The 162,741-nt window shown below is 70.0% G+C and carries 131 protein-coding genes, 1 tRNA gene and 4 pseudogenes; 75 read left to right on the top strand and 61 right to left on the bottom strand.

What is annotated here, in order from left to right:
• Positions 1-154: 154 nt before the first annotated feature.
• From ACFY3V_RS29900 to ACFY3V_RS29845, 12 genes are all read left to right on the top strand, one after another.
• Positions 155-1,057 carry a carbohydrate ABC transporter permease gene (locus tag ACFY3V_RS29900; RefSeq protein WP_389778150.1) on the top strand — a complete coding sequence of 301 codons (903 nt, stop codon included), beginning with the start codon at positions 155-157 and terminating at the stop codon, positions 1,055-1,057.
• On the top strand, positions 1,054-1,932 hold the full coding sequence (locus tag ACFY3V_RS29895) for a carbohydrate ABC transporter permease (protein WP_362896962.1): 879 nt from the start codon (positions 1,054-1,056) through the stop codon (positions 1,930-1,932). Before ACFY3V_RS29900 ends, ACFY3V_RS29895 begins: the two co-directional genes overlap by 4 nt.
• Positions 1,933-1,982: 50 nt before the next feature.
• Complete coding sequence (locus ACFY3V_RS29890; protein WP_389778147.1) at positions 1,983-3,599, top strand: glycoside hydrolase family 13 protein; 1,617 nt, start codon at positions 1,983-1,985, stop codon at positions 3,597-3,599.
• On the top strand, positions 3,589-4,644 hold the full coding sequence (locus tag ACFY3V_RS29885) for a LacI family DNA-binding transcriptional regulator (protein WP_362896960.1): 1,056 nt from the start codon (positions 3,589-3,591) through the stop codon (positions 4,642-4,644). The genes ACFY3V_RS29890 and ACFY3V_RS29885 overlap by 11 nt, the downstream gene beginning before the upstream one ends.
• Before the next feature lie 191 nt (positions 4,645-4,835).
• A complete protein-coding gene (locus ACFY3V_RS29880; RefSeq protein WP_362896959.1) occupies positions 4,836-7,406 on the top strand; it encodes an AMP-binding protein in 2,571 nt (856 codons plus the stop codon).
• A 61-nt stretch (positions 7,407-7,467) separates the two neighbouring features.
• A complete protein-coding gene (locus ACFY3V_RS29875) occupies positions 7,468-10,563 on the top strand; it encodes an amino acid adenylation domain-containing protein (RefSeq protein ID WP_389778144.1) in 3,096 nt (1,031 codons plus the stop codon).
• 4 nt (positions 10,564-10,567) lie between these two features.
• Positions 10,568-16,066 carry an amino acid adenylation domain-containing protein gene (locus ACFY3V_RS29870; RefSeq protein WP_389778142.1) on the top strand — a complete coding sequence of 1,833 codons (5,499 nt, stop codon included), beginning with the start codon at positions 10,568-10,570 and terminating at the stop codon, positions 16,064-16,066.
• On the top strand, positions 16,057-17,037 hold the full coding sequence (locus ACFY3V_RS29865) for a DUF6734 family protein (protein ID WP_362896956.1): 981 nt from the start codon (positions 16,057-16,059) through the stop codon (positions 17,035-17,037). The genes ACFY3V_RS29870 and ACFY3V_RS29865 overlap by 10 nt, the downstream gene beginning before the upstream one ends.
• A gap of 28 nt (positions 17,038-17,065) precedes the next feature.
• Positions 17,066-18,625 (top strand): condensation domain-containing protein, encoded by a 1,560-nt coding sequence (locus tag ACFY3V_RS29860; protein WP_362896955.1) that lies wholly within the window; start codon positions 17,066-17,068, stop codon positions 18,623-18,625.
• Between the two features lie 296 nt (positions 18,626-18,921).
• The gene (locus ACFY3V_RS29855) at positions 18,922-20,142 is read left to right on the top strand and encodes a hypothetical protein (RefSeq protein ID WP_389778139.1); all 1,221 of its coding nucleotides are present in this window, start codon (positions 18,922-18,924) and stop codon (positions 20,140-20,142) included.
• A 94-nt stretch (positions 20,143-20,236) separates the two neighbouring features.
• A complete protein-coding gene (locus ACFY3V_RS29850; RefSeq protein ID WP_389778137.1) occupies positions 20,237-20,875 on the top strand; it encodes an amino acid-binding protein in 639 nt (212 codons plus the stop codon).
• A gap of 228 nt (positions 20,876-21,103) precedes the next feature.
• The gene (locus tag ACFY3V_RS29845) at positions 21,104-21,829 is read left to right on the top strand and encodes a hypothetical protein (RefSeq protein ID WP_362896952.1); all 726 of its coding nucleotides are present in this window, start codon (positions 21,104-21,106) and stop codon (positions 21,827-21,829) included.
• Between the two features lie 66 nt (positions 21,830-21,895).
• On the opposite strand, the gene ACFY3V_RS29840 is transcribed toward ACFY3V_RS29845, so the two are convergent.
• Positions 21,896-23,185 carry an ATP-binding cassette domain-containing protein gene (locus ACFY3V_RS29840; RefSeq protein WP_350949274.1) on the bottom strand — a complete coding sequence of 430 codons (1,290 nt, stop codon included), beginning with the start codon at positions 23,183-23,185 and terminating at the stop codon, positions 21,896-21,898.
• A gap of 294 nt (positions 23,186-23,479) precedes the next feature.
• On the opposite strand from ACFY3V_RS29840, the gene ACFY3V_RS29835 reads away from it, so the two are divergent.
• Both ACFY3V_RS29835 and ACFY3V_RS29830 read left to right on the top strand, forming a co-directional pair.
• Positions 23,480-24,550, top strand: a complete 1,071-nt coding sequence (locus ACFY3V_RS29835; RefSeq protein ID WP_362896951.1) for a LacI family DNA-binding transcriptional regulator — start codon at positions 23,480-23,482, stop codon at positions 24,548-24,550.
• 14 nt (positions 24,551-24,564) lie between these two features.
• The gene (locus ACFY3V_RS29830; RefSeq protein ID WP_389778133.1) at positions 24,565-25,575 is read left to right on the top strand and encodes a carbohydrate kinase family protein; all 1,011 of its coding nucleotides are present in this window, start codon (positions 24,565-24,567) and stop codon (positions 25,573-25,575) included.
• 106 nt (positions 25,576-25,681) lie between these two features.
• Here the strand turns inward: ACFY3V_RS29830 and ACFY3V_RS29825 are convergent, their stop codons facing one another.
• Positions 25,682-29,170: an indolepyruvate ferredoxin oxidoreductase family protein gene (locus tag ACFY3V_RS29825; protein ID WP_362896949.1), complete on the bottom strand. Its 3,489-nt coding sequence runs from the start codon at positions 29,168-29,170 to the stop codon at positions 25,682-25,684.
• Positions 29,171-29,282: 112 nt separating this feature from the next.
• Here ACFY3V_RS29825 and ACFY3V_RS29820 point away from each other — a divergent pair, with 112 nt between their 5' ends.
• The 3 genes from ACFY3V_RS29820 (at position 29,283) to ACFY3V_RS29810 (ending at position 31,062) form a co-directional block, all read left to right on the top strand.
• Positions 29,283-29,735, top strand: coding sequence for an Lrp/AsnC family transcriptional regulator (locus ACFY3V_RS29820; protein WP_362896948.1), 453 nt, complete (start codon positions 29,283-29,285; stop codon positions 29,733-29,735).
• Between the two features lie 83 nt (positions 29,736-29,818).
• Positions 29,819-30,349: a hemerythrin domain-containing protein gene (locus ACFY3V_RS29815; RefSeq protein ID WP_389778130.1), complete on the top strand. Its 531-nt coding sequence runs from the start codon at positions 29,819-29,821 to the stop codon at positions 30,347-30,349.
• Positions 30,350-30,360: 11 nt separating this feature from the next.
• Positions 30,361-31,062 (top strand): NAD-dependent deacetylase, encoded by a 702-nt coding sequence (locus tag ACFY3V_RS29810; RefSeq protein WP_389778128.1) that lies wholly within the window; start codon positions 30,361-30,363, stop codon positions 31,060-31,062.
• A gap of 40 nt (positions 31,063-31,102) precedes the next feature.
• Here the strand turns inward: ACFY3V_RS29810 and ACFY3V_RS29805 are convergent, their stop codons facing one another.
• The 7 genes from ACFY3V_RS29805 to zwf all read right to left on the bottom strand — a co-directional run bounded on the left by ACFY3V_RS29805 (position 31,103) and on the right by zwf (position 38,964).
• Complete coding sequence (locus tag ACFY3V_RS29805) at positions 31,103-31,429, bottom strand: cupin (protein WP_362896945.1); 327 nt, start codon at positions 31,427-31,429, stop codon at positions 31,103-31,105.
• Positions 31,430-31,496: 67 nt separating this feature from the next.
• Positions 31,497-32,153 (bottom strand): AAA family ATPase, encoded by a 657-nt coding sequence (locus ACFY3V_RS29800; RefSeq protein WP_362896944.1) that lies wholly within the window; start codon positions 32,151-32,153, stop codon positions 31,497-31,499.
• A 385-nt stretch (positions 32,154-32,538) separates the two neighbouring features.
• A complete protein-coding gene (locus tag ACFY3V_RS29795; RefSeq protein ID WP_350949266.1) occupies positions 32,539-33,795 on the bottom strand; it encodes a TIGR03118 family protein in 1,257 nt (418 codons plus the stop codon).
• A 115-nt stretch (positions 33,796-33,910) separates the two neighbouring features.
• A complete protein-coding gene (eda, locus tag ACFY3V_RS29790) occupies positions 33,911-34,522 on the bottom strand; it encodes a bifunctional 4-hydroxy-2-oxoglutarate aldolase/2-dehydro-3-deoxy-phosphogluconate aldolase (RefSeq protein ID WP_362896942.1) in 612 nt (203 codons plus the stop codon).
• Positions 34,519-35,475 (bottom strand): glucokinase, encoded by a 957-nt coding sequence (locus ACFY3V_RS29785; protein ID WP_362896941.1) that lies wholly within the window; start codon positions 35,473-35,475, stop codon positions 34,519-34,521. The genes eda and ACFY3V_RS29785 overlap by 4 nt, the downstream gene beginning before the upstream one ends.
• Before the next feature lie 43 nt (positions 35,476-35,518).
• Positions 35,519-37,414, bottom strand: a complete 1,896-nt coding sequence (gene edd / locus ACFY3V_RS29780) for a phosphogluconate dehydratase (protein ID WP_362896940.1) — start codon at positions 37,412-37,414, stop codon at positions 35,519-35,521.
• A 74-nt stretch (positions 37,415-37,488) separates the two neighbouring features.
• The gene (gene zwf / locus ACFY3V_RS29775) at positions 37,489-38,964 is read right to left on the bottom strand and encodes a glucose-6-phosphate dehydrogenase (RefSeq protein WP_362896939.1); all 1,476 of its coding nucleotides are present in this window, start codon (positions 38,962-38,964) and stop codon (positions 37,489-37,491) included.
• A gap of 147 nt (positions 38,965-39,111) precedes the next feature.
• Between zwf and ACFY3V_RS29770 the strand changes: the two genes are divergently transcribed.
• Positions 39,112-40,323 carry an ROK family transcriptional regulator gene (locus ACFY3V_RS29770; protein ID WP_362896938.1) on the top strand — a complete coding sequence of 404 codons (1,212 nt, stop codon included), beginning with the start codon at positions 39,112-39,114 and terminating at the stop codon, positions 40,321-40,323.
• A 32-nt stretch (positions 40,324-40,355) separates the two neighbouring features.
• Here the strand turns inward: ACFY3V_RS29770 and ACFY3V_RS29765 are convergent, their stop codons facing one another.
• The 6 genes from ACFY3V_RS29765 to ACFY3V_RS29740 are packed head-to-tail and all read right to left on the bottom strand — an operon-like array spanning position 40,356 to position 48,129.
• Positions 40,356-41,663 (bottom strand): MFS transporter, encoded by a 1,308-nt coding sequence (locus ACFY3V_RS29765; RefSeq protein ID WP_362896937.1) that lies wholly within the window; start codon positions 41,661-41,663, stop codon positions 40,356-40,358.
• Positions 41,650-42,519, bottom strand: a complete 870-nt coding sequence (locus ACFY3V_RS29760; RefSeq protein WP_362896936.1) for a phytanoyl-CoA dioxygenase family protein — start codon at positions 42,517-42,519, stop codon at positions 41,650-41,652. Before ACFY3V_RS29760 ends, ACFY3V_RS29765 begins: the two co-directional genes overlap by 14 nt.
• A complete protein-coding gene (locus tag ACFY3V_RS29755) occupies positions 42,519-43,595 on the bottom strand; it encodes a hypothetical protein (protein WP_389778122.1) in 1,077 nt (358 codons plus the stop codon). The genes ACFY3V_RS29760 and ACFY3V_RS29755 overlap by 1 nt, the downstream gene beginning before the upstream one ends.
• Positions 43,596-43,639: 44 nt before the next feature.
• Positions 43,640-44,833 (bottom strand): hypothetical protein, encoded by a 1,194-nt coding sequence (locus ACFY3V_RS29750; protein ID WP_389778120.1) that lies wholly within the window; start codon positions 44,831-44,833, stop codon positions 43,640-43,642.
• Positions 44,830-46,920, bottom strand: coding sequence for a DegT/DnrJ/EryC1/StrS family aminotransferase (locus tag ACFY3V_RS29745; RefSeq protein ID WP_362896933.1), 2,091 nt, complete (start codon positions 46,918-46,920; stop codon positions 44,830-44,832). The genes ACFY3V_RS29750 and ACFY3V_RS29745 overlap by 4 nt, the downstream gene beginning before the upstream one ends.
• A 15-nt stretch (positions 46,921-46,935) precedes the next feature.
• Complete coding sequence (locus ACFY3V_RS29740) at positions 46,936-48,129, bottom strand: radical SAM protein (RefSeq protein ID WP_362896932.1); 1,194 nt, start codon at positions 48,127-48,129, stop codon at positions 46,936-46,938.
• Between the two features lie 302 nt (positions 48,130-48,431).
• Here ACFY3V_RS29740 and ACFY3V_RS29735 point away from each other — a divergent pair, with 302 nt between their 5' ends.
• Genes ACFY3V_RS29735 through ACFY3V_RS29715 form a run of 5 tightly spaced genes read left to right on the top strand, consistent with a single transcriptional unit; the run spans position 48,432 to position 54,426 of the window.
• Positions 48,432-49,625 carry a galactosyltransferase-related protein gene (locus ACFY3V_RS29735; RefSeq protein WP_389778117.1) on the top strand — a complete coding sequence of 398 codons (1,194 nt, stop codon included), beginning with the start codon at positions 48,432-48,434 and terminating at the stop codon, positions 49,623-49,625.
• Positions 49,622-51,721 carry a N,N-dimethylformamidase beta subunit family domain-containing protein gene (locus ACFY3V_RS29730; protein ID WP_389778115.1) on the top strand — a complete coding sequence of 700 codons (2,100 nt, stop codon included), beginning with the start codon at positions 49,622-49,624 and terminating at the stop codon, positions 51,719-51,721. Before ACFY3V_RS29735 ends, ACFY3V_RS29730 begins: the two co-directional genes overlap by 4 nt.
• Before the next feature lies 1 nt (position 51,722).
• Positions 51,723-52,733 carry a zinc-binding dehydrogenase gene (locus tag ACFY3V_RS29725; protein ID WP_362896929.1) on the top strand — a complete coding sequence of 337 codons (1,011 nt, stop codon included), beginning with the start codon at positions 51,723-51,725 and terminating at the stop codon, positions 52,731-52,733.
• A complete protein-coding gene (locus tag ACFY3V_RS29720; RefSeq protein ID WP_362896928.1) occupies positions 52,715-53,833 on the top strand; it encodes a Gfo/Idh/MocA family oxidoreductase in 1,119 nt (372 codons plus the stop codon). The genes ACFY3V_RS29725 and ACFY3V_RS29720 overlap by 19 nt, the downstream gene beginning before the upstream one ends.
• Positions 53,830-54,426, top strand: a complete 597-nt coding sequence (locus tag ACFY3V_RS29715) for a DUF1349 domain-containing protein (protein WP_350949250.1) — start codon at positions 53,830-53,832, stop codon at positions 54,424-54,426. The genes ACFY3V_RS29720 and ACFY3V_RS29715 overlap by 4 nt, the downstream gene beginning before the upstream one ends.
• Positions 54,427-54,552: 126 nt before the next feature.
• On the opposite strand, the gene ACFY3V_RS29710 is transcribed toward ACFY3V_RS29715, so the two are convergent.
• Together ACFY3V_RS29710 and ACFY3V_RS29705 are read right to left on the bottom strand one after the other, a co-directional pair.
• Positions 54,553-54,813: a Txe/YoeB family addiction module toxin gene (locus tag ACFY3V_RS29710; RefSeq protein ID WP_389778112.1), complete on the bottom strand. Its 261-nt coding sequence runs from the start codon at positions 54,811-54,813 to the stop codon at positions 54,553-54,555.
• Positions 54,810-55,076: a type II toxin-antitoxin system prevent-host-death family antitoxin gene (locus ACFY3V_RS29705; protein ID WP_350949247.1), complete on the bottom strand. Its 267-nt coding sequence runs from the start codon at positions 55,074-55,076 to the stop codon at positions 54,810-54,812. Before ACFY3V_RS29705 ends, ACFY3V_RS29710 begins: the two co-directional genes overlap by 4 nt.
• An 89-nt stretch (positions 55,077-55,165) precedes the next feature.
• Here ACFY3V_RS29705 and ACFY3V_RS29700 point away from each other — a divergent pair, with 89 nt between their 5' ends.
• The 5 genes and pseudogenes from ACFY3V_RS29700 to ACFY3V_RS29680 all read left to right on the top strand — a co-directional run bounded on the left by ACFY3V_RS29700 (position 55,166) and on the right by ACFY3V_RS29680 (position 61,324).
• On the top strand, positions 55,166-56,761 hold the full coding sequence (locus ACFY3V_RS29700; protein WP_389778109.1) for a CocE/NonD family hydrolase: 1,596 nt from the start codon (positions 55,166-55,168) through the stop codon (positions 56,759-56,761).
• Positions 56,762-57,254: 493 nt separating this feature from the next.
• Positions 57,255-58,511 carry a pectate lyase gene (locus ACFY3V_RS29695; protein WP_389778107.1) on the top strand — a complete coding sequence of 419 codons (1,257 nt, stop codon included), beginning with the start codon at positions 57,255-57,257 and terminating at the stop codon, positions 58,509-58,511.
• 219 nt (positions 58,512-58,730) lie between these two features.
• Positions 58,731-60,314 (top strand): right-handed parallel beta-helix repeat-containing protein, encoded by a 1,584-nt coding sequence (locus tag ACFY3V_RS29690; RefSeq protein ID WP_362896924.1) that lies wholly within the window; start codon positions 58,731-58,733, stop codon positions 60,312-60,314.
• Between the two features lie 81 nt (positions 60,315-60,395).
• Positions 60,396-60,644: pseudogene (locus ACFY3V_RS29685) on the top strand (aminotransferase class I/II-fold pyridoxal phosphate-dependent enzyme); the annotation flags it as partial.
• Between the two features lie 188 nt (positions 60,645-60,832).
• Positions 60,833-61,324: a hypothetical protein gene (locus ACFY3V_RS29680; RefSeq protein ID WP_362896923.1), complete on the top strand. Its 492-nt coding sequence runs from the start codon at positions 60,833-60,835 to the stop codon at positions 61,322-61,324.
• Between the two features lie 177 nt (positions 61,325-61,501).
• On the opposite strand, the gene ACFY3V_RS29675 is transcribed toward ACFY3V_RS29680, so the two are convergent.
• Positions 61,502-61,810, bottom strand: a complete 309-nt coding sequence (locus tag ACFY3V_RS29675) for a MiAMP1 family antimicrobial peptide (RefSeq protein WP_389778104.1) — start codon at positions 61,808-61,810, stop codon at positions 61,502-61,504.
• Positions 61,811-62,193: 383 nt separating this feature from the next.
• On the opposite strand from ACFY3V_RS29675, the gene ACFY3V_RS29670 reads away from it, so the two are divergent.
• Complete coding sequence (locus tag ACFY3V_RS29670) at positions 62,194-63,747, top strand: methionine--tRNA ligase (protein ID WP_389778102.1); 1,554 nt, start codon at positions 62,194-62,196, stop codon at positions 63,745-63,747.
• Positions 63,748-63,914: 167 nt separating this feature from the next.
• Here ACFY3V_RS29670 and ACFY3V_RS29665 read toward each other — a convergent pair whose 3' ends face one another.
• Complete coding sequence (locus tag ACFY3V_RS29665) at positions 63,915-64,490, bottom strand: DUF5919 domain-containing protein (RefSeq protein ID WP_362896920.1); 576 nt, start codon at positions 64,488-64,490, stop codon at positions 63,915-63,917.
• Between the two features lie 321 nt (positions 64,491-64,811).
• Here ACFY3V_RS29665 and ACFY3V_RS29660 point away from each other — a divergent pair, with 321 nt between their 5' ends.
• The 3 genes from ACFY3V_RS29660 to ACFY3V_RS29650 all read left to right on the top strand — a co-directional run bounded on the left by ACFY3V_RS29660 (position 64,812) and on the right by ACFY3V_RS29650 (position 66,378).
• Positions 64,812-65,021 carry a hypothetical protein gene (locus tag ACFY3V_RS29660; protein WP_389778099.1) on the top strand — a complete coding sequence of 70 codons (210 nt, stop codon included), beginning with the start codon at positions 64,812-64,814 and terminating at the stop codon, positions 65,019-65,021.
• A complete protein-coding gene (locus ACFY3V_RS29655) occupies positions 65,018-65,356 on the top strand; it encodes a hypothetical protein (RefSeq protein ID WP_389778097.1) in 339 nt (112 codons plus the stop codon). The genes ACFY3V_RS29660 and ACFY3V_RS29655 overlap by 4 nt, the downstream gene beginning before the upstream one ends.
• 524 nt (positions 65,357-65,880) lie before the next feature.
• Positions 65,881-66,378, top strand: coding sequence for a hypothetical protein (locus tag ACFY3V_RS29650; protein ID WP_389778095.1), 498 nt, complete (start codon positions 65,881-65,883; stop codon positions 66,376-66,378).
• Between the two features lie 153 nt (positions 66,379-66,531).
• Here the strand turns inward: ACFY3V_RS29650 and ACFY3V_RS29645 are convergent, their stop codons facing one another.
• The 8 genes from ACFY3V_RS29645 to ACFY3V_RS29610 form a co-directional block, all read right to left on the bottom strand.
• Positions 66,532-66,834: a hypothetical protein gene (locus ACFY3V_RS29645; RefSeq protein ID WP_389778093.1), complete on the bottom strand. Its 303-nt coding sequence runs from the start codon at positions 66,832-66,834 to the stop codon at positions 66,532-66,534.
• Between the two features lie 1,879 nt (positions 66,835-68,713).
• Positions 68,714-69,043, bottom strand: a complete 330-nt coding sequence (locus ACFY3V_RS29640; protein WP_389778091.1) for a DUF3140 domain-containing protein — start codon at positions 69,041-69,043, stop codon at positions 68,714-68,716.
• The gene (locus tag ACFY3V_RS29635; RefSeq protein WP_389778089.1) at positions 69,036-69,272 is read right to left on the bottom strand and encodes a DUF2945 domain-containing protein; all 237 of its coding nucleotides are present in this window, start codon (positions 69,270-69,272) and stop codon (positions 69,036-69,038) included. The genes ACFY3V_RS29640 and ACFY3V_RS29635 overlap by 8 nt, the downstream gene beginning before the upstream one ends.
• A 268-nt stretch (positions 69,273-69,540) precedes the next feature.
• Positions 69,541-70,521 carry an L-histidine N(alpha)-methyltransferase gene (gene egtD, locus ACFY3V_RS29630; RefSeq protein ID WP_389778087.1) on the bottom strand — a complete coding sequence of 327 codons (981 nt, stop codon included), beginning with the start codon at positions 70,519-70,521 and terminating at the stop codon, positions 69,541-69,543.
• An 87-nt stretch (positions 70,522-70,608) separates the two neighbouring features.
• Positions 70,609-71,322 (bottom strand): ergothioneine biosynthesis protein EgtC, encoded by a 714-nt coding sequence (gene egtC / locus ACFY3V_RS29625; protein WP_362896910.1) that lies wholly within the window; start codon positions 71,320-71,322, stop codon positions 70,609-70,611.
• Positions 71,323-72,780, bottom strand: coding sequence for an ergothioneine biosynthesis protein EgtB (egtB, locus tag ACFY3V_RS29620; RefSeq protein WP_362896909.1), 1,458 nt, complete (start codon positions 72,778-72,780; stop codon positions 71,323-71,325).
• A complete protein-coding gene (locus ACFY3V_RS29615) occupies positions 72,777-74,036 on the bottom strand; it encodes a glutamate-cysteine ligase family protein (RefSeq protein ID WP_389778084.1) in 1,260 nt (419 codons plus the stop codon). The genes egtB and ACFY3V_RS29615 overlap by 4 nt, the downstream gene beginning before the upstream one ends.
• A gap of 239 nt (positions 74,037-74,275) precedes the next feature.
• The gene (locus ACFY3V_RS29610) at positions 74,276-75,454 is read right to left on the bottom strand and encodes an AI-2E family transporter (RefSeq protein WP_362897157.1); all 1,179 of its coding nucleotides are present in this window, start codon (positions 75,452-75,454) and stop codon (positions 74,276-74,278) included.
• Between the two features lie 235 nt (positions 75,455-75,689).
• Here ACFY3V_RS29610 and ACFY3V_RS29605 point away from each other — a divergent pair, with 235 nt between their 5' ends.
• The 11 genes from ACFY3V_RS29605 (at position 75,690) to ACFY3V_RS29555 (ending at position 87,395) form a co-directional block, all read left to right on the top strand.
• The gene (locus ACFY3V_RS29605; protein ID WP_350949227.1) at positions 75,690-76,682 is read left to right on the top strand and encodes a substrate-binding domain-containing protein; all 993 of its coding nucleotides are present in this window, start codon (positions 75,690-75,692) and stop codon (positions 76,680-76,682) included.
• A gap of 159 nt (positions 76,683-76,841) precedes the next feature.
• Positions 76,842-77,894, top strand: coding sequence for a galactitol-1-phosphate 5-dehydrogenase (locus tag ACFY3V_RS29600; protein WP_362896907.1), 1,053 nt, complete (start codon positions 76,842-76,844; stop codon positions 77,892-77,894).
• A 2-nt stretch (positions 77,895-77,896) separates the two neighbouring features.
• Positions 77,897-79,414, top strand: coding sequence for an FGGY-family carbohydrate kinase (locus tag ACFY3V_RS29595; protein ID WP_362896906.1), 1,518 nt, complete (start codon positions 77,897-77,899; stop codon positions 79,412-79,414).
• A complete protein-coding gene (locus ACFY3V_RS29590; protein WP_350949224.1) occupies positions 79,411-80,379 on the top strand; it encodes a sugar-binding domain-containing protein in 969 nt (322 codons plus the stop codon). Before ACFY3V_RS29595 ends, ACFY3V_RS29590 begins: the two co-directional genes overlap by 4 nt.
• Entirely contained in the window at positions 80,376-81,878 is a 1,503-nt protein-coding gene (locus tag ACFY3V_RS29585; protein WP_350949223.1) for a sugar ABC transporter ATP-binding protein, read from the top strand. Before ACFY3V_RS29590 ends, ACFY3V_RS29585 begins: the two co-directional genes overlap by 4 nt.
• Complete coding sequence (locus ACFY3V_RS29580; RefSeq protein WP_389778080.1) at positions 81,875-82,879, top strand: ABC transporter permease; 1,005 nt, start codon at positions 81,875-81,877, stop codon at positions 82,877-82,879. Before ACFY3V_RS29585 ends, ACFY3V_RS29580 begins: the two co-directional genes overlap by 4 nt.
• Positions 82,872-83,792, top strand: a complete 921-nt coding sequence (deoC, locus tag ACFY3V_RS29575) for a deoxyribose-phosphate aldolase (RefSeq protein WP_350949221.1) — start codon at positions 82,872-82,874, stop codon at positions 83,790-83,792. Before ACFY3V_RS29580 ends, deoC begins: the two co-directional genes overlap by 8 nt.
• A 15-nt stretch (positions 83,793-83,807) precedes the next feature.
• On the top strand, positions 83,808-85,247 hold the full coding sequence (locus ACFY3V_RS29570; protein WP_389778077.1) for an aldehyde dehydrogenase family protein: 1,440 nt from the start codon (positions 83,808-83,810) through the stop codon (positions 85,245-85,247).
• A complete protein-coding gene (locus ACFY3V_RS29565) occupies positions 85,240-86,133 on the top strand; it encodes an aldehyde dehydrogenase family protein (protein ID WP_389778075.1) in 894 nt (297 codons plus the stop codon). Before ACFY3V_RS29570 ends, ACFY3V_RS29565 begins: the two co-directional genes overlap by 8 nt.
• 223 nt (positions 86,134-86,356) lie before the next feature.
• Entirely contained in the window at positions 86,357-86,815 is a 459-nt protein-coding gene (locus tag ACFY3V_RS29560; RefSeq protein ID WP_350949218.1) for a winged helix-turn-helix domain-containing protein, read from the top strand.
• Between the two features lie 331 nt (positions 86,816-87,146).
• Positions 87,147-87,395, top strand: a complete 249-nt coding sequence (locus ACFY3V_RS29555; protein WP_389778073.1) for a hypothetical protein — start codon at positions 87,147-87,149, stop codon at positions 87,393-87,395.
• 178 nt (positions 87,396-87,573) lie between these two features.
• On the opposite strand, the gene ACFY3V_RS29550 is transcribed toward ACFY3V_RS29555, so the two are convergent.
• From ACFY3V_RS29550 to ACFY3V_RS29540, 3 genes are read right to left on the bottom strand one after another with little or no spacing between them, the layout of a single operon-like run.
• Positions 87,574-87,840, bottom strand: coding sequence for a hypothetical protein (locus ACFY3V_RS29550; RefSeq protein ID WP_350949216.1), 267 nt, complete (start codon positions 87,838-87,840; stop codon positions 87,574-87,576).
• Between the two features lie 59 nt (positions 87,841-87,899).
• On the bottom strand, positions 87,900-88,289 hold the full coding sequence (locus ACFY3V_RS29545; RefSeq protein ID WP_362896902.1) for a hypothetical protein: 390 nt from the start codon (positions 88,287-88,289) through the stop codon (positions 87,900-87,902).
• Positions 88,290-88,293: 4 nt separating this feature from the next.
• Entirely contained in the window at positions 88,294-88,659 is a 366-nt protein-coding gene (locus ACFY3V_RS29540) for a hypothetical protein (RefSeq protein WP_389778070.1), read from the bottom strand.
• A gap of 96 nt (positions 88,660-88,755) precedes the next feature.
• Between ACFY3V_RS29540 and ACFY3V_RS29535 the strand changes: the two genes are divergently transcribed.
• The gene (locus tag ACFY3V_RS29535) at positions 88,756-89,145 is read left to right on the top strand and encodes a hypothetical protein (RefSeq protein ID WP_389778068.1); all 390 of its coding nucleotides are present in this window, start codon (positions 88,756-88,758) and stop codon (positions 89,143-89,145) included.
• A 156-nt stretch (positions 89,146-89,301) separates the two neighbouring features.
• On the opposite strand, the gene ACFY3V_RS29530 is transcribed toward ACFY3V_RS29535, so the two are convergent.
• A complete protein-coding gene (locus ACFY3V_RS29530; protein WP_362505991.1) occupies positions 89,302-89,496 on the bottom strand; it encodes a CsbD family protein in 195 nt (64 codons plus the stop codon).
• Positions 89,497-89,926: 430 nt separating this feature from the next.
• On the opposite strand from ACFY3V_RS29530, the gene ACFY3V_RS29525 reads away from it, so the two are divergent.
• Positions 89,927-90,505: an ATP-dependent Clp protease proteolytic subunit gene (locus ACFY3V_RS29525; RefSeq protein ID WP_350949211.1), complete on the top strand. Its 579-nt coding sequence runs from the start codon at positions 89,927-89,929 to the stop codon at positions 90,503-90,505.
• Between the two features lie 220 nt (positions 90,506-90,725).
• Here ACFY3V_RS29525 and ACFY3V_RS29520 read toward each other — a convergent pair whose 3' ends face one another.
• Positions 90,726-91,454, bottom strand: coding sequence for a DUF2470 domain-containing protein (locus ACFY3V_RS29520; protein ID WP_389778065.1), 729 nt, complete (start codon positions 91,452-91,454; stop codon positions 90,726-90,728).
• Positions 91,455-91,542: 88 nt separating this feature from the next.
• On the opposite strand from ACFY3V_RS29520, the gene rpsD reads away from it, so the two are divergent.
• Positions 91,543-92,157, top strand: coding sequence for a 30S ribosomal protein S4 (gene rpsD, locus ACFY3V_RS29515; RefSeq protein ID WP_389778063.1), 615 nt, complete (start codon positions 91,543-91,545; stop codon positions 92,155-92,157).
• Between the two features lie 8 nt (positions 92,158-92,165).
• Here rpsD and ACFY3V_RS29510 read toward each other — a convergent pair whose 3' ends face one another.
• The 3 genes from ACFY3V_RS29510 to ACFY3V_RS29500 all read right to left on the bottom strand — a co-directional run bounded on the left by ACFY3V_RS29510 (position 92,166) and on the right by ACFY3V_RS29500 (position 94,997).
• Positions 92,166-93,164, bottom strand: a complete 999-nt coding sequence (locus tag ACFY3V_RS29510; protein ID WP_389778061.1) for an ion transporter — start codon at positions 93,162-93,164, stop codon at positions 92,166-92,168.
• A gap of 236 nt (positions 93,165-93,400) precedes the next feature.
• On the bottom strand, positions 93,401-93,634 hold the full coding sequence (locus tag ACFY3V_RS29505) for a hypothetical protein (protein WP_389778059.1): 234 nt from the start codon (positions 93,632-93,634) through the stop codon (positions 93,401-93,403).
• Positions 93,635-93,638: 4 nt separating this feature from the next.
• Positions 93,639-94,997, bottom strand: a complete 1,359-nt coding sequence (locus tag ACFY3V_RS29500) for a S8 family serine peptidase (RefSeq protein WP_389778154.1) — start codon at positions 94,995-94,997, stop codon at positions 93,639-93,641.
• A 171-nt stretch (positions 94,998-95,168) separates the two neighbouring features.
• Between ACFY3V_RS29500 and ACFY3V_RS29495 the strand changes: the two genes are divergently transcribed.
• On the top strand, positions 95,169-97,232 hold the full coding sequence (locus tag ACFY3V_RS29495; protein WP_362903042.1) for a spermidine synthase: 2,064 nt from the start codon (positions 95,169-95,171) through the stop codon (positions 97,230-97,232).
• 104 nt (positions 97,233-97,336) lie between these two features.
• On the opposite strand, the gene ACFY3V_RS29490 is transcribed toward ACFY3V_RS29495, so the two are convergent.
• Positions 97,337-99,259, bottom strand: coding sequence for an LCP family protein (locus ACFY3V_RS29490; RefSeq protein ID WP_389778056.1), 1,923 nt, complete (start codon positions 99,257-99,259; stop codon positions 97,337-97,339).
• 387 nt (positions 99,260-99,646) lie between these two features.
• Positions 99,647-100,900 (bottom strand): neutral zinc metallopeptidase, encoded by a 1,254-nt coding sequence (locus ACFY3V_RS29485; RefSeq protein ID WP_389778054.1) that lies wholly within the window; start codon positions 100,898-100,900, stop codon positions 99,647-99,649.
• Between the two features lie 705 nt (positions 100,901-101,605).
• On the opposite strand from ACFY3V_RS29485, the gene ACFY3V_RS29480 reads away from it, so the two are divergent.
• Both ACFY3V_RS29480 and folP read left to right on the top strand, forming a co-directional pair.
• Positions 101,606-102,475, top strand: a complete 870-nt coding sequence (locus tag ACFY3V_RS29480; RefSeq protein ID WP_362903048.1) for a LysR family transcriptional regulator — start codon at positions 101,606-101,608, stop codon at positions 102,473-102,475.
• Positions 102,476-102,572: 97 nt separating this feature from the next.
• Positions 102,573-103,406, top strand: coding sequence for a dihydropteroate synthase (gene folP / locus ACFY3V_RS29475; protein WP_350949203.1), 834 nt, complete (start codon positions 102,573-102,575; stop codon positions 103,404-103,406).
• Between the two features lie 10 nt (positions 103,407-103,416).
• Here the strand turns inward: folP and ACFY3V_RS29470 are convergent, their stop codons facing one another.
• The 3 genes from ACFY3V_RS29470 to ACFY3V_RS29460 form a co-directional block, all read right to left on the bottom strand.
• The gene (locus ACFY3V_RS29470) at positions 103,417-104,877 is read right to left on the bottom strand and encodes an aspartate aminotransferase family protein (RefSeq protein WP_362903050.1); all 1,461 of its coding nucleotides are present in this window, start codon (positions 104,875-104,877) and stop codon (positions 103,417-103,419) included.
• Positions 104,878-105,026: 149 nt separating this feature from the next.
• Entirely contained in the window at positions 105,027-106,628 is a 1,602-nt protein-coding gene (locus ACFY3V_RS29465) for a sensor histidine kinase (protein ID WP_389778051.1), read from the bottom strand.
• A complete protein-coding gene (locus tag ACFY3V_RS29460) occupies positions 106,618-107,292 on the bottom strand; it encodes a response regulator transcription factor (protein WP_350949200.1) in 675 nt (224 codons plus the stop codon). Before ACFY3V_RS29460 ends, ACFY3V_RS29465 begins: the two co-directional genes overlap by 11 nt.
• 161 nt (positions 107,293-107,453) lie before the next feature.
• Between ACFY3V_RS29460 and ACFY3V_RS29455 the strand changes: the two genes are divergently transcribed.
• The 3 genes from ACFY3V_RS29455 to ACFY3V_RS29445 all read left to right on the top strand — a co-directional run bounded on the left by ACFY3V_RS29455 (position 107,454) and on the right by ACFY3V_RS29445 (position 110,818).
• Positions 107,454-108,650 (top strand): DUF2092 domain-containing protein, encoded by a 1,197-nt coding sequence (locus ACFY3V_RS29455; RefSeq protein ID WP_362903055.1) that lies wholly within the window; start codon positions 107,454-107,456, stop codon positions 108,648-108,650.
• 214 nt (positions 108,651-108,864) lie between these two features.
• Positions 108,865-109,950 carry an ATP-binding cassette domain-containing protein gene (locus ACFY3V_RS29450; RefSeq protein WP_389778048.1) on the top strand — a complete coding sequence of 362 codons (1,086 nt, stop codon included), beginning with the start codon at positions 108,865-108,867 and terminating at the stop codon, positions 109,948-109,950.
• The gene (locus tag ACFY3V_RS29445; protein ID WP_350949197.1) at positions 109,937-110,818 is read left to right on the top strand and encodes an ABC transporter permease; all 882 of its coding nucleotides are present in this window, start codon (positions 109,937-109,939) and stop codon (positions 110,816-110,818) included. The genes ACFY3V_RS29450 and ACFY3V_RS29445 overlap by 14 nt, the downstream gene beginning before the upstream one ends.
• 226 nt (positions 110,819-111,044) lie before the next feature.
• Here ACFY3V_RS29445 and ACFY3V_RS29440 read toward each other — a convergent pair whose 3' ends face one another.
• Both ACFY3V_RS29440 and ACFY3V_RS29435 read right to left on the bottom strand, forming a co-directional pair.
• The gene (locus tag ACFY3V_RS29440; RefSeq protein ID WP_389778046.1) at positions 111,045-111,785 is read right to left on the bottom strand and encodes a YcnI family protein; all 741 of its coding nucleotides are present in this window, start codon (positions 111,783-111,785) and stop codon (positions 111,045-111,047) included.
• A gap of 50 nt (positions 111,786-111,835) precedes the next feature.
• Positions 111,836-112,387: an MFS transporter gene (locus ACFY3V_RS29435; RefSeq protein WP_389778044.1), complete on the bottom strand. Its 552-nt coding sequence runs from the start codon at positions 112,385-112,387 to the stop codon at positions 111,836-111,838.
• 103 nt (positions 112,388-112,490) lie between these two features.
• On the opposite strand from ACFY3V_RS29435, the gene ACFY3V_RS29430 reads away from it, so the two are divergent.
• On the top strand, positions 112,491-112,964 hold the full coding sequence (locus ACFY3V_RS29430; RefSeq protein ID WP_350949110.1) for a hypothetical protein: 474 nt from the start codon (positions 112,491-112,493) through the stop codon (positions 112,962-112,964).
• Positions 112,965-112,977: 13 nt separating this feature from the next.
• Here ACFY3V_RS29430 and ACFY3V_RS29425 read toward each other — a convergent pair whose 3' ends face one another.
• Complete coding sequence (locus tag ACFY3V_RS29425; protein WP_362903064.1) at positions 112,978-114,426, bottom strand: HAMP domain-containing sensor histidine kinase; 1,449 nt, start codon at positions 114,424-114,426, stop codon at positions 112,978-112,980.
• Positions 114,427-114,485: 59 nt separating this feature from the next.
• A complete protein-coding gene (locus tag ACFY3V_RS29420; RefSeq protein WP_389778041.1) occupies positions 114,486-115,316 on the bottom strand; it encodes a helix-turn-helix transcriptional regulator in 831 nt (276 codons plus the stop codon).
• A gap of 726 nt (positions 115,317-116,042) precedes the next feature.
• Between ACFY3V_RS29420 and ACFY3V_RS29415 the strand changes: the two genes are divergently transcribed.
• The 5 genes from ACFY3V_RS29415 (at position 116,043) to ACFY3V_RS29395 (ending at position 121,090) form a co-directional block, all read left to right on the top strand.
• A complete protein-coding gene (locus ACFY3V_RS29415) occupies positions 116,043-117,215 on the top strand; it encodes an alpha/beta hydrolase (protein ID WP_389778039.1) in 1,173 nt (390 codons plus the stop codon).
• A gap of 243 nt (positions 117,216-117,458) precedes the next feature.
• Complete coding sequence (locus tag ACFY3V_RS29410) at positions 117,459-119,132, top strand: protein kinase (protein ID WP_389778037.1); 1,674 nt, start codon at positions 117,459-117,461, stop codon at positions 119,130-119,132.
• Between the two features lie 84 nt (positions 119,133-119,216).
• Positions 119,217-120,047 carry an ATP-binding cassette domain-containing protein gene (locus ACFY3V_RS29405; RefSeq protein ID WP_350949103.1) on the top strand — a complete coding sequence of 277 codons (831 nt, stop codon included), beginning with the start codon at positions 119,217-119,219 and terminating at the stop codon, positions 120,045-120,047.
• A 51-nt stretch (positions 120,048-120,098) separates the two neighbouring features.
• Positions 120,099-120,833, top strand: coding sequence for a hypothetical protein (locus ACFY3V_RS29400; protein ID WP_350949102.1), 735 nt, complete (start codon positions 120,099-120,101; stop codon positions 120,831-120,833).
• A 124-nt stretch (positions 120,834-120,957) separates the two neighbouring features.
• Positions 120,958-121,090 (top strand) — tRNA-OTHER (locus tag ACFY3V_RS29395).
• A gap of 228 nt (positions 121,091-121,318) precedes the next feature.
• On the opposite strand, the gene ACFY3V_RS29390 is transcribed toward ACFY3V_RS29395, so the two are convergent.
• On the bottom strand, positions 121,319-121,606 hold the full coding sequence (locus ACFY3V_RS29390) for an HU family DNA-binding protein (RefSeq protein ID WP_030909250.1): 288 nt from the start codon (positions 121,604-121,606) through the stop codon (positions 121,319-121,321).
• 395 nt (positions 121,607-122,001) lie between these two features.
• Positions 122,002-122,175, bottom strand: a complete 174-nt coding sequence (locus ACFY3V_RS29385) for a hypothetical protein (protein ID WP_350949100.1) — start codon at positions 122,173-122,175, stop codon at positions 122,002-122,004.
• Positions 122,176-122,338: 163 nt separating this feature from the next.
• On the opposite strand from ACFY3V_RS29385, the gene mihF reads away from it, so the two are divergent.
• Positions 122,339-122,647: an integration host factor, actinobacterial type gene (mihF, locus tag ACFY3V_RS29380; RefSeq protein WP_329083125.1), complete on the top strand. Its 309-nt coding sequence runs from the start codon at positions 122,339-122,341 to the stop codon at positions 122,645-122,647.
• A gap of 244 nt (positions 122,648-122,891) precedes the next feature.
• Here the strand turns inward: mihF and aceA are convergent, their stop codons facing one another.
• A complete protein-coding gene (gene aceA / locus ACFY3V_RS29375) occupies positions 122,892-124,184 on the bottom strand; it encodes an isocitrate lyase (protein WP_362903076.1) in 1,293 nt (430 codons plus the stop codon).
• 408 nt (positions 124,185-124,592) lie between these two features.
• Between aceA and ACFY3V_RS29370 the strand changes: the two genes are divergently transcribed.
• Complete coding sequence (locus ACFY3V_RS29370) at positions 124,593-126,062, top strand: helix-turn-helix domain-containing protein (RefSeq protein WP_389778032.1); 1,470 nt, start codon at positions 124,593-124,595, stop codon at positions 126,060-126,062.
• 71 nt (positions 126,063-126,133) lie between these two features.
• On the opposite strand, the gene ACFY3V_RS29365 is transcribed toward ACFY3V_RS29370, so the two are convergent.
• On the bottom strand, positions 126,134-128,137 hold the full coding sequence (locus tag ACFY3V_RS29365; protein ID WP_389778030.1) for a hypothetical protein: 2,004 nt from the start codon (positions 128,135-128,137) through the stop codon (positions 126,134-126,136).
• 131 nt (positions 128,138-128,268) lie between these two features.
• On the opposite strand from ACFY3V_RS29365, the gene ACFY3V_RS29360 reads away from it, so the two are divergent.
• Positions 128,269-129,219: a glucosyl-3-phosphoglycerate synthase gene (locus ACFY3V_RS29360; protein WP_362925410.1), complete on the top strand. Its 951-nt coding sequence runs from the start codon at positions 128,269-128,271 to the stop codon at positions 129,217-129,219.
• Between the two features lie 169 nt (positions 129,220-129,388).
• On the opposite strand, the gene ACFY3V_RS29355 is transcribed toward ACFY3V_RS29360, so the two are convergent.
• Positions 129,389-130,345 carry a threo-3-hydroxy-L-aspartate ammonia-lyase gene (locus ACFY3V_RS29355; protein ID WP_389778028.1) on the bottom strand — a complete coding sequence of 319 codons (957 nt, stop codon included), beginning with the start codon at positions 130,343-130,345 and terminating at the stop codon, positions 129,389-129,391.
• A 356-nt stretch (positions 130,346-130,701) separates the two neighbouring features.
• Here ACFY3V_RS29355 and ACFY3V_RS29350 point away from each other — a divergent pair, with 356 nt between their 5' ends.
• The 4 genes from ACFY3V_RS29350 to ACFY3V_RS29335 all read left to right on the top strand — a co-directional run bounded on the left by ACFY3V_RS29350 (position 130,702) and on the right by ACFY3V_RS29335 (position 134,221).
• Positions 130,702-131,133, top strand: a complete 432-nt coding sequence (locus ACFY3V_RS29350; protein WP_350949095.1) for a cold shock domain-containing protein — start codon at positions 130,702-130,704, stop codon at positions 131,131-131,133.
• Positions 131,134-131,552: 419 nt separating this feature from the next.
• Positions 131,553-132,392 (top strand): copper resistance protein CopC, encoded by an 840-nt coding sequence (locus ACFY3V_RS29345; RefSeq protein ID WP_389778025.1) that lies wholly within the window; start codon positions 131,553-131,555, stop codon positions 132,390-132,392.
• A gap of 134 nt (positions 132,393-132,526) precedes the next feature.
• The gene (locus tag ACFY3V_RS29340; RefSeq protein WP_350949093.1) at positions 132,527-132,895 is read left to right on the top strand and encodes a cupredoxin domain-containing protein; all 369 of its coding nucleotides are present in this window, start codon (positions 132,527-132,529) and stop codon (positions 132,893-132,895) included.
• 9 nt (positions 132,896-132,904) lie between these two features.
• On the top strand, positions 132,905-134,221 hold the full coding sequence (locus tag ACFY3V_RS29335; protein ID WP_350949092.1) for a hypothetical protein: 1,317 nt from the start codon (positions 132,905-132,907) through the stop codon (positions 134,219-134,221).
• Between the two features lie 47 nt (positions 134,222-134,268).
• On the opposite strand, the gene ACFY3V_RS29330 is transcribed toward ACFY3V_RS29335, so the two are convergent.
• From ACFY3V_RS29330 to ACFY3V_RS29315, 4 genes are all read right to left on the bottom strand, one after another.
• Positions 134,269-135,102 (bottom strand): S1 family peptidase, encoded by an 834-nt coding sequence (locus tag ACFY3V_RS29330; RefSeq protein ID WP_389778022.1) that lies wholly within the window; start codon positions 135,100-135,102, stop codon positions 134,269-134,271.
• 173 nt (positions 135,103-135,275) lie between these two features.
• The gene (locus ACFY3V_RS29325) at positions 135,276-136,550 is read right to left on the bottom strand and encodes a cytochrome P450 (protein WP_389778020.1); all 1,275 of its coding nucleotides are present in this window, start codon (positions 136,548-136,550) and stop codon (positions 135,276-135,278) included.
• A 1-nt stretch (position 136,551) separates the two neighbouring features.
• Positions 136,552-136,752 (bottom strand): ferredoxin, encoded by a 201-nt coding sequence (locus ACFY3V_RS29320; RefSeq protein WP_362903094.1) that lies wholly within the window; start codon positions 136,750-136,752, stop codon positions 136,552-136,554.
• Positions 136,749-137,399, bottom strand: coding sequence for a TetR/AcrR family transcriptional regulator (locus tag ACFY3V_RS29315; protein ID WP_362903096.1), 651 nt, complete (start codon positions 137,397-137,399; stop codon positions 136,749-136,751). The genes ACFY3V_RS29320 and ACFY3V_RS29315 overlap by 4 nt, the downstream gene beginning before the upstream one ends.
• A gap of 334 nt (positions 137,400-137,733) precedes the next feature.
• Here ACFY3V_RS29315 and ACFY3V_RS29310 point away from each other — a divergent pair.
• The 6 genes and pseudogenes from ACFY3V_RS29310 to ACFY3V_RS29285 all read left to right on the top strand — a co-directional run.
• Positions 137,734-137,985, top strand: a pseudogene (locus ACFY3V_RS29310) (TniQ family protein); the annotation flags it as partial.
• An 80-nt stretch (positions 137,986-138,065) separates the two neighbouring features.
• The gene (locus ACFY3V_RS29305; protein ID WP_362903148.1) at positions 138,066-138,569 is read left to right on the top strand and encodes a hypothetical protein; all 504 of its coding nucleotides are present in this window, start codon (positions 138,066-138,068) and stop codon (positions 138,567-138,569) included.
• Positions 138,570-138,596: 27 nt separating this feature from the next.
• On the top strand, positions 138,597-139,169 hold the full coding sequence (locus ACFY3V_RS29300; RefSeq protein WP_389778017.1) for a histone-like nucleoid-structuring protein Lsr2: 573 nt from the start codon (positions 138,597-138,599) through the stop codon (positions 139,167-139,169).
• Between the two features lie 218 nt (positions 139,170-139,387).
• Complete coding sequence (locus tag ACFY3V_RS29295) at positions 139,388-139,774, top strand: cellulose binding domain-containing protein (protein ID WP_362903152.1); 387 nt, start codon at positions 139,388-139,390, stop codon at positions 139,772-139,774.
• Positions 139,775-140,148: 374 nt separating this feature from the next.
• Positions 140,149-143,715, top strand: coding sequence for a CHAT domain-containing protein (locus ACFY3V_RS29290; RefSeq protein WP_389778014.1), 3,567 nt, complete (start codon positions 140,149-140,151; stop codon positions 143,713-143,715).
• Between the two features lie 12 nt (positions 143,716-143,727).
• Positions 143,728-144,195, top strand: coding sequence for a hypothetical protein (locus ACFY3V_RS29285; protein WP_362903156.1), 468 nt, complete (start codon positions 143,728-143,730; stop codon positions 144,193-144,195).
• A 365-nt stretch (positions 144,196-144,560) separates the two neighbouring features.
• Here the strand turns inward: ACFY3V_RS29285 and ACFY3V_RS29280 are convergent.
• The 5 genes and pseudogenes from ACFY3V_RS29280 to ACFY3V_RS29260 form a co-directional block, all read right to left on the bottom strand.
• Positions 144,561-144,755 (bottom strand): annotated as a pseudogene (locus ACFY3V_RS29280) (transposase); the annotation flags it as partial.
• Positions 144,756-144,923: 168 nt separating this feature from the next.
• Positions 144,924-145,880 carry an acyltransferase domain-containing protein gene (locus ACFY3V_RS29275; RefSeq protein ID WP_389778012.1) on the bottom strand — a complete coding sequence of 319 codons (957 nt, stop codon included), beginning with the start codon at positions 145,878-145,880 and terminating at the stop codon, positions 144,924-144,926.
• Positions 145,881-146,282: 402 nt separating this feature from the next.
• Complete coding sequence (locus ACFY3V_RS29270) at positions 146,283-146,636, bottom strand: hypothetical protein (RefSeq protein WP_389778010.1); 354 nt, start codon at positions 146,634-146,636, stop codon at positions 146,283-146,285.
• Between the two features lie 319 nt (positions 146,637-146,955).
• Positions 146,956-150,180: a hypothetical protein gene (locus ACFY3V_RS29265; RefSeq protein ID WP_389778008.1), complete on the bottom strand. Its 3,225-nt coding sequence runs from the start codon at positions 150,178-150,180 to the stop codon at positions 146,956-146,958.
• Positions 150,122-150,739, bottom strand: a complete 618-nt coding sequence (locus ACFY3V_RS29260) for a hypothetical protein (RefSeq protein WP_389778006.1) — start codon at positions 150,737-150,739, stop codon at positions 150,122-150,124. Before ACFY3V_RS29260 ends, ACFY3V_RS29265 begins: the two co-directional genes overlap by 59 nt.
• Positions 150,740-151,461: 722 nt before the next feature.
• On the opposite strand from ACFY3V_RS29260, the gene ACFY3V_RS29255 reads away from it, so the two are divergent.
• Together ACFY3V_RS29255 and ACFY3V_RS29250 are read left to right on the top strand one after the other, a co-directional pair.
• On the top strand, positions 151,462-152,481 hold the full coding sequence (locus ACFY3V_RS29255) for a bacteriocin fulvocin C-related protein (RefSeq protein WP_389778004.1): 1,020 nt from the start codon (positions 151,462-151,464) through the stop codon (positions 152,479-152,481).
• Positions 152,482-152,897: 416 nt separating this feature from the next.
• A complete protein-coding gene (locus tag ACFY3V_RS29250; RefSeq protein ID WP_389778002.1) occupies positions 152,898-153,407 on the top strand; it encodes a hypothetical protein in 510 nt (169 codons plus the stop codon).
• Here ACFY3V_RS29250 and ACFY3V_RS29245 read toward each other — a convergent pair.
• The 3 genes and pseudogenes from ACFY3V_RS29245 to ACFY3V_RS29235 form a co-directional block, all read right to left on the bottom strand.
• Positions 153,347-154,299 (bottom strand): annotated as a pseudogene (locus ACFY3V_RS29245) (replication initiator). The gene ACFY3V_RS29250 and the pseudogene ACFY3V_RS29245 overlap by 61 nt on opposite strands.
• A gap of 147 nt (positions 154,300-154,446) precedes the next feature.
• Positions 154,447-156,522: a cellulose binding domain-containing protein gene (locus tag ACFY3V_RS29240; RefSeq protein WP_389778000.1), complete on the bottom strand. Its 2,076-nt coding sequence runs from the start codon at positions 156,520-156,522 to the stop codon at positions 154,447-154,449.
• 198 nt (positions 156,523-156,720) lie between these two features.
• On the bottom strand, positions 156,721-157,974 hold the full coding sequence (locus tag ACFY3V_RS29235; RefSeq protein ID WP_389777998.1) for a hypothetical protein: 1,254 nt from the start codon (positions 157,972-157,974) through the stop codon (positions 156,721-156,723).
• A gap of 305 nt (positions 157,975-158,279) precedes the next feature.
• Here ACFY3V_RS29235 and ACFY3V_RS29230 point away from each other — a divergent pair, with 305 nt between their 5' ends.
• Together ACFY3V_RS29230 and ACFY3V_RS29225 are read left to right on the top strand one after the other, a co-directional pair.
• Positions 158,280-159,611, top strand: a complete 1,332-nt coding sequence (locus ACFY3V_RS29230; protein ID WP_389777996.1) for an aminotransferase class V-fold PLP-dependent enzyme — start codon at positions 158,280-158,282, stop codon at positions 159,609-159,611.
• A gap of 543 nt (positions 159,612-160,154) precedes the next feature.
• Positions 160,155-162,741 (top strand): NB-ARC domain-containing protein (locus tag ACFY3V_RS29225; protein WP_389777994.1); only part of this gene is annotated, 2,587 nt, incomplete at its 3' end.

Genomic DNA, 162,741 nt, shown 5'->3' with positions numbered 1-162,741 from the left:
CGGTGGTCCGGCTCGCTTGGGGGGCGGGGGGGGGGGGGGGGGGGCCCCCCCCCGGGGCCCCCCGGGGGGGGGGGGCGCCCCGGGCGGGCGGCCGCCCCCCCCCCCCCCCCGCGCCCGGGGCCGCCCCAAGAAGGTCGGCCCGATCCGGCGGTCGATGTCGCAGTACTGGTACGCCTGGGCCATGGTGGCCCCGGTTGTCGTGGTCACCGCCATCCTGATCGGCTGGCCGCTGGTCCGGGGTGTGTATCTGTCCCTGACCGACGCCACCGAGGCCACCATGGGGCGGACGATCGGCGTCAACGTCATCCCCTCGACCTACGAGTTCATCGGGATCGGCAACTACCTCGACATCCTCACCGGTGGCTTGTTCTGGGACAAGCTGACCTGGACGGTCATCTGGACCGTCGCCTGTGTCGGGCTGCACTACGGCCTCGGCCTCGGTCTGGCCCTGCTGCTCAACCGGAAGTTGCGCTTCCGCTCGGCCTACCGGTTGATGCTGATCCTGCCGTGGGCGATCCCTCCCTTCGTCGCCGCCTTCATCTGGCGCTACCTCTACAACAGCGACTTCGGCGTCATCAACGCGATGCTGAAGGCCACGGGCCTGGGCGCGGTCGGCTGGCTCGACGACCCGACCACGGCGAAGATCGCGGTCATCGCGGTCAACGTCTGGGTAGGCGTGCCGTTCATGATGGTGGCCCTGCTGGGCGGGCTCCAGTCGATCCCCGGTGAGCTTTATGAGGCGGCAGAGGTGGACGGTGCCACGCCGTGGCAGCGCTTCCGCCACATCACGGTCCCCGGCCTGCGAACCGTCTCCAGCACCATCGTCCTGCTGGGCACGATCTGGACGTTCAACATGTTCCCGTTGATCTTCCTGATCACAGGCGGAGGTCCGGGCAGTTCCACGGAGATCCTGGTGACCTACGCTTACCGTGAGGCATTCACCGGCATCCGCAACTACTCGGGTTCGGCGGCATGGGGAGTGATCATCCTTCTGCTTCTCGTCGTGATGGCCCTGGTCTACCGCCGCGCGCTGCGCAAGCAAGGGGAGGTCTGGTGAGCACCGTCACGGCAGGTTCCGCGAGGCGCGGGCGCGCCCGCGGCCGCGAGGATCGCGGCATCGGCAGCTCGATCCTTTTGCACGGGACGCTGATCATCGCGTCCGTCATCTCGCTGTTCCCCATCGTGTGGCTGATCTTGACCTCGCTCAAGCCACGCGACGGCTGGCTCTCCAGCGAACTGAAGTTCTTCGACGACTCCTCGCTGGACAACTACGTCCGCGTGCTGACCGAGACACAGTTCCCGACCTGGTTGCTCAACTCCGTGATCATCGCGGGACTGACCACGATCATCGGTGTTTTCCTGGCTTCCACGACCGGGTATGCCATCAGCCGCTTCCGTTTTCCCGGCTACCGCGGTGTCATGTGGATGCTGCTGATCACCCAGATGTTCCCGGTGGCGATCCTGATCGTGCCGCTCTACAACCTGATGGCGGGCCTCGGACTGCTCAACCAGATTCCGGGACTGGTCATCGCCTATATGACCGTGGCGGTGCCGTTCTGCGCGTGGATGATGAAGGGCTACTTCGACTCCATCCCGCGCGAGATCGACCAGGCCGGCATGATCGACGGACTGACCCCGTTCGGCGTGTTCTGGCGGGTCATCCTGCCGCTGGCCCGGCCCAGCATCGCGGTCACCGCGTTCTACTCCTTCATGACGGCCTGGGGTGAGGTCGCCTACGCCTCGGTCTTCATGACGGGGGACGACAAGCGCACCCTCGCCGCCGGTCTGCAGCAGTTCGTCGGGCAGTTCTGGGCCGATTGGGGCCTGCTCACCGCCTCGGCGGTGCTGATCGCGTTGCCCGCGGCGGTGGTCTTCCTGCTCGTCCAGCGGCACCTGGTCGCCGGACTTACCGCTGGCGCCACGAAGTCGTAACACCACCGTGCTACTACATCCTGGTATGTCATCTGATCGGGGGATTTAATATGACCGAGCTTGTCCGGGCGGGCCTCGCTGCCGGGGCCGTCACCCGATGGTGGCGCGACGCGGTGATCTACCAGGTCTACGTGCGCAGCTTCGCCGACGGCAACGGCGACGGCGTGGGAGACCTGATCGGCGTGCGCGGCAGGCTCCCCTACCTGGCGGATCTCGGGGTCGACGCGATCTGGCTCACCCCGTTCTTCACCTCGCCGATGGCCGACTTCGGCTACGACGTGGCCGACTACCGGGACGTCGACCCGATCTTCGGGTCGCTCGCCGACGCCGGGGCACTGATCGACGACGCGCACCGGCACGGCCTGCGGGTCATCGTGGACGTGGTGCCCAACCACACCTCCGACCGGCACGCGTGGTTCCTGGAGGCCCTGGCGGCGCCTCCGGGAGACCCCGCGCGTGAGCGCTACATCTTCCGCGAGGGCCGGGGGGTCGGCGGGGAACTGCCGCCCAACGACTGGGAGTCGGTCTTCGGCGGCCCCGCGTGGACCCGGCTGCCCGACGGCGAGTGGTACCTTCACCTGTTCGCCCCGCAGCAGCCCGACCTGAACTGGGAGAACCCCGAAGTTCACGCGGAGTTCGAGTCGATCCTGCGGTTCTGGCTCGACATGGGCGTGGACGGCTTCCGTATCGACGTCGCCCACGGCATGGTCAAGGCCGAGGGCCTGCCCGACGTCGGCCACGCCGACCAGGTCGGGATGATCGGCACCGAGGTGGTGCCGTTCTTCGACCAGGACGGCGTGCACGAGATCCATCGCGCCTGGCGCAAACTGCTCGACTCCTACCCGGGAGAGCGGATCGGCGTCGCCGAGGCGTGGGCGCCGTCCTCGCAGCGGCTGGCCAACTACGTCCGCCCCGACGAGATGCACCAGGCGTTCAACTTCCACTTCCTCGTCACTCCCTGGGAGGCCGCTCCGTTCCGCGCGGTCATCCAGGAGTCGCTCACGACGGCGGGAATGGTCGGCGCGCCGTCCACCTGGGTGCTTTCCAACCACGACGTCAAACGTCATCTCACCAGGTACGGCGGCGGCGAGATCGGCCTGCGCCGCTCCCGCGCCGCCGCCCTGCTGACGCTCTCCCTGCCCGGCTCGGCCTACGTCTACCAGGGCGAGGAGCTCGGGCTGCCCGAGGTCCTCGACCTGCCGGAGGAGTTCCAGCGTGACCCGCAGCGCCTGCGCAACCCCGACCACGGCCGCGACGGCTGCCGGGTGCCGCTCCCGTGGGCCGACGACGAGCCGCACTTCGGCTTCAGCCTGCCCGGCGCCGAGGCGACCTGGCTGCCCATGCCGCCCTCCTGGGGGCCGCTCAGCGTCGCCTCCCAGCTCGACGACCCGCTCTCCACGCTGAACCTCTACCGGGAGGCGCTGAGGATCAGACGCGAGCGCCGCTCCTTCGACGACGCCCCGCTCACCTGGCTCGACTCCCCGGGGGGCACCCTCGCCTTCTCCAGGGGCGAAGGCTTCGCCTGCACGCTCAACCTCACCGGCGAGCCCGTGGAACTGCCCGCCCCCGGGCGGATCCTGCTGGCCAGCACGGAGACGGCCGTCGAGGACGGCGTGGTACGGCTCGCCCCCGACTCCGCCGTCTGGTGGGAACCCGATGTCGCATAGCACCGGGCAACTCGGCGCCGGCAACGGAACCGCCAGGCTGACCGACATCGCCGCGCAGGCCGGGGTGAGCGAGGCCACGGTCAGCCGGGTGCTCAACGGCAAGCCGGGCGTGTCCGCCCTCACCAGGCAGGCGGTGCTGACGGCTCTGGACCTGATGGGGTACGAGCGCCCCCAGCGGCTGCGCCAGCGCAGCAACGGGCTGATCGGCCTGGTCACCCCCGAGCTGGACAACCCGATCTTCCCCGCCTTCGCCCAGGCCTTCGAGAAGACGCTCACCCAGCACGGCTACACCCCGGTGCTCTGCACCCAACTGCCCGGCGGGGCGGTCGAGGACGAGTTCACCGAGGTTCTCGTGGAGCGCGGGGTGAGCGGGATCATCTTCGTCTCCGGACTGCACGCCGACATCACCGCGCGCTCGGACCGCTACACCCAGCTGATCGGGCAGGGCGTGCCGATCGTCCTGCTCAACGGACACGCCGCCGACGTGCCCGCCCCGTTCATCTCCCCGGACGACCGGGCCGCGGCCCGGCTGGCCGTGCAGCATCTGGCCGACCTCGGGCATGAGCGCATCGGCCTGGCCGTCGGCCCCGGCAGGTTCGTGCCGGTGATCAGGAAGATCGAGGGGTATCGGCAGGCGATGTCGCAGTTGTTGGGGGTGACGGAGGTCGACGAGTGGATCTCGCATTCGTTGTTCTCGGTGGAGGGTGGTCAGGCGGCCGCGGCGCAGTTGCTGGCGCGGGGGTGTACGGGGATCGTGTGCGCGTCGGATCTGATGGCGTTGGGGGCGATCCGGGCGTGCCGGGATCGGGGGTTGTCGGTGCCGGGGGAGGTGTCGGTGGTGGGGTTCGACGACTCGCCGTTGATCGCGTTCACCGATCCGCCGCTCACCACCGTGCGCCAGCCCGTGCAGCCGATGGTCACCGCCGCCGTGCACACCCTCCTGGAGGCCGTCGCGGGCACGCCAGGACAGCACTCCGAACTGATCTTCCAGCCCGAGTTCATCGTCAGGGGATCGACGGGATCCGGCCCCAAGGTGATCCGGTGACGGCCTGATCCCTCGATCCTCCCCGCTCCCCTTCCCTTCGCTCGAATCCATCCCCTCCCTTCCCCGCGTGGGGACCGGCATCGACCGCCGGTCCCTCTTCCCGGCATGTGCACCACCCGGACCGCCCACAGTCCGGGATCTCCCTCGTTTTCTTTCGATCCATCGATCTCGCGCCCGCCCAGGAGGTCGGCATGAGTGTGCACGACCCGGCTCCTCCCACCGTTCCCCGGCTGCTCGCGGCACGGGCGGAGACCGATCCCGACCGCCCCGCCCTCGTCGCCGGTGAGCCCGCCGACGGATCGGGCGACCTGACCTTCGGTCAGTGGGAACGGCGTTCCAACGCCGCCGCCCGTGGTCTGCTCGCGCGCGGCCTCCGTCCCGGAGACCGCGTCGGCCTGCTGTTCGGCGGGGACGAGTGGCCCGCCTTCGCCGTCGCCTTCTGCGCCGTACTCAAGGTCGGTGGCGTGGCGGTGCCGCTCTCCGCACGCCTCGGCGGCCATGAGATACGCGACAGCCTGCGACGTTGCGCCGCCGTGGGCGTGCTGCACGGGCGGCAGCCCCCCGTGCTCGCCGAGAAGGATCCCGGCCGGTGGTGGTCACCGGTGCCGGACAACGGCGACGGCTCACCGATCGACGGCGTCGAGGTACGGCCGGGCGACCTCGCTCAGATCATCTACACCTCCGGCACGACCGACACCCCCAAGGGCGTCGGTGCCACCCACGCCAACCTGACCCACGGCCGCCCGCTACGTCCTCGCCGCCGGGCCTACGCGCACTCCGAGCGTTTCCTGCACGCCTTTCCCATCGGGACGAACGCCGCGCAGATGATGCTGATGGACGCCCTCACCGCCCACCCGGCCGCGCTCACCCTCCCCGGATTCGAGCCCGAGGAGTTCTGCCGCCTCATCGAGACCCACCGTGCGGGCACCGTCTTCCTCGTCCCGTCCATGGCGATCGAACTGCTCGGTTCCGGCGCTCATCGCAGGTACGACCTGTCCGGGGTGCTGCTGCTCAGTTCCTCGGCCGCCGCGCTGCCCCCCTCCGTCGCCCAGGACCTGGCCGTCGCCTTCCCCGGGGCGACGCTGGTCAACTACTACACCTCGACCGAGGCGGTCCCCGCCCAGACCACCATGATCGTCGATCCCGCCAGGCCCACCTCCCTGGGGCGCGCCACCGACTCCGATGACCTGCGCGTCCTCGGTGAGAACGGGGAGAGGCTGCCTCTGGGGGAGACGGGTGAGGTCTGGCTCCGCTCCCCGGCGCCGCCGCGCTCCTACGTGGGCGACCCCGAGGGCAGCGCGCTGGTCTTCCGCGACGGCTGGGTTCGGATGGGTGATGTCGGCCACCTCGACGCCGACGGCTACCTCTACCTGTCGGACAGGGAGACGGACGTCATCAAGTCGGGTGCCCTGAAGGTCTCGACCGTGCGGATCGAGGCGGTACTGCATGAGCACCCCGCAGTGGCGGAGGCCGCCGTCGTCGGCGTTCCCCACCCCGTGATGGGCGCGCTGCCCGCCGCCGCCGTACGGCTGGCGCACTCGGTGCCGATGGACGAGATCCGCGACTTCCTGTCCGGGCGGCTGGCCCGTCAAGAGTTGCCGACCAGGATCGTGCCGGTCGAGGAGTTCCCCCGCAACGACCTCGGGAAGATCCTGAAGTCCGAGGTCCGCGAGCTGTTCGCCGCGCGGGGCCGCCGGGTCCCGCTGACCGCGGGGCAGGCCGGAGCACCGGCCCACGGGGAGACGGTCCGGGTGGCGATGCGGGTGCGCGACACCGTCGACCCGGGGCTCCTGCGCAGGGCACTCCGCGAGGTCGCCGCCGCCCACGAGGCACTGAGGCTCACCTTCCCCGTGCTGGACGGCACCCGCGTCGCCGAGATCGCGCCGGAGGCGGAGCCCGAACTCGTCCGCGTCCCGGCGGAGGCCGCCGTCGAGTACGAGCTGTCCCGGGGGTTCGACCTCGAAAGGGGACCGCTGCTCAGGACGATCCTCACCGATCTCACCCCCGATGGGTCCCTGCTGGTGCTCTGCGCCTCCGCGCTGGCCTGTGACGACTGGTCACTCGAGACGGTCCTGTACGAGCTCGGCACCGCCTACGCCGCGGCTCTCGCCGGGCGTACGGCGCCGGCCCCGCAGGCCACCGTGAGCTACGCCGACTGGGCCGCCACCCGTCCTCCGGTCCCCGGTGGCCCGTCGGCTCGGTTCCCGTCGCCGCTCCCGCACCCTCCTGCCGATGTCTCCGGGGCATACGGCTTCAGCCTGCCGCCCGAGACGGCCGGGCGGCTGCGGCAGGTGGCGCGGGCCCGCCGGGTGGCGCCCGCCGAGGTGGCCCTGGCCTGCTGGGCGGCCGTGCTGTCGCGGAGGGGCGGCCTGCCCGAGCCGACGGTGCTCGTGCGCGAGCCGGGGCGTTCGGAACCCGCCCACGCCACGCTGGTCGGCCCACTCGCGCTGGACGTGCCCGTCCGGATCACGATCCCCGGCGACCCCGTCGATCCCGCTGCGCTGATCGGCCTCGCAGAAGCGGTGCCGGAGGCGGTGGAGCATGCCGGCCGGTTCCGTTTCGAAGGCTTCCGCCCTGAGCCGTACCTGCCCGGCCTGAAGGCCGAACCGTACCCGCTGCCCGTGGCTCCGCCCGTCGACGGCGGCCCGTTCCTCACCCTCGTCGAACAGCCGGACGGATCCATGTCCGGCGTCTGCGCGGGGCCCGCCGCCGATGACCTCGGCCGGGGGTTCCAGCGCCTGTGCGATCTCCTCGCTCCCTGATCGACCCCTTGACTCCCCTGATGAGCCCTCTTCGCCGAGCCCTCATCTGAGATCGGAAGTGATGCCGGTGACGTCCGAGATAGACTCCACACCCGTTCGGGCCTCGCTCGCCCAACAGGGAATATGGTTCAACGAACGACTGGGCGGCATCGGAACCGTCTATACGATGCCGTTCTCCGTCACCTTCGACGGTCCCCTCGACGAGGCTGCCCTGGTCGCCGCCTGGAAAGGGCTCGTCGCCCGCCATCCCATTCTGGCCCGCGCGGTCGAGGAGCGGCAGGGCGTGCCCTATCTGGTACCCGCGGTCCAGCCCGTACTGCAGGTGGTGGACACCTCGCGGGAACGGCTCGCGGAATCGGTACGGGCCGAGATCCTGCGCACCTTCGACCTGTCCACCGGACCCCTGGCGCGGGCGGTCCTGTACCGGGAGGGCGAGGGGAGGGCGACGCTGCTGGTCGTGGCACACCACATCGTCTTCGACGGCGAGTCCACCTCGGTGTTCCTGCGCGACCTCGCCGAGCTCTACCGGGCCGAGGTCACCGGAACCGCCGCGGACCTGCCCGAGCTGAACCATGAGGAGCCGGACGCCGGGCGTGTCGAAGCCGGGCTCTCCTTCGCCAGGGAGTTCTGGCACTCGCGGTGGCGCCAGCCGGCAGAGGTGACCCTGCCGGGACTGTCGGGAGAGACGGCCATCTCGGCAGGGGGCGCGTCCGAGGGCTCGGCCGTGGAGTTCGCGCTGGCGGAGGAAGCACGGCAGGCACTGGCCCGGTTGTCGCAGGAGATCGGTGCCAGCAGGTTTGAGATCGTGCTCGCCTCGCTGCACGCGCTCCTGTACCGGTACGGCGACGCCGAGCCGACCGTCGCGGTCGATCTGGGGACCCGATCGCCGGAGACCCGCCACCACCTCGGCGCCTTCGTCAACGAATTGCCCGTCACGGCCAGGATCCAGCCGGACTGGAGTTTCCGCCGGTTCGTCGCCGACCAGCGGTTCGTCCACGGGCTCCGCTCCGACCTGCGTGGCCTCTACCGGGTCAGGGAGGTGCCGCTGTCACGGGCGGTCAGCGGCGTACGGCCCGGCGTCTCGCTCGCGCCGGTCTCGCTCGGCTACCGCAGGCGCGAGGCCGCTCCCACCTTCTTCGGCGTGGACGCCCATGTGGAGTGGGCACTCTTCAACCACACGGTCCGCGGCGCCATGCGCATGCACATCGTGGACGGGCCGGACCGCTTCGGTGTCGCCCTCCAGTACAACCCGGAGGCGATGGGCCGCGACGACGCCGAGCGGGTCGCCGCCCACTGGCGGACGCTGCTCGCCGCGGTGGCGGCCGAACCGGACGCGCCCCTGACCGGGCTGCCGCTGCTCGGCGCCGAGGAGACCGAGCTGCTGCTGTCGGACTGGAACGACACATCGGTCGACTACCCCGAGCTCACCCTGCCCGAGCTGGTGGCCGCGCAGGCGGCCCGTACCCCGGACGCCACGGCCGTCGAGTGTGGCACGGACTCGATGACCTACGCGGAGCTCAGCGCGGCCACCGACCGCCTGGCCCTGCGGCTGCGCGCCGAGGGAGTGGGCCGGGGGAGGCTGGTGGCGATCTGCGCGGAGCGCTCGCAGGCGACCCTGGTCGGGCTGCTGGCCGTGGCGCGAGCCGGGGGAGCCTACCTGCCGCTCGATCCAGGACACCCCGAGGAGCGGCTCCGTTTCGTGCTGGAGGACTCCGGCGCCGGACTGCTCCTGACCGATCCGGCGACACGAGACCGGCTGGCCGGATTCGAGCTCCCCATCATTGTCCTCGAAGACCTGGTCACCCCGGTTGAGGTGGCCGAGCCGGCCGGTTTCGGCCGGCCATCGCCGGAGGATCTCGCCTACGTCATCTACACCTCCGGCTCCACGGGACGCCCGAAGGGCGTGGAGATCCCGCACCGGGCACTGACCAACCTGCTGCTCGCCATGCGCGACCGGCTCGGTTCCCGCAGGGGGGACGGCTGGCTCGCCCTGACCTCGCTGTCGTTCGACATCTCCGCGCTGGAGCTCTACCTGCCGCTGATCACCGGCGGCCGGGTCATCATCGCCCCCGGCGACGCCGTCAGGGACGGGCGCGAACTCGTCAGGATCGCCGGGTGCGGGGTGACCCACGTGCAGGCCACCCCGTCCGGCTGGCGGATGCTGCTCGACTCCGGGCTCGACCTGCCGCACGTGACGGCGCTGGCGGGTGGGGAGGCACTGCCCGCCCCGCTGGCTCGCGAGATCCTGCGCAGGACCGGCCGTCTGATCAACGTCTACGGTCCCACCGAGACGACGATCTGGTCGATGAGCGCGGAGATCACCGAACCTGTCACGACGGTGCCGATCGGCGAGCCGCTCGCCAACACTCGGGTCCACGTGCTCGACGAACGGCTCGGTCTGCTCCCCGTCGGGGTGCCGGGTGAGCTGTGCGTCGCGGGCGACGGCATCGCCGACGGCTACCGGAACCGGCCCGAGCTGACCGCGGAGCGGTTCGCGGACGATCCGTTCGGCCCCGGACGGCTTTACCGCACCGGCGACCGGGTGCTCAGGAGAGCCGACGGCCTGATCGAGTTCATCGGCAGACTGGACGACCAGATCAAGCTCCGCGGCCATCGCATCGAGCCGGGCGAGATCGAGGCCCGGCTGCTCGAACATTCTCAGATCCGCCGCGCGGCCGTGCTCGCCAGGGAGGACGACAAGGGCGAGCGGCGGCTGGTCGCCTATCTGGAGGCCGAGGCCGTCCCCGCTGACCTGCGGGAGCATTGTGCGAGGACGCTCCCGCCGTACATGGTCCCGAGCGACTTCGTACACCTGTCCCCGCTGCCGCTCACCGCGAACGGCAAGCTCGACCGGAGCGCGCTACCCGCCCTCGACACGGGAGGGGAGCGGGAGGCGAAAGCGGCCTCGGCGGTACCGGTCACCTACAGCGGCGTGGCCGCCGAGCTCCACGAGATCTGGTGCGAGGTGCTGGGGGTGGCGGAGGTCGGTCCTGAGGAGGACCTGTTCGAGCTGGGCGGGCACTCGCTCACCATCACCCAGATCGCCTCACGGGTCCGTCTGCGCCTGGGCGCCGACCTGCCGCTCCACGTCTACTACGACGACTCCACGATCCAGGCGGTCGCCGCCGCGGTCGAGCGCCTGCGCGGGGAGGGCTGAGCACGTGCTGACCCACTTGCGGGACGCCGCCCGCTCCGACGGCGTCCCGCTCTCGCCAGGCCAGGAACGGCTCTGGTTCCTGGATCAGCTCAACCCCGGTGACGCCGCCTACAACGTCTACGTCTCGGAACGGCTGCGCGGACCGCTGGACGCCGCGGCGCTGGCCGGCGCGTTCGACGAGGTCGTGGCCAGGCACGAGGTGCTGCGCACCCGCTACCCGAGCGTGGAAGGCCGGCCGGTCCAGGTCGCCGAGGAGTCCGGCCCCGGCCTGGAGCGGGTCGACCTGTCCGGTGAGTCCGTGCCGGACCCGGTCGTTCGAGCGCGGGAGCTGGTGGCCGAGCTGACCAACCGGGGGTTCGACCTGGCGGCAGGGCCGGTGCTGCGCGCCGTCCTTCTCCGGCTGGCCGCCGGCGACCACGTGTTCTGCCTCGTCGTCCACCACATCGCGGTGGACGGCTGGTCACTGGGCGTACTCCGCGGCGAGCTGACCGCCCTGTACGAGGCGTTCGCTGCGGGGCTGCCCTCCCCGCTTCCGCCGCCCGCACTACAGTACGCCGAGTACGCCGTGGCCCGCCGCGAGGCCCTCGCCGAGGAGGACCTGGGCTACTGGCGGGCCAAGCTCGCCGATCCGCCGGTTCTCGCGCTGCCCACCGACCGCCCGCGTCCCCGGATCAGGACCGCGCGCGGCGCCTACGTCTCGCGGATCATTTCGGGGCCGCTGGCGGCCGAGGTGGCCGGGCTGGCCAGGCACGAGCGCTGCACGCTGTTCATGACGCTCACCGCGGCCTTCCAGGCACTGCTGGCCCGCCATACCGGGCAGGAGGACATCTGCCTGGGCACCCCGGTCGCGGCCAGGGACCGGCCCGAGCTGGAGGGAATGATCGGTTTCGTCGTCAACACGCTCGTGCTGCGGGGCGACCTGTCGGGCGATCCGACCTTCCGCGACCTGCTGCGCCGTACCCGCGCGATGGCGCTGGAGGCGTACCAGCGCCAGGACACGCCCTTCGACGTCCTGGTCAACGAGCTCGGGGTGGACCGGGACCTGTCGCGAACCCCGGTCTTCCAGGCCCAGCTGGTCCTGCACGGCCGGCACCAGGAGGGGCTACCGCTGCCCGGGATCACCACCGAGCTGTTCGAGGGCGGCTTCGCCCTGTCCAAGTTCGACCTCTCCCTGGAGATCGGACACGAGGGCGACGGGCTGCGGGCGCACCTCTCCTACAACGCGGACCTGTTCGAACCCGGCACCGCCGAACGGCTCGCCGCCCACTTCGAGAACCTCCTGCGCTGCGCGACCGGTGCCCCGGACACCCGGCTGTCGGAGCTGGAACTGCTCGATGAGGACGAGCGTGAGCTCATCCTGGAACGATGGAACGGCGGGGCCTCAGGCCGGGGCGCCGCCGAGGGGGTCACCACCCTGCACGGGCTCGTGGAGCGTGCCGCGGCCCGCTCACCGGAGGCCGTCGCGGTCGTCTTCGGCGCCACCGAGCTGACCTACGGTGAACTCGACTCTCGAGCCGACCGGCTCGCCCGGGTGCTGCGCGGTCACGGGGTCGGCAGGGACACCCGCGTCGCCGTCTGCCTGGAGCATTCCCCTGACCTGGCGGTGGCCGTGCTGGCCGTGCTCAAGGCGGGGGGCGCCTACCTGCCGCTCGACCCGGAGCAGCCCGCGGACCGGCTCGCCCACCTGGTTGCCGATTCGGGGGCGACGGTGCTGGTGACCGCTCCGGCGCTGACGGATCCGCTCCGCGCCCAGGTCACGGTTCTGCTCGATGGGGGCGAGGTCGTGGACCCCAAAGATCCCGCGGCTCTCGCGGATCCTCGGGAGCCCGGGGGAACGGGGCCGGACGACCTGGCCTACGTGATCTACACCTCGGGCTCGACCGGCCTGCCCAAGGGCGTCGCCGTGCAGCACAGGCAGGTCCTCAACTACCTCGCCGACGTGCGCGAGCGATTCGAGATCGTGGACGGCGCCCAGTACGCCCTGCTGCAGTCGCTCTCCTTCGACTTCGGAGTCACGATCTTCTACCTGGCCCTGGCTACGGGAGGATGCCTGCACCTCGTCCCGTCACGGATCTCCGGCCCTGACCTCGCCGACTACGCGGACCGGGTGGGGATCGACTACCTGAAAATCACCCCCTCACACCTGGGGGCGCTCACCGCCGAGGTCGACCCGCGCCGGATCCTGCCCCGCCGCATGCTCATCCTCGGTGGCGAGGGTTCGGCCTGGGAGTGGACCCGCGAGCTGGCTGCCCTCGGCGTCTGCCGGGTGGTCAACCACTACGGCCCCACCGAGGCGACCGTCGGCGTGACCACGTACGAGGTAGGGGCCGAGGACGACGTCCGGGGGCCGATCACCCCGATCGGGCGACCGCTCGGCCATGTCCGGGCCTACGTCCTGGACGCCGGCCTCAGGCCGGTGCCGATCGGCGTGGTCGGTGAGCTCTGCCTCGGCGGCGACCGGCTGGCACGCGGGTATCTCGGCCGCCCGGACCTGACCGCCGCCGCCTTCGTCCCCGATCCCTACGGCGAGCCGGGGGGCAGGCTCTACCGCACCGGTGACCTGGTACGCAGGCTACCCAGCGGCGACCTGGAGTTCCTGGGCCGCCGCGACCTCCAGGTCAAGATCCGCGGGTACCGGGTCGAGCTGGCCGAGGTCGACGAGGCACTCCGCGCCCTCCCCGGCGTCGCTCACGCGGTGGTGGACGCCCGCGGCCGGCCCGGGGCACTGGAACTGGTCGCCTACCTGGTCGCGGCGGGGACATCCGGGACATCCGGGACACCCGAGGCCGAGGGGGCCGGCCAGGCACCCGCCGGATCGGGCGTGGCCGAGCTGCGCGGGCGGCTGCGGACCGTGCTGCCCGACTACATGGTGCCGACCCGCTACGTCTGGCTGGAGCGGCTGCCGCTGAAGTCGCACGGAAAGGTCGACAGGGCCGCGCTCCCCGACCCCGGGGCGACCGGACCGGATCGGACCGGGGAGTTCGAGCCGCCCTCCGGGATGGTCGAGGAGGCCGTCGCGGCGGCGTTCGCGCAGGTGCTCGAGGTGGAACGGGTCGGTGCCGTGGACGACTTCTTCGACCTGGGCGGGCACTCGCTGCTCGCCGTGCGGGTGGTCGCCAGGCTCCGCCGGAGCCTGGACGGCATGCGGCCGATCAGTGTGATGGACCTGTTCGGCCATCCGAGCCCGCGAGCCCTGGCCGCCCTCGTCGAGTCGGACGACAGCGGGCCGCGCGGCCTGCTGTACGAGCTGACACCTTCGATCGCCACCCCCGAGCTGTCCCTGGTGTGCGTGCCGTACGGCGGCGGCAGTGCGGTGGTCTACCAGCCGCTCGCCGACGCCCTGCCCGCAGGGTGCGCGCTGCACGCGGTGGCGGTGCCCGGACACGACCTGGGGCTGGCCGAGGAGCCACGCCCGCTGGCCGAGGTTGCCGCCGAGTGCGTGACCGAGATCCTGGCCAAGGTGTCCGGGCCACTGGTGCTCTACGGTCACTGCGGGGTGGGCGGCGCGCTGACCGTCGAGATCGCCCGCCAGGTGGAGGCCGCGGGGCGTCCGCTTGAGGCGGTCTACCTCGGAGGGCTGTTCCCGTTCGCCCGGCCCACCCGCGGCGTGCTCGGTCGCTGGGCACGTCTCACCAGGCTGGAACGGCTGCGCGCCGATCGGGGCCAGGTGAACTGGCTGACCGGCATGGGGGCCGACCTGACCGGGCTGACCGAGGAGCAGCTGGCGTTCGTCGTGCGCAACATGCGGCACGACTCCCGCGAGGCGGAGGACTACTTCACCCGGCTGGTCGAGGAGGGGGCGGAACCGCTGAGGGCCCCGATCGTCTCGGTGGTCGGCGAGCGCGACCCCAGCACCGAGTTCCACCGCGAGCGCTACACCGAGTGGGGTTTCCTGTCGCCCCGTACCGCCCTCGCCGTGCTCGACGAGGGGGGCCACTACTTCCTCAAGTACCGGGCCGAGGAACTGGCCGAGATCGTCACCACGGTCCACCCGGCCCTCGTGGAACCTCCGGCGCCAGGGGCGGGGCCGCCGGAATCCACCAGCGGTACCTGGCGCCTCGCCGCCACCTCCGGCGCCCCGGACGCCCCGGTTGGCCTGGATCGCTCCAGCGGGGCGGGAGATGGGGAAGCGCCCGAACCGAGCCTGGCGCGATTCCTGACGATCGCGGTCGGGCAGTTGGTCACCATCGTGGGCGCCACGCTCACCGAGTTCGCGATTCCCATCTCCACCTACCTGGACGGCGGATCGCTCACCCGGTTCGCCGTGCTTCAGATGCTCGCGCTGATTCCCGGAATCCTGGTCGCCCCGCTGGCCGGAGCGATCGTGGACCGATCGAGCAGGCGGGCCGTCATGCTCGGCGGCAACGTCGCGGCGCTCGTCGTACAGCTGATCACCGGCATCCTGGTGTGGAGCGGCGGCCTGGAGGTCTGGCACCTGTACCCGTTGCTCACCGCCCTGTCCGTCGCGCTGACCTTCCAGCGACTGGCCTACATCTCGGCCATCCCGCAACTGGTCCCCAAACGCTATCTCGGGCATGCCAACGGGGTGGTCCAAGCGACCACAGGCGTGGCGCAGTTCATCGCGCCGCTTGGCGCGGTGGGACTGCTCGCGCTCACCGGGCTGGGAGGCATCCTGGTGCTCGACGTCGCCGGGTACGTCGCGGGGGTGATCGTGTTGCTCTGCGTCGCCTTTCCCGCGAGGCTGGCCGGTGAGCGCCACGAGTCCGTCGCGGCGGAGATCGCCGGGGGATTCCGGCTGCAGATGGGCCGGCCCGGCTTCCGGGCCATGCTGGTCTTCTTCGCGCTCTTCAACCTGGTGCTCTCCCCGGTGTTCCTGCTCTTCTCACCGCTGGTGCTCTCCTTCGGGACGCTCGGCGACGCCGGGTTCGTAGCACTGCTCGGCGGCGCGGGCGCGGTGACCGGCGGCCTGGTCATGAGCGTGTGGGGTGGACCGGCGCGCCGCCGGATGTTCGGCGTGCTGATGGGGACGCTGGCGCTGGCGGCCTGCTGCCTGGTGACCGGTGCGCACGAGTCGCTGCTGTTCGTCGGAGCCGGTGCGTTCGGGGTGTCCTGCTCGCTCGCGCTCGTCAACGGCGTCTACGCCACCATCGTCCAGGTCAAGGTGCCCCAGCGGTTCCACGGCCGGGTCTTCGCGCTCAACCAGATGGTCGCGCTGTCGACGATTCCGCTCGGCGTGGTCCTGATCGCGCCGTTCGGCGAGCGCCTGCTGGAGCCGATGTTCCTGCCGGGCGGCCTGCTGGCCGATACGGCGGGTGCGGTCATCGGGGTGGGGCCGGGCCGCGGCATCGCGTTCATGTACATCGTATGCGGCCTGCTGGTCGCACTGATCGTGGCCGGCGCGCTGCGCAGCCGGGCGCTTTCCCGTTTCGACGACGAGGTGCCGGACGCCGTGGCAGACGACCTCGTCGGTATCGAGGCCCTGAGCCGAAGGGCCGGACCGGACGCAAGAACGACGAGAAAGGAGCCGGTCCAGTGTCCCTGACCGTCCCCGCAGTCCACGTCAACTGGACCGGCCCGTACCGGGCCGGCCTCCGCCGCCATCGGGACCGGGCGCTGGAGAACGGCCCCTATGGGGTGCCGGTCGAGGAGATCCTCACCTGCGTGCACAGCGTCCATGCCTGGCGTACCTTCCACGGAGGCGTCGAACTGGTGACCGACGAGCTGGGAGCCTCCTACACCGCCGCGCAGGGGCTCGACGTGCTCTACGACCGGGTCGACACCCACCTGGACGAGTTGGACGCCCTTGACGTCGACCCGCTCCTGTACTTCGCGGCGGGCAAGAGCCATGCGGCCCTGTCGCGAGCCGCGCCGTTCGCCGTGGTCGACACCGACTTCTACCTGCGCCGACCCATCGACCACCTGGAGCGCGGGGGGTTCGTCTTCGCGCACTGGGAGTCGGTCGGCAACTCCGTCTACCCGCCGATCGAGGAGATCCCCAATCCCGCGGGCCTGGACCTGTCCCGCTGGACGTTCGACACCCCGGCCGCGAACATGGCCGTCTCGGTCTTTCTCGACGACCGGCACCGCGCCGAGTACGCCGAGGCGGCGATGGCGTTCATGACCGGCAACGCGGGCCCTTCGAGCACCGACCCGATCGTCCGCCAGACCTTCGCCGAGCAGCGCATCGCCCCCGCGGTCGCCCGCTCCCTCGGCGTGGACCCGCGCCCGGTCACCGAGCGCTTCTGGATCGTGGAGACCGAGGAGTGGGACGGGCCCTCCTACGCCGACCGGTTCCACCACACCTGGAATCAGAAGCGCCTGCTGCGCCAGTTCCCCGAGCTGCGTCCGGCCTACTGGCGCTACCTGCTGGAGGATCTGCTCTGGAACCACCCCTCCGCCGCCGAACTGCTCTTGTCTGTGCCCGCGCTCGAAGAGTGCGCCGACCTCATCCGGGCCGTCCGGCGCGACCTGGCCGCGCACGGCCCCACCGTCCTCGATTGGAAGAGGCCATGACCCCGTGCCGAGACCTGCTGGAGGAAGAATGACCGCGCAGAGCACAGAGACGGAGCTGGGCGCCCTGTGGCGTCAGGTGCTCCGTGTTTCCGAGGTGGCCCCGGGCGACAACTTCTTCGAGCTGGGCGGCGACTCCTTCAGGGCCGCCCAGCTGGCCTCCTTGATCGGTGACCGTTTGGGGGTGCTTGTCACCCCGGCCCTCGCCTTCGACCGGCCTGAACTGGGAGGACAGGCCCGCTGGATCGACGACGCCCGCGCCTCGGCCACCCCGGCCGCGGCCGCTCCGAAGACGGGCGAAGGAACGGTGCTCAGCACCCAGCAGGAGGAGTTCCTGCACTGGATGTTCGAGGGCGATCCGGTCCGCGACATAGGATCCTGCGCCACCGCGATCCGTATCCGTGACGCCCTCGACGTGCCGCTCCTCACCCGGGCACTGGAGGCGGTGATCGCCCGGCACGAGCCGCTGCGCACCGTCGTCACCGCGTCGGGGCAGGTCCTGGTCGCGGACGAGCTGCCTCCCGAGGTAGCCGAGGTCGCGGCCTCCGGTGACACGCCGTCGGAGCGCGAGCGCGACGCAGAGCGGATCGTCTGGCAGGAGCGCATGCGTCTGGACAGCGTGCTGCGCGGCCCGCTCGTCCGGGCGCTGGTGGTGCGGGTCAGCGAGGACGACCACGTGCTGGTTCTCGCCGTGCACCACTTCGCCTTCGACGGGTTCTCGCTGGGCGTCATGCTCAGGGAACTGGGTGTCGTCTACTCGGCGTTGCGAACCGGCCATCCCAGCCCGCTGCGCCCGCTGCCCATGACCTACGCCGACCACTGCGTCTTCGCCCGGGAGCAATGGCCGCGCAACCGGGCCTACTGGGACCGGGTCCTGGACGGCGCCCCCCGCGACCTCACGCCGTTCCCCGGTCGCCGGGACACCGCCCTGTTCTCCCGGCGCAGGCACGCCTTCGAGATCGACGCGGGGCTGGCCCGCGGTCTGCGGGAGACCGCCCAGGCGCGGGGCGCGACCACGTTCATGGCGGTGGCGGCATGCTGGACCTGGCTGCTTCGTCAGTGGACGGGGATGACGGATCTGGTGGTGATGTCACCCGTGCCGGGCCGTACCGCGCCCGAACATGAGGCGCTGATCGGCTGCCTGGTGCAGTCGCTCGTCCTGCGCTTCGACGCCTCGGGAGAGCCCGCCTACTCCGAGCTGCTCGACCGGGTCAGGGAGGTGTCGGTGGGGGCGGTGACGCACCAGTTCCACTCCTACCTGGAGACCAGGCTGAGGGTGCCGTTCCCCTCGAGGATCCACTACGAGAGCTTCGGCGCCCCGCACTTCCCCGGCCTGATGTCGGAGGCGTTCCCCTTCCCCCGCGAACAGGAGGGGCTCGACTGGGCGGCGAACCCGGGCGAACTCGACCTCAGCGCTCCCGAGCTGATCGTCGAGGAGCAGCGGGATGGCTCCTTGTTCGCCGCCGTGGTCTACAACCACTACGGGTACGATCCCGGGACAGCCGCCGAACTCGCCGGGGCCTTCCAGCGCTATGTCCGCATCGCGGTCGAGCACCCCGACGAGCCCCTCCCCGCGCTGGGGGCGGCCTAGCGGCGCTCGCGTGCTGCGCGGGCAGCAGCCGCCGGTAGGCGGGCCGGTGGCTCCGCCCCGACCGTGACGGACGCTCCTCCCGGCGGCTGGGCCGCCGGGAGCCACACCGTCGCCGACCTGTCAGGAGCCCGCAGTTGAAGCGAAAGTAACGGCTGGCTGTGGGTCCGTCCTTGGGATCGCTGACCAAACCCCGGGTGTGCGAAGATCTGCGCCTGACACACCCCGTGGTGACGGTGATGGAGCGTACCAGGATGAGATCGACGAGACGATGGGCCACTCCGGTGGCAGGGGCTTTCTTGGCGGGAGGCATACTCGTCGCACTACCCGAGGCCACCGTGGCGGCGGCGGGTACCGTTTACTACGTCGATTCCAGGGCGGGAGACGACGCCGCGGCAGGCACCTCGGCCGCGACGGCCTGGCGCAGCCTGGACAACGTGAACGCCGCCACCCTGGGCGCCGGTGACACCGTGCGTCTCAAGCGCGGCGGCAGCTGGCCGGGAGTGCTCACGCTGTCCGGCAGGGGTACCGCCGCCGCCCCCATCGTGGTCGAGCCCTACGGCAGGGGCACGGCTCCGAGGATCAGTGGCAGGGACGAGGACTGCGTGGTGATCACGGGTTCCTACGTGCGGGTCGTCGGGGTGAGGGCCGTCAACTGCCGGTGGGCCGGTTTCGAGGTCAGCGGCAACCGCAACGAGCTCGACCGCGTGATCGCCGAACGCAACATCACCGGCGTCCACCTCATGGGCAGGTACAACGTCGTCAAGAACAGCCTGCTGAGCGAGAACAACCGCATGAGCGTCAACACCGAGGGCGGCGACGACGACTCCGGCGCGTTCGGCGTGCTGCTCAACGGCGACGACAACCTCGTCACGGAAAACGTGATCACCGGTAGCTACGCCGCCAGCAAGGACTACGGCACCGACGGAGCTGCCGTCGAGGTGTTCAACGGCGACCGCAACCGGGTCACCCACAACATCGCCAGGAACAACGAGACCTTCGTCGAGCTCGGCGCGCAGAAGGGCAAAACCGCCGCGGACAACGTCTTCGCCCACAATGTGGTCACCTCCTCGCGCAGGGCAGCCTTCCTCGTCACCCGAGGCGCCCGCCACGCGGTCGGGCCGGTGAAGGGCACCGTCGCGGTGCACAACTCGGTCTACCTGCCCGCACGTAAAACCCTCGGCTGGATCTGTCACGACGGCTGCTCCCCGGGAATCCTGAAGCTGCGCAACAACATCATCGTGGTCGGCGGCGAGGTGGGCTTCGAGGACGGCAAGGGGGCCGACGAGGACGCGGGCGTCTACAAGGGCCGCTCCCGCAAGTTCAAGCTCGGCCCCCGATCGATCATGGCCGATCCGCGTTTCAGGAGCCGGACGGACCTGCGCCTGCGCCCCGGTTCCCCGGCGCTCGGCCGCGGTGTCAAGCTCGGCCCCGACTGGTACGGGGGCACGGGGCTCGCCCGTGACCTCTCCGGCGCCGCGCTGTCCGCGTCTCCCGCCGCCGGGGCCTATCAGTCCTGACTTATACCCATTTCAGGTCTTATTTTGGACATCTCCCTGGAACCTCCGTGAAACCTGGCTAGGACAGTCTGGTGCGCAGAGTGAGGTGATCGGCATGATGTTGCGGCTACGCGTTTCCTTCCCCGACAGGCCAGGCGCCCTGGGGCAGGCGGCCCGGGTGCTCGGCACGCTGGGCGCGGACATTCTCCAGGTGACGGTGCTGGAACGTGAACTCGGCCGGGCGATGGACGACTTCACCGTCTCCTGGCCCGGCACCGTGGACGCGGAGACGGTGCGGGACCGCCTCTCCGGCGTCCCCGGGATGCGCGTCGAGGGCGTCTGGCCCACCCGGGAGATTCCCGGCGCCGCCCCCGACTACGACCTGCTGAAGCATGTCGCCGCCGATCCGGGCAGAGCCTTCGCCGCCCTCGTGGACGCCGTGCCCGACCTGGTGAGCGCCGATTGGGCGGTGATCGTGTCGCCGGAGAGCGGAGAGCTCCTGCACCGCAGCTGGCAGGCACCCGAGGCATTCGACGAGGGGAGCGGTCTCGTCGGTGTCAAGGTGACCGATCTCGCCACGCTGAGGCCCGCCGTCCTCGGCTCGGGGCGGCACCAGCTGATGAGCCTGCCGGTGCCTGGGACGAGCCGGCACCTGATCCTGGCCAGGGCCGACGGCCCGCCCTTCCACCGCGCGGAGCTGGACCGTGCCATGCGTGTCCTGGAGATCGTCTCCATCATGGGACGTACTCCTTGAGTGCCAGCGTTTCCGATATGTCGGTTATGGGGTAGGAAGACGAGGAGTGGCCTGATGCCACTCCCGTGACCGGGCATTCCCGCCCATCGTGCCCCGTCCCGCCCGTCGCGGGCCGGCTCCCCGGCGAGGCGATGGTCGCCGCCCACACCCGCATCAGCTCTCCCCCCGACAGACGCCGCAGGTCGTATCGGTACCGGGCCCTCGCGGGTCCGGGAGGAGGGCAGCCTGATGCCTAAGCGCCATCACGTCGTGACGACGAGCCTGCTCGGGCTCTGTCTGGGGGTGAGTACGGCCTGCGGGAGCGGGGGACCGGTCGCCGTGGACGCCGCCCCCGCGCGGGGCCTGGAGACGGTGCGAAGCCCCGGTCCCGGGCAGGGCGCGACCCCCGGTGCCACCGCCACGCGAAGCCCCGCATCCGTGCCCGAAGGATTCAAGCTGATCGGAGGGCCCGCCAACGGCGTCGTCGTCGCGGTCCCCAAGGACTGGGTCGCGCTCGACCTGGCCAAGGACGACCTCGACAAAGGACTGAGGAACAGCGGCCTGTCGGGGCCCATGCTGGAGCAGGCCAAGGAGAGCCTGCAGACCCTGGTCGACAACAAGGGCCTCTGGGCCTCGGGCGGCGCCTCGGCCGGGCCCTCCGCGAACGGATTTCCCACCAACCTCAACGCCTTCTGCCAGGCCGGCCGGCAGATCTCGACGGAGCAGCTGATCAAGGAGACCAGAACCCAGCTCGAACAGCTCGGCGCCAAGGTCGTCGAGGCGAGGAGGGTGCCGATCGGCTCCAAGGAGGCGGCACGGCTCGTCTACTCGTTCGAGACCAACGGCGTCCACATCCGGGGCACCCAGTACTACGTGCCCGCCGAGGACAAGACCTGCATCGTCACGCTCAGCACCGACACCGAGGGCGAGCAGGCGCTGTTCGACCGGATCGGCGAGACGATCAGGACGGTCTGACCGGCGCCCCCGCCCGTACGACCGCCGCCACGACGGTGCCGGGGTGGTGCCGGGGTGGGTGTCGTCTCAGCGCTGCGGCGGGTCGATGCGGGCGCCGTCCATGGTGAAGAGCATCAGGCGGGTGACGTCGACCCCCACCCTGGCGGGCTCTCCCGCCCGCCAGACCGGCCGGGAGCCCAGACGGACGATGAGGTCGGCCCGGCGGTGGCCGCCGGAGCGCTCCTGCTCCTGCTCCGGCTGGGGCTCGTCCTCGTCGAACATGGCACTGGGCATCAGCCTCCGCAACACCGAACGGACCCGCCCGCCGACGAGGGGGACGCCCATGCCGTTCATCTTCTGCCGGGGGTCGGGAGGCTCGGGGACGGTCACGGAGGTGAGCCCGCTCTCGACGTAGGCGAGCCACTCGTGGCCGTGGTACTCCAGGGCGCGGACGCGGCCGAGGAAGGTCGGTCCCTCGAAGCTGTCGGGGACCGGGGCCAGGCAGTCGGGACGCAGGCCGACGATGATCTGGCGGCCCACGTGCTGTGAGATGACGTACGCCCTGGGATCGGTCCAGGGGATCATGATCTGGTGCGGGCCGAAGTCCAGCAGGATGAACTGGTTCTGCGGGGTGCGGACGGTGGCCGCGAGCAGGTTGATCTGCTGGGAGCTGAGGAAGGCCGCGGTGAAGGCGGTCGCCGGGTCGTTGTAGACCTGTGCGGGGGTGCCGACGTCCTGCAGGACGCCGCGGTTCATGATGGCGATCCGGTCGGCCAGGGTGAGGGCCTCGACCTGGTCGTGCGTCACGTAGATCGTGGTCACTCCGAGGGAGCGGACCAGCGACGAGATCTCCATCCGGAGCTCGGTGCGCATGCCCGTGTCCAGGTTGGAGAGCGGCTCGTCCATCAGGAAGAGGGAGGGCTGACGGACGATCGCGCGGCCCATCGCCACCCGCTGGCGCTGGCCGCCGGAGAGCGTTCCAGGACGCCGCTCCAGGGTCTCGTCGATGTGCAACGCCTTGGACAGCTCCGTCACCCGCTCCTTCACCAGCGAGGGGTCGGCCTTGGCTATCTCCAGGGGGAAGGAGAGGTTGCCGCGTACCGTCCGGTGCGGGTAGAGCGCACCGTTCTGGAACACCATCGCCACGTCGCGGTCGCGGGGAGCCAGATCGTTGGCGAGCGTGCCGCCCAGCCACAGGTCTCCCTCGGTGACCTCCTCCAGGCCCGCGATCATCCGGAGCAGGGTGGATTTACCGCAGCCCGAAGGGCCAAGCAGCACGAGAAACTCCCCGTTCTCGGCCCGCAGGCTCATGCGGTCGATCGCGAGGTATCCGCCCGGGTATACCTTGCTCACGTTGTCGAGAACGACGGTACTCATGCGCGCTCGTTCCTCCCGGGCGCCCCCGCCCGGATCCCAGCTGTGTGATTGATGAGGTAGTACATCGCGACACTTACCCGCGTGTCCATAGATGTCGTTAGAAATCGCTCATCTGTTAGTTACTTCTCCGCTCCCCGACGTGACGACCAGCAGTGACAGGGAGCCCTGACCAGACCGCCAGACGAGGGTTGAAATGTTACAGTTTGCGAAAAGTTGCAGAAACGAATTTCATGGAGGGTGCCGGACGCCGATCGGTTCGCGCCCGGTTCAGCCGCATGGTGGGGTGACTTCCTGATGGACGATGAGCTCCCTCAGAACTCGCGATCCCGCTCCGACGGGACGACGATACGGCTGGCCGACATCGCCGCGCAGGCCGGGGTGAGCGAGGCCACGGTCAGCCGGGTGCTCAACGGCAAACCCAGTGTCTCGCAGTCGACCAGGCAGGCGGTGCTGACGGCTCTGGACCTGATGGGGTACGAGCGCCCCCAGCGGCTGCGCCAGCGCAGCAACGGGCTGATCGGCCTGGTCACCCCCGAGCTGGACAACCCGATCTTCCCCGCCTTCGCCCAGGCCATCGAGAAGGCGCTCACCCAGCACGGCTACACCCCGGTGCTGTGCACCCAGCTGCCCGGAGGAGCCCCCGAGGACGAGTTCACCGAACTCCTGATGGACCGCGGGGTGAGCGGCATCGTCTTCGTCTCCGGGCTGCACGCCGACACCACGGCGAAGATGGACCGTTACAGCCGCCTGATCGAACGCGGACTGCCGATCGTCCTGCTCGACGGCTACAGCGAGCGCGTCGAGGCCCCGTTCATCTCCCCGGACGACCGGGCCGCGGCCCGGCTGGCCGTGCAGCATCTGGCCGACCTCGGGCATGAGCGCATCGGTCTCGCCGTGGGTCCGCGCAGGTTCGTGCCGGTGATCAGGAAGATCGAGGGGTATCGGCAGGCGATGTCGCAGTTGTTGGGGGTGACGGAGGTCGACGAGTGGATCTCGCATTCGTTGTTCTCGGTGGAGGGTGGTCAGGCGGCGGCGGCGCAGTTGCTGGCGCGGGGGTGTACGGGGATCGTGTGCGCGTCGGATCTGATGGCGTTGGGGGCGATCCGGGCGTGCCGGGATCGGGGGTTGTCGGTGCCGGGGGAGGTGTCGGTGGTGGGGTTCGACGACTCGCCGTTGATCGCGTTCACCGATCCGCCGCTCACCACCGTGCGCAAGCCCATCGGCGCGATGGCCTCGGCGGCGGTGGCGACCCTCCTGGAGGAGATCAACGGCGTCCGCGCCAAACACGTCGAGCTGATGTTCCAGCCCGAACTCGTCGTCCGCCGCTCCACCGGCTCGGGCCCCCTGGTCAAGGGAACACGTTGAACACGGTGAACACGGTGAACGCTGTCCACGACGTCGTCGTCATCGGCGGTACCGGCGTCGACACCACCGCCTACGTGCCCTCGCTCCCCCTGCCGTACGCCGACACCTACCCGGTCCCCCCGGTGATCGACCGGATCGGCAACACCGGCAGCGGTGTCGCCCTCGGCTGTCACGCGCTCGGGCTGAGGGTGAAGCTGGTCGACCTGATCGGCGACGACCCGCAGGGCAGGTTCATCCGGGCCCACTTCGAGGAGAAGGGGGTGGACACCGGCTGGGCGCTCGCCCCGCAGGGGACCCGGCGCAGCGTCCTGCTCGTCTGCCCGGACGGGCGGCGCACCTCGCTGTTCGACCCGCGCGCCGCGGCGGGCGAGCGACTGCCCAGGGAGCTCTACCTGGACGCGGTCCGCGCGGCCCGGCACGTCCACGTGTCGATCACCGACTTCTCCCGGCACGTCTACCCCGACCTGTGCGACGGGTCCGGCCCGCGTACCGCTCCCAAGCCGGTCCGCGGCACCGGGACGGGAGCCGGACCGGCGGCGGGGATCACCCTGGGCACCGGGTCGGTCTCCACCGACCTGCACGACTGGGACGGCGAGAACGACCACCACAGGGACTTCGCCTACTCCTCCGACCTGGTCTTCCTGTCGGCCACCGCACTCGGCCCGCGCCGCGACGAGGTCATGCGCGACATCCTGGCGCGCGGCAGGGCGAGGGCCGTGGTCTGCACGGAGGGCGCCGAGGGCTGCCACGTCCTGGACGCGGACGGACCGCGCGCCTTCCCCGCCGCACCCCTGCCGGGCCCGGTGGCCGACAGCAACGGCGCCGGGGACGCGTTCGTCTCGGGGGTCCTGTACGGGCTGCTCTCCGGCCGCTCCCTCGACGACTCCATCCCGCTCGGCGCCGTCGCCGGAGCCCACGCCTGCACGTCGGAGGGCACCCACGAGAACCCCATCACCGAGCCGGACCTCCTCGGCCGCGCGGGAGCGCTCGGTGACGGAGCTCAGGTGTCGCGACAAGTTCGCTGACCTCCTCGGCCGGACAGGGAAGCCGGTCCCCGTGAGGCCGCGCGAGCGGCCCGGCGGGGAGTCGCCCCCCGCCGGCGGCACGGGAGTCGTCCCCACGCCCTGACGTTCAGCCCTCGCGCAGGTCGTCGAGGAGCGCGGTCACGCGCTCACGGTAGGCGGCCACGTTGCGCAGCTTCACGTGCTCGTACCCCCTCACCATGGCGGGCAGCTCCGCGAGCTCGCGGACCCGCTCCTCGGTCGCCGGGCGCAGGTGGTCCAGCGCCCGGTGCACGTCGCGGGTGTACTCGGCGACGAGCTCCCGCTCCGTCGCGCGCACCCCGCCCAGGCCGAACGGGTCCAGCCGGGTGCCGCGCAGCACGCGCATGCCGTACAGCAGGCGGAAGGCCGGGTCGAACCAGGGGCCGAGGCGGAGCTTGCGCCGCATGCCCAGGGCGCGCAGGAACGGCGGGTGCAGGTTGTAGGAGACCTTCGCGCCCTCTCCGAACTCGGCGGCGATCCGTGCCCGCTCGGCCGGGTCGAGGTGCAGGCGCGCCACCTCGTACTCGTCCTTGTACGCCATCAGCCGGTGCAGCTGCCTGGCGTAGGCCTCGGTGACGGCGGTGCCGTCCGGAAAGACCTCGCGCTCCCTGGCGAGGACCGCGCGGACGGCGTCGACGTATCCGGCGGCGTAGCGCGCGTTCTGGTACGCGACGAGGTCGGGGACCCGGACGGTGAGGATCCGGTGCAGCTCGCCGCCGGGTTCGGCGACCGCGTCGACCAGCTGTGCCGCCGACCTGTCGGGGAGCGGCGCGGCGGGGACGGCGGGGCGGGTCACCGCCGCCACGGCCTCGGGGGCGGCGACCACCGCGCGGCCCCAGTGGAAGGCGGCGACGGTCCGCTCGGCGGCCCTGCCTCCGCCCGCGCGGATGGCCCGCTCGACCGACTCCAGGCCGAGCGGGATGAGCCCGCGCTGCCAGGCGGCCCCGACGATGATCGTGTTGGCCGGCATGTGGTCGCCGAACAGTGCCTGGGCCAGCTCCTCGGCGTCGAGGTAGACGTTCAGCTCGCGCCGGGTCCGCGACTCCAGCGCGGCGATCGGCGAGCCGGGGTCGGTCAGGTGGGTGGACGGGTCGAGCACCATCGAACCGGTCGGCACCAGGCTGGTGGAGACCACCGCCACGGTACGGTCACGATCGGCGGCGGCCAGGTGGGCGGGGTCGGTGGCGCCGATCAGGTCCAGCGCCAGGTAGGCGTCCACGCTGGCCGCCCCGCCCCGCGCCGAGCGCTCACCGTCACCGTCGAAGATGAGGATGTCGGAGACGACCGTGCCGCCCTTCTGGGCGAGGCCGGTCTGGTCGAGTCCTCGCGAGCGCCTGCCGTCGAGCATCGCGGCGGTGCCGAGGATCTGCGCGACCGACACCACGCCGGTGCCGCCGATGCCGACCAGCCTGATCGAGGCGTCCCCGGTGCGCGCCTCGGGGAGGGGCATGTCCGGCGGCGCGGGCACTGATGCGCGCCCGCGGGAGGCGGCCTTCCTCGTGGCGGGCAGCACGGTCAGGAAGGACGGGCAGTCGCCCTCCACGCACGAGTAGTCCTTGTTGCAGGACGACTGGTGGATCTCGGTCTTGCGGCCGAACTCGGTCTCCACCGGCAGCACGGACAGGCACTCGGACTTCTGTCCGCAGTCGCCGCAGCCCTCGCAGACGCGCTGGTTGATCGCGACCCGCCTGACGGGGTCGGGCAGGTCGCCCTTCTTGCGCAGCCGCCGTTTCTCGGCCGCGCACTGCTGGTCGTGGACGAGGACGGTCACCCCGGGGATCGCGGCCAGCTCGCGCTGGGCGTCCTCCAGTGCCGTCCTGTCGCGGACCTCGGCGATGCCCGCGAGCCTGACCCCCCGGTAGCGTTCCGGCTCGTCGGTGGTGACGACGATCCTGCGCACCCCCTCGGCCTCCAGCCAGCGGGTCAGGTCGGGCACCGACAGGGCCGGGGTGATCGTCTGGCCGCCGGTCATCGCGACCGCGCTGTTGTAGAGCAGCTTGTAGGTGATGTTCACGCCCGCTCCGACCGCGGCCCGCACCGCGAGCGAGCCGCTGTGGTGGAAGGTGCCGTCGCCGAGGTTCTGGAAGATGTGCGGGGTGTCGGTGAACGGTGCCTGGCCGATCCACTGCGCCCCCTCGCCGCCCATCTGGGTCAGGCCGGTGAGCGTGCCCTTGCCCTCGCGGTTGAGCACCACCATCGTGTGGCAGCCGATCCCGGCGCCGACGGGCGCGTCGTCGGGGACGGCGGTGGAGCGGTTGTGCGGGCAGCCCGAGCAGAAGAAGGGGGTGCGCTTGGGCGCGAGCAGTGTGAGCGGTGCCGGGCGCGAGATGACGGAGAGCCCCTTCGCCACCCGTTCGCCGAGGTCGGTCAGCCCCCTGCGGCGCAGCCGGAAGGCGACGGCCTTGGCGGCCAGGTCGGCGTCGACCGCGCCGTGCGGGGGAATGAGCCGCGCGCCGTTCTCGTCGAGCTTGCCCAGCACGCGCGGGGCGTCGGCGGTCCCGTACAGGATGTCCTTGATCGAGGTCTCCAGCAGCGGGGCCTTCTCCTCCACGACGAGGATCTCCGACAGTCCTCGGGCGAAGGTCCGGACGATCTCGGGGTCCAGCGGCCAGAGCATGCCGATCTTCAGGAGGCGGACACCGGCCTCCTCCGGTGTGACGCCGAGCTTGCGGAAGCCCTCGCGGACGTCGTGGTAGGCGGTTCCGGAGGCGACGATGCCCAGCCAGGCGTCGCGGGGATCGGCGGTGACGCGGTTGAGCCCGTTCTCGCGGGCGTAGGCGCGGGCCAGGTCGAGGCGGGGGCCGACGAGCGTGCGCTCCATCTCCAGCGACCACGGGGTGAGCAGGGTGGCGTCGGGCACGTGCCGGTACGGCCTGCCCTCGTACTCGACGACGGGCGTGACCGGGACGACCCGGTCACGCCCGACGTCCACGGTGCCGGTGGCGTCCACGACGTTGGAGACGGCCTTCACCGCGACCCACAGGCCGCTGGCCCGGGACGCCGCGATCGCGTGGCGTCCCAGGTCGAGCAGCTCCTGGACGCTGCCGGGATGGACGATCGGCATGCCCAGCGTGGCGAGTGTGCCCTCGGTCGCCGAGGGGAGGGTGGAGGACTTGCAGGTGGGGTCGTCGCCGCAGAGCGCGATCAGGCCGCCCTCGGGGTGGGCGCCGACGAAGTTGCCGTGCCGGAACGCGTCGGCCGCGCGGTCGACACCGGGCGCCTTGCCGTACCAGACGCCCAGCACGCCGGAGGTGCGCGGACGGGGAAGCGCGGGCACGAGCTGGCTGCCCCAGACGGCGGTGGCGCCGAGTTCCTCGTTCTGCCCCGGGCGGTGCACGACGCCGAGCGGCTCGGCGTGCCGGTGGGAGCGGGCCAGCTCCTGGTCGAAGCCACCGAGCGGGGAGCCGGGGTAGCCGGACACCATCGCGCCGGTACGCAGGCCCGCGGCCCTGTCGGCGCGCATCTGGTCGAGGATGACCCGCACCAGGGCCTGGGTGCCGGTCATGAAGACCTGGCTCTCGTCGAGCAGGTAGCGGTCGTCGGGGGAGATCTCACGGGCGTCTGCGAAGATCGTCATGGTTTGTCGTCCCGTCGTCGGCGCTCCTGCAGTGCCGCAAGGTTATGCCAGGTAGAACAAAATTCGATGTCAAACTTTCCGGGGGGAGGACCTCCCGTTAGCATCCGATGTCATGGATGTGACGGATCGCGCAATTCTCGGTCTCCTGCAGGTGGAGGGGCGGCTGAGCAACCTGGAGCTGGCCGAACGGGTGCGGCTCACCCCCTCGCCGTGCCTGCGCCGGGTCCGCAACCTGGAGGAGACCGGAGTGATCACCGGCTACCGTGCCGTGATCGACCCGGTGGCCGTGGGGCGGGGCTTCCAGGTCGTCGCCTACGTCGAGCTGGAGGGCCAGGACGCCGAGACGGTCACCGCCTTCGAGGCCGCCGTGATGGAGATCGACGACGTGGTGGAGTGCCTGCGCATGTTCGGCCGCCCCGACTACGTGCTGCGGGTGGCGGTGCCCGACATGGACGCCTACAGCCAGCTGTGCCTGGAGAAGCTCGGCCGCCTGCCCGGTCTCGACAAGCTCACTTCCCAGATCGCCATGAAAGCCCTCAAGCCCGGCGGCATCCTGCCCCTTTGAGCTTCCGGCCGCCGTCAGGACCACCCGGAATGCGCCATCCTCCCCAGGGCTTCCCGGGGAAGTACCCGTAGAAAAGGAGGAGTGTGAACGCACGTTCAGGGGCGGGCGACCGTCTCACCGCCATGGGCACCCAGTTGCTCGAAGTGCACATCTGGCTTCGCGAGATGCTGGAGGACCTCCAGGACAGCGTCGACGACTACTTCGACGGCAAAGGGCTCCCGCCACGGGACCTGCGTGCCCACTGTCTTTCCTTCTGCACCGCGTTGACGCGCCACCACACCGGTGAGGACAGGGGCGCGTTCCCGATGATCGCCGAGGAGTTCCCCGAGCTGCGCAAGGTGCTCTCCGAGCTGCGCGCGGACCACAACCAGCTGGACTGGCTGCTGGGGAATCTGCGGAAACTCCTCGAGGCCCTCCCGGAGAGACCCGACCCGGTCACGGCCGCCAAGGTGCGCGAGGAGGTGGGGGCGCTGTCGGCGATCATGCAGACGCACTTCATCTATGAGGAGAAGAAGCTCATCTCGGTGTTCAACTCGATGGACGTGCCCGAGTGGCGCGAGAACCGGCCCGACTTCCTGCTGATCGACGACGAGGACGAGCCTGCGGCTGGCTAGGATCACTCGTCATGAGGGTGACGGTGCTGACGGGTGCGGGGATCTCGACCGAGTCGGGGATCCCCGACTACCGCGGGCCGAACGGCATGTGGCGCAGGGACCCTGACCACGAGAAACTCGTCACCTACGACTACTACATGGCCGATCCCGAGATCCGGCGGCGCTCGTGGCTGATGCGCCGCGACAACCCCGCGTGGGAGGCCGAGCCGAACGCGGCTCATCGTGCCCTGGCCGCCCTGCCGGACGCGTGGATCGTCACGCAGAACGTCGACGGCCTGCACCAGCGGGCCGGGTCGCCGCCCGAACGGGTGCTGGAACTGCACGGCAACATGTTCGGCGCACTGTGCACCGCCTGCGGCGCTCGCTCCACCACACGCGAGGCGATCGACCGGATCGACGCGGGCGAGAGCGACCCCGCCTGTCACGAGTGCGGGGGCATCGTCAAGACGGCCACCGTGATGTTCGGCCAGTCCCTCGACCCGGTCGTCCTCACCCGCGCGGTCGAGGCGGCCGAGGAGTGCGAGGTGTTCCTCGCCGTCGGCTCCTCGCTGCGGGTGCAGCCCGCGGCCTCCCTGGTGGAGGTGGCGGTGCGCGCGAGTGCCCGGCTGGTCGTCGTCAACGCCGAGCCGACCCCGTACGACCACCTGGCCGACGAGGTGATCCACGACCCCATCGGCGTCGCCGTCCCGCGCCTGTGCTCGTCCCTCACCTGAGAGAGCTGTGCCCACCCGAGGAGGGCGGGCGTGAACCTCCTCAGTCGCCGATGTTGACGACGCTGGTGAGGATGACCACCGACTCCTCGTCGGCCTCCAGCGAGTGCCGCCGCTGTGGGATCGGGGCCGTGTGGCCCTCGCCGAGTTCGACGGTCCGCTCGTCGTCGACGAGCCGTACCCGCCCCATCAGGACGTGCAGGCTACCGGCCGGCGCGGCCTCGTGGTCACCGAGGGCCGTCCCGGCGGTCAGCGCGATGACCGCCTGGCGCAGGGTGCCCTCGTTGAGGTAGGTGTGGGCGCTGCGGCCGTGCGCGCTCGCCCTGGCGAGGCTGAGATGCTCCTGGGCGAGAGCCAGTACGTCGGTCATCGGTTTCCTTCCGGTCGCTGTGTACCTGCCCTGGCCGGACGAGGCGCAGAGCCAGGCGAAGGTAAAGTCATCCGTCCCGCCGGGCGGAGGGCCGCCCGTCGAAGCGGATGGTCCGAAGCAGGTCCGCGGCGGGACGGTCGAGGATCGTGACGCTCGCCGCGGGGGGGAGCGAGCCGCCGCGAGCACGCTCGACGAGCACCCGCCAGCGGCGGCAGTGCCGGGCGAAGGTCGCGCTCGTGACGACCCGGCCGCGCGAGAGCTGCCCCTCGCGGGCGAGCCTCGGCTCCACGTCGAGCAGGATCAGGTGGACCTCGTTACCGGCCCTGCGGGCCAGCCAGGCGAACCCGTACAGGATGTGCGGCCATGTGCCGCGGGTGTGCGCGACGACGGCGTGCCCCTTCCACATGGCGCGGGCGATCCGCACCGCGTGGGTGGTGTGCACGAGCGGGACGCGGGCTCTTTGCGGGATCGGTCCCAGGTAGGGGGCCCACCAGTTGCGGGACTGGCGTGAGTCGATGACGAAGGCGTCACCGGCGCGCACCGGCTCCCTCTCGTCGCCGCGCAGCCCGTACAGACGGTCGAGCAGGGTGCTCTTGCCCGCGCCGGGGATCCCCGCGAGGAGCACCAGCGATCCGGCCGGATAGCGCAGATCCCCGGCGGAGGGCCCGCTGGCCGGTGTGGTGGCCATCACGTGCACCTCGCTGGTGTGGGGGGCTTCACTCATGCCGTGTCCCGCGTTCCGGGGGAGACACCGGTGGGACGGCGCCCGGAGGGGGAGGGGGTGTCAGGGGGCATGCTCGCTCCTCGAATGCGCTCGGCCATTCGAGGTCTCCTTCACCCGCGGCTCGCGGGCGACCGTCCGGGGACGCCACAGGGCGTCCGTACTGACCGGGTCGGTCTTTGGGAAGTACTCCCCTCGTTCGTTCAAGGTTAAAGGAAAGCGGGCGATCTCGCGTTCATGGAGGGTGACTCTTCCGGACGCGCCGCGGCGCCGGCACCCCTCCCGCGATCCGTACGGGCCGATCTGCCGGCTCGGCCTCGTGGTCCGCTGGTGCAGGGGTGCCGGCGCCGCCGGGAAAGCCCTGGGCCTGACGCCCGTCGGTGGTCCGTCAGTAGTTGTAACCGGAGTTGTTGGAGCCGGAGTTGTTCGAGTTGCCGGAGTTGTTGGAACCGGAGTTGTGGGAACTCGGGTGCGAGGAGGGCGTGGGGGAGGAACCGCCCGTGGGAGAGGTCGTCGAGGTGGCCGCTCCGCCAGGCCTGATCAGGCCGAGCAGGCCGTGCGTACCGCCGTCGCTGCCCGCGCTGAACCACAGGGAGTTCGTGCCGCCGACGGTCTCGGTACCTGGCTCCAGGTCCCACAGGCCGCCGAGGGTGATGGGCCTGCCGTCGGAGGAGCGCAGCGGGCCGAGCGAGCGGCCGTTGCGCGGGTTGTAGGCGTTGATGCGGCCGTCGCCGAAGTTGCCGACCAGCAGGGCGCCGGAGAGGTTGCCGAAGTTCTTCGGGGCCAGCGTCATCGCCCAGGGGGCGTTGAGGGCTCCGCGCGCGACGAAGCGGCCGAGGAACCGGCCGGAGCCGTTGAACTGGCTGACGAACCCCTTGCCCTGCCCGGCCACGGACTTGCCGGTCTCGGGGTCGCGCTTGGCATACGCGACGAGCACGGAGTTGCCCACGACCTCCACGTTGAACGGCGCGTAGTTCTCCGGCAGGCCGGGGTCCTGGAACGCGCGGCGGCCCATCGAGATCCGGTCGAAGTCGCCGTTGAAGACGTGGATCCGGTTGCGGGCGAAGTCGGCGGCGAGCAGCATCGGCCCCCGGTTCGTCTGGGCGAGGGCGAGGCCCTTGAAGTCGGCGCCCTTGACGAACGCGCTGATGATCGCGTCGTCGGGGTCGGCCTCGGCGTTCCAGCCGGTGATCGCCCCGCTGGGGCTGGCGAAGATGAACGTGGCCGGCCCGGAACCACCGGGCCCCTTCACGACGAACTCCTCGCCCATGTTGACGACCTGCCCGGTGGGCCTGCCGCCGGGGACGCGGACCTGGGTCTTCTCCTGCTTCACGGTGCCCGCGCCGCCGGAGTAGACGGTGGCCAGGCCGGTGCCCGTGGCCGAGACCCAGAGGGTCTTGCCCATCGCCAGTCCCCACGGGTTGACCAGCGCGGGGTCGGTGACCGCGGCCCGTCCGCTGACGTCCGAGACCAGGTTGGTGACCGCGAAATGCTTTCGCAGGCTCTGTTGACCGGCCTTCTCGGGGCCGCTCGCGGTCCCGGCCTGTTTCGCTCCGGCCCGCGCCTGATGGGTCCCGGCGGACGCCGTACCGGCGACGCCCATGACCAGGACCGTGGCGCAGATCGTGACGGTGCGTACTCGCATTCATGGCTCCTCTGTGAGGGAGTGCCTTTCGCCGCGAGATACGCGTGGGGTCCGTGCGCGGTTCAGTCCGCTTCTCCAGGGCCGGCACCCGGGAGGATTCGCGGGGACGGGGGAGTCAGCGGAGGGCGGCCGCCTCGGCGGCCAGTTTCTCGATGCGCGAGTAGTCGCCGTCGGCGAGCGCGTCGGCCGGGGTGAGCCAGGTGCCGCCCACGCACCCGACGTTCGGCAACGCGAGATAGTCGGGGGCCGTCGCGAGCTTGATGCCACCCGTCGGGCAGAACGTGACCTGCGGCAACGGGCCGCCGAGTGCCTTCAGGTACGGCAGACCGCCGGCGGCCTCGGCGGGGAAGAACTTCATCTCGGTCACCCCGCGGTCGGCGAGCGCCATGACCTCGGAGGCGGTCGCCACACCGGGCAGGAACGGCACCCCGCTCACCTCCATGGCGTCGACCAGCCCCGGGGTGGTTCCCGGGCTGACCAGGAACTTGGCACCGGCCGCGACGGAGGCCGCCACGTCGGCCGGGGTGCGGATGGTGCCGGCGCCGATCACCGCCTCCGGGACCTCGGCGGCGATGCGCGTGATGGAGTCCAGGGCGGCGGTGGTGCGGAGGGTCACCTCGATGACCGGCAGGCCGCCCGCGACCAGGGCTCGGGCCAGGGGGACCGCGGTCTCCGGATCGTCGATCACGACGACCGGGACGACCGGGGCGATGTCGAGCAGACTCATGCGAACTCCATGGTGGACAGGCGCCGGCTCAGCCAGGCCGCCGCGCCGGTGAGGGCGGGTTGAGGGGCCACGATCAGCACCGTGGCGATGTCGGAAAGGTAGTCGTTCAGGGTCGGGGTGGCCTCGAAGCGACGGCGGAAGTCGCTGGAGCGGACCCGGTCCACGATACGCGGCAGCACGCCGCCGCCCAGGTAGACGCCACCCCGCGCGCCGAGGGTGAGGGCGACGTTCCCGGCGAAGGTGCCGAGCATGGCGCAGAAGACCTCGACGGTCTCCGCGCACAGCGAGTCGTCCATCCGGGCCACGATGTCGGAGGCGGACAGTGCCGGCGCGTCCGTTCCGTGGACGAGCGCGAGGGCCCGGTGCAGACGTGACAACCCCGGCCCGGACAGCAGGTGCTCGGCCACCACGTGCTCCAGGCCGTCTCCGCGCAGTGCCCGGACGATCTCGTGGTCCCGCCTGTCGAGGACGGGCGCCGTGACGTGCCCGCCCTCCCCGGGGATCGGCACCCATCCCTCGGCCGAGGGCACCAGACCGCCCACGCCGAGACCCGTCCCCGGCCCGAGCACGGCCTTGACGCCGTGCGAGGGCTCGGGACCGCCCAGCGAGACCAGGTCGTCGCCCCGCAGGTACGGCAGGGACGCGGCCAGGGCCTCGAAGTCGTTGAGCAGCCAGGCGTTCGGGATGCCCAGGTCGCGTACCGACCCGGTCCACCCGGAGTTGGTGAGCCGATAGCAGTCGCCCTCCACGGGCCCCGCGATCGCGACGCACGCGGCTCCCGGCTGAACTCCGCCCGCATGATCTGCGATATAGGCGGCTACGGCTTCGGGAAGGCCATCGTGTTCCGCGCCCGCGAGCACGGCCACCGCCTCGGGCTGTCCACCGGGCTCGGTGACCAGCCCGAACCGGGCGTTGGTGCCGCCGATGTCGGCGACGAGCCAGGGAAGGCTCACGAGATCTCCTTCGCGGACCGTGTGAAGGAGACGATGTGCGCGCTCACGCCCGGATCCCGCTCTGGGCGGTCGCCGGGCGGGTGCCGTTCGCGACGGCCTCGGCGTGGCCGTTCAGCGCGAAGACGCCCGCGCCGCGCTCGGCGGGGCCCGCCGCGCGGCGGAAGGCGCCGAACAGCTCGCGGCCGGTGCCGACCCACTGGGCGTCGGTGAGCGGCGCGCCCTGAAGGGGTCTGGCGGCCAGTTCCTCGGCGTCGACCAGCAGCTCCAGGGTGCCCGCGGCGGCGTCGAGGCGGATGGGGTCGCCGTCGCGTACCAGCGCGATGGGGCCTCCGTCGGCGGCCTCGGGCGACAGGTGGATGGCCGCGGGGACCTTGCCGGACGCGCCGGACATGCGGCCGTCGGTGACGATCGCCACCCGCTGCCCCCTGTCCAGCAGCACCGCCATCGGCGGGGTGAGCTTGTGCAGCTCCGGCATGCCGTTCGCGCTCGGCCCCTGGTAGCGGATGACCGCCACGAAGTCCTGCCCGTCCAGCTCGCCCGCGTCGAAGGCGCGCAGCAGCTGAAGCTGGTCGTCGAAGACCTTGGCCGGGGCCTCGATGACGAGGTGCTCGTCCTTGACGGCGGAGACCTTGCTGACCGCGCGGCCCAGGTTGCCGTCGAGCATGTGGATGCCGCCGTCGGCGGAGAACGCCTCGGAGACCGGGCGCAGCACGTCGGGGTCGGTGCTGCCCTCGGTGCGCTCCTGCCAGACCAGCTCGCCCTCCTTGAGTTCGGCGGCCGAGCGGTAGTGGTCCAGCCCGCGCCCGGCGATCGTGAGCACGTCGCGGTGGAGCAGTCCGGCGTCCAGCAGGTCGCCGATGAGCACCTGCATGCCGCCCGCGGCCTGGAAGTGGTTCACGTCCGCGTGGCCGTTGGGGTACATGCGGGTCAGCAGCGGCACCGCCTTCGACAGCGCGGCCAGGTCGTCCCACAGGAGCTCGATGCCGGCCGCCGCGGCGATGGCGACGATGTGCATGGTGTGGTTGGTCGAGCCGCCGGTCGCGAGCAGTGCCACGCAGGCGTTGACGATCGCCTTCTCGTCGACGACCTCGCCGACGGGGGTGTACTCGGAGCCGTGCGCGGTCAGCTCGACCGCCCGCCTGCCCGCGGCCTTCGTCAGGGCCTCGCGCAGCTCGGTGCGCGGGTTGACGAACGTCGAGCCCGGCAGGTGCAGGCCCATGACCTCGATCATGACCTGGTTGGAGTTGGCGGTGCCGTAGAAGGTGCAGGTGCCGGGGGAGTGGTACGACTTCGCCTCGGCGTCCAGCAGCTCGCCCTTGCCGACCTTGCCCTCGGCGAACAGTTGCCGGGTGCGGGCCTTGACCTTGTTGGGCAGGCCGGAGGTCATCGGTCCGGCGGGGACGAACACCGCGGGCAGGTGGCCGAAGTGCAGCGCCCCGATCAGCAGGCCGGGAACGATCTTGTCGCAGACGCCGAGCATGAGGGAGGCGTCGAACATGTCGTGCGAGAGCGCGATCGCGGTGGCCATCGCGATGACCTCGCGGCTGTAGAGCGAGAGCTCCATACCCGCCCGGCCCTGCGTGACGCCGTCGCACATCGCGGGCACGCCCCCGGCGAACTGCGCGACGCCGCCGGCCTTCCTGACGGCGGCCTTGAGGATCGCCGGGTAGGTCTCGTACGGCTGGTGCGCCGACAGCATGTCGTTGTAGCTCGACACGATCGCCACGCCGGGCTTGACGTTGGCGCGCAGGTCCCGCTTGTCGCTCTCGCCCACGGCGGCGAAGCCGTGCGCGAGGTTCGCGCAGCCCAGGCTCGCCCTGGCGGGGCCGCGCAGGCGGGCCGCCTCGGCCTCGGCGTGAAGCCGGTTCAGGTAGGCGGTGCGGCTGGGGCGGCTGCGCTCGACCAGACGGTCGGTCACCTCCTGGATCACGGGGTGCATCCGGACTCCTCGATCGTGGTCGGCGTCATCGTTGCCGGGATGGTCGCTTCGGGCAGGGCGGTCGGCTCGCGTGCTCACTCCGCCCCCTCCTCGTGCCAGACGCGGCCGCTGCGGCCGACGAGCTCGTGGGCCGTGGCGGGTCCCGCGCTGCCCGCCGGATACGGCTCGGGCGGGGTTCCCCTGGACTCCCACTCGTCGAGGATCGGGTCGATCCACCGCCAGGCGGCCTCGACCTCGTCGCGCCGCATGAACAGGGTCGGGTTGCCGGCGAGGACGTCCATGAGCAGCCGCTCGTAGGCCTCGGGCACCCGGCCGGTGAAGGTCTCGGCGAAACTGAGGCTCAGCGGGACGGGCTTGAGCGCCACCTCGCCCGCGCCGGGCTCCTTGGCCATGATGTTCAGCTGGATGCCCTCGCTCGGCTGCAGCCGCAGCACGAGCCGGTTCGGCGTGCTGCCGGGGAAGATCGAGTGGGGCACGTCCTTGAACTGCACCACGATCTCCGAGCAGCGCTGCGGCATGCGCTTGCCCGTACGCAGGTAGAACGGAACCCCGGCCCAGCGCCAGTTCCTCACCTCGGCGCGGATCGCGGCGAAGGTCTCCACCCGGCGGGAGTCGTCGGTGGGCGCGGTGTTGTCGGGCTCGTCGAGGTAGCCGGGTACCGGGACGCCGCCGGACTCGCCCGCCGTGTACTGGCCGCGCACGGTGAAACGGTCCACCTCGCCGCCGGTGATGGCCCGCAGCGCCTGGAGGACCTTGACCTTCTCGTCGCGGATCGACTCGCGGTCGTTGCGCGACGGCGGCTCCATCGCCACCAGGCACAGCAGTTGGAGCAGGTGGTTCTGCACCATGTCGCGCAGCGCGCCGGCGTGGTCGTAGTAGCCGCGACGGCCGGGGGTGCCGACGGTCTCGGCGACGGTGATCTGGACGTGGTCGATCCACAGGGAGTTCCAGATCGGCTCCAGGAACGCGTTGGCGAACCGGAGCACGAGGAGGTTCTGGACCGTCTCCTTGCCCAGGTAGTGGTCGATGCGGTAGATCTGCCGCTCGTCGAAGATGGCGCCGACCTCGTCGTTGATCCGCATCGCGCTGCGCAGGTCGCGTCCGAGCGGCTTCTCCAGCACCACCCGCGAGGCGGGGGTGACCAGGCCGGCGCGGTGCGCCTCGCGGCAGAACGGGCCGAATGTCATGGGCGGGCTGGCCAGGTAGAACACCCGGTCGCGGCGCTCGTGCCCGTCGAGCGTCCTGGCGAGTCTCGTCCACCCCGTGGGGTCCTGGCCGCTGATGTCGATGGTGACGTGGTGCAGGCGGCCGAGGAAGCGCCGCCAGGTGTCGAGGTCGTCCTGCGGCACCGAGCCGCGCATCGCGGCGTCCACCTTGCCGCGGAAGTCGGCGTCGTCGAGCCCGCCGCGGGACATCGCGATCACGCGGGTCTCGGGGGCGAGACGTCCGTCCCGGTCGGAGTGGTAGAGCGCCGGGAGGAGTTTCCGCATGGAGAGGTCGCCGGTGCCGCCGAAGACGATGAGGTCGGCGGGTTGCGGGGTCTCGGACATCGGGGGAACTCTCCGTGATGATCTATCGAATTTGGGGATAGATCGGACACTAGCTAGATCTTGCGCTCTACACAAGCGGAGTTTTGTAATTTGAGATGAGAAAGTAGGAAGTTTTCATTTCCTAAGTGGGTGTGATTCACTTGGCGGATGCCTCGACGTCCCGCTGCCGCGCTGGCCACCAGCGGTGAGGTGTTGCGCCTCATCCGCTCGGGCGAGGCCGCCACCCGAGCGGACATAGGGCGTGTCACCGGCCTGTCCAGACCCGCCGTGTCCCTGCGCGTCACCGAGCTGCTGGAGCGGCGCCTCGTCGTGGAGGACAGTGAGGGCCCCTCCACCGGAGGCCGCCCGCCCACCCGCCTGGTCTTCAACGCCTCAGGCGGGGTCGTCCTGGTCGGCTCTCTCGGCGCGAGCCGCGCACAGGTCGCCGTCTGCGACCTCGCGGGCAAGGTGCTGGCCGACACCGCCCTCTCGGTGGACGTGGAGGAGGGGCCGGACGTCGTCCTGCCGCTGGTCATGCGGAGCTGGAGCGAGCTGCTCGGCGACCGCCCCGTCTCCCTGGTCCGCGGCGTCGGCCTGGGGGTCCCCGCCACGGTGGAGTTCGCGGCCGGTCGCACCGAGAGCGCCCGGATCATGGCCAGCTGGACCGGTGTGGCCATCCCGCCGATCATCGCCGAGAGCTTCCCCGCCCCCGTCTTCCTCGACAACGACGTGAACGTCATCGCGATCGGTGAGCACCGCGAGGTCTACGCGGGCGAGGCCGACGACCTGCTGTTCATCAAGGTGTCCACCAGGATCGGCTCCGGAGTGATCGCCGGGGGCGAGATCCTGCGGGGGGCGCTGGGCGCCGCGGGGGAGATCGGGCACATCCCGGTCCGCGACGGCGGGGGCGTCCTGTGCCGCTGCGGCAACATCGACTGCGTCGACTCCGTCGCCAGCGGCACCGCGATCCTGCGTCAGCTCCGGGCCAGGGGGCACGAGGTCACGAGTCTCGCCGACGTGGTGAGCCTGGTCAGGGCAGGGGACGCGGAGACCATGACCGTGGTCCGCGACGCCGCCCGGATGCTCGGCGAGGTCGTCGCCAGCGCGGTCAACCTGCTCAACCCCTCGGTGGTCGTTCTCGGCGGAGACGTCGCGGAGACCTTCCAGCCGATGGTCTCGGGGGTCCGCGAGGTCATCTACCGCCGCTCGACGGCGCTGGCCACCCGCAACCTGCGGATAGAGCGCAGCCGGCTCGGCCCGAGCGCCGGGATCATCGGCTGCGCCCACATGGTCCTGGACCACATCCTGTCGCCCGAGGCCGTCGACTCCGCCGGCTGGCAACCGCCGCGCTCGGTCCGCTCCGTCCGCTCCCTCGTCTGAGCCCTCTCGTCTGGAGCCCGTCTCGTCGCCTGCTACGCCTCCTGCGGGCTCTCCCTGCGATCCGCCGTGCCCGTGGACCTGGCGTTGAGCACCACCAGCGCCAGTAGGACGAGCAACCCGGCGAAGGTCGCGGCCAGGCCCACGAACTCGGCGAACCAGCCGACCAGGACGGGGCCCAGCAGCAGTCCCGAGTAGGTCAGCGTGGTGAACCTGGCCAGTGCCGCGGCCGCCCCGAGGCCCTCCGCGCCGCCGTGCCCCACCGCGCTGAAGATGAGGGGGAGCAGGACCGAGAGACCGATCCCCACCACCGCGAAACCCGCGATCGCGACGACGATCCCCGGGCTGAGCACGACCATCAGCAGGCCGCAGAGGGCGATGCCACCGCTCACCCTGACCAGGGCGGGCGCGCCGTACCGCTCGTGGAGGCGGTCACCGACGAGGCGGCCCGCGGTCTGGCACAGGTTGAAGAACGTGTATCCCAGCGAGGCGACGGCGAGGGTGGCGCCGCGATCCTCCAGGAGGAAGACACCGCTCCAGTTACCGACCGCGCCCTCCAGGATCAGGATGACGGCGCCCATCGCGCCGAACATCAGCACCCGCGGGGTCCACCCGTCCCGCCACTTCACCCGGACCTTCTTCTCGCCCTCCCGGCTCGTGTGCCGGTCGGCCGAGGCCGGCAGCATCCACAGCCCGGTGACCAGCGAGAAGAGGGCCACGGCCACGCCCAGCCACAGGAAGTGCGACATGGGGGTGAGGCCGGCCTGGATGGCGAGGCCGCCCAGCACGGAGGCGATCATCGCGCCGATGCTCCAGGCGGCGTGGCAGCGGTTCATGACGGACCGTTTGTGAGCGCGCTCGACCGCGATGGCGTGGGCGTTCATGGAGACGTCGAGAAGCCCGTCGATCAGACCGAAGATCACCAGTGCGACGGCGAGCTGGATCGGATCGGAGGCCAGCGCGAGGCCGACCAGGGAGAGCGGCAGCGCCACCCCGGTCACCCGGGCGATCGGCGCGCTGCCGTACCGGGCCACCAGGCCACCGGCGAGCTGCATGGCGATCAGGGCCGAGACGGAGGGGACGACGAGCAGGAGACCGAGCTGCCCGGCGGAGAGGCCGTGCTCCACCTTCAGCGAGGGGACCCTGATCAGGAAGCTGGCGTAGGAGATCCCCACGATCAGGAACGCCGACATCGCGGCGAGGCGGGTCAGGCCCGCGGCCCGCGACATCACCGCTTCGGGAGGCGTCCCCGGCGGCTCACCGGCGGGAGAGTCCACCCCGGGCGGCTCGTTGGGAGGCCGTCCTCCGGAGGCGGGTTCGGTCATGTTCTCAGGCGCCGTCATCGCCGGCCCACTCCTTCATCCACCTGGGGTCCACTTCGTCCTCCTCGCGGATGAACCGCACGTCGGCCGAGACACGCATGACGTCGGTCACGGTGTCGAGGGAGGCGTGCACCACGTACGGGTTGTGCACGGTCAGGTCGCCCGCCTCGTAGTCGCTCCACAGCCATCGCCGGTCGACGACGCGGGCCGTCGTCTGGAGGTCGTGGCTGATCGGCCGGGAGTCGTGGGCCCGATCGGTTCGAAGCCGCGCCGGGTCGAACCGCTCCGCGGACTCCCGGTGCGAGCCCTCCAGGTAGACCAGGCCCCCGGTCTCCATCGGGCAGTCGCCGACGGGTATCCACATCGTCAGGACGCGGTCGCTGCCCTGGGACATGTACGCGTGATCGGTGTGGGCGCGGGAGGCCCGCAGCGAGCCCGCGTAGAAGTGGCGCAGGATGCCCCGGGGCAGCAGCCGGACGGGGCCACCGAGCAGGGTCGAGGCGAGCTCCGTCAGGGCCGGTTGCCGGGCGAACGAGGCGAACCGCTCGGTACGCACGAAGTCGTAGGCGGGGTGGTCCCTCACCCCGTGGGAGGGCAGCCCCTCCGGCGGGCGGCCCGAGAAGACGCCCTCCTCGGGGGTGGTCCCCGGCTTGAGCAGACCTTCGGGAAACGCCGACAGGTACGCCGCCCGCAGGGAGAGGACCGCCTCGCGGTCGAGGAACCCCCGCAGCAGCAACAGACCGTCGTCGTGGAACCGCCGCCTGAGCGCCTCGGGATCGCCGAGCAGCGCGCTGCTGTCGGCGAGCGGGGCGAACAACTCGTCGGTGAACGGGATGGGCACGCCGTTGGAGGAGACGGCCCGCCTGTCTCCTGGCATCAGTAGACCCCCTCGGTGATCTGGTCGGCGTCCTCCGCCTCGTAGGGCCCCACTCGCGCGACCCCCGGCCACGGAAACCAGGGATGCGGCGGAGCGGAGACGGCGCTGTCCCGCTCCAGCAGGTTGGGCAGGAAGAGATCCTCCAGGAGGGTCACCGCCCTGATCCGGCCCCGCTCACCGGTGGCGGCCTCCTGCCAGACGTCGTCGGGCCGGACGACGTGCATGACCGCGAAGGGCGGCGGCAGATGGTAGCTGTGCGGCTCCTCGGGGGAGGGGGCGTCACCCTGGAGGGCGTGCCCGACGAGGGTGTTTCCGTAGGTGTCGATCCACTGGACCCCGTCCAGATACTCCTCGCGCAGATAGCGCGCCTCCTCGGGGGAGCAGGAGGTGCCGCCGGTGCACACCGCGCGGACGCCGTACTCGGCGAAGGGCTTGTCCAGTGCGGGGGCGAGCGACAGGAGCAGTTTGGCGGTGGTGAAGAGCAGGCTGACCCGCTCGTCCCGCAGGAGGTCCGCCGTCTGCGCGACGAGGTGCTCGACGTAGGCGTCGGCGCCGTCGCCGGTGCCGTCGTTGGAGGCGCGAAGCAGGTGTTTCACCCAGCGTGGGTCGAAGTCCACGGAGAAGACCGCCGCCCCCCAGCTGTCGCCGAGCAGCTTGACGAAATGCCCGTAGGCGTGCGGGCCGCTGGGCGTCATGGCCAGGATGTCGCCGCCGAGCAGGCCGCGGGCCTCCAGCATGACGCGGTACATCTTCACGTCGTAGACGGCGCGGGTCACATCGACGACCCGGTACGGCGGCCCGGACGTCCCGCCGGTCTCCACGACGCGGAACGGCCGCCCCGCGAAGCCCCTGGGCACGAGGTCGCGCGCGCTCACCCCCCGCAGGTCGGTCTTGTCGAACAGGCCGAACAGGCGCAGGGAGGCGTAGTCGGTGACGTCGCGGATCGGGTCGAAGGGCAGGCGGCTCCTGCGCGCCAGCCAGAACGGTGAGCCGGTCTCCTCGCTGAAGTGCCAGCTCATCATGCGCGCCGTCCACTCGTCGAGGGACTCGCGCATGGCGGGGATCTGTTCTCGCATGGCGTCCAGCAGGGAGCCGACCGGGAGGTGATGACTGCTCGGGTTCAGGACGACACTCCTTGGGGAACGGCCGCGAAGCAGACCGGGTGTACGAAGCGGGACCCGGCGGCGACGTCACGCGCTCCCGCCTCGTCCGCGGAGACGACGACGGCGAAGGGGAAGGGCAGCTCGCAGCCGACGAGTGGATGGCCGACGTCGTCGACGTGGACGAGGGTGGGCGCGAGGAACGTCGTCCCGCCCGACCTGACCAGGAGCGGCCGCCGGGTGAGGACGCGCCCGCCGGGGGCGAGCCGGTCGGAGACGAACGCGGCCATGCGCGCGGCGTCGGCCTCGGGCCACGACGCCTGCGGCAGGCGCGGGTCGGGCGGGTCGAGGGAGATGCCGTCGAGCACCGCCGCGACCGCGCTGCCGCGCTCGACGGCATCTTCCCCGGCCGTCCGCAGGCAGACCACCGTGGACACGCAGGTGCAGAACCGGCCCGCGTCCCGCGCGATCCGGAAGGCGAGCTCGGTGGGATCCACCGGCTCCCGCGCGCCCACGATCACGCAGGCCCGCCCGGGGCCGCGCAGATCGAGGGACGGCGTGTCCATCGCCGGTTCCGCGGCCAGGCCGTCGCCGCCGTAGACGACCTGCCTGTCGGTCGCCCGGATCAGCGCGGGCAGGACCCGGGGCGCGCTCGGGTAGTAGCCCAGCGTCTCCGGCGGCCAGCCCACGCTCAGCAGGGCACCGATCAGGCGGGCCGACGACAGCGGCTCGCGCCTGCTGGGGCGGACCCAGACCGCCGCGCCCGACAGCGCCGCCTCGAGCACTCCCTCCAGGCAGGTGAAGGTGTTGGCGGGCAGGGAGACCAGGGTGAGCCCGCCGGTCTCGCGCACGTCCGCCACGAGCTCCTCCAGCCGCTCGCCGAGCATCGCCGACCAGCGGCGCACGAGAACGGAGGGGAGCCCCGCCGTGGCGCGCATCGCCTCGTCGAACCCCCCGGCGTCCTGGACGCCGAGGGACTCGACGGGTACGCGGCCGTGCCCGAACAGCGCGACGGCCTCGCGGAGCATCTCCAGGCGCCGGGCGAAGGGGGGAACGGTCGTCGCGGCACGACGCGCCCGCAGGCGCGCGCCGTCGTCGCGGACGAGGATCTCCGGGGCGAGGGAGAGCGACGGCCCTCCGGGGACGGGCACGGTGTCCATCGACCGGTACCACCGTCCCGCGCGCAGCAACGGCAGGACCGCCTCGCCGGTCACGACAGCGCGTCCCGTAGCGCGTGGACGACCCGCTCCTGCTGGGCTCGCGTCATGCCGGGAAAGAGCGGCAGGCAGATGTGGCGGGAGGTGAACGCCTCGGCGTTCGGGAAGGACCGGTTCGCGAAGCGCCGGGCGAAGTAGGGCTGGCGATGGAGCGGGACGTCGTACACCTCGCCCGCGAGCCGTACCCCCTCGGCGCGGAGGTGCCGCTTGAGCGCCGCGCGGTCGACGCCTTCGGGCAGCAGGGCGAGATACTTGTAGTGGTTCGTCGCGCACCCCGCGGGTACGGCGGGGCGCTTCAGTGCGGGCACGCCGGCCAGGCCGTCGTCGTACCGGGCGGCCAGTTCCGTACGCTCGGCCAGCACCTCGGCCAGCCGGGCCAGATGGGTGAGGCCCACCGCCGCGTGCAGTTCGCTCATCCGCCAGTTGCTGCCGAGATCGTCGTGGAGGTTCTCCTCGAAGGAGCGCTTGCCGTGGTCGCGCAGGTGCATGACGCGCCTCAGGTCGTTCTCGTCCGCGCTGAGCAGGCCGCCCTCGCCACTGGTGATGATCTTGGTGGGGTACAGGGAGAAGGCGGCCAACCGGCCGAAGGTGCCCGCCCGGCGTCCGTGCAGCGAGGAGCCGAGGGCGTGGGCGGCGTCCTCGACGACGGCGATCCCCTGCCTGTCGCACTCGGCCAGCACCTCGGCCAGCGAGTCGGGGACGACCCCGGCGATGTGCACGGGAACGACCGCGGCCACGTCCTCGTGGGCGGCGAGGGCGGCGCGCAGCCCGTCGGGGTCCATGCCGAGACCGTCCGGCTCCATGTCGACGAAGTCGACCCGGGCGCCGGCGCGGACGGCACTCGCCGCGGTCGCGAAGAAGGTGTTGGCCGGGACCAGGACGGTGCGTCCCTCGACCCCGACGATCCGTAGCGCGATCTCCAGGGCGGAGGAGCCCGAGCTCACCGCCGCCGTGCCACGCCCGATCTCCCCGGTCGCGAGCGCCTCCAGCCGGGTGCCGCGCGTTCCGAGCGTGAGGGACCCGGAGGCGAGGGCGTCGTCGACGAGGTCCAGGATGTCCAGGCGGGCCCGGACGTCGAACCCGATCCTGGCCGCGGGCACGTCCGGCGTGTCGGTGACGGGCTCGGCCAGGGACCGGGTGAAGAAGTCCGCCGCCTCGGCCAGGCCGGTGCCGTGGCCCATGGGCAGCGGCAGGATCTCGGCCGAGGGGTGGGCGCTCACGATCCGTTCGCCGGCGGTCTTGGCGTCGCCGGGATCGAGGCGTCCGTCGGCCGTGCCGTACTGGACCTGCAGGGGAGCGGGGGCGAGCGCCGCGTACAGGTCGGGGAGGTCGGCGTGACGCAGGATCGACGGCAGGGCGACGTACTGGTTCCAGGCCAGCGACCGGCCGATCATCGTCTCGTACGTGCCCAGGTGGCTGGCGGCGCACAGCGGGAGCGGCTCCTGGCGCAGCAGCGCGGCGTGCAGCGCCACGGCCGCGCCCATGCTGTGCCCGAACAGGCCGATCCGCCCGGGTGCCACGTCCGGATGCGCGCCGAGCCAGTCGAGCGCGGCTCCCGCGTCCTCCGCCATCGCCCCGAGGAGGCTCCCGCCGCGCAGCCGCAGCGTGCCGTCCAGCACGTCGCCGGGATCGCGCCCGCCCAGTGTGGCGGGCTCGGCCCAGCGGTCGAGACCGTGGTCGAGGGTGAGGGTGAGGAAACCGGCCCGGGTCAGGTGCGCGGCGACGTCGCGCCCGGGATGGTCGGGAGGCAGGAGCCCGGTGACCCGTTCCAGGGTCGCGTTGCGCCCCGGGCAGACCAGCACGGCCGGCCACGGCCCCGGGCCCGGCGGGGCCAGCATGACCGCGCGCAGCTCCCGGCGGTCCTCGTGCTCGAAGAGGTAGTGGTCCACCCGCGGCTCCCCGCCCTCCTGCCTGCGGGTGGAGCGCACCCGAAGGCGCACCTGCCGGGTGGCGGCCAGCCGGGCCACCACCCTGCGCACCTGGCCGTTGCGGGCGGCGGCGAGGGCGGGGTCGGACGTGGGGGAGCCGGGGGCGGAATCGACCGGAGAATGGCCGAGATGGTGGAACCGGTCGATCGACGTCAACGCGAACCCCGGATCTCAGACGAAGTCGGCGTGGAGCGTGTGCGGAACCTCGACGCGGTAGGTGTTCAGTGCGTCGTCCAGCTTGATCCGCCCCTTGCGCAGCCATTCGAGCAGCTCGTTCTGCGGCCGGTAGAAACAGGATTTGCACAGGTCGGTCCTGAGCGGGTTGCTCGACTCCCACTCGGCTCTGGGGCCGCCCTCAAGGACGTTCAGGTAACCGTCCTGGAGCACGTTGCCGATGCGGTAGCGGCTGTTCAGGTGGACCTGGGGGCAGGGGTAGAGATGGCCGTCCGCTCCGACGGCCGTGACGAAGCGGCTGTAGTGGCAGTGGTCGAAGTCGCCCTCGACGGACTCCACCTGGTCCATCGGTCCCCGGTCGAGCTTGGGCACGGAGACCTCGAACTCCTCCGACGACAGCGCGGAGACCTCGTCGAGCGAGGCGGAGACCTCCGCCATGACCTGCTCGATCGTCTCGTGGCCCATCGAACTGTAGAACTCCGGCTCGAACCGTACGTAGTGGGCTCCGGAGTCGCGCGCTATCAGGGCGGCCTGCGTGATCTCCCGGTAGTTCTGCATAGTGATTACGAAGTTGAACCCGATGCGGAACTCGGGGTCGACGGCGTTGTCGCGCAACCTGCGGACGGAGCCGAGGAAGGACTTGAACGTCTGCTCGCGGTCCCGGGTGATCTCGTTGAAGGTGGCCTCGGTGCCGGCGTTGAGGCCGATGCGCACCCAGGTGTGGGTGTTCACCACGCAGTCGGCGATGTCGTCCCTGTGCAGGCGGGAGCCATTGGTGATGAGGCCGATGCGCAGCCCGGCCGCATGCCCGGAATCACAGATCTCCGTATAGCCCTTGTGAATGGTGCATTCGCCGCTGCCACAGAATGTGACGGCCCGGCCGCCGGACTCGGCGAATTCCCGCATGAGCCTGACGCTCTTGTCGGTGGGAATCGCGTCCTTGAAGGAGAACAGATCGTAGAAATTCTCCTCGTTCGGCGAGTGGAAGTTGCAGAAATTGCAGCGCATATTACAGGCACCCATGATGCCGATGCGCATATGGACGGGCCGGAAGCTCTCCCCATTGACGAACTTCCTCAGCAGGTCCTCGTGAGCCATGACCTTGTCGGGAGCGTGTGCCTGGTCGAGTTCGACCTCCGCCAGGCCCTCCCCGTTGGTGGGTCTCGCCGACCGGTAACTCTCGTTCGACATTTCATCCCCAATCGACCAGGAGGATTTGATCAACCCGGTCCTTGTGCCAAATTCGGCGTGCTGGCAACGTCGTTCGGATACGTGTTGAAGTAGGTCGATTTAGGGTTGGGATCGTGACATTCGGACTATGGGAGCGCTCCCAAATCGGGATCCTAAATGACGCTCCTAAATGGGTCAAGTCCTCTTGTGGGGCATTTTCGGACACGATACGGTACGTCGGGGTCCGACATTCGCGCGGCCGGAGGGAGTTCGTGCAGGTGGAGGGAAACGGCATGACAGAAACCCCAATAGCGTCACCCCAAATGCCAGGTTCCTTCCCGGACACACGGACACTCGGGTCCAGGCTGGCCGCCTATGCCTTCCTCGCCAACGACCCGTCGGTTCCCATGGTCGCCGCCGACTGGTGGGAGATCAGCGGCCCGCACTACAAGGCGGTGGCCGCCGCTCTCGCCCACTTCGTGGCCGGAGAGCCCGCGGCGGAGGACCTGCGCCGCTTCGCCGCCTGCCCCGGGGACGGCGAGCTGGAGACCGCGCTGGTGAACGCGCTCCTTCCCCTGCTGGACCGCTCACCCGCCGACCGTGCGAGCCTCGGGGAGCTGGTCGTCGCGGCCGACGCGCGCGTGCTGGTGGACTACCACAACGGCGCGTCGGCCGACCGCTCCGCCGCCGAGGTGTCGGTGGCCGACGCCTCGGCCTGGTCACGGCCGAGAACGCTGGGGACACCGGGGGCATCGGGGGTGCGGACGGTGGTCGTCATCCCCTTCAGGGACCGCGTCGGCGGTGCCCGCACCCGCAACCTGCTGGCCTGCCTGGCCGCCCTGCGCGACCAGGACGGTCACGACGGCCGGGTGAGCGTCACCGTGGTCGAGTCCGACTCGGCGCCCATCTGGCGTGACACCGTCGAACCACTGGTGGACCACTACGTGTTCGCGCGACACGACGGGCACTTCAACAAGTCCTGGGCGGTCAACGTCGGGGTTCGCGACACCCCCGGCGAGCCCGAGCTGATCTGCGTGCTGGACACCGACATCCTGGCCGACCGCCGGTTCCTGAGCCGGAACCTGGACCGCATGGCGAGCGAGCCCGAACTCTCGGCCTTCCTGCCCTACCGCCGCATGTTCTGCCTCGATCCCGAATCCTCCGCCGCCGCCGTCCGCCGGCGCTGCGAGCGCGGCGAGGCCGACGTGCCGCTCGACGCCGTACGCGCGCTGGTGCTGAAGGAACCACCGGGCGCCTGCCTCTGGGCGAGAAGGACGACCTTCGACGCGATCGGCGGGTTCGACGAGCGATACCAGGGCTGGGGCGGCGAGGACGACGACGTCGTGGCGCGGCTGAGCCTGGCGGGAGGGTTCACCCGGTTCGACGACCCGTTGCTGCACCTGGCCCACCCGCGTCCGGAGATGACCCTGGACGGGGTGCCGTTCAACGCCCACATCACCCCGCTGAGCTGGAGCGTCGCCGGCGGATACGGCGACCTGCGAGGTCCCAGGGCATGACCGTGGCCGTTCGCGCCTACGCGGCGCGCACCTCGGTGCCGCAGGGCGGAGCGCTGCGCTTTCGTCTCCTGCCCGACGATCCGACGACCGAGGACCCGATGCCCGGCGCTGTCGCCGCCGGCGAGACGGCGGCAGGCGGCGGGCACGGCGCGGCCGGCTGCCGTGCCCGGGTTCGTGACGCCGTGACCGGCGAGGTCAGGGCCGAGCTGGACGCCTCCGGGCCCTGGTGGACCCTGCGGGTCCCCGAGAGCTGGCCCAGCTCCCTCTACGCCGTGCGGTTCACCCTCGGCGAGGAGGACGACGGGACCCGGGAGGGCGAGGCCCGGGCCGGCGGGAGCGACGAGAGCGGGGACGACGAGACCTACTTCGTCGTCCTGGCCCGCGAACCGGAATCCGCCGGGGCGGTCCTGGTGTCGGTGCCCTTCCTCACCTGGCAGGCGTACAACAGGGCCGGAGTCCCGGGAGAGGGCCTGTATCCCACGGAGAGCCCGGAGCGAGCCGGCCGGGTCACCTTCGACCGGCCGGGCGGCGGACCCGCGGGCAACTGGGAGGACAACTTCTACCGGTGGCTGAGCCGTAACGGCGTCCGGGCCGACTACTGCTCCAACCTGGACCTGCACGAGGATCCGGACACGCTGCTGCGCGGCCGCCGCCTGCTCCTGATCCCCGGGCACGACGAGTACTGGACCCGGGAGATGCGCGACGCCGCGGAGTCCTTCGTGGCCTCCGGAGGCAACATCGCCTTCTTCGCCGGCAACACGTGCTGGTGGCAGATCCGGCTGGAGGACGAAGGCCGCACCATGGTGTGCCACCGCGACGCCCTGCTCGACCCGATGGCCGCGACCGATCCGAGCCTGGTCACCGTGGAGTGGTCGGGTTCGCCCGTGGGCCGGCCGGAGAACAGCCTGACCGGCGTGAGCTTCCGGCGCGGCGCGGGCTGCTGGGAGGACATGGACGCGATGAAGTCCGAGTCGTACACGGTGCGCTTCGCCGAGCACTGGGTGTTCGAGGGCACGGGACTGCGCGACGGCGACACCTTCGGCAGGGGCGCGGTCGGGTACGAGACCGACGCCGCCGAGTACGTCGAGGTCGACGGCGTCCCGCTGGCGACCGGCGCCGACGGCACTCCCGCCGACTTCGCCATCCTGGCCACCGCCGACCTGCGCCACTGGCGGCACCTGGGCCAGGGCGGCCACGCCACCATGGGCATCATGCGCCGTGGGGCGGGCACCGTCTTCAACGCGGCCACGATCGGCTGGGGCGACGCCCTCGACGACCCGGTGCTCGACCGCGTCACCCGCAACGTGCTCGCCAGGCTCGCCGGTGATCCCGGCTGGTGGGAGCCGATGGGGCACGGGGCCGCCGCGCTCGCGCTCGCCGCCTGCGAGCACCGTCTCTTCGCCGTCCGCACCGACGGTGATCTCTGGGTGAGGCCGTACCGCACCCAGAACCTGAGATGGCGGCGGATCGAGCCCGCGCCCGGTCTGGTGGCCCTGACCGCGCCGAGAGAGGCGACACCGGGCTCACCCGTCCTGTTGTACGGCCTGCACTCCGAAGGGCGCGTCGTCGTCCGCGAGCCGGTGACCGAGCGGGCTCCATGGCAGGACCTGTACGACGCCCCGCCGGAGGCGGTCGGGATCGCCCCCGTCGACCAGACCATGTTCGCCGCCGGTGCCGGAGGCGAACTGTGGCAGCGCCCGCTCGCCGCGGGGCGGTCGCGGCCGTGGACCCGTGCGGGCGACGGGCCGAGGCTCGCCGCGCTCGCCCACGTGGGGGGACGGCTGATCGGGCTGACCCACGACGGGGAACTGCGGGTCAGGACACGGGATGACGAGTGGGCGTTTTTGGGCACTACGCCCGGGCTGGTCACGCTCACCGGCACGACCGGCAGGCTCGTCGGCGCCACGCCGGGCGGCGACCTGTTCTGGCGCGAACTCGTCGGTGGCGCGTTCACGGGACCTCCACCTCCCGTGGCGGGCGATACGGGTCCGGGACGTCCACGGCCCCTGGCGGGCGATGCAGCCCTGGGACGTCCACGGCCCTTGGCAGGCGAAGCGATCACGGGACATCCGCAAACCGGAAACAACGAGGAGTGACGTGCGCCGGATCGAACTCGTCGGCCGACATCGCATCCGCCTGGACGGCGACGCGCCGGTCCCGCCCATCGGGCCGGGCGACGTGCTCGTCCGGGTGGGAGCCTGCACCGTCTGCAACCGCAGCGACCTGGCCTACTATCACTACTTCGGCCTGCGCGATCACTGCGCGACCGGCTGCTTCGGCCACGAGGTCGCCGGCACCGTCGAGGCCGTGGGGGAGCGGGTGACCCGCGTCGAGCCGGGGCGGCGGGTGTTCGTCCGCACCCCGCTCACCTCGGGTTTCGCCGAGTACGCGGCGGCGAGGGAGGTGAGCGTGGGCGTCCTTCCCGACGACGTGCCCTTCGAGCAGGGGGCGATCCTGCAACTGCTGCCCCTGGCCGTGCACGCGACCCGAGGGGTACGACTGGGCGATCGGGTGGCCATCGTGGGGCAGGGGCCGGTCGGGCTGATGGCCCTGCGGGTCGCACGGTTGCGCGGCGCGGCCGAGATCGCCGTCGCCGACCTGGACCCCTGGCGTCTGGAGCGCTCGGTGCTCCTCGGCGCGGACCGGACCTCGCTGGTGAAGTCACCGCAGGCCGTACCGGAGGAGCTGGGAGGGGAGTTCGACGTCGCCATCGAGGCGGTCGGCACCCCGCACACCGCCAACGCCTGCGTCGACCTGGTCCGGCAGAACGGTCTCGTCGTCTTCCTCGGCACCCACCACATCGACACCCACGTCACCTTCGACATGGTCAAGTGGGAGAAGAAGGGATTGCGGGTACACAGCTCCGCCGAGCCGACCGACACCGCGAGGGCCGAGGCGATGCGCGTGGCCGAGCGGCTCGCCGCCACGTTCACCAAGGAACTGCGTCTCGACGCGATCCTCAGCGCCGCCTACCCACTGGAACGGCTTCAGGACGCCCTCGACCGCCTCTCCGAGAGTCCCACCCTTCATCCGGCGGGAAGCGCGGCGCCGTTCCAGACCCCGCCCCCGCAAACCCTGAAGATCGCCATATGTCCCGGCCAGGGCTGAGATGGGGGATCGCCGGATACGGCGACATCGTCCGCAGGAAGGCCCTTCCCGCCCTGCTCTCCCTGGGGGAGACCGTCACCTGCGTGTGGGGCAGGGACGCCACGCGGGCCCAGGCGATCTGTGAGGAGTTCGGAACCTCTCCCGGCGGGTCCGGCGCCTTCGGCACGTCCGACTACACCGAACTGCTCGACGTGGCGGAGGTCGTCTACGTCGCCACACCGGTCGCGGCCCATCTGCCGCTCGCGATCGCGGCGGCGCGTGCGGGACTGCCGGTCCTGGTGGAGAAACCGCTCGGCGGGGCGGCGCCCGAGCCGGCCGCGGCCCACGTGGGAATCGACCGCCGACACGGAGCGGCGTCCGAGCCGGCCCCGGCTCGCGCGAGGGACACCCGCCGGCGCGGATCGCCATATGTCCCGGCCTGGACCCACCCGGGGATCGCCCACCACCGTGAGATGGTGTCCGAACTGGCCGGCGCCCACGCGGGCGTCGCCTACTACCGCCGGCTCGCGCCCGCGCTCGGGTGGGTGCGCGAGATCCTGCGCGGGCGTGCCGTACACCGCGCGATCGTGGAGTTCTCCAGCCCTTTCGACCCGGGCCCCGACGATCCCAGGCTCTGGCGCACCGACCCCGCGCTCTCCGGCGGGGGAGTACTCGCCGATGTGGGCAGTCACCGTCTGGACCTGCTCTGCTGGCTGCTGGGAGAGCCGGTCGTGACCGCCGCGTGGACCGGGCGGCCCTTCGACCTGGGCGCCGAGCGCCTCGCCCGGATGGAACTGGCCTGGCCGTCGGGGACCACGGCCGGCCTGGAGGCGGCGTGGAGGCCCGGTGCCCGCCACGACCGGCTGCGCCTGTTCTTCGACGGTGGTCACCTGGAACTCGACCCCCTCGACTCGGGGACCGTGCGCGGGATCGTCGACGGGGTCGCCGTCGACGAGTTCCTTCCCCCGCCGCAGAACCCGCATCTCCCCCTCATGGCCGACTTCGCCCGTAGCGTCAGGAACGGGACCGATCCGGTCTGCACCGTCCGCGACGCCGACACCGTCGACCGTCTCATCGCGACCGTCTACGCGATCGCAACCCCTCTGGAGGAACACCCGTGAGCGAAACCGTCTCCCTGCCCGCCTTCCCCACGCCGCTGCGCTGGCTGAACCGGCCCGAGGACTGGAGCGCGGACGGCGACGCGCTCTCCATCGTCGCGGGGGCGGGCACCGACCTCTTCTCCGACCCCGGAGAGCCGAACCGCTACGCCAACGCCCCCGCCCTCGTCGGCCGCCTGGACGGCGACTTCACCCTCAGTGCGCGGGTCAGGCTCGACCTGCTGTCCACCTACGACGCGGCCGTCCTGCTGCTGTACGCCGACGACGACCGGTGGGCCAAGTTCTGCCTCGAACTCTCCCCGCAGGGCAAGCCCACGATCGTCTCGGTGGTTACCCGCGGAGTGTCCGACGACTGCAACTCCGTGACCATGGACGGCCGGGACATCCGGCTGCGGATCTCCCGCATCGGCTCCGCCTTCGCCTTCCACGTCGCCGACGAGTCCGGTTTCTGGAACCTCATCAGATACTTCGCGCTCGACGGTGACCCGGAGGTCGGTTTCCTCGCGCAGAGCCCCACCGGCGACGGCTGCACCGTACGCTTCGAGGACATCGAGTACTCGCCCAAGCGTCTGGCCGACCTGCGCGGCGGTGAGTGATCCGCCTTTCCCGGATGAGGGTTCAAGGGTTGCCCTGATGTGGGCAACCCTTGAAAAATCGCGCCGACCTGCCCGGATGACGAGCCGTCGGGGCTGAGGCAGGATGCGGGGTTGGCCGGGCGGACACTACTTCTCGTAGTGATATCGACAGGCGGCGATCATGATGGTGTCGTCGTCGACACGGCAGACGAGCCGGTGTTCCGAGGTGATGCGCCGTGACCAGTAGCCGGACCATTCATACTTCAGCGGCTCTGGTTTGCCGATGCCCTCGTTCTCGTTTCGGGCTATGTCGGCGATCAACTGGTTGATCCTTTTGAGGATGCGTCGATCTTCTCGTTGCCAGTAGCAGTAGTCCTGCCAGGCGAGTTCGTCGAAAAGGATCTTCACGAGGTGGCGTCCTCATCCGCCAGCTCGCGGATGGTGCCGCCTCCGGCCTCCAACCGGGCGACCGCTTCCGACAGCCTTCTGCGGTTGACGGGAGAGGCCATCAGATAGAGCGTCTCGCGCATCGACTCGTATTCGCGCTGCGACACCATGACGACGCCTTCTCCGCCGGGGCGGGTGATGAGGACTTCTTCCTGGTCGTCGATGACGGCGTCGAGGGTGGCGGCGTAGTTGGCCCGCGATTCGGACATAGTCATCACCTTCATGTCGTCAGTGTACATGATGATGTACATCAAGGGGGATCAGCTCCCCGGTACGATCCCCGAAGCTCGACGGACGTCCCAAGGAACTCGTGATGCCGAAGCCGAACCGCCCTCCGCTCTCCATCGTCGGCGAGCACGACACCCCGATGCCGGTGCGCGACGGCACGATCCTGCGCGGCGACGTCTATCGCCCCGCCTCCGGCGGGCCCTTCCCCGCCCTGCTCGTCCGCACGCCGTACGGCTCGGGCTCGTTCTCGACGGCACCGCAGATCCCCGCGCTGGAGGCCGGCTTCGCGGTGGTGCTCCAGCACTGCCGGGGACGCGGAAGCAGCGACGGGGAGTTCCGGCCGTGGCTGGACGAGGGCGACGACGGCTACGACACCGTCGGGTGGATCACCTCCCAGCCGTGGTCGAACGGCGAGGTCGTGGCCTTCGGGATGTCCTACCTCGCCGGATGCGCGCTCCAGGCCGCCGCGACCCGCCCGCCGGGGCTCAGGGCGGTGGTCGCCTCGATGACCCCGCACGACTTCTACGACGGGCTGAAGTATCAAGGTGGGGCCTTCGCGCTCGGCTCGGCGCTGAACTGGGGGCTGCTGCAGGAGATGCTCGGTCTGACGCATGCGATGGAGGCCGGCCAGGACGTGGGGGCGGGCTTCGGCACGCTCCTGCCCGTACTGGGCGACCAGGCCGCCGCCGCGCGAACGCTGCCGCTGCGCGACGTCCCCGCCGGGCCGTGGTGGAGTGACTGGATCTCGCACCCGACCCGTGACGCCTACTGGGAAGGGCTGGCCGAGACCCTGCGGCACGACCGGATCGAGGTGCCCGTGATGCACGTCGCGGGCTGGTTCGACCTGTTCCTCGCCGGGACCCTGGAGAACCACCGGCGGCTGGGCGGCCCGCTGGTCATCGGCCCCTGGTCGCACGGTTCGGAGGCGACGGGTACCGGCCGCCTGGACTTCGGGCTCTCCGCCTCGGCGCAGGCGGTCATGCTGCCGCAGCGGCAGCTGGACTTCCTCCGCGGCGAGGACGCCGGCCCGCCCGTGAAGATCTTCGTCATGGGCGACAACGTCTGGCGGGACGAGGAGGAGTGGCCGCTGTCTCGCGCGGTCGACACCCGCTACTACCTGCACACCGGCGGCCTGCTGTCCGCCGAGGCCCCCTCGGACACCGCGCCGTCCACCTTCACCTTCGACCCCCGCGATCCGGTGCCCACGACCGGTGGCCCTCTCCTGCTCCCCGACGTGACGAACATCGGCCCTCAGGACCAGCGCGACGTCGAGCTGCGCCCCGACGTGCTCTGTTTCACCACCGAGGCGCTCGCCTCCGATGTCGAGGTGACCGGCCACCTCCGTGTCACCCTGCACGCCGAGACCTCGGCGGTCTCCACCGACTGGACGGCCAAGCTCGTCGACGTCCACCCCGACGGCCGTGCCATGAGCGTGACCGACGGCATCGTCCGGACCTCCGTCGCCTCCGGGGTGCACGAGATCGACCTCGTCGCGACCAGTCAGGTCTTCAAGACCGGCCACCGTATCCGCGTCGAGATCTCCAGCTCCAACTTCCCCCGCTTCGACCGCAACCCCGGCACCGGCCGGACCTCCGCCGACTCCACCGAGGCCGACCTGGTCGTCCAGCACCAGACCGTCTTCCCCGACTCCTCCATCACCCTCCCGATCGTTCCCCGGTAACGGACCCGCACCGATACCTGTCGTACCTGCCGCCATCGGATCCGAGCGGGCCCGGAGGAAACCCGGTCACCGTCGACGCCCGCCGGTGACGATGTCTCCGGACTCCTTCGAGGGCGAGAACCCAAGCGCGGTGAGCGACCCACCCCTCCCGAAATGAAAGTTTCAGGGTCGTCCCGAGGTGGGCGGCCCTCGGAAAATCGCGGTGACCTGCCCCGATGACGAGCCGTCGGGGCCTTTCGCCCATCAGGGCTTCTCATCCTCGTCCACCGTGTGCTTCACTCCAAACGCATGCGGGAAAGCGCTTACCAACAGAAGGCGGGCGACCTTCTCCGTGCTGTCCGGCAGGCGTGCCCGCCGGCGAAGGGAGCTTGACGAGGACGGTGACGATCAGGGCGTCCGGGCCGCCACAGGTGTGGCCGTCGAGAGGATCACCCCCTGACGCGCTTCGACCCCGCCAAGCGCTCACACCCCCCCGACCGAACTGGAGATGACGATGCGCAAGGACCGAAAACTCGCGGTCATGCTGGCCGCCGCCCTCGTGACGGGCAGCGGGCTGGTGACCGTGCTCTCCACCCCGGCCTCGGCGGCCCCCTCCAACGGCAACTACACGCTCGTCAACGCGGGCAGCGGCCTGTGCGCCGCCGTACCGGGGCAGAGCACCGGCGACGGCGTGCAACTGGCCCAGAACACGTGCACCAACGCCGCCGGACAGGTCTTCACGCTCACCTCCTCGGGCGGCGGATACCAGATCAAGGCGACGCACAGCGGCAAGTGCCTCGGCGTGCGGGACGCCTCCACCAGCGCCGGCAAGGCGGTCCAGCAGGAGTCCTGCACCGGGGCCGCGTCACAGACCTGGCAGCTCACCGCCTCCGGGTCCAACTACCGGGTGGTCAACGCCAACGGCGGCAAGTGCCTCAACGTCCAGGACAACTCCACCTCCTCCGGCGCCCTGCTGCAGCAGAACTCCTGCGACTCGGTGGCCACCAAACAGTGGACGTTCCGGACCGCCGGCGGCACGCCGCCTCCGAACCCCACCCCGTCTCCCACCCCGACCTCGCCGCCCCCGGGCAACGGTGACGGCAGCGGTTCGTGGCCCTCGGACACCGGCAGCGTGCACCAGACCACCACCCGCAACGCCGGCACGTTCTTCGACGGCGGCATGAAGCGCTACTACGGCATCGGCGACGGAGGGCAGGGCGAGAGCCAGGACCCGATGTTCGTCGTGGCCAACGGCGGCACGATCCAGAACGTCATCCTCGACGCCCCGGCTGGTGACGGCATCCACTGCGAGGGCTCCTGCACCATTCGCAACGTGTGGTGGAACGACGTCGGCGAGGACGCCGCGACGTTCAAGTCCTCCAGCTCCTCGGCCACCTACCTGGTGGACGGCGGCGGCGCCAAGTCCGGCGCCGACAAGGTCTTCCAGCACAACGGCGCCGGCACGCTCACGATCAGGAACTTCCAGGTGCACAGCTCCGGCAAGCTGTACCGGGCCTGCGGCAACTGCTCCAGCTCCTACACGCGCCACGTGGTGATGGACGGCATCACCGCCCGCTCCACGAAGGTTCTGGCCGGGATCAACTCCAACTGGGGCGACACCGCGCGCTTCAGCCGGATCACCGTCTACGGCAACACCACCATCTGCGAGCGCTACAAGGGCGTGCCGAAGGGCAGCGAGCCCAGCAAGATCGGTGAGGGACCCGACGGCACGAACTGCCTGTACTCGGAGTCCAACATCACCCGCCGCTAGAAAACCCCCGGGTAGGCGGGTCCTCACACACCCGCCTACCCGGGCCTTCGAAGACGACGACCGCGACCGCGAGACCACACCGATCGCCCGGCGTGCGACGGTGACGGTTTCTCGCGTCGTGGTCGTCGCCGGATCCCGGCCGGAGCACCGGAAGGATCAACGCGCGGCGGTCTCGTTCCCAACCGTCGGCCGACGTTACAACGATCTTGGAGACCAACGATGCGCCCGACGCCCTTCCTCGCGTGTGCCGGCCTGCTCGCCGGCGTACTTGTCGCGCTGTCCGGGAACGCGGCGCACGCCGCGCCCACCCGCCATGAGGCCGAGACCTCGCCCGCGGCCTGCACCGGCACCATCGACTCCAACTGGACCGGCTACTCAGGAAGCGGTTTCTGCAACGGAGACAACGCCACCGGCGCCTACGCCCAGTTCACCGTGAACGCCTCCGCGGCCGGTGTCGCGACGCTGGGGATCCGCTTCGCCAACGGCACGACCACTGCCAGGCCCGCCGGCCTGATCGTCAACGGATCCACGGTGGCGGCCCCGTCGTTCGAAGGCACCGGCGCCTGGAGTGCCTGGGTCACCAGCACCCTGACCGTGCCGGTCAACGCGGGCGGCAACACCATCCGGCTCACCCCGACCACCTCCGCCGGGCTGCCCAACATCGACTACCTCGACGTCGAGACCGGGGGCGGGCCACAACCGGTCAACGAACTGTACGTGGCGACCAACGGCGACGACGCCAATCCCGGCACGCTCGGCGCGCCGCTGAAGACCATCCAGCGGGCGGTCGACCTGGCCCAGCCCGGCCACACCATCGTCCTGCGCGGTGGAACCTACGCGCCGAACACCAACATCCAGATCCTCAAGGACGGTACGCCGACTCAGCCCATCACGATGCGCAACCACAACGGCGAAAAGGTCATCCTCGACGGCGAGAACATGCCCTACACGCCCGGCGCGGTCGGCTCCTCCATCCCCCGCCCCGAGCGGGGCGCCATCCACATCGAGGGTGACTGGTGGCGCCTGTCCGGACTGGAGATCATCCATGGTCCGTACGGCATCTTCGGCCTGGACACCAACAACAACGTCTTCGACCGTCTGATCACCCGGGACAACTACGAGTCGGGCCTGCACCTTCAGGGCGCCTCCGGTAACAACCAGATCATCAACCTGGACGCCTACGGCAACCGCGACCCGCGCAAGAACGGCGAGAGCGCCGACGGCCTCGCCATCAAGGAAGGCTCGGGCAGCGGCAACGTGGTGCGCGGCGCCCGGCTGTGGAACAACTCCGACGACGGCCTGGACTTCTGGATGTTCCTGTCCCCGGTCACCGTGGAGTCGTCGGTGGCGTGGGGTAACGGGTTCAACCGGTGGAACCTGCCCGACTACACCGGGGACGGCAACGGCTTCAAACTCGGCGGAGGTGCCACGGACCCGCAGGCAGGCCACGTGATCCGCAACTCCTTCGCGTTCGACAACGCGGTCGGAGGCTTCATCGACAACGGCAACCCCGGCCGGCTGACCGCCGACCGCAACACCGCGTGGCGCAACGGCGGCACCGGATTCAACTTCGCCCGTTCCAGCTCCACCCTCACCAAGAACCTGTCGGTGGCGAACGCGACGCAGGTCTCGCTCGGCTCGTCCTCCTCCGGCTCGGGCAACTCCTGGAACCTCGGCGGCACCTGGACCTTCACCAGCACCGACCCGAGCACGATGACCGGACCCCGCGCGGCGGACGGCTCGATCCCGTCCTCGGCCTTCCTGCGCCCCTCCAACGGCGCCGACGTCGGCGCGCGCATCTGACCCTGTCCCACCACCTCGCGGCATGGATTCGCCCCTCGGCCACTCCAGGAAAGACATCGCCGGTACGTCCGGCTCCCGTAGGTGCAGTCTCCCTACGGGGGCCGGAACCGAGCGGGACAGGACCTGCGGGCGATGGCGGACCTGATCACCGACCGCACTTGCATGATCCGCGTCTGCAACCCGAACAACCCCACCGGCGACGTTAACCACGTCGCAGAACTCGAGGTCTTCCTGGACCGTGTTCCGGACGGCGTGCGGATTTGCCGCGATCGTCCCAACGTGGCGGTCCTGCGCACCTTCTTCAAGGTGTACGGGCTGGCGGGGCTCCGGGGCCTCCTCCGCGCGAAATCCAGCTGAGCCTCGTACTCCACACTGGTAGGGGCAAAACGTCGGTGGACGCGGTCTATGTGCATGGAGAAGCGATGCGGCCAGCAGTGGGTGACCCGCTGAGGATATGTCCGGCCTGTGACTGCTGGGAATACGGTGGCGCCCCGGACTGCGCACGTTGCGCCGCACTCGTGGACGACATCGTCGAGGAAGGCTGGCAGGAGTTCCTGCGCACGGAAATCGGCCCCATCTCTCCCGCCGAGGCGATGGCCGTCGGAGAAATGGTCGTCGATGAGCCGGACCGGCACGACTGGCGGGTGGTCGATGCCGCGCTCGACAAAATGGTGTGCCCGAAGTGTCATGGGGTTCTGAGCCGCGGGCCGGTCGGCTGCGACCCCTGTGACCTCGCCCATGGTTTCCGTTACGCGGCGATCGAGACCGACCGGCCGGGGGTGCCCCGGTTGAACGAGCATGCGGTCCGCGTGAACGTCTCGGTCCTGCGCCGCCCCCACGCCGTCTCCGGTCCCGAACTGCTGGCCCGTCGCCTGTTCCTGCCGATGCTGCTCGTGGGCGTCCTGCCGACGACGCACGAAGCCCAGAACTTCAGCGCGCGGGTCAAGCAAGGCGCCGGTTACCGGGAGATGATGCCGGAGGTGCTCGCCATCATGGAATCGGCGAGGTAACCGGTAGCCGCGGCGGGATCGTTGGACGGGGAGAAATGGACCTACCCTGCAGCGGGCCGTGGCCGCTTCCCGGCTGAATGAGGCGGTCTGAGGAGGCGGGCGGCGGAGACACGGGGAGACACGGGCGCGTGGCCGGAAGCCGGAGAGGCTCCGGCTTCCGGCCACGTCTTCCGGGCGTCAGCACACGATGAAGATGCTTTTCCAGCCGACGGGTGTCCGCTGCTCCGCGTTGCGGTTGGACGCCAACTCGAAGTGCATCACCCCTTGCGTGTCGGGCTGGTTGTACATCCGGCCGCTCTGGCCGTCGCCGTACCACTTGTAGGACCCGTGGAAGGGGATGTTGGACGGGCCGCACCGGTCGATGACCACCGACCGGCCGGTGAAGCCCGGCCCTTCGTAGGCCACGTACTGCGAGGCGTAGGCGGCGCTGCCCATGACCACGACCAGGGCGGCGGAGATGACGGGGACGAGGGCGATTCGCTTCACGACGATCCTCTCGACGATCTCGATTCTCTACAACGAGTAACGAGAATATCACTCAAAGTGAAGGTGATGGTCGGTGCATGGTCCGGATCACCTGCCGGAGGTATCGCCGAGGCCATGAGACGGGCCGTGCGGCGTGTCACGATTCCCGGCGGCTCGTCGCGGGGGCACCCGATCCCTCCTCGCGCTGAGGCCGTTCGCCGTAAAACCGGCGGCTCGTGCCAAGGGGCGGGTGTTAACCTGACCGCATGAACACGTCCGGACGCCAGGTGATGATGCCCCGCTCACGGGGCCGCTGACGCCGCACGGATGTTCGTTTCCGAGGCCCTGTCACGGGGCCTCGGCGCGTTTCGCCGGCCGGAGCCCCCGTTCTTTCGGAGGTTCCGATGACCACACCGCACACCTACGTCACCACCACCATTCCCTACGTCAACGCCCGCCCCCACCTGGGGTTCGCGCTGGAGCTCGTGCAGGCCGACGTGCTCGCCCGGTTCCGCAGGGCACAGGGCGAGCAGGTGCGGTTCCAGACCGGCACCGACGACAACTCGTTGAAGAACGTGCTGGCCGCCGAGGCGGCCGGTGTTCCCGTCCAGGAGTTCGTCGACCGTAACGCCGAGGCGTTCGTCGCGCTGCGCGAGCCGCTGGCACTCGCGGTCGACGACGTCATCCGCACCAGCCGCGACCCCCGCCACCGGAGGGGCGTGGAGAGGCTCTGGCGGGCCTGTGCCGATGCCGGTGACCTCTACCGCAAGCACTACGAGGGTCTTTACTGCGTCGGCTGCGAGCAGTTCTACACCCCCGCCGAGCTCACCGGCGGACGATGCCCGGAACACGGTGTCGAGCCCCAGCGGGTGGCCGAGGAGAACTGGTTCTTCCGCCTCTCGCGCTACGCGGACCGGCTCCACGACCTCGTCGCCGGCGGACGCCTGAGGATCGAGCCCGCGGAGCGTCGCAACGAGGTCCTCGGCTTCATCGCTGGAGGTCTGGAGGACCTCTCGGTCTCCCGGTCGACCGCCCGTGCCCGGGGGTGGGGAATCCCGGTTCCCGGGGACCCCGGCCAGGTCGTCTACGTGTGGTGGGACGCGCTCGGCAACTACATCACGGCCCTGGACTACGGCACCGGTGGCGAGAACCACGGCCGCTGGTGGGTCGGCGCCGACCGTCGGATCCACCTGGTCGGCAAGGGAGTGTTGCGCTTCCACGCCGTCTACTGGCCGGCGGTGCTGCTGTCGGCCGGGCAGCCACCGCCCACGGACGTGGTGGTACACGATTACCTCACCGCCGGTGGCCGCAAGATCAGCAAATCCGGTGGGGGCACTGCCGATCCGATCGCCCTGGCCGGGGAGTACGGCACCGACGCTGTCCGCTGGTGGCTGTTGCGCGAGGTGCCGCGTGTCGGGGACGCCGACTTCACGGTCGACCGGCTCGTGGCCCGCGCCAACGACGAGCTCGCCAACGGGCTGGGCAACCTCGTCAACCGGGTCGTCGCCATGGTCCACCGCTACCGCGACGGGCACGTTCCCCTCGTCGGGACCGGGATAGGCGGTGGCACCGGCGCGCCGGGAGGGGAGGCCCTTGAGACGGTCTGCTGCCAGGCGCCCGGTCTTGTCCGCTCGGCCCTGGACGACTTCGCGTTCCGCCGGGCCACCGCGCCGGTCTGGGCCATCGTCGACGAGGCCAACCGCTACGTCGACCTCACCCGGCCCTGGGAACTGGCCCGGGCAGAACGCGACGGCGACCCCGGCGCCGCGGCCCGGCTCGACGCCGTCCTCGCCGCGCTCGTCCGGGCGTGCGAGACGTTGGCCGATCAGCTGGCGCCGTTCCTGCCGGGTACGGCCGCCCGGATCACCGCGCAGTGCACGGCCGGGGAGAGTGGTCTTCCCGAGCCGCGCCCGCTTTTCCGGCGGCTCACCGCCCCGGAGCCGGAACCCCTGCCCTGACGCGCACCGCGCACGAGGGCCGGGTTCCGTGCCCCGGCGCGCGGTGTAAGGGGGCCGTGCCCCGATCCGCGCCGGGTGCGACGTGGGCGGGGCCGTGTCCCGGCCCTCACCGCGACGCAGCGGCCATCGGAAACGCTCCCGTCCCGGGGGCGTTGTCACCCGGTTGGTCACCCAGAACTGGCGCTCTCCGCAGGCTTGCGTGGCTCCTCTGCCCAGACGTCCCTCCCGTTGCTCCACAACTCGGAGGCGTGATAGCCGAACCGGTCGAACAGGCCGTCGTCCTGGTAGCGGCGCAGGTGCATCATGGGCGAGTCGTGACCGACGAGTTTGGCCAGGTGCGGGGTCACGAGCATCTCCGAATCGAAGCGGAAGACGCTCATCGCGATGTGCTCGTCTCCGAACCTCGCCTCGATGCCGGGCACGTCCCGAACCTGCTCGATCTCCGAGAGGGTGATCCGGATGCGGGTGGAGACCGTCAACGGAACGCTCTCCACCTCCTCCCGGCGGCGGGTGACCTCGCTGTCCGGATCACCGATCAGGAACCGGATCTTGCACCCTTGCTCGGCTTTGCGCTTGAGGACCTTGGCGAGGTTGGGGTGTTCCAGCCACAGGAAGTAGTTGGTGTATCCGGCGAAGACGATCTCGTTGCGGGCCGAGGTGATCAGGTTGCGCCAGATCGACTTGGGGCACGCCGACCGATAGGGGTAAACGGTCAGAACCTCTCGATCCGGGCCGGTTTTCACGGTGTTACGGATAGCCTCTGGCCACAACACGGACGTATCAACTCCTAATGCCTCGGCGGCGGCCAACTGGTGCCGGAGGTGCGGGACTCGTGCCTCATCCTGTAACCAGCGTTCCACCGTTTTAACGTCCACCTCGCAGCGGTCTGCCAGATTCTGGTTGCTCAGCTTCGCATCGAGCATGGCGCGGTGTAAGGGGACGTTGGCCACGGTGCACTTCGGGAAGTGAGGACGTCCAGGACGTTTTCGACTCTAACTTTGAAACGTCCTGGACGTCTCTGGAACGCGGTGGGTTCGTCACGCAAATGGAACGACGCTTACTCCATGTCAACACCCGTGATTCTGGAAGACCTCCAGGCAGCATTTCCCGGATGGTGTATTTGGCGTAGTTCTGCTGGTCGTTTGTGGGCAACCCGGAATGGCCGACACCTCACCGACGAAGAGATAAAGCGTGGCCTTTACCGGACAATCGACGCCGACGACGTCACCGAACTCGCCCAGCAGCTCCGCGACCAGGAAGGGCTGGAGTCGTGAGCGCCCTCGGCGGCAAAGGGCCGGCTCAACGATGCCCGGCGGCCCTGGCTGCTGAGCGCCTGCGGATCGGCCTCGAACACTGCGGCGTCTCGGCCGACGTCCACGAGGGCCGCGGCGTCGCCCTGGTCTCCGTCTGGGCCGATCTCCTTGTCTGGACGGACGGGCGTGACTACCGCTGGTGGACGGGAAAGACCTCGGTGAAGACGGAGCGCCGCCTGTATCGGGTCTACGGCGTGGACAACCCCATCACCGTCGCCCACTACGTCGCCCAGCGGTACGAAGAGCTCCTCAAAGCGGCCTACCGGTGCGGAGGCGTCGCGGAGCGCACGTCGTGACTCTGCTCGACGAGTGCTTAAGCCCACATGTGGCAATGCCGCAGCGAGATCATCTCCGGCTGGACTGGCAGCAGCCCTACCCAGCACTTGAGTGGGCGCGCTCGGTGGCCTGGACCTGTTGGTGCCGTGCCACGGTCTACGAACTGTACGAAGGCGCCGGTCGGGCGTTCGTCCGGCGAACCATCCAACTCGACAGCGGCCACCAGGTCCAAGAGACCTTTTCCTGGCCAATCAATGAGGCTCGGGCGATCTGGACGGCGTTGCTGTCCGGAAGAGCCCGGTGAGACGGGCGTGGCGGCGCGGGATCTGGAGGGACCTGTGTCGCCACGCCTCAGCAAACAGAAATACGACCTTCCACTTTTCCGCGGAGACCGTGGTCAGAGGGTAGCGGACGGTAGTCGAGGTGAGTCCGTGTTTGGGGACGTTGCTGTCACCGTATTCCTCCGGAACCGTGGCCGGTCACATCACATGATCGCTCAGAGATAGCATCGGTCTGCCTCGTCCGCCCCACACCAAGGACGTCGATGTCCCGTCTGATCGAACGCCTTCCGGACACGGTCACGGTCTGGTCTTCCAACTTTATGATCATGGACCTTGACGGGGCCAACGGGCAGCCGAAAGGTGCTGAGGACCTTTGGGAGCTCTCAGACCGAGCCAACCCGACCGACTGGTTCCTTACCGCCGCGAATGTCGCCATCATCACCAGCCAGGCAGATTCCTGGCACGTCGTCGACGTCGCGCTAGAACTTTGGGACAGGCGACCGCCCGCCGACGATGACCAGTGGACCAGGAGCGAGACGGCAGAGTTCTACTCCAGCTCGGGCAAATTGCAAGTGGTCGGAGTCCACGGCCACTCCTCCGGCAGCGTCATGGACCTACGCGATCAAGCGCGTAGGTGGTTCGTGCGCGCAAGCGTCCGCCCCGGCCCTGGTGCCCGTTACTTCAAGGAACATCCTCCCGAAGGGCTGGAGGTATACCGGCTACAATTCTGGCCCACACAGCCTTCACCTTCTGTTCCGTAGCCGGTGCGAAAGCGTCTATCGACGTCCACCACTGTCACGAATGCCTGTTTATCAGCCCTTCGGCTCGATCGGCTTCCACGGTCGTACATCGGCATCCAGAGACGTTGCTAGCAGCACTCTTAGCAAGATGCCTTGCGCCAAATCTGCGCCGCTTCAGTCCAGATCGTACCGACGCTTCCGAAGATCTGCTTCGAGGTCACTGACCGCCAGTAGAATCTGGCTGGTCACCCACTCGCAGCGCTTCCTCAGCAGGTCGGCCAACTCATGGTCACCGGTCTCCTCTGCCATCCGGCTGCCATGCTTGAGGACTTTGCGGAGGTAAGCGTAGGACAGCCGGCAACGTTCCTGATCATCAGTGGCCGCTTCAATGTCCGCGACGCGGTATCCGTCATGCAGCAACCCTTTGCCGAACTCCTCAGGGAATCCGAGGTCACGGATCTGACGTAGCCGCTGCATGGGGCCTGCCTGCCTGAACAGTCGTGTCCACCACTTTGGGCGTCCAGCCAATGGAAATCGTCTCCTCAGGGCGTTGTAAGGAGTTTGCGACCTCTATTCAAAACCTGGTCGGAGGATGCGTCGAGTGAACCAGACGGTCACAGACCGCAGGTGCGATAGCAAAGAGGGACGAACTGCCGACCTTCCGCTTTCAGGTGGACCCACTGGTCTGGTACCGATGGCCCGAGCCGAGGTCGGCGGTGGTACGGACCTGCCGACGCGCACTTGTGGTGGCAGAGGTTGTCGTCAACTCTCGATCTACCTCAACCATGGCCACCCGGTGCCGAGTCCCGACGAAGGAGGGGCTTGGCGTCGATCGCCCCCGACCACGACCGGCGCGCACCGAAGTATGCGATCGTCACGACCTCGGTCACCACAGTACATGTCAGGCAGTACGCCCATCGACATGTGAGGTAGTACGCCGACACCAGCCTCCAATAGTCCAGAAACCCGCAAACCGATTGAATCGTCTCACCACACGGGCGGTTCTCACGCCAGCATGGTCACGAACTTCTGAATGTCAACCATCACGCAGCGCACATGAGCTGAATGCTTACCTTGCGAAGTGTCCACCGACTGCGGATCTTGGAAACATAGAGGGCCCTCATCATCCCAGCTCGCAAGGCATCCCCTCTCATTTTACGGCAATTCATGTCAGAATGGGCTTGGGGCATCCAGGCTCAGCGTTGGTAGGTGAAGTTGCAACCGTCCAAACGCCAGAAGTGCCAGCGAAGGGTTTCAATATGAGCGGCGAGACAGAATCTAATCAAAGGATAGTTAGCCGAAAGCGATCCAGTTATTTATTGCCTAGAGTTTTCCTTGCAGCCACGACTGTCAACTTGATCTGGGAGATCATAAAGAAGAATCTAGATTCAAATATCGTTAAATCGTGGCCGTGGAGGTTGACTCTGCTTGACATCTCAACAAGTGCGACCTTGGCAAGCGCTGTTCTGGCCCTGCTTTTGGCGCGATCTCAACTGGCCCGAACCCATCGCCCAGTAATTAACTACTCTTCATTTCCGGCTAAGAGTTTGTTCATCAAGAAAGCCGAACGTATCATTCGTGTCCGCAACGCCGGGGCGGGCCATGCAGTTGTCCACACGATTAAGTATAGATACCGGCCAGCCGATCCGAGGAGTGGAGTGGAGATAGGCCCTACAAGTGACTGGATGGATTGGTACGGTATCGTCGATGAGCTAGACGATCGGCACCTGAAAAATTTTCGAGACTACGCACTACCTCGCATCGGGAGTGGGGCAACTCTTCCGCTATCTAGCACTGTCGATACGGGCATGGAATTAGTGACATTCACCAAGAGGGCGATGCTGGCGCTAGCGCAATTCGACGTGCTGTTACGCATCGAAGACACTTTGGGCGACCAGCATGAACAAATCCTAGTATGCATGTCACGGGGCCATAGAGAGGAAGTTCGTGAAGAGGCGAGTAGAAAGAGATCGTTCTTTCGGAGATGAAATCCCTTTTCGTAAGAACGAGTGGTACGGCCGCGGGCGGTTTACCCTTTTAAGGCCGGGCCGGTCGCGACAATGCGCGCCGTAGCCGAGAGGCGAAACCGGCCTGAGGCTCTTATGCGTGGTCGGTGCGGGCCGCGGCCGGCCGAAGAGTCGCAGCGCGGCAAGCGACCGCTCGACGCGCGGCGGGCCGCCGAAGGCGGTTCGCTCTTGAAGACGTAGAGAAAGGTTCTCATCCGGAGTAGGCGGACTTTATGTGGTCGCCCTCTGCCAAGCGGAGAACACCGCGACGTCCCTCGGCCGGTTCAGGCTCGCCGGGGACGAGGTCCGGACGGCCTGTCCATGCGTGACCGGCGGCGCGGGCCGCGCGTTCACTTGAGCGGGTCGTGCCCCCAGTTCATGAGGGAGTATCGCCAGCGGGTCTCCTTCACGTCCCCGGACGGCCGCTGCGTCAGATGGCGGCGGACATAGCCGATCACCTTGCGCATGTGGGCGTAGTCGTCCTCTCCCAGGTCGTCCTTCCGCTTCCGCAGGATCTCGATGATCCGGCGGCCGGACCGGTGGCCTGTCGACTCCTCACCACCCGACTTGTCCCCGACGCTCTTGGACTCCTCGGTGTCCAGCCAGCGTTCCAGCTCCGCGGCCGTCATGTTGACCGCCTGGTCGAAGTCCGCGGCGATCCGCTCGCCGTCGTCAGTCATGGCGGTTTTTCCTACGCAGCGCCGACGGCTTGTGCACGGCGGTCTTGCCGCTCTTGTCGCTGCGTACGAGATACTGCGGATCGTCGGCCGAGGCGTCCACGGTACGGCCCGCTTCCTCGGTCCGCTCCGTGATCTTCTTCTCGACCCTGCCCGAGGTCGACGAGCCGTGGCTCTCCCACGTGACCTCGTCACCCACGTCGAGGTCGTCCTGCCTGCGCTTGTCGGTCATGGCCGACCCTTACCCGCACCCTTTCGAAACCCATCGCGCCGGGCTCGAACCCAGGCGCTTCGCTGGATCGGATCGCCCTCAACGATCGACGGGGCGCCGTGGTCGATGGCCGGTGTTTAGCAGGTGGTTACTCACCGATTGCCACCCCGGCCCGGTGCCCGGCGAGAGCGGGCGCCGGGCTCCGGGGCGGCTGCGAGCGGTTCCACACCTCCGCCGAGTTCACCGGCGGTGCCCGGAATACGGTGTCGAGCCCTGAGGGGGGTGCGGGTCATGGGTGGGCGAGGATGAGGACGAAGTCGCCGGTGGGGTCGATGTACTGGCGGATCATCCCGAAACCGGCCGCGAGGAGTTCCCTGCGCAGTCCCTCGGTGCGGAACTTGGCGCTGATCTCGGTCCGGATCTCCTCTCCGGCCGCGAAGGAGATCCGCAGGCCGAGGTCGCCGATCCGCACGCGCATGGCGCGGCTCGCGCGCAGCCGCATCTCGACCCACTCGTGCCGCGCGTCGTACAGCGCGACGTGCTCGAAGGCGTCCGGCTCGAAGTCGGCGTCGAGCTCCCTGTCGATCACGCGCAGGACGTTCCGGTTGAAGGCGGCGGTCACCCCGCTCACGTCGTCGTACGCCGCGACCAGCCGGTCGGCGTCCTTGACCAGGTCCGCGCCGAGCAGGAAGGTGTCGCCGGGACGGAGCGTGGCGCGCAGTTCCTTCAGGAAGACCTCGCGCGCCGCCGGGGTCAGGTTGCCGATGGTCCCGCCGAGGAAGGCCACCATCCGCCGTCCGGTACGGGGCAGCAGGGCGAGGTGCGCCTCGAAGTCGGCGCAGATAGCGCGCACGGTGAGGCCACGGTAGCGGGAGGCGAGGCGGTGCGCGGCCTCGCTCAGGGTGGCCGCGTCGACGTCCACCGGCGTGTAGGCGCGCAGCGTCCCGGCCGCGGAGAGGGCGTCCAGCAGCAGGACCGTCTTCTCGCTCGTCCCCGAACCGAGTTCGACCAGAGTGTCCGCTCCGCCGCGTACGGCGATGTCGAGGGCCTCCCTGCGCAGGATGGCCAGCTCGCGACGAGTGGGATAGTACTCGGGCAGCCGGGTGATGCGGGAGAACAGCTCGCTGCCCGCCTCGTCGTAGAACCACTTGGGTGGCAGCCACTTCGGCGTCGATGTCAGCCCGGCGCGGACGTCGTGTTCGAGTGCCTGCCGGAGATGGTCGCGGCCGAGATGGTTGACCAGGCGGATGGTCGGCTCACTGACGGTCACTGGGCCTCCTGGATGTGTGGGGGCCACGATCCCGCTCGCCGGTCCGTGGCCGGGTACTGTGCTTTCTCGTGGTCTCACCCCGCCCGGTCACAGCGGCTGGACGCTCACTCCGTCGGGTGAGGCGAGAACCAGGGTGTGATCCGGCACGGCCTGCCAGCCGGGCCGGTCGTCCAGCGGCTCGCTCGCGACGAGCACGCCGTCGCGCGGGTGGCCGTCGAGGCGGAGGAAGAGCGTGTCGCCCCAGGCGGTCGCGGCGATCGACGCGCCGTCGCAGGCGAGGAGGTTCAGGCGGGCGCGGGAATCCTTCAGCCCGGCGCGGGTGACGACCTCCGCCAGGGCCTCGCCGAGCGGGTCGCCCACCCGCCGCCTGGCGAACACGGCGGCGGCGAGCCACGCGGAGTCGCAGGAACTCTCCGCGTCGTCGGCGAGCTCCCTCACCGTCTCTCGCGAGACGCGGCCGTTGTGGCTGAGCAGCCACGGTCCGTCGGCGAAGGGCGCGGTCGCGCTCTCCTCGATCGGCATCCCGGCACTGGCCGACCGTACGCAGGCCAGCAGGCAGCCGGAGCGGGCCGTTCGAGCCAGGCCCGCCAGGTTGGCGTCGGCCCAGGCGGGGATCGTCCGGCGGTAGCGGACCGGCTCCGCGAGGGCGTCGTACCAGCCCATGCCGAAGCCGTCGGCGTTCAGCCTGCCGTGGCGCTGCAGGCGCGGGGCGTAGGACTGCCGGAGCAGGCCGTTGACCGGCTCGTGGATCAGCGAGGCGAGGGTGCGTGGAGCGCCCAGCCAGGACGCGTGGCGGCACATCTAACCGCGCTCCGCAGGACGCCCGGTAAGACGTTCCGCGAGGCGCTCCGCCGGGCGCTCCCGGTGGCGTCCCGGCGAACTTCCGGGCGGACCTTTCGGGGAGTCCCCTGGGGATCGGGGCGTGGAGCGCCTGGCGGAGTGGCCGGGGGAACGCCGCGGGGAGTGCTCGGGGGAGGCCGAGCGGGCGCACCGGAAGCCGGCGAAGATCTGCCTGCGGGCCGGGCGGTCCCAGTTCCTGAACGTGGTGCGGACCACGGCCGGGTCGGAGGCCCAGGACCCGCCGCGCAGCACCCGGTAGCGGGCGCCGAAGAACACCTCGCTGTACTCGCGGTAGGGGAAGCTCCGGAAGCCCGGGTGGGGCAGGAACCACGAACCGGTCCACTCCCACACGTCCCCGATCATCTGTTCGGCGCCGCAGGGACTCGCTCCCAGCGGGAAGGCGCCGAGCGGGGCGGGCCGTGCCGCCCGGTGCCCGAGGTTCGCCACGCCGGGGCCGGGGTCGTCGTCGCCCCACGGGTACGTCCGGGCCCGACCGGCCTCGGCGTCCCAGCCGCAGGCCTTCTCCCACTCGGCCTCGGTGGGCAGTCGCTTTCCCGCCCACCGGGCGTAGGCGTCGGCCTCGTACCAGCACACATGCTGCACGGGTTCGTCCATGGGCACGGGCTCGGTCCTGCCGAAACGGCTACGCCACCAGGTGTCGCCGTCCCTGGTCCAGAACAGCGGGGCGGAGGCGTGGTTGCGCCGCAGCCAGCGCAGGCCGTCCGGGGACCACCAGCGGGGGTCGTCGTAGCCGCCGTCCTCTATGAAGTCCGCGTAGGCGCGGTTGCCGACGGGCAGCCTGTCGATCCAGTAGCCGGGCAGGTCGAGCCGGTGGGCGGGGCGCTCGTTGTCGTAGGCCCACGGCTGGGTGTCGGTGCCCATCATGAAAGGCCCCGCGGGGACGAACACCTCCTCGGAGCCGGGCGCTCCCGCGGGAGGCAGGTCGCCGTCGCGGACCAGTCCCGGCCGCCCCGACAACTGCAGGGTGGCGAGCATCGTCTCGTCGTGCTGGTGCTCGTGCTGGATCACCAGGCCGAAGACGAAGCCGTTCCTGCGCAGCGGGTCGGGGTCGTACGGGTCGACCGTGTCCAGGACGTCCAGCACCCGGCCGCGCACCCCCTCGATGTAGCGGCGTGCCTCGGCCGGCCCGAGGATGGGCAGGGACGGGCGGTCGGCACGCGGGTGCTTGAACGCGTCGTACAGGTCGTCGATCTCCGGGCGGAGCGGGGTGATCCCGCCGACCTCCCGCAGCACCCACAGCTCCTCGTAGTTGCCCACGTGGGCCAGATCCCACACCAGGGGTGACATCAGCGGCGAGTGCTGCCTGACCAGCAGGTCGTCCTCGGCGTCGGTGTAGGTCGTGGAGCGGTTCCGCGCGGCGGTCAGTTCGGCGGCGATCCGTTCCTTGAAGTCGCTCATCGGCTTCGTCCTTCCTCGGCCAGCCAGTCGGGCAGGCGTTCCGCCGATTCCCTCACCAGATCGAGCAGGTCGGCGGCCGGGGACCGGCCGGGTGTCACGTGGCGGTCGGCGAAGGCGGCCACCTCGCAGACCAGGGCCGGGGCCGCCCCCAGCCGGGGCAGCGCGCCGAGGGCGGCGCGGAAACAGACGTCGGCGGCTCTGCGCAGCCGGGGCTCGGCCAGGCCGTGGCGCGCCGCCGACGCCCACATCCCCGTGCACGGCCCGGCCGCGGCCAGCGCCGCGTCGGCCGCGCGGTCGTCCGTCACCAGGGCGTGGGTGACCGCCGCGCACACCGGCCAGATCGCCGGGTGCTGGGCGTCGAGGTAGCGGATCTCCAGCCAGCCGCGCGGCCGTACGGGCGGGAAGAGCGTCGTGGCGTGGTAGCTCAGGTCCGCCAGGGTCGGCGGGTGTTCCGGCGAGGCGAGCCGGTCGCGGAAGGTCGAGCCGTCGAGGACCGGACGGTAGGACTCGGTGTCCTCACCGTCTCCGCCGGTGTCGCGGTCGGTGTCGCGTACGGCCATGAGGCGGGCGTCGAGCAGGTAGTCCGTCCACGCGGCGCCGGGGTCGCGGCTCACCGGGACGGCGGCCGTGCGCGTGCGGTCGAGCCGCTCCCACACCGCCTGGCGTCCCGACATCCATCCGCACGGCCGTCCCTCGCTGAGTGGCGAGTTGGCGAAGGCCGCCACGAGGACGGGCCCCAGCAGGTGGGCGCGTTCCCAGCGGGCCGCGGGTCTGTCGCCCAGGTCCAGGTTGACCTGGACCGACGCCGTCGAGCACATCATCAGCGCCCCGTACGGGGTGCCAAGGAAGCGCGCCATCACCTCGTACCTGGGTAGGCGCAGCTGCCGCCTGGGCGGTCGCAGCGGGTCGAGACCCAGCCCGCCCAGCACCAGGCCGGCGTCCCGCAGTGCCCGGCGCACCGCGTTCACGTCGGCGCTCAGCAGGGCGATCGCCTTCGGCAGCGAGCCGGGCGGTCCCGAGAGCTCCAGCTGGCCCCCGGGTTCGTAGGTCACCAGGCTCCCTCCGGGGAGCGGGGGCAGGGCGTCGGTGATCCTCGCCAGCGGGACCTGGCGGGCGGGATCCGTACGGTCGAAGACCAGGAACTCCAGCTCGACACCCACTCGGTCGCCGGGGGAGCCGAGGAAACAGCGTCGTGCGAAGGTCTCCACATCCGTGGCGTTCCGGATAAGTGTGTTCTCGGTCGCCAGACCGGTCATCCTCATCCCCTTTCGCCTTATATGTCCATTTAGGTATGGATTTATAGAGCCGCGAAGGCTCAGGCGTCAGGGGGAGTGGAGGGCGTCGAGGCGCGCGAGGTCGCGGCGTCTCGTCCGGCCTTTCGATCGTCGCGGCGCCCTCCTGATGGAGGGCGCCGGGAAATGGTGGCTCTGAAGGGGAAATTCCCGTTCTGGCCTAGTTCGACACCTTTTGGTGAGTTACGTGGTATTTGACGGTGTCAGCCGGGGTTCTGTGCGGGGAGGGCCGCGCCGGTGCCCGGCTTCTCGGTCTTCGGCTTCTCGGCCTCCGGCCCGCCCGTGCCGGGCCCGCTCGTGTCCGGCGCGCCGGTGTCGGGTTCCCGGGGTGGGTCGCTGAGCTGTTCGCGGATGTAGTTCCATACCACGGCGATCAGGGCGGCGACCGGTACGGCGAGCAGGCTGCCCACGATGCCCGCGAGGTTGCCGCCCAGTGTCACCGCGAGCAGGATCACCGCGGCGTGCAGGCCGAGGCCGCGGCTCTGCACCATGGGCTGGAACACGTTCCCCTCAAGCTGCTGCACCGCGACGATGATGGCGAGCACGATCAGCGCGTCGGTGAGGCCGTTGGACACCAGCGCGATGAGGACCGCGACGAAGCCGGCGAACAGGGCTCCGACGATGGGGATGAACGCCGAGACGAAGGTGAGGACGGCGAGGGGGAGGACGAGGGGCACGCCCACGATCCACAGGCCCAGGCCGATGAAGACGGCGTCGAGCAGGCCGACGAAGGCCTGGGAGCGGACGAACGAGCCGAGGGTGTCCCAGCTGCGGGTGGCCACGGCCGGGACGTCCGTGGCGAGGCGGCCGGGGAGCTGGCGGGTGAGCCAGGGCAGGAAGCGCGGGCCGTCCTTGAGGAAGAAGAACATCAGGAAGAGCGCGAGGACGGTGTTGACCAGGCCGTTCACCACGGTGCCGACCCCGCTGAGGGTGGCGGTGACGATGCTGCCGACGCTGTCCTGGATGCGGGAGGCCGCGGTGTCGAGCGCGGTGCTCACCTGGTCGGCGCCGATGTTCAGCGGCGGACCGGCGGCCCACCTGCGCAGCTGCTGGATGCCGTTGCTCACGCCGGTGGCCAGCTCGCCGGACTGCGAGGCCACGGGGACGGCGATCAGCACCACGGTGCCGGCGGCGAGCAGGAGGAAGAGCACGGTGACGGTCGTGGCGGCGAGGGTGGGGTGCCAGCCGTGCCGGCGCAGCAGGCGGGTCACGGGCCAGGTGAGCGTGGTGAGGAGCAGGGCGATCACGAGCGGCCAGAGGATGGACCACATCTGGCCCAGGATCCACAGGCTGACCGCGGTCATGAGCACGACGAGCAGCATCTCCAGGGAGATGCGCGCCGAGGTGCGCAGCGCGGTGCGGGTCTTGGTGGCGTTCAGCATGGCGGGCACGTGTTCACCCTAGACATGGTCGGGCCCACGTCAACGCGAGGCTCGGACCGGACCGCCCCTGATGGGTGGATCGGCACGTTTCCGCAGGTAGAGCGGGTATGTTCGGGAGCCGGTGGTGGGGAGACGGGGTAGCGTGCTCATATGAGCAAATTTTGGCTCATGTGTTGCCGTGAGGTTAACGTCCGATTTAGCGTGCGTTATCTAAATCACACCCCGGAGGTCCCATATGCGTAGATTGCGGCTGCTCACCATGCCCGCGCTCCTCCTCGCCCTCACGGCGATGTCCGCCTGCTCGGTGTCGTCCACCCCCGGCGGATCCACCGCCGGTGCCGACCAGAAGGCGGACGGCGCGATCACCATCGGCTTCAGCCAGGCGACCCAGCAGTCCCCCTTCTACGTGCAACTGCGCGAGGGGGCCGAGGCCGCCGCGAAGAAGGCCGGCGCCACGCTCCACTTCGCCGACGCGGACGGGGACGTCACCAAGCAGAACAACGACATCCAGGACCTCATCACCCGGCAGGTCGACATCCTGCTCATCAACCCGGTGGATCCGCAGGGCGTGCAGCCCAGCCTCGCCGCGGCCAAGGCGGCCGGGGTCTCCGTGGTGACCGTGGACCGGCCGGTGGCCGAGGGCGCGGTCGCGCACGTCGGGCGGGACAACAAGGCGATGGGCGAACTCGTCGGCAAGCGGCTCAGCGAGAAGCTCGGAGCCGAGGGCGGCACCGTCATCGAGATCCGCGGGGACGCCGGTGGAGCCGTGGCGCGCGACCGCAGCGCGGGCTTCCACGAGGCCGTCGAGGCGAACCCCAAGATCAAGATCGTCGAGGGGCCGTACTCCGACTACGTCCGCGCCAAGGCCGTCACCGCGATGCAGGACCTGCTCCAGGTCCACCCGGACGTCGCCGCGGTCTACGCCCACAACGACGACATGGCGCTCGGCGCGCTGCAGGTCCTCACCGAGAACGGCAAGGACAAGGTCCTGGTCGCCGGAGTGGACGGGCTCATGGAGGCGGTCAAGCAGATCGCCGACGGCGACCGGTACGTGGCCACCGCGCTCAACGACCCCATCTCCCTCGGTGCGACGGCCGTCGAGACGGTGCTCAAGGTCCAGAAGGGCGAGCAGGTCGAGCCCTCGGTCGACGCGGGCACCGCGCTGATCGACGGTGAGAACGCCGCGAAGTACGTCGGAGAGACCGAGTTCGCCCAGACCCTCCCGTAGGCGACCGTTCCCCGAAGGACCGGCCCGCAGGGGCGGGCACGCGGGCATCCGCGGCGAAGGCCGGTGGTCCGGGTCGTGAAAGACCCCAGGAGGACCCCTGGAGGACACGACCCGCGACGACCGACACGCGAGAAGCAGAAGACGAGGAAGAAAGAAGAAATGCCGGAAACCATGCAGGCCGCAGTGCTTCACGCCCCCGGGGACATCCGGGTCGAGCAGGTACCCGTGCCCACACCGGGCCCCGACGAGGCGCTCGTCCGCGTCGCGGCGTGCGGAGTGTGCGGCTCGGACATCCCGCGCATGCTGCGTGCCGGGGCCTACCGTTTCCCGATCATCTGCGGCCACGAGTTCTCCGGGCACGTGGTGCGGATGGGCGATCGGCTGTCGGCCACCGGCCGGGTGCGGGAGGGTGACCTGGTCACCGTGCCGCCGCTCATCCCCTGCCACGCCTGCGGACCCTGCAGCCAGGGCCGGTTCGGCCTGTGCAAGAACTACGGCTACTTCGGCAGCCGCAGGGACGGAGCGTACGCGCAGTACGTCTCCGTACCGGCCGAGAACCTGATGGTGCTCCCCGACGGCCTCGACCCCAGGGCCGCGGCGATGCTCGACCCGGCGGCGATCGCGCTGCACGCCCTGTGGCGCACGAAGATGCGCGGAGGCTACCGGGTGGCGGTGGTGGGCGCAGGCCCCATCGGGCTGTTCGCCGTGCAGTGGGCGCGTATCGCCGGGGCCGCCGAGGTGCTCGTGATCGAACTGGACGAGCGGAAGGCGGCCATGGCGACGGAGGCCGGGGCCACGCACACCGCGGTCAGCGCCGAGGCCGCCGCCGAGGTGGCCGGAGAGGGCTACGACGTGGTCATCGAGTCCGCGGGCGTGCCCGCCACCGTCGACCAGGCCGTGGGCCTGGCCGGACGGCACGGGGAGGCGGTGTTCATCGGCATCCCGCACGACCCCGTGGTGCTGCCCAAGTCCACCTTCAGCTCCTTCCTGCGCCGCGAGGTCACCCTGCACGGCGCGTGGAACTCCTTCTCCGCGCCGTTCCCCGGCGAGGAGTGGCGGGTGGCGGCCAGCACGCTCGCCTCGGGCGACCTCGCCTGGAAGTTCATGATCACGCATGAGCTGGGGCTGGACGCGCTCCCCGAGACCATGGTCAGCCTCGGCGAACGCTCCATTTTCAGCTCCAAGGTCCTGTTCATGCCGAACGAGGGGTGACCGTGAGCGCTTTCCTCGCCCTGGACCTGGGAACCGAAGGCGCCCGCGCGGCGGTCTACGACGCCGACGGCGCGCGGCTCGGGGCGGGCGACGAGTCCTACCCGACCACCTTCCCCAGGCCGGGCTGGGCCGAGCAGGACCCGGACCACTGGTGGCGGGCGAGCGTCCACGCCGCACGGGCGGCGCTCGCCGAGGCGGGCAACCCGGAGATCGCCGGTGTCGCGGTGGCGACCACCGCCTCGACGGTCGCCGTGCTCGACCGCCACGGGCGCCCCCTGCGCCCGGCCCTGCTGTGGATGGACAGCCGGGCGAGCGAGGAGTCGGCGCTGACCGCGCGGATCGACCACCCGGCCCTGCGCTACTCGGGCGACTGCGACGCGGTGGAGTGGCTGGTGCCCAAGGCCATGTGGCTGGCCCGTCACGAACCCGAGGTCTACCGCGCCGCCGCACGCGTCGTCGAGGCCGTGGACTACATCGTGTGGCGGCTCACCGGACGATGGGCCGGATCGCAGATGAACGCGGTCTGCAAGAGCAACTACGACCCACGCGGGGCGGGGTTCCCGCACGACCTGTACGAGCAGCTCGGCATCGGCGATCTCGGCGACAAGCTGCCGGACGAGATCGTGCCGGTCGGTGACCCGGTGGGGCCCCTCGGCCCCGACGCCCGCGAACAGCTCGGGATCACCGGCCCCGCCGTCGTCGCCTCCGGCGGGATCGACGCGCACCTGTCCCTGCTGGCCGTCGGGGGCGCCCGCGAGGGGCGGGTGTCGATCGTGTGCGGCACGTCCAACGCGTTCGTCACCGAGATCGCGGAACCGATCTTCCCCTCCACCGTGTGGGGCCCGTACCCGGACGCGTTGCGCGAGGGGCACTGGCTGGTGGAGGGCGGTCAGGTGAGCGCGGGCTCGGTGCTGGCCTGGGCGGGCGAGCGGCTCATCGGGCGGCCGAGATCGGAGATCGGCGGGCTCATCGAGGCCGCGGCCGCGCTGCCGCCGGTCGAGCACGGGCTGATCGTCCTGGACTACTTCATGGGAAACCGCACGCCGCTGCGCGATCCGCGGCTGCGCGGCGCGGTGCTCGGGCTGACCCTCGCCAGCACCCCCGAGCAGGTCTACCGGGCGGCCGTGGAAGGGGTCGCGTACGGCACCCGCCAGGTCATCGACTCCTTCGTCGCGGGCGGGATCGGCGTGGAGGAGATCTTCGTCTCCGGCGGCATCCGGCACAACGAGCTGTGGCTCCAGACGACCGCCGACGTGCTTGGCCGGCCGATCAGCCTGGCCACCGGGGACAACCTCACGCTGCGCGCCTGCTCGGTGATCGCCTCGGTGGGTGCGGGACGGTACGCCTCGCTGGCCGAGGCCGCGGCACACTACGAGCCGAGGATTCGCGTGGTCGAGCCGGTGGCCGAGCACCGGAACCCGTACCGGCAGGGCTACGACGACTATCTCGCGGCGACCGCCGCCACCACGGCGATCGCGCACCGGCTGAGCGCACCGCGACGAGGGGACGGGCTGACATGAGCATTCCCGTGGACTATCACGACCAGCTCTACCAGGTCGCCGTCCGCTACTACGAGAGCGGGGAGACCCAGGAGCAGATCGCCCACCGCATGCATCTCACCCGCTGGAAGGTGGGCCGGATGCTCGCCGAGGCCCGCCAGGCCGGGATCGTGCGGATCGAGGTGCTGCACCCCAGGTCGAGGGTGCACGCCCTGGAGCGCTCGCTCAGGGAGCGGTTCGGTCTGCGCGAGGCGATCGTGGTGGCGGGGAACGCCAGGAACGACCCGGAGTACCTGCGCGACCGGGTGGCCGCCGCGGGGGCCGACCACCTGATGGCGATGCGTCCCGCGCCCCAGCTGATCGGCGTCTCCTGGGGACGCACGCTCGACCGGCTGGCCGGCGGGCTCACCCCCGGGTGGGCCACGGGCGTCAACGTGGTGCAGGTGAACGGCGCGCACAGCCGATCACGGCAGCCGACCACCGCGCACAGCATGGCGAACCTGATCGCGCACCACGGCGGCGGCACCGCGACGCTGCTGCCCGCCCCGGCGATCCTGGAGCAGGAGAGCACCCGGGCGGTGCTGGAGAGCGACCGGGCCGTCTCCGACGTGCTCGCCCTCGCCGGCCGCGCCGACCTGTTCCTGTTCAGCCCCGGAGGTATGGGCAGCGACTCGGTGCTGGTGGACTCCGGCCAGATCGACGCCGACGACGTCACCCGGCTGGCGCGGGCCGGCGCGGTCGGCGACGTGCTCGGCCGCTTCGTCGACGAGCGCGGCCGGATCGTCGATCCGGGCCTGGACGGGCGCACGCTCGGCCTCTCGCTGGACGCCCTGCGCTCGGCCACCACCTCCGTCGCGCTCGTCAGCGGCGCGGCGAAACACGCGGTGTGCCGGGCGGTCGTGGTGAGCCGCCTCTGCGACGTGCTGATCACCGACGACCAGAGCGCGACCTACCTGCTGGACACCGCGACGAGGGAGGAGCCATGACGGACACCGCCGAGCACCCGAGGCTGCGGATGGCCGGGATCGTCAAACGCTTCCCCGGCACCGTCGCCCTGGACGGCGTGGAGCTGACCGTACGCCCCGGCGAGGTGCACTGCCTGCTGGGCGAGAACGGCGCCGGCAAGAGCACGCTCATGAAGATCCTTTCTGGCTCCTACCAGCCGGACGAGGGCACGATCCTGCTGGACGGGGAACCCTTCAGGGCCGCCACCCCGCACGCCGGGCTCGCCGCGGGCATCGCCGTGATCTACCAGGAGCTGGACCTGCTGCCCGACCTCACCGTCGCGCAGAACCTGCTGCTGGGCAGGGCGCCGAGGTTCGGCCCGTTCGTGCGCAGGTCCCGGCGGGCGCGGCTGGCCCGCGAGGCGCTGGACCGGGTCGGCGCGCGCTTTTCGGTGACCACGCCCGTCAGGGAGCTGCCCATCGCGGCGCAGCAGCTCACCGCGATCGCCAAGGCGCTCACCGCCGACGCGCGAGTGATCGTGATGGACGAGCCCTCCGCCACCCTCGGCGAGAGCGAGCTGCTCGCCGTCTTCGACGTCATCAGGTCGCTCACCGCCGAGGGACGCTCGGTGATCTTCATCTCGCACCGGATGGACGAGGTGATGGAGATCGGCGACCGCGCCACGGTGCTGCGCGACGGCCGTACGGTCGGCGTCTACGACCTGGCCTCGACCGGCCCCGGCGAGATCGTCGCCGCGATGATCGGTGAGGCGAGGGAGCTCATACGCCCCACCGACCACCCCGCGCCCGAGGGTGAGCCGCTGCTGAGCGTCGAGCGGGTCCACCTGCCGGGCCTGATCGACGTCCGCGACCTGGAGGTGCGGCCGGGCGAGATCGTAGGGCTCGCCGGACTCGGCGGCGCGGGCCGTACGACCCTGCTGCGCGCGCTCTTCGGCGACCTGAGGGCACAGGTCACCGCGAAGCTGGACGGGCGCCCGATGCGTGTGGGCAGCCCGTCGGCCGCGGTACGCGCCGGGCTCGCGCTGGTGCCGGAGAGCCGCAAGGAGCAGGGGCTGATGCTCGGCCTGTCCGTGGGCCGCAACGCGGCGATCGCGGCGATCGGCCGGCCCCCGTGGCTGCTGCCCGGCCGCCTCGGGCGGAGGCTCACCCGGCCGGCGCTGACCGACCTGGGCATCAAGTCCGCCGGACCCGACCAGCTCGTGGGAGAGCTGTCGGGCGGTAACCAGCAGAAGGTCGTGCTGGCCAAGTGGATCACCCGGGGCGGGATCAGGGTCCTGCTGCTGGACGAGCCCACCCGCGGCCTCGACGTCGGGGCCAAGGCGGACCTCTACCGGCAGGTGCGCCACCTGGCCGACCAGGGGGTGGCGGTACTGCTCGCGAGCAGCGAGCTCACCGAGCTCACCGCCAACGCCGACCGCATCCAGGTCCTGTACGAGGGCCGCAACGTCGCGTGTTTCGACCCGAGGGTCAGCCCGGAGAACGTCATCGCGCACACCGTCATCACAGGAGCGACTCCATGACCATATCGATCGGATCCGCCACCCCGGCGACCAAGGACCCCGGCGGCTCCAGGTCGCGCCGCGGCACCGACCTGATCGTCAAATCCAACCTGCTGCTGGTCTTCATCGCCTTGTGCGTCGTCGCGACGCTGCTGGCCCCGCAGTTCCTCACCGGCCGCAACATCGCCAACCTGCTGCAGCAGTCGTCGCTCACCGGGATCGTCGCCATCGGCATGACGATGGTGGTGCTGACCGCGGGGATCGACCTGTCGGTCGGCAGCGTGGCCGCCTTCGGCGGGATGACGGTCGCCCTGCTCATGGGGTCGGACGTGCACTTCGTACCGGCGATCCTGCTCAGCGTCGCGGTGGGCGCGCTGTTCGGCGCGCTCATGGGCGGGCTGTCGGCCTACCTGTCGCTGCCCTCGTTCATGACCACACTGGCCGGGCTGACGGCCATTCGCGGGCTCACCTACCTGCTCACCGACGGCAAGCCGGCGGGCGGCGGCGGCTCGGAGGCGTTCCAGCTCCTCGGCGGCGGGTTCATCGGCTACGTGCCGATCATCGGGATCGTGTTCGTCGTGATCACGATCCTCGCCGCCCTGGTGCTGCGGGGCACGACCTTCGGCGAGTACGTCTACGCGGTCGGCAGCAACAAGGAGGCCGCGCGGCTGTCCGGCCTGCCGGTGCGCGGGGTGATCACCGCCGTGTTCGCGGTGTCCGGCGCGCTCGCCGCGCTCGCGGGGGTGCTGCTCACCTCCCGGCTGACCGTGGGCCAGCCCACCGCCTTCAGCGGGCTGGAGCTGGACGCGATCGCGGCCGTCGTGCTCGGCGGCACCAACCTGTTCGGCGGCAGGGGCGGGGTGTTCGGCACGTTCGTGGCGGTGCTGCTGCTGTCGGTGCTGCGCAACCTGTGCAACCTGCTCGGCCTGGGCTCCTTCTTCCAGATGGTGGTGACCGGCCTGATCCTGCTGGTCGCCCTCATCCTCAACATGCTCATCGAAAGGCGGGGCGCTCGTGCCTGACACCGTCCCTGGCTCGTTGCGGGCCTATCTGCACGGACTGCCGGGGGTCGACGAGGTCGGCGTACACCGGCGGGCCGCGGACCTGGCGACCCGGTCCATCAAGACCACGGCCAAGCGCCGGGCGATCGACCTGGCCATCCGGATGGTCGACCTGACCACGCTCGAAGGGGCGGACACCCCGGGCAAGGTACGCGCGCTGGCGGGCAAGGCGATGCGTCCCGACCCCGCCGACCCCACCACGCCCGCGGTCGCCGCGCTCTGCGTCTACCCGGACATGGTGCCGGTGGCCGCCCAGGCGCTGTCCGGCAGCGGGGTGGGACTCGCCTCGGTCGCCACGGGCTTCCCCGCGGGCCGCACGTCGCCGGAGGTGAAGCTGGCCGACACACGTATGGCGGTGGCCGCCGGCGCCACCGAGATCGACATGGTCATCGACCGGGGGGCGTTCCTCTCGGGCGACTACCGCAAGGTCTTCGACGAGATCGCGGCGGTGAAGGAAGCCTGCGGCGAGACGCACCTGAAGGTCATCCTGGAGACCGGGGAACTGGTCTCGTACGACAACGTGCGGCGGGCCTCCTGGCTCGCCATGCACGCCGGGGCGGACTTCATCAAGACCTCCACCGGCAAGGTCACGCCCGCCGCCACGCTGCCGGTCACCCTGGTCATGCTGGAGGCGGTGCGGGACTACCTGGCCGCCACCGGGCGGCGGGTGGGGGTGAAACCCGCGGGCGGCATCCGCACCACCAAGGACGCGATGCGCTACCTGGTGCTGGTCAAGGAGGTGGCGGGGGAGAGCTGGCTGGATCCGGCGTGGTTCAGGCTCGGCGCCTCGACCCTGCTGAACGACCTGCTCATGCAGCGCACCAAGCTGAACACCGGACACTACGCCGGGCCCGACTACTACACGATCGACTAGGGGGACTCCGATCACATGACGGAGGAGATCTTCGAGTACGCGCCCGCGCCGGAGTCACGGTCGACCGTGTCGATCCGGCCGTCCTACGACCTGTTCATCGACGGCGAGTTCGTCGAGGCCAAGAGCGACGAGCGGATCGTCACGATCAACCCGGCCGACGAGGAGCCGCTGTCCGAGGTGGCCGTCGCCTCCGAGGCCGACGTCGACCGTGCCTTCACCGCGGCCCGGCGGGCCTTCGAGCGGGTCTGGTCGCCGCTGCCGGGAGCGGAGCGCGGCAAGTACCTGTTCCGGATCGCGCGCATCATCCAGGAACGCGCACGCGAGCTGGCCGTGCTCGAGTCGCTGGACAACGGCAAGCCGATCAAGGAGACCAGGGACGTCGACCTGCCCCTGGTCGCGGCGCACTTCTTCTACCACGCGGGATGGGCGGACAAGCTGGCCCACGCCGGGCTCGGCCCCTCGCCGCGCCCGCTGGGCGTGGCCGCCCAGGTCATCCCGTGGAACTTCCCGCTGCTGATGCTCGCCTGGAAGGTCGCGCCCGCGCTGGCCACCGGGAACACGGTGGTGCTCAAACCCGCGGAGACCACCCCGCTGACCGCGCTGGCGTTCGCCGAGATCTGCCAGGAGGCGGGACTGCCGCCGGGCGTGGTGAACATCGTGACCGGCGCCGGCGACACCGGCCGGGCCGTGGTCGCCCACCCGGACGCCGACAAGGTGGCCTTCACCGGCTCGACCGAGGTGGGCAGGGAGATCGCCCGCGCCGTGGCGGGCACGGGCAGGCGGCTCTCCCTCGAACTGGGCGGCAAGGGCGCCAACATCGTGTACGACGACGCGGCGATCGATCAGGCCGTGGAGGGGATCGTCTCGGGGATCTTCTTCAACCAGGGACACGTGTGCTGCGCGGGATCGCGGCTGCTGGTGCAGGAGTCGATCGCCGAGGAGCTGCTGGCGAAGCTGCGCACCAGGATCGAGCGCCTGCGGCTGGGCGATCCGCTGGACAAGAACACCGACATCGGGGCGATCAACTCGGCCGCGCAGCTCGCCAGGATCCGCGAACTGGTCGCCGTCGGCGAGGCGGAGGGCGTGAGCGGCTGGTCGCCGGCGTGCCCGATCCCCGAGCGCGGCTTCTGGTTCCCGCCCACCGTGTTCACCGGCGTCACGCAGGCGCACCGGGTCGCCCGCGAGGAGATCTTCGGCCCGGTGCTCTCGGTGCTCACCTTCCGCACACCGGAGGAGGCCGTCGCCAAGGCGAACAACACGCCGTACGGCCTGTCCGCCGGGGTATGGACGGAGAAGGGCTCCCGGATGCTGTGGACCGCGAGCCGGCTGCGCGCCGGCGTCGTGTGGTCCAACACCTTCAACATGTTCGATCCCGCCAGCCCGTTCGGCGGATACAAGGAGTCCGGTTACGGCCGCGAGGGCGGCCGGCACGGGCTGGAGGCATACCTTGGCTGACAGAACCGACCCCCCGTTCCCCGCGCCGGCCCGCGTCGCCGTGCGCAGGACGTACAAGCTGTATCTCGGCGGGGCGTTCCCGCGCTCGGAGTCAGGCAGGTCCTATCCGGTGACATCTTCCCGCGGGGTCCATCTCGCCAACGCGGCCCAGGCGTCCCGCAAGGACGCGCGCGACGCCGTGGTGGCGGCGCGTAAGGCGTTTCCCGGCTGGTCCGGCCGTACCGCCTACAACCGGGGCCAGATCCTGTACCGGGTGGCCGAGATGATGGAGGGGCGCCGGGCCCAGTTCGCCGAGGAGACCGCCGCGGCCGAGGGGGTGAGCAGGGCGGGGGCCGAGAGGCTGGTCTCGGCCGCCATCGACCGCTGGGTCTACTACGCGGGCTGGGCCGACAAGATCGGCCAGGTGCTCGGCGGGGCGAACCAGGTGTCGGGTCCGTTCTTCAACCACTCAGAGCCCGAGCCGACCGGGGTCGTGGGCGTCATCGCCCCGGCCGGCTCCCCGCTGCTCGGACTGGTCTCGGTGCTGGCGCCGGTGATCACCTCGGGCAACACGGCGGTGCTGGTGGCGAGCGAGCGTGCCCCGTTCCCTGCCGTCACGCTCGCCGAGGCGCTGGCCACCTCGGACCTGCCGGCGGGGGTCGTGAACATCCTGACCGGACGCCTGGGTGAGCTCGCCCCGCCGCTCGCCGGGCACGCCGACGTGAACGCCCTCGACCTGACCGGGGCGGGCGACCTCGCCTCAGAGTTGGAGGAGAGCGCGGCGACCACCCTCAAGCGGGTCCTGCGGCCGGGCCTTCACGACGACTGGACCGTCGCCGATCCCGGCGTCTCCCGGATCAGGTCCTTCATGGAGATCAAGACGGTCTGGCACCCGGTGGGCGTCTGACACCGTGGCGGGCCGGCTGGACCTCGGCGGGCGGGCGCGGTCTCCGTTCCTGCCCACGCGCCGGGGTTCGCGCGGGAGCGGCGTTCTGCTCAGGAGCGTCGCCCTCGCGTCCCCGAGGCTCCGGGGCAGGGGGCGCCTCTCACCGGCCCGGCGGGGAAACGCGGGGGTGACACGGGGGTGGGTGCCTGTTAGGCCCCATTTGCCCAGGTGAGAGCCTTAAAGTATGAGATATTCAGACAGGGGCGGTGGGCTGTCGGCGCAGGAGCGGGCCAGGCGCGAGAGGCTGCGGTTCCGGGCCGCCGACATGTTCGCCGGGGAGATCACGCCCGCGCGGGTGGCCCGGCTGCTGGGAGTCACCCGCAAGTCCGCCTACGAGTGGTACGCGCTCTGGAGACGGGGAGGCAGGGCGGCACTGGTCTCCAGGGGCGCCGCGGGCGGCAGAAAGCTCACCGACGAGCAACTGGCCCGGCTGGAGGCGGTCCTGGCGGAGGGGGCTGCCGCCCACGGCTGGGACGACGGCCACTGGACCACCGCGCGTGTCGCCGTGGTGATCGCGGAGAGGTTCCAGGTCTCCTACACCGTGCGCGGGGTGGCCTATCTGCTGGACCGGCTGGGATGGACCGGCCGGTTCGGGTTGCCGATGCGCGGGCCCGCGCGGACGGGTGGCGGATCCCCGGCGTGAGCGGGCTCGTGATCTCCGTGCCGCGTGGGCGGCTCGGCGGGGTCGAGGCACATCAAGATCGACATGGATGCGCATTCCATACCGTGCGCGCGGCTCGGTGAGAAGCCGCCCTCTTGGCGGAGCGGAGAAGCCGCTCGGATGTAACCTCCGCCTTTCCTGCCGGGAAATGATCCCGGACCAAGGCTTTGTCCTTTCTGGGGCGAAGGTCGTTATGGCTCTGAACTAGCGTCTTACGTGGCGTCGATTCGTCATATTTCCTGGAAATCTGATCGGCGCCCTGTAAGTCCTGGCGGCATGCCGGGTTCAACCATCAGACACGGAGTGATCTTTCATGTTCAAGCAGGCTCTCGCCGTCGGCACCTTGGTGGCCTCCACCCTGATCGCCGGCATGACGGTGTCGGCTCAGCCCGCCGGGGCAAGCGTGGCGCCACAGCAGGTCTCGGTGGTCGCCGGAAGCAACCACGACCCCTTCGGTCCCTACGCCTACTACACCAGGTATTCGCCATTCACTTTCTACAACACTTATACGCCCTTCGGCTTCCAGCCCTATTACCGTCCCGTTGTCTACACCTACTGGTAAACCAGGAAAAAGTAGAAAACGGTAATGGGCGAGGCGCGACGGTGCCGGGCGTGGTCACCACGCCCGGCACCGTTCGCCGTCACGGCGCCCGTGGCGCCGTCGTCCGCCGAGGCTCGGCGGACGATCCGGCCGGGGCCTGCCCCGTCGCGGCCCGTTGACGACCGCCGAACGCGGCGGCTCAGCCCGCTTCCGTCGTCGTACCCGGAGCGGAACGCGACTGCCGGTGCACCGCCAGGGCGATGTCCACGATCGCGATCACGGCCAGCACGGCCATCACGACGGTGAGCCAGGTGATCCCGGCCACGAAACCGAGCACCCCGAGGCCGATCGCCGCTATCAGGGCGAACGAGCCCAGGCGAATGTGGACGACGTCGCGCGGGGTGGCCGCGACCATGGGCTTCCCGCTCGCCGAAGTCTCCTCCGGCATCTCTCCTTCGGCCGTCATGTTTCCCTCCTTGGTTGGAACGCCCTTTTACCCGGATGCCCCTCTGTCATGTGTCCGGCTCACGTCTCGTGCGACTGCCCGAGGGCTCTCACCAGTCCTTCGGGATCGGAGACCGTGAGAGTTGCGGCTGGATGGGTCAGGAGGTGGCCGGGTACCAGGGCGGGCACCGGGACGTGGAACCGGACGCACACGCCCCGCCCGGTGCCGGTGCCGAACGTCACCCCGCGGTCGGCGAACGACAGGTGCGGCCCGATGGCCTTCCACGGAGCGTACGGGCCGGTCACGGTGGTGCCCGCGACGTTGGACAGGGGCGTGCGCAGCGACCAGAGGCCGAAGCGAACCGAGAGATCGCCCTCGCGGACCTCGGCGAAGGCCCTCTGAGGGCTCACCCCGACCATCAGCAGCGGTATCCGCCACGCCGGGTCGAATTCGAACGCGAAACGCGTCATCCCCTCAGGACTCCCAGGGGGCGCTCTCGCCCATCTTGGCGTAGTACCTGGCCAGGTGGGCCTTGATCCGGTCGAGGTCCTCCCCGGGCACCTTGACCCCGCCCCTGGCTCCCTGCAGGATCCCTCCCGCGGCTCGTACGGCGTGCGGCACCACCTTGAGCCTGCCGTCGATCACGTCGGCGATGGGAAGCTTGTAACTCCCGAAGTTGTCCGGCTCGTCGCCGTCGTACCAGAGGTGGGCCTCTCGGTATCGGGCATTGGGCTCCTCCTCGGCGTCCGACCATGATCGGACGCGCTTCTCGGCCGCTTCGCCGTCCCAGGCCCTGTCGTGCTCGGCCAGTGGCAGATCCTGAAACCGGGTGACCGTCATGATCTCGCTCCCTTCGTCGAGGGTTTCCCTACCCGGCTGACCGGCCCCATGCCTGCCCGGCGACATATTTGGACTTTGTCAGGGGAGGGGGTCGGCATGACGGACACTCCTGAGACGAGCGAAGACACGGCCGAGCGTGAAGGCGCCGAGACGGGCGGCACCGAGAGCACCGGTGCCGAGAGCACCGGTGCCGAAAGTGACGCCCCCGCGCAGGATCCGCCGCCCGCGGGTCCGCGGGGCATCGACGGCGAGAGCAGGGTCGTGGCGGAGCGGTCGGGGGCGGACACGACCTTCCCCGAGCGACCACTTCTGGCGGATCCCGACGACGCGCGCCGCACTCCTGAAGAGGAAAGACCAGAGGGTGTGAGCGAGGCCAAGGCCGAGACCGAAACCGAGAACGAGGTCGACGGCGAGATCGCGGGCGACGAGGGAGAGGACACGTCCGGTGACGGGGCGCCGGAACCGGAGGTCGGCCCGGCCTCCTGAGAGCCGCCCTCTTTGACCTGGCGCCCTATGGTCCCCGGCCCGAAAAGGGCGGACGGCCCCGCCCGACGAGGGTGGACAGGGCCCGGGGCAAGGACTCCTCCCGACATGGCGGTGGGGGCCGGAAAACCGGGCCCCCACCGCCATATGAGTCGCGAGTCAGCTCTTGAAGGCGTCCTTGACCTTCTTCGCGCTGTCCTTGACCTTCTCCCCGGCCTGCTTGAGGTTGCTCTCGGTCTGGTCGGCCTTGCCTTCGGCCTCAAGCCGCTCGTTACCGGTGGCACGTCCCGCGCCTTCCTTGACCTTGCCCCCGAGCTCTTCGGTCTTGTTGGCGATCTTGTCGTCGTGACCCATGGTGTTATCCCTCCCGTTGTGGAGTTTTGTCCACTTCGACTGGTCCCCTCTCCTCCAGAGGAGGGGGTAAACATGCCTGCTCTGGGCGCGGTCGTCGCCCGGCCGATCCGGCGTCGCTCCCCTGGAGGCGCTCGCGAGGGGTGGAGCGTGATCACGCCCCGCCCCGGGACCGCCCGAAGGCACTCATCCGGCCGGGGTCCGTCCCCCCTCCGGAGGGGGGACGGACCCCGGCCGGGAAACGCTCGTGGCCAGGGGGAACGGCCGTTCCGGCCGGGCGACGACCGCGCCCGGAGGAAAAACGAAATGAGGGATGCTGCGCTTTCAGCGAAAAGCGCTGACAGCGAACGAGCGGAAAACGCGGCTCCCCGCTGGACTATGGTCGCGGGTATTCGTTTATCGGCAAACCTCGGGTTCGGAGTAGGTGGAAGACATGAGTGGTCCCCAGATCGTCCCCGAAGACCAGCTGTATCAGAGGCTGCTGCGCAAGCGGATCGTCGTGCTCGGCAGTGAGGTGAACGACGAGGTCGCCAACCGGATCTGCGGGGAGCTGCTCCTGCTCTCCGCCGACGACGACCGTCGCGACATCTGGCTCTACATCAACTCACCCGGCGGCTCGGTGTCGGCCGGAATGGCCATCTACGACGTGATGCAGTACATCCCCAACGACGTCGCCACCGTGGGCATGGGCATCGCGGGGTCCATGGGGCAGTTCCTGCTCTGCTCGGGCGCTCCCGGCAAGCGCTACGTCCTGCCGCACGCCAGGGTGATCATGCATCAGCCCTCGGGAGGCCTCGGGGGCACGGCCGCCGACATCGCCATCCAGGCCGAGCAGATGCTCTACACCAAGCAGATGATGCGCGAGCGGATCGCCTTCCACACCGGCCAGCCGCTGGAGCGGATCGAGGAGGACTGGGATCGCGACCGCTGGTTCACCGCCACCGAGGCCAGAGACTACGGCTTCGTCGACCAGGTGATCAGAAACACCAGCGAGGTGGTGTCCGAGGGCTGACATTCCGCTCCCGAGGACGATCTCCTTTTGGGAGAATATTTCCTCCGGGAGTGATCGCGCTCTCGGAGTGGTTTCCTGCGGCCATTCTGCGTGTTTCACATGGAATGGTCTGGCGCCATTTCCGGCCTTGCCCGGAAATGGCGCCATGCGACAAAACGGTGCCGCGCGATGAATTGTCGCCCTTTTGGTCGTCGAGGGGCCGCCGGCCGGGCTTTCCTCGTCAGTGCCGGCAGAGCAGGCAGCGTACGGCGTGTTCGAGGGACTCCGCGTCGCCGATGGGCGAGGGCCATGGCAGCCGGATCAGCGTCGGGTCGCTGTCGACGCCGCAGCGGACGGTCGCCCCGAAGCGGTCGAGCTCCCAGAGCCAGGCCTCCGGCACCGGCGCGGCGAGCAGGGAGACGAGCGCGGCCTCCAACTGCCGGCGGTGGGAGCCGTTGATGTGATGGAGCATGCGCTCGGCGTCGTCCATCAGGGGGTCGGGGGCGGCGCCCAGATACTCCTCCGCGTCCAGCAGGCCCGACTCCGGCCCGGTGAGATAGATCACCCTGCCGACGTCGACGCGGATCAGCCGGGGGCCGTCCATCCCCTCCAGCGTCTCGAACAGGGCCTCGTCCGGGCAGCGTTCGGCGATCGCCACCGCCGTCTCCCTCACCTCGGCCTTGGGCACCGCCTGTGCCCAGCCCTGCACCTTGAGCAGGCCCCGCGAGAGCTCGTGCCCTCCCAGTGAGCGGGTCGACGTCAGATCCACGGTCACCACGGGCTCGTCTCGCACGTCATGGAGCGGATCGCCGGGCAGGACGAGCAGCACGGGTCGTCCGGCGCCGTCCACGCCGCCCCTGGCGGGTGTCGCGGGAGCGTTGGTTCCGGAGACGGAGACGTGGGTGGGAGCGGCGGTGGCTGCGAGGGTGCGGACCCGCTCGGGGATCGGCGGAGCGGTGACGGGCTGCATGAACCGGCTCTCCTTGAGGTCGGGGACACTGCTGTGTGTAAGATTAGCCTTGCCTAACTAAGGTAAACCTAACCACAGAGGAGTGAGCATGCGCTACACCGGGCCGAAGGTGCGTCTTTCCCGGAGGGCCGGCGTGCCGCTGACCCGTAAGGCCGTCCGATACTTCGAGGAGCGCCCCTACCCGCCGGGTGAGCACGGTCGCAAGACCAACCGGCGGCAGACCGGTGACTACGGGCTGCGGTTGATGGAGAAGCAGAAGCTCCGCTGGTACTACGACGTCTCCGAACGGCAGATGCGCCGCTACTGGGACATGGCGCTGCGCGGCACCGGCCGGGCGGGCGCGGAGCTGGTGGTGCTGCTGGAGACGCGCCTCGCCTCCCTCGTCCTGCGCTCAGGGCTCGCCCCGTCCATCTACGCGGCCCGCCAGTACGTCGCCCACGGCCACATCACCGTGGACGGCCGCAAGGTCGACATCCCCAGCTACCTCGTCAAGCCGGGCCAGGTCGTCGCGGTGCGCGAGAGATCACGCCGGATGCAGCCGTTCGTCGCGGCGTCCGAGGGCGTGTACGCGGACGACCGGACGGCCGCCTACCTCGACGTCGACCACGCCGACCTCCGGTTCACCCTTTTCAGCCGCCCGCTGCGCGAGCAGATCGTGGTCCCGGTGGACGAGCAGCTCGTGGTGGAGTTCTACTCGCGCTGACCCGGCGCCTATCCGCGCCGCCGGCCCGCCGCCTTCCGGGTGGCGGGCTTTCTCACGCCACCGTTCGCCGAGTCCTTCGAATCCGAGCCGTTCTTTCCCCCGGAGCCGTTCTTCCCTGCGGAGCCCGAGCCGTTCCTTCCCCCGGAGTTCGTGCCGTTCTTCCCCGCGGAGCCCGAGTCGCCGTTCGCCGTGCCCTTCGCCCTCGCCGTGCCGTTCATCGGCGCCGGAACCCGGTCTCGCAACTCCCGCACCTCGGCCCGGAGCGAGGCCAGTTCGGCGAGTACGGTCCTGCCCAGTTCCTCGGTCGCCTGTACGGACTCCTCGGCGTGCTCCTCCTCCATCGCGCTGACCACCACCGCGATGAACAGGTTCAGCACCACGAAGGTGCACACCAGCATGAACACCACGAAGAACAGCCACGCCGACGGGTGCTCGTCCATCACCTCCCGGGTGATGTCGGACCAGGCGTCCCCGGTCATCATCTGGAACAGGGTGAACAGCGAGGTGGGCAGGTCGCCGAAGTACTCGGGGGCGGTGACGTGGTAGAGCTTCGTGCTCATCACCGCCGCGACATAGAGCACCAGCGCCAGCAGCAGCACGATTGAGCTCATCCCCGGTAGCGCCGTGAGCAGCGCGGTCACCACCCGGCGCAGGCTGGGCAGCACGGAGATGAGTCGTAGCGCCCGCAGGATGCGCAACGCGCGCAGCACCGAGAGCCCGCCCACCGTGGGGAGCAGCGAGACCACCACGATCGCGGTGTCGAAGAGGTTCCACGGGTTACGGAAGAACCGCCAGCCGTAGGCGTAGAGCTTCGCGGCGAGTTCGGCGACGAAGATGTAGAGGGCGAGGTGGTCGACGACGACGAGCGCCGCGCCGTACGGCGCGGCGCTCGTCGTCGTCGAGGTCTCCAATCCGAGCGTGACCGCGTTGATCACGATGACGGCGATGATGAACTGCTGGAAACGCTGCGTTTCGAGCAGGCGGCGGAGACGCTCGCGCGGTGGCACGGGGACTCCCGGGAGTCAAAAAGGTCAAGGACAAGCAAAGATCATAACGGACCGATGAAGACCGAAATCCGCCTTTTGTGGGGGCGAGATGTCCCAAATATTTGATCTTTGTGGTACGGGAACGTTCCGTGCAAAGGAGAGTGTGCCGAACCGTTTTTCCGGTTCTGTTCCTGTGCCTCGCCCGGCGGGCGGAGACGCAGGGCGGGGCCCACATGGGCCCCGCGCGAGCGAGGTGTTCAGTCAGGGGGGCCGTACGGCTCGATTCTCGGATCGGAGTAGGGGCCGCCGCCCGCCTTCGGGGCGACCCGGCGGGCGGCGACCTCGCTCACCCGCAGGCCGTACAGGCCCTGGTCGGGGTCGATGAGCACCAGGCCGTAGTCGGTGTCGACGTCCTCCTCGGGCAGCTCCAGGCGCCGCATGGCCTGCGCGAGCGTGGCGTCGGGCGGGAGCCGTACGGTGATCAGGAGCATGCACTCACGCTACGCGCCTGGCGCGGCGTCGCAACGAGGCGAGCATCCCGGGGGTGTCGACGACTCCGTAGCCGTAGTCGTGGTCGAACCCGATGTCGCCGCGGTCGTCGGCGGTGCGCCGGAGCAGGGTGCGCAGCTGGGAGGGTGACAGCCGGGAGGAGGGCCACAGGGTGCGGATGGCCGCGACGACCCCGGCGACGACGGGGCACGCGGCCGAGGTGCCCGAGTCGGCCTCGTCGTCGCCGAAGGCCCGCGAGCCGGAGAAGTGGGTGAAGGCGCAGAGATCGGGCTTTCTCACGGTGAGGCGGCCGGGCCCCTGCGAGGAGTAGCCGACCCGCTCGCCACGGATGTCGACCCCGCCGACCGACAGGACGCGCGGGTGGGAGTTCGCGCCCGTGATCGGCCGGTTGGCGTACGCGCACCGGCCGTCGGGGCAGTCGCGCCCGCAGTTTCCCGCGGCGAACAGCACGTCGGCGCCCGCCTGCTCCAGGCTGGAGACGATCAGGTTGAACGGGTGGGCCGGGTTGTCGGAGTAGTTGCCGGGATGGCCCGCGGGGAAGTCCCAGCTGGGGGAGAAGGAGCCCCAGCTGTTGGTGACGACGAGGGAGCGTGAGGCCGCGGGCTGGTCTTCGAGGACGGTGCGCAGGTGGGCGAAGGCGGCGACCGCGTCCGACAGCAGGCCGTCCAGCGCCGAGCCGCCCGGACGCCGGGAGAGCAGCACGGGCACGTCGATCAGCGACGCCCTCGGGGCGGCGATGAGCGCGTCGAAGGCGCACATCGTGCCGTGGTCGATGGGGAACTCGCCCGCCTCGCCCCGCACCCCCGACGGCTTCCAGCTGCGCTGGGCGTCGAGGGCCACGCCGCGGTCCAACTGCCGGGCCACGTGCGCGGCGTTGATGCCGCTGTCGAGCACCGCGAGCGCGACGCCCGAGCCGTCGAGGCCCTCGCGCGCCAGCTCGGAGACGTGGAGCAGCCGCTCCACGTCGCGCCAGTCGCCCACCGGTGGCGTTCCGCCGCAGGTGAGGCTCCGCTGGATCATCGGGTCGGCGAAGACCCCCACCACGTCGGGACGCAGCGAGGGCAGCAGGGTGACCCGGGTGGAGATCTCGTCGTCGGAGATCTCCCCGCGGACCAGGACGGAGGCCTCGTCGTCGGCGAAGGAGAACGTGAGCGGCTGGTTGAGCGAGAGGGGATCGCCCCCGGCGAGGGGGACCGGGCGGGGAGCGACGACAGGGGTGAAGGAGGGGTCCACGACGACGCCGGGCAACGCGTCGGCGACGTCGGCCGCCGCCGTGCTCACCGAGGGGTCGGCCACGGCCGCGACGACGTCGGGGGATGGACGGAGCTGGAGCAGGACCCGCATGTGCACCACCGGGGCTTGAGAGGATCGGGCTCCACCACGTTCCTGCATCCGTCTCGACCGCGTCCAGCCGTTGAAACCACCCTCTATCTGGCCTCATGGCATGTAACCCACACAAACGACAGGGATGGATTTCCTTCCCTGCGCGGGTGCCGGTGACTAGCGTTGGGCGGCATGACCGCAGAGGCGGAGACGACTCCACCCCCCACCCCAGATGTCCGGCACACCCACTGGCTGAGCACCCGGCCCAGACTGATCGTCGCCAGTGGGTTCATGCTCTTCCTGGAGCTGGCCCTGATCCGATGGACCGGATCGAACATCGTTCATCTGAGTTACTTCACCAACTTCGTCCTGTTGGGGTCGTTTCTCGGTATCGGGCTCGGCTTCCTCCGGGTGGGACGCACCACCCGGCAGCCGTACTACTCGCCGATCGTGCTCGCCGTCCTGGTGCTGGTCGTGTGGCTCTTCCCGGTCACCGTGGACCGCCAGACCGAGGGGGTCCTGTACTGGACGAGCCTGAGCGAGAGCGGGCCGCCCGCCTGGCTGATCCTGCCGGTCATCTTCGCCGCGGCGGCGATCGTGCTGATGGGCCCGGCCGAGCTGGTCGGGCGGTGCTTCCCCGAGCTGGAACGGCTGGAGGCCTACCGCTACGACCTGATCGGCAGCCTCGGCGGCATCGCGCTGTTCACCGCGCTGTCGTTCCTCAGCGCGCCCCCGGTGGTGTGGGGGTTGATCGCCGCGGTCGCCTACGCGGTGCTGCTCTGGCCCCGCAAGGTCTGGGCCCGCGCGGCGCTGCTCGTGCCCTCCCTCATCGTCGTCGGGGTCCTCGCGACGGAGTCGCTGACGGCCGGGGCGCTGTGGTCGCCCTACTACAAGGTGACCTACGTGCGCGGCTACTGGAACGACGTGCCGCTGATGGACATCAAGGTCAACGGCATCCCGCACCAGCAGGCCAGCCCGGCCAAAAGCCGCCTGGAGTGGGAACGCCAGTACGCCCTGCCGTACGAGCGCGCGACCTCGGGCAAGCTGGACGACGTGCTGATCGTGGGCGCGGGCAGCGGGACCGACGTGTCGATCGCGCTGTCGAAGGGCGCCAAGCGTGTGGACGCCGTGGAGATCGACCCCAAACTGCTCGAACTCGGCCGCTCCTACCACCCCGACAGCCCGTACAGCGACCCCCGCGTCACCGCCCACGTCACCGACGGCCGCGCCTTCCTGGAACGGACCTCCGACAAGTACGACCTCATCCTCTTCGCGTTGCCCGACTCGCTCACCCTGGTGTCCGGGGCGAGCTCGCTGCGGCTGGAGAGCTACCTGTTCACTCAGCAGGCGATGGAGGCGGCGAGGGACCACCTCAAGCCCGGCGGCACCTTCTCGATGTACAACTACTACCGCGAGACCTGGCTGGTGGACCGCCTCGGCTCCACCATGCAGGCCGCCTTCGGCCACAAGCCCTGCGTCGACATCGTCAGCGAGACCGGGCAGCAGGCGGTGATCACCGCGGGTCTCACCGCCGAGGCGCAGCGCTGCGACTCCGAATGGGCGGGGGCGACCGCCGACACCCCGCCGCCGAGCGGTGACGACCGGCCCTTCCTCTACCTGAAGGACCGGACGATCCCGCAGATCTACGTCATCACCCTCGGCCTGATCCTCGTCGTCAGCCTGCTCGCCGTCCGCGCCGTCGCCGGTCCCTACCGGCGGATGCGCCCGTACGCCGACCTCTTCCTGCTCGGGGTGGCGTTCCTGCTGCTGGAGACGAAGAGTGTGACCGGGTTCGCGCTGCTGTTCGGCACCACCTGGGTGGTGAACGCGATCGTGTTCGGCGGGGTGCTGGTCGCCGTGCTCGCCGCGGTGGAGGTGACCCGCCGCTTCAGGGTGCCGTCGCTGCCGGTGATGTACGGGGTGCTGCTCGCGGGGCTGGTCCTCGCCTGGCTGGTGCCCAACTCGTGGCTGCTGAGCCTGCCGCTGCCGGTGCGTGCCGTGGCGGCCGTGGTCGTGGCGTTCCTGCCGATCTTCGCGGCCAACGTGGTGTTCGCCAAGCGCTTCGCCGACTCCGCGGACGCCACCGTGTCCTTCGGGGCGAACCTGCTGGGCGCGATGGTCGGAGGCTGCCTGGAGTATCTGGCGCTGGTCATCGGCTACCAGGCACTGCTGATCGTCGCGGGCCTGATCTATCTGGGGGCCTTCGTCCTGCTGCCCAGGACCGCGAGGGGCGTCGGAGCGGCCAAGGTCGGCTGAGCCCGGCGGGCTCCGGGAAAAGCGCCGGTGGCCCGTCCTCCTTCGCGGAGGGCGGGCCACATGCGTGCGGGATGGTCGGCGGCGGAGCCGGTCGCGCGGGGCGGTCAGAACCCGCAGAGCTCGTCCAGGGACGCGGCCTCGCCCTTGCCGTTCGGGGTGGGCGTCTGGCTCGGCTTGGCCACCGCCGTCCTGGAGGGCTTGGGTGTGGCGGTGGGCGTTGATCCGCTCGCGCCGCTCGTCCCGGGGGAGGCCGTCGCGGCGAGGGGCCGACGGGCCGGCTGCAGTGACTGGCGCAGCGTCCTGGCGGTCGCGGCACGGATCTTCTGCCAGTCGGGCGAGCCGGTGTAGAACTCCGGCGGCACGAACTGGAGGCTCACAATCCTCGCGTCCTTGACCTTCAGCCCCAGTTCGGTGATGTGCTCGAGCAACTCGCGAGGGATGTCGGTCTTGGCCATCTTCTTGGCCACGTTCGCGATCTTGACGAAGTTGGTGAGCACGACCGACGGGGTGGCCTGCTGGGTGAAGGCGCCGATGACGCAGCGCTGGCGGGCCATCCGGGAGAAGTCGTCGCTGCCGACGCGGGAGCGCCCGTACCAGAGGGCCTCCTCGCCGGTGAGCTTCCGGTATCCGGCCTTGATGGTCCCCGCGGTGCCGTAGAGGCCGCCCCAGGGCACGTCGCTCTCCACCCTGATCCTCAGGCCGCCGATGGCGTCCACCAGGTGGGCGAAACCGAACATGTTGACCAGGGCGTAGTAGTCGATCTTCAGGTTGAGCGTGTAGCCGATCGCGTCCATGAGGGCCCGAGGGCCTCGATGGCCGTCCTTGACGTCGGGCATGAGCTCGGGGTGGTCCTCGGCGTACTGCCAGACCTCGTTGAGCAGGCCCCCGTTGGGCAGCTCGCGCATGAACCCGTCGGGGAACCGCTTGCCGAGCGGGGTGTTCGGCGGGAAGCGGACGTGCTGGAGGTTGCGGGGGAGGCTGAACATGGCGGTGTTGCCGGTCGCGACGTGCACGCTGGCCATGGTCATGCTGTCGGTCCGCACGCCCTCCCGGTTTCCGGCGCCGTCGCCGCCGACGAGCAGGAAGTTCACCCGCTTGCGCCCGCCCCACGGGTCCTCGTGCTTGACGGGGGCCGCCGTGGGGTTGGCCGAGGCGCTCTCGAAGATGCTGTTGGCCGCGTCCTTGACGGTCAGCACGGTGCTCGCGGTCAGCGCGAACGGCGCCATCACCGACACGCACAGCACGCCGACCGCGATTCCCGACACGATCTGTCCCCTGCCGCTGAGCCGGTCGGGCCCGAGGGAGACGTAGGAGAAGAGCACCAGCAGGAACCAGGCGATCGCGCCGACGATGGCGAGGACCGCCCCGGTCATCAGTGTGCTGTCGCGGGCGACGAAGCCCGCGTTTCCGTCACCGCTGAGGACGAGCGCGCCGACCAGGGCGGCGAGCAACAGCGCGCCGAAGATCGTGAGGAGGATGTATCCGGTGCGGCGGTGTCCCGCCCGCAGGTGCGCCGCGCCGGGCAGGAGCGCCGACAACGCGGTCCAGCCGATGAGCGCGCCGACCGTCATCGGCTTGGCGAACCGCGGCCGCTTCCCGGGCGGTCCGGGAGGGGCAGGGGGGCCGGGAGGCGACCCTCCGCTCTGGCCCGGTCCTCCGGGACTGCTGGGCCCTCCGGGCGGGGCTGCTCCCTGAGGCTGAGCCGGTCCCGCGGGCTGGTCGGGCCGCGGTCCAGCTCCGGCCTGCGGGGGAGAGGCCGCCTCGGTCTCGGGCGCCCCTCGGGAAGGAACGGACTCCTGTGCGTCGTGCGTGGCCTGCCCGTCGCGTACGCCGTTCGGGGGAGGCGTCCCCTGCCCGCCGCGTACGTCGTGGGGGGAGGGCGTCCCCGGCCCGTTGTGCGCGCCCAGAGGGGAGCGCGCCTCCTGCCCGTCGGTGGCGCCCCGTACGCCGGGCCGGGTCTGCGGGGGTGTGCCCCGCCCGTCCGGCACGCTCTGGGCCTGGCCGGGAGCCGCCCGGAGTCCGCTCACCGCGTCCCTGGAGGGGGACGCGTTCTGCCCGGAGGGAGAGCCCTGCGCCTGTGGCGTGCCGGGTGGGGCGGCGGGGGGCTGTGTCTCGGCCGGCCCCTGCGCGACGCCACGACCTGCACCTTGGCCGCCGCCGCGGCCCGCGCCCTGGCCACCGCTGCGGCGCCGGGGGCGCCGTTTCCCGTTCCCACTGTCGCCGGCGAGATCCCCCGAGTCTTGCCCAAGGCGCATCGTCACACCGCTTCCTACTACGTCTTGCCCCGGTCTACCTGGCAAAACAGCCAAGGTTCCCCGATTGAACGGAATTTGCCAGGATTCTAGTCCCCATACCTGGACATGACAGACAGATAGCTAATCTGTGGTTAATGATCGTTTAAGTCGTGATGTTATCTAAGATGTCGCTGAAGACGGTGCCAACCAGGTGTTGCACTGGAACGTCTTGTTCTTCTCGTAGCCCTGCCGGAACCACCGATGGTTGTTCGCCGGGGAACCGTGGTCACGGGGGTAGCCGGGCCAGTCGCCCACGCGGGAGTAGAAGTAGTAGAGGGTGTTGCGCCGGGCGGGGGTCACCGGATAGCTGGCCGAGACCGAGCGCATGAACATCGCGCCGAAGCAGGTCGCCTGGAGCTCGAACCGGCGGCTGAGCGCGAGCCTTCCGCTCTGACTGCCGGAGCGGAGCGACTTCTGCCACCAGGTGTCGGACAACCCCGACAGATGCTGCACATGGTGTCCGTACTCGTGCGCCATCATGCTGACGACCCCGCCGTGCCAGTCGGTGATGGAGCCGTACCCGCCGGAGTTGCCCACCCCGCGCACCATCGCCCTGGTCGAGGCGTAGATGGTGGTGTTGCGCGGGCAGTAGTAGGGCACCATGCTGCCCGGCGAGGGAAAGTCGCCACAGGCGCCGCGGCCCTTCGTCGCGGTGAGGGCGTAGCCGGGCGGACGCCAGTCCATGCCCTGCTCGCGCATGATCCGGGACCAGCCCTTGTCCATGCATCTGGAGGTCTTGAGGATCAGTGCCTTGAGCTGACTGTGGCTGTAGATGCTGGCCGATCCCGCCGGGCAGTTGACCCTGGGAAGCCCGCCGACCCGGTAGAGCGTGTTCTTCTCCAGGCTGGTGTTGAGCGCCCGCGCCCTGGTCGGGGGCGTGACCGTGTCCTTCGAGGCGTCGGAGGAGGTCGTCGTCCGCCGCGGTTCGCTGGACGCGGTCCGCGCGGGCTTCGCGGTGGGCCTGCCGTCCAGGGAGGTGGGCGGCGGCGAGATCGCGACCGGCGAGACCGAAACCGAGCGGCGGCTGTTCTTGGCCACCGCGCCCATCACCACGAGCCCGAGGAAGACCAGCGCGAACACGCCGAGGAACCCGCCGACGATCGCTCCGGCGCCACTGGAACGAGAGCGCTGCGGCTGCCACTGCGGTGGCGGGTAGGCGTGCCGCTGCCGCAGGTCCGGTGGTGGCGGGGCCGGGTGACTGTACGGCGGCGGGGGCGGATGACCGTACGGCGATGGTGGCTGGGATGGATGACCGTACGGCGGCGCCGGCGGGGCCGGATCGCCGTATGGCGATGGTGGTGGGGGCGGATGACCGTACGGCGGCGGCGGGGCCGGATGGCCGTACGGCGCCTGACCGCCGGGCAGTGTAGGCATATGCCGGTATCCCTGTTCCGGCGGCGGCTGCTGCGGGCGCGCCGGCGAAGGCGGAAACCGGGGCGGATATCCGGAGGGCGGTGGCTGGGGGTGGCTCTGGGGCGGGCTCGGCTGCCGGGAGGCGGGGGGATACCCGTAGCCGGGAGGGAATCCCTGTCCTGGCGGCGACGCCGGGTGGCTCCCGTGCCCCGGCGGCGACGCTGGACGGTCTCCCTGCCCCGGCGGTGCCGGTGCGTATCCGGCCTGTCCCGGAGGCGGCGCCGGAGGGTTTCCCTGTCCCGGCGAGGGGTGCCCCTGCTCCGGGTACGTGGGCAGGATGAGCGTGTGCGGATAGCCCTGCCCCGGCGGCGACGGGTGTCCCTGCCACGGCGACGCCGGACGGTCTCCCTGTCCCGGCTGCGGTGGATACCCCGGTGGCGGCTGGGGGTGGCCGTGAGCCGCCCACCCGGGCGGCTCCTGAGGTGGTCGCCCCCCTGGTGGAGGGGGTGGTGGAGGATGTTGTCCGTTGCCTGTCACGCTGTCTCCCCGTTACCCCGAGCGTCTGATATGAGCTACAGGTCCGGACTTTTGCCGAATTTGGGGCGTAAGCATACTGATTTATCATCCGTCACGGATGTCGCTGCATTCGATTACATTCCGAAATCATCCGAGGTGATCTCCGCTATGTACCGGACCGATCCAGGGCCCGTGACCTAGCTTCAAACCATGAATCTGCAGCAGCTCCGCTATGTGGTCGCGACGGCGGAGCATCGCACCATGACCGACGCGGCCAGGTCGCTGTACATCGCACAACCTGCCCTTTCCCGTGCGATCAGGGATTTGGAACGAGAGCTCGGGATGACGTTGTTCGCACGTTCCGGACGTGGCGTGGTCGTCACGGCACAGGGACGCCGGGTGGTCAAGCTGGCCCGGGAGGCACTCGACGCCGTCCGCGAGATCGAGTCACTGTCCACGCACGGCCACGCGTCCGAGGCGGAGCTTCGCATCGCCTCGATACCCAGCCTCGAACCGGGGCTGGCAGGACGCCTCCTCCCCGCGTACACCGCGGAACATCCCGGGGTACGCATTCACATCGTCCGCTGTGACGGGCGGGACGGCGTGGTGAGCGCCATCAGGGACCAACGGGCCGATCTCGGCCTGACGGACCTGCCCGTCCCCACCGATCTGGTCAGCCACCCGCTGGAGCGCCAGGAGATCGTGCTGATCTCCCCGCCCGGCGTGGACCTGCCCGACCCGGTGCCGATGAGGAGACTCAACGGCATGCGGCTGGTGCTGCCGGTTCCCGGCAGTTCCCGGCGCAGGGAGTTCGACGCGCTCTTCGCCAAGCACGGTGTGGCCCCCGTGGTGGCGACGCAGCTCGACGAGCGCGGCAACTGGCTGAGCACCGTCCGTTCGGGTACGGCCTCGATGCTCTGGTACCGGGGGATGGCCGAGCAGGCATCCCGCGCCGGGCTCGTGGTCCGCACCCTCGATCCCTCGGTCCGCCGGGTGATCGCCATCGTTCACGCGCGGCGGCGGCTGCCCGCCATCGCCCAGGAGTTCCTGTCCGTGGCCGAAAGTGGGTCGGCCGCGTAAGGACCCTGTGGTTCGCTGGTTTTCCCAGATTTCCCCCAGAGGCGGCGCAGGTGGGAGCGCCGTCCTCTCCGACACCGGGGCTATAGGCTCGGTCTCGATGACTATCCTGCGCCTGCGTGGCCGTGAGTTCCGGCCCGGCGAGTTCGCGATCATGGCGGTGGTCAACCGCACCCCCGACTCCTTCTTCGACAGGGGAAGGACGTACGGCTTCGCGGCGGCCCTGGAGGCGGTGGACGGTGCCGTCGCGGGAGGCGCGGACATCGTCGACATCGGCGGCGTGAAGGCGGGTCCCGGCGACGAGGTCGATCCCGCCGAGGAGATCCGCCGGGTGGCCGACCTGGTCGCCGAGGTCAGGCGCCGCCATCCCCGGCTCATCGTCAGTGTCGACACCTGGCGCGCCGAGGTCGCCGAGGTCGTCGCCGAGGCGGGCGCGGACCTCCTCAACGACACCTGGGGCGGGGTGGACCCCGAGCTGGCAGGAGTCGCCGCCAGGCACGGCATCGGCCTGGTCTGCGCGCACGCCGGGCGCGTGACCCCACGCACCCGCCCGCACCGCATCGCCTACGCCGACGTGGTCGCCGACGTCATCGGCTACACCGTCGACCTCGCCGAGCGCGCCGTCGCCGCGGGGGTGCCCAGGGAGTCGGTCCTCATCGACCCGGCGCACGACTTCGGCAAGAACACCTGGCACTCCCTGGAGGTCAGCCGCCGCCTGGACGAGATGGTCGCCACCGGCTGGCCGGTGCTCGTCGCGGTCTCCAACAAGGACTTCGTCGGAGAGACCCTCGGCGGCCTGCCGGTGGACGAACGCCACGCCGGGACCATGGCCACGCTGGCGGTCTCCGCCTGGCAGGGCGCCCGGGTCTTCCGCGTCCACGACGCCGCCTCCGCCCGCGCCGCCCTGGCCACCGTGGAAAGACTGCGCCGGTGACGCCGGTGGATCAGGAATAGATGACGGAGAGGAAGCGGATCAGGATCGCCTCTCGCCGATCGGCGGGAAGGGCGTCGAGAACCGCGTTGACCACGGCCATCTCCGGCTGCCCTGAACCGCCCAGGTCCACCCCGACCGCGGACGCCAGCTCACCGAAGGCGGCGTCGTCGAGCGCGTCCAGGTCCAGGCCCGCCACCAGTTCCACCAGCCCTTCCGGCAGCTTGGCGGGACCCCGCTCTCGCGCGGCCTCCACGGATTGCGCGATCACTTCCAGCATCGCCTCGACGCCCCGCAGCGTCACCCCGGTCACCGTGATGTGGATGTTGGCCGGGATGCCCGCGTAGGACAGCTGCGGCTGCAGGAACCAGCCGCGTCTCCGCGCCTCGTCCGACAGCACGAACACGTCCACCCCTTCGCCGCCGGAGTCCCCGTGGGAGCCACTGCCGGAGCCTCCGTCGGAGCCGAAGGCGACGAGCGCCGACTCCGGGTCACCGAGCACCCGCAGCCCCGGGATCTTCGCGATGCCCGCGCGGAGCTCGCGGGCCGCCGCCAGGGTGGTGCGCCCGAGCTCCAGGTAGCCCTCCCGGCCCAGGGCTTGGAGGGTGGCCCACGCGCCGCCCAGCGGGCCCGCGGACTTCGAACTCTGCACGGTGGCGTTGATCACCGTGTAGCCGGGCCACGACGCCGAGGCGAAGTACGCCCGCCGCCTCATCGCCGGATCGGCGAACAGCACGACCGAGGCGCCCTTCGGGGCGTAGCCGAACTTGTGCAGGTCGCACGAGAGCGACGTGACCCCGGGCACCGACAGGTCGAAGGGCGGGATGTCCGCCCCGGCCTCGCGCAGCCACGGCAGCAGCCACCCGCCCACGCAGGCGTCGACGTGGCACGGCACGCCACGCGCGGCGGCGATTGCGGCGATCCCGGCGACCGGGTCGATCACGCCCTGCGGGTAGGACGGAGCCGAGGCGACCACCAGGACGGTGTCCTCGGTGATCGCGGCCTCGACGTCGGAGGGGGAGGTGCGGAAGGTCACCGGGTCCACCGGCACGGCGTCCACCACGAGCCCCAGGTAGTGCGCGGCCTTGTGGAAGGCCGGGTGCGCGGTCACCGGGACCGCCATCCGGGGGCGTCCCGCGGTCTCCCGCGCGTCCCGTGCCGCCTTCACCGCCAGCATGATCGACTCGGTGCCGCCGCTGGTGAAGATGCCCGACCCGCCGCCGAGCAGCTCGGCGACCGCGCCGACGACCTGTTTCTCCATCTCCACCACGCTGGGGAAGGCCGTCGGGTCGAGGGTGTTGACCTCCAGCATCTCGAAGTAGGCCCTGGCTGCGGCCTCGTGCACCTCTGGCCGCCCGGTGTCGTAGACGTACGCGGTCACCTTGCCTCCGCGCACCGGCAGGTCCTCCAGCTTGAGGCGGGTGATCTCGGCCAGCAGTTCCTCGGTGCTGCGGCCCTTGTCGGGCAGGCTCATCGCTCTCCTCGGGGGTACGGCTCGCGCGGGCCGGAAGGGAACGGCCCGCGAGGGCCGCCGGGAAAATGCCAGCATCACACGAATCGACCCGTACGGGGGATACGACGGAGGCCCGTCGCCCGGCCGAGCGGGTGATCCAACGGCCTCGATCAGGACAGCGGAAGCCGTACGACCGCGCGAAGACCCGGGGAGGCGTCCTCCAGATGGACCGCGCCGCCGTGGGCGTGGACCGTCTCGCGCACGATGGCCAGGCCCAGCCCGGCTCCGCCCTCGTCGCGGCTGCGCGAGCTGTCCAGCCGGGTGAACCGGTCGAACACCCGCTCCCGGTCGGCCTCGGGGATGCCCGGCCCGTCGTCGGTGACGGTCAGCACCGCGTCGACCCCCTCGGTCCGCAGCTCGACCACCACGGGGGCGAAGGTGTGCCGCAGCGCGTTGTCGACCAGGTTGACGAGCACCCGGCCCAGGTCCAGCGCGTCCCCGGTGACCGTGATCGACCTGCTCTCCACCGCGCCGCCGGCGTCGCGGGACCGGTTCTCCGGCGTGCCTGCGCCGCCGCCGGACACGCCGCCGGACACGCCCCCGGTCGCGTCGCCGGTCACGTCGACGACCGCGCCGCCGGCCGGGGCGGGGCCGCTCTCGGGCGCACCGTCCGGGTCGCCGATGATCCTCACCGTGACGGCCTCGCCGTAGCGTTCGACGGTCTGCGGGACGAGCTGGTCCAGCTCCACCGGCTCCCCCCGCGCGGGCGTGCCGCCGCGCTCGTCCAGGCGGGCGAGCGAGAGCAGGTCCTCGGCCAGCCGGGACAGGCGCATGGTGTCCTCGAGCACGCCCTCGGCCGTCTCCCGCCAGTCCTGCCCCTCGGGGTGGCCGAGAGCCACCTCCAACTGGAGCCGAATGCTCGCCAGCGGGCTGCGCAGCTCGTGCGCCGCGTCCGAGACCAGGGCCTGCTGCCGGATGCCCGCCTTCTCCAGCCGGGCCAGCATCGCGTTCAGCGTCGTGGCCAGACTGTGCACCTCGTCGCGCGCCTCGGGTACCGGCAGGCGACGCGAGCGGGCGGTGTCGGTGATCTCGTCCGCACCCCGGCGCAGCGCCGCGATCGGCCTCAGGGTCCCGCCGATGATCACCCAGCTCGCCGCCGCGAGCAGGACCAGCAGCAGTGGCGTGCCGACGATCAGCACGTTCCCCGCCGTGGAGATGCTGGTCTGCACCTCGCTGAAGGAACGCGCCGCGATCACCGTCTGCCCCCGGTCGGCGCTGAGCACCCGGACGCGGAGCAGGTGCGGGATGCCGTACGGTTTGCCGTCCAGGAACCGCGCCTCGCCCTCGCCGATCGCCGCCGCCCGCTGTTCCGCGTCCAGCAGCGGCACCAGCCTGTCGGTGCCGGTGGTCGTGTGGGTGATCCGCCCCGCGCCGTCGATCACCTGCAGGAGAGTGCCGTCCGGCGAGGTCATCTCGTCGGGCAGCCGTCCGGCGTCGGCGAGCGAGACCGTGTCCCTGGCCCGCTGGTAGATCGACTCGTCGATGGTGTCCCGCAGCGCGTTGCCGAGCACGGTGATCATCACGTAGGCCGAGACCACCAGCGCCACCGCCAGCACGGCCGAGGCGACCGCCGTCAGCCGGAAGCGCAGGCTCTTGCGCCGCCACCTGCCGACCGCGCGCCCTCCTCCGTGCGGACCCGTGCCGGTGCGGGAACCCGTGCCCGCCTTGGCGGGTGGGTCCCCGAAATCCCGGTGCGCCGGATCAGCCGCCATCGCCGGCCAGCCGGTATCCCGCTCCCCGTACCGTCTGCAGCGCGTTCCGGGAGAACGGCACGTCGATCTTGCGCCGCAGGTAGCCGACGTAGACCTCCACCACGTTGGGATCGGTGTCGAAGGTGTCCCAGACATGCTCCAGGATCTCCGTCTTGGAGACCACCTCGTCGTGGTGGCGGAGCAGGAACTCCAGCAGCGCGAACTCCCTGGGCGTCAGCTCCACCGGCGTCTCCCCCCTGGTGACGCGCCGCCGAGCCGGGTCGAGCTCCAGGTCTCCGGCCCTCAGCACGGCCGGGCGCCGGCTCGCCCCGCGCCGCAGCAGCGCCCTCAGCCTGGCCACCAGCACCACGTACGAGAACGGCTTGGTCAGGTAGTCGTCGGCGCCGAGGTCGAGCCCGTCGGCCATGTCGTACTCGCCGTCCTTGGCCGACAGCATGAGGATCGGAACCCAGTTCTCCTCGGCCCGCAGCTGCTTGCAGACGTTGTAGCCGGAGATCCTGGGCAGCATGATGTCCAGCACCACCACGTCGTAGTCGCCGTGTCTCGCCTGGTGCAGGCCGTCCTCCCCGTCGTGCGCGAGGTCGACCACGAACCCTTCGGCCTGCAGGCCACGCCGCAGGGCGGCGGCCATCCTCCGCTCGTCCTCGACGACGAGAACCCGCATGACTGCCCCTTTCACCGTCCCGACGTGCCCATCCTCGACCACCCGGCCTGAGAGGCGGCTGAGAAGCCTGTGAGCCCTCTCAGTCTGTCTCAGCTTCGGCACAGGACCCGTCGCGCAGGCTGCTGCTGACAGGGATTGACGGCATACCGTGGAGGAATGAGATGTCTGAGCAAGCGAGACGGGGGCGCGCGGTGAGGTGGGCGGTACCGGTCGCCGCGATCGCGGTGGTCGCCGGAGCCATCGGAGCCGGACCGGTCATCGCCGCCGTCCAGGGGGACCCCGCGCTGCCCGAGCGCACCGCCGAGCAGCTGCTGGCCGACGCCGTCCAGGCGAGCCAGACCGGGCTCAAACCCATGTCGGGCACCGTCGTGCAGACCGCCTCACTCGGGTTGCCGGGGCTGCCCGACGTGGCGGGCATGGGGGGATCCTCGCCCGCGGGCCTGCTCGCGGGCTCGCACGAGCTCAAGGTCTGGTACGGCGGTGAGGACAAGGTCCGCTTCGCCCTCCCGGGGCGGATGAGCGAGACCAACCTGATCGTCAACGGCGACCAGGTGTGGATGTGGCAGAGCGACGCGAACAAGGCCACCCGTATCAAGGTGGGGGAGGCGAAGGACGCCGAGGGACTCGGGCACGGGGGGCCGGCCGACGGCGCCGCACGTAGCGCGCTGCCCACGGCGGCCACACCGCAGCAGTTCGCCCGGCAGCTGCTGGAGAAGGCCGGGGACGACACCGCGATCAGTGTGACCAACACCGAGAAGGTCGCCGACCGCGCGGCCTACCAGCTCGTCCTCGCGCCCAAGGACGCCTCCTCCCTGGTCAAGGAGGTCAAGGTGGCGCTGGACGGGGAGACCTTCGTCCCGCTGCGGATCCAGGTGTACGCCAGGAGCGCGGCCGAGCCCGCCTTCGAGATCGGCTTCACCTCGGTCACCTTCTCCCCGCCCGCCGCGGAGAACTTCACCTTCACCCCGCCCGCGGGCGCCAAGGTCGAGGAGACGTCGCTCGGCGAGCTCGCCGAGGAGCGCGGGCGGCAGGGGGAGAAGCTCAGGGAAGGTGAGGAGATCAGGAACAAGGCCGAGATCGTCGGCGAAGGCTGGACCACGGTCGCGGTGATCCCCGCCTCCGAGATGCGGAAGCTGACCTCGGCACCACGGGACGAGGCCTCACGAGACGCGGCCGGACAGGACGCCGACGCGATCACCGACGCCCTGCTGAAGTCGGCCAAGCCGATCAGCGGCACGTGGGGCAGCGGCAAGGTCGTCCAGACCAAGCTGGTCTCCGCGCTGCTGACCGACGACGGCCGCCTGCTGGTCGGCGCCGTCACCCCGGAGAAGCTGTCCGAGGCGGCCGGTCGGAAGTGAACACGACGCCGGGAGTCAGGTGTCCGCGCCCGGCTCCCGGCGGGCGTCCTCCGATCCCGTGTGCGGGATCGGAGGACGTGAACCGGGGACGCCCTCCGGACCACGCGGGCGTTCGGGAGATCAGGCGGATCCGGCGGCCCGTGAACGTCCGGGGCGTGAGATGAGACGGGGCGGCCGCGCGGCCGTCCCACGACCGACGAGCAGTGGGGGAGAAGTGCCGATCGTCCAGAACGCGAGAAACGGCGGGGACGGTGAGAACCGGAGCGGCGAGACCTCGGAGAGCGGAGCCGGCGAGGTCAGGGACGGCGAGGTGGCCGGGGGTGCCGTGCTGACGGACGAGAGACCGGTGCCGGGTCCCGCCGCCGACGGGGATCTCGCCATTGTCACCAGCGGGCTGACCAAGCGCTTCGGAAGTGGTCAGGTGGCCGTGGACGCCCTCGACCTGGCCGTACCCGGCGGGTCGGTCTTCGGCTTCCTCGGCCCCAACGGCTCGGGAAAGACCACCACGATTCGTATGCTGCTCGGTCTGGTGGCCCCGACGGCGGGGGAGTGGCGGTTGCTCGGCGCGCCGATGCCCTCGGCGGCGGGCGGCGTGCTGCCGAGGGTGGGCGCCCTCGTCGAGGGCCCGGCCTTCTACCCCTACCTGTCGGGCGAGGCCAACCTGCGCCGCTACGACGCCGCCGACCCCTCCGCGGATCCGCGCACGGTCTCGGCCAGGATCGGGTACGCGCTGGAACGGGTGGGCCTCGCCGCCGCGGCGGGCAAGCGCTACCGCGCCTACTCGCTCGGCATGCGCCAGCGGCTGGCCATCGCCGCCGCGCTGCTCGGCCCGAGGGAGTTGCTCATCCTCGACGAGCCGACCAACGGCCTGGACCCGCAGGGCACCCGCGAGGTGCGCGGCCTGGTCAAGGAGATCGCCGCCGAGGGGACGACGGTGTTCGTCTCCTCCCACCTGCTCGCCGAGGTGGAGCAGATGTGCTCCCACATCGCCGTCATGCGAACCGGGCGGCTCGTCGCCCAGGGATCCATCGCCGATCTGCGCGCGCGGGAGACGGTGAGGATCCGGGTGGAGACCCCCGACACCGTCGAGGCGGCGGCCGTGCTGGCGGGGCTCGGCCTGGCGGAGATCCGTCTCGGTGACGGTGAGGTCGGTGCCGCGCTGGGGAGCGGCGCGGCGGAGCGGGTGTGCGCCGCCCTGGTCGCCGACGGTGTCGCCGTCCGCGGCCTCGTCGTCCAGCGACCGAGCCTTGAGGACATGTTCGTGGGCCTGACCGGGGAGGGATTCGATGTCGACGGTTAGCGGTGCCCCTCCGCTCGCGCGGGCGGTGGGCGCCCCTCGGGCATGGCTGCGGCTGCTCGGCTCGGAGATCGGCTTGATCTTCCGGCGGCCGAGGAACATCGCGATGCTCGCCGTGCTCGCCGTGATCCCGGCGCTGATCGGGGCGGCGCTGCGGATGTTCAGCGGGTCCATGGGGGGAGAGGGAGGCGCCGGCGGCGGGTCGGCGATCTTCGAACAGGTCGCGGGGAACGGGCTCTTCCTCACCTTCGCCGCGTTCTCCGTCCTGGTGCAGCTGTTGCTGCCGGTCACCGTCGCGGTCGTCGCCGGTGACTCGATCGCGGGGGAGGCGGGCATCGGCACGCTGCGCTACCTGCTCGCGGCCCCGGCCGGCCGGACCCGCCTGCTGGCCGTCAAGTACGCCGGCGCGGTCGTCTTCTGCCTGGCCGCCGTCGCCGCGGTGGCGCTGTCCGCGCTGCTCGTCGGCCTGCTGCTGTTCCCCGCGGGGCCGATCACGCTGTTGTCGGGAGGGACGATCCCCTTCCTCGACGGCGTGCTGCGAATCGGTGTCGTGGCGCTGTACGTCACCGCGGGCATGGCCGCGCTGGCCGCCGTCGCGCTGGCGCTGTCGACCTTCACCGAGGTGTCCGTCGGCGCCATCGCCTCGACCGTGGTCGTCGTCATCGTGTCCCAGCTGCTGGGGGTCATCCCGCAGCTGTCGGCGATCCAGCCCTACCTGCTCACCCACTGGTGGAGCGGCTTCGACGGTGTCCTGCGAGATCCGGTGGCCACCGGTGAGATGGGGCAGGGGCTGCTGGTCTTCGCCGCCTACGTCGCCGTCTTCGGCTCCGTCGCCTGGGCGCGCTTCACCGGCAAGGACATCACCGCCTGATCCGCCTGATCTCGGACGGCGCCGTCGCCGCCTCCGTGCCGGGGCCCGCGCCGGTCTCCGGGAAAGGTGCGGACAGACGCGGAACGGCCCCGGGAAGCTCCTGGTGGTTTCAAGGGGGCGTCGCGACTCCTCGGATCGAGGAGTCGCGACGACCACGTGAACCCAAGCCTTCCCGGGGCCGTTCCGCGCGCGACCAGAAGACGATCACAAGGCGATCGAAGGATGTTCAGGAGGCGCGCCCGCGGCGCAGGCCGAGGGCACCGACCACGAGCCCGGCGATCCCGAGTACGAGCCCGGCCCCGCCGAGCAGGCGGGCGGTGCCGTCCGAGCTCTCGGCGGAGGCGGCGGGAGCCACGGAGGGTGCCGACGCGGGGGCCGCGGCCGAGGGGGTGGCGGAGGCGACGGCGCCGTGGCCGTCTCCCTCGGCGGAGGCCGGGGTGAGCTTCAGCGTCGGGGCCGGGCGCTCGGGCTCGGAGCCGTCGGCCTTGGGCTCGTCCGCCCACTTCACGACCTCGCCGCCGCTGTAGGTCTGGGTGGTGGGGAAGACGAGCTGGTCGGTGTCGGTGGGCAGGGCTCCCATGGACACCTCGAACTCCTGGAACTGGCCGGGATCGATCTTCCCGCCCGACCAGGTGACCTTCGTGACCGCCTCGGTGAGCTCGCCGTACTCGGTGGTGACCGGTTTGGGGAGCTTGCCCTCGACCACCTTGACCTTCCAGCCGGGCACCGGCTTGACCGAGACGAACGCCAGCGGGTAGTCGGTTGGGAAGGTCACCTCGAGCTTGGTCGTCGAGGCGTCGTCGCGCTCGTTCGGGACCCGGAAGGCGACCTTGGTGAAACCGCCCTGCTGGGCGCTATTGGGATTGATGGTGACGTGCGCGAGGGCGGGAAGGGCGAGGCCGAGGGTGAGCGCGGTGACACCGGCGGTGACGGCGGCGAGTCGACGGCAGGCATGCGTGAGCGACATGGAGGTTCTCCACTTCGAAAATTCGGGGGTTGGGGTTTTCCTTGGTCGAGTCAGGCGGCGGGAAGTGGAGGACCGCGCCGGCTGACGAAGTGACGGAGGACGGCACGCGGGAGAACGGGCGTGACCGAGGCGTACGCGGGACGTGGCGGAGCGGCGACGGCCGCCGGGGGCCGCAGCAGCGGGAACATGGCGCCGAGACGCCGGCCGGCCGAACGGAGCAGCGCCCACAGGGCACTCTCGCCGCGGGCCAGCCACCAGCCGGTGGCGAGGGTCGCGGTGAGGTGCGCGACAAGCATGCCGAGGCTCTCGCCCAACCCTCTGACGTGCGGATGCGGAAGCGAGATCCCGGTGGCGTCACCGAGGGCGAACACCTCGTGCAGTGACAGCTGCAGGGTGGCGAGCCCGGCACCGACCGCCACCGCCGACCGCTCCCGTCCCGCGAGCAGCGTGGCCATCGCGGTGACCGACGCGCCCGCCGCGGCCACCGCCCACGGCCCCGGCACCGAACCGCCCGCGGCCACGTGGCCGAGGACGGCGAGTGCCAGGCAGACGGCCGAGAAGGCGGCCGCGCGCATGAGGCGTAATGGGAGGCGAGCGCGCATGGTGACCCACATATTCTCACGTTCCGGGGCGTCTGCCGTTTTAATGTTTTTGTCGCTATGGTTGCCGCGACCGTGAGAGCTCCTTCGAGCCGAGGTGATGGCGATGCGGCACGTCGCTGGGGTGTTGGTCGGACTGGTCGTGTCGGCCGTTCTCCTCTTCGGTGCGGGCTGGGCCGTGCAGGAGGCGGGGGCGAGTCTGGCGGCTGTTCCCTCGGCGGAGAGCGGTTCGAGGACCTGGATCGCCCTCGGGGTGATGGCCGGGATCGGTCTCCTGGTCGGACTGGTGGTCGCCGGTCGTGTCTCCCCGATGGCGGCCTTCGTCCCGTCGATCGTCCTGCTCGCCTGGACCGTGGTCTACGCCCTGGACGTCAGGCGTGCCATGGGCCTGGTCCCGGACGATCCGACCTTCCACGAGGTGCTCCTGCAGGCCGGTCGCGGCATGGGCCTGTTGCTGACCAGCGGCGTCTACGCACTCCTCGGCATCCTGCTTTTCCTGCCGGTGCTGATGCCCTCCCGCTGGGCACCGCGGTTCCGGGACGACGAGGAGTACGAGGAGGACTATGAAGAAGTCCGATGAGCGTGGCCCTCTGTCACCGCCGGTGGTGCCCGGCCGGGCTGACCGGGTTCTCCGCGCAGCGGCCCTCCGCGCCGTCGTTCTTCTCGCAGGTGCCCTCTTCGCCGGAGTTCTTCTCGCCGGTGGCACTCCTGGCGGGCGGTGGTGGGGCCTTCGACGTGTCGTCGAACGTGGCCTGCGGGCCGTTCCCGCGAGGCCGCGCGTCCGACAGCGGTAGCCGCAGGACGAACCTCGCCCCTCGCGGCGAGTCCTCGATCAGCAGGGTTCCCCGATGGGCGTGGGCGATGTCGCGGGAGATGGCGAGGCCGAGCCCGCTGCCGCCGGAGTCGCGCAGACGCCCGTCGTCCAGGCGGGTGAAGCGTTCGAAGACGCGCTCGCGATCGGCGGGCGCGATGCCGGCGCCGTCGTCGACCACGGCCACGGCGGCCTCGCCGTCCTCGACGCCGACGAAGACCTCGACGCGGCTGTCGGCGTGCCGTCGCGCGTTGCTCAGAAGGTTGCCCACCACCCGGATCAGCTGGATCCGGGAGCCGCGGACCCATACCCCGTCGGCGGCCTGGACCCGTATCCGCATCCCGGTGCCCTGGGCCGCCTCCTCCTTCACGAGGGCGCCGAGATCGACCGGCTCCTGCGGCGCGGGGTCGGCGGCGCGCAACCTGGCCAGCTGCAGCAGGTCGTTCACGATCGCCTCCAGCCGGGCGCTGGTCGTGAGCGCGCTCCGGATGGTGTCGCGAGGATCGGTGTCGTCGGGATAGAGCAGTGCCTCCTCCAGTTGCACGCGCAGCCCGGTGATCGGGGTCCTGAGCTCGTGTGAGGCGGTGGAGGCGAAACGGCGCTGCTGTTCCACGGCCTCCTCCAGCCGCGCCAGGGTCTGGTTGGCGGTGCGGGCGAGCAGCGCGATCTCGTCCTCGCCCGGCGGGACGGGCACCCGCAGGCTCAGGTCGCTCGCCGTGATCTCGGACATTCGCCCGCGTATCGCCGCGACAGGCCGTAGCGTCCGCCCCACGACACACCAGGTCATCCAGGACGCCAGGGCGAGGAGAACGAGGAGACCCGCGCTGATGAAGTACTCCAGGTGGTTCTTGTGCAGGATCGCCGGCTCCCTGAGGCCCGCGTAGACGACGGGTGAGTCGGCCGCGGCGGAGACCCGGATTGCCATGACCATGAGGGGGCCCTCGGTCAGCTGCTGGAACCGGTCGTCGGACGGAGGGCGGAAGGAGCTCATCGGCGCCATGCCCATCGCTCCCGTGCTGGAGTTGACGACCACGCCGTTGGCGTTCACCACCTGGACGAGATCGACCGGAGCCGAGACGGGAATCGGATCGGGAAGGGTGCCGAGCCTCGCCATCGCGCTCCACTGGCTCGCGACCTGCTCGGCGTTGCCGAAGGCGTCGTCCTGGAGCCGGTAGCGGATCGCCATGTCGATGCTCGCCCCCACCACGGCGAGGATGACGAGGAGCACCATCGTCGTGATGATCGTGTATCGCGCCTGGATCGAGCGCAGTCGTGATCCCTCCGCGTTTTTCACGACGACGCCGGCGTGGAGAGGCTGCCCAGCAGGTCCAGGGCGTGCGCGGACGGGCTTCCGGGTTCGGCCTGGAAGACGATCAGCTTCTGACCGAGGGAGCCGCCGATGGTGAACAACTCGTACGCGAGCGTCAGGTTACCGACGTCAGGGTGGCGGAGGCGTCTGGTCGCGAGGCTCTCGGTGGACACGTCGTGGCGCGCCCACAGGCTGCGGAAGTCCGCGCTCTTGAACGAGAGCTCGTCGATCAGTTCGGTCAGATACGGATCGTCGAGGCCGGCGCCCGCGACGGCGCGCAGCTGGGCCACCTTGGAGCGGGCGGACTCCTCCCAGTCCCGGTAGAACAGGTGGGAAAAGGGGTTCAGGAAGATCAACCGGAGTAGGTTGTCCCTGTGCTCCAGCCGGTCGTAGAGGGCGTCGCCCATCTGGTTGGCGGCCAGCACGTCCATCCGGCGGCTGGTCACGATCGCCGGGGTACGGGGCCAGCTTCGTATCAGCCGCAGCAGCTCCGGTCTGACCTGGTCCGGCAGCCCCGCGTTCTCCAGCCGTCGCGGCCGGGGGTGCGCCAGCTCGTGCAGGTGCGCCGTGGCGTCGGGACCGAGGTCGAGGACCCGGGCGAGAGCGTGGAGCACTCGATCGGAGGGGTGACGCTCCCTTCCCTGCTCCAGGCGGATGTAGTAGTCGGTGCTGACCCCGGCCAGCATCGCCACCTCTTCCCGGCGCAGCCCCGGGGTCCGCCGATACCCCGACTGGGGGAGCCCTACCTGGTCGGGGACGATGAGTTCGCGCCGGGCGCGCAGGAACTCACCCAGGAGCTTGTCGCTGTCCATGGCATTTACGGTATGTCAGAAACCCTTTGACAAGGTGGCAGTATCACTCCCACGAAAGCTTCCCTCGCCTTGGGGAATCCCTGCTCAGAGCCGCTTTTGGTAGATCGTTCACGATGGCCGTCCACCCTCGGGCCGATGATCGGCCGACCGTTTCGTCGACCTCCGCCTGAGAGGTTTGTGGCTACGCGCAAGGGATTTCGGCGCAAAGGAGGGCGGTGGGTGTCGCCGGAAAGCCGGGTCCACACATGGGGGGACCGTTCCGGTCAAGAGTGCTTCAAGTGCTCACCAGGAGCTGTCTCGCGACCCGCGATGATCATTGTTGTGTGACAAACATCACATTTAACTCGGCGGGACTTCGTAGTATGCATCTCGGTCGCCAAGCTTCGCTGTCCTGGTCGACATCGAGGTGGTCGGGAAGTCGGCGTCCGGAGGGTTTCGCCGGCCGCGTCCAGGTCGTTCGCGGTCTCGTCGAACGCCGGTGTGGCGGGGGTCGCCGTCCCCGCCTCGGTGGCGCCGTGAGGCGAAGGGGGGCGGAGGTCGACCGGCGAGCCGATTCGGGGTGGGGTCGCAGGCGTGATTACGGTCGGTGTTCGGATGTGACGCCAGGGTGACGTGTACTTGCGTGATACGTAGTTGTAATCTTCTCGATATGTTCAATCGCCGATAGAAGCCCATTCTGGGGGGAATGTCCTTTTTTGGAGGTCCCCCATGCACGATGAGATCGATATGGACGTCAGTCCGGCCTATCCCTTCAGTTGGCAGGCCGCAGCCCTCAACGTGATCATGCGTGGCACCTTCAAGCCCATCTCCGACCTGCTGCTGAGGAACGACGTCGGCTTCGCCGCGGCCTCCCGCATCGTCGCGCTGGCGGGCAGGGTGCCGTTCCGCCTGCCCGTCCACGTCACCGTCACCCCCGACGAGGCGGGACCGTGCCCGGGGGAGTGGGTACGCGCCGGGGAGGAACTCGACGAGGACAAGGTCCTGCTCTACTTCCACGGCGGAGGCTACTTCGCCTGCTCCCCGGTGACCCACCGGCCGATCACCTGGCGCCTGGCGGCCGCGACCCGGCGCCCCGTACTGGCGGTCGACTACCGCCAGGGGCCCGTCCACCGGCCGGCCGAGGCCCTTGAGGACGCGATCGCCGCCTACCAGTGTCTCCTGGAGAACGGGTACGACCCCGCCGACGTCGTCTTCAGCGGGGATTCCGCCGGAGGCCACCTCACCCTCGCCACGCTCCTGGCGCTCCGAGACCGGGAGATGCCGCTGCCGTCCGCCGCCGTGTGCCTCTCCCCGTGGGCGGATCTCACCGGCGCGCCCCGCAGGGTCAACCGGCTGCTCGACCCGATGATCCCGGCCGGTCGCGTCGACTGGCTCGCCCGCCGCTGGACCGCGGGCCTCGACCCCCACGACCCCCTGCTCTCCCCGGTCCTCGGCGACTACACCGGCCTGCCCCCGCTGATGGTCGTCACCGGCTCCACCGAGGTTCTGCGCGACGAGGGCCGCCGCGTGGCCGAGCGGGCCCGCACCGCGGGGGTGCCGGTCACGTACGAGGAGTGGCCCCGCATGCCGCACGTCTTCCCCATCCTCGCCGACGTCGTCCCCGAGGCCCGCGAGGTGTATCCGCACATCGCCCGCTTCCTCGACGCGGCCCAGGACCTCCCGCCCGTCCATGACGGCTCGAAGCGGAGGCGCGCGATGCCGGACCTCACCGCGTCGGACCTCACCGCGTCGGATCTCTCCGTACCGGGCCTTCTCCCGTCGGGGCTTTCCGTTCCCGACCTTTCCGCGCCGGATCTCACTCCCGAGGACACCGCTCCGGCGCTCCGCAAGCGAGCAGTGCCTCCGGGGCCTCCGGGGCGCCCCGGACGCCCCGGACGCTCCGGATCCGCCGCCGCCTGAGACGCGGCGCCCGCGACAGGCCGCAGGCCTTCCGCGCTGGTCACACCGTTCCACCACGTCCCAAGGGCATCCCGCACACCACGGATTTCTTACCCTGAGGGATCATTCGCCTTACCTCTCATACCCCTTCTGGCCGGTCGGGGGCGAAGGACGCTCGAATCCCGCCACAGTGTGCTTGCCGGTAGCCCGCGCACGAGAGGCTCAACGAGGATGGCACGTGGGGGAGCAGGTCCTGGAAACGGCATGCCGACCGGTGTGCGGCCGCTGACCGTCGGAGACCCGATCGGCATCGGCCGCTACCTTCTGCTCGGCCGCCTCGGGGTGGGTGGGATGGGCATCGTCTATCTGGCCGAGCATCCGCAGGGTGGGGTGGTGGCGCTCAAGACGCCGCATCCGGTGCATCTCAACGATGCCACGCTCCGCGCCCGTTTCGCGGAAGAAGTGCGATTCTCCCGAAGAGTGGTGCCTTTCTGTACCGCCGCGGTGATCGAGGACGGCATCGACGGGAACCGTCCCTACCTGGTGTCGGAGTACGTTCCCGGCCCCGCGCTCTCCCAGGTGGTCTCCGCGTACGGCCCCCTCACCCCCGATCTGGCGTACGGTGTCGCCCTGGGGGTGGCCGCCGCGCTGGTGGCGGTGCACGAGGCGGGGCTGGTCCACCGCGACCTCAAGCCCGGCAACGTGCTGCTGTCGGACACCGGTCCCCGGGTGATCGACTTCGGTATCGCGAGGGACGTCGACGTGCTCGCCGCGCACACGCAGGCCGGGCAGGTCATGGGCAGCCCAGGCTGGGTCGCCCCCGAACGGCTCACCGGAGGGCTCGCGATGCCCGCCTCCGACGTCTTCGCCTGGGGCTGCCTGATCGCCTACGCCGCCGGCGGCCACCACCCCTTCGGCGCGGGGGAGGCGGACACGCTGACCCGGCGCATCCTGGTCGAGCCGCCGAGGGTGGCCTCGGTTCCCGCCCTGCTGCGCCCGGCCGTCGAGGCGTCCCTGGCCAAGAACCCCGCGGAACGACCCGGTGCGGCCGACCTGCTCGGAGCGCTGCTCGCCGCGGGCGGCGTGGGCGATCCCTGGGACCTGCGCGAGGCGGTCGCGGAGGTGCTGGCGGAGATCTGGACACCGGTGCCCCGCACCCCGGGAGCCGGGATGGTGCGGCTTGAGGCCCCGCCATCACCGCCATCACTGCCATCACCGCAGTCGCCGTCGTCGCGTCTGTCGCACGCGTTCGCCCGGTCCTCCCCGCCCGTCCGTACGCATGACGAGCCCTCGATCCCGGTGGAGATCTCCGGCAAGAGGGCCCGCAGGGCCGCGCGCAAGGGTGCGCACCTGTCGCAGGCCGGCTTCGCGGCGCTCGCCACGGTCTCCATGGCGGCGGTCACCGTGGCCGCGGCGACCGGTGGCGGCGGTTCCGGTTCGGACGGCGGCTTCGATGTCCCCGAGTCGGTGCCGCTGGTTCTCCCCGCCGAGGGCACTCCCACGGCTTCCATCTTCCACGCCGCCACCCGTCCGCCCCCCGGCACGCCGCGGGACCGGACGCCGACCACTCCCTCCACTGTGGAGATCACCACCACCAGGACCGTCTCACCGCCCACCACGAGCTACGACGGCAGCGACGGACGGCGGGAACCGGCGCCCGAACGCCCGCGCGGCCCCGGTGGCTCCGGCGACTCGCCCGACGACGGCGACGACCCGCGCGACTGCGCGGACACGACCGCCAGGGGCAAGGGCAGGGCGAGGGACTGCCCGACGGCCTCGGACGATCCCAGGCCCTCGGGCGGCACCAAGCCCTCCTTCACCCAGATCCCGCAGACGGGCGACGGTGAGAGCCCGATCCCGACCCCCACCGTCCCCGCCCCCTCGGGGACGACCATCACCCCGCACCCCACCCCGGGCCCGTCCATACAGATGGGCTGAGACCCGCTTTGCGGGCGATGGACGGGAAGGTATCGGTGCATCGGTTAAAGTGAGCGCCGCGAATCGACGCGGAGGGGGATACCGATGGGCGGGCCTGTGTCCGGTGCGGTGGAGTTGAGCGGCGTCGGGGTCCGGGTGGTCGGCCGTACCCTGCTGGAAGGCATCGACTGGCGGGTCGGATACGGAGAGCACTGGGTGGTGCTCGGCCCCAACGGGGCGGGGAAGACCACGCTGCTCTCGTTGGCCGCCGCCGTGCGCCACCCCACCGAGGGGGCCGTCACCGTGCTCGGCCAGCGGCTGGGCCGGGTCGACCTTCGCGAGCTGCGCCGCCACATCGGTCTCGTCGCGGCCAGCCAGCGGCTCGTCGACGAGGAACTGCTGGAGGAGGAGGGGGCCACCGCCCACACCGTCGTGCTGACCGGCCACACCGGGACCAGTGCCCCGCTCTGGGACCGCTACGGCCCCGCCGAGCACGAGCGCGCCCATCACCTGCTCGCCGACCTGGGCTGCAAGGACCTCGCGGACCGGCCTTTCCGTGTCTGTTCCCAGGGGGAGCGCGCCCGCGTCCGCGTCGCCAGGGCGCTGATGTCCGAGCCGGTGATCCTGCTGCTCGACGAGCCGTTCGCCGGGCTGGACCTGCCCGCCCGCGAGGATCTGATCACCGCGGTGGAGGACCTGGCGGAGGTCCGCCCGGCGCTGACCACGGTCACCGTCACCCACCACCTGGAGGAGGTCCCGGCCACCACGACCCACGCTCTGCTGATGCGCGACGCCCGCGTCCAGGTGGGCGGTCCGGTGGCGGAGATCCTGACCGCGGAGAACCTTTCCGAGTGCTTCGGGCGTCCGCTGCGCGTCGACCACTTCGACGGTCGCTGGGCCGCCCGTGCGGTCCGCGGCGGGTACCGCGCGGGGTGATCTGCGGAAAAGCGGTGTTATGTGGGTGATCTTCCCGCTACGGTGTCACCCATGGCGACCAAGTTGAACCAGATCCTCGCCGTGGAGAAGGGCGTCAAGTCCGACACCCAGCGCAAGGTGACCGACGCTTACCACACGATCCAGAAGAACGCCCTGCTGTCGGGTCTCTCACGGACCTACCAGCCCATCGACGACGAGGGCGAGCAGCTGCCCCCGGAGTCGACCCGGGTGCAGGTGCAGGGCGAGGATCTGCTCAAGCAGGTGGGCGCCGCGCTCACCCGGCTGTTCGACGTCACCGCCACCAAGGACTGGGCCAACTGCTCGGCGAGGGCCGACATCAAGGTCGACGGCTCCACCCTCCTGGAGGACGTGCCCGTCACCTACCTGCTGTTCCTGGAGAAGCAGCTGGTCGACCTGCACACCTTCATCGCCAAGCTGCCCGTCCTGGACGCCGCCGAGGCATGGACGCTGGACCAGTCGACCGACTGCTGGCGGACCGAGCCGGTCAAGACGACCCGTACCAAGAAGGTGCCCCGCAACCACGTCAAGGCGGAGGCGACCGACAAGCATCCGGCCCAGGTAGAGGTCTACCACGAGGACATCGTCGTCGGCTTCTGGACCAAGGTCACCTTCTCGGGAGCCGTGCCCCAGAAGCGGGTGAACGAGCTCCTGGAGCGGGTCGGCAGGCTGCAGAACGCGGTGAAGTTCGCCCGTGAGGAGGCGAACGGCACCGAGATCACCTATCAGCGCGTCGGCGAGAAGGTGCTGGGCTACGTTCTCGGGTAAGATCACAGGACTCCCCGTTGGAGCACGGGGATGCGCGAAAGCGCGAAAGCTGAAACTGAACCGTCAGACTGACACGCGGTCACAGTGGGGGTTCGAGTCCCTCTCCCGGCACTGTCGAGCCGGGATGGCCCAACTGGCAGAGGCAGCCGCTCACGCTCAGACTCTCGCTCCAGATTCAGCATTCGCCGCCGGGCGCCGGATCGAACGGATACGGGCGACGAGGTCGAGTGCGGGTTCGAATCCCGCTGGGTGCTCCACGTGCGCCCATAACTTAACGGCAGAGTGCGACCTCATCATGAGTGACCCGGGTCCTTAAACGTGCCGGTGCCCCGACATGGCGGCACTCCAGGCCCTCGGGGAATGGATACTTCCCCGGGGGCCGCCGTCCTCCCGATGTCGCCCTTGGCTCCGCCCACGTCTCGGGTGAGGCCCCGGACGGTCTGCGCGGGCACGAGGAGGCCGATCGGTGCGTAGTCGCGGGAAGGTCAGTCTTTCTTGCGCTGGCGGATCAGGCCCATGAACCCCGGGCTGGGCTTGAACTTCGCCGTCCAGGTCTCCGCGATCTCCAGCGGTTCTCCGGTCTGCGGGTTGCGTCCGGTCCGTGCGGGCTTGTGGACGATCTCGAAGGACCCGAACCCGGGAATCGCCACCTTGTCCTCGGCCGCCACGGCCGTCTGGATCGTCCCCAGGATCGCGTCGAGAGCCGCGGCCGTCTGCCTCCGGGTGAGCCCGGCCTCGGCGGCGGCCTTCTCGATCAGCTCGCGCTTGTTCATAGGGAACAGTTAACGCCATCACCACCGGGTGAATCGAGCCCCGTTCCCCACTCGCACCGGTCGGGGGAGCGGGATGCCTCCCCGGTGAACCGGGCCACGAAGGTACCGCCCCTGCGACCTGTTGACCCGCTCGCCGCGCGGGTGCCCGCCGTTTCAGGCGGCGGGCACCCGTCCTCGTTCAGCGTTCGGGCTGGGCGGCCAGCCGTTCCGCCTCCGTGTGCAGTGCCTCGACGAGGATGAGCTCCAGGAGGAGATCTTCGTCAACGAGGCCGATCAGAACATCCATCGAGCCTCCCTGCCTACTTGACGTCCCAGTGGTCTCGGAAGTTGACAGGCGTACCGAACAAGACTCGAACCTGATCCGACTTCGATCGCCGGCATGCGCGGGGATCCGTCTACGCCGGAACCAGCTCCGCCAGGTCGACGTGCTCTCCGACCTCGCGGATGCTCATGCAGTACGCCACGAGGACCCGCCGTCCGTCGATCCGGCGGCTGACCAACAGGCAGGGGCCGTCGTGGACCACGATCGCCTCAACCTCGATGCCCTGAGGGCTTCGCCAGATACCCATGAGCCCGAGGCTACGGAGAACCAGGTAAGAGCGGGGTAACCAAACAGGCATATCGTGATGCGCAGTACGTATATCGGGGATCTATCTGTATGTCCTCCGATGATTAACCGGGTGGCTTTGGGTAGCAGGACCCTGGAATTACCGTCATCAGGGAGAAAACACCATGGCTTTGCCCAAGCTCACCCCCGAACAGCGTCAGGCCGCCCTGGTCAAGGCCGCCGAGACCCGCACAGCTCGCGCCAAGCTTCTCGCCGAGGTCAAGAACGGCGCGCTCAGCCTGGAGCAACTGCTAGGCCGTGAGGACGACATCGCCAAGCGCATCAAGGTGTCCCAGGCCCTTCGCGCCCTGCCCGGGGTCGGAACGGTCAAGGCCGCGCAGCTGATGGAGCAGGCCGACGTGGACGAGGCGCGTCGGCTGGGAGGTCTCGGTACCCAGCAGCGCCGCAAGCTCATCGAGGCCGTCGGCCGCTGAGATGCCCCCGACCGGCCGCCGCCCGCCGTTCCCGTGAGGAGGACTCCCGGGAACGGCGGGCGGCCGAACGGGATACCCCAGGTCGCGGACGTGGGACGGGCGGGAAGACGGGAGGGCCCCGCCGCACGGACTCGGGGGAAATCCGTGCGGCGGGGCCCTTCGATCGATCGACGACCTGGTCGTCGAACCCGTCTCGGGGGACCTCCCATGCCCTGGAGGTCGCCGGCGAGCTCGGTCCGGAGAGTCAGTGAGCCTCTGCGAACTGCTGCTCCTCCGTCGATCCCTTCAGGGCCGTGGTGGAGGAGTCCGGCGCGATGGCCGTGCTGACCAGGTCGAAGTATCCGGTGCCGACCTCGCGCTGATGGCGGGTGGCGGTGTAGCCGCGTGCCTCGGAGGCGAACTCGGCCTCCTGGAGTTCGACGTAGGAGGTCATGCCCTCCTCGGCGTAGCCCCGGGCGAGGTCGAACATCGAGTGGTTCAGTGAGTGGAACCCCGCCAGCGTGATGAACTGGAACTTGTAGCCCATGTGACCGAGCTCCCGCTGGAACTTGGCGATGGTGGAGTCGTCCAGGTGCTTCTTCCAGTTGAACGAGGGCGAGCAGTTGTAGGACAGCATCTGGTCGGGGTACTCGGCCTTGATCGCCTCGGCGAACTCGCGGGCCACGTCCAGGTCGGGGGTGGAGGTCTCCATCCAGAGCAGGTCGGAGTGGGGCGCGTAGGCCAGGCCGCGGGCGATGCAGGCGCCCACGCCGTTGCGGACCCGGTAGAAGCCCTCCGCGGTGCGGTCGCCGGTGGTGAACGCCTGGTCACGGGGGTCGACGTCGGTGGTGAGCAGGGTCGCGGCCTGAGCGTCGGTCCGCGCGATGATCAGGGTCGGCACGCCCAGCACGTCCGCCGCGAGGCGGGCGGCGCTGAGGGTCTTGATGTGCTGGCCGGTGGGGACGAGCACCTTGCCGCCGAGGTGGCCGCACTTCTTCTCCGAGGCGAGCTGGTCCTCCCAGTGCACCCCGGCGGCACCCGCGGCGATCATGCCCTTCATCAGCTCGAAGGCGTTCAGCACGCCTCCGAAGCCGGCCTCGGCGTCGGCCACGATCGGCGCGAGCCAGTGCGGCGCGTCCCGGTCGCCCTCCGACCAGGTGATCTGGTCGGCGCGCAGCAGCGCGTTGTTGATACGCCGCACGACGGCGGGGACCGAGTTGGCCGGGTAGAGGCTCTGGTCAGGGTAGGTCTGGCCGCCGAGGTTGGCGTCGGCGGCGACCTGCCAGCCGGACAGGTAGATGGCCTTGAGCCCGGCCTTGACCTGCTGCACGGCCTGGTTGCCGGTGAGCGCGCCCAGGGCGTGCACGTACTCTTCGCTGTTCAGCAGGTCCCACAGCCGCTCGGCACCGAGCCGGGCGAGGGTGTGCTCCTCCTGGACGGAACCTCGGAGTCGAACCACGTCCTCGGCCGTGTAGGTCCGCTCGGTCCCCTTCCAGCGAGGGCTGGTCTCCCACTCGTGCCGCAGCTCGTCTGCGGCTCCCTTGAGGCGATCGTTCATCGGTGACTCCTTTTCGTCCCCTGGGTGGCCTACTTCGAGTGTGTGCTCCGACGAAACGGTCAAACAAGGTCGAGTCGGACGAAAAACTAGAAATTATTCTCCTTAGATCAATACTCGCTGGTATTCGGGGGAGAAGAAGTTAATAGTTTTCTCTATGGACTAGACCAATTCTTGTGCCGGGATCGGGTGTGCGCATGCCCTCCACCGGGGACGCGCGCGAGCTCCGGCGCCGGGACCCGGTGATCGCGGTCGCCGGTTCCGGGCCGTGGCGAGGGCTTGACGGTCGCGACTCCGGGTGGCGTCGATGCGAGGGGCGACTCCGGCGGCTCCGGGCGCGGGTGCGGCGATGCCCGCTCCGCGGCCTGCCGGGGGCGAAATTTCCTCGGAAATTTCGTTTAGCATCGAGTCATGGCATCTTTGGTCGGTGAAGAACCGCTTTCCTTGACGCAGGAGCTCGATCTCATCGCGTTCGGCCAGCGGCTGAGACACCTGCGGAAGCAGCGTGGCCTCACCCTTTCCGACCTGGGCGAACGCGTGAGCCGCGCGCCCAGCCAGCTCTCCCTGCTGGAGAACGGCAAGCGTGAGCCGAAGCTGTCGCTGCTGAAGTCGCTGGCCGCCGCGCTCAACGTGCCGGTCGAGGAACTGCTCCGCAGGCAGGCGCCCAACCGGCGGGCCCAGCTGGAGATGGCGCTGGAGGAGGCGCAGCGCGACCCCCTGTACGCCGGGCTCGGCCTGGCCAGGCTGAAGATCTCCGCCCGCGTCCCCAACGACGTGCTCGAACACATCCTCGGCCTCTACGAGGAACTGCGTTCACGCCAGGCCAGGGGGACCGCCACCCCCGAGGAGGCCCGCGCGGCCAACGCCGAACTCCGCCGCAAGCAGCGTGAGCAGGGCAACTACTTCGCGGAGATCGAGCAGGCCGCCGCCGAGGCGCTCGCCGCGGTCGGCTACCGCTCGGGCGCGCTGTCGCAGAGCACCGTCCAGGCGCTGGTCAGCCACTTCGGCTACACCGTCCAGACGGTCCAGGACCTGCCGCGCACCGTGCGCTCCATCTCCGACCTGCGCAACCGGCGCATCTACGTCAAGCACGAACAGGTCGGCATGCACACCCCGCGCACGATCCTGCTGCAGACCCTCGGTCATCTCTCCCTCGGCCACCACAGGCCCCGCGACTTCGCCGACTTCCTGCGCCAGCGAACCGAGGCCAACTACTTCGCCGCCGCCGTCCTGGTGCCCGAGGCCGCCGCCGTGCCGTACCTGCGGGAGGCGAAGAAGGACCGCGCGCTGAGCGTGGAGGACCTGCGCGACGTGTTCGCCGTCTCCTACGAGATGGCCGCGCACCGCTTCACCAACCTGGCCACCAATTTCCTCGACCTGGTCTGCCACTTCGTCCGCAACAACGCCGACGGGATCATCTACAAGGCGTACGAGAACGACGGCATCGTCTTTCCCGCCGACGAGCAGGGCGCGATCGAAGGCCAGCGCATGTGCCTGCAGTGGTCGGGGCGCCAGGTCTTCCTGTCACCCGACCGCTTCTCCGTCCACTACCAGTACTCCGACTCGCCCACCGGGACCTACTTCTGTCTCGCGCACGTCGACATCTCACGCGAGCGTGACTTCGCCATCACCCTCGGCGTTCCCTATCGGGAATCGCGCTGGTTCCGTGGCAGGGAGACCACCACCCGCACCAGATCGGGCTGCCCCACCGGCGAGTGCTGCCGCCGCCCGCCCGCCGAGCTGACCCAGCGCTGGGAGGGGTACGCCTGGCCCTCGGCCCGCGGCAACTCCCACGTCCTGGCCGCGCTGCCCCCCGGATCCTTCCCGGGGGTGGACGAGGCCGACGTCTACACGTTCCTGGAGCGCCACGCCGCGGGCTGAGACGCGCGGTGCGCCCTCCGAGCGCGATGAGGATCCCCGCCACAGGTACCCGTGTCGCGAGCCGGCGGCGGTCACCCCGTGGGCGGGGCCGTCCGGCGCAGCGTCAGGGACGGGTGGCCGTGGAACCGGTAGGCACCCGCGCTGTCGGGGGCCTGCCCGCGCATGGAGCGCAGCACCTCGGCCGGGGGCTCACCGGCGAAGCAGCGCCGATAGAACTCCGGCGCCAGACCGCCGCCCGCGGGCCAGAGCGGGGCGACGACCCCGCTCGCGCCCGCGAGCAGGAACGCCTGGGCGTCCCCCGGCTCCTCCAGGAAGACGAACGGGGCACCCGCCAGCTCGTAGTCCAGCGCCTCGGAGGCGGACCCGCCGTCCGTGAAGTGGACGATGTCGGGCCCCTGCCTGAGCGCGCCCAGGACGTCGCCGAGCGCGGGGGAGACCTGCGTGGCGCCGTACTCCGTCACCAGCGGATGTGCCTGCGCCTCGCCGTACACCACCGCGACGCGGTCGGCCCGCGCGTGCACGGGAGGGGGCAGCTCGGGACGCCGTCCGCCGAGGGGCCAGCGGCCGGTCGCCAGCTGGCAGCCCAGGTAAGGGGGCAGCGAGGGATCGTACGGCTGCTCGAGCACGGCCAGCTCCCAGGGCACGTGCGGCTCCTGGGAGAGGATGAGCACGTTCGGGCGGCGCGGCGCGACCCGGCCGGCCACCGCGTACAGCAGCTCCCAGAAACCCCAGGGCACGCGCGAGCCGACCTCCCGCCCCAGTTCCTCGGAGAGACGGCCCCGATCGGTCAGCTGCCGGCCGAACTCCGAGGCCCGGGTGCCGAGGTCGCAGGGCTCGGCCTGGTCCGGGGTGACGAAGTGCGGTGACTGGTAGGTCCACCACAGCAGTCCCGGCCTGTCACCGTGGACGATGATCGCCGTGACGTCGGCGGGTTCTCCCACGAGGGCGGGACGGATGCGGGTGCCCGAGACCGGCTCCAGCGCCTCGTGTCCGCCGAGGGCGCCGGGCGAACCGTGGACCGTGACCGCACGCAGGCCGAACCCGACCACCTGGCCGCCTACGGAGTAGGTCACCTGGATCTGCCGGGCGGCTTCGGGCTCCTCCTGAGCCAGGGCGACGAGGTCGACCACGGCCCGTGGGTACGGTGACGTCTCGTCGGCACGCAGCCGCACCCGCCGGCCGCCGGGCGCGTCGAAGCCCTCGGCGACGATCTGGATGTCCAGGTCGATCGGCTCGCGCGGTGTCGCGGTGCCGTCCTGCCCCTGGCCTGGGGCGACGCCGACCGTCACCTCCGAGCCCCAGCCCGCGACCACCTCCGCGGGAGCCTCGATGAGCGGGATCACCTCCCAGCCGGGCCCCGGTGCCGGAGGTTGTGTCTCCTTGCGCCGCCTGCGGAAGGCCCCGGTCAGCCGGTCGAGAACCGAGGGGCTCCGGCTCTCCGCGGGACCCGGTGCCGCGGCCGCGGCCGTCGACGATGCCGCCGCCGGAGGCTGCGGCGCGGGGACCTGCGGTGACGGTGCCTGAGGCGTCGGGGGCGGTGGCTCCGGGGTTGTCCGCGGCGCTTCGGGGAACGGTGGCGGATCCTCTCCGGGCGTCTGCCCTGACCCCGGAGCGGGACGCCTCTGCCCGCCCATGTCGGGGAGCAGCCAGGCGGGAGTGTAGGCACCGGTCGCCGGAGCGTCGATCGGCTCCCAGCCGGAGGGGTCCGTGCCGTTCGGGGGCGCCGCGCCCCAGGAGGACGGGGTGGGGCCCGCGCCGCCCGGCGGAAAGCCGAGACCGCTCCCGCCTCCGGGCGAGCCCGGCTCGGCGCCCGGCCGCCGGGAGAGCAGGGGAATCACCTGCTCGGGGGTGACGCCCCGCTCCAGGCTCAGCAGCGCGGTGAGCCGGTCCCAGGCGGGGCCGTACTCGGCGACGAGCCTGATGACCGCGTCCGCCAGCTGGTCGGAGGGCCGGCTGCCCGCCTCGGCGAGCAGCGGATCCAGCCGGTCACGAAGCTCGCCGGAGGCGCCCCCCATCAGGCTGTCGAGCTCGTCGCGGACGCCGCGCGCCGCCCGCATCACGGCTACCGGGTTCATCTCGTCCCCCCTCATTCCGGACTGAACTGATCTTCCCACCTGCGTGGCGGAGACGGGAGCCGGTAGGTGTCCGGAATCAGCGCCACATAGGGTGATACCCCTAACCGCCGAGGTGATGGAAAGGGTGGGTCGTGCTGCCTGAGGTCGAGGCATGGCTACGCGGGCGCACCTCATCCTCGGGTGACTGGGCGCTGCCGGAGCTGCTGGAAGCCAAGGGTGAGACGACGATCAGTGTCGTGTTGCCCGCCCGCGACGAGGAGGAGACGGTCGGGGAGATCGTCGCGGCGATCCGCCGCGATCTCATGGAGGCCGTTCCGCTCGTCGACGAACTCGTGGTCATCGACTCCCGCTCCGTCGACGAGACCGCGGTACGCGCGGCGCGGGCCGGGGCGAGGGTGGTCGCCCAGGACGAGGTCCTGCCCGATCTCAAACCGCTGGACGGCAAGGGCGAGGCGCTCTGGAAGTCCCTCGCCGCGACCTCCGGCGACCTGCTGGTCTTCGTCGACGCCGATCTGCGCGAGTTCCGCACGTCCTTCGTGACCGGGTTGCTCGGCCCGCTGCTCGCCGATCCGGCGGTGGTCTACGTCAAGGGCTGCTACGACCGGCCCCTGTGGAACGCGAGGAGCGGTGGCGGGCGGGTCACCGAGCTGGTCGCGCGCCCCCTGCTCAACCTGCACTGGCCACGGCTGGCCGGGTTCGTGCAACCCCTCGCGGGGGAGTACGCCGGGCGCAGGTCCGTGCTGGAGCGCGTCCCGTTCGTCACCGGCTACGGCGTGGAGCTTGCCCTGCTGATCGACCTGCTCGACCTCGCGGGTCTCGACGCGTTGGCCCAGGTCGATCTGGGACGCCGGGTGCACTCCCACCAGTCGACGGAGGCGCTCGGCGGGATGGCCGCCCAGATCCTGCAGACCTCCTGGTCACGCCTGGAGCGCCAGAACATGATGGTCTCCCTGCATCGGCCGTCTCCCCGCCTGGCCCAGTTCCGCCGGGGCGCGGACGGCCACCAGGTGAGCGTCAGGGACGTCGCCGTCGCCGAACGCCCCCCGATGGCGACGATCCCGGCCTACCGTTCGCTTCGCTGACCAGGCCGTACGACCTGACGGCGAGGGTGGCGAGGGTGGCGAGGGTGGCGAGGGTGGCGAGGGTACTGACGGCCCGGCGGGGGCTCTCACGGCGAAGGCCGGTTCGTCCCGAGGCCCCGCGAAGACCGTCCCGGGAACCGGCCCTTCGGCCGGGCCCCGGACGTGGCGGTCAGGAGGCGAGCAGTGAGGCGTAGCGGTCGAGGTCGACGTTGCCCCCGCTGACGATCACACCGACCCGTTTCCCGCCGAGCCGGTCGGCGAGGTCGCGGACGGCGGCCAGGCCGAGGCATCCGGTGGGCTCGACGACGATTTTCATCGCCGATCCGAAGAGTTTCATCGCGTCGACGAGATCGGCGTCGGTGGCGGTGACGATGTCGTCGACCTCGCGGCGGATGATCTCGAACGTGTGGGTGCCGAGCCGCTGGGTCTGCGCGCCGTCGGCGATGGTCTTCGGCGTGTCGATCTGGACGATGGAGCCCTGCCGCAGCGACCGCCGCCCGTCGTCGCCCGCCTCCGGCTCGACGCCGTACAGCGCGCAGCCGGGCGACAGCGCGCGAGCCGACAGCGCCGTGCCGGAGAGCAGCCCGCCGCCGCCCAGGGGGACGAAGAGCGCGTCGAGGTCGCCGACCTCGTCGAACAACTCCTTGGCGGCGGTGCCCTGACCGGCGATCACGTGGGGGTGGTCGTACGGCGGGATCAGGGTGAGACCGCGGTCGGCGGCGAGCGCGCCGCAGATCTCCTCCCGGTGCTCGGTGTAGCGGTCGTAGCGGATGATCTTCCCGCCGTACCCCTCGGTGGCGGCCACCTTCGAGGCCGGCGCGTCGTGCGGCATGATGATCGTGGCCGGGATGTCGAGCAGCCGGGCGGCCAGGGCGATCGCCTGGGCGTGGTTGCCCGAGGAGTAGGTGATCACGCCGGAGCGTCGCTGCTCGGGGGTGAACCGTGACAGCGCGTTGAACGCGCCGCGGAACTTGAAGGCGCCCATCCGCTGGAAGTTCTCGCACTTGAACACCACGTCGGCGCCGACGCTCTCGTCGATCCGGCGTGAGCGCAGCACGGGGGTGCGGTGCACCTGCGGAGCGATGCGGTCGGCGGCGCTCAGGACGTCGTCGTAGGTCGGGGACATAAGGGGCATCGGGGACGTCGATGACTGGGACATCGGCTGGCTCTCCTCGGTCGGCGCGGCTCCTCGAAGCCTGGCATTCCCGTCGTGCGGGCGGTGTACCGGGGGCGCCGCCGTCCGACGATCCCCGGCACGCGACCCGTACGCGGTGTCGTGAGGCGGTGTGCGCGGTGCCGGCTGGGACGGCGCCGTGGGGGCGCGGGGGCGCGGCACGGAATCGACGAGGACGATGAGGACACGGCGCGCCGTCCGGTCTAGCATCGGGTCGTCCGGTGTGACAGGCAGGCCGGATTCACCGGCCGGACAGTGCCGGAAGGTGAGCGCGCAGTGGTGCGATCCTCGGTGTAGGTGGTGTTGTGGTGGCAGTCGGTACGATCCTTCGTTTTGACGAGGTACGCGGGTACGGGTTCATCGCCGCGGTCGGCGGGGGTGAGGATGTGTTCTTCCACGCCAACGACTTCGGTGAGAGCAGGCACGTCCTCCAGCCCGGCCTGCGAGTGGAGTACGAGGTCATGGAGGGCGAGCGGGGCCTGAAGGTCTCGACCGTCAGTCTTCTGGACCCGCCGCCGAGCCGGCGGCCGGTCGCGGCCGTGCCTCTCTCGGACGCCGTCTCCTCGCAGCAGTTCGGCGACGACGACGGGGTGTGCGACGTGTTGTCGGCGAAGTCCTTCAACGGCGCGGTGACCGAGCTGCTCATCGAGCACGCGCCCACGCTGACGGGCGCGCAGATCGGGCAGGTCAGGAATCGTCTCCTGACGTTCGCCCGGTCCCACGGCTGGGTCGACGACTGAGGCCGGACGATACGTCCCCGCCGTTCCGGATCCGTGGCGAGCCGGGATCCGGAACGGCATGGCTCAGGCGTACTGCGGTGGGCCCGGCCGGGGAGGGCTCGCACCCGGTCACGTCGAGCGGAGAGAAGGGGCTCGGCCGCCGGGCTTTGGGGAGGCCGTCGCGTGCCGCGGAACAGGTGCCGGACGGGCGCGGGACGTGGACGCGGGGGAGCGGGTCGGGGGGCGGGGCGCCCTACCGGCATGAACAGGTGCGGAAGGGTGAGGCTCACAGTCCTTGGCGTTCTTCGGTTGGATGCGTGCCAAAGTTCTGTTCATATGGGACAAAAGCGGTTATTCTCGACGAGCATTGACCGTGATCGGCCGGAATCGTCCGTGATTCCGCAGGCCAGCGGGCCTTTCGGTGGAGAGCAGGGGTGGCGATGGCGCGCTGGTTGGGCCAGCTGCTCGTGCTGGCCGTCGTCGCCCTCGTCGCGCTGACCACCCTCGCGACGCCCGCCTCCGCGCACGGGCAGCTCGCGATGTCGACGCCGGCCAAGGACAGCACGGTGAAAGAGCCGCTGGAGTCGCTCGCGCTCTACTTCACCGAGAAGCCCGCTCCGAACGCGTACTTCACCGTCACCGCCCCCAGCGGCGTCCGCGTCGACGAGCCCTGGTCGCACGGGCAGCCCGAGCGCCTCGACGAGCCGGTCAGGGAATACAACCTCGTGGACGGTACCTGGCAGCCGAGCCTGTACCACACCGGCTTCCCCGCGAAAGTCCCCGTCGCCCACTGGCCTGAGAAGGGCCTGTACGTCGCCCGTTACATATCGGTCGCCTCGGACGGCGAGAAGGTGGAAGGCGAGGTCCGGTTCACCTACAAGGGCTCGACGTCGGGTCCGCCCAAGGGCTGGAAGGCCCCCACGAACGAACCCGACCCCGCGCTGCTCGCCATGTTGGAACCCGGCGCCACCACGCCGTCGGCCCCGGCGGCCGGACCCGCCGTCCCGCAGGCCACCCCGCAGACCACGCCCCAGGCCGCGGCTTCGAACGCGCCCCAGGCCACCTCGGGCTTCGACCTGTCGGTGTGGCTGCTGCCCGCCCTCCTCGTCGTCGGAGCGGGGTTCATGGTGGTCCGGGCGGCACGGCGGCCGGCGCCCTCCGGCGCGCAGGTCCGTCGGCGCTCCACCGGGCCGCCCGGAAGGAAACCCGCGGGTCGGCCGACGGCCGCGTCGCGCAGGACGGGGAGCGCGAAGGCGGTCAAGTCCGCCAAACGACGCTGATCCGCCCCCTCCGCGCTCCGGCTCCGCCGACGACACCCGGTCCCGTACCGACCTCACTGTTTTCATACCGATTCACCGTCCCCGCCCCCCGCCGACTCGTCGGCCCGACCACCGACCCCCCCAGGAGAAAAGTCATGACGCCCACCCTTGCCCGCCGCCTGCTCGCCGTGCTCATGCTCGGTGCGACCCTGCTGACGGCCACGGCCTGTGGCTCGTCCGCCGCGGACCCCGGCGCCTCGACGGTCAAGGAGATCACGGTGACCATCGCCGGACGGCAGGTGACGCCCCCGCCCGGCCGGATCGACGTGACCAAGGGGCAGACGGTACGGATCACGGTGACCGGTGACGCGCCCGACGAGGCGCACGTCCACGGCTACGACAAGGCCGTGACCCTGACGCCCGGCACGCCCGCGACGATCGAGTTCGTCGCCGACCAGGACGGCCTGTTCGAGTTCGAGACCCACGAATCGAAGCTGCAGCTCTTGCAGCTCGTGGTGCGCTAGGCCGGCGTGATGTTCCTGGCTCACGGGATCGGCGGGCGCCAGGATCTGCCGATCCCCTTCGAGGCCGCGCTGATCGGCGCGATCCTCGCCCTGCTGGTGTCGTTCGTGGCGCTGGGCGCCCTGTGGACCGAGCCGCGACTGGGTCTCGACGCCCGCCGTCCCCGCCCACTCGCCCCCCTGGTCCAGAGGATGGTCTCCGCACGGGCGTGGCCGTGGGTCTGGCGGGTCGCCGGGCTCGTCGCCGCGGCGTACTTCTGCGTGGGCCTGCTCTTCGGCCCCGACCGGGTAGAGAATCCCACGGCGGGAGTGTTCTACGTCCTGTTCTGGGTCGGCCTGGTGCCGCTCTCGCTGCTGTTCGGACCGGTGTGGCCGGTTCTCAACCCGCTGCGGACACTGCACCTGCTGGCCTGCCGGGGACTCGGACGCGATCCCGAGACCGGGATGCGCCCGCTGCCGCCGGGGCTCGGCTACTGGCCCGCGGCGGGCGGTCTCCTCGCCTTCGTCTGGCTGGAGCTGGTCGCCCCGGAACGGGCCACCCTGCCGGTCATCGGGGCCTGGCTCGCCGTGTACGTCGTGTTCGTGCTCGGGGGAGCGGTTCTCTTCGGGTCGCGCTGGTTCGACCACGCGGACGCGTTCGAGGTCTACAGCACCCTCGTCGGCCACCTCGCCCCGGTGACCAGGCGCCCCGACGGCGTCGTGACCTGGCGTAACTCGCTCGACGGCATGGCCGGGCTCCGGCCGGTGCCCGGGCTGACGGTGCTGGTGGTGGTGCTTCTCGGCTCCACCATGTACGACAGCCTCTCCAACGCCCCCGTCTGGGTGCGCTTCGTGCAGGAGAGCTCGCTGCCGGCACCGGTCATGGGAACGGCGGGGTTGTTCATCGTCATCGGCCTGGTGCTCGCGGCGTATCGCGGGGCGACCGCGCTCGCCGGTCGCTGGGGGGCGGCGGAGCCGGGGACGACGTCGGGCGAACTCGCCCACGCGGTCGTCCCGATCGCCGTCGGATACGTGGTCGCCCACTACTACACGCTGCTCCTCCTCGAAGGGCAGCGGACCATCGCCCTGCTCTCCGATCCGCTGGGCACCGGCGCCGACTGGCTGGGCACCGCGGACTGGACCGTCCAGGCGGCCGGTACCTCGCCCGCCGGGATCGCCATGCTCCAGGTGACGGTCATCATCGTCGGTCACGTTCTCGGCACCGTGCTCGCCCACGACCGCGCGCTCGCCCTGTTCCCCCGCAGGACCGCCGTCCTCGGGCAGATTCCCCTCCTCGTGCTGATGGTGGTCTACACGGTGGTGGGCCTCTTCCTCCTCTTCGCGGGCTGACCCCGCCGGCCACCGGCTCGCAGAGCTTGAGACGGTGGCCGGCGGGGTCAGGTGGAGGATCTCGCGGACCGGCTGGAGGGAGCGGGGCCCCGCACCGACATGGCAGGCGTCGCCGCCTTCGGACCGTGCGCGGGCCGAGGGTTCTCCTCGGAGTGCACCACGACCACCAGTTCGCTGTCCGTCCCGATGGACTTGACGACATTCAGGGTCGCCGGGGCGTCCCTGGACAGGACGACGACCTTGTTGATCCGCACGTCGACGTAGCGGATGGTCTTGCCGTCCGGGTGGGCGGGCAGGAGATCGTCGAGTCTCTGCTTGACCGCTCTCAGCGTCGCCAGTGATACGCGGACGACCTTGGGTGTGGCGCCCGCGGAGACGATCGCCGGGATGTCGGCGGAGCTGGTGGTGGCGATCATGAGGGTTTCCGCGACGGTTCCCGTGAACCAGGAGCCGCCGAAACGGTCGCCGAGTTCCTCGCGCAGCCGCGCCTCGACCGGTGTCAGCCGGGCCTCGTTGAGCAGCCGGGTCGCGACCTGCTGCCTGGTGAGACCGAGGTCGCGCTGGAGCGCCTCGATGAGGCCCGGCGGCAGGTTCGACAGGATGGGCGGGTCCGGCGGCGGAGGCGCGGTGGCGCTGGGACCGGCGGTCGGTACGGGCGCGGGGCACGTCGTCCGGGGTGTGGTGACGGTGGGACGGGGCGTCGGCGCGCACGCGGCGCCCGAGGGGCGGGTCTTGTGTGGGGGCACGGTGCCCGCCGTCCGGGGTGTGGTGACGGTGGCAGGGGATGTCAGGGCGAGCGTGGCGACGGCCGGAAGAGACGCCAGGGCGAGTGCGGTGATCGCCAGAGTGCCCCCCGTGGTGGCGATGCGGCGACGGGACATGTTGCTCTCTCCTCTGCCTCTTCCGAAGCGTGAGGGGGAGCGGCCGCACATCGTCGGTCGCACGACATGGACCGACACGGATCGACACGGACACCGCCACCTTAGTCCGGCCGCCGTCGAATCCGGCCGCGAAAGCCGGGCGCCACGCTGGGCGGACAAGACCCGGGCGTGGGTCAGCCGATGCGCAGCGGGAGCGTGCGTGGTCCGCGGACCTGGCCCGTGGACCAGGTCACCGCCGCCGGGTCGTCGAGCGTGAAGCGCGGATTCCGCTCCAGCCAGACCTCGAGGGCGACCTGCAGTTCCATCCGGGCCAGGTGCGACCCCGCACAGCGGTGGATGCCCAGACCGAACGCGGCGTGCCGGTTGACCTCGCGGTCGATGACGACCTCGCCCGCCCGGTCGAACTGGGCCTCGTCGCGGTTGGCCGCCGGGAACGACAGCAGGATCCAGTCGTCGGCCTTCATGTCGACACCGTTCCAGTGCATGTCCTCCTTGACCAGCCGGGCCATCGTGACCGGCGCGTAGGCCCGGAGGAACTCCTCCATCGCGGTCGGCAGCAGAGCCGGCTCGGCGACCAGGCGCTCACGGTCGGCCGGAGTCTTGGCCAGGTGCCACAACGACGCGCCGATCGCGCTCCACGTCGTGTCGATGCCCGCGATGAGCAGCAGCGCCATCGTGCCCGCCACATGGGCCGGCTCCAGCTTCCTGCCGTACAGCTCCGCGTTGACGAGGTAGGTCGTGAGGTCGTCACGCGGGTTGGCGACGTGGTCGCGGATCTGCTCCAGCAGGTAGTCGAAGAGCTTGTCCATCCTGGCGATGCGCTCTTCCGGTGGCCGGTTGACGCCCTCCAGCGCGTTCTCGACGAACTCACGGAACCGCGGACCGTCCTCGGGCGGGAAGCCCAGCATGTCGCTGATGACGCGCACCGGGATGTGCTGGGCGTAGTCACGGGCGGCGTCGACGACGTCCTGCCCCTCAAGCGCGTCGACGAGCGAGTGGCAGAACGCTCGCGTCGCCGGCTCCTGCCTGGCGACCACCGACTTGGTGAACATCGGCAGCAGCAGCTTGCGCGCGTCGTGATGGAAGGGCGGGTCGGAGGAGATCGGCGGTGTGCCGCCCACCGGGGCCACCTCGCGTGGTGGCCGGAAGTTGCCCACGATGATCGACCGGGAGGAGAAGCGCTCGGTGTCGTAGGCGATGGCCGCGACGTCCTCGTAGCGGGTCGGCAGCCAGGCGCCGCCGAACCGATCGGTGTGCGCTATCGGGCAGCGCCGCCGCAGGTCGTCCTGGATCGGGTACGGGTCGGCCGCCCATTCCGGTTCGGTGTGGGAGAAGTCGGTCGCCCAGTCCGAGACAGGTCCGGTGATGATCTCGTTGCGCACGCCGTCGGGGCGGTTCTGCTGCCTGCCTCCGAGCGCCTGCTCACTGAAACGGTCATCGATGGTCATGTCATGCCTCCTGGAGGATCTCGATCGCTCTTTCCGGGCAGTTCGCAACGGCCAGGCGCGCCGCCCGCTCCTCGCCCGGCGGTACGACGCCGTCGCCGACGACCTGCCCGTAGCCCTCGTCGTCCTCGTCGAACAGGGCGGGGGCGAGGGCGTAGCAGCGACCGTGTCCCTGGCACCCCTCCGGGTCGATCCATACTTTCACTGTCGCTCTCCTCTCCGTGCCGTGGCGTCGGCGGAGGACGAGGGGGATGGTGTTCCCCCGTCAGGGGCGAAGGCGGCGACGAGACGGGTGAGCAACGCGGCCCACTCCTCCTCGTCGACCGTGTGCAGGTCGGGTGTGACGAGCGCGCTGCCCATCGCGAGCAGCAGGCAGAGATGTGACAACGCGTTCGGCGAGAGGGTGCCGTCCACTTCGCCGTCGTTCTGTGCGGCGCGGACGAGCCCGGCGAGCCAGTCGGTGCGCTCGCCGACGTAGTCGCGCATCGGCCGGGCGACGTCCTCGTCGCGGCGTGCCACCACGAGCGCCTCGACGATGAGATGGTTGTGGGCGTCGGGCCGCCTGTGCGGGAGCCCTCGGCCGACGACGGCGAGCAGTTTCGTGATCGACTGCTCCGGGTCCGCGGCGAACAAGGTGGCCAGCAGTCGCGGCCCGTGCTCGCGCAGCGCGGCCACCAGCAGCTCGGCCTTCGAGCCGAAGTGCGCGTACAGGGCACCGTTGCTCACCCCGGCGGCGGAGGCGATGTCGGCCACGCGCGTGCCGTCGTAGCCACGCGCGGCGAAGGACTCGGCCGCCGCGCGCAGCAGCCGCTCGCGGGTCTCGGCGGCGCTGACGCCCGCGATACGCCCCATGCGTCAATTAAAAGAACGTTCATTTGATGTTGTCAACAGCGGGCGGCGGTGAGGTGGGTTGTCTAGCGCCGTCGAACTTGAGAGTTCGGCGCGCATCTGAGAGTCGACTTGAGAGTGAGGAGTCGAAGATGAGAGTGGGGTTCCTCCCCCGGCGCCTGGCGTTGGTGGTTGAACCGCAGCCCGGCGAGTCGTTCTCCTCTTGGGTTGATCGGATGGCGGTGCGGAACGGATGTCCGTCATGGACACTCGCCGAGTCGCTGGGGCTCGATGTGCGGGGACTGGCTGGTGATGTCACGGCGTCGTCGCGACCCCGGAGACGTGTGAGGCGGTCAGAGCCGCCACCGGGATAGGCGCCGAGGTCGTGCGCGCTATGCATCTGGAGGTGTTCAGTGGGTCCGCTGTGGACCTGATGGGCGTCCGCATTGGCGACAAGGAGTCTGTGCGCCGGGCGGAGACCCGTGAATGGGCTCAGTTCTTCGGTAGCCGGGTGTGCCCGAAGTGCTTGGCCGCCTCAGGGGGAGCATGGCAGATGTGGTGGAAACTGAGCTGGGCCGCCGTTTGCCGTGGCAATTCCCTGAAAGCGTAGAGACTTGGTTATGCGGCGATGGTCTCCTGAGACCTCGCATCGGTCGGAAATGTCAGCACATGATCATACTCTTGTCGACCATGACCACCGCTCACACCGTCTCGTTCGGCCTCTGGGTTCACTACGGGCAGGCATATCTCGTCGACGACACCGACGACAACAACGGCTACGCAAATTTCGCCGATGACCATCCTGATCACCCTGTCGGAATCATTCGCGTGGAGGACGGCGCCGCTCTCCTGCTCACAGGCACACACACGGGCACCCTTGGCTTCTCGGCGACCGTGGCCGACCAAGATCCAGGAGCGGACACCGACGAGTATGAGGACATTGTGGAGATCAGCTTTCGGTCAGAGGCCGGACGGCTCTCGCTATGCGAGTGGGGAGGCGAAGGCGTTCACGAAATACCCGAGCTGCCCTCGGGGCCGGGGTGGTACCGGTTGCGCTATCACGCCGTGAACATGGATGAGGAGTCGGAAGCGGAAGATCGCTATCTGCTGCAGATCTGGCCACAGCCTGAGTCCATTCCCCGGGTGGTCAAAAGCACGAGCGCGCAACTCGCCTACTGGCGCAGCGCGGGCTGACGTCCTGACTTCAGGAGGTTTCTGATCATGTCCGATGCCGACTTCATCCCCCTCCGCGTCACCTACCGGACGCCCAAGCTCGGCCGTGCTCAGATCCGGGACTGGGCGAGAGCGAACGGCTACCCGGTCAGTGAGCGTGGCCGGATGGCTCCAGAAATCACGGAAGCCTTCTTCGCCGCCCATCCCGAGATCCTCGAGCAGGCGAGCACGTTCGAGATGGTCCGTGCCACCGCGCGAACCCCCGGCACGTCGCCAGAAGATTACGGGTGGGAAAAGGACAGCGGGCTCGGCGAGATCTACACGATCGTCTTCGTCCGCGGGCTCGACGAGCACGAGGTGCTTCGCCGGCTCGGAGCCACGGACGAGGACATCCGGCTCATTGGAGACGAGGATTACTCTCAGCCGGAAGGGCCTGAGGTCATCACTGTGAGGCGAATCGGGGACTGGACCGTCGCGATCGAGGATTGCGGCTTTCGGGGCTCGCATAGGGAGGCTCTTTGCCCCCTGTCTCGCGACGGGGGAGAAGCGGTGGCGGTGATGCGGCACAACTACGCAGCCCGGCACCACCTCTCCTATGCCGTCGACGACCTCTTACGATAAGCCTGGAATTCCACCATTCATGCCTCGGAAATCCCAGCTGTCGGAACTATTCCACTGAGATCACTTCATTGAATAGCTGAAACTTTCAGTTCCGTTGACTGTATTCGATGCCGACCGTATCGTTCGATCATCGTTTACGTACGCGTCTTTCGTCGCGCACTTCCTGACAGGAGAGGCCCATGACATAACGGCGCGTCCGTCGGCGACGGCGCCTGATCATGTGGCTGGTGGCCGCCTTATTCGGCGCGTTCACCGTCGTCACACCCGCTGACGCCGCCACCACCTGCACGTTGACGTTCCAAGCCAACTACCGGGGGACCGTCGGCGGGCAGTACAGGTGGCAGGTCGATGCGCGGCTGACCAACACCGGCACGACACCGTCGACCACCTGGGAGGCGGTCATCGACTTTCCCTTCTCGGCGGGCGCGGTCGTTCACCTGTTCTGGAACGTGAAGAGGTTCTCGACGACCGTGTGGAGACCGTCGTCGTGGAATGGTGTCATCCTGCCGAACCGGTACGCGAACTTCGGGTTCGAGATCGGCATGCCCATGACGACTACCTCGCCGCCTCTTCCCACTTCCAGTCAGTGCAGCATCACCTATTGATGAAACGGGCGAGCCCATGGGGCTCGTCCGTTCGTCGGCTTTCAATTTGTTACGAGATCAGGAACTTCTCGTATTCTCCGACGACGTCCGCCCGGGTCGTGAAGCTCACAGGCCGCCGACGCATCACCGCCAGCCCCAGCAAAATCGGCGACATCACCCGCGCCGCCCTCGTCCTCGCTCAATTCGAGCACGGCAGACTCATTTGAAAGTCGCTGAGATCAGCTCGCTGAATCCTTTTCATCCCCTGGTCAGAGGCCGATACCGTTTAAATAGAGGTTTGGGCTGGTAGCGCCTTGTAAGCGCAGCCTTCCTGGCGAACCTCGCCGGATGCGATACTACTGGGCGGGGTCTGCTGCACTTTCGACGGGAGCGAGATGGAGCAGGAACGGCCGGATAACGAGTTCCTTGTCCTCCAGGGTGAGTACGGCGGGCGGACGCGCACGGTCGTCGTGGTGACGCCGCCCACCTTCCAGATCTCCGACCCGGAACCGATCTTCTCGGCGCTGATGGACCACGCGACGAAGAATTCCTTCCGCGATACCGGTCTCCTCGTGTCGCTGATCCTCCCCGGCCCGGGTGATCTCGGAAACTTCTATGAGTTCTCCTACGTCTTCGACATGGACGGTGACGTCGAGGAGGTCGTCGATATCGCCCTCTCGTTCTTGTCGTTCCAGTTCGGAGTGGCAGACGAGGTCGCCTCGGTGAACGTCTACGGTGCCTTCACCAGCAGCGGAACCGACATCGCCGCGCATCTGCTGCTGACCGTCGTCGGCGATGAGGTGTGGCCGTTCGTGCTCGCCTGCACCACCGATCTCGTGCTCGACGACGCGCTGCCCCGCATCTGCGCCTCGTTCGCCCAGGCCGCGCTCCAGACCTATGAGACCGCCACCCGCACCACCGCGTGGATCGTGGCCGACGGTCTGGCCCTCGGCGAGGGCGATCCCGACGCGTTCTTGGTGCTGCCGTATGCCCGGCGCGCGGGCGCGGCCCCCGGAGACCTCGCCGTGGACGCCCTGCGCGCACTCTCGACCCCGATCCGGGTGGACGGCCCCTTCCGGCTGGCCGGGCTCGACTTCCACGCCTACCTGCTGACCGGCCACTTCGCGGGCGAACAGCGGCGCGTGTGCATCGTCGAACCGCTCGACGGGCCGCCGATCTCCGGGCCGGGACGGCTGCCCGGCAGCGCGCGCTGGCAGTTCTTCAAGCTCCTCGGCGAGGCATCGGTCACCCAGCGGCAGTGGCCGGACGACCTGATCTGGTGCGTCTGGCCGCTGGAGCCACCGGTCTGGCTGACGTATCCGATGCCGCCCGTCTCGGACGACCCGCGGCGTAACGCTGAGGCTGCTCTCTTCTTCTACGGAGTGAAGATCATTCGGGCGCGGGCGGTGGCCTACCCGAAATGGTCACAGCCCACGGGGCAGGGTTCGCTCCTGGCCGCCATGGCGGAGGCCGGGATGCCGAACCCCCGCGCCTTTCTGGTGCACACCGATCCCAACCTGCCGCCCACTCTCATGATTGTCGAGGGGGCGGACACCGAGGAAGAGCAACGGGTCCCTGACATCGATGACGACTACCGGGTCATCGAGGCCGACGCGTTCCTCCGCGAGACGTACTCGGCGATCGACCGGGGTCTGCTGAACGTCGCGTTTCGGTCCTACGCCTACCACCGTTACTTCGGTGCCCCTGAGACGCCCGAGCAGGTGGGGGCGTCGTTGGGCGCCGGGATCTCGCTCGCGAACAGGCTCAAGGACGTTCGCCAGTACGACCTGGCCGAATGGGCGGCGTCGTGGGCGGCGTCGCTCGCCGAGCAGCACGGGGCCGCCGAGGCAGCGGTCAAAGCCCACTGGGTCGCGGGCGTCTGCTGTGACTACATGGGCTGGCTGACCGAGGCCCTCGACCACTACGAGGCGGCGCTCCGTGACGCGGACGCCCTCGCTGACGAGGACTTCATCGGGACCCTCGAGATGAGCGTCGGGATCACCACCGTCACGGCGTTCGCCGACTACGAGCCCGAGGCCCGGTTCCTGACCCCGCTCAACGCCGAGCAACGGACCCTGCTGGAGCGGGCCTCCCGGCTCCTCGACGCCGCCGACGAAATCTACGCGGGACGCAAGGACCGCGAACGCTCCCGCACCACGATCGCCATCTACCGAGAGCGGGTCGCCGGCTTGCTCGCCCTCGACGACGACAGCGTGCTGGCCTCCGTTGAGAACCTGGTCGACCTGTGGCACTCTCCTGCCGTCTCCGACGACGAGCGGCTTCGCCAGACCGCCGGATCGTTCATCACGGCCGGGCTGTGGCGACTCGCCGCCACTCATCCCGAAGTACTGCCCTCCTTCGACAACGCGGCCAACGCGGTCATGAGCGGCCTGACATCCGCGGTGGAGGTCACCTGGGCGAAGATCACCTCCATCGCCGTCCTGTTCGGCGACCGGCTCCATGCGCTCGACGCCCCCGAAGAGGCCCTGGCCTCATACGAGATCGCCCGGAACTCCCAGGTCAACGAGCAGTTTTTTCTCATCCGGCCGCCGCGTCCGACGGAGCGGCACGGCGGGTCGTTCGCGATCGACGTAGTGGGGCGGCGGCTGCGGATGGCCGCCGAGCATCCAGAACTCACCAGGGACCGCGCCACCGAGATCCTCCTGGACGCCGAGAACGCCAAGAGTCGCTGGTTCACCCGCGACCTGGTGATGGCCCTGCCGAACGCGGAACCGGCCGCCCGCGCGGGCGCGACCCTGCCCGTCGGAGCCCTCACCGACCCGCGGATCGCGCTCGCCGAGCGGGCATGGGAGCGATGGCAGGAGACCGGCGACGACAGCCTGGACGATCCACCTGGCCTCCTTGACGAGACGGGGCTGGCCGACCTCTGGGAGTTGCTTCCCGAACGGGCCGCCATTTTGTCGTTCTACTCGGCGAACGACCGGACGTACGTCACCACGCTCCGGAATCCGGGCGAGCAGCCCGTCGTGACGGTGCTGCCCGTCGACCAGCACCGCCTCGACAAAGCGTCGCGGTTGATGAGCGCCTACTTCTCCGGCACCGGGCTGTACGCAGCGCTCGACCCGCGCGACCCAGCACGCCGCGATGCCCGTTTCCTCGGCGAACTACGCAGGATCGGTGACTTGCTGGCGCCGATCGCAGACGCCGTCGCCGACAGCGCGCTGATTGTCGTGCTGCCGCACCAGCAGTGGCACGGGCTACCGATCCACGCGTCCCTGCTGCCGAGGCTATGGGAGGCGGGGCGGCGTCCGGGCCTCGCCTATGCGCCGAGCCTCGACACCCTCAGGTTCCTGCTGCGCCGCGACCGCGAGCGGCCGGATCCGAGGTTCGTCCGGGCAGGGGTGCTGACCGCGCCCGGCCCAGGCGACGACTCCGCGGCGTTCGAAGCCGCGCATTCGGGCTTCGCCGCGGCCCTGGCCGACCACTTCGGCACGGTGCTGTCGGCGTGCGGGCCGACCGCGACCAAGAACGAACTGCTGTACGAGATACGGCACGCGGGCCTTCAGCATCTGATCGCGCACGGCTCGTTCCACGACGGCGCGGATGTCATGGACTCGGCCCTCGCCCTCACACCCGGCCCCGACGGGGTGCCCGAGCTGATGCGCGGGCGCGACTTGATCAGCCTCGGCATCCGCGCCTCGCACGTCACCGTCCAGGCGTGCTCGCTCGGCCGGAGTGTCGCGTCAGCGGGCGACGAGATGTGGGGGCCGACTCGCGCGCTGCTCGCCGCAGGCGCAGGCAGCGTGTTGTCGCCGCTATGGAACATCGACCTGACGTCCTCGACGCAGCTGCTTCACGACTTCTACGACGGCTGGCTCGAGCGGAGGCTCCCGAAGTGGCAGGCCCTCGCGGACGCCCAGTTCCGCATGTGGTCGAACGGCGAAAGCCCGGCATGGCAGCATATGTTCCACTGGGCGCCGTTCAAGCTCGTCGGACTCTGAACCGGAGGCAGAATGCCATCCTTCGCATCCCTCGACGACGACGAAGTGGTCGGGATCTTGCAGCAGTTACTGACCGAGCACGATGACAGCCCCGAACCCGCCGTCACGGACGAGGAGATCGCGGAGCGAAGCCGGGAGGACGCGGAATTTATCCGGGCCCTCGCCGCCGAGCTAGGGCTTGAGGAGTCGGGGAGCGAGCCGACACCGCGCGACCTCCTCGAGTCCCTCACCGCCCTGCCAGGAATCACCGAGGAGGCGGAGCGAGCCGCCGAAGACATCCGGAAGCGTGCCACTCTGCCGTTCGACCCCCAGCTTCTGTCAATAGCCATCTCCGTCGCGACGGCCGTCGCGATCATCCGCCCGAAGATCGAGTACCGGAAGACCGACAAAGAGGTGAAGTTCGTCGCTGACGTCCGCGGCGTCCCCGACCTTGCTGGCATCGTCCAAATCGTCGTGGACCTGATGCGCCGGAACGGATAGCTGAGCTTCGAAGTAGGTCCGCTCACGACCTGAGATGGCCAACGACGACGGGTGCGACCGAGGTCGTATCTGTCTGTCGCAGGTGTGACGGCGGGTCGTCGACGTCGTAGCCGAAGGAGGCCAACACGGCCCGGAACTCCTCCTCGGTCGGCGTCTTTGACGCTGTCCTGCCCCGCCGTACCTACTCGTCGGCATCAGGCGGCCTCCTCGCGACGGGTAGGCGGGCAGGTGATGAGCAGGCAGGCATCCCATGCCGAGCGGGGCAGTGTGGTGTCGCTGACGGATAGGCAGGCCAGGGCGATGCCTGCCGCCCCCTCTATCGATGAACTCGACCAGCGCGGCAGTCCGGGATCGAGTTCCCGGGCGAAATACGCCGAGGCGGCCTTCAAGATCTCGTTCGCCCGACGCAACTCGCGATTCTCGCGCTCGAGTTCGGTGATTCTCCGGGCGTCGGACGTCGAGGTCCCCGGACGATTTCCGCCATCGACCTCGGCCTGGCGCACCCAGGTCCGCAGCGCCTCGCGGTGCACCCCGAGCCGGTCGGCGACCCGGGTCGGCACGCCCGCCCCTCACCGGCCGCACGCAGCTCGAAAACCATACGGACAGCGCGTTCCCGCAGCTCAGGGGCATACTTCCTCGGTGGTGCCATAACTCCTCACCCTTCCAGGTATTGGAGCCTCCAACCAACTCGGGGTGACCCTGTCGGCCGTCCCCGGTGAAATCAGGCGTCAGGGGTGTGGCTGGATCGGAAAGCGGCCGCGGTGCCAGTACCAGTGGCGGCCGGCCCTCAGATGCTCGACGACCGCGCGCTGGAGGGTGGTGCGGCATGGCAGCCGGTCGAGTGGTGTGGTCAGGTCGCGGAACACGAACCGCCGCACCTCGACGTCGGCGTCCAGCCCTTCCGGCTCCTCGTACGGCTCCAGCTCGAACCTCCGCTGGAACCGGACGATGTTGGAGTCCTCCGGCAGGTATTCCAGCAGTTGCGGGTCGAGCAGCCACGAACCGCAGGCGAACTCCGTGTAGGGCTCGTCGGGAAAGTGGCGCGGGAAGAACACGCGGGCCTCGTCGAGCGACGCAGCGACCGCCTCGGGGGTCATCGGCCCCGACTCGGGGATGTGCAGGTCGAGGGTGGCGCCGCCGCGGTGATACTGCAACCGGCCCAGCTCGTAGATGCTGCCGCGCGCGTGCAGGGTGAGCCAGCTCTGCATAACGGGCCAGCCCTCGCCGCGCATCCGCCGGTCGACCGCGAGGTTGCGGCCCAGGTCGGCGAGACTCACCCATGACACGGCGTCGGCGACGCCGTGGTCGCGGTGGTATCCCGTGGTGACGCCGACCAGGGCGAGGTACGCGTACACGTAGAGATGCCGCCAGGCGGGGCCTCGTTCGCGCGGCAGCTCCGGACCGGGCGACAACCAGCCGTGGCCGCCGAGATCGGCGCGGACCAGGGCGATCGAGCGGTCGAGCAGCCAGCGCAACTCCGGAGTCCACAGCGGGGATCCGGGGTCGGGCCAGCCCTCCATGATCTCAGCGGCGTCGTCCGGCCGCACCGCGAGCCGATCGAGGATCGCGGGCGCGTCGGCCTTGGCGGGCAGGGGAGCCGATGGCCGGTCGCCGGCGAGGCGGTGCACGCGGCCGACGTCCTCGATGCGTACCCCGAGCCGGGCGGCGGTGGCGTCCAGATCCACGCGGATGATCCTACCCGCCGATGTCACGGGGCGGCGGATTGCTCCGCATGAGGTGGTTTGTTCTGCCTCAAGATGACTTGCCCCGCTCGGTAGCCGAGGCCGCGGTCTGTAGCCGAGGCCGCGCTCGTGACCGCCAACCTCAACGGCACGACCACGCTGAACTGGTTCCTCGGCACGCTCGACGGCGGCCAGAGCGCGCAGGATCCAGTTCACCGAAGACAGGGGCCCGGCTCCGCGCCTTTCACGAGCCGGACTGACAGGCCCGGCGGAAAGTCCTGCTCGCCGGCACTCTTAAGAGAGTGCCGGCGACCGGCGTCACGTCGAGGGTTCTCACCTCGACGTTTGCGGGGGTCACCATCCGGCTCGCCCGAACGCCGACTGACCCCATCTGAAGATCTCTGGTCAGCCTCCGATTTTCCATCTTGTGCCGTAACAGATCGGCGGACCGTATGTATAAGACTTTCCTGTCTTCGTGCTGGTCGCCACGAGAACGTCGGTCGCCTCAGGCTGATGGCATACGGAGTCCGGCAGGCTGATGCCGACGTCCTCTCCCGGAGCGAGGACGGCGAAGGACCCCTTGTTGAGCTTTCCCTTCACCGTGACGGTTTCTTGTGTGGCGTTAATGATGATGAATTGTTCTTCATCACGAGGCGTACTGCAGGCGCTGAGAAGGAGCGCGGTGACCGTCGTCAGTCCTATGAGACGAAAACCGGTCAGAGTAGCCGTCGTGAACGACGTTGAATTCCGGATGCCCATGGCGGCCTCCTTGAGGGACTTCGCCATCAGGCACGATAGCGGGTCGGCTTCGTCTGCTGGTCATGGGGTCGAGGAGTCAGCGAGCAGCCGGTGCCGGGAATCAGACGGTCGTCGTCCCGGTGGGCGGGGCAGGTTCGCCGCCCGGAAGGCCCTGCTCCCAACGCCGGAGTGCCGCCCTTGATGTGGGTGAAGGGCGTGACGGGCACATCGAGAGGCAAACGAGAACGGGAGGCCGCCATGCTCGCCGGCGCATCTCGCGCGTTCACGACGGCCTCCCGGTGTCACGGTTTTTTCTGGTCAGAGTGTATGACCACGATTTCTATTGGACGGTGGCACAGGTCGGGTTGGATTTGTTTCCCTCACCGCTGAGGTTTTCCGCGGCGACCTGGAAGCAGTAGTACTGTCCTCCCGGCAGGGGGTACATGGGAGCGCTGCGCTGGTCGGCTCCCCACGGACCGAGCCTTACGGGAGTTTGGGACCCGGTCCAGTAATAGATGTAGTAGTACACGGCACTGCTGGGGAAGGTGACCCCGTTCCAAGCCACGTTGAGCTTGTAGGGGCCCGCTGGGGTGGCGGTGACGCCGGTCGGAGCAGCTGGCTTGGCCAATTTGATCACACCGCTGGTGGTGTTCGACTTGGCGGCGGCCAGTTCGGGATGACTGCCGCTGGCATATGGAACGACGTACCATTCAAATTGGTGTCCATGGTTGATGGCGCCATCGAGGGGCGCCAGATCGGCGTTGGGTTTCGTCGTCCAGATATCGAACTTTTTCCAGCTCTGGCCTGCGGTGGCGTCGCGCTGGTAGATCCAATACCAGACGCCCATGCCGACATCGTCCCAGTTCAGTTTGGCGTTGGCCAATGGCTGGACGGCAGCGGTCAAGCCGCTGCCCTGCAGGTCCTGGATCCGCGGACAGCCGGCGTTGCTCTTCTGCGGCTCGACGGTGTTGTCGTACCAGGAATTGTCCGGGCCCGCCGCCGCGGCGGCCAGGGTCTTGGCGGCCTCCTGCGTGCTGGTTCGTGGAATCTTGCCATCCGGGGGCGGAGCGGGGGCGTTGGGCGGACGCCCGGTGTCGGTGAAGGCGGGCGGGTGGATACCGCGGCCCCCGGTGGAGTCGGCAGGCGCCGGTCCGGGTTCGGCGGTCGCCGATGCTGCGGCTTTGAAGGAAGTCGGGGAGAAGAAGGCAGTGACAGGAACGTCGATGAACTTGGGTCGGTAGGTGTCGGCGTTATAGTCCGTCAACGGCCGGCAGCCGATGTTCACCGCGTTGGTGTTGACGTTGTACGAGATGACGATCTTGCTCGGATCCGACGACAGACCCTCATGGACGCGTGCCTCGTACACCATAGAGAAGTTGGGGCTGACATGGCGCTCCGGGGGGTCGTACAGCTTGATCCGGTTGTTCGTGAATCCCCACGGGGTCGTGGATGGATTGGCGACGATCTGCCCCGGAGTGACATGCGGATCGGCATGGTGAACCAACCAGAAACGGTTGTTGAGGTCGATGACGCTGAATCCCGCCTCTGCCAGCACCCCCAGAGGCCGAGAGGCGGAACACGAGGTACCCCACTGGGGATTTCCCGAGCTGTCGGTTCCGGTGAAATAACGCCAGAGGGATTGATCGGTCAGGTCCAACGTGGTCGGGACACGTGCGAGGAAGATTCGCTTGCCCAGTGCCGTTTTGGATTCGTGGCCATAGATATAGGTGTAGCCGCTCTGCTCCACCAAGGCCGTCCCCCAGATGATCGGATCGGGGGCGGAGACGAAGCAGTCGGCCAGCGCGGTCGGGGTTTTCTTTATGACGGTGTTGTTGTCCAGCTCGCTGTTGGGGAAGATCGCGTACGCACCACGGGTGTCCACGCCACCCAAGCCTCTGTAATAGAACTTCACGACTCTGTCGCCGTTGACCTTGGCGTCGCCGGTCCAGTACTGCGAGCCGTTTCCGACCGGGGTATGAGCGTAGCGGGACCAGAAGTCGACTGACTGATCGGTTTCCTTACACGTGTTCCCCCCGGTGATCGTGCGCAGAGCGGAGCCGTTCTGGATGACGATCGAGTTACGCAGGAAGCTGGTCTCGAATCCCCCCGGCCGCTTGCTGGGGTGGTTGAGAAAGGTGTCGGAGAAGAACCAGGCCCGCTTGCCCGACGGCAACCGCACGGACTGGGTGGCATCGCCTCCGCTCCAGTCCGCGCATCCGGCGCTGTCCCCGTAGTTCTTGAACATGTTGGTCAGGGTGGAATTGACCTGCACGCCTGTCTCGGTGGCCATTGAGGCCGACCACGTCACCTGCTGCGCGGCGGTTCCGCTCTGCGCGGCGCCGCTGGCGGCATAGGTGTCGACCCGTGGCATGATCAGAGTGGCGATCTCCGTGGAGGAGATGGACAGCGACGCCGATCCACCGGCATCGGTCCGGGCCCAGCGCGACGGTGACATCGTCGGCACTCCCGAACTTTTCGGCCAGACGACCAGCAACGGCCGAACGTCCCCGTACGGAATGTTGTCCTGGACGTTGACCTGAACCGTGACCCGACCCGATCCGCTCGTGGGCGGCGTCAGTTCCACATATGACGTACCACCCGGATAGATGAGCACCAGGCCGTTGGTCGACCCGCCCCAGCTCAAGGACCTCTCGGCTGACCGTTTGGGCCTCTCGGCTAAGCTTACTGGGAGAAAATTGCGCCAGGTGGTGGAAGCGTCCGGGTCGGCGTAGCCGTCGGCCGCGCCCAGAAATCCGCTCAAGTTCGTGGTCTTGTTGGTTAGGCGATAATTGGCCACGGCGAAGCCCTGCAGTTCCGTTTTCAGGTTGCGGCCGTAGCCGTTCAGCACCTGTTCGATGGCCTCAAGCGGAAGTTTGCCACTCATCGCCTGCCACGTTTGTCGGACGAAGTCGAAAGTGGTCCGTTCGGTCAGGTAGTTCGCCAGGATGAACGCTCCGTACTGCCGCTTGGGTAAGATGCTCCATACCTCCTGCGCCGCGTTCAGAGCCTCGGTCGGCTCGCCCAGGAACAGTGGTAGCAACGAGGCGTAGGCGCCATTGCCCGGCCCGGAGGGGTTGAGCTTCTTGTACAGCTCGTGAGTGGCCCACTCGGCGGAAGCCTCCATCCACCAGTTGATCGAGGTCAGATTGGCGCCCAGATGTAGGTCGGACAAATAATGATATTGCACCGCGTGGAACATTTCGTGATACGGAAGATAGGTGTACTTCCAGTGTCGCCGGGACGGGGAGCCAGAGTCGGGGTCGCCGGGGTCAGGCGGCAGTAAGATGATCGGGCCGCTACTTGTCTGGCCTATGGACGGGATGGCGAGACCCGGATGGTTGGGGTTGACGCCAAAGAAATCAAACCCGACGTAGGTGGCCACGCTCTGTCCAGTCAACCCGTATCCCCAGGCACTGTACTGCTCCCAGGCCTTGGTGAGGTTGGTGGTCATGGTGTCTACCGCGTCGGGGACGCCGTTGGCGTTGCTGTCTACAGCCTGCACCCCGTCAGGGCCGCCGATGCCGTCGATGTTGTAGTAGACGTCGAACCGGGTCGTGGTGGTCACGGTGTGCCGACAGTAGAAGGTGTTGTCCAGGAAGGTATGGCCCGCGCCGCATTCCGTCCATGGCGCGGCCGCCGAAGTGGAAGGAAGGGTGGGCGCGGATCGGGCCGGGGCGGGATCGGGTTGTTTGAACACCTCGGCCAGCCAGGACTTGGTCTCCGGCGAGGCCTGCCGATCGGCCAGGGGACAGTGCGTAGTGAAGTGCCAGACCCGCCTCGTGCGGCACGCCCTCCTTGGAACGATACTTCGCCGGCACGTTGTCCGGGCTGGCCAGACGCTCGACCGAATGGCGCACGTACTCGTCGATGCCGATCTCGCTGCGATTCCACGCCCGCGACAGCGGATCTTCGTCGCCGAAGTCGGGTTTCTGCGCCGCGAGTTTCTTGTGTAGCTCGCTTTCCGGTCGCTCGACCGGCTGATATGGCTTGGGCTGGTCTTCGGGGGGTTTCGGCTGTGGGGACGCGGCCGACGGAATGGGGGTCGGCGACGACTCCGCAGCCGTTTCGGATAGCGCGGACAGCTGCAAAGGACCCGCGAGGAGGCCGGTGATCGCCAAGGTCATGACCCATACCCGGGAGCGGCTTCTGGTAATGAGCAAAAACTCTCCAACCATCAGAAGGGAACCGCGAATCATTGATCGTCCACGTGATGGATCTTGCAAAAGCGCTTGCATGCTTGGACGGCCGCCGAATCTGCCGCGTCGATAGGAAAGTATTGATAGCGCTATCATGAATGCACGGCAGCCTGTCGGCTTGATGGCCCGGTGTCGAGGATGCAGAAAAGTCATACAGGGGCGTTTCTGGGCGGTATGAAAGTGGCGTCCGAATCGGACGCTGGACTTTCGAAACGTCAGGGAATCGACATCGCCGGTCGCGACTGCCATGGCCGTGACGCGAATAAGAAAGTCGTGGTCGCGGACGGTGCGTGTTCGTCGACCTTATCGGGTTGTTGTCGGCGATGACGGTGCGCCCGTTGATTCGATCGACATTTCGTCGCCGACGGTAACGTCGTCGATTTGACAAGGTGATTGTTAGGGAGCTGGCAAGCTCTCGCTGGGCCTATTCTCCCCGCGACCTTTCCGGCCCCTCCTCTCGTGACGATACGCTGATCGGTCCACAGCCCTCCGTGTGCGAAATGAATGTTCCCATGTCATCTTTGACGAAGGGTCGCGGCTACCGCCACCGATCTACGAGATTTTCCTAAATAGGATGGCCGCTTGACGGGCATCGGAATGGCCCATAAGTTCCCTCTCGTCACACAGATGCGAATAAAGGGAGAAACATCGTGCAGGCCGATTCCAGCCCTAAGTGGATTCTCGCTTTCGACGCTTCCTGTGGCCAATGTCGAGGGTTGGCCGACAAGGTGAAGAAATTCGCCGAGCATCGTCTTGAGATCGTTCCACTCATGCATCCAGAGGTCGTCGCGTGGCGGAAGCAGGCACTCGGTGATGACGCACCGTACATGCCGACCCTCATCAGGGTCGGGCATGACGGCGTGCGCGCGTGGACGGGCGCGGCCATGGCGATTCGGCTCGCCGCGCGCCTGGGAGTCTGCGGGACGTACGGCCTGCTGGTCACCCTTGGTGAGAACCGGAGGACAAAGGAGCGGCACGCCGCCTCGTCCGCCGATGCGGGCGCGGGCCGTCGCCACTTCCTGCGGTTGGCCGGCCTCGGTGTCGCTGTGTCCGTGATCGCAGGGAGAACGTCGCTTGCCCAGGCCGCCGCGGCCGACCCGTCGCCCGCGGAAAAGTGGGTGCAGGCCAACAGGGCGAACCTTCCACAGACCTACCAGGCTTTCGGTGCCCACGATCTGGAGCATCGCCGAGCCATCTTCAACGCGCTTCCCCCTCGGACGCGCAGCCGTCTCTGGGGCGATCACCTGCAGGAACACCGCGGCTCTCTGCCGAAGATGAGTGCGGAGCAGAACGCGGTGTTCGACGCTTTCATGGAACTGGCCGGCGACAGCAAGACCTTCGCGGCCCCGAATACCGAGGAAACGCATCACAGCCTCGCCTCGCTGCTAGAGAGGGCGGTCGCCGCCTTCGGTGAGAGTGACGCCGCCGCCCTGTTCGCCAATCTCGGTCCTCGGTCGGCCTCCACGTCATCGGATCGACCGGCCCATGCTCACACTGCCGCGGCGAGTGCGTGTGAGTGTTCGATCAGCAGCCCTCTGTGTCTTGGGGGCAACAGGTGCTATCAAGGAGCTCTCGGCTGCTATCAGGAGAATGGTTGCGGAGCTCTGTGGTTGTACATCTGCAACGGCATGTGTTGCATGCAGACAAGCCAGGGATTGATTTGTTATTAGCCGAGATCGGCGAGGCATGCCACGATCTTCAAGCGGGCGCTGAGGCGGCAGTCGCGCTCGATTCCAAGGCCGCGTCCCGCCATGGATATCGCCGGTGACCACACCGCCGTGGCTCACGGGCCGAACTCGTTGACCCTCTTCCGTCTTTACATCACGGGGTGGCCGACCTTTTCCGTCACCTAACCCCTGGCGCTGCCCGTTGCCCGCGTCTCATTTCGGATCGGGGTATCCGCGCAGCGCTTTTGGCGCTCCCTGCCAAAACGCGCGTGGCGCGTGAAAGACTCGGTTCGATCGTGCCTCGATCGCGACCCGGTGTGATGAGGCGATCACCCGCCGGGTGAACGTCGAGGACTCATCAAACCGCTCCGCAATATCGCATCGCTTAGAAAGGGGCTCACGTGGTCGAATCATCGCCGGTGCGTGCACCGGCTGTCGTCCGTCACTTCGCCAGGATCGTCGATCTCGGGGTCGCCGCGCTCACCGTGGTGGTCTTCGTCGCCATCGCCCTGGCCACGGGGGTGCGTTCGCCCTGGCCGGCCGTGATCCCCGTCGCCCTGGCCCTCGGTGCGCTCCTGCTCCTACGGCGTCGGTGGCCGATGACTGTGCTGCTGCTGTCGGTCGCCGCGATCTTCGTCTATCACCTGGTCTCCTGGTCCCCCCCGGGCTGGATCTGGCCGATCGCGGCCGCCTACGTCACCGCTGCGGCCACCTCCCGCGTGCGATGGGTGGCCGTCATCGGAGTAGCCCAGCTCCTCTACTCCGCGATCGACGCCTGGTGGGTCATCGATGTGAATCCGCCGGTCTACTTCTTGCACGTTCTCGGTGAAGGAGTATTGCTGGCGGCATTCCTCGGCCTGGGGCTCGCTTACGCGGCCTGGCTGCGCTGGCGCGACCGGCCCGACCTCAAGGACGACTCGGGCTCCTGACGCGGGCGTACCGCGACGAAGGCCGAAGTGGTGGAGTAGTAGCGGCTCTTGGTGGAGAAGCGGCCCCGGCACCCCAGCATGTGCGACCAATGCCGCAGCGGGAGCAGCCGGTATCGAGGCAGGTGGTTCAGGGCGCAGCAGGTCAAGATCATGCGCCGGGCGTGTTCGGTCAGTTCAGCCGGGCGATCTCCCCGGCGTCACGGATACGTCGGTCCACCGTCCCCGCGGATTCCGCTCCCTTGGTCGCGTACCTGGCCACGTAGGAGGCCACCCGCTGATCACTCACGCCGTCCAGGTCGGTGGAGAGGTAGACCGGTCGCACGTCGAGTTGCTCACCCCAGCGCAGCAGGACCGGTGGAGGAACGTCCGGCGACTGCTTGGAGGCAGGCACCACGACCTGTGCGACGGCCTGCCGGATCGCGGCATCCAGCAGCGGAACGGTCGCCCAGTCCGGGGGAGGGGAGCCGGGACCGTCCGGGCCGTCGAGGCGGATCACCGCGTTGAAACGGATCAGGCCGCGCGCTTGGTACTCGGCGACCTTGGCATACGACAGTCGCAACGTCTCACGCGGGCGAGCACGAAGCACGCCGAGCAGTCGAGCCAGGACAGCGGGAAGTGCCTGGGTGAAGCGGCGCCACAGCTCTCCCGCGTGAGAGTTCCACAAGACCGCGCCCTGGTAGTCGTAGCAGTCCACGCAGAGCGGTTGTCCCACTTGCGGGTCATCGCGGTCGTGACGCCTGCCGCAGCCCTCGTATCGACCATGGGGGCAGGTGGGGGAGTCGCGCCGGGGACGGCAGGGCAGCGGCTTGCCGTCCTTACCCGTGCGGTGAGCGTGGACCGCGCCGAAGGACGGAGCGGTGAAGGTGGCGAACACTCGGGGATGGCCGCCCACGTCTACGACCACACGATCCGCCGGTGGGACATCGCCCGCCAGACCTGCCTCAGATCCGGCACCTGACGCGCGCCGGATCCCCGGCCCACGGTGGGCCGGGGAGCCGGCGCGTGGACCGCGTACCGTGAGGACGCGGACGGTTCGCCGCTAACGGGTCGTGCAGACGGTTCCGTTGAGGGTGAAGACGGCGGGCAGTGTGTTCGGGCCGCTGTAGTTGCCGACGAAGCCGATCGTGGCCGACGCGCCGGTGGGCAGCGAGCCGTTGCCGGACTCGTTGACGACCTGCACGTCCTGCCCGTCCTGCGTCCAGACGGCGCCCCAGCCGCTGCCCAGGCTCTGCCAGGTCCTGGGCCAGCTGAAGCTCAGGGTCCAGCCGCTGACCGGCGCGCCGTGGTTGGTGATGTCGATGGCGCCGACGTAGCCGCTGGCCCAGTCGGTCTGCTTGGTCAGACGCACCGAGCACGAACTGGAGGCGGGTGTGCCGGTCGTGAACGTCAGCGGTGCGGAGGGCGCGGAGACGCCACCGCCGCTGTCCCGGGCGACCACGTTGACCGTGTAGCGCGTTCCCGGTTTGAGGTTGTCCACGGTGAACGAGGTGCCGGCGGTCTCGCCGAACTGCCCGCCGACGGCCCCGTTCTGGCGGTGGACCTCGTACTTCACGATCGGACGCGCGCCGGCGGAGGCGGTGGGCCAGGAGATCGTGGCGGCCCTGTCGGTCACCTCAGAGACCGTCGGCTGCCCCGGCGTGCCCGGCAGGCCGGCCTGGGCGCCGGCGGGCCGCAGGACGATCGTGGTCAGCGAGAGCGGCGGCAGCGTCTGAGCGGTCGCGCTGCCGGTGGTCGAGGAGGAGATGCTCGTGGCGCCGTTGGTGTGGGTCAGCACGGTGGGGGCCCCGGACGCCGGGCTGAAACCGGAGTAGTCGATCGCGACGGGATAGGACGTGTCGGACGAGGTGTTGATCAGCAGGACGGCCAGGTCGCCGTTGGGGCGGCGCGCGGCGTGCGCGGTCACCTTCGCCTGGTCGGTCGCGGCCCTGATGAACCGGTCTCCGGGGCGGGCGAACCTGCTCACCATCTGGAGCGCGTAGTACGGCGCGAAGGGCGTGTTGACCGAGGGTTCGCAGACACTGCCGTCGGAGGTGCACGTCCCGCTCGACAGCAGGCCGAAGTCACCGTAGTCGGTGTGCCCCTCGACCTGTGTGACGCTGCCGATGCCGTTGTGGACGTTCCACCAGTCGACCGTGAACACCCCGTTGGCGAGCAGCGTCGCGTAGGCGTCGGCGGCGGCCAGCGCGCCGGGCTGGGTCGTCGTGCCGCGCTCGTTCGACCCGGTGTTGAACTCGGTCATCGCGATGCCGATCCGCTCGGCGCCGGCCCCGGCGTACCGCGCGATCTGCCGGCGGGTGAGATCGATCATGTCGGGGACGTGCCCGACCTTGTCGAGGGCGCCGGGGTACCAGTGCAGGATCACGAAGTCGATCTTCGATGCCGCGGCCGAGAGGACGACGTCGTTCCAGGTCCCGGCGTCGCCCTCGGCGACCAGCCCGTCGGGCCAGTTCGCCGGTGTGGTCAGCACCGCGCCGATCTTGATGGTCGGGTCGACGGCCTTCATCGCGTCGGAGTAGGCCACGACGTGGCGCGCGTACTCTGCGGGGCTCTTGTCGGCGTGGTCGTCCGCCTCCCAGGTGGCGCCGTAGTGGCCGTTGCCGTAGTTCTCGTTGCCGATCTCCCAGTACTTGACGCCGTAGCCCTTGGTGACGTTGGCGTACCGCACCCAGGCCGCCGCCTCCGCCGCCGTACCGGTGCCGTAGTTCGCGGTCACCATCGGCTGCGCCCCGGTGCGCCGCGCACCGCGCATGAAGGTGTCGAAGTCGGTGTCGGGCGCCACGTAGCCGCCGGGGGCGGTGTGGTCGGCCCAGTGGTAGATGTCGGAGTACGAGCCGCCGGGGTAGCGCAGCAGCTTCATACCCGCGTCCTTGAGCAGGTCGGCGGTCGCGTCGGTGCCCAGGTTGGTGTCCCAGATCGCATGGTTGGTGCCGATGCCGGTCTCGGGGACGGTGGCGAGCGCGGCGCGGGCGTTGACGGTCACCGCGACCGGGGCGACCTCGTCGGCACGCGCCGTGGGGACATGCAGGACGGACAGCGTCAGCAGGAGGGCCGACGCGGCCCGTAACAGCTTCTTCGGCGTCTTTGGCGTCCCCGGCGTTCTTGATGTTCTCGGCATCGGTGCACCTCGCAACGGATAGTGGCGTTCACTCGACGCCCCCTCCCTGACCCGGAGGCAACATGATCGTCAGGGGTCGCCCCGTATCCGTCAACCCGCGGTGAAACTTTCAGTCACCGCGTCGCCACGTCGCCACGTCGCCCATCACCGTGTCGTCACGTCGTCACGTCGCCGCGTCGCCACGTGGTGCCGGGGACGTCAGGAGATGGTGAGCGTGCCGTTCGCGTTGCGGGCGCACGTGATGACCGTGCGGGACGCGGCGGTGAGGGCACCGGTGAGGCACTGTCCGAGGACGGTGTGGCCCGCGGCGTTGGGGTGCCAGCCCTCCTGGCAGGTCTGGAAGTAGGTGACGCAGGTGTTCGCGACCCGCTGGACACCGATCTTGTCCCAGCCCGACAGACTGGTGACGAACGTGCCGGACGGCCCGTCCTGCACCCGGATCGGGGTGGCGAGCGCGCCCGTCGGGCTGCCGGGATTCTCGCAGAGCCGGGCGCCGTCGAAGGCCTTCTGGACGTCCAGCACGCGCAGGTCGGCGGTCGGACGTTCGGCCGCCAGCGTGGTGTAGGCGTTCTTGACCAGGGAGCCGAGGTTCTGGGAGAACACGTGCCCGGGAGCGAGGCTCGCGCGGTGGATCGGGCAGCCCGCGGCGTACCGTTCGGCGCCGAGGGCGCGGAACTTGTCGCGGGTGTCGGTGCGGTTGTCCTCGTCCCGGTACTGCGGGGCGACGTCGAGCGGCAGCGGGTTGGTGTAGGTCTGCAGGATCACGCTGTGGACGCCGTCGGCGTCGATCTGGGCGAGGGTGTCGAGGATCTGGCGCAGGGCGGCGGTGGTCTCGGTGGTGGCCGCGGCGACCTCGGCGTCGGAGGCGAGGTCCGAGACGGTGCAGGGCTCCTGCGGCACGTCACCGCCCAGGTAGGCCCAGAACTCCCACCAGCCCGTCCAGGCGTCGGCGATGAAGCGGTTGGCGCACAGCGTGGCCACGTCGCCGAAGGTGAACTGGGTGTTGTTGGAGCCGAGGCCGATGAGGACGACGTCGATGTCGTGGGTCTGCGCGACGGCACGCAGCTGGTCGAGCTGCGAGGCGACGGAGCGGCCCTTGGCGCGGGCGCCGGAGGGGTTGGCGATGTCGGCGGGCTGGCCGCCGGAGCACGCGAGGTTGAAGCGGTCCTGGATACCGGGGAGTGAGGCCTTGAACAGCGAGGCGTTCGCCGACCGGTGGCAGAAGTAGGCGTTGCTGTTGGGAGCCGACCAGCCGGGGAAGGACTGCGGCGTTCCCGAGGCGTCGGCAACGGGCTGGTAGGCCCCCGCACCCTCCCCGCTGATGAAGCTGTCGCCGAGCGCGACGGCCGCGGTGGGCAGGGCCGCCTGGGCGGCTCCGCTCTGGACGACCTGGATGCCGACCGCGCCCACCAAGAGCGCCACCATCGCGGCCGCACGCCGGAGAACCCTCACTACCGCCTCATTTCCTACTGAACAAGTATGAAATAACGTGTGTCTGGATCACAGCACGCCACCTGAATGACGTCAAGATTTTCAGGAGACCCGCCGCCTCATCTAAGAGATCGCGTATCGCCCTGATCGTCAAGCACGCGCTTGCTTGCCTGGAGCCGGGGGTGTGGCGTGTCGCCGCCGTCACGCCACGCCTGAGCTGTACGGATGCCCGCTCGCGGAGCCGGTCCCGCGCACACTGGGAGTGATGCGTTGGAACAGGCCGGGGCCGCCGCGGGCTCTCGCCGACCGGGGTGGAGTGGTTTTCTATGAGCTTGTCCAGGCGTGAGATGGTCGCCGGGCTCGGGGCGTTGGCCCTCCCGCCTTCACCGCCCCCACCGCCGCCCGCCGGCCAGGACGTTCGGCCGTCTCCGCCGCCCGCCGGTGTCGCCGCTCCCGTCGGTACGGCCCCCGAGCGGCTCGCCGAGGACGAGGGTTTCTGGAGCCGGGTGGCGCGGCAGTATCGAGTCACCCGGGACTTCGTCAACCTGGAGAACGGCTACTACGGGATCATGCCCGAGCCGGTGCGCCGCGCCTACCATCGCAACACCGACCACCTCAACGAGGTGAACTCCTACCTGCTGCGCACCGCCTACAAGGACCAGGCGGACCAGGTCAGGCGGCGTATCGCGACCATGCTCGGTGTCTCCATGGAGGAGATCGCCCTCACCCGGGGCGGCACCGAGGCCCTGCAACTGCTGATCGCCGGCTACCGGCGGCTGCGTCCCGGCGACTCGGTGATGTACGCCGACCTGGACTACCACAGCATGCAGTACGCCATGAACTGGCTGAGCGACCGGCGAGGCGTCCGGGTGCAGAAGCTGGTCATCCCCGAGCCGGCGACCCGGCAGGCGGTGCTGGACGCCTACGCCGCGGCGTTCCTGGAGCACCCGAGGCTCAGGTTGCTGCTGCTCAGCCACATGAACAACCGCACCGGGCTGGTGGTCCCCGTGCGGGAGATCGTGGCGATGGCTCGCGAGCGCGGCATCGACGTGATCGTGGACGCCGCCCACTCCTGGGGACACCTGGACTTCACCATGGACGACCTGGGCGCCGACTTCGCCGGGTTCTCCCTGCACAAGTGGATGGGTATGCCGCTGGGTGCGGGTTTCCTCTACATCCGCGACAGCCGCCTGGCCGACATCGACGTCGCGTTCCGCGACGAGACCTTCCCGCGGGAGGACATCCGCGCACGTGTGCACTCCGGCACCATGGACGTCGCGCCCTTCCTGACGGCCGGCACCGCCCTGGACTTCCATGACGCGCTCGGTGCCGCAGCCAAGCAGGCGAGGCTGCGCTTCCTGCGCGACCGCTGGGTGGGCCAGGTGCTCGACATCGGAAACCTGGAGATCCTCACCCCCGAGGAGCCCGCCATGTACGGCACGATCACCGCGTTCCGGATCACCGGCCGTACGTCGGAGGCCGAGAACGTCGCGATCGCCACGGACCTGATGAAGCGGTACCGGATCTTCACGGTGCACCGCGGCGGGCCGGCCAGGGGGGACTGCGTGCGGGTGACGCCGGCGCTCTTCACCAGCCGCGACGACGTCGACCTGCTGGCGACGGCGGTACGGGACATCGCGCGGCGGATGCGCGCCTGAGTGGGAGGGGTGCCCGGCGGCGTCCCGCGCCGTCTCCGGCCCGGTGGACGCCGGGCGGGCTCGCCGTTCCCCCGCCTTTCCCGGTTCGCGCCTCCCGGGCGAGTTCGAAAGAGGTCACCAAGGGCGATCGCGTCGTCACGGAAAAGGATCTACCTTGAATGCGGCCTGGAATGGCAGACGTGACGTCGTGGACATAGCACCTCAAACTGTGCAACGTGGCTTTTCGTATGCGCTTTAATCGCCGGGATGTCGGTGATTCAACTCAGGGTCAATGGGGAACAGATATCGTGCCTCCAGGGTTCCCGGCGCCCGTCGGGGCAGGGGTCGGCACTGTAGAGGTGGTCGGTGGCTCGCCGCACAAAAAGAATCGCCGATGTCGCCGTGGCGATTCTGGTGGTTTTCGGAATTCTGGTCGGACTTCCGGTGCGAACGGTCGAAGAATATCTGCCGGAAACGGTCGTCGCGCGCAGGGTCGAATGGGTCGTTGTTTTCGGATTAACCGCCTTCCTTGTCGTTCTGCTGACACGGCTGACGCCGAAACTGATGGAATCACGCACGCGCGGCGGGCTCTTCCTGGTGCCGGACAGGCAGGCGGGGTGGGTCAGGAGAAGCGAGCTGGACGACGTGGTCTCCACCCTGACGATGCGGCGCTCGGGCACGGTCGGGCTCACCACGGGTCTCACCGGGGCGGGCGGGTTCGGCAAGACCTCCCTGGCCGTGGAGGTGTGTCACAGCGACGAGGTGAGGAGGCGGTTCGACGGCGGCGTCATATGGGTCACCGTGGGCCGCGACCGCGCCGGGGCCGACATTGCGGCGCTCGCCAACGACGTCACGGAGGCCGTGCTGGGCGTCCGGCCGGAGTTCTCCAGCCCCGAGCAGGCCTGCCACCGGATGGCCGAGGCCCTGGCGGAGCGGGGCCACATGCTGCTGGTGGTCGACGACGTGTGGAGCCTCGAGCAGCTGAGACCCTTTTTGTCCGCGGCCACCAGGTCCCGGGTGCTGGTGACGACCCGGCTGCCCAGGGCACTGCCCCCGAAGGCGATCGCGATGATCGTCGACGAGCTGGCGCCGAGGGTGGCCGTCCAGGTGCTGAGCCGGGGGTTGCCGCCGATGAACCCCGGCGTCCTCGGCGACCTGGTGGCCCTGACGGGGAGGTGGCCACTACTGCTGTCCCTGCTCAACGCCCGGCTGCGCGACGAGTACGGCGCGGGGACGAACGCCGACGTCGCCGCTCGCCGGGCGGCCGGTCGGCTCGGCCGGACCGTCTCCACCCCCCTGGACGTCACGGTCGCCTCCCAGCGGGAGAGCGCGGTGCTCGCCACCGTGGAGCACAGCCTCGAAGCCCTCGGCGCGTTCGACCGCGCCCGCTTCCTGGAACTGGGCGTCTTCCCCGAGGACGTCGCGATACCGGCCGCCGTCGTCGAGCTGCTCTGGCGCGGCACCGCGGGGCTCACCGCCAAGCAGGCCGAGCGGCTCTGCGGACGGCTTCAGGATCTCGCACTGATCGGCAGGCACCCCGCCGAGGGGGCGGCGCCGTCGATCACGATCCACGACGTCGTCCGTTCCGCCCTCCGTTCGGAGGACGGCCTGGGCAAGGAGCGCGCCGAGGTCGCCAACCGCGACTTCCTCGATGAGGCGAGAAACCTCGTCCCCGACGACGATCTCACGGCGGACGCCGAATGGTGGAGGCTGCCCTCGACCGTGCCCTACCTCTGGAACCACCTGCTGTTCCACCTTTCCGAGGCGAGGAGATACCGGGAGCTGGAAGCCCTGCTGCATGACGTGCGCTGGTTCGTCACCCGCGTACGCGCGTTCGGGGTGGCCGCGGCGGAGTCGGATCTGACGCTGTCGACCTCCCGTTCCGTCGCGGGGGTCCGCCGGCTGATCGCCCGCAGCACCCATCTGCTCACCCCCTTCGAGTCGGACGCCGTCTCCACGGCGAACCTGCTCGCCCGCCTCTACGCGTTCCCGCCGATGCGGGCGTCGGTCGAGCGCTACAGCAGGGAGAACGAGACCACCTTCCTGAGAGCCCGCTGGCCACTGCCCGAGGACGGTTCCACCCGCCTCCTGCGCACCCTGACCTCGGCGGCGAGACACCTCGAGGAGGTGTCGATCACACCGGACGGATCACGGTTCGTCGTGCACGCTCGCGACGGCGGCGCGCAGATCTGGAAGGCCGACGGCACCACCCGGACGACGCTGGCCACGCACGGCAGACCTGTTCACGAGGTCGCCGTCTCCCCTGACGGCGCGTGGCTGGTGACCCGCTCGGGGAAAAGGAGGGTGCAGATCTGGGGGATCGACGGCGCCCAGAGGGCCGTCCTGCGCAACGGGATCGGCAGGCTCGCCGCGACGGTGGCCGCGCCCGACGGTTCGTGGCTGGCGACCCGCTCCGCGAGGGGAGGAGTCCGTCTCTGGAATTTCGACGGGAGCAGGCGTGCCGTCCTCAGGAGGGGGACGGGCAAGTTCACCGGGATGGTGGCCGCGCCCGACGGTTCGTGGCTGGCGACCCGCTCCGCGACGGGAGGGGTCGCTCTCTGGAGCCCCGCCGGGAAGAGACATCTGATCCTCAAAAGCCGGGTGCGGGTGAGAACCAAACCGCGAAGGCTGCAGGACGTCCTGAGGATGCGCGGCTGGAACCAGGAGGACGAGAAGGTCCCCGGCAGGAACAGGCCGATCGGTAAGGTCTCCGCGCTGGTCGTCTCCCCTGACGGTTCGTGGCTGGCGACCCTCTCCGGAGACGGGAGCGTGCGCCTGTGGGGGGTCGACGGCGTCGAGCGGGCCGTCCTGACGGGGCACACCGGGGCGGGGGCGGGGGTGCGGATCTCTCCCGACGGTTCGTGGCTCGTGACCTGGTCGTCCACCGGTCCCGTACGGCTGTGGGAGGCCGACGGCAGGCAGCGGGCCGTCCTGACGGGGCATGCGGGGGTGGTTCGTCAGGTGGTGATCTCTCCGGACGGGGGTTGGCTGGCGACGCTTTCCGGTGATCGGAGTGTGCGGTTGTGGGAGGCCGACGGTGGTGAGCGGGCCGCTCTGACGGGGCATGCGGGGGTGGTTCGTCAGGTGGTGATCTCTCCGGACGGGGGTTGGCTGGCGACGCTTTCCGGTGATCGGAGTGTGCGGTTGTGGG

The organism is Streptosporangium sp. NPDC000095, assembly GCF_042899335.1.
Classification (GTDB): Bacteria; Actinomycetota; Actinomycetes; order Streptosporangiales; family Streptosporangiaceae; genus Streptosporangium.
The sequence above is the reverse complement of the archived record's forward strand: the minus strand, read 5'-3'. Positions and strand labels throughout refer to the sequence as shown.

Bases quoted from the DNA above. Each gene is read 5' to 3' on its own strand.
- ACFY3V_RS29330 (WP_389778022.1), bottom strand. From the start codon at position 135,102: ATGTCCCGTCGCCGCATCGCCACCACGGGGGGCACTCTGGCGATCACC.
- ACFY3V_RS29260 (WP_389778006.1), bottom strand. From the start codon at position 150,739: ATGACCTTGGCGATCACCGGCCTCCTCGCGGGTCCTTTGCAGCTGTCC.
- ACFY3V_RS29420 (WP_389778041.1), bottom strand. From the start codon at position 115,316: ATGGACAGCGACAAGCTCCTGGGTGAGTTCCTGCGCGCCCGGCGCGAA.
- ACFY3V_RS29435 (WP_389778044.1), bottom strand. From the start codon at position 112,387: ATGCGCGCTCGCCTCCCATTACGCCTCATGCGCGCGGCCGCCTTCTCG.
- ACFY3V_RS29860 (WP_362896955.1), top strand. From the start codon at position 17,066: ATGACCGCGCAGAGCACAGAGACGGAGCTGGGCGCCCTGTGGCGTCAG.
- egtB (WP_362896909.1), bottom strand. From the start codon at position 72,780: ATGAGCGACTTCAAGGAACGGATCGCCGCCGAACTGACCGCCGCGCGG.
- ACFY3V_RS29720 (WP_362896928.1), top strand. From the start codon at position 52,715: ATGTCCCGGCCAGGGCTGAGATGGGGGATCGCCGGATACGGCGACATC.
- ACFY3V_RS29845 (WP_362896952.1), top strand. From the start codon at position 21,104: ATGCCTAAGCGCCATCACGTCGTGACGACGAGCCTGCTCGGGCTCTGT.
- zwf (WP_362896939.1), bottom strand. From the start codon at position 38,964: ATGTCCGAGACCCCGCAACCCGCCGACCTCATCGTCTTCGGCGGCACC.
- ACFY3V_RS29410 (WP_389778037.1), top strand. From the start codon at position 117,459: ATGCCGACCGGTGTGCGGCCGCTGACCGTCGGAGACCCGATCGGCATC.
- ACFY3V_RS29610 (WP_362897157.1), bottom strand. From the start codon at position 75,454: ATGCTGAACGCCACCAAGACCCGCACCGCGCTGCGCACCTCGGCGCGC.
- ACFY3V_RS29385 (WP_350949100.1), bottom strand. From the start codon at position 122,175: ATGGGTATCTGGCGAAGCCCTCAGGGCATCGAGGTTGAGGCGATCGTG.
- ACFY3V_RS29295 (WP_362903152.1), top strand. From the start codon at position 139,388: ATGTGGCTGGTGGCCGCCTTATTCGGCGCGTTCACCGTCGTCACACCC.
- edd (WP_362896940.1), bottom strand. From the start codon at position 37,414: ATGCACCCCGTGATCCAGGAGGTGACCGACCGTCTGGTCGAGCGCAGC.
- ACFY3V_RS29440 (WP_389778046.1), bottom strand. From the start codon at position 111,785: ATGTCGCTCACGCATGCCTGCCGTCGACTCGCCGCCGTCACCGCCGGT.
- eda (WP_362896942.1), bottom strand. From the start codon at position 34,522: ATGAGTCTGCTCGACATCGCCCCGGTCGTCCCGGTCGTCGTGATCGAC.
- ACFY3V_RS29605 (WP_350949227.1), top strand. From the start codon at position 75,690: ATGCGTAGATTGCGGCTGCTCACCATGCCCGCGCTCCTCCTCGCCCTC.
- folP (WP_350949203.1), top strand. From the start codon at position 102,573: ATGACTATCCTGCGCCTGCGTGGCCGTGAGTTCCGGCCCGGCGAGTTC.
- ACFY3V_RS29660 (WP_389778099.1), top strand. From the start codon at position 64,812: ATGTCAACACCCGTGATTCTGGAAGACCTCCAGGCAGCATTTCCCGGA.
- ACFY3V_RS29580 (WP_389778080.1), top strand. From the start codon at position 81,875: ATGACCATATCGATCGGATCCGCCACCCCGGCGACCAAGGACCCCGGC.
- ACFY3V_RS29405 (WP_350949103.1), top strand. From the start codon at position 119,217: ATGGGCGGGCCTGTGTCCGGTGCGGTGGAGTTGAGCGGCGTCGGGGTC.
- ACFY3V_RS29820 (WP_362896948.1), top strand. From the start codon at position 29,283: ATGGATGTGACGGATCGCGCAATTCTCGGTCTCCTGCAGGTGGAGGGG.
- ACFY3V_RS29240 (WP_389778000.1), bottom strand. From the start codon at position 156,522: ATGCCGAGAACATCAAGAACGCCGGGGACGCCAAAGACGCCGAAGAAG.
- ACFY3V_RS29885 (WP_362896960.1), top strand. From the start codon at position 3,589: ATGTCGCATAGCACCGGGCAACTCGGCGCCGGCAACGGAACCGCCAGG.
- ACFY3V_RS29880 (WP_362896959.1), top strand. From the start codon at position 4,836: ATGAGTGTGCACGACCCGGCTCCTCCCACCGTTCCCCGGCTGCTCGCG.
- ACFY3V_RS29585 (WP_350949223.1), top strand. From the start codon at position 80,376: ATGACGGACACCGCCGAGCACCCGAGGCTGCGGATGGCCGGGATCGTC.
- ACFY3V_RS29335 (WP_350949092.1), top strand. From the start codon at position 132,905: ATGTTCCTGGCTCACGGGATCGGCGGGCGCCAGGATCTGCCGATCCCC.
- ACFY3V_RS29545 (WP_362896902.1), bottom strand. From the start codon at position 88,289: ATGACGCGTTTCGCGTTCGAATTCGACCCGGCGTGGCGGATACCGCTG.
- ACFY3V_RS29460 (WP_350949200.1), bottom strand. From the start codon at position 107,292: ATGCGGGTTCTCGTCGTCGAGGACGAGCGGAGGATGGCCGCCGCCCTG.
- ACFY3V_RS29525 (WP_350949211.1), top strand. From the start codon at position 89,927: ATGAGTGGTCCCCAGATCGTCCCCGAAGACCAGCTGTATCAGAGGCTG.
- ACFY3V_RS29670 (WP_389778102.1), top strand. From the start codon at position 62,194: ATGACCACACCGCACACCTACGTCACCACCACCATTCCCTACGTCAAC.
- rpsD (WP_389778063.1), top strand. From the start codon at position 91,543: ATGCGCTACACCGGGCCGAAGGTGCGTCTTTCCCGGAGGGCCGGCGTG.
- ACFY3V_RS29230 (WP_389777996.1), top strand. From the start codon at position 158,280: ATGAGCTTGTCCAGGCGTGAGATGGTCGCCGGGCTCGGGGCGTTGGCC.
- ACFY3V_RS29305 (WP_362903148.1), top strand. From the start codon at position 138,066: ATGACCACCGCTCACACCGTCTCGTTCGGCCTCTGGGTTCACTACGGG.
- ACFY3V_RS29645 (WP_389778093.1), bottom strand. From the start codon at position 66,834: ATGCAGCGGCTACGTCAGATCCGTGACCTCGGATTCCCTGAGGAGTTC.
- egtC (WP_362896910.1), bottom strand. From the start codon at position 71,322: ATGTGCCGCCACGCGTCCTGGCTGGGCGCTCCACGCACCCTCGCCTCG.
- ACFY3V_RS29650 (WP_389778095.1), top strand. From the start codon at position 65,881: ATGTCCCGTCTGATCGAACGCCTTCCGGACACGGTCACGGTCTGGTCT.
- ACFY3V_RS29445 (WP_350949197.1), top strand. From the start codon at position 109,937: ATGTCGACGGTTAGCGGTGCCCCTCCGCTCGCGCGGGCGGTGGGCGCC.
- ACFY3V_RS29505 (WP_389778059.1), bottom strand. From the start codon at position 93,634: ATGCTCCTGATCACCGTACGGCTCCCGCCCGACGCCACGCTCGCGCAG.
- ACFY3V_RS29550 (WP_350949216.1), bottom strand. From the start codon at position 87,840: ATGACGGCCGAAGGAGAGATGCCGGAGGAGACTTCGGCGAGCGGGAAG.
- ACFY3V_RS29755 (WP_389778122.1), bottom strand. From the start codon at position 43,595: ATGCGAGAACAGATCCCCGCCATGCGCGAGTCCCTCGACGAGTGGACG.
- ACFY3V_RS29760 (WP_362896936.1), bottom strand. From the start codon at position 42,519: ATGCCAGGAGACAGGCGGGCCGTCTCCTCCAACGGCGTGCCCATCCCG.
- ACFY3V_RS29765 (WP_362896937.1), bottom strand. From the start codon at position 41,663: ATGACGGCGCCTGAGAACATGACCGAACCCGCCTCCGGAGGACGGCCT.
- ACFY3V_RS29600 (WP_362896907.1), top strand. From the start codon at position 76,842: ATGCCGGAAACCATGCAGGCCGCAGTGCTTCACGCCCCCGGGGACATC.
- ACFY3V_RS29875 (WP_389778144.1), top strand. From the start codon at position 7,468: ATGCCGGTGACGTCCGAGATAGACTCCACACCCGTTCGGGCCTCGCTC.
- ACFY3V_RS29520 (WP_389778065.1), bottom strand. From the start codon at position 91,454: ATGCAGCCCGTCACCGCTCCGCCGATCCCCGAGCGGGTCCGCACCCTC.
- ACFY3V_RS29795 (WP_350949266.1), bottom strand. From the start codon at position 33,795: ATGCGAGTACGCACCGTCACGATCTGCGCCACGGTCCTGGTCATGGGC.
- ACFY3V_RS29810 (WP_389778128.1), top strand. From the start codon at position 30,361: ATGAGGGTGACGGTGCTGACGGGTGCGGGGATCTCGACCGAGTCGGGG.
- ACFY3V_RS29530 (WP_362505991.1), bottom strand. From the start codon at position 89,496: ATGGGTCACGACGACAAGATCGCCAACAAGACCGAAGAGCTCGGGGGC.
- ACFY3V_RS29900 (WP_389778150.1), top strand. From the start codon at position 155: ATGTCGCAGTACTGGTACGCCTGGGCCATGGTGGCCCCGGTTGTCGTG.
- ACFY3V_RS29590 (WP_350949224.1), top strand. From the start codon at position 79,411: ATGAGCATTCCCGTGGACTATCACGACCAGCTCTACCAGGTCGCCGTC.
- aceA (WP_362903076.1), bottom strand. From the start codon at position 124,184: ATGAACGATCGCCTCAAGGGAGCCGCAGACGAGCTGCGGCACGAGTGG.
- ACFY3V_RS29415 (WP_389778039.1), top strand. From the start codon at position 116,043: ATGGACGTCAGTCCGGCCTATCCCTTCAGTTGGCAGGCCGCAGCCCTC.
- ACFY3V_RS29770 (WP_362896938.1), top strand. From the start codon at position 39,112: ATGCCTCGACGTCCCGCTGCCGCGCTGGCCACCAGCGGTGAGGTGTTG.
- ACFY3V_RS29825 (WP_362896949.1), bottom strand. From the start codon at position 29,170: ATGACGATCTTCGCAGACGCCCGTGAGATCTCCCCCGACGACCGCTAC.
- ACFY3V_RS29300 (WP_389778017.1), top strand. From the start codon at position 138,597: ATGTCCGATGCCGACTTCATCCCCCTCCGCGTCACCTACCGGACGCCC.
- ACFY3V_RS29430 (WP_350949110.1), top strand. From the start codon at position 112,491: ATGCGGCACGTCGCTGGGGTGTTGGTCGGACTGGTCGTGTCGGCCGTT.
- ACFY3V_RS29840 (WP_350949274.1), bottom strand. From the start codon at position 23,185: ATGAGTACCGTCGTTCTCGACAACGTGAGCAAGGTATACCCGGGCGGA.
- ACFY3V_RS29315 (WP_362903096.1), bottom strand. From the start codon at position 137,399: ATGGGGCGTATCGCGGGCGTCAGCGCCGCCGAGACCCGCGAGCGGCTG.
- ACFY3V_RS29740 (WP_362896932.1), bottom strand. From the start codon at position 48,129: ATGTCGAACGAGAGTTACCGGTCGGCGAGACCCACCAACGGGGAGGGC.
- ACFY3V_RS29615 (WP_389778084.1), bottom strand. From the start codon at position 74,036: ATGACCGGTCTGGCGACCGAGAACACACTTATCCGGAACGCCACGGAT.
- ACFY3V_RS29325 (WP_389778020.1), bottom strand. From the start codon at position 136,550: ATGACCATCGATGACCGTTTCAGTGAGCAGGCGCTCGGAGGCAGGCAG.
- ACFY3V_RS29465 (WP_389778051.1), bottom strand. From the start codon at position 106,628: ATGGCGGCTGATCCGGCGCACCGGGATTTCGGGGACCCACCCGCCAAG.
- ACFY3V_RS29485 (WP_389778054.1), bottom strand. From the start codon at position 100,900: ATGCCTACACTGCCCGGCGGTCAGGCGCCGTACGGCCATCCGGCCCCG.
- ACFY3V_RS29690 (WP_362896924.1), top strand. From the start codon at position 58,731: ATGCGCCCGACGCCCTTCCTCGCGTGTGCCGGCCTGCTCGCCGGCGTA.
- ACFY3V_RS29535 (WP_389778068.1), top strand. From the start codon at position 88,756: ATGACGGACACTCCTGAGACGAGCGAAGACACGGCCGAGCGTGAAGGC.
- ACFY3V_RS29695 (WP_389778107.1), top strand. From the start codon at position 57,255: ATGCGCAAGGACCGAAAACTCGCGGTCATGCTGGCCGCCGCCCTCGTG.
- ACFY3V_RS29705 (WP_350949247.1), bottom strand. From the start codon at position 55,076: ATGAAGGTGATGACTATGTCCGAATCGCGGGCCAACTACGCCGCCACC.
- ACFY3V_RS29365 (WP_389778030.1), bottom strand. From the start codon at position 128,137: ATGAACCCGGTAGCCGTGATGCGGGCGGCGCGCGGCGTCCGCGACGAG.
- ACFY3V_RS29270 (WP_389778010.1), bottom strand. From the start codon at position 146,636: ATGGGCATCCGGAATTCAACGTCGTTCACGACGGCTACTCTGACCGGT.
- ACFY3V_RS29455 (WP_362903055.1), top strand. From the start codon at position 107,454: ATGTCTGAGCAAGCGAGACGGGGGCGCGCGGTGAGGTGGGCGGTACCG.
- ACFY3V_RS29370 (WP_389778032.1), top strand. From the start codon at position 124,593: ATGGCATCTTTGGTCGGTGAAGAACCGCTTTCCTTGACGCAGGAGCTC.
- ACFY3V_RS29560 (WP_350949218.1), top strand. From the start codon at position 86,357: ATGAGATATTCAGACAGGGGCGGTGGGCTGTCGGCGCAGGAGCGGGCC.
- ACFY3V_RS29730 (WP_389778115.1), top strand. From the start codon at position 49,622: ATGACCGTGGCCGTTCGCGCCTACGCGGCGCGCACCTCGGTGCCGCAG.
- ACFY3V_RS29425 (WP_362903064.1), bottom strand. From the start codon at position 114,426: ATGGTGCTCCTCGTCATCCTCGCCGTGGTGGGGGCGAGCATCGACATG.
- ACFY3V_RS29500 (WP_389778154.1), bottom strand. From the start codon at position 94,997: ATGCGGGTCCTGCTCCAGCTCCGTCCATCCCCCGACGTCGTCGCGGCC.
- ACFY3V_RS29800 (WP_362896944.1), bottom strand. From the start codon at position 32,153: ATGAGTGAAGCCCCCCACACCAGCGAGGTGCACGTGATGGCCACCACA.
- ACFY3V_RS29340 (WP_350949093.1), top strand. From the start codon at position 132,527: ATGACGCCCACCCTTGCCCGCCGCCTGCTCGCCGTGCTCATGCTCGGT.
- ACFY3V_RS29345 (WP_389778025.1), top strand. From the start codon at position 131,553: ATGGCGCGCTGGTTGGGCCAGCTGCTCGTGCTGGCCGTCGTCGCCCTC.
- ACFY3V_RS29735 (WP_389778117.1), top strand. From the start codon at position 48,432: ATGCCAGGTTCCTTCCCGGACACACGGACACTCGGGTCCAGGCTGGCC.
- ACFY3V_RS29480 (WP_362903048.1), top strand. From the start codon at position 101,606: ATGAATCTGCAGCAGCTCCGCTATGTGGTCGCGACGGCGGAGCATCGC.
- ACFY3V_RS29890 (WP_389778147.1), top strand. From the start codon at position 1,983: ATGACCGAGCTTGTCCGGGCGGGCCTCGCTGCCGGGGCCGTCACCCGA.
- ACFY3V_RS29700 (WP_389778109.1), top strand. From the start codon at position 55,166: ATGCCGAAGCCGAACCGCCCTCCGCTCTCCATCGTCGGCGAGCACGAC.
- ACFY3V_RS29390 (WP_030909250.1), bottom strand. From the start codon at position 121,606: ATGAACAAGCGCGAGCTGATCGAGAAGGCCGCCGCCGAGGCCGGGCTC.
- mihF (WP_329083125.1), top strand. From the start codon at position 122,339: ATGGCTTTGCCCAAGCTCACCCCCGAACAGCGTCAGGCCGCCCTGGTC.
- ACFY3V_RS29400 (WP_350949102.1), top strand. From the start codon at position 120,099: ATGGCGACCAAGTTGAACCAGATCCTCGCCGTGGAGAAGGGCGTCAAG.
- ACFY3V_RS29835 (WP_362896951.1), top strand. From the start codon at position 23,480: ATGGACGATGAGCTCCCTCAGAACTCGCGATCCCGCTCCGACGGGACG.
- ACFY3V_RS29355 (WP_389778028.1), bottom strand. From the start codon at position 130,345: ATGTCCCCGACCTACGACGACGTCCTGAGCGCCGCCGACCGCATCGCT.
- ACFY3V_RS29805 (WP_362896945.1), bottom strand. From the start codon at position 31,429: ATGACCGACGTACTGGCTCTCGCCCAGGAGCATCTCAGCCTCGCCAGG.
- ACFY3V_RS29285 (WP_362903156.1), top strand. From the start codon at position 143,728: ATGCCATCCTTCGCATCCCTCGACGACGACGAAGTGGTCGGGATCTTG.
- ACFY3V_RS29540 (WP_389778070.1), bottom strand. From the start codon at position 88,659: ATGACGGTCACCCGGTTTCAGGATCTGCCACTGGCCGAGCACGACAGG.
- ACFY3V_RS29290 (WP_389778014.1), top strand. From the start codon at position 140,149: ATGGAGCAGGAACGGCCGGATAACGAGTTCCTTGTCCTCCAGGGTGAG.
- ACFY3V_RS29470 (WP_362903050.1), bottom strand. From the start codon at position 104,877: ATGAGCCTGCCCGACAAGGGCCGCAGCACCGAGGAACTGCTGGCCGAG.
- ACFY3V_RS29555 (WP_389778073.1), top strand. From the start codon at position 87,147: ATGTTCAAGCAGGCTCTCGCCGTCGGCACCTTGGTGGCCTCCACCCTG.
- ACFY3V_RS29570 (WP_389778077.1), top strand. From the start codon at position 83,808: ATGACGGAGGAGATCTTCGAGTACGCGCCCGCGCCGGAGTCACGGTCG.
- ACFY3V_RS29635 (WP_389778089.1), bottom strand. From the start codon at position 69,272: ATGACCGACAAGCGCAGGCAGGACGACCTCGACGTGGGTGACGAGGTC.
- ACFY3V_RS29850 (WP_389778137.1), top strand. From the start codon at position 20,237: ATGATGTTGCGGCTACGCGTTTCCTTCCCCGACAGGCCAGGCGCCCTG.
- ACFY3V_RS29495 (WP_362903042.1), top strand. From the start codon at position 95,169: ATGACCGCAGAGGCGGAGACGACTCCACCCCCCACCCCAGATGTCCGG.
- ACFY3V_RS29640 (WP_389778091.1), bottom strand. From the start codon at position 69,043: ATGACTGACGACGGCGAGCGGATCGCCGCGGACTTCGACCAGGCGGTC.